Consider the following 230,686-nt stretch of genomic DNA (forward strand, 5'->3'; position numbering starts at 1 on the left):
CATGCGTGACGGTGCGCTCTGAATGGCAGGATGCCATGACGGGCAGGGACAGCACCCAGGAACACGATCCAGGACGGATCGACAGGGACACGCTTGGAGCGGGCGACCTTTCGGGGTTGCCCTTTTTTGTGCCCAGGTCGGGCAGGGCATTTACTGCTCCAGGTATTCGAGCTTGCCTTCGACACCATCCCACTTCTCGGCGTCTTCCATGGCGTCCTTCTTCTCGCTGATGTTCGGCCACACTTCGGCCAGATCGGCATTCAGCTCGATGAATTCCTTCTGATTCTCCGGCACTTCGTCCTCGGAGAAGATGGCTTCCGCGGGACACTCCGGCTCGCACAGAGCGCAGTCGATGCACTCGTCCGGGTTGATGACCAGGAAGTTGGGGCCTTCATAGAAGCAATCGACCGGGCAGACCTCCACGCAGTCAGTGTATTTGCAGCGGATGCAGTTCTCGGTGACGATGAATGCCATCTGGGTCTCCTGACGCGGGTCGGCGTCTCTCGTAGGTCGTGGTCCAGCGCCACTCTGTGCCGTCTGAGCGGCATCTTGAGTTTCAGGTTATAAGCGGCGCGAGTGTTATAAGGCGTTATTCTAGTGGCGCTCTGCCGCCCTCGCAATCAGCGTGGGCGGATCGTTTTGGAATGGTGCTATGCCCATCGCGCACTGTCGAGTGTCGGCGCCATTCATAGATGAGTTCCAGTGCCCGCTTGGGGCTCAGGTCATCCGGGTCCAGCTGGGTCAAGGCTTCGACGATCGGGTGAGGCGGTGCCGCGAAGAGGTCATTCTGCTGCGGTACTGGCTGGCCGAGTGCATCTTCACGGGCAACCTGCGGACGATCGACCTCCTGCTGCTCGAGACTGGTCAATTTCTCACGTGCACGCAGGATGACGTTCTGCGGGACCCCGGCCAGCTGGGCAACCTGCAGGCCATAACTCTGGCTTGCCGGCCCCTCCTCGACACGGTGCATGAAGACGATGCCATCGCCATGCTCTGCGGCGGTCAGGTGAACGTTGGCCACGCCATCGACGTGCTCGGGGAGTGCCGTCATCTCGAAATAATGGGTCGCGAACAGCGTGAAGGCGCGCGTGCGGGCCAGGTGCTCGGCGCTTGCCCAGGCCAATGACAGGCCATCGAAGGTCGAGGTGCCGCGACCGATCTCATCCATCAGCACCAGACTCTCGTCGGTGGCGTTGTGCAGGATGCTGGCAGTCTCGGTCATCTCGACCATGAAGGTCGAGCGGCCACCGGCCAGGTCATCCGAGGAGCCGATACGCGTGAAGATGCGATCCAGCGGGCCGATGCAGGCGCGAGCGGCGGGTACGAAGCTGCCGGTATGCGCGAGCAGTGCGATCAGCGCGGTCTGACGCATGTAGGTGGATTTACCGCCCATGTTGGGGCCGGTGATCACCAGCATGCGGCGCGCATCGTCAAAGCGCACGTCGTTGGGCACGAAGGGGTGGTCGCTGACATGTTCCACCACCGGGTGGCGGCCGCCTTCGATGTCGATTCCCGGCGTGTCGCTGAGCTGTGGGCGGACGAAGTCCAGTGCGGCGGCGCGATCAGCGAAGGCGGTGAGCACATCCAGTGACGCCAGGGCGCGTGCCGTCTGCTGCAGGCCATCCAGTTCGGTATTCAGGTCATCCAGAAGGTGCTCATACAGCAGCTTCTCGCGGGCCAGCGACTTGGACTTGGCCGACAGCGCCTTGTCCTCGAATTCCTTGAGTTCCGGGATGATGAAGCGCTCGGCATTCTTGAGCGTCTGGCGGCGGATGTATTCCGGCGGAGCTTCCGCTGACTGGGAGCGCGGCAGCTCGATGAAGTAACCATGAACGCGGTTGTAGCCGACCTTGAGGTTGCTGATGCCGGTGCGCTCACGCTCACGGGTCTCGAGGGCCACCAGATACTGACCGGCGTTCTCGGAGAGGCCGCGATACTCGTCCAGCTCATCGTCGTAGCCATCGGCGATCACCCCGCCATCGCGCAGCACGACCGGCGGATTCTCGATCAGCGCTTCGCTGAGCATGGCCGAGAGGGCGGGGAACAGGCGGATGCCATCGCGCAGGTCATCGATGGCACTGCCTTTCTCGACGCTGGCGAGCACGGCGCGCAGCTCTGGCAGTGTATTGAGGCCATCACGCAGGCGCGCCATGTCCCGCGGGCGGGCGCTGCGCAGTGCAACACGCGCCAGGATGCGCTCCACATCGCCGATCCGCTTGAGCAGGCCTTGCAGTTCGAAGGGGTAGTCACCCTCAATCAAGCGCTGCACTGCCGCCTGGCGCTGGCCGATCTGGGTCTGATCGCGCAGCGGGCGGTTGAGCCAGCGCTTGAGCAGGCGTGAGCCCATCGCGGTAGCAGTCACGTCCAATACGCTGGCCAGCGTGTTGTCGCTGCTGCCGCCAAGATTGGTGTCGATCTCGAGGTTGCGACGGCTGGCGGCATCGATCACGACCGAATCGTCGCGACTCTCCACGGCCAGCGCCGTCACGTGGGGCAGACCGGTGCGCTGCGTGTCACGCGCGTAGTCGAGCAGGGCACCAGCAGCGGTGACCGCGCAGGTCAGATGACTGCAACCGAAACCATTGAGGTCCTGAACGCCGAACTGATCGCACAGCAGGCGCAACGCGGTCTCATGGTCGAAATGCCAGTCACTCTGACGGGTCAGGCCCGGGCGTGAGGCAAGACTGCTTGGCAGTTCACGACTCTCGCCGACCATCAGCTCGGCGGGTGACAGACGCTGGATCTCGGCCAGCAGTTCTTCATCGCCATTGACTTCCAGTACGCTGAAGCGTCCTGAGGAAAGCTCCAGTGCCGCCAGGCCCCAGGTCTCACCGTCTCGATGCAGCGCCACCAGCAGATTGTCACGGCTGGCATCCAGAAGCGCCTCGTCATGCAGGGTGCCCGGTGTGACGATGCGCACCACCTTGCGCTCGACGGGGCCCTTGGTGGTCGCGGGATCGCCGATCTGCTCGCAGATGGCCACGGATTCGCCCATTTTCACCAGGCGTGCCAGGTAACCCTCGGCGCTGTGATAAGGCACCCCTGCCATGGGAATGGGGGAGCCGCCGGAGCTGCCACGTGCCGTCAGGGTGATGTCGAGCAGTTGCGCGGCTCGCTTGGCGTCCTCATGGAACAGCTCATAGAAGTCGCCCATGCGATAGAACAGCAGCACACCGGGGTGCTCGCGTTTGATCTTCATGTACTGCGCCATCATCGGCGTCATCTGGGGCGCGCTGTTCTTGGCCATGGCCATGGACTTCCTTGACTGCACTGCAATGGGAAAAAGACGCACATGCGAGAACACGGCATGCGGGATGCGCGATATTCTACGGACTGGCACGGCCGGCTCCAATGCCTGTGATGCCTCCTGCTCGCTTCCCTTTTCCTCAGACCACTTCTAGAAAGGAGTTCGTTCATGGCCCGATTGACGGATACGACGTCCGAGGCACCGGATGCGAATGCACTGGCCGAGCAGCTGCAGGCGCTGGCATTGGCGCGCGGAGTCCAGATCACTGCTGCAGAGTCATGCACCGGGGGTGGCGTGAGTGCCGCGATCACGGCGATTTCCGGTAGCTCCGGCTATTTCGAGGCGGGCTATGTGACCTACTCGAATGCTGCCAAGCGGCGTCTGCTCGGCGTCAGCGAAGCATCGCTCGCGGACTTCGGGGCAGTCTCCGAGGCCGTCGTGCGCGAGATGGTCAAGGGAGCGTGTCGTGACAGCGGTGCCGAATTGGGGGTGGCAATCAGTGGTGTGGCGGGTCCGGGAGGCGGCAGTGAAGAAAAGCCCGTGGGGACGGTGTGGCTGGCATGGGGCAGTGAGGCGCGACAGCAGGCGCGGTGTTTCCACTTTCCGGGAGACCGGCAGGCCGTGCGCGACGCCGCCGTGAGGGTGGCATTGCAAGGCTTGATCGAATGCGTGGAAGCCTGGCAGGGCTGAACTGGTGAGGCTCGAGACGCATGCAACCCTCTGCGTTGAGACTGCTGCCTGAAAAAGCGCATCACCGGACTGGCAGAACGATGAAACATGCGGCATCATACTGTCCATGTATACAGGGTTTTGCCATGACAGCCCAGCCGCTAGGCTGACAGTCTCTGCATCACCCGAAGCTTGAGAATTTCCTATTTCAGGTGGTTGCCCATGCGGCGCCGCCGTTCGACAGGAGGCCACATGGCACAGGACGACAATCGTACCAAGGCGCTGAACGCGGCGCTGTCCCAGATCGAGCGCCAGTTCGGCAAGGGCGCCGTCATGCGCATGGGCGATGCCCCGCGTGTGGCCATCCCGTCGGTATCCACCGGGTCTCTGGGCCTGGATATCGCGCTCGGCATCGGTGGCCTGCCTTTCGGTCGAGTGGTCGAGATCTACGGTCCGGAATCCTCGGGCAAGACGACACTGACGCTCTCGGTCATCGCCCAGGCCCAGAAGCAGGGCAAGGTGTGTGCCTTCATCGATGCCGAGCACGCGCTGGATCCGTCCTACGCCGAGAAGCTCGGCGTCAATCTGGACGAGATGCTGGTCTCCCAGCCGGATACCGGTGAGCAGGCACTCGAGATCGTCGACATGCTGGTGCGTTCCGGTGGTGTCGACGTCATCATCGTCGATTCCGTGGCAGCCCTGACGCCGCGTGCCGAGATCGAGGGTGAGATGGGTGACTCCCACGTCGGCCTGCAGGCGCGTCTGATGTCCCAGGCGCTGCGCAAGGTGACGGGTCACATCAAGAATGCCAACTGCATGGTGGTGTTCATCAACCAGATCCGCATGAAGATCGGGGTGATGTTCGGTAGCCCGGAAACCACCACCGGTGGTAACGCGCTGAAGTTCTACTCGAGTGTCCGTCTCGACATCCGTCGTACCGGCTCCGTGAAGTCCGGCGATGAAGTCACCGGTAACGAGACTCGCGTCAAGGTCGTGAAGAACAAGGTCGCGCCGCCGTTCCGCCAGGCCGAGTTCCAGATTCTCTACGGCAAGGGCATCTACCACGCCGGTGAGGTCATTGATCTGGGCGTGCAGTGTGGTCTGGTCGGCAAGGCAGGTGCCTGGTACAGCTACCAGGGCAGCAAGATCGGTCAGGGCAAGGCCAACTCCGCCCAGTATCTGGAGGACAACCCCGCGATCATGGAAGAGATCGAGAGCCAGATTCGCGCCCAGCTGCTGGCTTCTCCGGAAACCAAGGAAGAGGCCAAGGAAGAAGTGGTCGCCGAAAATGAAGATGATCTGGATCTCGATGGAGCGCCAACATGCACGATCAGGAAAGAGAGACCGCCGGGCCGGACTATCAGCCCCTCGATGTCGGCGCGATGACGCCGCAACGGCGTGCCCGCAATGACGCCATCGCACGTCTGGCACGCCGCGAGCACAGCCGTCGCGAGCTGCACGACTATCTCAAGGAGCGCGACTACCTGCAGACCGTCAGCGATGATGCGCTGGCGGAGCAGTCCGCGAGTGGCGAGGAGGGCGCCGAGACGCGCTTGAGTCGTGATGAGGTCGAGCTGCTGATCGAGGAAGTGCTGGAGCGTCTGGTCGAGGAAGGCCTGCAATCCGATGAGCGCTTCGCCGCCAGCTTCCTGCGGACACGGGTGCTGAGGGGGCAGGGCCCCAGGCGTATCCAGCAGGAGTTGCGCCAGCGTGGCATCGACAACGAGACGTCAGGTGCCGTGATGCGTGCTGCCTGTGATCCGGTGCCTGATGCCTTCGGACATATTGATGCGGTGGACTTCTTCGAGCTGGCGCGCGAGACGTTGGCAAGGCGCTTTTCCTCAGCGGGCGAGGGTCACAAGGAGCGTGCGCGCCGAGAGCGCTTCCTGCTCCAGCGCGGCTTCGACTACGAGCAGTTGCGCTACGCCATGGAGTCCGCCTGGACGGAAGACGAGGCGTGAGGCCAGCCATTGCCCGGGCAATGGCTCGGAACGCGCAAACCGGTCACTCAAGCCATTTCCCCCCCTTTAGCTTGCGCGAACAGGCGTTATACTAGGTCGTCTTGCGACGGCACGGGGCAGGCGCCTTCTTTCATGCTTTTCATTGCACCTCCATGCATTCCCACATGGATGAACATGCAGAAACCATGCGGAAGTCATGCAGAAGAAGACCCCCGGAGCGTCTTTACGCACATCGCTACGGAACCTCTATGAAAAGCGCAGAAATCAGAAACGCCTTCCTGACCTATTTCGAGAAGCAGGGGCATACCATCGTTCCCACCAGTTCTCTGGTGCCGAACAACGACCCGACCCTGCTGTTCACCAACGCCGGCATGGTGCCCTTCAAGGATGTCTTCCTGGGCCGTGATCCGCGTGGCTACAGCCGTGCCACCTCGGCACAGCGCTGCGTGCGCGCCGGCGGTAAGCACAATGACCTGGACAACGTCGGTTACACCGCACGTCACCACACCTTCTTCGAGATGCTGGGCAACTTCAGCTTCGGTGACTACTTCAAGCGCGAAGCCATCCAGTTCGCCTGGAAGTTCCTGACCGAAGAGCTGGGCCTGCCGAAGGAGAAGCTGTGGGTCACCGTGCACGTCAGCGATGACGAAGCCCGCGACATCTGGTTCAACGAGGTCGGCATCGATCAGAACCGCTTCTCGCGTCTCGACGAGGACAATTTCTGGCAGATGGGCGACACCGGCCCCTGTGGCCCGTCTTCCGAGATCTTCTATGATCACGGTGAAGACGTCGCCGGTGGCCCGCCGGGCAGCCCGGACGAAGATGGCGATCGCTACATCGAGATCTGGAACCTGGTCTTCATGCAGTTCGATCGTGATGCCGAAGGCACGCTGAACCCGCTGCCCAAGCCGTCCATCGATACCGGCATGGGGCTGGAGCGCGTCGCGGCCGTGATGCAGGGCGTGCACTCCAACTACGAGATCGACCTGTTCCAGAATCTGCTGGCGGCGGCGGCCGAGATCATCGGTCATGACAACATCACCACTCCCTCGCTGCGCGTGGTGGCGGATCACATCCGTTCGTGTGCCTTCCTGATCGCCGATGGCGTGCTGCCGTCCAACGAAGGGCGTGGCTACGTGCTGCGTCGCATCATCCGCCGTGCCGTGCGTCACGGTCACAAGCTGGGCGCGCGCGGCAGCTTCTTCTACAAGCTGGTCGCGGCGCTGGATGCCGAGATGGGCGATGCCTATCCGGAACTGCGCTCTGCGCGTGAGCAGATCGAGCGTGTGCTGCTCAAGGAAGAGGAGCAGTTCGCGCGTACGCTGGAGCACGGCATGAAGCTGCTCGAGGAGGCCATCGCCGAGCTGGATGGCAATACCCTCGACGGCGAAACCATCTTCAAGCTCTACGATACCTACGGCTTCCCCTACGACCTGACCGCCGACATCTGCCGCGAGCGCGAACTGATCCTCGATGAGGCCGGTTTCGAGGCCGCGCTGGAAGCTCAGCGTGAGCGTGCACGTGCTGCCAGCAATTTCGGGGGCGACTATTCCGCCAACCTGACGCTGGAAGGCGAGACGCAATTCACCGGCTATGATCACCTCGAGGGTGAGGCGACCGTCACCGCGCTGTTCGACAGCGAAGGCAATACGCTCGAGCGTCTCGAGGCCGATACCAAGGGCATCGTGGTACTCGATACCACGCCGTTCTATGGCGAGTCCGGTGGTCAGGCGGGCGATACCGGTTATCTACATCTGGAGGGCGGCCGTTTCCAGGTCAGTGATACCCAGAAGCAGGCCGGACATCATCTGCATCACGGTGTGCTGATCGAAGGTTCGCTCGCGGTGGGCGACGCGGTGCGTCCGCAGGTCGATGCAGATCTGCGTGCTGCCTCCGTGCGCAACCACTCCGCCACGCACCTGCTGCATGAAGCGCTGCGCCAGGTGCTGGGTGAGCACGTCCAGCAGAAGGGCTCGCTGGTGACGGCCGAGCGCCTGCGCTTCGACTTCAGTCACTTTGAGGCGATGACCGCAGAACAGCTCTCCGAGGTCGAGCGCATCGTCAATGCGCAGATTCTCGCCAACGCCGAGACCACCATCGAGTTCATGACTCTCGATGAAGCCAAGGCGCGCGGCGCGGCGGCACTCTTCGATGCCAAGTATGGTGAGCAGGTCCGCGTGCTGACCATCGGTCAGGATGCCTTCTCCATCGAGCTGTGTGGTGGGACTCACGTCAAGCGCAGTGGTGATATCGGTCAGATGCACATCATCGCCGAGACTGGCATCGCCTCCGGCGTGCGCCGCATCGAAGCCATCACTGGCCGTGCGGCACGTGATTTCCTGCTGGCGCAGGAAGCGACCCTGACTCGTCTGGGCGAGCGCCTCAAGGCCAAGCCGGAGCAGGTCGAGGAGCGTGTCACCAGTCTGCTTGAGCGCAACCGCGGTCTCGAGAAGGAGCTTGAGCGTCTGAAGGCCAAGCTGGCGTCCGCTTCTGCCAGTGACATGCTGAGCGACATCGCGGATGTCCAGGGGCTCAAGGTGCTGGCCAAGCAGGTCGAAGGCGTCTCCGGCAAGGAGTTGCGTGGCCTGATGGATGACCTGAAATCCAAGCTGGGTTCCGGCATTCTGGTGCTTGGCGTCGCGGATGGTGACAAGGTCAGCCTGATTGCGGGCGTCACCGATGATCTGACCTCGCGCATCAAGGCGGGTGATCTGGTGCGTCACGTGGCTGAGCAGGTCGGTGGCAAGGGCGGTGGTCGTGCTGACATGGCGCAGGCCGGTGGCAGTGATGCCGCATCGCTTCCCGGGGCACTGGCCGGCGTGCCAGCCTGGGTAGACGCCCAGCTGGGGTAAGAAGACAAGATGAAGGCCGGGCTTCTCGTGAGGAGACCCGGCCTCTTTTTGGGCCCGCATGAGTCTCATGTGGGGACAACGCAAACGGACACGGATAACGGAAACGCACATGGCGCTATACGTTCAGAAGTTCGGAGGCACTTCGGTCGGCTCGGTGGAGCGGATCAAGGCCGTCGCCGAGAAGGTCAAGCGATTCCGCGACGAAGGACATCAGGTTGTCGTGGTCGTCTCAGCCATGAGTGGCGAGACGAACCGACTGATCGGTCTCGCCAGCGAGATCAACGATGACCCGACGCCGCGCGAAATGGACATGCTGGTCTCTACCGGTGAGCAGGTGACCATCTCCCTGCTGGCCATGGCACTGCAGAAGATCGGTGTCGACGCGACCTCCTATACCGGCGCTCAGGTAGGCATTCGTACCGATAGCGCGCACACCAAGGCGCGTATCCAGCGCATCGACACCGATGACCTGCGCGAAGACCTCGATGCTGGCAAGGTCGTGGTGGTCGCTGGCTTCCAGGGGGTCGATGATGAAGGCAATATCACGACACTGGGGCGCGGTGGCTCCGATACCACCGGCGTCGCCCTGGCGGCAGCCCTCAAGGCGGACGAGTGTCAGATCTATACCGATGTCGATGGTGTCTACACCACTGATCCACGTGTGTGCTCCAAGGCACGTCGTCTGGAGACGGTGACCGTCGAGGAAATGCTGGAAATGGCGAGCCTTGGCTCCAAGATCCTGCAGATCCGTTCGGTGGAATTCGCCGGCAAGTACAATGTTCCCCTGCGTGTGCTGTCTTCCTTCGAGGATGGCCCGGGTACCCTGATCGTCGCTGAGGAAGAAGACAACATGGAAGAACCGCTGATCTCTGGCATTGCCTTCAATGTCAACGAAGCCAAGCTGACCCTGCTCAACACGCCGGACATTCCGGGTGTCGCCTCCAAGATTCTGGGCCCGATCGCCGATTCCAACATCGAGATCGACATGATCGTCCAGAACGTCTCCCCGGACGGCAATACGACCGACTTCTCCTTCACGGTGGCCAAGAGCGACTTCAAGGCGACCCAGCGTATCCTCAACGAGACGGTCATTCCGTCCGTCGGCGGCGGTGAGCTCAGAGGCGATGACAATATCGCCAAGGTCTCGCTGGTCGGTGTCGGCATGCGTTCCCATGCCGGTGTCGCCTCCAAGATGTTCCGCGTGCTGGCGGAAGAGGGCATCAACATCCGCATGGTGTCCACGTCCGAGATCAAGATCTCCGTTCTGATCGACGAGAAGTTCATGGAGCTGGCCGTGCGTGCACTGCACACCGCCTTCGGCCTGGATGCGGAAGCCGTCAGCGACGAGACTGCCTGATTTGCATTGAATTACTGACAAGGAGATCAGTCATGCTCATCCTGACCCGTAGAGTAGGTGAAACGCTGATGATTGGTGATGACATCACCGTCACCGTGCTCGGTGTGAAGGGAAATCAGGTGCGAATCGGTGTCAACGCACCCAAGGACGTCGCCGTCCATCGTGAAGAGATCTATCAGCGTATCCAGCGCGAGAAGGAAGACAATGGTGATGCCATCGCCTGATGGCATAAGGAAAAAATTCACTTTTTTCCTGGAAAGGGGGAGACAGACGACTTCTTCTTGGGTATTATTCCCGCTCCCTCGAACGAGACGCGACGACAGGCTAGCCATCGTCATGTTCTGGTTCATGCGGGGAGATTGCTTGGGGGCGCGCAGCCTCGAGCCTGTTGTCGAATGGTGATGAGATGCTCTGCATCGAAGCCAAAAAATCGACACAGGGGCTAGACAAAGCCCAATCAAATGAGTAAGATATGCGCCGTACCTGATGAGGAGAGGTGGCCGAGTGGCTGAAGGCGCTCCCCTGCTAAGGGAGTATAGGGTTTATAGCCCTATCGAGGGTTCGAATCCCTCTCTCTCCGCCATTAGGTACAAATGCAGTAAGATGCGCCCTTAGCTCAGCTGGATAGAGTACCTGACTACGAATCAGGCGGTCGGAGGTTCGAATCCTCCAGGGCGCGCCACTGCAATGCAAGACAAAGTCCTGAAGACATTTGAAATGCTCAGGCCACAGATTTCAAGGTTTATGCGCCCTTAGCTCAGCTGGATAGAGTACCTGACTACGAATCAGGCGGTCGGAGGTTCGAATCCTCCAGGGCGCGCCAATTGAAAAACCCGCTTCACTGAAGCGGGTTTTTCTTCGTCTGAAGAAAAGTCAGGCAGCGGATTCCGGCATGCGGGTCACCGATGTCAACAGACTCGGCGCCAATGCCAGCGAGGTACCTGCAACCAGACCGGTGAAGAATTCGGCGCGCCCCTTGTGGCGCTTGATGGCCTGGAAGCGACGTTCCGCTTCCTCGTTGCCGCTCTGGCGCATCATGTTCATCCACTGCTTGAGCAGCGGCACCATCACCTTGTCAGGCAGATGGGCGCAGCGTTCGGCGTGGGAGAGCAGCACCTGTGCACGCTGTGTCCAGTCCGTCTCGGGCAGCAACTCCCCGGTCATCTGCCAGTGCTTGATGCGCGCCGCGAGGAAGGGGTCGGCCAGGGCGGCACGCCCCAGCATCACATCGCGACAGCCGGACAGTGAGCGAGCCCGCCAGTAGCAGGGCATGTCCCAGATGTCCCCATTGGCAACGACCGGAATGGAGAGTTCGGACGTGATCTTGCCGATCCATTCCCAGTGCGCTGGCGGACGATAGCCTTCCTGTTTGGTGCGCCCATGCACGACCAGCTGCGTGGCGCCCCCGGCCTGGGCTGCCTGAGCGCATGCCAGTGCCAGGCGACGGTCGTTGAAGCCGAGGCGAATCTTGGCCGTGACGGGTACCCCGGTGCCCTTGAGGGCATTGCGCACGCCCTCCACCGCACGAAAGACGCGGTCCGGCGAGCGCAGCAGGGCTGCGCCTCCGTCGTGACGGTTGACGGTCTTGGCCGGGCAGCCGAAGTTGATGTCGACGCTGGGTGCCCCCAGGCGTGCCGCGACGCGAGCGTTGATGCCCAGCGCCTCGGGGTCGGCACCCAACAGCTGCAATGCGACCGGTGTGTCGTGTCGTGTGCGTGCCGTCCGTGTCGGGGAGGCTTCCAGCAGCTCCGGGCAGATACGCTTGAAGACGCGAGGCGGTAGCTTGACATGCGTCACGCGCACGAATTCCGTCACACACCAGTCATAGCCGCCAAGGCCGGTGAGACATTCGCGCGTGATGTCATCAATCACGCCTTCCATCGGCGCGATGCCGATGCGGCCAGCCCGCGCGAGGGCTTGTGGGGTCAACGATGGTGTCATTGCAATTGCCGTGGAATCAGGCACTTTAAAGCGATCAACAAGCACTGAATGCCGCTGCATGGGGGCGCGATGACGAGAATGACTCGAGGACACTGGCATGCAAGAGAATGATCTGCTCGGTGAAGGCTTGAACCTGATGGTGTTCGGGATGGGGTTCGTGTTCGTGTTTCTAAGTCTGCTGGTAGTCGCCATGATGGCGATGGCCAAGCTGGTGGACCGTTTTGCGCCCGCGCCGCTACCGGCTGCACCGCGCACGACGCGCGCGCCTGTCTCGGCGGCACCTGCAGCAGAGGATGACAGCGAACTGACGGCTGTCATGGCGGCGGCGATTCACCGCTTTCGCCAGGATCATCACAAGCACTGAGAGCGCCGGAGCGACACCGCAGCGAGAAAGCGGCGATTCTATCATGAGCCGTCCGGTGGGGAGACCACCTCTCGAGTGCAATATTCTGTGTGGCAGGCGCAGTGAAAGGCAAGCCTGCCACCACGGCAGAACCCGATATCCACATTATAAAGAACAAGGGATCACTCATGGACAAGCAACCGCTGGGCATCACGGATGTGGTCCTGCGCGACGCGCATCAGTCATTGCTGGCCACGCGCATGCGCCTCGATGACATGCTGCCGATCGCCGCCAAGCTGGACGACATCGGCTTCTGGTCGCTGGAGAGCTGGGGCGGCGCGACCTTCGACGCCTGCATCCGCTACCTGGGCGAAGACCCCTGGGCGCGCATTCGTGCCTTGAAGGAAGCGATGCCCAAGACTCAGCAGCAGATGCTGCTGCGCGCCCAGAACCTGCTCGGCTATCGTCATTACGCCGATGACGTGGTGGATGCCTTCGTCAAGCGTGCCGCGACCAGCGGTGTCGATGTCTTCCGTGTCTTCGACGCGATGAATGACCCGCGCAACCTCGAGCGTCCGCTCAAGGCAGTGCTGGATCAGGGCAAGCATGCCCAGGGCACCATCTCCTACACCGTGAGCCCCGTGCACACGCTGGAGATGTGGGTGGAGCTGGCGCAGAAGATCGAGTCCATGGGGGCCCAGTCGCTGGCGATCAAGGACATGGCGGGCCTGCTGACGCCGTATACCGCCTTCGAGCTGGTCTCGCGCCTCAAGGCGAGCCTGTCGATCCCGATCCACATGCAGTGCCATGCCACCACCGGGCTTTCCACCGCCACGGCTCTCAAGGCCATCGAGGCGGGCATCGACAACGTCGACACCTCCATCTCCTCGATGTCGATGACCTACGGCCACAGCCCGACCGAATCGGTCGTCGCGATGCTGGCAGGCACCGAGCGCGATACCGGACTGGACCTCGAGAAGCTCGAGGATATCGCGGCCTACTTCCGCGAAGTGCGCAAGAAATACGCGGCATTCGAGGGCAGTCTGCGCGGTATCGACTCGCGCATTCTGGTCGCCCAGGTGCCGGGTGGCATGCTCACCAACATGGAAGGCCAGCTCAAGGAGCAGGGCGCCGGTGACAAGCTGGATGACGTGCTCGCCGAGATTCCGCGCGTACGCAAGGACCTGGGCTATATCCCGCTGGTGACCCCGACCTCACAGATCGTCGGCACCCAGTCGGTGATGAACGTGATGATGGGCGAGCGCTACAAGTCGATCTCCAAGGAAGTGCAGGCGCTGCTCAAGGGGGAATATGGCGCGGCGCCGGCACCCTTCGACAGCGAACTTCAGTCCCGCGTGCTGGAAGGCGCCGAGCCGATCACCTGCCGCCCGGCAGACAACCTGACGCCGGAGATGGAGCGTCTGCGTGAGGAGCTCAAGGGCAAGGCCAGGGAGGAAGGTATCGCGCTGGAGAGCGGCGAACGCGAGACCGATGACGTGCTGACCTATGCACTCTTCCCGCAGATCGGCCTCAAGTTCCTGCGCAACCGTGGCAACCCGGATGCCTTCGAGCCCGCCCCGCAGGCTGTCGATGACAAGGCATCCAAGGCCGCCGCAGCGCCGGTCTCTAGTGCTCCGGCCGTCAGTGCTCAAGGCGCGTCGAGCGGCCCGCAGACCTACACCCTGAACGTCAACGGCAAGCAGTATGTCGTCGAGGTTGCCGAAGGCGGAGACATCACCCAGGTGCAGGCCAGCGAGCCTGCGGCATCGGCTCCGGCAGCCGCGCCGCACCTGCCGCCCAGGCCGCCTCCGGTGAGCCGGTGAATGCGCCGTTGGCGGGCAACATCTTCAAGGTCAATGTCGCCGTCGGTGACAGCGTGGCGGAAGGAGATGTCGTGATCATTCTCGAGGCCATGAAGATGGAGACCGAGATCCGTGCCCACCAGGCCGGTACCGTCTCCGCGGTGAAGGTCAAGGAAGGCGACAGTGTCAGTGTCGGCGACGTTCTGATCACCCTCTGAGCCGGTGTGTCCGGCCCGTCGGCATGTACGACGGGCCGGTCGGTGATGCTCCTCTGCAAGGCGACACGACATGGACAAGATACTCAACCTCTGGCACGGCTCGGGGCTCTACAACATGAGCTTCGGCCAGCTGGCGATGATCGTCATCGGCCTTGGCCTGCTTTATCTGGCGATCCGCAAGAACTTCGAACCCCTGCTGCTGGTGCCGATCGGCTTCGGCGGCATTCTGGCCAACATTCCGGAAGCCGGACTGGCGCTGTCTGCTGCCGAGCAGGCGGCGCATCTCGGCAAGCCGGAGCTGCTGGCTTCGATGGCCAATCTGCTCAACGTCAACATCGCCAGCCTGCCGCTGGATGAGGCGCGTCACGCGGTGGAGCAGGCACTGCATGGCGAGATTCCCGCAGTGCTCAAGCAGCAGGCCAGCAACATGGCGCTGGATGGTGGCTTCTCCAACGGCATGCTGTACAGCTTCTACAGCGTGGCGATCGCTTCCGGCATCGCGCCGTTGGTGATCTTCATGGGCGTGGGGGCGATGACGGATTTCGGCCCGTTGCTGGCCAACCCCAAGACCCTGTTCCTCGGGGCGGCGGCGCAGTTCGGCATCTTCGCGACGCTGTTGGGCGCGGTGGCGTTGACCTCGATGGGCCTGATGGACTTCAGCCTGCAGCAATCGGCGGCCATCGGCATCATCGGTGGTGCGGACGGCCCGACCTCCATCTACGTCGCCAGTCTGCTGGCACCGGAGCTGCTGGGGGCGATCGCCGTGGCGTCCTACTCCTACATGGCACTGGTGCCGATGATCCAGCCGCCGATCATGCGCGCGCTGACCACCGCCAAGGAACGCAGCCTGGTGATGACGCAGCTGCGTCCGGTCTCCAAGACCGAGAAGATCCTGTTCCCGCTGGTGCTGTTGATCATGGTGGCGATGCTGCTGCCGGACGCCGCACCGCTGCTGGGCATGTTCTGCTTCGGTAACCTGATGCGCGAGTGCGGTGTGGTGGAGCGTCTGTCGGATACCGCCCAGAACGCGCTGATCAACATCACTACCATCTTCCTGGGACTGTCGGTGGGCTCCAAGCTGCAGGCCGACAAGTTTCTGGCGGTGGAGACGCTGGGCATTCTGGCCCTCGGCGTGGTCGCCTTCGGTATCGGCACGGCCTGCGGGGTACTGATGGCCAAGCTGATGAACAAGGTCTCTAAGACGCCGATCAATCCGCTGATCGGGTCGGCCGGTGTCTCGGCGGTACCGATGGCGGCACGTGTCTCCAACAAGGTCGGGCTCGAGTACAACCCGCACAACTTCCTGCTGATGCACGCGATGGGGCCGAACGTGGCCGGTGTGATCGGCTCGGCGGTGGCCGCTGGGGTGATGATCAAGTACCTCGGCTGATCCTGTCCGCAGTACTGAGACGACAACGCCCGCCATGGCTTCCATGGCGGGCGTTGTCGTCTCTTGGGCCTTCATCAGCGGCGCTTTATCTTGTCTCGGCCGAGGGGCTGGAGGGCGTGGCAGAGACGGTGCGCTGGCCTGGCTGCATGCGAGATGCCGGGTCATGGATGGCTTGCCAGAGGCTCAGCAAGGCAGCGCGATCGACACGCTGACTGGGCAGTCGCTGGCTGTCGTCCAGAGAATGCCATTCACGTGTGCTGGTCTGGCGGGCCAGCGCGAAACGGAAGGGGTGGTAGCCGGGCGAGCCCAGGCGGGTATCGGTCACCGCCAGCAGCGTCTCACCCTCTGATGTCCGCTCGCGGCTCGCCCGCAGGTAGGGCGCGGCGAACCAGCGCAGACGCTGTCCATCCTCAAGCTTCCCGACCTCGGCATCCAGCGCTGGCTGGCGCGGGAAATCCCGTCGCGCCAGTGCCATCAATTGCTCGTCGGAATCGAAGACACCGACCATCCACTCGTGATCCGCCAGCGGCGTGACCACGCTGACCCGCCATAGCAGGCTGTTGAAGGGCGTGGGCTGCACCATGCGTGGGGCGTCCGCGAATCCCTGACTGGCCAATACCGGCGCCATGCGATGTTCCACCCAGCTCTTGGCGGCCAGCCCCCAGCCGAGATAGAGGCTCGAGAGCATCAGGCCAGTGACCAGCAATCGTCCTGCGTGGCCGCGTATGGCGACCCACAGGCCGGTGATCAGCAGCGGCAGGGCGTAGAGCGGGTCGATGATGAAGATGCTGGCCAGGCTCACCGGTCGGCTTGGCCATGGCCACAGCAGCTGGGTGCCATAGGTGGTGAAGGCATCCAGCAGCGGGTGCGTGATCAGGCACAGCAGGCAGTAGGCGATCAGGCGGCCACGCCCCAATGGTGCCAGGCGTGGAAGACGGGCGAGCAGCCAGCCGAGCAGAATGCCCAGCAGCCCCAGCACCGGCAGGGAATGGCTGAAGCCGCGATGATGGGTGTAATTGGCGACGGCGTCGCCGTAATCGATCATCACGTCGAGATCGGGCAGGGTGCCGAGTGCCGCTCCACCGAGCAATGCATAACGGATGGCAGCGCCGCGTCTTTCGACGGGCAAGTGTCGGATGGCGGGCGCCATGACGGCACCGCCCACGGCGGCTCCGAGGCAGATCTGGGTAAGGGAGTCCATCGGCGGGCTACCTGCGAGAGGGAAGGGGGAGTGAAGAGGACGAGCTGGTGTCAGGCATCCGCATGGATCGCCTCCAGGGCACCCGGCTCGGCCCAGCGCGGGCCGGCGTCCAGCACGCGAGCCTGTACCGGACAGTCGTCACGATGACAGCCCGGCAGATAGCCGCAGCTCATCAGCAGCTCGTTGACGATCTCGGGACCAGTGAAGCGGAAGGTCTTCTTGAACAGCTTGACCCAGGCGGACAAGGGTTGCGGATGATGGGCATCCAGCCATTGGAGAAAGCTGCCGTGCGAGTCCTTCATCTGCAGTACCACGCCCGCGTTGTGGATCACGGCATTGACCTTGAGGCGGTTGCGGATGATGCCGGCATCGCTCAACAGGCGCGCGCGCTCTTCATCTCCATAGGCGGCGATACGCGCGATATCGTAATTCTCGTAGGCCTCGCGAAAGGCCTCGCGCTTCTTGAGTACCGTCAGCCAGGAGAGGCCGGCCTGGTTGATCTCCAGCACGAAACGCTCGAACAGTACCCGGTCATCGCTGACCGGGAAGCCGTATTCGTGATCATGATAGGGACCATGAATCGGGTGCTGGGGAGCATTCTCGCAATAGGTGCTGGCAGTGACGACGTCGGCCATCAGTCCTCCTGCACCGCGAAGCGGCCACTGCCGAGAAAGACGACGGCCAGTGCGCTGGCGAGGAAGAAGCCTTGCAGTTCCAATGCCCAGCCACCGGACGATGACAGGCTCAGCAGCTGCCCCATGTGAGCCACCGCAATGGCGAACAGCATGTTGGCGACGACGATCAGGCCGGCGATGCGGGCGTGCACGCCGAGGATGAGCATGATGGGCGCAATGATCTCGCCGATGTAGACCCCATAGGCCACCACGCCTGGTATCCCCATCTTCTCCAGCTCGCCGGCGATCCAGCTCAACGTGCCGCCATCACCGAGCAGTTTCGAGAGGCCGTGGAACAGCAACAGCAGTCCCAGAGTCAGGCGCAGGATCAACTTGCCGAGGTCATCATTTTCGAGAAATTGCACGTCAGAGCTCCTTGCTCAGCGAGGGTTGCGGGAAATCAGCGAGAGAGGTCAGGCGTTGGGGTCGTCCACCAGCAGGCGCGAGAAGCGCACGATCTCGGCATTGCGATTCGCCCAGCCCAGACGCTCCCAGAAGCGGTGGGCCTCATGATTGTCATGCAGGGTATCCAGGTGCACCTTGTCGATGCCTTCCTGTGCCAGGGCGTCCAGGCAGCGCTCGACCAATGTTCTCGCGATCCCCTGGCCTCGCATGTCCGGGGCCGTCATCACATGTTGCAGGTAGCCGCGCTTGCCATCATGCCCGGACATGGCACATCCCACCAGCCGCACGCCGGAGAAGGCCAAGTGGCTCATGCCGGGGTTGCGGATCAGATAGCGCTCGACGGCGGCATACTCATCCGCCTTGCGGATCACCACCCCCGGGGTGGCCTCCATCATGTGCATGAAGGCCGAGTGGTCGGCGGGTGTCATGGGGCGATAGGTGACGGGTAGCATCGTATCAGTCGCGCGGGATATCGAAATGGCCCGGGCGCGCCGCGACACGTGCCAGCCACGCCTGTATGGCAGGATAATCATCCAGCGCGAAACCGCCTTCATCAGCGACATGCGTATAAGCATAAAGGGAAATGTCGGCGATCGTGAACTGATCCCCTACCAGCCAGTCATGTTCGGCGAGATGGTGCTCCATCACCCGCAGGGCACGCTTGCCGCCCTCCTGCTTGGCGGCGTACTCGTCACGGCGTTCCTCGGGCAGGCCGAGGTAGCGATTGATGAAGCGGGCAGTGGCGATGTAGGGCTCATGGCTGTATTGCTCGAAGAACTGCCACTGCAGCACCTTGGCACGCAGGAAGGGGTCACTCGGCAGATAATCGCTGCCATCGGCGAGGTAGTTCAGGATGGCGTTGGACTCTGACAGTGTCTCACCGCGATGCAGCTCCAGCAGCGGGATCTTGCCATTGACGTTGCGGGTCAGGAATTCCGGCGTGCGAGTATCGCCGGCCAGAATGTCGACTTCGATGTAATGGTGATGGCGTTCGAGAAGGTGCAGCAGCAGCTCGACCTTGTAGCAGTTACCGGAGCGGCGATCACCATAGAGCGTCAGCATGGAGGGATCAGCCCAGGATGAAGATGACGCAGGAGGCCGTCAGTGCCCCCATCACGCGGTTGAAGATCCTCCAGGCGCGATCGGTATTCAGCAGACGCCCGATGGCGGTGCCGAAGCCTGCCCACAGGGAGATGCAGGGCAGCGCCACCAGTTCCGCGAAGCTCGCCAGCAGGATCGCGTTGAGCCACACCGGCCCGTCTTCCGGGAGAAAGCCCGCCATCAGCGCGATACCCATGACCCAGGCCTTGGGGTTGGCGAACTGGAACAGCGCGGCTGCCAGAAAGCTCATCGGCCGTGCATCCTGTCGGCTCGACAGGTCGGGTGGTGGGGCCATGGCAATCTTCCAGGCCAGATAGAGCAGATAGCCACTCCCCAACACCTTGAGCAGTGTCTGCACGATGGGGTAGCGCTCGAAGACCAGTCCCAGTCCCAGCGCGATGCCGATGAACAGCACCAGGCAGCCGATCATGATGCCGAAGATATGCGGCAGGGTGCGCCAATAGCCATGATTGGCTCCGGAAGCCGTCAGCATGACGTTGTTGGGCCCCGGTGTCAGGGTCATCGACAGCATGTAGAGCGTGGCTGGGGCAAGAAAGGCGAGGGATTCCATGGGTGTCCTTCAGCGTGTGGGGCGTTGGCGTGATGCCGCATTATTGTATGGGTGCAATTGTGATGGATGTCGGCACGTTCCAGCATTTTATGGCTTGTTGGTGCCATGTTTTGAGCATAATCTGATGACAATTACCGTCAACAGGTTTTTTGTCACCATGACAATATGGACTCCGACACTTGATCCCACCCTGCCGCGCTATCGTGCGCTGGCGGAGGCCATCCGCCTCGATATCGCCTCAGGCCTGCTCAAGGAGGATGAGCGACTGCCGCCGCAACGCCGACTTGCGGATGCGCTGGGCGTGACGATCGGTACCGTGACACGCGGCTATGCCGAGGCCGAGCGACATGGGTTGGTCAGGGCGCGTGTGGGGAGCGGAACCTACGTCAATGCGCCGGTCAGCGCGGGGCCTGTGCCCGACAGGCGCTTCGGACATGCCTTGCATGCCAGGCCATCATTCGGGATCGCGGCGGAGTCGGATGACTCCCTTTCGGCATCCTCTGGTGTGATGGATCTCACCATGAGCCTGCCACCGCCGCATCCGGCGCGGCAGCAGGGGATGGCGGCGGCGCTGACCGCGATCAGCCACTCCCCCGAGGCATTGGTGCGGAGTGTCGAATACCAGAATGAATTCGGGGTGGGCAGTCATCGCCAATTGCTGGCGAGCTGGATGAGCGAGCTCGGCATGCCGGTCGACCCCGAGGAGCTGATGCTGACGCAGGGAGGGCAGAATGGCATTACTCTCGCGCTGTCGGCCTTGCTGGCCCCCGGAGAGGCGGTGGTCACGGGAGCGCTGACCTACCCCGGACTGATCGCCGCGAGTGCTGAGCGGGGCCTGAAGCTGCTGCGAGTACCGCTGGATGAGGAGGGCATGGATGTCGAGGCTCTGGCGCGGCTGTGTCGCCAGCAGGTGCCCAGGATGGTCTACGTGATGGCCGAGCAGAACAATCCGGGGGCGGCGCAGCTGTCCCACGCACGGCGAGAGGCGCTGGTTGCCCTTGCGCGCCAGCACGATTTCTGGATTCTGGAAGACGGCGTGCAGTATCTGCCGAGGGAGGAGTGCGGGACTCGTCTCTATCAGATGGCACCTGAGCGCACCCTGTATGTCTTCAGTACCTCCAAATTGCTGGCTGGCGGTCTGCGTCTGGGCGTATTGCGCGCCCCGGTGGAAGTGCTGTCCCGGATTGGCGCGGTGCTGCGCAGTCACAGCTGGATGGTGGCACCGCTGCTGATGGAAACGGTCTGCGCCTGGCTGACCAGTGGCAATGCGACACAGCTGGTGGACTGGCAGGTGGAGGAGATGCGGGCGCGCCAGCGACTGGCACGTACTCTGCTGGGGGAGTGGACGCTCTCTTCGCGGCCTTCATCGTTCGATCTGTGGCTGGTGCTACCCGAAGGGCAGCGTAGCCAGGCTGTGGTCGAGTCATTGGCTCGGCGCGGGGTACATGTCACCAGTGCCGAGCCTTTCTGTGTCGGCAATGAACCTCCACCACAGGCATTGCGGCTGTGCCTGAGTGCCGCCGAGAGTCGTGAGGTCCTGACGCGGGCCCTGGAGATCGTCCGTGAGGTGCTGCATGCCCCGCCGCCGTTGCGTTGCACGACGCTCTAGCCGCGGGCCTCATGATCTGCCGGAGGATTCGGCCTCCTGAGCCAGCCTTGCCTGCTTGAGTTCCACTCCCCAGCGATAGCCACCGAGACCACCATCGCCACGCACCACGCGGTGGCAGGGCGTCAGCAGGGCGAGGGGGTTGGCACCGCAGGCATTGGCGACGGCGCGGCTGGCAGTGGGTCGCCCCAGAGCTTCAGCCAGTTGCCGGTAGGTCAGGGTCTCGCCGCTCAGGGTGGTATTCAGTTGCTGCCAGACACGCAGCTGAAATGCGGTACCGCGGACATCCAGCGGCAGCTCGATGAAGAGCGCCTGGCTCGTCTGTGGAGTCTCGCAGAGTGCCAGCAGGCGCGCACCGAGCATTGCATGCAGTGATTGCCCTGCCTCGTCGTCGTCAGAATTCCATCGATTCCTGGCGCTTTTCCTCTTCCTCGGCCTGCTTGCGCAGCTTCTTGCGAATCGCGGCCTTGTGGAAGCGCAGTTTCTGCTCCTGGGTTTCCAGGTTCAGTGGCGGCACCGGAACCGGATTGCCGTCCGGATCCACCGCGACCATGGTCAGGTAGCAGCTGTTGGTATGACGAATCAGGCGACCCTGGATGGACTCGGCGACGACCTTGATGCCGATTTCCATCGAGGAGCGGCCGACATGATTGACGGAGGCCAGGAAGGTCACCAGCTCGCCGACGTGAATCGGCTGCTTGAAGCGCACCTGGTCCACCGACAGAGTGACGACGTAGCTGCCGCTGTAGCGGCTGGCACAGGCGTAGGCGACTTCATCCAGCTTCTTGAGAATAGCGCCACCGTGCACCTTGCCGCTGAAGTTGGCCATGTCCGGTGTCATCAACTCGGTCATGATCAACTGGTGCTGACCGGGGAGGGCGTCATTGAGGGTGGCCTGATCAGGCTGGGTGTCATTCATGCAGGAATCCTTGATGAGCGAGTCTCATAGAAGGGTCAGCCCCAGTGAGATGATGATACCGGTCACCAGCAGCTGCACCAGACAGAACCCCATGATGTCCTTGGCCTTCAGGCCCGCGATGGCCAGGACAGGCAGTGCCCAGAAAGGCTGCAGCATGTTGGTCCAGGCATCGCCCCAGGCGACGGCCATCGCGACGCGTGGCAGGTCGGCACCCAATGCCTGGGCGGCAGGAATCATGACCGGTGCCTGAACCGCCCACTGCCCACCACCGGAAGGTACGAACAGATTGACGATACCGGCACTGATGAAGGACCAAAACGGCAGGCTCTCGGCGCTGGCGATCGACACGAATCCCTCGGAGAGGGTAGTCGCCAGTCCGGACTGCACCATGATGGCCATGATGCCGGCATAGAAGGGGAACTGGATGACGATACCGGCGCCGCCCTTGATGGCCTCGTTCAGACTGTCCAGCAGCTTGCGCGGCGTGCTATGCAGCACGATGGCCAGGAACAGGAAGCTGAAGTTGATCACGTTGAGATTCAGGCCACCGCCACGAATCACGAAGTGATCCACCAGCCAGGCGAGGCCGAACAGCCCCACGACCCAGGCGAGGATCGGTGAGTTCTCGAGACGCTCGGCGGGACGAGGCTGGTCGCTGATCTCGGTGGGCTTTTCCTCCAGCAGGGCCGGATCCACGTACACGCTTTCCTTCTCGAAGGGCATCATGGCGCGATTGACCAGCGGCATGATCAGCAGCAGCGCCGCGACGATGGCGATATTGAAGAAGGCAAAGATGGTGTCCGAGGTGGGCACGATGCCGATGCTCTCCTCGGTGAAGTGGCCCGCGGTGGCGATGGTCAGCGGAATCGAGCCCGAGATGCCCGCATGCCAGATCACGAAACCTGAGTAGGCGCTGGCGATCAGCAGCCGGTAATCCACCTTGATCATCTTGGCCAGCTGCTTGGCGAACAGTGCACCGATCACTAGTCCGAAGCCCCAGTTGATCCAGCTGGCGATCAGCGAGACGAAGGTGACCAGCATGATGGCACTGCCAGGCGTTCTGGCCAGCGAGGCGATGCTGGCCAGGCCCTTCTTCACCGGCGGCGTATTGGCGAGCATGAACCCCGAGATCAATACCAGCAGCATCTGCATGGAGAAGGTCAGCAGATTCCAGAAGCCATCGCCCCAGTAGCGCATTACCTCGGCGGGGGAGCGTTGCTCGATCAGCATGGCGGCTGCGGCCGCGACGACGGTCAACAGCAATACGAAGATATAGGGGTCAGGTAGATAGCGCTCGACCAGCTTGACGGCTGGCCGGGATAGCGATTGCAGCATGTGATGCTCCCTGTGGCTTTTTTCAGCGCCAGTGGTGACGGCGATGATGCAGATAGTAGCCGCCGAGCACGACAGAACGAACGCTGGTAAACAGCAGGAACGCCAGCCACAGGCCATGATTTCCGAAGCTCTCGAGCAGGGGCCACAGTCCGATGAATGCCAGCAGGGAGACCACCAGCGTATTGCGCATTTCACGTGTCGCCGTGGCACCGATGAAGATCCCGTCCAGCAGGTAGCTCCATACGGCCACCAACGGCATGGCGACCATCCAGGGCAGATAGGTGATTGCCAGTTGTCGTACCTCGGGCAGGTCCGTAAGCAGGGCGATCATCTGCGGGCCAAGGAGCCATAGCAGCAGGCTTGCGGCGGCGGCAGTGACCAACGAGAAGCGCGTAGCCGCCCTGACGCTGCGAGTGAAGCGCTGCCAGTCTCCCTGTCCCACGGCGCGGCCGACCTCGGATTCAGCAGCCTGCGCGAAACCATCGAGCCCGTAGGACGTGATCATCACGAATTGCAGCAGCACGGCATTGGCCGCCAGAGTCTCGTCCCCGAAGCTGGCTCCCTGGGACGTGAAATAGGCCGTGGCGCCCAATAGACACAGGGTGCGCACGAAGAGGTGCTGATTGACGCGGATCAGTACGCTCCAGGCGGACAGTGATAACAGGGCGGCGCGATCACTGTGACCCGGCATGCGGGAGAGTTGACGTGACACCAGCCACAGGCCGGCCGCCAACCCGCAGTAATCCGCGATCACACTGGCCAGGGCCACGCCATCACTGGTCATCCCCAGGCCTGGGACGAAGGCGAGATCCAGCACGATATTGAGCACATTGGTCAGCACCAGGATACCCAGCGTCACCCGTGAATTCCCCAGGCCCAGAAACCAGCCCAGTATCACGTAATTGATCAGTACGGCGGGTGCCGACCACAGGCGAATGCTGGCGTAGTCATGGGCCAGTGCGCGAGTGGTCTCGCTGGCCTCCATCAAGCCCAGGCCCAGCGAAATGAGCGGCGAGCCGAGCAGCATCAGCAGCATGCCGATGGCCAGTGCCAGCAGAATGCCCTGTCCGAGCAGCGTTCGCAGCCGGTCGTGATCGCCACGGCCATGTGCCTGGGCCGTCATGCCGGTCGTGCCCATGCGCAGGAAGCCGAAGCCCCAATAAAGGAAGCTGAACAGCACCGCGCCCAGCGTGACGGCACCCAGATAGATCGCATCTTCCAGATGCCCGACCACGGCGGTATCCACCAGTCCGAGCAACGGCACCGAGATATTGGAAAGGATGATCGGCCAGGCGAGCTGCCAGAGATGGCGGTCGGTGCGAGGTGGGGGGCAGATTGTTGAAGCACAGAACGCGTTGACGGCCCGAGCGCTTGGCCTGATAGAGCGCGTTGTCGGCCATGCTGAACAACGTGTCGGTCGACTGACTGTCGTGGGGAGCATTGGCGACGCCGGCGGAGAAGCTCAGCCCTGTCAGCTGTCCCAGGGTGTCATGCTCGAAACTTTCTTCCCGGAAGGCTTCAAGGATGGCTTCGACGCGTGCGCGTGTCACGGCAGCGCTGGCCCCCGGCATCAGAATGACGAACTCTTCCCCACCATAACGGCAGGCTTCATCCGAGCTGCGCAGCGACTCGCGGATGATGCTGGCGAGGCGAGACAGAACCTGGTCCCCCATCTCATGACCGTAGGTATCGTTGACCTGTTTGAAGTTGTCCAGATCCAGAACTACCAGTGAAAGGGGGTTGCCGATGCTGGCTTCTGCCAGTTTCTGTGGCAGCACTTCATCCAGATGCCGGCGATTGTAGAGTCGAGTGAGGGTGTCCCGACGTGCCTCATGGGCCAGCCCCTGTTTCAGTTGCAGGTCAGCCAGCGCCAGCATGATCAATTGACAGACGTCCTCTGCCAGCGGGCGGAGGTGCTCCTGACTCTCGCTGTCAGAGGGGATCTGCAGCGTGAAGTTACCGATCACCGTATCCCCGACGCTCAGTGAGTGATTGAGTACGCAGACTTCCGTGGGAGCCGTCCCCCACTGGATATGTGTCTTCTGCTGGTGATCCGCCGGATCTGCCAGTTGCAGCGTGCCCTCGCAGCCGGCGAACAGGCTGGGCAGGCGCACATTGAGCTGGGTGACGATCTCGTCCAGTCGTGAGCAGGTCAACAGGCGTTCCGAAAGATGATGGATCTGGGTGCGGCTTTCCGAGAGGCGCGACAGCTTGAGATTGGCGATCTGGAGGTCTCGTTGCGCGCGTTTGCGATCCGTGATGTCGTGCACGATCGAAAACAGCAGGGTGCGGCCATTGAGGTCAACCGGGCCTGTGAAGATCTCGACGTCACGCAGTTCGCCGTTGGCCAGCTGATGGCTGGCTTCAAAGTGGTTGTCAGTACGGTTGACCACCGAACGGATGCGCTTCGAGAGCGTCTGGCTTGCCAGCACGTTGATGCGTCCCAGGGGCATGCCACACATCTCACCGATGCTGTAGCCGTAGAAATCGGCGGCGACCGGGTTGGCATCGATGATTTCAGCCAGTTCCGGGTCGATCAGCAGCTTGATGGCGTTGCCGGTACTGAAGACTTCCTGATAGAGCGTCGCGTTCTCCTCCAGCAATTCGATGGCGCGGCGACGGTCCTCGATGTTGTTGACCAGTACCAGGGTGCGATCCTCGCCTTCAAGCGGAGTAAGGGTGACTTCCGCCCAGAACAGATGCCCGCGCGCGGTCTGCATGTGGTATTCGTCCTGGAAGTTGCCGCCCTCGCGCTGGAGTTGCCCCCAGGCACGCTTCAGGCGACTGACTTCCTCGAGGGAGAACAGCCCCCAGAGGGACTGCTGGAAGAGCTCGGCTTCACCTCTGCCCAGCAGGTTGTGCATGGCGGAGTTGGCATCGACGATGGTGCCGCTGCAATCTGCCACGATGATGCCCACGGGGGCCGAATGGTAGATGGAGCGCAGCCGTGCCCGACTGGTGATCAGGCGTTGCTGCTGTTCCTTGATCCAGTCGATATCGCTGTGAGTGCCGATCATGCGCAATGGTCGACCGTCCGGTGAGCGTTCGACGACTCTTCCCTGATCCAGAATCCACTTCCATTCGCCGCTGCGGGTCAGCATGCGATGCTCGTTGCGGTACTCGACGCTGTGCCCCTCGAAGTGTTGCTTGAGGTCTTCCAGCGTCCGCTGCATGTCGTCAGGGTGTATGCGCGATTTCCATTCGTCGAAGCTGCTGCCGATGTCCTCTTCTTCATAGCCCAGCGTGGCTTTCCACTGCGGAGAGTAGAAGACCTGATCGCTGTCCTGCTTCCAGTCCCAGACACCGGCGCCTGAACCTTCCAGCGCGAACTGCCAGCGCTGTTCCGCTTCTGCCAGCGCACTGCTCATGTCCTTGAGTCGCTGGTAGGGGTAGACCAGGCGTGAGGAATAGATGGCGTGGTAGAGCATGCCGTAGGCGGCCACCTTGTACAGGTGCCCCAGGAGATTGAAGACGTCGTGGGCAGTGGCATACAGGGTGAAGCAGAGCTCCGAGAGGCCAGTGGCAAGCGCGGCGACGGCCAGCCAGCTGATGTTGGTGCCCTCGGGCAGACGTCGGGAGCTGAGCAGCAGGATCGCGGCGATCAGGGATCCGATCGCCAGTACCCATTCGTAACCGATCTTCCACGCCGTCAGGCCGCTTCCGGGGATGAAGGTCGCGGGGAGGTAGTCAAGATGATAGAGCCCTACCCAGCTGACCAGCAGGCCAATGACAAGCGTCAAGACGAACGCCAGTGGCAGCCGGCGGCGCGTCATCGGGCGTGAGGTGATCAGGCAGGGTGCCAGCAGCGCCACGACGAAGGCCGTCCGCCCCGCCAGCCAGAAGTGGATGGCTTTCTGTACCGACGCCTCACTGACGAAGTTCGGCATGCCGTCATAGCTGAAGATATGAATCAGGTCGAAGAAGGCCGAGAGCAGAAAGGCACAGCCCATCACCACGAAGCTGACGGGGACCGTGCTGCGATGGCCCTGGAAGATGGAGATGGCCGCCATCGAGGCGACCAGTACCGCACCGATCTCAAGCAGTGAATGCGGGATGAGGTATTGCGCGACTGACGTGAAGATATCGGGGCGTGGCAGCAGGATCAGCAGCACCATCAAGACCAGCATTCCGGCCAGACCGACCAATCCCGAGGCGGGAAGTGGAGTATGGGCTTTGAAGGCTGGCATTTTCAGGGCTGACGGCAGTTGGCGTGATGACATGTGCATTCCGTGCGCGTGAAGGGGGGCAGGTGCAGGTCAGTTGCCCAGCGCTGCCGTGATGATCTGGTACTTCTCCATCAACTCTTCCTGGCTTTCCTTGTTGGCCGGGTCGAGCGGGATGCAGTCAACCGGGCAGACCTGCTGGCATTGCGGCTCATCGAAGTGGCCGACGCACTCGGTGCACAGGTCCGGGTCGATGACATAGATCTCTTCACCCGGCGAGATGGCGCCATTGGGACATTCCGGCTCGCAGACGTCGCAGTTGATGCACTCATCAGTGATGATCAGGGCCATGGTGGTGTCCTCAGCTTGTGGCGGTGTCGGCGCCGGGCGGATTGAAGTGGCTGGCAAGAGCCTCGGCCACTATCGGGTGCACCAGACGCGACACATCACCCCCGTGTCGCGAGATTTCGCGCACGATGGTCGATGAAATATAGGAGTTCTGCAGTTCCGGGGTCAGGAACAGGCTGTCGACGTGCGGCGCCTGTGCCCGGTTCATGTTGGCCAGTTGCAGCTCGTACTCGAAGTCGGATACCGCGCGCAGGCCGCGCAGAATGATACGCGCATTCTGCTGTTCCAGCAGCTCCGTCAGCAGACAACTGAAGCCGATGACCTCGACATTGTCGAGATGCGAGAGAATCTGTCGGGCAAGCTCGATGCGCAGTTCCAGTGGAAGGGCGGGTTGCTTGCTCGGGCTGTAGGCTACCGCGACGATGACCTTGTCGAACAGGCGAGCACCACGCTCGATCAGGTCGGTATGGCCATTGGTGATCGGATCGAAGGTGCCGGGGTAGACGGCAATGTTCTTGGGCATGACGAACTCGTGCTCTATCAGCGGTAGAGTGACCCGAAGGGGTTGTCGACCTTGAGAGAGACGGCTTTCGCGTATCCCGGAATGCGGATCTCGCGATCAGTGATCTCAAGCTCCGGCCCTTCCAGCACACCCTCGCCGAAGCGGTAGGTCGGCGTGAATTCACCGCGCTGCGCCTTGTCCAGATAGTCCGCCCGACGCTGCTCACAGAGGCCGCTGCGCTCACGCCAGGCCGCCAGGGCGTCGTCACCATGTCGCGCTGTCAGCAGCTTCAGCGTGACATCGGCCGACAGCACCACGCCGCTGGCGTTGTTGCCACCGAATCCCTTGGCATTGATGAAGGCGACATCGGCCGAGAATTCGCGAGCTTCGCGTCGGATGTCGAGATGGCTGTGATGCACGTCTTCGGCGATGGCATCCAGCGTCGGAATGCCCGGCAGAATGCCGGTGGTCATGCTGCCGAGTGCCGAGACCGTCTGATCACCCGCCGCGCTGCCCTGGCTGTGGCCGACGAAGGTCTTCACCGCCACGACAGGCCATGCTTCGATACCGTTGGCCCGCGCCACTTCGTTGAGCACATGGGATTCGGTCGTGCGGTTCTTCGGTGTGGAGGTGGCGTGTGCATGCACGAAACTGCGCTGGCGTACGCCTTCATCGCCGACGATGTCTCGCGCCAGCGCCACCGCCTTGCTCAGCGTGATGTAATTGCCGACGCCCGGTGCCGAGATGGACCGCTTCCAGCCATCCGCATTGACGAAGACATCCGGGACACTGCCCAGGATGCGAGCGCCGGTCTCCAGCGCCAGCTCGTCCGCCATCAGAATCACGAACTGGGTCGCTTCGGCGATGGTGAAACCGCAGTTGCGCGCAAAGGGACGGCAGGCTTTCTGGTAATCGCTGTCAGTGAGGACTTCCAGCGCATCGAGGGCCTTGAGGCTCTCGTCATCGGCCAGCGCTCCCATGCTGCGGAACCCTTCAATGACTTCCGGCGTGATGGGCGCATCCGCCGTGCCTACCATCACCACGCGACGGCGTCCGCTGCGGATGTCATTCAGGCCCAGCTTCAGGTTGTAGAGGAAACTGGCGCAGGCACCCATCGCGGCACCGGCTCCCCCGACATTGCCAAGCACATAGGCATTCAGGAAGTCGGCCGGCATCTGGGCATAGCCCAGCGGCATCTGCTTGGAGGTGGCGCGCTCGCCGGCCACGAAGGACTTCATCAGTCCGCCCCAGCCTTCAGTGTCCATCTGGCCGATCGAGTTGCCGGCATAGACGGCAATGTCGTCGGGGTCGAGGCTGTCGCGCAGCGAGTCCCAGTCAAGTCCGCTGTCGCCGAGGCAATCGCTGGCGCCGAAGATCGTCATCGACAGGCCGCGAGGGTGATGCACGCTGCGGTAGAGCTGCTCCGGCGCGAAGCCGCTGGGCAGCTGACCGGCGGCGCGGACCAGTGCCCTGCGGTTGTCCGGCAGCAGGACATCGAATTCGCCTGCCGGTACCGTGACTTCGACGCGACGATTGTCCAGCTCGCGGATCTGCCACGCGGCGGGTGGCTGCTCCGGCAGCTGGCGGCTGCGCAGGGTGAAGCTCAGGTCCTCGGTCAACGTCAGGCGTGACTGGCGGTTGGCGGGAATCCCGGCGTCATTGAAGCGTTCGTCTTCGATGCGACGAATCAGGGAATGTGCCAGTACCTGCTCTTCCAGACGAGCCGCGAGTGCCTGTGGCTCGGCGGGCTGGCCTTCGGCATCGAACCACTGACCCTGCTCGTCGCAGCGGGCGAGATTCATGAGCGATGCAAGGCCCAGCAGGGTCTCCTGGCGGTCCGTCTCCGACAGAGTCTCGAGCACCGTGCGCCGGAAGGCTTGATGACCCGAAGTCCTGCCGGCGGCGTTGACTCCGCCCATGCCGACGATCACCGGTAAGTGTGACAAGCCGCTTTCCTCGTGAAAAATGCTGTGAGTCGTTGGTCTGGGCGACGCCTCTGCGGGCATTCGTCCAAATGATGCCGCGATGATAACACCCCCTCAATACAGGCGTCATGCACCCAGAGGAATCTGCTAGAATTCCCTCGTCCATTTTCTGCTCGCCTGCCACCGGAATTCCGATGTACGCCAACTCCCGTCAGATCGACTCTCCCCAGACCGGCCCCCACGAGGACATCGAGCGGCGCGTACGCCGTGCGATGGCAAATCCGCTTCGCAAGCCAGTCGCGGAGCACACGCGTGAGGCGTTTGAACAGGCGCAACGCTGGCTGGCGGAACAGGACAAGCCCTTGTGGCTGGACAGCGGCTGTGGCGTCGGGCGCTCGACCCGCCTGCTGGCACTGGCCCATCCGGATCATGCGGTGATCGGGGTCGATCGCAGCGAGGACCGCCTCACTCGCAAGCACGGCGAGCTTCCGGACAACGCGTTGCTGGTACGTGCTGATCTCGTTGATTTCTGGCGTCTCGCACTGGCGGCAGGCTGGGCGCCGGCTCATCACACCCTGCTGTATCCCAATCCCTATCCCAAGGCGCGTCACCTCAAGATGCGCTGGCAAGGCCATCCGGTATTTCCGATCATCATGGCATTGGGCGGTCGGCTCGAGTTGCGCACCAACTGGCAGATCTACGCACTGGAATTCGCTCAGGCCATCGGTCATGCCACCGGTGTCGAGGTGACGGCAGAGGCCTTTGTCCCGCACGGCGATTATCTGACCCACTTCGAGCGCAAGTATCATGAGTCCGGTCAGGCGCTGTGGCGCCTTGAATGCCAGCTCGAGCACACGCCTGAGCGTTACCCCCTGCAGGTGTGAGGCGTGTCATGCCGGCGGCAGGTTCTGGTTGGCGATGGCGGCGTGACTGTCACGGAAGGTGTCGCGCAGTGATTGGCGCAGCCAGCTGGCGGCAGGGCCGCGGGGGCTGTCACGTCGCGAGATCAATTCGATATCGATATCGGCGGTGGCGCCCAGTGCACTCAGGTCCAGTATCGCCAGCCGCTTCTGGAAGGGCGGGTAATGGGCGATGTGGCGTGGCACCTGTGCCCAGCCCAGGCCACGTGTCGTCAGTTCCGCCATGGCATAGAAGCTGTTGAGCTGCCAGAAACGCTGTGAACGAGGAGCTTCCTGGCCGGGGCCCAGCTGCTGACGCTGACCGATCATCAATTGACGGTGATCCGCCAGATCGCTGTGGGTCGGGCTCTCGAGCTGTGCCAGGGGATGGTCGCGGGCGACGATCAGCACCTGCTCCAGTCGTCCCAGAGCCTCCCGCTCCAGTGCCATGGCGCAGAGCGGCTGGCAGAACAGGATGCCGAGGTTGGCCTCGTGCTGCTCCACCCAGCGCGCCACTTCATCCTGAGCCCCATTGAGCAGATTCAGTGTCAGTGTCGGATACTGCACCGCCATCTTTTCCAGTACTTCCATCACGGGTGGCATCTCCACCAGCGCTTCATCGATCGCCAAAGTCAGGCTGGCTTCCAGGCCCTCGCTGAGGGTGCGTGCACGGGCCTCCAGGCGTTGGCATTGCACCAGTACGCTATTGGCTTCGTGCAGCAGTGCCTTGCCTGCAGGTGTCAGGATGGGGGTACGCGGGGTGCGATCGAACAGTTCGCAGCCCAGGTCCATCTCCAGATTGGCGATGGCGGTGCTGACGGCGGACTGCGCACGGCCCAGACGACGTGCCGCGGCAGAGAAAGACCCCGTTTCCGCCACGCAACGCAGCGTCGTCAGCTGTTCCAGTGTCCAGTTCATTGCCTTGCCTCTTGCCTCGATCCATCTGAATACTAGATGGATACTAACTTTCATCCATCTCCATGACCTCTAGAATGCCTGACATATCCACCTCGCACAGCCATGCGTTCCAACAAAGAGCGATTGGCACAAGCTGGGTTGCTGGAGCTGGGCGGCATTCTGATCGTGGCCCCGCTGTCCGCCATGTTGACGGGGCATGATCTGGCGAGCATGGGGAGCCTGGCCGTGGTGATGTCCACGCTGGCCGTGATCTGGAGTACGGTCTGGAACTGGATGTTCGACCGCTGGGTACCGACTCGCCAGCGCAATATGCTTCAGCGCATCACCCAGGCACTCGGCTTCGAGCTGGGGCTGGTGCTGGTGACGGTCTTCCTCGTCGCGGCCTGGCTGGAGATCGGGCTATGGCAGGCACTGTTGCTGGACCTTGGTTTCGTGGCCTTCTTCCTTGTCTGGGCCATGATCTTCAATCCACTGTTCGACGCGGTCATGACCCGCCTGCTGGCACGCAAGGCTGCCCGTGAGCGGAAGCACCCGTCACCACATTCCATGAGGTGAGTCGATGAGTTATGTCTTTCTGGCGCTGGCAATACTGGCAGAGGTCATCGCGACCAGTGCGCTCAAGGCCTCCGAGTCCTTTTCGCGACTCGGCCCCAGCCTGATCGTGGTGGTGGGGTACGGCATCGCCTTCTATCTTCTGACGCTGGTGCTGCGGGACCTGCCGCTGGGCGTCACCTATGCGGTGTGGTCTGGACTGGGGATCGTGCTGGTCACCCTGTTCGGCGCGGTGGTCTATCGCGAGATGCCGGACCTGCCGGCGATCCTGGGTCTGGCGATGATCGTGGGGGGAGTTGCCGTCCTGCATCTGTTTTCCAGCGCCACTCCTCATTAAGCTAGAGGCATCACGGCGCCAATCCGGCTGTGACATGGATGCTCACCGACGACGTCACTGGATGCCTCATGCCTCTACTTCGCACTGCACCAACCTCTGCGCGACCTGCGTTGCTGCCCACGTTGCTCTCTTCACTGCTTCGCCCGTTCAAGGCAGCGGCACACCCCGCGGTGTCGGGAATGCCGCTGCGCTTCACGCGCTCGCTGCGCGGACTGGCCATCGCCGCCGGCGCTACCCTGGTGGCGACCGGGCCGGCGCAGGCAGCCGGGTTCGACAACCTCACTCGCCTGGCTGACAAGGGCTTCATCGTCAGTGCCCAGGCTCGCATGCTGGACACCGGCGAGACGCTGGCCTCGGTCGATCCCGGCCTGCAATTGACGCCCGCATCGTTGTCCAAGCTCTATATCGCTGGCGCGGCGCTGGACCGTTTCGGGCCGCAGTATCGCTTCTCCACACGTCTGCGCAGCACGGGCTCGATCAATGACGGCGTGTTGACCGGCGATCTGGTGCTCGAGGGCAGTGGTGACCCGGCATTGACCAGTGAAGAACTGTGGCGCCTGACCGAAGAGCTGCGCTTCAGAGGCATCCGGCGCATCGAGGGACGCCTGCTGGTCAGTCAGTGGCGTTTCGGGCCGGTGCCATGCATCAGTACCGATCGCTGCAATGCCTCGCGTCGCTCGAGCAACGCCTATGATGCGCTGCTGTCGTCAGCGGCCAGCAACTATGCCAGCTGGTGCGTGAAGGTGATGCCGGGGGCGGGCAGTCAGGCGCCGGCGCGACTTGCCAGCTGTGACACGACCCAGCCCACCGAGATCTTCGACAATCAGGTCACCACCGTCGCGGCCGGCGGAAAGAATGCCCTCAATGCGCGGCGTACCACCAGCAACGGGCGCGATACGTTGGTCGTCAGTGGCACCATCGCCGCCGACAGCCAGCCGCGCAGCATCTACCGTGCCGTGTCCAATCCGGCGCTGTATACCGGCGAGCTGATGCGCGACATGCTGGCGCGTGCCGGCATCGCGGTCACGGGCGGCGTGGACACCACCACCACGGCGCCGCCTTCCAGTGCGGTACAGCTGGGGAGTGTCGAGGGCAAGCCGATGCAGGAGCTGTTGACGCGGATGCTCAACTACTCCAACAACTTCATGGCCGACCAGCTGACATTGGCACTGGTCGGTGGCAGTCAGGCCACGCTGCGTCAGGGAGGCGCCAAGCTTGAGACCTTCGCCAGCGCGATCCCGGGTCACGGCCCGCTGACGCTGTATTCAGGCAGTGGTCTGACCTCGCAGAACCGTACCAGCGTCAATGGTCTGATCGCGTTGCTCGACAGCATGTACCACCGTCCGGCCCTGTTCCCCACTTTCGTTGCTGGGCTTCAGGCACCGGCCAATGGTCCGATGCGCTTCATTCGGCGCGGCAGCGAGACCTTCCGCAATCACGTGATGGTCAAGACGGGAACGCTCAACAATCCTGTGCCGGTGCGCGCAATCTCGGGCTACTTCCGCACCCAGACAGGCCGCTGGGGAGCCTTTGCCGTGATGGTCAACGGGCGTGCCGCCGTGCCGTATCTTTCCTGGCCGCAGGTGCTGGATCCGGTCGCGGAGGACCTGACCGCGATGATCGAGCGCAATTGATCCATCGGCCGTGACTGCATGACACGAAAGCCCCCGCCAGCTGGCGGGGGCTTTCGTCTTCATGGCCTGTGTGACAGGCACAAAAAACCCCGCCCGAAGGCGGGGTGATCCTCCACACGCCCGGCATGGCTGAGGGGAGGGCACTCGGGACGCTCGACAGGGCGTAACGAGATGCCTAGAGCATAGCGTCGTGAGGCCGCCTTGGCTAACCTCAAACAGCGTATTGCACCGCAACAATCAATGACTTGGCGCAATTTTCGAGGCAATGACGCATTTTTTCCGTGATCGGCTGCGATTCGTGGTGCGCGCCGGCATGTCAGCGGGCGGGATCCAGCAGTACGCGGCCACTGATGTTGCCGTCGATCATGGCCTCGGCACGTGCCGCGATGTCATCCAGTCCCACCGTCTCCAGCTGCATCCGCGCGTGCAGCTCGCTGGAGACCTCGGCCAGGCGTTGCCACACCTGCTGGCGACGCTCGGCATTGATCATCACGCTGTCGACGCCAAGCAATGAGACGCCGCGCAGGATGAATGGCATCACGCTGGTGGGCAGGTCGGCGCCCGCCGCGAGTCCCACGGCCGCCACCTTGCCATCGTAATGCATCTGCGCCAGCAGGTTGGCCAGTACCTGGCCACCGGCGGTATCCACGGCACCGGCCCAGCGGCTCTTCTCCAGCGGACGGCCCTTCTCCTCGAAATCGCTGCGCAGATGGACCTCGCTCGCACCCAGTGACTCGAGCCACTCACGCTGCTCGGCCTTGCCGCTGACCGCGTGGACCTCGAAGCCCTGCTCGGCCAGCATCTGCACTGCCCAGCTGCCGACCCCGCCAGTGGCACCGGTGACGATCACCGGGCCTTGCTGGGGCGTCAGGCCGGCCTCTTCGAGACGCATCACGCACAGCATGGCAGTCAGGCCCGCCGTGCCGAAGGCCATGGCCTGTTCGGCGCTCAGGTTCGCGGGGCGCTTGACCAGCCACTCGGGCTTGACGCGCATGCGCTCGGCCAGTCCGCCCCAATGACGCTCGCCCACGCCCCAGCCGGTCAGGATGACCTCGTCGCCTGGCTGGAAGTCCGGCGAATCGGAGGCCTCGACACGTCCCGCGAAATCGATGCCCGGCACGAAGGGCAGCTCGCGCACGATCTTGCCACGGCCGGTGATGGCCAGCGCATCCTTGTAATTGAGGCCGGAACGCTCGATGGCCACCGTGACAGGCAGGTCGGGTAGCTGATCATCGGAGAGTTCGACGACTCGGGCGCGTGGGGTCTCGTCGTGCAGCATCAGTGCGCGGGACATGGCAGTCTCCTCGTGATTGGCGTTGGTGTTGGCGCTCTTCCTGCGTGAAGGTGTCAGGGCGTCTGGCGTGAGACGCTCGGTCTCACAGTGCCTGCAAGCGACGCCGCGGGGAAGTCCCGAGACCTCGACATTGGGATGAGACTGACGCAACCGGGGCCGCAACCGGGGCCGCTGATCAGATGAAGCTGCGCACGGTGGCCAGGCCGACCAGGGTCATCAGCACGGTATAGGGCAGCGCCATCCATACCATGCGCCCGTAGGACAGCCGGACCAGCGGGGCGATGGCCGAGGTGAGCAGGAACAGGAACGCCGCCTGACCATTGGGGGTCGCCACGCTTGGCAGGTTGGTGCCGGTGTTGACCGCCACCGCCAGCGCATGGAAATGCTCACGACTGATGTTGCCCGCCAGGTACTCGTTCTTTACCTGAGTGATGTATACCGTCGCCACGAAGACATTGTCCGAGATGGCGGACAGCAGTCCGTTGGCGAGGAACAGCGCCCCCGCCTGGTCCTCCATCGGCAGACTGAGCACCCATTGGATGAAGGGCTGGAACAGATGCTGCTCGTGGATGACGGCGACGATGGTGAAGAACACCACCAGCAGTGACGTGAAGGGCAGCGCTTCCTGGAAGGCGCGTCCGATCTGATGCTCATCGGTGATGCCGTTGCCGGCGGTCAACAGGATGATCACCGCCAGCCCGATCAGCCCGACCTCGGCCAGATGCAGCGCCAGTGACAGGACCAGCAGGATGGCCACCACCCCCTGCACGATCAACGCTGCGCGCTCGCGCGGGGTGCGGCGCGCATCCTGGTGGCGATCATAGTCCTCGAGAATCCGGCGGACGCTGGCAGGCAGGCGTTGGCCATAGCCGAACCAGCGGCCGCGTTCCAGCAGCACGCACAGCGCAAGTCCGGCGAAGAAGGTGGGAAGGGTGACGGGGGCCATCTGCAGGAAGAAGGACAGGAAATCCCACTCGGCGGCCTTGGCGATCACCAGATTCTGCGGCTCGCCGATCATGGTGCTGACGCCCCCCAGCGCGGTACCGACGGCACCATGCATCAACAGCGAGCGCAGGAAACCACGGAAGTCCTCGAGATCTTCGCTATGGATCGCCTCGACACTGATGTCGTTGGCGTGATCATGCTGGGTATCGAAATTCTTGCCTGACGCCACCTTGTGATAGACGGAGTAGAAGCCCACCGCGATACCGATGATCACCGCGGTCACGGTCAAGGCATCCAGGAAGGCGGACAGCAGGGCGCTGGCCAGACAGAACATCAGCGACAGCCAGGTCTTGGAGCGCACGCCGAGAATGATCTTGGTGAAGGTATAGAGCAGCAACGGCTTCATGAAGTAGATGCCTGCCACCATGAACATCAACAGCAGGATCACCGGCAGATTGCGCTCCATCTCCTGCATGATGGCATCCGGGGAGGCCATGCCGATGGCGACGGCCTCGATCGCCAGCAGGCCGCCGGGTTGCAGCGGGTAGCACTTGAGCGCCATGGCCAGCGTGAAGATGAACTCGCCCAGCAACAGCCAGCCGACGATCACCCCACCCTGAGGGCCGCTGAACCACAGCAGCAGCGGATTGGTGATCAGGAACAGGCACATCAACTGCTTGTACCAGCGCGGCGATTGGCCGAGGAAGTTGCGCGCCAGTCCGTGACCGAGTGTCTGGCGTGTGTCGTGAGATGAGGAAGGCATGGGCAGTTCCCGGGCGTTGACTTGTTGTTGTTGGATGACAGTATCGGCAATGCCGCAACATCGCGGGCTTTGCTATCATCGCCGCCGTCATCGAGCGCCTGGCGGTATTAGAGCATGCTCGGTGATGAGGTCTCGGGTAGCCTTTGGTCGTGAAAACCGCGCAGCTAGCGCTGCGAGGTCGCCAGCCGGTGTGCTGGCAGCTCTCCCCGAGACGTGTTTTTGGTAAACGTCATCGTCCGATTGAAAGATCGGCCTCTGCAGCCACCGTGCTGCGTCTGCACGAGACCCGAAGATGAAATCACGGCATACCGGCCTGACCCACCTCAAGCACTCCGCGCGTTACTCTCTCAAGGGGCTCAAGGCGGCCTGGCGCAATGAAGAAGCCTTCCGGCAGGAATTGATCCTGTGCGCGCTACTCTTGCCGTTCGCCTGGTGGATCGGGGAATCGCACATCGAGTGGCTGCTGCTGGTCGGCTCCATCCTGATCGTGTTGATGGTCGAGCTGCTCAATTCCGCGGTGGAGTGCGCGATCGATCGCATCGGCCCGGAGTTTCATGAACTGTCCGGGCGCGCCAAGGACATGGGCTCGGCAGCGGTGATGCTCGGTCTGATCTTCGCGGGCCTGACCTGGGGCACGCTGCTCTACGACAAGCTGTTCGGATAGGGCATATCGCCTCCCCACTCTTCCCGCCCGTCAGCGGATCTCCCGCTGCCGGCAGACTTCCTGCCGCTGGAGTCGCTGCTCGGCCAGCAATCCGAGCACAGTCGCCAGACACTGGAGGAGGCTGCCGGCGCCGCACGGGAGCGTCTGAACGAGAGCCTGATGCAGGCCCGGAGCCTCAGCGAGATGCGCGGCGATGCCAGCTCGCCCGTGGCGACGTTTCTGGCGCTGGGGGCGCAGCAACGTCTCGAGCTCGCCCGTCTGGTCACGCTGTCGGACTTCGCTCTCGATACCCTGTGCCGTCGCCCTGAGCTTCTGGCCGAACTGATCGAGAGCGGCGAGCTTGAACGCGCCTTGCCGCCACGGGAATTGAGCGTACGGCTGACGGAGGGGCTGTCGGCCGCCGAGGATGAAAAGGCGATGCAGCAGGTGCTGCGGCGTTTCCGCCAGCTGCGCATGCTGGGCATCATCTGGCGTGATCTCAATGGCACGGGCATGTGGGACACGGCGGGCGCGGTCTCGCGACTGGCCGAGGTCTCGCTTGAAGGTGCGCTGGGGTGGCTGGAGGCCTTTCTTGAACCGCGCTATGGCCGCCCGGCAGCGGATCGCTTCGGAGAGCCGCAGCGGTTGGTGGTGCTCGGCATGGGCAAGCTGGGGGCCGGAGAGCTCAACCTGTCCTCCGATATCGACTTGATCTTCGCCTTCCCCGACAAGGGCGAGACGACGGGCGGGCGCAAGTCGCTGGATCACCAGGAATATTTCACGCGGCTGGGCCAGAAGTTGATCGCGGCGCTGGATGCGATGACCGCCGATGGCTTCGTGTTCCGCGTCGACATGCGCCTGCGGCCGCTGGGGGACGGCGGCCCACTGGTGGGCAGCTTCTCGATGCTGGCCAGCTACTACCAGGATCAGGGGCGTGAATGGGAGCGCTACGCGATGCTCAAGGCGCGTCCAGTGGCCGGCAGCATCACCGCGGGCGAGCGACTGATCGCGCATCTGCGACCCTTCGTCTACCGCAAGTATCTGGACTTCGGCGCCATCGAATCCCTGCGCGAGATGAAGGGGATGATCAATCGCGAGGTCAAGCGCCGCGGGCTCTCTGACAACATCAAGCTGGGGTCCGGTGGCATTCGCGAAGTGGAATTCGTCGCCCAGGCCTTCCAGTTGATCCGCGGTGGCCGCGAGTCGGAACTGCAGGCCACCTCACTCAAGACAGCCTTCGCGCGACTGCCCGAGCTTGGCCTGCTGCCACAGGCGGTCGTGGATGAGCTGGTGCCGGATTACGTCTTCCTGCGTGATCTTGAGCATGCCCTGCAGGCGCAGGCCGACCGCCAGACCCAGACATTGCCGCTGGACCCGCTGGGGCGCGAGCGTCTCGCGCTGGCGATGCAGCTGCCGGACTGGGAGGCGCTCACCGAGCGACTCGAAGAGGTGCGCGCTCGCATCCGGCTGCACTTCGACAACGTGATCGCCGCGCCGGAAGACGAGGAAACCGAACCGCCCGAAGGGCAGCAGGCACTCGATGAGTGGCGTGCCCTGTGGCGTGATGAGCTGACGGTGGAAGAGGGTCGGGAGCTGCTCGCCGAAAGCGGATTCGAGGCGCCCGACGAGAGTCTGCGGCGCCTGAACAGCCTGCGTCGCTCACGGGCAGTGCAGGGGATGCAGCGCATCGGTTTTGATCGTCTGGATGCCTTGATGCCCTCACTGCTGCAGGCGCTGGGCTCGGCGGCGGGCGATCCGGAAAAGCCCGGCGAGCATGATGCCAGTCGCGTGCTGGAGCGTGTGCTGCCGCTGATCGAGGCCGTGTTGCGTCGCACGGCCTACCTGGCGCTGCTGCGCGAGAATCCTGATGCACTGACGCAGTTGATGCGCCTGTGTGCGGCGAGCCCCTGGATTGCCGAGCAGCTGGCGCGCTATCCGGTGCTGCTGGACGAGCTGCTGCACCCGCACAATCTCTACTCGCCCGCCGACAAGGTGCGTCTGGCCGATGAGCTGCGCATCGCGCTGTCACGCATCCCCGAAGATGATGAAGAGGCGTTGCTCGAGGCGCTGCGCGTCTTCCGGCACGCCCAGGTGCTGCACGTCGCGGCCTCCGACATCGCGGGGGCGCGCCCGCTGATGAAGGTGAGCGATTATCTGACCTTCATCGCCGAGGTGATCCTCGAGCAGGTGCTGGCGATGGCCTGGAAGACCCTGACCCGCAAGCACGGCTTTCCGCTGGGGCGGGATGGCCAGCCGATCACCGGGGACAGTCTGAGCGGCTGCTTCGTGATCGTCGGCTACGGCAAGCTGGGGGGCATCGAGCTGGGCTATGGCTCGGATCTGGATCTGGTCTTCCTGCACGATGCCGCCAGCAAGGGCCAGACGGATGGCCCGCGCCCCCTCGACAACCCGCTGTTCTTCACCCGGCTGGGTCAGCGCATCATTCATCTGCTGACCGCGGTGACTCCGGCCGGTGCCCTCTACGAAGTCGACATGCGCCTGCGGCCTTCCGGCAACTCCGGACTGCTGGTCTCGAGCCTGGCTTCCTTCCGTGATTACCAGCTTTCCCAGGCCTGGACCTGGGAGCATCAGGCGCTGGTGCGGGCACGTGCCGTGGCGGGGGATCCGGCGCTGGCGCTGGCGTTTGAGCAGACACGTCGGGAGGTGCTGGGGCAGGCCCGAGAGACCGATGCCCTGGGCAAGGAAGTCGTCGCCATGCGCCACAAGATGCGGGATCACCTGGGGAGTTCCGCCAAGGACCGGGATGCAGGCCAGTTCCACCTCAAGCAGGATGCGGGAGGCATCGTCGATATCGAGTTTCTGGCCCAGTACTGCGTGTTGTCGATGAGTCATCAGGAGCCGGAGCTTCTGAGATGGAGTGACAACATGCGACTGCTCGAGACGCTGGAGGCCTGTGGGCGCCTGCCGGGTGAACAGGCCAGTGAACTGCGCGAGGCCTATCTGGCCTATCGCAATACCAGCCACCGCCTCGCGCTGGAAAAGCGTGGCAGCCTCATCAATCTCGAACAGGTGCCGCTCATCGCCATGCACCGCGAGCGTGTCATCGCCATCTGGCAATCCTTGCTGGGGGAGCGCGGCGTGATTAAACGCCATATCAATGCTCGCAATCCCCTGTCGCCATCCCCAAGAAAGGGTGCATCAGACAACGTTGACAGGGGAGGTCAGCATGATGGAGTGGATCGCGAATCACTCGAAAACCATCTCGGCGATTGCCAGTATCGGCTCGTTCTTCATCTGGCTGGTCTACGCACAGCTGCTGTATCACAACTTCCGTCGCCAGCGGCGCCCGCGCGTGCTGATCAATCGCGGCAAGTCCAAGGGGATCGACAGCCTGTGCATCGTCAGCAACATGAGTGCCGAATCGATCTTCATCGAGCACATCATCGCCCGGCTAGATACCAGTCATGGCAGCCTGCTGATGGATGTCACCGAGTTCGAACGCAGCTATCAGGAAGGTGACGAGCAAAGTGACAATCAGCAGGACGGCGACAGCGAACAGTCCGCGAAGGAGGCTTCCAGCAGCAGTGAATGGCGTATCTCCGATACCACGCGCCAGGGGCCGCTGGGCTCGGGCGACTTCCTGCATATCGGGACGTTCTCTGAAGTCATCGAGCGCATGGCGCGCCGCAATGGCATCTCGCTCGACGGTCACTGGCCCAGCAATGAGCAGCTGAAATTCCAGCGCCTGACGCTGAGCATCATCGGCATCTATGGCAGTGAAGACCACCCGATCGGCGTCGAGCGTGCCTTCCGTCTGCACGATGCCAATGGAGAATGTGCGCTGGTACCGGAGCGCTGGGATTCCAATCGCCTGTCATCACGCCGCCAGCGTCACAAGTTGCGCAAGCTTCTGAATCGCATCAGTGGGGAAGACATCAGCGAGCAGTCTACCTTCCAGCCCCCGAGTGACGACGAGTCGCGCGACAAGACGTCATGAGCGCGGGCGCATGAGGCTATCCTCGGATGCAGGAACGCGTCACGCCCTTTCAGCTGTTCATTCTGGTGCTGTCACTGTATGTCATCGGTGCGATGGTCGTGGATCTGATCTTCGAACTGTCGCCTCCGGTCCAGCGACTGCTGCAGTACATGGACTACGTGGTCTGCCTGTTCTTCTTCGTCGATTTCTGCAAGCGGTTCGCCAGTGCGAAGAGCAAGCGCGAGTACATGAAGTGGGGCTGGATCGACCTGCTGGCCTGTATTCCGGCAGGCCTCTTCCAGGGGGCGAGGCTGTTTCGCGTGGTGCAGATACTGCGAGTGCTGCGCGCCATCAAGTCGATGGAGATGATCTGGAAGCTGCTGTTCCGCAATCGCGCCGAGGGGGTGTTCGCCTCTGCGGCCACTGCCACGGTGCTGCTGGTGGTCTTCGGCGCACTCACCATGCTGATGGTGGAGACTCCCAACCCCGACAGCCCCATCAACACTGCCGAGGAGGCGCTGTGGTGGGCCGTCGTGACGGTGACCACCGTCGGCTATGGGGACTATTATCCCATCACCACCCTGGGGCGGGTCGTGGCCGTGCTGTTGATGGTGGGAGGCGTGGGGCTGTTCGGGAGCTTCGCGGCCTACATCAGTTCGATCTTCATCGAGGATGACAGTGAGCAGGAGGCGCGCGCGGCGCGTGCCCAGCGCGACATGACCCGCGCGCTCTATCACCAGATCAGCGAGCTGACGACCGAGGTGCGTGAATTGCGCACCCGGCTCGATGAAGTGGCGGTGATGCAGGGGGAGTCGCTGGCGGAGCGCGAACAGCGCCGTGAGGCGCTCCAGCGTGAGGTCAATGACGAGATGGCTCGGCGTCTGGACGAGGCCGGAGGCGTGCCCGGCTCAGTCGAAGTTGCGCGAGTAGAAGATCTCGAGCATTTCGCGACGCAGACGGCTTTCGATGTTGGTGGCTTCCTCGAAGGTCAGCTCGCGACGCGAGGTGCCGAAAAGGTAGTTGTCCAGCTCGAAGTCCTTGAGCAGCATCTTGGTGTGGAACATGTTTTCCTGATACACGTTCACATCGACCATCTGGTAGGCACACTTGGTGTCTTCCGCCAGGTAATCCTGGATCGAGGTGATGTCGTGATCGATGAACAGCTTCTTGCCATCCACGTCGCGGGTGAAGCCGCGCACGCGGTAATCCATGGTCACGATGTCGGAGTCGAAACTGTGGATCAGATAGTTCAGCGCCTTCAGCGGGCTGATCATGCCACAGGTCGAGACATCGATATCCAGACGGAAGGTGCTGATGCCGTTGTCCGGGTGGGACTCAGGGTAGGTGTGCACCGTGACGTGTGACTTGTCCAGATGGCCGACGACCGTCTCGGGCAGCGGGCCCGGGCCCGGCTCCGTCTGGGCGGGGTCCGTCTCTTCCAGCTCATGCTCGGCGATCAGGATGGTCACGCTGGCACCATGCGGCTCGTAGTCCTGACGTGCGATGTTCAGCACGTGGGCACCGATGATGTTGGTGACATCCTTGAGTATCTGGGTCAGGCGCTCGGCGTTGTAGAGTTCATCGATATAATCGATATACGCCGTACGCTGTTCTTCGGTCTGCGCGTAGCAGATGTCGTAGATATTGAAGCTCAACGAACTGGTGAGGTTGTTGAACCCGTGAAGGCGGAGTTGATCGCTCACGTCCAGGCCTCCTTGAGATGGGAGGGTGGTATGACATCCGATGCGCCGAGGAGCGACCGGGAAGACAACCGGTTTGAGGGGCGTATTATGCACAGGCAGGGCTGACACGCCAGCGTCAATTCCCGTCGAGCGTCGCTCGCTGGCGTGAGTAGAGGGGGAGTGCCGGGAGATGATCAGGCGGCGCTGTCGATGACTTCGTAGGAGTGCGTGATCTCGACGCCACCGGCGCTGAGCATCAATGACGCGCTGCAGTACTTTTCGGCGGACAGCTCCACGGCGCGTTTTACCTGTGCTTCCTTGAGGTTGTAGCCCGTGACCACGAAGTTGACGTGAATGCTGGTGAAGACGCTGGGCACGCCATCGGCGCGCTCGGCCGTGAGGTCTGCGCGGCAGTCCGTGACCTGCTGGCGGGCCTTCTCGAGAATCTGGATGACGTCAAAGCTGGTGCAGCCGCCCAGCCCCATCAGCAGCATCTCCATCGGGCGCGGGCCGGTGTTGCGTCCGCCATTTTCCGGATTGCCATCCATGACGACGCTGTGGCCGCTGCCGGATTCCGCGAGGAACTGGCGACCATCGGTCCACTTGATGCTGGTGTTCATTGCCATGACGAATTCTCTCCCTTCGGTGAATCAATGAGCGTTGCGCATCAGGCGTGCCGCGCGATCGGCCAGAGCGGCCAGCTCATCGTAGTCGTCGAGGTTGATCTCCGGCGTCTCGCCATTGGCCAGTCGCAGGCCTCGTGCCTCGCACTCGGAGGCCAGGCGCAGTGACAGCGCCGGGGTCAGCACCTCATCCAGCCAGTGGGTGAAGGAGATCAGTTCGGGGCAGAAGGCCAGACCTTCACGCAGATGGCCGAGGAAGCGTGGCATCAGCGTCAGATAGCGTGGCTTGGCGTCGCGCAGGGTCAGACGCGCGAAGATGCCGAGAATCTTGAGATTGCGCTGCACCCCCATGCGCTCGACGCTCTGACGATACGCGAGCGGGCTGGGGGCCGGCAGGCCAGCGGCGGCATAGCGTGGCAGGGCGGCAAGGCGGGCCTGTTCGATCCAGCGCGCCATGGCGGGCTCCGGCCAGCGCCAGTGGCGGTCACGCAGCAGCGAGATCAGGTCGTAGTTCTCGGGGCCGATGACGGCATCCTGGAAATCGATGATCCACAGCGTCTCCCGCGACTGGCCGGCATCGGCATGCAGGAACAGGTTCTGGGCATGGAAGTCGCGGTGCACGGTGACGAGAGGTTGCGCGCGCGCGGCCGTCAGCAGCTGTCCGCAGAGCGTTTCCCAGGCGGCGTAGCGGCGGTCATGCGGCATGTCGAGCAGCTGCCCCAGACACCATTCGGGGAAGAGGTCCATCTCGGCCTTGAGGCGCGCATCGTCATAGGCGGGCAGGTCGGCCAGCGGCAGTTCATGCAACTGCTCGAGCAGGCCGATGGCCTCGCCATAGTAGTGGTCGGCGTGTTCGGTGCTGGTCAGGGCCGTCATCAGTGGCGTATCACCGAGATCCTCAAGCTCCAGAAAGCCTCGGGCGTCATCGAAGGCGAAGACCTCGGGCAGGGGCAGGCCGGCCTCCCGCCACTGGCGAGCGATGGCGACGAAGCCATGGCTGTCCTCCTTTTCCGGCGGTGCATCCATCAGGATGCGGGGCGACATGCCGGGGGCGCTCTCATCGAGATGCAGGCGGAAGTAGCGACGAAAGCTGGCGTCGTCGGCCACCGCGCTCATGCGGACGGCGTCGGGGGCGAGGTCGTGGCGTGCGGCAGCCCAGGCGTGGAGGGCCTGACGGCGGGCGTCGGATGTCATGGGGCGGGGCTCCTGTCGGCGGATACGGGGGCCGGCTGTCAGTTGACGCCTGTGCCGCGGCCCCGCATGCTGGGGTGTGGTGACCACAGGACAGGCGGAACCGGCAAGCAGGAAGGCCGGTTGCTGGGCCTGTATAATACCGATTCCCCCAGCCAAGGACACAGAGCAGCCATGGCCCAGCGCAGCCATTCAATACACACGGGCAAGCCGGTGTCCGCCCTCGGGCGGCCGCATCGTCGTCTTGCGTCTTCCACGACGGCGACGCGTCTCCCCGTCAGCCAGCCGGCGACATGGCGGCTCAAGCCGCTGGTGCTGCGTCTCCTGTGGACGCTGGCCCCGCTGGCCGCTGGCGCGCCGCTGATGGCGCAAGCCGCCCCGCCGGAGCCGCTGTCGGCAAGCCAGCTCGACTGGCAGCCTTATGATGAGATGCCGCAGGGGCAGCTGTGCAGCGGTCGCTACGTGACACCGGCCTACCGGATCGATGCGGGTGACACGCCCGAGCAGGTCGCGACCTCCGCCGACAAGGCCAATTATGGCAATGACGGCGTCGCGACCCTGATGGGCGAGGTAGTGCTCAGACGGGGTGATTCCCAGCTGGAATCGCCTGAGGTCAGCGTCAACGAGGCGCGAGACACCGCGACGGCCAAGGGCCCGGTGACCTACCGTCAGCCCGGCGTGCTGCTGCGCGGAGATGATGCCCGCGTCTCGCTCAACAGCGACGCGGCCAGCGTCGACAATGGTCACTACGTCTTCCACAAGCAGCGTATCCGGGGGGATGCGGTGCAGTTGGCGCGTCTGGAAGATGGCCGATATCGCCTGAAGGATGCCAGCTTCACCTCCTGTGAGCCGGGCAACAGCCTGTGGCGTCTGGTCGGCAGCGATATCACCATCGACCGGGAGTCCGGTTGGGGGGAGGCGACCCACGCGCGCATGGAAATGGGCGGCGTGCCGGTCTTCTATTGGCCCTATGTGCGTTTCCCGGTCGATGACCGCCGCCACACCGGGTTGCTGTGGCCGCAGCTCAGCTACACCAGCTCCAGCGGCTTCGATTATGCCCAGCCCATCTATCTGAACCTGGCCCCGAATTACGATGCCACCATCACGCCTCGCTACATTTCAGAGCGCGGTGAGATGCTGGAAGGTGAGTTCCGTTACCTGCTGCCGCGTGGCGACGAAGGCACGCTGGAAGGCGCCTGGTTGGCCGATGACGATGGCGGCAGTGATCCGGATGACGATGAAGAGGATCTCATCGGCGAGGATCGCTGGTACATCAATTACCAGCACTCTGGTCGCTATGACGCGCGCACGGCCTATCAGCTCAAGTATGGCGCGGCATCCGACGGCAATTACTTCGATGACTTCGGGCGCAACTTCGGCGAGACCGAGACGGACAGCCTCGAGCGTCTCGCGCGACTGAATTACCGTGGCGACGTCTGGGATCTCGAGTTCAAGGCGCAGGGGTATCAGCGGATGGACTTTCCGCTGGATGACGAGGACAAGCCGTTCTATCGCCTGCCGAGCCTGACTGCCAACGCGCGCTGGAGCCAGACCAGCGGCTTCTATGAAGAATGGAATTCCAACGCCACCTACTTCTGGCGTGATGTGGACGAGACCGACACGGACATCGACGACGATGAAGCCGCCAACGGCACCCGTCTGCGTCTGGCGCCGGCCGTGGGCTGGCGCAGTGATCAGAGCTGGAGCTTCATCGAGCCGCGTGCCCAGCTGATCAGTCTGAGCTACGACCTGGACTACGGGGATCGCGAGACCGATCGTGACAGCAGTACCTCGGCGACCATTCCGGTGCTGTCACTGGACAGCGGCTTGATCTTCGACCGTGATACCGAGTGGTTCGGCGAAGGTTACAAGCAGACGCTGGAGCCGCGTCTGTACTACGCCTATGTCCCTGAGGTCGATCAGTCCGACTTCCCGGACTTCGACACCTCCGAGGATGCCTTCAGCTGGAATCAGCTGTGGTCTCCCTACCGCTTCAGCGGTGGCGACCGAGTAGGCGACACCAACAAGATCTCCTACGGCGTCTCCTCGCGCTTCATCAGTGACGAGAGCGGTCGTGAACGCCTCAAGCTGGGCGTTGGCCAGTCCAGCTACCTGTCGGACCGCAACATCGACATGGATGGGGACCCGGACAAGACGTCGCGCTCCGACTTCGACAGCTACTCCGATTACTATCGGGCGACGCGTGACCGCTCGCCGGTGGTCTTCCAGGCCGATGTGGTCCTCAACGACCAGTGGACCGCGACCCAGGCCGTGTTCCAGGACTTCGATCGCGGTGTCACCGAAAGTGCCCAGACATCACTGCGTTATCGCGCCAAACAGGGCACGGTACTGAACTTTGGCTTCAATCGTGAGATCGAAGGGTTCGTGCCTTACGATGATGAGGACGATGAAGACGTGCTGGGCTATACCCGCAACGAGTGGGATTTCTCGTTCGCGACGCCGGTCAGCGCAAGCTGGTCGCTGCTGGGCCGCTATCAGTACGACAGCACCAATTCCCGCTCGCTGGAGAAGGTGCTGGGTGTCCAGTACAACGACTGCTGCTATGGCGTCCAGGTCACCTGGAGGGAATGGCAGGATGACAACGACACCGCCAATACCATCTCGGATGATGAAGAGAAGAACGGTATCTTCCTGACCTTCGAGTTCAAGGGACTGGGTGGCGTCGGCCAGAGCGCGGACAGCTATCTGGAGCAGGCGGTGCCGGGCTATCGCAACGCCGGTTTCTGACCCCCGGGATGCGTCACGCACGCTGACGACAGGGCGCCGCTGCAAGGCGGCGCCATCAACATTTTTACGTCGAGAGAACACCCGATGCGCAAGACCCTGATTGCCCCGCTGGGGCTGGCATTCGCGCTGGCAAGCCTGCCGGTGAGTGCCGCCGAGTTGCTCGACCGTGTGGTTGCCGTGGTCAACAAGGACGCCATCATGCAAAGCGACATGGAGCGGCGTGTCTCCCAGGCCAGCCAACAGCTGCAGAGTCGCGGTATCAACCTGCCGCCGCGCAATGTGCTGGAGCGCCAGGTGCTCGACCGCATGGTCAATGAGCAGATTCAGCTGCAGATGGCGGAGCAGGCCAATCTGAGCATCGATGACACCCAGCTCAATGCCACCCTGCGGGGAATCGCCAAGGACAATGGTCTGAGCCTGGAGGCCTTTGCCGACAAGCTCGAGCAGGATGGCATGTCGCTGGCCGATGTGCGTGATCAGGTGCGTCGTGAACTGCTGGTGCAACAGATCCAGCAGCGTCGCGTGGCCAGCAAGGTGCGCATCTCCGATCGCGAGATCGACCGGTATCTCAACCAGCAGGGCGTCGGCAGTGATATCCAGTATCACCTGGCGCACCTGCTGGTCGCCCTGCCGCAGGAGCCGACACCGGCTCAGGTCAAGGCGGCGCGCGAGCGTGCCGATGGTCTGCGTCAGCAGATCGCCGATGGGACGGACTTCGCCCAGGTGGCAGCGGCGGAATCCGCTGGCAGCCAGGCGCTGAGTGGCGGGGATCTCGGCTGGCGCGCCGGCGGTGAGCTGCCGAGCGTATTCGCCGATGTGGTGCCGGACATGCAGGCAGGTGAGGTGTCCCAGCCGTTGCGCAGTGCCAGCGGCTATCACCTGGTCAAGCTGATCGAGAAGCGTGGCGCAGGCAAGTCATTGATTTCCCAGACTCAGGCGCGTCACATCCTGATCCAGCCCAACCCGAACATGAGTGATCAGCAGGCGCTTGAGCGTGCCGAGTCCATCCGCCGTCGCGTGCTGGGAGGCGAGGACTTCGCCGCGCTGGCCCAGGAGTTCAGCGACGACAAGGGCAGCTCTCTCAAGGGTGGCGAGCTGGGGTGGGTCAGCCCGGGGCAGACGGTGTCGTCCTTCGAGACTGCCATGAACGCCCTGAAGGTGGGGGAGGTCAGCCAGCCCATCAAGACGCGCTTCGGCTATCACATCATCGAGGTCGAGAATCGTCGTCAGCAGGATGTCACCAATTCCAGCCAGCGTGACAAGGTCCGCAAGACCCTGTTCCAGCGCAAGCTCAATGACGAACTGGAAGCCTGGCAGCAGCAGATCCGCGCCGAGGCCTATGTCGACAACCGCCTTGATGAGCAGTGAGCGCGCCATGTCGTCCGAGGTGATCGCGCTGACCGCCGGGGAGCCGGCGGGCATCGGTCCCGAGCTGCTGGTGATGCTGGCGGCTCAGGCCGAGGACTTCCCGGCGCAGCTGGTCGCGGTCGCCGATCCCGACCTGCTGGCCAGTCGTGCCCGCCTGCTGGGGCTTTCGCTTGAATTGCATGAGCTGAGCCCCGGCGACCCCCTGCCACCGGCCCGCAATGGTCATCTGGCCGTATGGCCGGTGCCGCTGGCGGTGCCCAGTGAGCCGGGGGTGATCGATGCGCGCAACGGTGATCATGTCCTGCAGATGCTCGACGTGGCCATCGCCGCCTGTCAGGCCGGACACGCCAGTGCCATGGTGACGGCGCCGCTGTCCAAGGCTGCCGTGATCGAGGCCGGCCACGCCGGTTTCACGGGGCATACCGAGTATCTGCGCGACGTCTGCGGTGTCGAGGAAGTGGTCATGATGCTGGCGTGCCCGGGACTGCGTGTCGCGCTGGCCACCACCCATCTGCCGCTGCGTGAGGTGGCCGACGCCATCACGCCGCAGGGGCTGACACGAGTGCTCACTATCCTGGCGGAAGATCTCAAACGCTACTTCGGGCGTGAGACGCCGCGCATCGCGGTGTGCGGACTCAACCCCCATGCCGGCGAAGGTGGGCATCTCGGCGTCGAGGAGATCGAGGTGATCTCACCGACGCTCGAGGCACTGCGCGCCACGGGCATGCAGCTGGCGGGGCCGCTGCCGGCGGATACCCTGTTCACGCCACGTCATCTCGATGGCGTGGATGCCGTGCTGGCGATGTATCACGATCAGGGGCTGCCGGTGCTCAAGTACGCCGGATTCGGTCAGGCGGCCAACATCACGCTGGGCCTGCCCATCGTGCGTACCTCGGTCGATCACGGTACCGCGCTGGATCTCGCGGGCACGGGTCGGGCCGATGTCGGAAGTCTCGTGCAGGCCGTGCAGGTGGCCATCGAGATGGCAGCCGCCGCGCGAGCCTGAGATAATCCCCCGCTACCCCAGTCATTCGACCATCCAGGATGGTCTCGCCGTCCGGGAGTCCACAGGGCTCCCCGGAGGAAAGTCAGTCCCATGTCCCAACATTTCCCGGCGCATCGTGCGCGCAAGCGTTTCGGCCAGAACTTCCTGCAGGATCTTGGCGTCATCTCCCGTATCGTCAGGGCCATTCGTCCGGCAGAGGGGGAGCGGCTGGTCGAGATCGGTCCGGGGCAGGGGGCGCTGACCGGTCCGTTGCTGGAAGCGGCGGGCAAGCTGGAGGTCATCGAGCTGGACCGTGACCTGATCCCCGGGCTGCGCGTGCAGTTCTTCAACTATCCCGATTTCGTCATCCACGAGGGCGATGCCCTGCGCTTCGATTTTCCGGCGCTGGTGGGCGATGGTCCGGCACTGCGCGTGGTCGGCAACCTGCCGTACAACATCTCCACGCCACTGATCTTCCACCTGCTGGAAGCGCGTGGTGCGATTGCCGACATGCACTTCATGCTGCAGAAGGAAGTGGTCGAGCGTCTGGCGGCTGAGCCGGGTGGTACGGACTGGGGCCGTCTGTCGGTGATGACCCAGTATTACTGTGCGGTCGAGAACCTCTTCCTGGTGCCGCCCAGTGCCTTCTTCCCGGCGCCAAAGGTGGACTCGGCCATCGTGCGTCTGGTGCCGCATGCCGAGCTGCCGCATCCGGCGACTGACGAGAAGCTGCTGGCCATCATCGTGCGGGAAGCCTTCTCTCAGCGTCGCAAGACCCTGCGCAACAACTTCAAGGGGCGTATCGATGCCGAACAGCTGACGGCGCTGGGCATTGATCCCTCGCGTCGCCCGCAGACGCTGACGGTCGCGGAGCGCCGCCACTGACAGCGATCACGACGCATGAGCGGCGTGGCGGACATTCATGTCGACGCCGTACCGGAGTACTGCGCCGACGAGAGTCGTCCGAGCGAGAACCGCTTCGTGTTCCGCTACACCATCACGGTGCACAATGGCAGCGACGAGACGATCCAGCTGCTGGCGCGTTACTGGAAGATCACCCAGGGAAGCGGCAACGAGCAGGAAGTCCGCGGCAAGGGGGTGGTCGGCAAGCAGCCGCTGATCGCCCCGGGGGAAAGCTTCCGCTATACCTCGCGGGCCGTCCTCGACATGCCGGTCGGCGTGATGCAGGGGGCCTATACCTTCTCCGATGCCACCCATGCGCGCACCTTCGAAGTCGCCATCGCGCCATTTCGTCTGGCCGGGCCGCATCAGGTGCATTGGCGGCCGGGGGAGCAGCATGACGCAGTGGGCGATTGGCGATCTGCAGGGATGTCACGTTGAGTTCGAACGCCTGTTGCAGCGTCTGGAGTTCACGCCCGGACGTGATGTGATGTGGTTGGCCGGAGATCTGGTCAATCGCGGGCCGGGCTCGCTTGAATGCCTGCGCCATGCCAAGGCTCTCGGGGACAGTGCGCGCATCGTGCTGGGCAACCATGATCTGCATCTGCTGGCGGTCGCGCATGGCTTCGGGCGCCTCAAGCGTTCCGATACGCTTCAGCCCATTCTGGACGCGCCGGATCGCGACGAGCTGCTTGACTGGCTGCGTCGCCAGCCGTTGATGGTGGAAGAGACCATCGATGCGCGGCGCACGGTGATGACGCATGCCGGCGTTCTGCCCGGCTGGACCTTGAATCAGGCGGCAGCGCTGGCCCGCGAGGCGGAAGCTGCACTGGCGGGGGACGCCTGTCGCGAGTTTCTCGGCGAGATGTATGGCGACACGCCCGATCTCTGGCGGGAGGATCTCAGCGGCATCGCGCGGCTGCGTTGCATCGTGAATGTCTTCACCCGCATGCGTTTCGTGGACCGCGAGGGTCGCATGGACTTTGCGGCCAAGGAGGGGCTGGATTCCGCGCCCGAGGGCTATCGTCCCTGGTTCCAGTTTCCGCGTCCCGAGGGGGCCTGGGATGACTCTCCGCGCCTGCTGTTCGGCCATTGGGCGGCGCTGGAAGGCGAGACTCCAGCGGCGCGCCAGGATGTCGCGGCACTGGATACCGGCTGTGTATGGGGTGGCGGGCTGACAGCGCTCGATCTCGAGACGGGGCAGCGCGTGTTCGAACCGGCGGTGACATCGCGCAGCGGAGTTCCCATGAGTTTCGAACATCTTGATCTGGCGTCACTGGCGCAATGGCGCGACGGTGAACAACCCTACGTGCTGCTGGACATCCGTGATCCGCTCAGCTTCACCCAGGGGCGCATTCCCGGCAGCCGGCATCTGGACAACGCCAGTGCGGGGGCGATCCTGGAAGAGACACCTCGCGACACACCGCTGGTAGTGGTGTGCTATCACGGCCACTCCAGTCAGCAGGCAGCGGCCTGGCTTGCCGGGCAGGGCTTCGAGAAGGTCTACTCTCTCGATGGCGGTTTCACCCAGTATCAGCTCACCCATGGCGATGATGTCGAAAGCGGTAGCTGATCCCACCTTTGCCTGATTGTCTCATCTCCCTTCTGCCAAGGAGTCCCCATGACTCGTAGTGCCCCTCATCGACTTGATGCGTCATCGGACCGCCTGCTGCAAGGGCTCGAGGTCTATCGGGTAGGGGGCGCCGTGCGCGATGCGCGCCTGGGCTGGCCATGGCATGAGTGCGATTTCGTGGTGGTGGGCGCGACGGTCGAGGACATGCAGGCGCGTGGTTTCCGCCCGGTGGGGCGCGACTTTCCGGTCTTCCTGCACCCTCAGACGCAGGAGGAATATGCGCTGGCACGCACCGAGCGCAAGTCTGGACATGGCTACGTTGGCTTCACCGTGCATGCCAGCCCCGACGTGACCCTGGAAGAGGATCTCGTGCGTCGTGATCTGACCATCAATGCCATGGCCGAGCCGCTGGACAGTCCGCCCGGCGAGGGCGAACTGGTGGACCCCTACGGCGGACTTGCGGATCTCGAGGCACGACTGTTGCGTCACGTCTCCGACGCCTTCAGTGAAGACCCGCTACGCGTGCTGCGCGTGGCACGCTTCCTGGCACGTTATCAGGGGCTGGGTTTCACGGTCGCCGAGGAGACTCGCGCGTTGATGCAGGGGATGGTCGAGAGCGGCGAAGTCTCGCATCTGGTCGCCGAGCGTGTCTGGAAGGAAACCGAGAAGGCGCTGGGGGAAGCCAGTCCTGAGGCCTACTTCCAGCTGCTGGATGAGCTGGGTGCCCTGAGCGTGCTGATGCCGGCGCTGGCGAGGGAGGCCCGTGCGCTTGAGTCAGCGCTGGAGCGGCTGGATCGACTGCCGCGACAGCTGGTCGATGAGGCGGAGATGGTCTGCTGGCGCATGGCACGGCTGGTGGAGCACCTGTCGCGTGAGGAGATCGATACCCTGGCGCAGGAGCTGCGTCTGCCCAGTGCCGTGCGCGATGCGGCTCAGCAGGCGCGTCAGTGCCGAGAGCTGAATGATGCGTCGCATCGTGAGGGTGGCGTGCAGGCGGAAGATCTCAAGGTCTGGCTGGATGGCGTCGATGCGTGGCGTCGTGGTGAGCGTCAGTCGGTGCTGGTGGCCTTGCTGGCAGTGGAAGACAAGGGGCTGGCGCGGCTGGGCAATGCCGCCTGGCAGGCCGCGACGGTGGTCTCGCCGCAATCCCTGGTCGCTCAGGGGCTCAAGGGTGCCGAGATCGGGCGGGCGATGGGCGAGCAGCGTCAGCAGGCGATTGCCGAGGCGTTGCGTGAGTGGCGAGCCACGCCAGAGGTCCATGCGCCGCACTGTGGTTGTGGCCACGCTCACTGAGTCTACAGGCGCGGTTCGCTGCCATCGCTCAGGCGGCGCAGATTGAGCGCGTGACGCACCACGATCAGACTGGCGAAGACGAGTATCACGCCGCTCATTTCCGGCGCCAGCCACAGGCTGAAGAGCGGGGCGGCAAGCCCTGAGACGAGTGAGGCAATGGCGGCGGTGCGCAGGCGCCACGCCAGTCCGATCCACAGGGCGGCACAGCTCAGGGCCACGCCCGGTGCCAGCATCAACAGCACGCCGAAGGCGGCAGCGACAGCCTTGCCGCCTCGATGTCCGCGATGCCATAGCGGCAGGCTGTGGCCGATCAGCACCGCCAGTCCGATCAGTCCCAGCGCCCAGGCGGGCAGGGCGATCTCGCCACCCAGCCACAGGGCAGGCATGCCCTTGGTGGCATCGAAGGCCAGGACCAGCGCGGCAGGCATGGCACCGTGCAGTCGCAGTACATTCGAGAAGCCCGGATTGAAGGAGCCGGCCAGTCGCGGGTCGGTCAGGCCCAGGCGCTGGCAGATCCACACCGCTCCCAGAACCGACCCTCCCCCATAGGCCAGTGCCAGCAGCAGGCTCAGCTGCTGCCAGTGTGCCAGCGTGGCCACCCAGCCGATGATGTCGCTCAGCATGCTGTCGCTTGCGGACAGGCGCATCGCGCGGCTCGGTTTGGCCAAGCAGGGGCTGGGTGCAGTAGAATCTCGGGCATGATGGCGGGGCCTTTGGCGGCGTCGTTTTACTGGTTCATCCGACAAGCATAGAGGTAACGCCATGGATCGTGTGCTGATCGAGGCTCTGGCAGTTGAGACCGTGATAGGAGTCTATGACTGGGAGCGTACCATTCGCCAGCGTCTGGTGATCGATCTGGAGATGGCGACGGACATCCGTCCTGCCGCGGCCGGGGATGATCTGACGCATACCCTTGATTATGCTGCCATCAGCGCTCGGATCCAGACCTACGCAGACGACAGCCAGTTCGAGCTGGTGGAGACCTTCGCGGAGCGTCTCGCCGCGCTGCTGCGGGAAGAATTCGGGATTCCCTGGCTCAGGATGACGGTGCGCAAGCCGGGGGCGGTCCCGGAGGCGCAAGCGGTGGGCGTGCGCATCGAGCGCGGCACGCTCGTGGATGTCAGCGCATGACTCTGGTGCTTGTCTCCATCGGCAGCAACATCGAACGTGATCATCACGTGCGAGTCTGCCTGGATGCCCTGGAGGCGACCTTCGGGGAGCTCACGCTGTCTTCCGTCTACGAAAGCGAGCCGGTGGGGTTCGTCGACGGGCGCAATTTCTACAATCTGGTGGCGGGATTCCACAGTGACTGGAGCGTCGGTGAGCTGCAAGCCTGGTGCAAGCAGGTCGAGTTCGCCAACGGACGCCTCGAGGGCAGCCCCAAGTTCAGTCCGCGTACGCTGGATATCGACATCCTGACGGTCGGTGAGCTGACCGGCGAGATCGACGGTGTCCTGCTGCCGCGCGAGGAAGTGGATCGCAATGCCTTCGTGCTGCTGCCACTGGCGGAAGCCTTCGCCGAGCAGCGCCACCCGGTGCGTGGGGTCGACTATGCCAGCCTGTGGCAGTCATTCGTCGAGCATGGGCATGCCGAGTCGCAGCCCTTGTGGCCGGTGGAGTTCAGCTGGCGTTGCCGGAGGATCTCCCGCACCGGCGTCGCGCCGTGACGGCGCGGACAGGCTATCGAGAGGCCAGCGTGGTACGGCCTTCATCGGGCCAGTGTCCTGCTCACCGGCGTTCAGTCGTTGTGCACCCACGTAGGCGATCATGGCGCCATTGTCGGTACAGAAGCGACCGCGCGGATAGTAGGCGCGGGCGTTGCGCTTGGCCAGTTCATGGCTCAGGCGCTCGCGCAGGCGGGTATTGGCACTGACGCCGCCCGCCACGACCAGACGCTTGAGACCGGTCTGATCCAGCGCGCGGCGGCACTTGATGACCAGGGTGTCGACCACGGCTTCCTCGAAGGCGCGCGCGATGTCGGCGCGATGCTGTTCGTCCGGCTCGCCACTGGCCTTTGCCTTCTTGAGGGTGACCATGGTGTGGGTCTTGAGGCCCGAGAAGCTGAAATCCAGTCCGGGGCGATCCGTCATCGGGCGCGGGAAGCGGTAGCGCTTCGGATCGCCCTGCTCGGCCAGCTTGGCAACCTGCGGGCCGCCGGGGTAGGGCAGTTCCAGCATCTTGGCGGCCTTGTCGAAGGCCTCGCCTGCGGCATCATCCACGGACTCGCCCAGCAGCTCGTACTCGCCCAGCCCGCGTACCGCCACCAGCTGTGTGTGGCCACCGGAGACCAGCAGCGCCACGAAGGGGAATTCCGGTGCGTCGTCTTCCAGCATCGGGGCCAGCAGATGGCCTTCCATGTGATGCACCCCGAGCACCGGAATCTGCCAGGCTCTGGCCAGGCCATGGGCCGTCGAGGCGCCGACCATCAAGGCGCCCACCAGCCCCGGGCCTGCGGTATAGGTGATGGCATCGATGTCAGCGGCTTTCAGATTCGCCTCGTCCATCACCTGCTGGATCAACGGCAGCAGCTTGCGGGTATGATCGCGAGAGGCCAGCTCCGGCACCACACCGCCGAATTCGGCGTGCATGGCGATCTGGCTGTAGAGGGCGTCTGCAAGCAGGCCCTGGTCCGTGTCGTAGATGGCGACGCCGGTCTCGTCGCAGGAAGTCTCGATGCCGAGCACACGCATGGCTGACTCTCAGGAAATATCAGAAGTAGAGGGCGGCACGGCCAGCGAGGCTGCCTGAGCGAGCCCGAGAGGCGAGGGTGCCGTGAATGCGCGATATTCTACTGGCTGTGAGCACGGGTGTCGCGCCAGCTGGCGTTATGCGAGAGACGATTTCCGGTTTCCGCGTTTGCAAAGGCGGGGACGGGTGTCTAGAATATGGCACTCTGCAAGACTGGGTCGTGCATCCGACCACCCCGCAAAAGCTCCCCGAATCATGATTCCAGCCAGCGACGGCTACCCTCACCGGTGGTGTCGCAGGCGACTGATTGATGCTGGATCGACCTGCAGGTGGCGGTTTACCGTCGCTGGCTGGTGGCTCCTGAGGAGTGGCTGCACCGGATGTGCGTTCAAACCGAACTCATGATCTCAAGGTAGGTGAGTGTTTAATGCCTTCAGTTAAAGTACGTGACAACGAGCCGTTCGACGTCGCCCTGCGCCGTTTCAAGCGCTCCTGCGAAAAAGCCGGTGTTCTTTCCGAAGTGCGTCGTCGTGAGCACTACGAGAAGCCGACCGCTGTTCGCAAGCGTCAGCAGGCGGCCGCTGTAAAGCGCCACGCCAAGAAGGTTCAGCGTGAGCGCAAGCGTTTCGAGCGTCTCTACTGATCCGTACTTTTGGGGAGTGATCCACTGCTCTCTGGAAGGACACCAAGCGGCTGCCTCACGGTGGCCGCTTGTTTTTGTCTCTGGTGATCCGTTTGTTCCCGAGTCGTGTGTCAGTTCACTGCACACGTTGCTGTTTCCACTGCGTTGGGGTCAGTCCGTTTTTCCATGACTTCTGGCGAACCATGGCTGGTCTCATCCCGCAAGGCTTCATAGACGATCTGCTGGCCCGTACCGATGTGGTCGAGGTGGTAGGTGAGCGTGTCCAGTTGAAGAAGGCTGGCAAGAGCTATGTCGGCCTGTGCCCCTTCCATCAGGAAAACTCTCCCTCGTTCAACGTCATTCCGGACAAGCAGTTCTATCACTGCTTCGGGTGCGGGGCGAGCGGCAGTGCCCTCAAGTTTCTGATGGAATTCGATCGTCTGCCGTTTCCGGAAGCGGTCGAGCAGCTCGCCTCGCGTCTGGCGCTCGAGGTGCCCCGTGAAGGCGGCAATCAGAGCCCCCATGAACGTCGCGAGCGCCAGCGCCGCGAGCAGGCCCGTGAAGAGGGTGTCAATCTGCTTGAGGCGGCGGCTGACTTCTATCGCCAGCGCCTGACGGAACCTGCCGCACAGCCCGCCCGTGAGTATCTTGAGGGGCGTGGGCTGTCGCGTGAGGTGATGCGCGATTTCGGTATCGGCTTTGCGCCCCAGGGCTGGGAACATCTCAAGCACCATCTGAGCAAGCTGGGTGTCAGCGAAGAGGTGCAGATCGAGTACGGCCTGCTGATCCATCACGAGGAGAGTGGGCGGCGCTATGACCGCTTCCGCGATCGCGTGATGTTCCCGATCCGTGACTGGAAGGGGCGCACCATCGCCTTCGGTGGTCGCGTGATGGGCGATGCGAAACCCAAATACCTGAATTCCCCCGAGACGCCTGTCTTCCACAAGGGGCGTGAGCTCTACGGCCTGTATGAGGCCCGCGAGGCGAATCGCAAGCTTGAGCGCATGCTGATCGTCGAGGGCTACATGGACGTCGTGGCGCTGGCGCAGTATGGCATTCGCAATGCCTGCGCCACCCTGGGCACCGCGACCAGTGAGGAACACCTCAAGCGCCTCTATCGGCTGGTCGATGAAGTGGTGTTCTGCTTCGACGGTGACAAGGCTGGCCGTCAGGCCGCGCGCCGGGCACTGGAGACGGTGCTGGACGTCATGATCGATGGCCGCCAGGCACGTTTCCTGTTCCTGCCTGAGGGTGAAGACCCGGATTCGCTGGTGCGCAGTGAAGGGCAGGAAGCCTTCGAGAAGCGGGTGACCTGCGCCTCGGGGCTCTCCGAGTTCCTGTTCGAGCAGGCGGCGGAAGGGCGCGACCTCAAGCGCATGGAGCAGCTGGAGCGCTTCGTGACCCAGGCACTGGAATGGATATCCCGGGTGCCCGAGGGGGTGCTGCGTTCACTGCTGCTCAAGGAGCTGGAGCGCCGCAGTGGCCTGGAGCGTGAGCGGCTGGATGCCATGCTGGTGGAGCGTGCCGCGGCGCGTGATGCCCAGCAGGCGCGTCTCCGGCAGCATCAGCAGCTGCGCCAGGCCTCGCATGGCGCGGCGCGCAAGACGTCACCGCGTCACTCGGTCAGCATGCTGACGCGCCTGCTGCACCTTCTGGTGCATGAGCCGCAGCTGGTGGCGGAGCTGCCGGCCAGCGATGAATGGATCGAAGGCGCCGGCGAGCCGGCAGACAGTGAGGATGTCCGTCTGCTGGTCGAGGTGGTGAGATTGCTCAAGGCTGGCCAGTATCGTTCGCCTCAGGTGCTGCTGGCGCACTTTCTGGGCACTGCTCAGGGGCCGCGCCTCGAGCAGTTGGCCGCGCGTGAGCTGCTCATCCCGCGTGAAGTGCGCAGCGAGGAGCTGAAGGGGCTGGTGGAGCATTGCCAGCATCAGCTGGCGCGCACGTCACCCGAGGCGGAATACCAGGCCTTGCTGGCCAAGGAAAAGCAGGGCGAGAAGCTGTCGGCTGAGGAGAAGCAGCGGCTGATGGCCCTGCTGATGCAGCTGGCAACGCGGCGCTGAAGCGCGGATGAAAAAGCGTTGGCTGACCTTGAAAGACGCTCTCACACACACTATCTAATGGGGTAGTTCCCGATGCGGACTGCCGCAACGTAACCGATAACGCTAACACACCTGGATGGTCCGGCAAATACGCCGCTGGCAGCATCTCCCGATGGCACGCTATACTGGTGCGCTTGATGCTCTCTTCGTCCCTAACCGGCGCTTACTCGCTGAGCAGCGTCGCGTCCAGGTGCTTCATTCTTCTTCGTCGAGATTAGGGGTTCTATGGCTGGTAATGCGCAGCAGCAGTCGCGTCTCAAGGAGTTGATCGCGCGCGGCAAGGAACAGGGTTACCTGACCTATGCCGAGGTCAACGATCACCTGCCCGAGGATATCGCTGATCCAGAACAGGTGGAAGACATCATCAGCATGATCAACGATATGGGCATCAAGGTCGCTGAAGAAGCGCCTGATGCCGATACCTTGATGATGTCTGATTCCTCCACTGACGAGTCCGCCGCCGAAGAAGCCGTCGCTGCTCTCGCCGCGGTGGAAAGCGATGTGGGACGCACGACCGACCCGGTCCGCATGTACATGCGTGAAATGGGTACCGTCGAACTCCTGACCCGTGAAGGCGAGATCAAGATCGCCAAGCGGATCGAGGAAGGCACGCGTGAGGTCATGTCGTCTCTGGCCTTCCTGCCGGGAGCGGTCGACTCCATTCTCGAAGCCTACGATGGCACGCTCGGCGAGGACGGCGGACGTCTGTCCGACCTGTTCTCCGGTTTCATCGATCCGGATGAAGGCGTACCGGGTGTCGCTGAAGTCGAGGTCGAGGAAGTTGAGGAAGTCGAGGAAGGCGAGGAGTCTGAAGGCGAGGACGACGACGAGGACGACTCCGCTTCCGAGGGTGGTCCGGATCCTGAGCTTGCACGCGTGCGCTTCGAACAGATTCGCGAGCAGAATGATCTGACCAAGGCCGCCATCGAGAAGTACGGTTCAGGTTCTCCTGAGGCCAAGGCCGAGCAGGAGCGTCTTGCCGAGCTGTTCTCGCCGATCAAGCTGGTGCCTAAGCACTTCGAGCGCCTGGTCGGTCAGGTTCGCGTGTCCGTCGAGCAGGTGCGCGAGCAGGAAAAGGTCATCCTGCAGATCTTCGTCAAGCGCGGCAAGGTGCCTCGCAAGAGCTTCATCAAGGCATTCCCGGGCCACGAGTCCGACATGGACTGGTTCGACGGCTTCATCGGCGGCAGCAAGAAGTACGCCGACAAGCTCGAGCCGTTCCGTGCCGACGTGCTGCGTGCCCAGCGCAAGATCGCCTTCGAGCAGGACATGGTCCAGCTGCCGGTCAGCGAGCTCAAGGAAGTCAATCGTCGCCTGTCGATCGGTGAAGCCAAGGCGCGGCGTGCCAAGAAGGAAATGGTCGAGGCCAACCTGCGTCTGGTCATCTCCATCGCCAAGAAGTACACCAATCGTGGCCTGCAGTTCCTGGATCTCATCCAGGAAGGCAACATCGGCCTGATGAAGCGCCGTGGACAAGTTCGAGTACCGATCGTGGTTACAAGTTCTCGACCTACGCCACCTGGTGGATCCGTCAGGCGATCACGCGCTCCATCGCGGATCAGGCGCGCACCATCCGTATTCCGGTGCACATGATCGAGACCATCAACAAGTTGAACCGTGTCTCGCGTCAGATGCTGCAGGAAATGGGTCGCGAGCCGACGCCGGAAGAGCTGGGTGAACGCCTCGAGATGCCGGAAGACAAGGTGCGTCGCGTGCTCAAGATCGCCAAGGAGCCCATCTCCATGGAGACGCCGATCGGTGACGACGATGATTCGCACCTGGGTGACTTCATCGAGGACGGCACCATGGTCTCGCCGATCGACTCCGCCACCGGCGAAGGTCTGATCGAAGCGACCCGCGGCATCCTGTCCGGTCTGACCGCACGTGAAGCCAAGGTGCTGCGCATGCGTTTCGGTATCGACATGAACACCGACCACACCCTTGAGGAAGTCGGCAAGCAGTTCGATGTCACCCGTGAGCGTATCCGTCAGATCGAAGCGAAAGCGCTGCGCAAGCTGCGTCACCCGTCACGCTCCGAGTCACTGCGTTCCTTCATGGAAGAGTGATCTGAAGCGTTCGGGGCCACGGTTCAGCCGCTGGCCCCGCTGACAGCACAACGCCCGCCCCCATGCGAATGGGAGGCGGGCGTTGTCGTTTCTGGACGGTGCCGTCAGGCTCCATGCCCCAGCTGATGCGAGGATGAGGTCGCGGCCACGCTGAAGATGACGCGTCCCTTGACGCACTGGCGGGACACCGGGCCCATCTGCTCACTGCTCAAGCCATCGGGGTGCTCTCCGTAAAGCCAGAGGCGGCCGTGGTGGTCGATGCGATCTACATGCTTGATCAGCCGTCCCAGCGTCGGGTGTTCCACCACGATGGTGGTACCCGGTGCCAGGGGCCAGTGTCCAGGCCAGCGCATGCTGATGACCAGACTGTGCTGCGGGAGACGGGGGGCAAGACTATGACCGTGCAGGCGGTAGCTGTTGAACCAGCGCATGTGAGGCTCCTTGAAGGTGAGGGCATGACACGGTCGGGGTCTTGTCGGTGTCTTTCCTGAGCAGTGGTGATAGTTGTAGGGTATCCACTGCTTAGTAAAATATAATCATTCTCATTTGATGTCCAGGCATTCTCATCCGGCGTCGAGTTCGCGCAGTCGGGCACGGCGCTGGCGACCCATGCGAATGGCCAGCAGCACGATTTCGGCCACGGCGATCGCCATCAAGGTGTAGCCGAACAGTTCGGTGACTTCCTCGGCAGCATTCTTGACCGAGCGCAGGTAGGCGCTGCCCATCAGGGTTTCCCAGAACTCCGAGCGACCATAGAGGCGCGAGAAGACATAGGTGGCCAGGAAGCCGGCGCCAAACACTCCGAAGGCGAAGCTGCGACCGAAGTGTTCGAACTCGGCCACGAAGCGGGTGCGATGGCGCCATACGCCGATGATGACCGGAATCGCGACCACGCTGACCAGGATCTGCCAGCTGCCATCACCGAGCATGCCATCGAGCATGGCGTCCTGTTCACGGATCAATGACGCTGCGAACAGGCCGAACAGCAGCAGGCTGACGGTGCGAAGATCCGGGAGGCGTGAATGTACCAGCCACATGGTGGCGGCACTCAGCGCCAGCAGGGTGCTCTGCATGTGTTCCGTCCAGCTGGCTTCGCTGAAGCCGACATCGCCGAAGTGATGGGCATCATGCATTACCAGCGACATCATCGCTGCCACCACGGGGGCATAGATGGCCAGGCGCAGGCAGGCCTGCATGAACAGCGAGGTCGGCTTGCGACCATAAAGAGGCTGTTCGGCGCTGATGGGCAGCGGGACGGTATGGTGGTGTCGTGTCTGTGAGGTCAGGCGAGACAAGGGACTCTCCGGACAGTCCATGGACTGCCTGTCAGGGTGAGGGTGTCGTTTGCCTGCTCATTATAACGATGCAAAGGTGGCGGGTTAATATTGCCTTAAGAAAACTGTGAGGTGCCATTTGAGCATCGATGTCGCGTCATCAATCACTCATCCCTGTCTCAGTCGGTCGCGCTCGGCCTCTTCGACGATCCAGTCATGCACGGCCTGGATACGGCCATCGTCCAGAGTGCCGTGGGGATGGACGATGACGTAACGCTTGCCGGTCAGCACGCGCTCCGCGAACGGGGCAATCAGGATGCCGCTGTTCAGTTCATGGGTGATCAGGGTGCGTCTTGCCATGGCGACGCCCATGCCGGCGATGGCCGCTTCCATCGAGAGATGATTGCGATTGAAGGTATAGCCACGCTGAACGTTGACCTCCGGTGCGCCGATGCTCGCCAGGTAGAATTCCCATTCGGCATGGTCGTGGCTGCCGCGCCACGCAGTGACGTCATGCAGGAGGGGGTACCAGGCGAGATCCTGAGCATTGCGCAGTGGGGGGCGGCCGCGCATCAGGCCGGGGTGGCAGACGGGGAAGATCTCTTCTTCCATCAGCTCCGTGACCTGCATGCCGGGGTAGTGGCCATCGTTGAGGTCGACCGCCAGCTCGAAATCCCCCTCGCGCAAGGGTGAGTCACTGTCCTCGGCACGTACGTGCAGCTCGATGTCCGGGAAGCGTGCCTGCAGGCGGGGCAGGCGTGGTGCCAGCCATTTCGAGAGGAAAGACGGCACCGAGCGCAGGCGCAGCACGCCGCTCATCAGGCCGCTGCGCAGCCGCTTGACCTCCAGCCCCACTGCGCCGTAGGACTGCTCCACCACGCGTGCCAGACGCGCACCTTCCCCCGTCAGTTCCAGCCCGCGTGAACGGCGTAGAAACAGCTTGAAGCCCAGCCGCTCCTCCAGCTGCTTGATCTGCTGGCTGACTGCACCCGTGGTGACATGCAGTTCCTCGGCGGCACGCGTGAAGGAGGCGTGGCGCGCCGCGCAGGCGAATACCTGAAGCCAGGCGTGGGTCTGGCCATTGAGGTGGCGTGGGCTGTGCCCCTCCCTCATCATGGCGTCATTCACTCGCACGGCCACTGGCTCGGCGGGAACTCGAGATGAGGTGTCGTCATGTCCATCAGCGTATTTGATCTCTTCAAGGTCGGTGTCGGTCCGTCCAGCTCGCATACCGTGGGCCCGATGCGCGCTGCCGCACAATTCGTGGAAACGCTGCGCGCAAGGGATCTGCTCGAGCGTGTGGCGCGCATCGAGGTGCAGCTGCATGGCTCGCTGTCCGCGACCGGTGTCGGGCATGGCACCGACAAGGCTGCCATCCTCGGGTTGATGGGTGAGCTGCCCGAGACCATCGACCCGACCATCATCGAGCCCTGCGTCGAGGAGCTGCTGGAATCCCAGACGCTGCTGCTCGACAACCGCATCGCGGTGCCCTTCGTGTGGGTGCGCGACATGCAGTGGCACGACGAGCCCTTGCCCTATCACCCGAATGCCATGCGTCTGGTGGCGCATGGCTACCGTGAGGAGCTGTACCGCAATGTCTACTACTCGGTAGGCGGCGGCTTCGTGGTCGATGAGGTGGAAGCGGCGCGTGATCCGTTGCTGGAAGACGAAACCCTGCGCCTTCCCTATGAGTTCAATACCGCCAATGAGCTGCTGGCGCTGTGTCGCATGCACAAGATGCGCATCAGTGAGCTGATGATGGCCAATGAGTGCTCGTTGCGCAGCGAAGCTCAGGTGCGTCGCGGTCTGTGGCGCATCTGGGAGGTGATGAACGAATGCATCGACAACGGCCTCAGCCATGAGGGCATTCTGCCCGGTGGGCTCAACGTCAAGCGGCGTGCCAAGCGGCTGCACGCGCGCCTTCTGGATGTGGAGTCCAGCAAGTCGATCATCACCTCGACCTTCTCGGCGATGGATTGGGTCAACCTGTTCGCGCTGGCGGTCAATGAAGAGAATGCCGCTGGTGGGCGCATGGTCACCGCGCCGACCAATGGCGCGGCGGGCATCATTCCGGCGGTGCTCAGCTATTACATGAAATTCCAAGAGGATGCGCGCGAGGAGGATGTGGTCGATTTCCTGCTCACGGCGGCCTCGGTGGGCATCCTGTGCAAGAAGAACGCGTCCATCTCCGGGGCGGAAGTCGGCTGTCAGGGCGAGGTGGGCTCCGCCTGCGCGATGGCGGCGGCCGGCCTTGCCGAGCTGATGGGCGCGACGCCGGAGCAGGTCGAGAACGCCGCGGAAATCGGTCTCGAGCACAATCTGGGGCTGACCTGTGACCCGATCGGCGGCCTGGTGCAGATTCCCTGCATCGAGCGCAATGCGATTGCCTCGGTCAAGGCGATCAACGCCGCCCAGATGGCGATGTGTGGCGATGGGGATCATTTCGTCTCGCTGGACAAGGCGATCCGTACCATGCGCGACACCGGCCGCGACATGCAGGACAAGTACAAGGAAACCTCCAAGGGCGGGCTCGCCGTCAACGCCATCGAGTGCTGATGCGGCGGACGGAGACCCGACATGCCATCACCTCCCATTCAGGGACCGCGCGCCAGTGGAGGTGTCTCTGCCACGGCGCCCATCCTCGAGACACGTGGCCTGAGCAAGGATTTTCGTGGTTTCACCGCCGTCGATGATGTCGATCTGCAGATTCAGGAAGGCCACATCCATGCGCTCATCGGACCGAATGGCGCAGGCAAGACCACGGTCTTCAACCTGCTGACCCGGTTCCTGCCCGCGACCCGTGGCGAGATTCTCTATCGTGGCAAGTCGATCACCCGCATGCGCTCGCATGAGATCGCGCGTCTCGGGCTGGTGCGTTCCTTCCAGATATCCGCAGTCTTCGCGCAGATGACGGTACTCGAGAATGTGCGGGTGGCACTGCAGCGCTCACAGGGCACCTCGTTTCACTTCTGGAAGTCCGAGCGCAGCCTCGACAGCCTCAATGAGCAGGCGCTGCATCTGCTGGAAGAGGTGGGGCTGCGCGAGGACGCCAACCGAGTGACGGCCAGTCTGCCCTATGGCCGCAAGCGTGCGCTGGAGCTCGCCACCACGCTGGCACTGGAGCCGACGGTGATGCTGCTGGATGAACCGACCCAGGGCATGGGCGCCGAGGATGTAGACCGTGTGGTCGAGCTGATTCGCGTCGCGGCACGTGGGCGCACGGTGCTGATGGTCGAGCACAACCTGAGCGTGGTCAGTCGTCTGTGTGACCGCATCAGTGTGCTGGCGCGCGGACGCGTGCTGGCGGAAGGCGACTACGCCAGCGTATCGGCCGACCCCGAGGTGCGCGAGGCGTATCTGGGCAGCGAGGTGACCGATGTCACAGCGGATCAGCGCGAGGAAGTTTCATGACCCAGATTCTGGAAAGCCCGGCCAAGCGTCAGGCCCCTGCGAGTGACTCCGCCACGCCGCAAGAGCAGCTCTGCCTGCGCGAGCTGAACGCCTGGTATGGCGAGTCCCATGTGCTGCATGGCGTCAACATGATGGTGCGGCGCGGCGAGCTGGTGACCTTGCTGGGTCGCAATGGTGCCGGCCGCAGCAGCACGCTGCGCGCGATCATGAACATGGTCGGGCGGCGCAGTGGCGGGATCTTTCTCAAGGGTCGCGACACCATGAAGCTGGCCCCGCATCACATCGCCCATCTCGGTGTGGGCTACTGCCCCGAGGAGCGTGGCATCTTCTCGAGTCTGAGCGTCGAGGAAAACCTGCTGTTGCCACCGATGGTCAAGGGCGCAGGGCATGGCGAGGGTCAGAGCCAAGGTCAGGGTCAGAATCAGGGCATGTCGCTGGATGAGCTCTACGCGCTGTTTCCCAATCTGCATGAGCGGCGCAACAGCCAGGGCACGCGCCTCTCCGGTGGCGAGCAGCAGATGCTGGCGCTGGCGCGCATCCTGAGAACCGGTGCCGACCTGCTGTTGCTGGATGAGATCACCGAGGGTCTCGCGCCGGTCATCAATCAGAAGCTGGGTGAGGTGCTGATGCTGCTGAAGGCGCGCGGCATGACCATCGTGCTGGTCGAGCAGAATTTCCGCTTTGCCGCACCGCTGGCCGACCGCCATTACCTGATGGAGCACGGCACCATTCTTGAGGAGATCACCGCCGCTGAGCTGCCGGCACGCCACGAATATCTGCACAAGGTACTGGGGGTCTGAACTCCCGGTCGGGGTGAGCTGCACCGGGCTTGCCGCCATGCACCGCCGTTGCATTCGCCAATCTGAAGTCCGTACGTCTCACCACAACAATCACAATATTGCCGGGTAAACCGGTTTGGAGATGTCATGCACGCCACCGTTTCATCCAACGCCACCCCTACGCCACCGTTTCATCCAACGCCACCCCTGTCGCATCACCGTTGTCACGCCGCATCACGGCGGCCACACGCCGGCGCCTGTGGCCGCTGTCCGCGCTCATGATGGGGTCACTGCTGTCGGCGGGAATCGCGCAGGCCGATATCAGTGACGGCGTGATCAAGATCGGCTATCTGGCCGACATGTCGGGTACCTATCGTGACCTGGCAGGCCCGGGCGGCCTGGATGCGCTCAAGATGGCGGTCGAGGACTTCGGCGGCAGCGTCAACGGCATGCCGATCGAGGTATTGAGTGCCGATGACCGCAACAGCGCCGATGTCGGTGCCAATACGGTGCGCGGCTGGATCGATCAGCAGAATGTCGACATGGTCGCAGGCCTGGTGGCCTCATCGGTAAGTATCGCGGTGACGCGGATTCTCGCCGAACAGGACACGCTGGGAATCGTCTCCGGCTCGGCGGCCTCCAGCATCACCAATGAGCATTGCACGCCCAATCATGTCCACTGGGTGTATGACACCTATCCGCTGGCGCATGGCACGGCCAAGGCCATCGTCGATGAAGGCGGCGACAGCTGGTTCCTGCTGACTGCGGATTATGCCTTCGGTCATGCCCTGGAAGGAGATGTGGAAAAGGTGGTGACCGAGAACGGCGGGAGCATCGTCGGCAAGGTGCGTCATCCGTTCCCGACCAGTGATTTCTCCTCCTACATCCTGCAGGCGCAGGGTTCCGGCGCCAAGATCGTCGGGCTGGCCAACGCCGGGGCGGACACCGTCAATGCGTTGACCACGGCGAGTCAGTTCGGCGTGGTGCAGTCGGGGCAGTCGCTGGCCGGGCTGTTGATCTTCCTCAACGACGTGCACGCGCTGGGGCTTGAGGTCGCGCAGGGGCTGCAGCTCACCACCGGCTGGTACTGGGACCTCAATGACGAGACGCGTGCCTGGTCCCAGCGCTATTACGAGCGCAATGCGCGCATGCCGACCATGGTCCAGGCCGGCATCTACTCAAGCACCCTGCATTACCTGAATGCGGTGGCAGCCACCGGCAGTGATGACACCGCCACCGTACGGGCGAAGATGGGCGAGACGCCGGTCAATGACATGTTCGCCAACAACGGCACCATCCGTGCCGATGGGCGCATGGTGCACGACATGTACCTGGTCAAGGTCAAGACGCCCGCCGAGTCCCAAGGCGAGTGGGACGTCTATGACGTGATCCGCACCATTCCCGGCGCTGAGGCCTACCGACCGCTGGCGGACAGCCAGTGCGAGCTGGTCAAGGGCTGAAGGCGAACGTCAGTCGAGCCGCGAAACGCGTTGCATGGCGCTGCTGATCACGGGATCGGCAGCGCCGAACGGCTGACGCAAGTGGGCGCTGAAAAGGACTGAGCGGATGACGATGATTCTTGGAATACCCCTGATGGTACTGTTCGGCCAGCTGATGCTGGGGCTGATCAACGGTGCCTTCTATGCATTGCTGAGTCTGGGGCTGGCGGTGATCTTCGGTCTGTTGCGCATCATCAACTTCGCGCATGGTGCCCAGTACATGCTGGGGGCCTTCGCGGCGCTGCTGGGGGCGCAGTATCTGGGGCTCAATTACTGGGCGGCGCTGATCGTGGTGCCGCTGGTGGTGGGGGCGCTGGGCATTGTTGTCGAGCGCTTCCTGCTGCGCCGCATCCAGCATCTTGATCACCTCTATGGCCTGCTGCTGACCTTCGGGCTGGCGCTGATCCTCGAGGGCACGCTGGTGAATCTGTTCGGTGTCTCGGGGTCGAGCTATCCGATTCCCGAGGCGCTGAGCGGCGGCTTCAAGCTGAGCTTCATGTTCCTGCCCACCTATCGCGCCTGGGTGCTGGTGGCGGCACTGGTGGTCTGCTTCGGAGTCTGGTTCCTGATCGAGCGCACGCGTCTCGGTGCCTATCTGCGCGCGGGAACCGAGAATCCTGAGCTGGTGCAGGCCTTCGGCATCAATGTGCCCTTGATGGTGTCACTGACCTACGGACTGGGCGTGGCGCTGGCCGCCTTCGCCGGCGTGCTGGCCGCACCCTTGTATCCCGTCTCGCCGACCATGGGCTCGAGCCTGCTGATCGTGGTGTTCGCGGTGGTGGTCATCGGTGGAATGGGCTCGATTCTCGGTGCCATCCTCACCGGGCTCGCGATGGGGCTGATCGAGGGGCTGACCAAGGTGTTCTATCCCGAGGCCGCCAATACCGTGATCTTCGTGGTGATGGTGATGGTCTTGATGCTTCGCCCCGCCGGGCTGTTCGGAAAGGAGGCCTGACATGGCCGTACTGCAACAGGACCACCAGGCCGCGCGTGCAGGCAGCGCATCGCGCAGAATCACCCCGCTGGGCGTGCTGTATCTCGTGCTGTTCCTGCTCGGGTTGCTGGCGCCCTGGGTCGCCTATCCCGTCTTTCTGATGAAGATTCTGTGCTTCGCGCTGTTCGCGAGCGCCTTCAATCTGCTGCTCGGCTTCGTGGGGCTACTGTCCTTCGGGCATGCCGCCTTCCTGGCCACGGGTGCCTACATCACCGGCTTTCTGCTCGCGGAGTATCCGGGCCTGAGTCCCGCGCTGGGCATCGTGGCCGGCACCTTGGGGGCCGTGGTGCTCGGCACGCTGTTCGGCGCGCTGGCCATCCGGCGGCAGGGCATCTACTTCGCGATGATCACGCTGGCCCTGGCACAGATGATGTTCTTCTTCTTCATCCAGGCGCCGTTCACCCATGGGGAAGATGGCCTGCATGGCGTGCCGCGCGGTGAGCTGTTCGGCGTGTTCGATCTGGCGGACAACCACACGCTCTATTACGTCGTGTTCGCGATCTTCGTGGCGGCCTTTGCCCTGATCCGCCGTGTGGTGCATTCCCCCTTCGGTCAGGTGCTGAAGGCGATTCGCGAGAACGAGCCGCGTGCCATCTCGCTGGGCTATCACACCGATGCCTACAAGCTGGTCGCCTTCGTGCTGTCGGCGGGGCTGGCGGGCCTTGCGGGAGCGACCAAGACGCTGGTGTTCCAGCTCGCCTCGCTGGGCGATGCCAGCTGGCACATGTCGGGGGAGGTGATCCTGATGACACTGCTGGGCGGTGTCGGCACGCTGCTCGGGCCGCTGGTGGGTTCCGGACTGGTCATCGGGCTTCAGCATCAGCTGGCGCAGTCCGCGCTGGGGGATTGGGTCAGCGTGATACTGGGCGCCATCTTCGTGGTCTGCGTGCTCAGCTTCCGCAGCGGCATCATCGGGGAATGCCAACGCTGGATCGCGCGTCGTCAGCAGCGGGAAGAAAAATGAGCGGCGAGGGTGGGGATGAGAAGCGAGGTCAGCAAGAAGGAAAAAAAGTCCACCCAAGTGGGTGGACTTAAATGCCATTGTATATCGAGGGGGATACGCCGGTCCCGGATCCTCGACTCAGCAATGAGCACGCCATGCGAGATAGCCGCCATTTGCCATCTCGCTTTATAGATTGCATACCTGGTGCCAGATTTCTAGCAAGTCATTCAAAATCAATAGCTTGAGTGTTTTCTCTTCGCCAGATGCCTGCCAGGTGGCGGTCAGGCGAGTCGAGGCGTGCGCATTGCCGGGCGGATCATGGTGCGTTGCAGCATGGTTGTGCACCAAATATGTGCCATTTTTCGAGCATATCCGTACGTCATCAATAGCTTATGTGCTTTTCAGGCATCGGCCTGTCCGCTAGCACTGTATCTGCACGGCATCCCCCTCGAGGCGAACCGGCCACACCTGAAGCGAGAGCGTCTCGTCATCCAGGCATTGGCCATCCTTGAGTCGATAGCGCTGCTTGTAGAGCGGCGAGATCACCAGTGGCTCACCGGCATGATCGCCCAGCAGACCGCGGGCGATCACGTTGGCGCCGGATACCGGATCATGATGGTCGATGGCGAACAGCGTGAGGGCGTCGCTGTCCGCGCTGGAGGGTAGCGTGAACAGCGCGATCTGGAAGTCCTGGCCGGCCTGTTCCAGCCAGGCGGCCACCCCGGAGCCCGGCACCAGGTCCCCGCGCTGACAGAGTGTCACCCAGCGAAGTGGCGACTCCTCCTTGGTTGAGGTGTCAGGTGCCGGGTGTGGAAGCGAGTGCAGGCGATGTCATGAGCGCACCTCCGTGGCCAGGTTGGCCGTTGATCAGCTCGCCGCGGCTTGCCGGGCGTATCTGGTCACGCTCGATGATGTTGACCACGGCCGGGTCGGGTCGCTGGTCATTCACGTAGTGGCGGAAGCGCTTGAGCTTCTCGGGACTCTTGAGGGCATTGGCCCATTCGCATTCGTAGCGGTCCACCACCTGCTGCATCTGCTCTTCGAGGGTCTCACCAAGCCCCAGACTGTCCTCGAGAATCACCTCTTTCAGATAGTCGAGGCCGCCCTCGAGGCCCTCGCGCCAGACGGAGGTGCGCTGCAGGCGGTCGGCGGTACGGATGTAGAACATCAGGAAGCGGTCGATGGTGCGGATCAGGCTCTCGTCATCCAGGTCGGTCGCGAACAGCTCGGCATGACGAGGGCGCATGCCGCCGTTGCCGCAGACGTAGAGGTTCCAGCCGTTCTCGGTGGCGATCACGCCGACATCCTTGCTCTGGGCCTCGGCGCATTCACGAGTACAGCCGGAGACGGCGAACTTGAGCTTGTGCGGGGAACGCAGGCCCTTGTAGCGGTCTTCCAGCGTCAGCGCCATCGCCATGCTGTCCTGCACGCCATAGCGACACCAGGTGCTGCCGATGCAGGATTTCACCGTGCGGGTGGACTTGCCGTAGGCGTGGCCGGTCTCGAAGCCGGCGGCGATCAGCTCGCTCCAGATGTCCGGCAGTTCATGCAGCTGGGCCCCGAAGAGGTCGATGCGCTGACCGCCGGTGATCTTGGTATAGAGGTTGTAGCGCTTGCCGATCTCGCCGATGGCGATCAGCTTGTCCGGCGTGATCTCGCCGCCGGGGATGCGTGGCACCACGGAATAGGTGCCGTTCTTCTGCATGTTGGCCATGAAGGTGTCATTGGTGTCCTGCAGCGGGATGTGCGAGGACTCGGTGATCGGCGCGTTCCAGCACGAGGCCAGAATCGAGCCCACCGCCGGCTTGCAGATCTCGCAGCCCAGGGCATCCGGATGGCGGCCGTGGCTGGCCATCAGCTCGGCGAAGGTCTCGATGCCTTCGACGCGCACCAGCGAGTAGAGCTCCTGACGCGTGTGCGCGAAGTGCTCGCACAGTGAGCGATCGACCTCGACGCCACGACTTTCCAGCTCGGCATCCACTACCTTCTTGAGCAGCGCCGCACAGCCTCCGCAACCGGTGCTAGCCTTGGTGCAGGCCTTGATGGCGCCCAGATCACTGTTGCCGGCATCGATGGCGCTGCAGACATCGCCCTTGGAGACGTTGTGGCAGGAGCACAGCGTGGCGCTGTCGGGCAGGGCATCCGCGCCCAGCGTGATGGCTTCGCCACTGGCATCCGGCAGGATGAGTGCCGCCGGGTCCTTGGGTGCCGTGATGCCATTGGTGACGTACTGCAGCAGGGTGTCGTAGCGCGAGTTGTCGCCGATCAGCACCGCGCCCAGCACCTGCTTGCGGTCCTGCGAGACGATCAGGCGGCGATAGACGCCGTCGGCCTCGTCACAGTAGCGATAGCTGATTGCGCCCTCGGTCTTGCCGTGGGCGTCGCCGATGGAGCCGACATCCACCCCCAGCAGCTTGAGCTTGGTGGACATGTCGGCGCCCTGGAAGCGGAAGCGCTCCTGCGCATCGCTTGTGGCATCGCCTGTGCTGGCGGCCAGCAGGGACGCCACGCCGCGTGCCATCTGATAGCCGGGCGCGACCAGCCCGAAGATGCGCGATTGCCACAGGGCGCACTCGCCGATGGCAAAGATTTCCGGGTCCGAGGTGCGGCATTCGTCATCGATGATGATGCCGCCGCGCTCGCCGATCTCGAGGCTGGCGCTGCGTGCCAGTGCATCCTGAGGACGGATACCGGCGGAGAAGACGATCAGATCCGCTTCCAGATGCTCACCGTCGGAGAAATTCATCCGCCACTGGTACTCCTCGCCGGGCACGATGTCGGTGGTGGCGCGATTGAGGTGCACTCCCACGCCCAGCGCAGTGATGTGTTGCTTGAGTGCCAGGCCGCCATCCTCATCCAGCTGCACCGGCATCAGGCGTGGCGCGAATTCGACGACATGCGCTTCCAGGCCGAGTGACTTGAGGGCATTGGCGGCCTCAAGTCCCAGCAGGCCACCGCCGACCACCACGCCATGTGTCTTGCCATCGGCGGCAGCGCGAATCTGATCAAGATCCTCCAGGGTGCGGTAGACCAGACGATTGCTGGCGGCGGCCTCGCTTCCCGGCTCACCGAGGCCCTGGATGGGCGGCACGAAGGGGGTCGAGCCGGTTGCCAGCACCAGGCTGTCGTAGGGGTAGCGCCCTTGGGGAGTGATGACATGGCCGCCGTCGCGATCGATCGCCGTGACGCACTCGTCGAGGTGCAGCGTGATACCGGCGCTGGCGTAATCCTCCACGCTGCCGAGCGCGAGAGAATCGGCATCGCGTCCGGTGAAGTACTCCGAGAGATGTACGCGGTCGTAGGCGATGTGGCGCTCTTCGCCGAAGACATGAATCTGGTAGTGCGCGGTGGCGCCCAGCGCGATCAGCTGCTCGACGCAATGATGGCCTACCATGCCATTGCCGATGATGATCAGGTGTTTCATGCGGCCTCCTCGAAGGTGTCAGGGGTGGTGTCGCTCGTCCAGTTGTGCCAGCGCTTGTGCGGGCATGAGCAGCAGGTCGTCACGAATCGCTGTCAGTGGCGTGCCTGCCTTGAGGGCTTCGAACAGCGCGTTGCCGGCACTGACATCGCCGTAGAGCACCACCCCGACCAGACGCTCATCGCGCAGCAGTAGTCGGCGGTAGTCACCCAGGGCATGGTCCTGATAGACCAGCACCTCGTCAGTGGGATGTGGCATCAGCTCGCCGCAGCTGTAGAGGTCGATACCGCTGACCTTGAGGCGGGTCGCCAGGGGGGCATTGCGATAGGGCGGGGTCGCTTGCTCAAGAAGATGGCGTGCGAGCACCTCGATCTGTGCCCAGATGGGCTCGATCAGGCCGAAGGTCTCGCCCTCCACCTCACAGCATTCGCCCAATGCGTGAATATGTGGGTCACTGCTGAGCAGGTGGCCATCGACCTGGACAGCGCGCTGGCAGGCCAGGCCGGCAGCACGCGTAAGCGTGATCTCGGGGCGGATGCCAGTGGCGGCGATGGTCAGTCCGGCGTGCAGTTCACGGCCATCCTTGAGACGCACGCCAGTGATGCGGCCCGCCGGCGTCTCGAGCCATTGCTCAAGATGCGCGTCGGTGATGATCTCGAGGCCGCGCTCGCTCAGCTCCTGCTCCAGCAAGCCAGCGGCCACGTCATCCAGCTGACGGTTCATCAGGCGCTCGCTGCGCTGTAGTAGCGTCACCTCAAGGCCACCCTTGCGCAGGCCCTCGGCGGCTTCGAGCCCCAGCAGGCCGCCGCCGATCACCAGGGCATTGCCGTCGTGACCGGCTCCGGTGCGACAGGCGGCCTGCATCTGCTCGACATTCCTGAGGTCACGAAAGCCCATCAGTCCCGGTGGCCAGTCGTTGGCATCCAGTGCCTGAGGCAGGTGAGTGGGGAGCGGCAGTGGCAGCGCCGGGCGTGACCCCGTGGCGATCACCAGACGCTGATAGGGAATGCGGCGACCGCTGGCGGTCTCGACACAGCGGGCGGCGCGGTCGATCTGACAGGCGGGATCACCGCTGATCCGTGTGATGCCATGCAGCGAGAACCAGTCGGCCTGCTGGCTGATCAGGTCATCGGCTTGCGTCTCGCCCGCCAATAGTGGGGAGAGCTGAATGCGGTTGTAGGGCAGGTGAGGCTCTTCACCGATCACCGTGACTGCCCAGGGGAGCTGGCGATCAGGTGACAGCGCGACCAGTTGCTCCAGCAGCTTCTGCGCCGCCATGCCATGACCGATGATGATCAGGGGCGGGGTCGTGTCGCCGGTGGAAGATGACGGATGCATGCTGCCTCCTTGCGATGGGATATCGAGTGCAAAAAAAAAGCGCCTGCTTGCCGCCGTGAAGTTCACGACGTCAAGCAGGCGCCTTTGCCTGGAAGATGAGGGCTAAGCATTGGATAGCGAGTTGCAGTGCTGCGCGACGATACGGCTGTCACTCGGGACTGCGGCAGGTCTGACGGACCGTTGGCTGCCGTGCATCCGCATGGATGCGCGGCGAGACCTGCGATTCGGGGTCGTCATTGACCCAACCTGTCAGGAATACAGCGAATTTGGTGCCGCCTGACGAAAAACCACCAACTTTCATTGGTTTGCAGCAACAGGCAAAGGCGCCTGATGACCGCACGCTTCGTGCTCGGTCGTCAGGCGCCTTTTTCGTGGTCAACGTTCTGTGCTCAATGCACCAGGGAGTGATGTCGATGCAAGTCAGGAATCCCCCAGACGCCCCGCAACCTGCTAGATGTCGTGCCACCACCACCTGCCCGTATTGCGGTGTCGGATGTGGTGTGGCGGTCGAGCTTGAAGTGGTGATGTCGCGCATCCGGCCAATCATGGCCGGCTCTGCGTCAAGGGCTCCGCGCTTGCCGAGACGCTGTCGGCCGATGGGCGTCTGACGATGCCGCAGGTGCGTGATGAGGCCGGGGTATTGCGAGAGGTGAGCTGGGAGACGGCGCTGGACCTGATCGCCGCACGCTTTGCTGATTTGAGCAGGACGCATGGCGGAGAAAGCATCGCCGCCTATCTCTCGGGGCAGCTGCTGACCGAGGACTATTACGTCGCCAACAAGCTGTTCAAGGGCTTCATCGGTACTCCTCATCTGGATACCAATTCGCGACTGTGCATGGCCTCGGCCGTCGTGGCTCACAAGCGTGCCTTCGGAGCGGACGCCGTGCCCTGCAGTTACGAGGACCTCGAGCGTGCCGAGCTGGTCGTGCTGGTCGGCAGCAATCTGGCCTGGAACCATCCGGTGCTGTTTCAGCGGCTCAAGCAGGCGCGTATCGACAATCCGTTGCTGCGAATCGTGGTGATCGACCCCCGGGTGACCGACAGCTGCGAGATCGCCGATCTCTATCTTGGCCTGCGTCCCGGCAGTGATGCGCGTCTCTTCAATGGTCTGCTGGCCTACATGGCAGATCGCGGACGCCTGGATCGCCTCTATCTGAAGGCGCACACCCAGGGCTTCGATGCGGCGCTCAAGGCGGCAAGGCGGGAAGACTGCTCGCTGGCGGCAATCGCGCGTGACTGTGATGTCGATGTGGAGCGTCTCGAGACTTTCTATTACTGGTTCGCGACCCAGTTGCATGTGGTGACGCTGTTCTCCCAGGGTGTGAACCAATCGACCAGCGGTACCGACAAGGGCAATGCGATCATCAATTGCCATCTGGCCGGGGGCAAGCTCGGGCTGCCGGGGGCGGGACCGTTCTCGATCACCGGACAGCCCAACGCGATGGGCGGCCGGGAAGTCGGTGGACTGGCCAATCAGCTGGCGGCACACATGGACTACGAGACGCCGGGCGCGCGGGAGCTGGTCGGTGAATTCTGGAACGCCCCGAATATCCCTCAGGGGCCGGGGCACAAGGCGGTCGAACTGTTCGCGGCGATCGAGCGTGGAGAGATACAGGCGCTATGGATCATGGCGACCAATCCGGCGGTCAGTCTGCCGGACAGTACGCGCGTACGTGCGGCGCTGGCGGCCTGTCCGCTGGTGATCGTCTCCGAGTGCATGGCGGACAGCGACACCCTGGCGTATGCCGATGTGGTGTTGCCGGCCAGCAGCTGGAGCGAGAAGGATGGCACCGTCACCAATTCCGAGCGCTGCATCTCGCGTCAGCGTGGGTTGCTCGCACCGCCGGGCGAGGCACGTCACGACTGGTGGCAGCTGGCGGAGGTCGGCAAGCGCATGGGGTACCAGGCGGCATTTGGCTACTCGGGGCCCCACGCGATCTTCCGTGAGCACGCCAGGTTGTCCGGCTTCCGCAACGTCGCGCCACGTCACAAGGCGGGCAGCAAGCCTCTGGCGGCTTCCTCGATCAGGCGGCTGTTCAACATCGCGCCGCTGGCCGAGCTGGATCGCGAGGGCTATGACGCGCTCAGACCGATTCAATGGCCGGTACGGCGTGGTGAGAAGGGGGAGCTCATCGGCACATTGCGGCTGTTCGAGGATGCCACCTTCAATACGCCCAATGGTCGCGCGCGGCTGGTGCCCGTGACCCCGCAATTGCCGCATCAGGCGCTGAGTGATGCGACACCGCTGCGCCTCAATACCGGTCGCATTCGTGATCAGTGGCACACCATGACACGGACTGCACGCAGCGCGCGCCTGATGAATCATCGCGCCGAACCCTTCGTGGAGCTTCACCCGCAGGATGCCGCGGCTCGCGGCCTGCAGGACGGGGCTCTGGCGCAGCTTGCAGGGCGTGATGAGCAGGGGAGCGTGCGTGGCGACTATCGTGCGCGTGTGCGTATCAGTCATGGCCAGCGTCAGGGTGAGGTGTTCATCCCCATGCACTGGAATGATCACTTCGCCAGTCACGGGCGCGCCGGGGCGTTGCTGGCCGGCCTGGTCGATCCTCTCTCCGGTCAGCCGGAATCCAAGCATGGCGCGGTCGATGTCATGCCATTGCCCTGTGAATGGCAGGCCACCTTGCTGATCGCCCCTGGCGTATGGGGTGGGCATGAAGATCTTGCAGGCGCGATGACAGAGCTCGAGGGATGCTATTGGGCGCGCATCCCGCAGGCGACATTGGTGCGCTGTCAGCTGGCAGGAGAAGGGCAGCCGGATTGGGCGCTCTGGTGTGAAAGGCATCTGAGTGTTCAGGCGGGGCTCTGGGCACAGGATGTGGCACAGGGAGGCATCAGTGCCGCGGGTTTTCGTGAGGGACGGCTGATCTGGTGGTTGAGGGTCACCGCTGGCGCGGCACGCTCCGACCGACAGCCCAACATTGCCTGGCTGGGGGAATGTTTCGCCTCTGACCAGCTTTCTGCACTTGAGCGTCGCAGTCTCCTCGCCGGACGCCTCTCTGGTCAGGCGGATGTCGGGACGATGGTATGCGCCTGCCATCAGGTCGGCGAACTCACGATTCGGCAGGCCATCCAGTCGGGTGACCGTTGCGTGGAAGCATTGGGGGCGCGATTGGCCTGCGGCACTCGCTGTGGCTCCTGCCTGCCTGAACTCAAACGTCTTGTGGAAGAGGAGCGATCCGATGAGCGGACTGATTCGTTGGAAATGGCGTGACCTGATGGCGTCGAGCATCAATTCAGCAACCCTCGGCATCTCCATGGCACGGCTGACGGAAGGCTTGCTGTCGCGTCGCGAGTGGCGTGCCATTGGCGGACAGGCACCATCACGGGCTGATGCCGGGGCCATCACGCCTGCCTGGGACGGGCTTCTTCCGGGGCAGGTCGCGTTGGTCGGAGCCGGGCCGGGGGATCCGGATCTGATGACGCTCAAGGCCTGGAGAATGCTCAATGCAGCGGATGCCGTGGTCTATGATCGCCTGGTCGGTGACGAGATTCTGGCTCAGCTCCCGATGCACTGTGAGCGCTATTACGTCGGCAAGGCCTGCGGCAATCACAGCGTACCCCAGGACGAGATCGGCGCGCTGATGGTGCGTCTGGCCAAGGAGGGTATGCGTGTGGTCAGGCTCAAGGGCGGGGATCCCGGTATCTTCGGTCGCATGGGAGAAGAGCTGGCGGCACTTGATGAGGCTGGCATCACCCGTCATGTCGTTCCCGGCATCACCGCGGCCGCCGGTGCGGCAGCTTCGCTGGGCATGCCGCTCACCGACAGGACTCATGCTCAGCGGCTGCGATTCGTGACCGCCCAGCTGTGCAACCGGAATGACCAGCCCGAATGGCAGCAGCTGGCACGCCGGGATGAAACGTTGCTCTTCTATATGGGGCTGAATCGCCTCGACACCATCTGTGATGAGCTGCAGCGCCATGGTCTGCCGTCAGACTGGCCGATGATGCTGGTGGCCAATGCGAGCCTCCCCGAGCAGCAGGCCTTGCACGGCACCCTGGGTGACATGGTGGCTCGTCTGGCAGAATGCCCGCTGCCGACACCCTGCCTGATCATCGTGGGCAGCGTATGCGAGATGGCAGCGGGGCGAGACCTCGTGATGGCTGCGGCCATGGCACATGAATGATGCTTAGAGGCAGTCGATTGACTCATCATCAAGTGCTTGACTTCTCAAGCGTTCCGGATAGAATATGCCTCCTCGCTTAACAGCGACGCTCTTTAAAAATTTGATCAGGTAATTCGTGTGAGCGCTTGCCGATGAGTGGTGACAAGGTCACCAAATATCGGAGCAAGCCTCTCACGAGAAGTTTGACTCTGAACCAAGTTTGGTCTGCTTAACAGACTATCAAGCTTTCAACTGAAGAGTTTGATCATGGCTCAGATTGAACGCTGGCGGCAGGCTTAACACATGCAAGTCGAGCGGAAACGATTCTAGCTTGCTAGAAGGCGTCGAGCGGCGGACGGGTGAGTAATGCATGGGAATCTGCCCGATAGTGGGGGACAACCTGGGGAAACTCAGGCTAATACCGCATACGTCCTACGGGAGAAAGCAGGGGATCTTCGGACCTTGCGCTATCGGATGAGCCCATGTCGGATTAGCTTGTTGGTGAGGTAACGGCTCACCAAGGCGACGATCCGTAGCTGGTCTGAGAGGATGATCAGCCACACTGGGACTGAGACACGGCCCAGACTCCTACGGGAGGCAGCAGTGGGGAATATTGGACAATGGGCGAAAGCCTGATCCAGCCATGCCGCGTGTGTGAAGAAGGCCTTCGGGTTGTAAAGCACTTTCAGCGAGGAAGAACGCTTCGGGATTAATACTCCCGAGGAAAGACATCACTCGCAGAAGAAGCACCGGCTAACTCCGTGCCAGCAGCCGCGGTAATACGGAGGGTGCAAGCGTTAATCGGAATTACTGGGCGTAAAGCGCGCGTAGGTGGCTAAGTCAGCCAGGTGTGAAAGCCCCGGGCTCAACCTGGGAACGGCATCTGGAACTGCTTGGCTAGAGTGCAGGAGAGGAAGGTAGAATTCCCGGTGTAGCGGTGAAATGCGTAGAGATCGGGAGGAATACCAGTGGCGAAGGCGGCCTTCTGGACTGACACTGACACTGAGGTGCGAAAGCGTGGGTAGCAAACAGGATTAGATACCCTGGTAGTCCACGCCGTAAACGATGTCAACTAGCCGTTGGGTCCCTTGAGGACTTAGTGGCGCAGCTAACGCAATAAGTTGACCGCCTGGGGAGTACGGCCGCAAGGTTAAAACTCAAATGAATTGACGGGGGCCCGCACAAGCGGTGGAGCATGTGGTTTAATTCGATGCAACGCGAAGAACCTTACCTACCCTTGACATCCAGAGGACTTTCCAGAGATGGATTGGTGCCTTCGGGAACTCTGAGACAGGTGCTGCATGGCTGTCGTCAGCTCGTGTTGTGAAATGTTGGGTTAAGTCCCGTAACGAGCGCAACCCCTATCCTTATTTGCCAGCGAGTAATGTCGGGAACTCTAAGGAGACTGCCGGTGACAAACCGGAGGAAGGTGGGGACGACGTCAAGTCATCATGGCCCTTACGGGTAGGGCTACACACGTGCTACAATGGCAAGTACAAAGGGTTGCAATACGGCGACGTGGAGCCAATCCCATAAAGCTTGCCTCAGTCCGGATTGGAGTCTGCAACTCGACTCCATGAAGTCGGAATCGCTAGTAATCGTGGATCAGAATGCCACGGTGAATACGTTCCCGGGCCTTGTACACACCGCCCGTCACACCATGGGAGTGGACTGCACCAGAAGTGGTTAGCCTAACCTTCGGGAGGGCGATCACCACGGTGTGGTTCATGACTGGGGTGAAGTCGTAACAAGGTAGCCCTAGGGGAACCTGGGGCTGGATCACCTCCTTATCGACACTGTCTACTGCTCGCGGCAAGTGCTCACAACGAATTACCTGATCAAGTTAGTTTATCGAGTAGTAGTGTCGGGTCTGTAGCTCAGTTGGTTAGAGCGCACCCCTGATAAGGGTGAGGTCGGCAGTTCAAATCTGCCCAGACCCACCAAAAGCTTCGTGCTTTTGTCGACACGGTTTGCCGACTTTTGGGGCCATAGCTCAGCTGGGAGAGCGCCTGCCTTGCACGCAGGAGGTCAGCGGTTCGATCCCGCTTGGCTCCACCATCAAGTTCCGGTTCAAGCTTCTACTACCTGATAATGCTGACAGTTCACAGTGACAAGCATATCGCCTTCCTCGAGAAGGTTGTGTGACTTCTCACTGTTCTCTGAACAGCCGCTCTTTAACAATGTGAATCATGCTGACGATGGAATGTGCGCCAAGCACATCTCCATCAAAACGATATGTCGGAGAGGTCCGACAGATTCGTAATCCTTGACAGACCCCTTGGGGTTATATGGTCAAGCGATTAAGCGCATACGGTGGATGCCTTGGCAGCCAGAGGCGATGAAGGACGTGATAGCCTGCGATAAGCGTTGGCGAGGTGGCAAATACCCTGCGACCCAACGATTTCCGAATGGGGAAACCCACTCACCATCAGGTGAGTATCTATAGGCCAATACATAACCTATAGAGGCAAACCCGGGGAACTGAAACATCTAAGTACCCGGAGGAAAAGAAATCAACCGAGATTCCCCAAGTAGCGGCGAGCGAACGGGGACCAGCCCTTAAGCGATACAACTGACAGACGAACAAGCTGGGAAGCTTGACGATACAGGGTGATAGTCCCGTAGTCGAAGTCTGAGTATCGTGAAATCGAGTAGGTCGGGGCACGAGAAACCTTGACTGAACATGGGGGGACCATCCTCCAAGGCTAAATACTCCTGGCTGACCGATAGTGAACCAGTACCGTGAGGGAAAGGCGAAAAGAACCCCGGCGAGGGGAGTGAAATAGATCCTGAAACCGTATGCGTACAAGCAGTGGGAGCACCTTCGTGGTGTGACCGCGTACCTTTTGTATAATGGGTCAGCGACTTATATTCTGTGGCGAGCTTAACCGTATAGGGGAGGCGTAGCGAAAGCGAGTCTTAACTGGGCGACCAGTCGCAGGGTATAGACCCGAAACCGGGCGATCTATCCATGGCCAGGGTGAAGATTGAGTAACATCAATTGGAGGCCCGAACCCAAGTATGTTGAAAAATGCTGGGATGAGCTGTGGATCGGAGTGAAAGGCTAATCAAGCCCGGAGATAGCTGGTTCTCCTCGAAAGCTATTTAGGTAGCGCCTCACGTATCACCGCTGGGGGTAGAGCACTGTTTCGGCTAGGGGGTCATCCCGACTTACCAACCCGAGGCAAACTCCGAATACCAGTGAGTGCAGCGTGGGAGACACACAGCGGGTGCTAACGTCCGTTGTGAAAAGGGAAACAACCCAGACCGTCAGCTAAGGTCCCAAAATCCTGATTAAGTGGGAAACGATGTGGGAAGGCTCAGACAGCTAGGAGGTTGGCTTAGAAGCAGCCATCCTTTAAAGAAAGCGTAATAGCTCACTAGTCGAGTCGGCCTGCGCGGAAGATATAACGGGGCTAAATCAGGTACCGAAGCTACGGGTTCATCCTTATGGATGAGCGGTAGAGGAGCGTCGTGTAAGCCAATGAAGGTGGATTGAGAAGTCTGCTGGAGGTATCACGAGTGCGAATGCTGACATGAGTAACGATAAGGGGAGTGAAAAACTCCCCCGCCGGAAGACCAAGGTTTTCTGTTCTACGTTAATCGGAGCAGAGTGAGTCGGCCCCTAAGGCGAGGCGGAAACGCGTAGTCGATGGGAAACGGGTTAATATTCCCGTACCGGATGTGGTTGCGATGGGGGGACGAAGAAGGCTAGGTGAGCCAGGCGTTGGTTGTCCTGGTGAAAGCATGTAGGCCGAGGAATCAGGCAAATCCGGTTCCTCTGAGGTCGAGATGCGAGACGAACTGACCACGGTCAGGAAGTCATCGATGCCACGCTTCCAGGAAAAGCCTCTAAGCTTCAGATCACATGCGACCGTACCCCAAACCGACACAGGTGGTCAGGTAGAGAATACCAAGGCGCTTGAGAGAACTCGGGTGAAGGAACTAGGCAAAATGGCACCGTAACTTCGGGAGAAGGTGCACCGGTTCGAGTGAAGGACTTGCTCCGTAAGCTCTTACCGGTCGAAGATACCAGGTGGCTGCAACTGTTTATTAAAAACACAGCACTCTGCAAACGCGCAAGCGGACGTATAGGGTGTGACGCCTGCCCGGTGCCGGAAGGTTAATTGATGGGGTTAGGATTCGTCCGAAGCTCTTGATCGAAGCCCCGGTAAACGGCGGCCGTAACTATAACGGTCCTAAGGTAGCGAAATTCCTTGTCGGGTAAGTTCCGACCTGCACGAATGGCGTAATGATGGCCACGCTGTCTCCACCCGAGACTCAGTGAAATTGAAATCGCAGTGAAGATGCTGTGTACCCGCGGCTAGACGGAAAGACCCCGTGAACCTTTACTATAGCTTTACACTGGATGCTGATGTTGTCTGTGTAGGATAGCTGGGAGGCTTTGAAACCACGTCGCCAGATGCGGTGGAGCCAACCTTGAAATACCAGCCTGACATCATTGGCGTTCTAACTCAGGTCCGTTATCCGGATCGAGGACAGTGTATGGTGGGTAGTTTGACTGGGGCGGTCTCCTCCTAAAGAGTAACGGAGGAGCACGAAGGTACCCTCAGCACGGTTGGAAATCGTGCATTGAGTGCAAGAGCATAAGGGTGCTTGACTGCGAGACAGACACGTCGAGCAGGTACGAAAGTAGGTTCTAGTGATCCGGTGGTTCTGTATGGAAGGGCCATCGCTCAACGGATAAAAGGTACTCCGGGGATAACAGGCTGATACCGCCCAAGAGTTCACATCGACGGCGGTGTTTGGCACCTCGATGTCGGCTCATCACATCCTGGGGCTGAAGTCGGTCCCAAGGGTATGGCTGTTCGCCATTTAAAGTGGTACGCGAGCTGGGTTTAGAACGTCGTGAGACAGTTCGGTCCCTATCTGCCGTGGGCGTCGGAAGTTTGAGAAGAGCTGCTCCTAGTACGAGAGGACCGGAGTGGACGAACCTCTGGTGTTCGGGTTGTCATGCCAATGGCATTGCCCGGTAGCTACGTTCGGACGGGATAACCGCTGAAAGCATCTAAGCGGGAAGCCCCCTTCAAGATGAGACTTCCCTGAGGCCTTGCGCCTCCTGAAGGGCCCTTGAAGACTACAAGGTTGATAGGCTGGGTGTGGAAGCACAGCAATGTGTTGAGCTAACCAGTACTAATTGCCCGTGAGGCTTGACCATATAACACCCAAGGGGGACATATCGGTCAGCATGATTCATATTGCGAGTTGCGAGGCCACAAGCCTCGAGACTCAGGCATCGCAAGATGCCACCGTTTCGCCTGACGACCATAGCGAGCGTGAACCACCCGATCCCATGCCGAACTCGGAAGTGAAACCGCTTAGCGCCGATGGTAGTGTGGAGTTTCTCACTCATGAACAAGCGCAAGGAGGCGGCATGTCGAGGTACTTTTCATTTATCCCATCAAGGTCATTGCTGGCAGGGTTGATGGTGCTCTTGATAGGTCTGATGGCTTCAGAGGTGGCATCTGCTGGTGAGCGTGAAGAGAAGATAAAACGTTGCCAGTTCATCAAGAACAAGATCGAATATTATACTGGCATGCGTCGTGGCGGCGGGTCTTCAGGCCAGATGCGTAGTTGGCAGTCTCAGCGCAATGACTACAAGCAGCGTTATCGGGACGAGAACTGTACGCGGGTCCGAACGGCACTGAAGTGATCTGCATCTCGTGGCAATGGCGGTGTCGTTCAGGAGCGTTGGCGCAGGCGCGTCAGCCCTTCCTGAGCGCTTGACGCGACCAATTCGCCATGGCGATTGTAGAGGCTGCCGCGCGAGAAGCTGCGAGCACCGCCTGCCCATGGGCTATCCATCTCGTACAGCAACCAGTCGTTGACGCGAACATCCTGGTGGAACCAGAGTGAGTGATCCAGGCTGGCCATCTGCAGCTCCGGGGAGCCGAAGCGTACACCGTGTCCTCCCAGCGCAGTGGCCAGCAGGTTGAAGTCGGAGCTGTAGGTCAGGAGATAACGGTGCAGAGCATCATCTTCCGGCAGCTCGCCTGAAAGACGGAACCAGAGGCGCTGACGAGGTGGCGCTGATGACGCGCCCTCGCTTGTCGTATCCGGGGCCTTCATGCGCAGGAACTCGATGGGATGGCCCTCGTAACACTCGATGCGTGCCCCCTGTTCGATCAACTGCTCAGGGGATTCGATATCGGGCATGGCGAGCTGATGCGTGAAGCCCTCTTCCTTGCCATGGAAGGAGGCGCTGCAGAAGAAGATGGTCTTGCCGTTCTGGATGGCGCTGATGCGTCGGGTCGTGAAGCTGCCGCCATCACGTACGCCATCGACCTGGTAGACGACTGGCTTGTGAGCATCCCCCGGGCGAAGAAAGTAGCCATGCAGCGAATGCACCTTCCGTTCCGAGGGGACGGTGCGTGTCGCGGCGGACAACGCTTGGCCAAGTACCTGCCCCCCGAACAGTTGTGGAAAGCCGAGATCCTGGCTGTGACCCCGGAAGAGGTTCTCTTCCAGAGTTTCCAGCCCCAGCAAGGTGACGAGTGATTCAAGCGGTGTCGGTGAAGCGTCGGTCATCGTCCCATCCTTGCCTCGCAAGGATCAGTACTACATGCACCGCGCCCTGGATCAGGCGCGGCTGGCATTGGAGGCCGGAGAGGTGCCGGTGGGGGCCGTCGTGGTGAACCCACAGGGGGAGATCATCGGGAGCGGGTTCAATGCCCCGGTGGGGACTCCGGATCCGACGGCACACGCCGAGATTCAGGCACTGCGTTCAGCAGCGGCCAGGCTTGGCAACTATCGGCTTGATGACTGCACGCTCTATGTCACCCTCGAGCCCTGCATGATGTGCAGTGGCGCCCTGATCCATGCCCGTGTGGCGCGCGTGGTATATGGTGCCGCTGAGCCGAAGACGGGGATGGTGGAGTCTCGGGCCAACCTCTTCGTGCAGCCGTGGCATAACCATCAGGTACAGATAGAAGGTGGGGTGCTGGCTGCCCAGGCGAAACGCCTGCTCAAGCAGTTCTTTGCCGAGCGGCGCGCTGCATGAGGCTTCAGGCGGCGACCTGGACCTGATTGCGCCCACTGGACTTGGCGCGATACAGCGCCTCATCCGCCGCCTGGAGCAGTGCTTCCAGTCGCAGAGGTGCTCTGGCCACGCAGGCCATGCCAACCGAGACGGTGACGACACTGTCCGTGGCAGGCTGGGGGAGACCTGCCGCCTGTACGGCACGACGCAGCTCTTCCGCGAGCGTCCGGCCGACAGCACGAGGGCATTCGGGGATGCAGACGACGAATTCCTCGCCGCCGAAACGTGCCAGAATCCCTCCCGCTGCCTCGACAGGCGCTCGCGATACCGAGGCTATCTTCTGCAGATAGCGATCGCCCTCGAGGTGCCCCAGCTTGTCGTTGATCGATTTGAAGAAATCGATGTCCAGTATCATCACCGTCAGTGGCATCTGGCCATTGAAGGTCTGCACCTGCTCGAGGAAATAACGGCGATTGGGGAGCTGGGTCAGCTCATCATGACGTGCCAGCCATTGTATCTCGTTCTGCAGTCGCTCTCGGCGCGTCATCTCTTCCTTCAGGGCATCGTTGGCTTGCTTGACGATGCCATGCTCCTGGGAGACGCGGCGGTACATGTAGACCACCAGGAAGAGCAGATACGAGAGCATGATGCCGGTCAGGAGCGTGACTTCTGGCAGGCGGCCACGGCTTGCTGCGAGGTAATGCTGCGTCGGCTGCAAGCCCAGCGTCAGGTCCGTGGCGGGAAGTTCGATGGGGATTCGATGCCCCCAGGGAGCAAGACGGCTTTCCGGGCCTACATGAATGTAGACATTGCTGCGTTCTGACAACGTGATGGCAAAGGCATCATTGCGGGCGGCATCCAGTGCCTGGTCCAGCAGCGGTGCCAGATCTACCACCATGGCGATGGCGCCGAGGATGTCGCCATCACGCGGATTGCGCACAGGCAGGTAGGACACCATGCCCTTGCCGCCCTGCAGGAGATCGATGATGCCGGTGTGGCCTTCAATGCCCAGCTCCAGCGGATTGCGCAGGGGAGTATCTGGCTGGGCATCAAATAGCCTCACGCCCAGCAGATCATGGTTGCCGCCCTTGTCGGGGAATACCAGAGTCACCACGCTGTCGGGATCAATGAAGGCGATATTCTGGAAGTAATTGAAATCATTGTAATAATTTCGTGCCAGACGTTGCCATTCACCCCGTGAAGGTGTCTGCCCCATCAGGCTCCAGAAGCCGGCGAAGCGCCGCATGGCATTGAGTTGATCATCGATCTCGCGTGAGAGCTGTGTCGCGATCTTGTCGCCCAGTACATAGGTCGCCTGGTTGATGCGGTTGTTCTCATCCTTGGTCTGCTGTTGCCACGCCAGAAGACAGACGAGCGTGATGGAGGCAGAGATGGCCAGGGGCAGCACGTTGCGTCGCCACATGCGAGTGAGCGCTGGCAGCAGATCTAGCCATTGTGCAGCCAGAAGCAAGCCCAGGAAGGCAAGCAGCGTGGTTCGCTCCACCCCTACCAGCGGCATGCTGGCCACGGAGAGACTCGGGTCGGCGATGATGGCGAAGATCAGTATGAGAGTCGTCTGCGCCAGCTGTATCGTGGCGCCGAAGCCCAGGCGCATCCGCAAGAGAGAACAGCAGTTGAGCCCCAGGCATGCCAGCAGAATCAGAATCGGAGGGCGAATGTTGGCGACATGCCAGTCACCGGGCAGGGCGGTCAGCAACGCGCCCCAATGATCGACACCGACCCAGCTTTCCGGCAAGAGAAAGGTGCAGGTAAGCACCAGGTTGATGAGCAGGGACATGCCGAGAAACAGTGGACTGAGGAACAGGTTGCGCCAGTGCCACGCAGTCTGTCCTGCCGCCTGCAATGTCAGCATGATCAACAGCAGTGCATTGGCTTCGTGGCCGGCGCGAGGCCAGAGGCCCAGCAAGGCGACGCCGAAGGCAAGCAGGCCAAGCAACATCAAGATGAATCTGCGTGTCATTCCCTGTCCTTAGAAGCTCCTGATGCTCACAGGATCGGGGGGACGGTATCGAAGGGATTGTTGTCCCCTTCATCATCGGTTATCTGGCGCTCATTCAGCTGATAGAACTGCTGCTGACTGCGGTAAACATAGTTGAGTATTTCATAATACCGCCGGATGTTGCGTACATAGATGACAGGCTCACCACCGCGGGCATAGCCATAACGTACCTGTTGATACCATTGGCGTTTCTGCAGCAGAGGCAGCGCCTCGCGCACATCCTTCCAGTGGTCGGGGTTGCCACCCTTCATGCGCACGATGCGCCTGGCATCCAGCAGGTGCCCGAGACCGACATTGTAGGCTGCCAATGTCATCCAGGTCCGGTCCGGCTCCTGAATTCCTTCGGGAAGACGTCCCTTTATACTCACAAGATAGCGTGACCCGCCATCGATACTCTGGACGGGGTCCAAACGATTGGCCACGTTCATCTCGCGGGCGGTGGCGTTGGTCAGCATCATCAGCCCACGTACCCCGGTAGGTGACGTCGCTTTCGGTTGCCAATGGGATTCCTGGTACCCCACCGCCGCCAGCAGTTTCCAATCGATGCCGGTATCGCGAGCGGCTTGCTTGAAGGTATCGATGTAGCGCGGGAGCCGCTCTCGTGCCTGGCGGATGAAGGTACGCGCGCCCACATATTCCAGATAGTCATCATGCCCGAAGTACTGGTCGACCAGCTGGTCCAGGGTGCCGTCCTCGCTGCGTGTCTCGAGAAAATCGTTGGCAGCGCTCAGCAAGGAGATATCTCCTTGCGCCGGGAAGGCCCAGGCCAGAGTCAATGGGTCCCCCACGGTGAAACCGTTCTCCACATTGGGGAAGAACAGCCGATTGAGCTTGAACTGGTGGGCGTAGACGACCGCCACGTCCAGGCTGTCTTCCTCGATGCGCTGCAGGAGGTCGGCCACCTCGAGTTCGCCGGTTTCCTTCCAGCTGAGCTCGGGAAGCTGCTGTTGAAGCTCATGCAGAATCAGGCTGGTACCGGCTCCCTTGATGACGCCGATCCGCTTGCCGACCAGATCTTCAAGCTCTCTGGGCGGCTGCATTCCGCGTCGATAGACCACCATCGCCTGCAGTTCGAGAATCGGGCGAGTGAAGCGCAGCCCCTGCTCTGACAGGTCAAGAGGGAGGGTGGCGGCGGCAAAATCGGCCTGATCATCACGCACGCTTCGGGTGAGGGATTCGATATTGTGTTCTGCATCCATCGACAGGCTGACGCCGAGGTAGTCGGCAAAGTCTCGCGCCAGCTCATACTCGAAACCGGTGGGGCCCTGACGGCCACGGTAGTAGGTGGTCGGGCTGTTGCGAGTCACCACCTGAAGGAAGTCGCGCGTGCGAACATCGTCAAGCCGGGAGGGCGGGGCGATCAGGGTCTTTTCCGGCAACAGCAGCGGCGCGAATGGCGCAGCAGTGCTTGCAGGGGCGTGATGAGGGAGGAAAGCGAGGTCTTGAGCATGCGTCAGCATCATTCACGGCAGGGGTTTCACCATACCGACAGCGCTTCACACTGTCATCCAACGCATGTGACTGTCGGGCTTCGTTCACGGGCGGCTTTCACGTATGATATGCGCTTGCTGCCGCCGCTCGGCGGTTGTCCGTTCACGCTGCTTCAGAGGCTTTCCCTGACCATGCTCGAACTGCGAGGCGCGCCTGCCCTTTCCGCCTTCCGTCACTCCCGTCTACTGGCTGCATTGCGCGAGCTGGTGCCGGAGGTGGAATCCCTTCATGCCGAGTACCTGCATCTGGCCGAGGTCGATGGTGAACTGAGCAGTACCGACCGGACCACGCTCGAGCGTCTGCTGGACTACGGCCCCAGTCGCGACGAGAGCTCTCCCGAAGGTCATCTCTTCCTCGTCGTTCCCCGCCTCGGCACGCTGTCGCCCTGGTCTTCCAAGGCCACCGACATCGCTGCCAACTGTGGTCTCCCGCAAGTCCGCCGCCTCGAACGTGGCATCGCCTATCGCATCAAGCTCGACGCCCCTCTGAGCGAAGAACTCTTCGCCACGCTGTCTTCCCGCCTGCACGACCGCATGACCGAAACGGTGCTGACGCGTACTCAGGACGCGGCGCGCCTCTTCCAGCATCAGGCCCCGGCAAAGCTTGCTCATGTCGACATCCTCGGCGGTGGTCGTGACGCACTGGTGCAGGCCAATGGCTCTCTGGGCCTGGCACTGGCGGATGACGAGATCGATTATCTGGTCGAGTCCTTCAAGACTCTGGGCCGCAATCCTGCCGACATCGAACTGATGATGTTCGCCCAGGCGAACTCCGAGCATTGCCGCCACAAGATCTTCAATGCGGACTGGACCATCGACGGCGAAGCGCAGTCGCACTCGCTGTTCAAGATGATCAAGAACACCTACCAGCATCATCCGGATGGCGTGCTGTCCGCCTACAGTGACAATGCCGCCGTCATGGCAGGCCCGACCGCCGGGCGTTACTTCCCGACAGGCGAAGGTCACATCTATACCTACCATCAGGAACCGATCAACATCCTGATGAAGGTCGAGACTCACAACCACCCGACCGCCATCGCCCCCTATCCGGGCGCCGCGACCGGTGCCGGTGGCGAGATTCGTGATGAAGGCGCGACCGGTGTCGGCTCCAAGCCGAAAGCGGGTCTGACCGGCTTCAGCGTCTCCAACCTGCGTATCCCGGGCTTCGAACAGCCGTGGGAGCACGACTACGGCAAGCCGGAGCGCATCAAGACCGCCTACGACATCATGCTCGAAGGTCCGATCGGTGGCGCTGCCTTCAACAACGAATTCGGCCGCCCCAACCTCAACGGCTACTTCCGTACCTATGAGCAGGATGCCTTCGGCGCCGGTGGCATCGAGCGTCGCGGCTATCACAAGCCGATCATGCTGGCGGGCGGCTACGGCAACATCCGCAGCCAGCACGTCGAGAAGGGCGACATTCCGGTCGGTGCCAAGCTGATCGTGATGGGTGGCCCGGCGATGCTGATCGGTCTGGGTGGCGGTGCCGCCTCTTCCATGGCCTCCGGCAGCTCCAGCGAAGACCTCGACTTCGCCTCCGTGCAGCGTGACAACGCCGAGATGGAGCGTCGCGTGCAGGAAGTCATCGATCGCTGCTGGGCGCTGGATGACAAGAACCCGATCTGCTTCATCCACGATGTCGGCGCGGGCGGTCTGTCCAACGCACTGCCGGAGCTGGTCAAGGATGGCGGTCGCGGTGGTCTGTTCGATCTGCGCGCCGTGCCGAGCGCCGAATCCGGCATGAGCCCGCTGGAAATCTGGTGCAACGAATCCCAGGAGCGCTACGTGCTGGCGGTGGCGCCGGAGAATCTGGCCACCTTCGAAGCGCTGTGCGAGCGTGAGCGCTGCCTCTACGCCGTGGTCGGGGAAGCACTGGAAGAGCACGAGCTGATCGTCAAGGACGGTCACTTCGATACGCGTCCGGTCGACCTGCCGATGGACGTGCTGTTCGGCAAGCCGCCCAAGATGTCACGCAGCTTCGAGCGTCAGGCGCTGGAACTGCCGGCACTGGCACTGGACAACCTCGACCCGCGTGAAGCGATGACCCGTGTGCTGCAGCTGCCCACCGTCGCCTCCAAGAAATTCCTGATCACCATCGGTGACCGCTCGATCACCGGCATGGTCGCGCGTGACCAGATGGTCGGTCCGTGGCAGGTACCGGTGGCGGATTGCGCCGTCACCACCAGCTCCCTCGACAGCCACGTCGGTGAAGCGATGGCGATGGGCGAGCGCACGCCGGTCGCGCTGATCTCGCCGGCCGCCTCCGCGCGTCTGGCCGTGGCCGAGGTGATCACCAACCTCGCTGCCGCGCCGATCGCCAAGCTGTCTGACATCAAGCTCTCCGCCAACTGGATGAGCGCTGCCGATCACACCGGCGAGAATCAGGCGCTGTTTGATGCCGTCCACGCCGTCGGCATGGAACTGTGCCCGGCGCTGGATCTGACCATTCCGGTCGGCAAGGACTCGATGTCCATGCGTACCGCCTGGCAGGACGAGAACGGCGAAGACAAGTCGATCACCGCGCCGCTGTCGCTGGTGATGACAGGCTTCGCGCCGGTCACCGACGCCATGCGTACCCTCACGCCGCAGCTGCGTCGCACGCTGAATGGCGAGGCCGTGGAGACGGACCTGATCCTGATCGATCTCGGCCATGGCGCTCACCGTCTCGGTGGCTCCGCGCTGGCGCAGGTCTATGGACAGGTCGGCAATGACGCGCCGGATCTTGCCAAGCCGGAAGACCTCAAGCACTTCTTCGAGGCCATCCAGCGCTTCAATGTCGAAGGCAAGCTGCTGGCCTATCACGACCGCAGCGACGGTGGCCTGTTGACCACCCTGATGGAAATGTCCTTCGCGGGGCGTGTCGGTCTCGACATCTCCCTCGACTGGACCGCCGCCGAGCCGGGTCAGGCCACCGGCGCGCTGTTCGCGGAAGAGCTGGGTGCCGTGGTGCAGGTGCGTCGCGAGCACACCGAGTCCATTCTCGCCGAGCTCAAGGCCGTGGGTCTCGAGCACAGTGGCGTGATCGCCACGCCGCGTCATGATGAGCAGATCAACATCACGCTGCTGGGCCAGAACCTGCTCTCCACCACGCGTGCCAGTGCCGAGCGTCTGTGGGCCGAGACCAGCTATCGCATGCAGGCCGCGCGTGACAACGCCGATTGTGCCAAGAGCGAATTCGAGTCCATCAACGACGTGCGTGATCCGGGCCTCTCCGTCCAGGCCACCTTCGACGTCAACGAGGACATCGCGGCGCCGTACCTGAACACCGGTGCACGTCCGCGCATGGCGATCCTGCGTGAGCAGGGCGTCAATGGTCAGCTCGAGATGGCGGCAAGCTTCGACCGCGCCGGCTTCGAGGCGGTGGACGTCCACATGAGCGACATCCTTGAAGGACGTGTCGATCTGGACACCATGCGGGGTCTGGTCGCCTGTGGCGGCTTCTCCTACGGTGACGTGCTGGGCGCCGGCGGCGGCTGGGCCAAGTCGGTGCTGTTCAATGCGCGTGCGCGTGAACAGTTCGAGCGCTTCTTCCAGCGTGACGACAGCTTCGCGCTGGGCGTCTGCAACGGTTGCCAGATGCTCTCCCAGCTCAAGGAGCTGATCCCGGGGGCCGAGGCCTGGCCGCGCTTCGTGCGCAACGAGTCCGAGCAGTTCGAGGCGCGTGTCGCGATGGTCGAGGTCGAGAAGAGTGCCTCGCTGTTCCTCGATGGCATGGAAGGCTCGCGCCTGCCGATCGCCATCGCGCATGGTGAAGGGCGTGCCGAGTTCCGCGACAGCGCTCACCTGCGCAAGATGCAGAGCAGCGGCCAGGTGGCACTGCGCTACGTCGACAACTACGGCCAGACCACCACGCGTTATCCGGCCAACCCGAACGGCTCGCCGTCCGGTATCACCGGTCTCACCACCAACGACGGGCGCGTCACCATCATGATGCCGCACCCGGAGCGTGTGGCGCGCGCCGTCACCAACTCCTGGCGTCCGGATGACTGGGAGCAGGATGGCGCCTGGTTGCGCATGTTCCGCAATGCACGTCGTTGGGTCGATTGAAAGGATGTCGTGATGAAGCTGAAATGGTCGCTGTTGCCGCGTTATTCCGTCTTTCTGCTCTGTGTGCTGGGGGCTCTCGTCTGTCTGCTTCTGACGATGCAGACCCCCTGGGTGTGGCCGCTGGCCGTGATCTTTCTGCTGTTGGTCGCCGTCGGCATCAACGACATGCGGCAGTCGGATTACGCCGTGCGGCGCAACTACCCGGTGATCGGCAACATGCGCTATCTGTTCAAGGCGCTGCGTCCGGAGATGCGTCAGTACCTGTTCGAGTCGGATACCGACCAGCTACCGTTCTCCCACAAGCAACGTGAGCTGGTCTATGCCCGCGGACGCCAGCGCAATTCCTCGCAGCCCTTCGGTACCTTGCTGGATGTCTACTCCGACAGTTACGAATTCATCGGACACTCGATGCAGACCTCCGAAGTGCCTGACTTTCGTGACTTCCGTCTGACGATCGGCAATACGCAGTGTGCGCAGCCCTACAGTGCCTCGCTGTTCAACATCTCGGCGATGAGTTTCGGTTCGCTGAGTGGCAATGCCATCCGTGCGCTCAACAAGGGCGCGATGCTGGGAGGATTCGCGCACGATACCGGCGAGGGCAGCATCAGCCCCTACCATCGGGAATTCGCCGGCGATCTGATCTGGGAGCTGGGCAGTGGCTATTTCGGCTGCCGCACCGCGAAGGGGGACTTCGATGCCGAGAAGTTCGCCCGTCAGGCGGCCAGCGAGCAAGTGAAGATGATCGAGATCAAGCTGAGCCAGGGAGCCAAGCCGGGGCATGGCGGTGTGCTGCCAGCCAGCAAGATCAGCCGCGAGATCGCCGAGACGCGTGACATTCCGATGGGCGAGGACTGCATCTCACCGGCCAGTCACAGCGCCTTCAGTACCCCTGTCGAGTTGCTGGAGTTCATCCAGCGGCTGAGAGAGCTGTCCGGCGGCAAGCCGGTCGGGTTCAAGATGTGTCTGGGCCAGCCCTGGGAGTTCATGGCCATCGTCAAGGCAATGCGCGAAACGGGAATCGTGCCGGACTTCATCGTGGTGGATGGCAGCGAGGGCGGCACCGGAGCCGCGCCGACGGAATTCACCGATCACCTCGGGACACCGCTGCGCGAAGGGCTGCTGTTCGTCCACAACACCCTGGTGGGCGCGGGGCTGCGTGATGACGTGCGCATCGGCGCCAGTGGCAAGATCATCAGTGCCTTCGATATCGCCTGCGTGCTGGCCTTGGGGGCGGATTGGGTCAATGCCGCGCGCGGTTACATGTTCGCCCTGGGCTGCATCCAGTCGCTGAGCTGTCATACCAACAAGTGTCCGACGGGCATCGCCACCCAGGATGATTTGCGACAGAAGTCGCTGGTGGTGGAAGACAAGGCCGAGCAGGTCCGGCACTTCCATCACAACACCCTGCATGCGCTGGCGGAAATCATCGCGGCCTCGGGGCTCTCGACGCCGTGGCAGATCACTCCGGACCATCTCGTGCATCGCGTGTCGGAGAATGAGGTGCGTCTGTTCTCGCACCTGCACCCCTTCCTGACGCCCGGCGCCTTGCTCAAGGAAGCGGACGATTTCCCCTTCTATCGCCGCGTGTGGGCGATGGCTCAGGCGGACAGCTTCCAGTCACGCTCGCTGGCAGACGTCTCGGGTGCCAAGCGCGAATAGACCGAGGGAGCCGCCATGAGTGATGCCGCAAAGTGCCCGTCCGCACGCCGCGTGACAGTGATGATCAATGAGCATGTCGCCGATGTGCGCCTCAATCGACCCGACAAGCACAATGGACTCGACTGGGCGATGATCGATGCCATCCTCGGTGCCCAGGCAGAGTTGCGGGCACGTGCCGAGGAGGGAGGGCTGCGAGCCATCGTGCTGTCCGGAGAAGGCGCCAGTTTCTGCGCGGGGCTCGACATGGCCGCCATCATGAGAGAGGCATCGCGGGTGCCGCAGTTGCTCGTCGCGGGGGCCAATGGCTGCACGCCTGAGCGCAATACCGTTCAGCAGCTGGCACTGGGCTGGCGGGATGCCGGCGTACCGGTGATCGCGGCCCTGCAGGGCAATGTCTTCGGGGGCGGGCTGCAGATCGCGCTGGGGGCGGATGTCCGACTGTGTGATCCGGATGCGCGCCTGGCGGTGCTCGAGATCGACTGGGGCATCATTCCTGACATGGGCATCAGCGTCACGGCACGTGGAGTGCGTCCTGACTGGTTGCATGAACTGAGCTGGAGCGGCCGCAAGGTTGCCGCCCGCGAGGCCCAGGAAGCCGGGCTCGTGACGCGCCTGGTCTCCAATCCGCGGGAAGAGGCATTGGCGCTGGCGCGGGAGATCGCGACACGTTCTCCCAGGGCGATTCGCTGCATCACCCGGCTGTATGCCGAGGCGCTGGCGGCACCGGAGGGCGAGGCACTTGCCCTGGAGGCCAGGCTGCAATCCGGCTTGCTCGGCCAGCCGGAGCACATGGAATGTGTTGGCGCCAGGCTTGAAGGTCGCACGCCGCGCTTCTGAGCATGTTTGAGCTACGTCCCTATCAGCAGGAAGCCGTCCGGCGCACCGTGGAGCATTTCCGCAAGAGTGACGAGGCGGCGGTGGTCGTGCTACCCACCGGTAGCGGCAAGTCACTGGTGATCGCGGAGCTTGCGCGTATCGCGCGCGGGCGCGTGCTGGTGCTGGCGCATGTGCGCGAGCTGGTCGAGCAGAATCACGCCAAGTACGAATCCTATGGCAAGGAGGCCGACATCTTCAGTGCCGGCCTCAAGCGCAAGCAGGCCGCGCGTCAGGTGGTGTTCGGCTCGGTGCAGTCGGTGGTACGCAATCTCGCGGCCTTCACGCCAGGTGAGCAGACGGTGAGCAGACAGGTGCGTTCACGCTGCTGGTGATCGACGAGTGTCACCGGGTCTCGCTGGAGAAGGACGCCAGCTATCGCAAGGTCATCCATCATCTGCGTGAGCAAAATCCACGCCTCAAGGTGCTGGGGCTGACGGCGACGCCGTATCGCCTCGGGCAGGGCTTCATCTTCCATCGTCATTATCACGGCATGGTGCGCGGTGATGACGACTGCTTCTTCCGTGACTGCGTGTTCGAGCAACCGTTGCGCCTGATGGTGCGCCAGGGCTTTTTGAGCGAGCCGCGGCGTGTCGATGTCGCCGTGGCGCGCTATGACTTCTCGCAGCTGGCACCGGGGATCGGCGGCAGCTTCCAGGAAGCCGAGCTCAACGAGGTGGTGCAGGGCTCACGCGCGACGCCAGGCATCGTGCTGGATATCGTCTCCCAGGCACGCGAGCGACGTGGGGTGATGGTGTTCTGTTCCACCGTCGAGCATGCCGAGGAGGTCACGGGGCTCCTGCCCGAGGGTGAGGCGGCGTTGATCACCGGTGAGACGCCCGGCGATGAGCGCGAGCGCCTGATCCATGCCTTCAAGGCGCAGCAGCTCAAGTATCTGGTCAACGTGGCGGTGCTCACCACCGGCTTCGATGCCCCGCACGTGGACCTGATCGCCATCCTGCGGCCCACCGAGTCCGTCAGTCTCTATCAGCAGATCGTCGGGCGTGGGCTACGCCTGAGTCCCGGCAAGACGGACTGCCTGATTCTCGATTACGCCGGCAATCCCTGGGATCTCTACGCGCCGGAAGTCGCTACCCCCAAACCGGCAGGGGATACCGAGATCGTGCAGGTCGAGTGTCCCGTGTGCGGCAATGCCAATCTGTTCTGGGGGCGCAAGGATGGGGAGCTGGTGGTGGAGCACTTCGGGCGGCGTTGTCAGGGGCTGGTGGAGTCGCCCGACGGCGAGGGCAAGCCGCTGGTGCAGTGTGATTTCCGCTATCGCGCCAAGGCCTGTCCGCAGTGTGGCGAGGCCAATGACATCGCCGCGCGCCATTGTCACGCCTGTCAGGCGCGGCTGGTGGACCCGGATGACAAGCTGCGCGATGCGCTCAAGCTGCGTGATGCACGGGTGCTGCGCGTCAGTGGCTGGCAGCTGGAGGAGACGCGCAACGGGCGCGGTCTGCCACGCTTGAAGGTGACCTATTACGACGAGGATGGCACCGATCTGTCCGAGTGGTTCGCGCTCGAGACGTCCGCTCAGCGCCATGCCTTTCGCCTGAGCTTTCTCGCCCGGCACCTGCGGGCGCCGGGCAGTGACTGGGCGCCGAAGGACATCGCCGAGGTATTGGCCGGCGAGGAGCGCCTCAAGGCCCCTGACTTCGTCATCGGGCGCAAGAGCGGCCGCTACTGGCAGATCCGTGACAAGCTGTTCGATTACGCCGGGCGCTATCGCACCGGCATCGCGGCGGGGTGAGTCGTCTGCGTGACGCAGAGCATGACGCCTCCCGTACGAGACACGACGTCACGGGGATGCTGATCGGGGGCCGGGATTGGTAGACTGGCCGCTTCATACGTTTCAGGGAGAACTCACAAGGTGAGTGCCACCGATACCTCGGCCAGGCTGGTGTCCGGCTTACGCCCCAGCGGACACCTGACGCTCGGACACTATCATGCCGTGATCCGACGCTGGACCGAGCTGCAGTACCACCACGATGCCTATTTTCTGATCGCCGACTGGAACGCGCTGGCGGTCAGTGGGCATGCGCCCCATGAAATCGAGCAGTACAGCTGGGCCATGGTCATCGATTGCCTTGCCTGTGGGATCAACCCCAAGGTCGCCACCCTGTTCATCCAGTCGTGGGTGCCGGAGCTGACCGACGTGCACATGATCCTGTCCAGCGTGACGCCCAAGGCATGGCTGGAGCGTCTGCCCAGCTATCGTGAGATGGTGGCGGGACTCGGTGAGCAGCAGGGGGCCAGTTTCGCGATGTTGGGTGCCCCTCTGATGCAGGCGGCCGACATCCTGGCGCTGCGGGGCGAGGTCGTGCCCGCCGGACCGGAACAGCGCGCGCACATCGAGTTCACCCGCGAGGTGGCGAGGCGCTTCAACCATCGTTACGGACGCGACGCCGGCTTCGAGGAGCAGGCGGAGCGGGCCATCGCGCGGCTCGGCAAGAAGAGTGGTCGCCTGTATCGCGAATGGCTGAGTGACTATCAGGAAGAGGGGGATCTCGAGGCCTTCGAGCGCGCGCGTGGACTGCTGGCCGAGACCAGCAAGCTCAACCGCAATCAGCAGGAGCGCCTGCTCGGCTATCTGGAAGGCGGCGGGCGGCGCATCCTCGGTGAGCCGGAACACTGGCAGGGGGACAGCCAGCCGCTGCTGGGCATGGAACTCAAGACCCGGCTATCGTCGCATGAGGAGGCCATCTTCCTGCGCAGTGGGCGTGCCGAGATAGGCGCCAGCGTGCGCGAGATGCCCACCGACCCCGCGCGGGTGCGGCGCAGTGATCCGGGCGACCCTGAGCGTTGCCCGCTGTGGAGTCTGCATGAAAGCTTCACTCCCGAAGCGGACCGCAAGTGGGCGGCCGCAGGCTGTCGTGAGGCCAGTATCGGCTGCCTGGACTGCAAGGGCTGTCTGGTCGAGCATATCGATGCCACCCTGACGCCGATCCGCGATCGCGCCGAGGCGCTGGAAGGCGAGCATGGCAAGGTACGTACCATGATGACCGAGGGTGCCGAGCGTGCCCGGGACACCGTTCGCGATACTCTGGATGAGCTGCGACGCGTGATCGGCCTCACCTATCGCCCTGGTTCTCCCGACTTCAGCCTCCTGCAGGAGACTTCATGAGCGACCTGCTCGATGGCGCCAGCTTTTCCCTGACCGATGGGCATCAGCCCGCACCGCTGATCACCGCACCTGCAACGGGATCGGCCGTGCTGGCGCGCGTCAACGACACGCCGCTCACCGAGATGCCGCAGGATCTCTACATCCCGCCTGAGGCACTGCGGGTCTTTCTCGAGACCTTCGAGGGGCCGCTGGATCTGCTGCTGTATCTCATCCGTCGTCAGAACCTCGACATTCTCGCCATCAACGTCGCGGCCATCACGCATCAGTACATCGAGTACGTCGAGCTGATGCACGCCATGCAGATCGACCTTGCCGGGGAATATCTGCTGATGGCCGCCATGCTGGCGGAGATCAAGTCGCGCAGCCTGCTGCCGCGCCAGCCGAAGGAGAGTGATGATGACGAGGAAGAGGACCCGCGCGCCGAGCTGATCCGGCGTCTGCAGGAGTACGAGCAGACCAAGCTGGCCGCCGAAGGGCTGGACGAGATGCCACGCCAGGGGCGTGACTGGTTCGTCGCCACGGCGGAGCTGCCGGAGCTGGAGACGCGTGTCGTCCACCCTGAAGTGGACCTCTCGGAGCTGCTCGGCGCGCTGTCCGGTCTCTTGCGTCAGGCGGATCTCGTCCAGGCGCACACCATCTCGCGTGAGGTGATGTCGACCCGTGAGCGCATGCTGGCGATCATGAATCTGCTGAGCCACGAGCACTTCACGCCCTTCGAGAGACTGTTCACCCTCGAAGAGGGGCGTGCCGGCGTGGTGGTCAGCTTCATGGCGATCCTGGAGCTGGCCAAGGAGGCGCTGATCGAGGTCGTGCAGAATGCGCCGCTGTCGCCCATTCACGTGCGTGCCCGTACGCCGGAGCCTGACAGCGAGGACGATGAGGACTGGCTGGCACTGGAATTCGCCGACGAAGACGAGGTGGCGGCCGACCAGGGGGCGTTCGATGACGCAGCGTACGATGACGCGGCGTTCGAGGATGCGCAGACGTCACCTTCCTTCCCCCCATCCGACGAGCAGGAGAACGCGCCGTCATGAGTTCGCGCGATGCCCCCCTCGACCAGATCATCGAAGCGGCGCTGCTGGCTGCCGGTGAACCGCTGACGCTGGAGCGTCTGGCGGGATTGTTCGATGAATATTTAAGCCCCACCAAGCCTGCGCTGCGTGAAGCACTGGGCCGGCTGGGAGAGCGCCATCCGGCCGACGCCAGTGCGTTGGAGCTGATCGAGACCGCCAGTGGCTGGCGGCTGCGTGTTCGCCAGCAGTTCTCTCCCTGGGTGTCACGGCTGTGGGAAGAACGCCCGCAGCGCTATTCTCGCGCTCTGCTGGAGACGCTGGCGCTGGTGGCCTATCGTCAACCGGTGACCCGTGGTGATATCGAGCAGGTGCGTGGCGTGACGGTCAGCTCTTCCATCATGCGTACCCTGGTCGAGCGCGGCTGGGTGCGGGTGGTCGGGCACCGTGACGTGCCAGGGCGGCCGGCGGTCTTCGCCACCACGCGCCAGTTTCTTGACGACTTCGGGCTCAAGACATTGGAAGAGCTGCCGCCGGTGCATGAACTGAAAGGCTTCGAAGGACTCGAACAGCTGGAAGCGGAGCTGTATGATGTGCCGCCCTCACAGACCTTGCCGCTGCCGGAAGACCCGGATGGCGAGGGCGACGGGGGGGCATCGGCCGATGATGCGATGTCGCGGATGATTCACCGAATACCGCAGGACCCTCCGCCTCACAGGCGGAACATGATCACGCCGGGATGGCGTCCACCGGCTCGGGGTTCGACTTCGCCACGATCGAAGCGCGCCTCAGCCAACGTTTGCGCGGTGCAGAAGATGAGGACGGGGCTGGCGATACGCCACCCAATGACTCCTCCGCTGCCGGGACCGTCGATGATGACGACCCTGCGTAAGCGAAATTCCTATTGATGAAATGGTTCATGTCATGAGCAAGACAGACACTGATAAGCGCAAGGCATCACGCCAGCAACGACGGCAAGGCACAGCCGCGTCGCGACATGGGCAAGTCCACCCGTGGCAGCAAGGCCAATGTCGGCAAGAAGCCGGCCGCCGCCGAAGCCCCGGAATTGCGTCCGCTGCCGCCGCAGGCCAAGGGCGACAAGCTGGCCGACGACGAGAAGCTGCAGAAGGTGCTGGCGCGCTCCGGTCTCGGCTCACGCCGTGAGATGGAAGTCGCGATCAGCGCCGGCCGCGTCAAGGTCAACGGCAAGGTCGCCCAGCTGGGAGACCGCGTCGGCCCCAACGACCAGGTCAGCCTCGATGATCGCCCGCAGAACCTCAAGGGCGCCGAGGAAAGTGCGCGCCGCGTCATCATGTACAACAAGCCGGAAGGCGAGCTGTGCACGCGCAAGGACCCGGAAGGCCGTCGTACCGTCTTCGAGCGTCTGCCGCGCCTGAAAGGTGAGCGCTGGATCGCCATCGGTCGTCTGGACATCAACACCAGCGGTCTGTTGCTGTTCACCACCGATGGTGAGCTGGCCAACCGTCTGATGCACCCGTCGACCCAGATCGAGCGTGAATACGCCGTGCGTGTCATGGGTGAGGTCAAGCGTGAGCACGTCGTCAACATGGTCAATGGCGTCATGCTGGAAGATGGCCCGGCGCGCTTCACCGACGTGCAGGAATTCGGCGGCGAAGGCATCAACAGCTGGTTCCACGTGGTGATCATGGAAGGCCGCAACCGTGAGGTTCGTCGTCTGTGGGACTCCCAGGGGCTGACCGTCAGCCGCCTGAAGCGCGTGCGCTACGGCAACATCTTCCTCGACAAGCGCGCTCGCGCCGGTGAGTGGGTGGAGATGGAGCAGAGCGAGATCGATGAACTGTCCACGCTGGCAGGTCTCGAGCACCGCAAGGCGCCGGCCCTGACGCCGGATGAGCAGAACCGCTGGAGCCGCGACAAGCAGAAGCGTCGTCCAGTGCGCGCCATGAAGAAGCCGCCGCAGCGCACACGCAAGCCGCGCTGAAGCGGTCAAGCTGGTCATTTGCTTGAAGTTTTTTTGCAAAAGACTTGCGTCGTCTCAGGAATGGCGGTATCTTACGCCCCGCTTCGCAAGGGTCGTTAGCTCAGTGGTAGAGCAGTTGGCTTTTAACCAATTGGTCGAAGGTTCGAATCCCTCACGACCCACCATTTCTCGAAATGGTCTCTTGCAAAGCACCCGGCGGCGGGTCGTTAGCTCAGTGGTAGAGCAGTTGGCTTTTAACCAATTGGTCGAAGGTTCGAATCCCTCACGACCCACCATTTCTCGAAATGGTCTCTTGCAAAGCACCAGTTTTCGGGTCGTTAGCTCAGTGGTAGAGCAGTTGGCTTTTAACCAATTGGTCGAAGGTTCGAATCCCTCACGACCCACCAGATCTTGCCCCGTGCCTTCATTGGCGCGGGGCAATTTTTGTTATGCGTCAGAAATGGCGTGAGGTCGACTGGAGCGGGGAGCGTGGCAGGCGTATCCTTGTGCGCGAGCCACGGCTCATGTCCGGCCGGGCCCTGACCCACTCAGCACAGGGGGAGCCCCTGTGGGCTAGGTGAGAGACACATGAACAGCCTGACAAATGCCATGCCGGGTCGTGAGGCCCACGATAGCGTCCGCGAGCAGGTGCGAGAGCACCTCGCCCGTGCGTACTGCCCGACCCGTCCCGCGGCAGGGGATGCCGCGCTGATCGCCGAGATCAAGCAGCTGCTCATCAAGCGTGATGCCGTGCTGGTCGCCCATTACTATTGCGATGACGCCATCCAGCAGCTTGCCGAGGACACCGGCGGCTGTGTCGCGGATTCCCTCGAGATGGCGCGCTTCGGCGCCCGTCATGACGCTTCGACGTTGATCGTCGCCGGCGTTCGCTTCATGGGCGAGACCTCCAAGATCCTCTCCCCGGAGAAGCGCGTGCTGATGCCGACGCTGGAGGCGACCTGCTCGCTGGATCTGGGCTGCCCGGAAGACGAATTCGCCGCCTTCTGTGATGCCCATCCCGATCGCACCGTGGTCGTCTACGCCAACACTTCGGCGGCGGTGAAGGCGCGTGCCGACTGGGTGGTGACCTCCTCCATCGCCGTTGACGTGATCGAGCACCTCCACGCGAAGGGCGAGAAGCTGATCTGGGCCCCGGACAAGCATCTGGGCGCCTATGTGCAGAAGCAGACCGGCGCTGACATGCTGCTGTGGGATGGTGCCTGCATCGTGCATGACGAGTTCCGCGCCCAGGGCATCACCGACCTGCTCAAGGTCCACCCGGACGCCGCGGTGCTGGTGCACCCGGAATCGCCGCAGTCGGTGGTGGAGCTTGCCGACGTGGTGGGGTCCACGTCCCAGCTGATCAAGGCCGCCGTCGAGCTGCCTCACGAGCAGATGATCGTTGCCACCGACCGTGGCATCTTCTTCAAGATGCAGCAGGCAGCACCGGGCAAGCAGCTGTTCGAGGCGCCGACCGCCGGCAATGGCGCGACCTGCAAGAGCTGTGCGCACTGCCCGTGGATGGCGATGAATGGTCTCGAGAATCTGGCCGCGGTGCTGCGCCGTGATCCCGCCGAGGCCAACGGCGAGGAAATCTTCGTCGACGACAGCCTGCGTGAGCGCGCGCTCAAGCCGCTGACCCGCATGCTGGAGTTCAATCGTGGCTGATCACTCAGAACGCTTCGATGGCGTTGCGGTAGTCCTTGAAGTCCTCACGCCGCGCATTGATGCGATTGGCCAGCGCGAAGTCGTCTGCCTTGCGCGCCGCCTCATCGGCCAGTTTCAGCTGGGCGAAGGCACTGTCCATGCGTCCCTCGAGCTGCTCGAATTCCGCCCGGTACAGGAAGGCTTCGGCCTGATGCCCGCTGCGGCCACTGGCCTCGGCCGCCAGATTCCACACCTTGGGATCATCGGGATGTTCGCGGCGCATGTCTTCCAGCTGTTGGCGTGCGCTGGCGGGGTCCTGCTGCAGCCTGACCTCGGCAAGTGCCAGGCGTGTCGGCAGGTAATCCGGCTGCAGGCGCAGCAGGCGTCTGGCGCGTTGCGTGGCCTCGTCATAGCGACGTGCATCCCGGGCGACCTCGATGGCACTGGCGCTGATCAGGGTGAGGTCGGGATGCTTGTCGTGCAGGCGGTCCAGCGCCGCGAGGGCGCTGTCGATCTCGTGATTCTCGGCGGCCGCCAGTGCCTGGTAGTAGGCGATGGCATCCGGATCGGCTGAGTCCTCACGCAAGGTCACCAGCCCCTGGGAGGGCTGGCTCAGGTTGAGCGCCAGCAGGGCACGGGCGCGTATCATCTCGTAGGCCAGCGTGCCCAGCGGATCAGGGGTCGCGGTCTCCAGGGCATCGGCACGCGCCTGGGTGTCACCGATACGTGCTTCGGTGACCGGGTGCGTCAGCAGGAATTCCGGCGCGTTGCTGCCCTGCAGGCTGGCCATGCGCTGCATGGCGCGAAACATGCGGGGCATGGCCTCGGGGTCGAAGCCGGCACGCGCCAGCGCCTCGATGCCGACACGGTCGGCCTCCTGTTCGAAGCGGCGTGAGTAGGCCAGCTGATCCGAGATCGCCGCCGCCTGGGTGCCGGCCATGGTCGCGAGACCGGCCGAGCCGCCACCGCCGGCCGCGATCACCATGCCGGCGAGAAAACCGGCCAGTGTCGGCAGGCGAGTTTCAGCCTGACGTTCCATGTTGCGGGCAAAGTGATGCTGGGAGAGGTGGCCCAGCTCGTGGGCGAGCACTGAGGCGAAGGCGTCGCGGTCCGGCGCGAAGGCGAACAGCCCCGTATTGACGCCGACCACGCCGCCGGGCACGGCGAAAGCGTTCAGCTGACTGCTGGCCACCAGGGTGATGATGAAGTCATTGCGGTCCAGCTCACTCCAGGGCGCCAGCTTGCGAACGATGCCATTGATCCAGTCCAGCGTGATAGGGTCATCCCATTCACGCACGTGGGCGCGGAACTGGCGCAGCCAGGCGCGTCCGATACGATATTCATCGTTGCTGGAAATGCCGCCGCTGGCGCTCCCCAGGTCCGGCAGTCCATAGTCGTTCTGCGCCACGGCGGGGGGGCTGGCCAGGGAGGCACCCATCAGCGTCAGGCTGAGCAGCAGGCTGGATAGGGTGACGCGTGTGGTGCGTGCGTGACGAACGCGACCGCTCAAGGGGGACAGCAACGACATGCAGGCAATCCTCTTCAATAAGGTGCAAGGCACAGTCGGCCCGCACGAGCGGGGCGGAAAGTTGCTTTGTCAGGCAAGGTGCCCTTAAATCGGGGCGTTTTCAAGCTGCACCCTTCATGGCGTGTGGCAGAACATCATAACGAGAACGGAAGGGCAGATGGCATTCGAACGACCTGGCGCTGAGACTGCGAATCCGACGGCTGATTCCACGGCCGATACCCACCTGACAACGCTCGATGCGCGCGGCCTGCACTGTCCGTTGCCGCTGCTGCGCACCAAGCTGGCACTGGCTGGCATGAGTGCCGGCGAGCAACTCGAGGTCCTCGCCAGCGACGCCGGCGCCTGGGGTGACATCCCCGCCTATCTGGCGCTGAGCGATCACGCGCTGGTCTCGCGTGAAGAGACGGCCGCGGGTGATTATCGCTTCGTGATCAAGGCGCTCACGGAGGATGACCCCTCATGACCATGAAGACCCTGTTGCGTGGCTGGTTGGAGCGCTATTTCTCCGATGAGGAGGCGGTGGTGCTGTTTCTGGTGCTGGTGCTGGTCTTCGCGGCCGTCATCTGGCTGGGCAGCATGCTGGCGCCATTCTTCACGGCCTTGATCGTCGCCTTCCTGCTGCAGAGCGGCGTGAGCTTTCTGGAGCGGTTCGGCTTGCCGCGTCTGGCCGCCGTCAGTCTGATGACGCTGGTGTTCATGGGCATCATGCTGGCCAGTGCGCTGATCCTGTTGCCGCTGGTCTGGCATCAGCTGGCCAATCTGATCCAGGAGATTCCCGGCATGTTCGCCTCGGGTCAGCGCTGGCTGGGCGAGTTGCAGCAGCGCTTCCCCGGCCTGATCACGCCGGAGCAGGTCCAGCAGTGGGTCGGCGCCGCCGGGCGTGAGCTGACCCAGTTCGGGCAACGTGCGGTGTCCCTGTCGCTGGCGTCGCTCGGCAACCTGATGGGCGTGGTGATCTATCTGGTGCTGGTGCCGATCCTGGTGTTCTTCATGCTCAAGGATCGCGAGCGGCTGGTGGAGTTCACGCTGGCATTGCTGCCGCGCAAGCGCCTGCTGATGAGTCGGGTGTGGAACGAGATGGATGACCAGATCGCCAACTTCGTGCGCGGCAAGGTGATCGAGATCGTCATCGTCGGTGGCGTCAGCTACGTCACCTTCGTCATCTTCGGATTGCCGTACTCGGCGCTGCTGGCCATCGTGGTCGGTTTCTCGGTGCTGATTCCCTACATCGGGGCGGCGGGGGCGACCCTGCCGGTGGCCGCCGTGGCCGGTTTCCATTTCGGGCTGGGCGATACCTTCATGTACGTGATGATCGCCTACGGCATCATCCAGGCACTGGATGGCAACGTGCTGGTGCCGTTGCTGTTCTCGGAGGCGGTCAATCTGCACCCGGTGGCGATCATTCTGGCCGTGCTGTTCTTCGGCGGGATCTGGGGCTTCTGGGGCGTGTTCTTCGCCATCCCGCTGGCCACGCTGATGAAGTCGCTGCTCTACGCCTGGCCGCGTCGTTCCCGCGCCGAGGGCCGGCGTCGAGCTCGCGGGCGGCGTCCAGCACTTCCTCGACATGGCCCTTGACCTTCACGCCACGCCATTCGCGCGCCAGATTGCCGTCGGCGTCGATCAGGAAGGTGGAGCGCACCACGCCGAGACTTTCCTTGCCCATGAATTTCTTCATGTGAATGACGTCAAAGATCTTGCACAGGGTCTCGTCCGGGTCGCTGATCAGCTCGAACGGGTAGCCCTGCTTGGCCCGGAAGTTCTCGTGGGTGCGCAGGCTGTCGCGGGAGACGCCGAGAATCACGGTGTTGGCCGCTTCGAATTCCTTGAGGTGGTCGCGGAAGTCACCGCCTTCGGTGGTACAGCCCGGCGTGTGGTCCTTCGGGTAGAAGTAGATGACGGCTTGCTTGCCCTTGAGGCTCGCCGGGGTGACTTCGGTATCACTGGTGGCTTGTGCGGTAAAGTCGGGAATTGGCTGACCGAGGCTGACGCTCATCGTGCTCTCCTGGCGATGACTGACGGCCATGTGGCGGCTGACAGTATGGAATGAGGAAAAAAACCGGCAGTCATGGGCATCGCGCTTGCCCGGTTCTGCGGTATGTCCTGCATTACACGCAGGGCGCCCGAACTTGTCAAAGACGGGGCAGAACTCTTGTGTTTCACCGCCTTGGCGACCGGCGTCATCGGGCCCGTCCGGCGTGCATCTGTCCCGTGGACAGGCGAGGGAATCCATCGCTTTGCACAACCGGTGCAGATGGCGTCTGTACAGGCTTCGATGGTCTTTGTAACATCATCACCCTTGGCGCGACTCGCGTGTCGGCGTGCCCACGCAATCAGAGTCCTGCGTCAACCAATCTATGTCAGATGTCTGTCCCCGGGATCTGCTGTTTCAACAGCACAGGGACACGCCTGGCGCATCAGGCACCAGAGGAGAATTCGAGGGATGATCACAGGTAGCATTGTCGCACTGGCGACCCCGATGAAGGCCACCGGCGAGATCGACTGGGACGCCCTGCGCCAGCTGGTCGCCTTCCACCTCGAAAATGGCACCGATGCCATCGTCGCCGCCGGCACTACCGGCGAGCCGACCACCATGTCCTTCGCGGAGCACTTCGATGTGATCCGCTGTGTGGTCGAGACGGTCGCCGGCAAGATTCCGGTCATCGCCGGGACTGGCGCCAACGCCACCTCCGAAGCCGTCGAGCTTGCCCGTTATGCCAAGGAAGTCGGTGCGGATTACTGCCTCTCCGTGGCGCCGTACTACAACAAGCCGACCCAGGAAGGGCTCTATCAGCACTTCAAGGCCGTCGCCGAGCAGGCCGGCATTCCGGTCATTCTCTACAACGTGCCGGGTCGTACCTGCTCCGATATCTACAACGAGACGGTCTTCCGCCTCGCCGAGCTCGACAACATCGTCGGCCTCAAGGATGCTACCGGCAATCTGGAGCGTGGTCAGGAGCTGATCGACCGCCTCAAGGGCACCGATTTCGCGCTCTACTCCGGTGATGACCCCACGGCCTGCGACTTCATCCTGATGGGCGGCCACGGTGACATCTCCGTGACGGCCAACGTCGCACCGCGCCTGATGCACGAGATGTGCGCCGCCGCCGTCGCCGGCGATGCCGAGCGTGCTCACCAGATCAACACGCGCCTGATGCCGCTGCACTCCGCGATGGGCGTCGAATCCAACCCGATTCCGGTCAAGTACGCCATGCATCGCATGGCGCTGGCACCGGAAGCCGGCGTGCGTCTGCCGCTGACCTGGCTGTCCGAGCAGTATCACTCCACGGTCGATGAAGCGCTGCAACTGGCCGAGGTGCTCAACTGATGAGTCAGCGTCTTGTGCCACTGGCCCTGCTGACGGCTCTCGCGGTCGCCGGCTGCTCCAGTGATGGTTATTACTATGACCGCAACAGCGAGTATGCGGACGCCAGCATCGCGCCGCCGCTCGAGCTGCCCGAGACACGCAATCGCGCCGAATATCAGGACTCGATGCCGGTGCCACAGGCCAGCAGCGATTTCCTGGCCAGCGATGACTTCGAGGCGCCGCGTCCGCAGCCGCTGGCGACCAGCGAGAAGGGACAGCGTGAATTCGTCGCCCTGCGTCAGAGTGGCGATGCCCGCTGGCTGGCGGTGAATGCCGCGCCTGCAGCGGTCTGGACGCGCCTGCAGACCTTCGCGCGTGACCAGCAGCTGGACGTGCAGAGCATCGATGCCGGCAAGGGCGAGATCACCACCAGCCAGGGCGTGATCAGCGTCAATCAGGGCCTGCGTGCCGACGCCTCTGAAGTGCGTTGTCAGCAGGGCGGTGACGTCTCCGGCAGCTGCCTGAACGCGCTGCGTGGCTATCTGGCCGCCTCGCCTGCAGACAGCGGTGTCTCGCTGGCGGCGCAGTCGCTCAGCCGTGACGACCGGGTACGTCTGGAAGGCCGTGACGGTACCTGGCAGATCGACCTGGCACTGGATACCGAGCGCAGCTGGGCCGAGCTGCTCTACCAGCTGCAGAAGAACTTCAACACCGACTACCAGAAGCTGGTGGATCAGAACCGCTCACGTGGCGAATTCATGGTCAACTACATCCCGCGGGAAGATCGCGACGGTGGCTGGCTGGGGATCGGCGGGGATGGCGAGCCGCTGCCGATGGTGCTCACGCTGCGTGGCGAGCAGGATCATACGCTGGTCACAGCCAAGCGCGCCGACGGTGAAGAGACCACGCCTGCACTGGCCCGCGAGCTACTCGACGCCGTGGCGTCGACGCTGCGCTGAGCATGCTGCTTGATGCGTCTGCCGCCGGCGCCGGCCCGCAGCGGCGTGATGTCGATGGCCTCGCTGGGCAGTGGCAGCAAGGGCAACGGCACGCTGATACGCACGCGTGAGGCGCTGGTGCTGGTGGACTGTGGCTTCACGCTCAAGGAGAGCGAGGCGCGTCTGGCGCGGCTCGGGGTGCATCCCTCGCAGCTGGATGCCGTGCTGGTCACCCATGAACATGGTGACCATCTGGGAGGCATCGGGCCGCTGGCGCGCCGTCATGGTGTGCCGGTGCATCTGACCACGGGCACCTGGCTTGCCGGCCGCGCGAAGAAGCTCGGCACGTTGCCGAGCCGTCATCTGATCACGCCGCAGCAGGAATTCGCGATCAAGGATCTCGAGATCCTGCCGGTGACCGTGCCGCATGATGCACGTGAGCCGGTGCAGTTCGTGTTCAGCCGACGTGGCGAGACGGCCACGCGGCGTCTGGGCGTGCTGACGGACCTCGGTCACGTCAGCGAGCACGTGCTGAGCTGCTTTGCCGACTGCGATGGTCTGGTGCTGGAGTTCAACCACGACCCGCAGATGCTGGCCAGTGGCCCTTATCCGCCCAGCCTCAAGCGGCGGGTCGGTGGACGGCTCGGCCATCTGGCCAACGCCCAGGCCTGTGCCGCGCTGCCGTATCTGGGGCTGGAGCGCCTGCAGCGGCTGGTCGCCTCGCACCTGTCGGAGAGCAACAATCATCCGTCATTGGCCCGGGAGGCACTGGCCCCCTGGCTTGCGGACGACGATAGCCGCCTGATCATCGCCGCGCAGGACAGCGGCTTTGGCTGGCAGGCCATCGCCTGATACTCATGACGCCCGGTCGCTTCGCGATCGGGCGTTTGTGATTCTGGATGAGCTGACCAGATGGACAGCTCTCGAATCACGCCATACACCAACGCCACGGTCCTTCTCGACTGGGCGTGACAGACTCAAGCGTGATCGATTCATCGTCGACCGCCTCAACACTCGACGCGACTAGCGTCATCAGGGGGAATCTCATGGAAAAGCGTGAAGAGCTCTACGCTGGCAAGGCCAAATCCGTCTTCGTCACCGACGATCCGGATCTTCTGCTGCTGGAATTCCGCGACGATACCAGTGCCTTCGACGGCAAGCGTATCGAGCAGCTGGACCGCAAGGGCATGGTCAACAACAAGTTCAATGCCTTCATCATGGAGAAGCTCAAGGCGGCCGGTATCCCGACCCACTTCGAGCGTCTGGTCAGCGACAACGAGTGTCTGGTCAAGCGTCTCGACATGATGGCGGTGGAGTGCGTGGTGCGTAACATCTCCGCCGGCTCACTGGTGCGTCGTCTGGGTGTCGAGGAAGGCCTCGAGCTCAATCCGCCGACCTTCGAGCTGTTCCTCAAGAACGACGAGAAGGGCGACCCGATGATCAACGAATCGCTGGTCGAGACCTTCGGCTGGGCAGAGCCCAAGCACCTGGCGCGCGCCAAGGAACTGACCTTCCAGGTCAACGACATCCTCAAGCAGCTGTTCCTCGATGGCGGCATCCTGCTGGTCGACTACAAGCTCGAGTTCGGTGTCTTCAAGGGTGAGGTCGTGCTGGGTGACGAATTCTCGCCGGACGGCTGCCGTCTGTGGGATGCCGAGACGCGCGAGAAGCTCGACAAGGACCGCTTCCGTCAGGGTCTGGGCGGCGTGATCGAAGCCTACGAGGAAGTCGGCCGTCGTATCGGGATCGATTTCACGGCGTGAGCATGGCGCAGTCTCGCCAGCTCGATCACCTGCTGTGCGACACTCGCCAGCGCGTGATCCTGACCTTCGTCATCCAGGCTGCCATCCTCGCGAAAGGCACTGCCTGCCCGGGATACCGCGATCTGCTGGGGAGCGACCAGCATGCCGAGGTTGTTCAGATAGAGTCGCACGAACGGCAGGGCGCGCATGCCGCCCATCCCGCCCGGGGATGCCGAGACGATGCCGACCGGCATGCCGCGCAAGGCATCCATGCCGCTCTGGCCTTCGGTGTCCGGACGCGACAGCCAGTCAAAGGTGTTCTTGAGCAATGGGCTGAAGAAGCCATTGTATTCCGGGGTGGCCAGCAACAGCCCCTGATGGCTGGCAAACAGGGCCTGCAGACGGTCTGCACTGGCAGGACGCCCGTTGGCTTCTTCGCTGTCCCCATCGTAGAGCGGCATCGGGAAGTCGTTGAGGTCGAGCAGGTTGATCTCGGCTCCCTGATCGCCGGCCAGATGGGCGAGGCGAGTGATCAGGCGCCGATTGACGGAGGCCTTGCGGGTACTGGCGGCAAAGGCAAGCAGACGAATACTCATGCGGCGGACTCCCGGTGGAACACGTGAAGATGCTGGAATGCACGCCCAGTATGGTCAGGAGTCGTGACGGTTCGCCAATGCAATCTGGCATTGTCCTGATCTGGCGCCGCTCTCTCGTTCAGCTGGCCACGATGGCGGCGACCTGCATCGTCAGGCTGCCGTCGGGTTGGGTGTACGCCGTGAAGCGCACATCCACGTCCACCAGCTGCACGCCATATTGACGCTTGCCATCGGCAGTCTTGGCGGCGTGGTAGGCGGGGCGCGGGTCCTGGGCGAGCACTTCCTCGATCAGCGCGCGCAGCGTGGCACTGTCGGAGCGCTGTTCAAGCTGCTGCTCGGCTTCGTCACTGAACATGACGGCATGGCGTGGCGGCGGGGCAGGCGCGTAACCGGCGCGCGCCTGGGGCACGGCATCGACCCACGGCAGATAGGGCTTGATGTCCATCACCGGCGTGCCATCCAGCAGGTCATGGCCGCGCAGCAGCAGGCGCACTCCGCTGTGCCTGCCCGTCTGTCTGCCACCCGGCTTGTCGCTGGCGCCTGTCTCGACGCCTGCAAGCTCGACCACCGACTGGCCCAGTCGGTTGGGGCGATGGGTACTGCGCGAGGCGAACACGCCGGTGCGTGCATTGCCACCCAGGCGTGGCGGGCGGATCAGCGGCGTCCAGCGTGTGGGGCTGGCGTGGAACAGGAAGTGGATCCACAGGTGGCTGAAGCCGTCGATGTCGCGCACGCAGTCCGGGTCATCGAAGGGCGGCAGCAGGTGCAGGATGGCGGTGGCATGGCGTGCCAGACCCGGCTGGCGGGGAATGCCGAACTTGTCCGGGTAGCAGCTCTCGATGATGCCCACCGGCTGCATGGTCTGTTGCCCCAGTGCCATGGCCTGCTCACGCAGATGAGGGGGCAGCTGCGGCATGCGCCTGGCCAGTGCGGCATCGCTCATCGGGCGCTCGGCCGTGTCGGCGGTCGGATGGGGGCTGGCGGGCTGATCGGAAGAGGACATGGCAAGACCGTGGCAGAGGCTGAAGTGATGACGGGGCAGGATGTCGTGTGACATCCCGGGCCGCCATGATGCCATGCTCGTCGTCGTACGGCATGACTGGTCTCGCCGGGCTGGCTTGTGTAGTCTGCCGCGAGAGCAGTGCCCAGCGGCACTGAGTCGTGATGCTGGCGTCGGAGCGAGAGCGCTCCACGCGATTCTTGAGGGCCAATCAGACCATGTCAGACCCCATCGCCATTGCCGCCACCGCCGATGGCCTGCAGCCGACGCTGGATCTTGATCATCTGGCGCATGCGAGCCAGCAGTTGATCGAGGCCGGGCGCGCACTGGACGCTGCCGGTCAGGTGCCCGCCACGGGCGGCAACTTCTCCTGTCGCCTCAGTGATCGCCTGATGGCGGTGACTGCCTCGGGCTGCCACAAGGGCCGCCTGACCAGTGGCGATATCCTGGTCAGCGATTTCGCCGTCAGGTTGCTGGGCACATCACGCAAGGCCTCGGACGAGGCACGCCTGCATGGCCAGCTCTACGAGGATCTGCCGCAGGCGCAGGCGATTCTGCATACCCACTCCAGGGCCGCCACCGTGCTGTCGCTGTGTCATGAGGGCGACACCCTGAACCTGGAGGGCTTCGAGCTCAACAAGGCCCTGGAAGGTATCAAGAGCCATGAGACGCCAGTACGTCTGGCGGTGTTCGACAATACTCAGGACATCGATGCACTGGCGCTGGACGTGCGGGCCCGCCTCAAGGCGGATGCCGGCCTGCATGGCTACCTGATTCGTGGTCATGGCCTCTATACCTGGGCCAGCAGCATGACGGCCTGCCGCCGGCATGTCGAAGCGCTCGATTTCCTGATGGGCTGTGAACTGGAACTGAGGAGACAGCGATGAGCTTTCTGGCCATCTACGCCGAACAGGACGCCTCGCGTCCGCAGTTGATCACGACCGATGGCGCGCGGATCGCCAGCGAACTCGAGGCCGAAGGCATCCGCTTCGAGCGCTGGACGGCGGGCTGCGAGTTGCGTGATCCCACCGACCAGGCTCAGGTGCTGGCGGCCTACGCCGACGATGTCGCGCGTCTCAAGCTGGAAAACGGCTTCGTGACCGCCGACGTGATCGGTCTGACGCCGGATCACCCCGAGCGGGAAGCGCTGCGGGGCAAGTTCCTCGATGAGCATCGCCACGCGGAGCACGAGGTGCGCTTCTTCGTGCGCGGCAGCGGCATCTTCTACCTGCATCTGGGTGAGCGGGTGCTGGCGGTCGGTTGCGAGAAGGATGACCTGATCGCCGTGCCGGCCGGTACCGCGCACTGGTTCGACATGGGACCGACGCCGGACTTCACCGCCATCCGCCTGTTCACCAATCCGGAGGGCTGGGTCGCCAACTTCACCGACAACGACATCGCCGCCCGCTTCCCGCGTCATGAAGCGCTGGCGGAACACTTCACCCAGACTGCCGCCCCGCATTCCCAGGAGTCCGCATGATTCGCGCCATCGTCACTGACATCGAGGGCACCACCGGCTCGATTCGCTTCGTGCATCAGGTGCTGTTCCCCTATGCGCGCGCCAATCTGGGCGATTTCCTGCGCGCCAATGCCGAGCGCGATGATGTCGCCGAGCAGCTGGCAGCCACCCGTGAGCTGGCCGAGGCGCCCGAGGCGGACCTCGAAACCGTGATCGGCATCCTGGAAGGCTGGATCGATGCCGATCGCAAGGCCACGCCACTCAAGGCCCTGCAAGGCATGGTCTGGGCGAAGGGCTACGCGGACGGCGACTTCACCGGCCATGTGTATCCCGATGCCGTGAAGGGATTGCGTGACTGGAAGGAACGCGGGCTGTCCCTGCATGTCTATTCTTCAGGCTCGATCCAGGCGCAGAAGCTGCTGTTCGGTCACTCGGATGCCGGGGATCTCACACCGCTGTTCGCGGGCTACTTCGATACCACGACAGGGCCGAAGCAGGAGGCCGAGAGTTATCGTCGGATTGCCGCGCATCTGGGCCTGCCGGGTGCCGAGATCCTGTTTCTGTCCGATGTGGTGGCTGAGCTCGATGCCGCCGCGGCCGCCGGCTTCCAGACCTGGCAGCTGGTCCGTGAGCCCGGCATGGTCACGGGGGATCACCCTCAGGCCAGTCGCTTCGATGAAGTGTCCTTCAGCGGGTGAGCCCCGTCCCGGGGCACAAGGAGGACCTACGATTGCACAGCCAGACCGATAGCCGCGCAGCAGCCTCGCGCATCAGCATCGTGACCGCGCAGCCGCGCCACGCCGCGGATCAGGCCGAGGTGTTCTATCAGGCCGTGATGCAGGGGGCGGCCAGTCACTATGATCTGGCGCAACGCCAGCAATGGGCGTCCCGTGTGCCCAGGGATGCCGAGCGCTGGGCGGCGCGCCAGCATCGCTTCGAAGTGCTGGTGGCCGAACGGGACGGGCGCTGCATCGCCTTCTGCGAGTATGCCCCTGAATGGCCGCTGGCCCGGATCGAGATGCTCTACGTCTACCCGGGGCTGACCGGGCAGGGGATAGGCACCCGCTTGCTGGAGGAGGCCGAACAGGACCTTCGCCGACGCAAGGTGCGGGTGGTGAGTCTGGAGGCCAGTCTGATGCTGTCGCCAGGGCTTGCACGCCGCGGCTGGGAGAGTCTGGGGCTTGAGCACGTCAAGCGAGGCGGCATCTGCCTCAAGCGCGAGCGCTTCGAGAAACGTCTCGACGAGTGACGCGTGCGTCACGGTGATATCGGACATGAAGACGCCCCCACCGGTCACCCGGTGGGGGCGTCTTGCGTTCGACAGGGTAACGGACCTGGCTGGCGATCAGGCCATGGTATCGACGATACCGCCTTCCACCCGCAGCGCGGCACCTGTCGTGGCACTGGCCTGCTCGGAGGCCGCGTAGACGCTCATGTTGGCGACTTCCTCGGGGCTTGCCATGCGCTGGAGGATGGAGGTGGGGCGGGTCTGCTGGACGAAGTCAGCCTCGACCTCCTCAAGCGTCCTGCCTTGCTCCTCGGCGTTCTTCTTGAGCATCTCGAGCACGCCCTCGGAGCGGGTCGGCCCCGGCAGGATGGCGTTGACGGTGACCTGCGTGCCGGACAGCACCTTGGCGAGCCCGCGTGAGACGGACTGGACGGCGGACTTGGTCATGCCGTAATGGACCATCTCGCTGGGGATGTTGAGCGCCGACTCGCTGGACAGGAACTGGATGCGCCCCCAGTCGCGCTCCTTCATGCCGCGCGCATAGTGGCGGGACAGGCGTACCGCCGACATCACGTTGACCTGGAAGAACTGCTCCCAGGTGTCGTCGTCGGTCTCGAAGAAGTCCTGTGGGGCGAAGATGCCGACATTGTTGATCAGGATGTCGGTGTCCGGGACGGTCTGGATCAGCGTGTCGCAGCCTTCGCGCGAGCCCAGGTCCGCGGCCACGCCCTGTACCTTGCTGTCAGGGACATCACGCTTGAGCTGGGCGATGGCGTCATCGACACGTGCCTGGGTACGGCCGGTCAGGGTGACGCTGGCACCCGCGCGGGCGAGTCCCGTCGCGATGGCAAGGCCGATGCCGGCGGTGGAACCACTGATGATGGCGCTGCGTCCGTGTAGATCAATCTGCATGCAACCTCCTTCACGGCAAGCGACGGCGAAGGGGCAGCGCCGGTGCGGATCAGATCTTGCGAAGGTGCATGTGACGCAACAGGCCGCCAGGCCCGAGGTCGCGGTCTTCCATGCGCTGTATGGCATGCCCTTCCAGCAGGCCATCGAGAGGCACGCTGAGATTGGTGGCCAGCAGGCGGGCCAGCGGATTGAGCAGCCGCCGGATCACCCCGGCTGGCTGCTGACCGCGCAAGCCCTTGTCGAGCAGGGACATCTCGCCGTCCGATGCCAGCACGCGCAATGCTTCATCGAAGGCTGTCTGCGGTTCTGGCACGACCGCGAAGATCAGGTGGGCGATCACGACGTCAAAGTGGCCATCGGGAAAGTCGAGTGCCATGGCATCGCCCAGCTTGACGTTGGCATCGAAGCCCAGCGCCTCGGCGCGCTCGCGGCAGCGGCGCAGCATGGCAGGCGAGGCATCGACCACCTCGAGTTCGATGTCACGGGGCAGGAAGGGCAGGTCGAGCCCGGTACCGCCGCCGAGCAGCAGCACGCGAGTCCCGGCTTTCAGGTCCAGTGTCGCGATGGCGTCTCGGCGTGCCGAGCGCAGGGCACGCGCTGCCACGCGGTCGTAGATCGGTGCGTAGAGGCTCCAGCGGCGGGTCTGCCAGCGTCCGCCTGACACCGTGGAGGCGGCAGGCGGACGCTGATGAGGAGATGGCGAGGACATGGGGCGCCTCCCTGGCGGTATGGCAAGGCGTCGTGAAGATGGACCGGCGTCACCGGTGACATCAGCAGGACAGGAGCTGACCAGCAGGAAGACACTCACCTGTCATCTGGCTAGCGGGTCTCGACAGTGTAGATGCGCATCGACAGGTCGATGGCCGTCACGTCCTTGGTCAGCGCGCCGATCGAGATGCAATCCACGCCGGTGGCGGCGATGCCGGCCAGGGTGCTCTCGTTGACGTTGCCCGAGGCTTCCAGCACGGCTGGCTTGGCATGCGCCTTGTTGCGCGCGACGGCCTCGATGAGCTGATCGTTGTTGAAGTTGTCGAGCATGATGACGTCGGCACCAGCATCCAGCGCCTGTTCCAGCTCCGCGAAATTCTCGACTTCCACTTCGCAGGTCAGGTCCGAGGCGATATCGCGTGCCTCACGGACGGCGGCCGCGATGCTGCCACAGGCGGCGATATGGTTTTCCTTGATCAGGAAGGCGTCATACAGGCCGATGCGATGATTGTGGCCGCCCCCGCAGCTGACGGCGTATTTCTGGGACACTCGCATGCCGGGCAGCGTCTTGCGGGTATCCAGCAGACGCACGCCGCTGCCTTCCACGAGTGAAGCGTAGTGGTGGGCGCGGGTCGCGGTACCGGACAGCGTCTGCAGCAGATTGAGTGCTGCGCGCTCTCCGGTCAGCAGCGAGCGAGCGGGGCCTTCCAGCTCAAGGAAGGGCGTGTCGGCCTCGAGTCGGTCACCATCGCTGGCCAGCCACTTGAGACTGACACGCGAGTCGAGGCGACGAAAGAGCTCATCCACCCAGGGCACGCCGCACAGAATGGCCGCCTCACGGCTGATCACCCGGGCCTTGGCCCACTGTCTTTCGGGAATCAGCTCGGCGGTGATGTCGCCACCGCCAACATCTTCGGCGAGCAGGCGGGCGGCGCTGGTGCGGATATCCTCGGCGAGGGCGTCGTGGAAGTTCATGCGCGTCTGATCCTTGTGCAAGAAGTGCTGCCGGAGCTGGTATCGCGCCGCAGGAAGCCCCCCGACACAGACCCATGGCTGCCGAGCATGCCATAATGTGCGCCATTATAGGAAAAGCCGCGCGGGCGGTCAGTCCCTGTGTGCGATCACGCCCCGCGTGCAATGTCGTTCCCGTCTGGAGTCATCGATGCCCCCCTCGTCTTCCTCCCCATGGTCGGGCCAGCTGGCGCGACTGGCCGTCACCCCTGAGCACTGGCTGGAAAATGCCCGTCAGGTGCCGTCGCCCAACCACAATGCGCGTCCCGAGGGCGAAGTGTCGGCATTGGTGCTGCATTCCATCAGCCTGCCACCGGGGCGCTTCGGGGGGCCGGCCATCGAGCAGCTGTTCACCAATCAGCTCGACCCCGGTGCCCATCCCTACTTTGCCGACATCCATCATCTGCGCGTCTCGGCGCATGTGCTGATCCAGCGTGATGGTCGTCTGGTGCAGTTCGTGCCCTTCGATCGTCGTGCCTGGCATGCGGGGCGGTCGCGCTGGCATGACGGAGCGCGTGAGCGCGTGGAGCTCAATGACTTCAGCATCGGCATCGAGCTAGAGGGCGATGAGGTGCACCCCTACCGCGAGGTGCAGTACCGGACGCTGGCACGGACGGTCGCCGGCCTGATGGCCCGCTACCCGGCGCTGACCCGTGAGCGCATCACCTCGCATGCGCGGATTGCGCCGTTGCGCAAGACGGATCCTGGTCCCGCCTTTGACTGGGCTTACTTCGATCGCCTGCTGGACGACATTCAGGACTAAGGTCGCAAGTGCCTCGCGATGGTGCAATGCAGCATGCACCGAATTGGCACGGGGGGGTGTTTGCGGTATCTTTCACGCCAAATGACTGCATCTTGTGCCCTGCTTTGACGCACGAAGCACAACGCATCTGGCAGCCGGAGTCTCCGGTTGCCGCGGTTTTATCGGAGACGCGGCCCACTCAGAAGGCTGTGCCCACACTGAAGAGCGCCACTGGTTCCGATGTAGCATTTCGTCGGAACAACTGACAAAAAATTTCTTCACTCGGAGAGACGTCTATGAGTCTGGAGGCAAGAGAAGATCTCGATCCGATCGAAACCACGGAATGGTTGGACTCCCTGGAATCGGTTCTGGATCGTGAGGGTGAGGATCGTGCCCAGTACCTGATGTCACGCCTGGCCGACCGCCTGCGTCGTGATGGCCATCAAGTACCCTTCTCGGTGACCACGCCCCATCGCAACAGTATCCCCGTGCACCGCGAAGCGCGCATGCCGGGCGACCTGTTCATGGAGCGTCGTATCCGTTCGCTTATCCGCTACAACGCCATCGCTCAGGTGATCCGCAACAACCGTGCCCACAAGGGCCTGGGCGGTCACATCTCGAGCTTCATGTCCAGTGCGACGCTTTATGATGTAGGTTTCAACCACTTCTTCCGTGCACCGGAAGGCGATTTCGAAGGTGACCTGCTGTATATCCAGGGCCACGTGGCACCGGGTATCTATGCACGTTCCTTCCTGGAAGGTCGTCTCAGCCAGGAGCAGATGGACAGCTTCCGTCAGGAAGTCGACGGCAATGGCCTGTCCTCCTATCCGCACCCGTGGCTGATGCCGGATTACTGGCAGTTCCCGACCGTCTCCATGGGTCTGGGCCCGATCCAGGCGATCTACCAGGCGCACGTCATGAAGTACCTCAACTCGCGTGAGTTGAAGTCCATGTACGACCGCAAGGTGTGGTGCTTCATGGGTGACGGCGAGTGTGACGAGCCGGAATCCCTGGGTGCCATCTCGCTGGCGGGTCGCGAGAACCTCGACAACCTGATCTTCGTCATCAACTGCAACCTGCAGCGTCTTGATGGTCCGGTGCGCGGCAACGGCCGCATCATGGACGAGCTGGAAGGCGTCTTCCGTGGTGCCGACTGGAACGTGCTCAAGGTCACCTGGGGTCGCTTCTGGGATCCGCTGTTCGAGCAGGACAAGAAAGGCATCCTGCAGAAGCGCATGGACGAGGCGGTCGACGGCGACTACCAGAACTACAAGGCCAATGGCGGCGCGTACACGCGTGAGCACTTCTTCGGCAAGTACCCGGAGACGGCCGATCTGGTCAAGGACATGTCAGACGACGACATCTGGCGTCTGAACCGTGGTGGCCACGACCCGTACAAGGTCTACGCGGCGTATCACGAGGCGGTCAACAACGCCAATGGTCGTCCGACCGTCATCCTGGCGCACACCGTCAAGGGTTACGGCATGGGCATGGGCGATGGCGAAGCGGCCAACGAAGCCCACCAGGTCAAGACCATGGAGCACGAAGCGCTCAAGACCTTCCGTGATCGCTTCGGTATCCCGCTGACCGACGAGCAGCTCGAGGAAGTGCCGTACTACAAGCCGGCGGACGACAGCCCGGAAATGAAGTACATGCACCTCATGCGCGAACGTCTCAACGGCTACCTGCCGCAGCGTCGCACCGAGTATGAAACGCTGGAAATCCCGCCGCTGGACGACAAGATCTTCGCGTCCCAGCTCAAGGGCTCCAACGGCCGCGAAGTGTCCACCACCATGGCCTTCGTGCGCGTGCTCAACGGTCTGGTCAAGCACAAGACCCTCGGCGAGCGTGTCGTGCCGATCATTCCTGACGAAGCGCGTACCTTCGGCATGGAAGGCATGTTCCGTCAGCTGGGCATCTACACCGCGGCAGGCCAGAAGTACGAGCCGGTCGACAAGGGTCAGATCATGTATTACCGCGAGGACCAGAAAGGTCAGGTTCTCGAGGAAGGTATCTCCGAAGCGGGCGCCATGTCCGCGTGGGTGGCGGCGGCAACGTCCTACGCCAACCACAACCTGCCGCTGATGCCGTTCTACGTCTACTACTCGATGTTCGGCTTCCAGCGCATCGGTGATCTGGCGTGGGCCGCGGGCGATCTGCAGGCACGTGGCTTCCTGGTCGGCGGGACCGCCGGGCGTACTACCCTGAACGGTGAAGGTCTGCAGCACCAGGATGGCCACAGCCATATCCTGGCCTCGACCATCCCGAACTGCCGCACCTACGACCCCACCTACGCTCACGAAGTGGCGGTCATCGTGCAGGACGGCATGAAGCGCATGTTCGAGCAGCACGAGCCGGTCTTCTACTACCTGGCGGTGATGAACGAGAACTACGAGCAGCCGGAGCTTGAAACGGTGCCCGCAGACGACATCATCAAGGGCATGTACCTGCTCAAGGAAGGCGCGAAGGACGGCAAGGCACGCGTTCAGCTGCTGGGTTCCGGCACCATCCTGCGTGAAGTCGAAGCCGCTGCCGTGATGCTGAAGGACGACTACGGTGTCGATGCCGACATCTGGAGCGTCACCAGCTTCAACGAGCTGCGTCGCGAAGCGCTGGAACTGGATCGTCAGGCCTTCCTCAAGCCGGAAGAGACCCCGGCCAAGCCGCACATCACCCAGTGCCTGGAAGGACGTGACGGCCCGGTCGTGGCGGCCACTGACTACATGAAGCTGTTTGCTGACCAGGTTCGCGCCTGGGTGCCGGCTGACTATCACGTGCTCGGTACCGATGGTTTCGGTCGTTCCGATACCCGCGAGAAGCTGCGTCACTTCTTCGAAGTCGACCGCAACTTCGTCACCGTCCAGGCCCTGAAGGCGCTGGCGGATCGTGGTGAGATCGACCGCAAGGTGGTCGCGGAAGCGATCAAGACCTACGGCATCGACCCCAACAAGCCGAATCCGCTGAGCGTCTGAGCGGAGATCGCGGAACAGGCGAGCGGCACTCCATCCTCGACATCAAGATGATGCGAAGGTGATTCGGGTGTCGCTCCCCGTGCACGTTTTGGAAGGAGCACGATCTTGAGCAGCGAAATCATCAAGGTTCCCGACATTGGCGGTAGTTCCGATGTCGAGATCATCGAGATACCGGTGGCGGTCGGAGATGTCATCTCCGCCGAAGACACCATGATCACTCTTGAGTCCGACAAGGCCAGCATGGATGTGCCGGCACCGAAGGGCGGCAAGGTGGTGAAGATTCTCGTCAAGGAAGGCGACACCGTCTCCGAAGGCGACGACATCCTGGAGCTGGAAGCGGAAGGCGGTGGTGACACCTCCTCTGACGCTTCTGACGAGCAGGAAGCGCCGAAGGAAGAGGCTCCCAAGCAGGAAGCGTCTGAGCAGCAGGCGCCGAAAGAGGCCGCTGCTGCACCGAAGGCCGCTTCCGGTGGTACCCGGACCGTCGACATCGTCGTGCCGGACCTGGGCGACTCAGAGGCCGTGCCGATCATCGAGATGGCGGTCTCCGAAGGCGACGAAGTCGACGCCGAGGATGCGCTGATCACGCTGGAGTCCGACAAGGCCAGCATGGACGTCCCGAGCCCGCACAAGGGCAAGATCGTCAAGCTGACCGTCAAGGAAGGCGACAACGTCGCGTCCGGTGATGTCATCGGTCAGATGGAAATCGCCGGTGAAGGCGGTGACAGTGCCTCCGCCAGCCGAAGAAGAGCAGGCCTCCGGTGAGCCGGAGCGCAAGGAATTGCGTGTCCCGGATCTCTCCGGCAGCGACAGCGTGCCGATCATCGAGATGGCCGTGGCCGTCGGTGATGAGGTCAACGAGGAAGACGCGCTGATCACGCTGGAATCCGACAAGGCGACCATGGACATCCCGAGCCCCTACAAGGGCAAGGTGGTGGAGCTTTCCGTCAAGGAAGGCGACACCGTGTCCGAGGGCGACCTGATCGGTTACCTCGAGGTCGCCGGTGCCAAGCCTGCGCCGAAGGCTGCCAAGGCGGAGGCTCCGGCCGCGCCCAAGGCAGACAAGGCCGAGCAGAAGCCTGAGCCGACACCGGCCGGTACGCCGAGCCCGGAAGCCCAGATGGCGGCCCACAAGCCGAGCAAGGGTGCCAAGGTCCACGCAGGGCCTGCGGTTCGCCTGCTGGCGCGTGAGTTCGGTGTCGACCTTGCGGACGTCTCCGGCAGCGGTCCGAAGGGCCGTGTGGTGAAGGAAGATGTCCAGGCCTACGTCAAGCAGATGATGCAGAAGGCCAAGTCCGCACCGGCAGCCCCTGCCGCGCAGGCCACCGGCGGTGCCGGTATCCCGCAGGTGCCGGATCAGGACTTCAGCCAGTTCGGTGAGATCGAAGAGTCGAAGATGGGCCGCCTGATGAAGGCGGGCGCCACCAACCTGCATCGCAGCTGGCTCAACGTCCCGCACGTGACCCAGTTCGATGAAGCCGACATCACCGAGCTCGAGGCCTTCCGCAAGTCCATGAAGGCCGAGGCAGAAGCGGCAGGCGCCAAGCTCACGCCGCTGCCGTTCATGATCAAGGCGGCTGCCCACGCGCTGGCCAAGTATCCGCAGTTCAACGTCAGCCTCAAGTCTGACGGCGAGACCCTGGTGCACAAGAAATACGTGCACATCGGTATCGCGGTGGATACGCCGGACGGCCTGATGGTGCCGGTGATCCGCAATGCGGATCAGAAGAGCCTGCTGGAGCTGGCCCGCGAATCCGTGGAGCTGGCCAAGAAGGCGCAGACCAAGAAGCTCAAGCGCGAAGAGATGACCGGTGGTTGTTTCACCATCTCGAGCCTTGGCTCCATTGGGGGTACTGCCTTCACGCCGATCGTCAACACGCCGGAAGTCGCCATCCTGGGTGTCTCCAAGGCGCAGATGAAGCCGGTGTGGGATGGCGCTGCCTTCCAGCCGCGCCTGATGATGCCGCTGTCGCTGTCCTACGATCACCGGGCGGTGAACGGGGCGGATGCAGCACGCTTCACGGCGTATCTGGCTCAGGTGCTGACCGACGTGCGTCGTCTGCTGCTCTGATGTCGACAGAACGGCCTCCTTCGGGAGGCCGTTTTTTTGTGCATGTCCGTTGGCGTGGCAGGGCGGCGACAGCTGTTGCTGCCCTGTACAACATGCGATGCTTCACGCCAACCTGCCGCGATCTGCCGCATCGTGCTGGCACTCCCCGGGAAGGCCGGTTCTCGCAACACACAAGGAGCAAGACAATGGAATGGTTGATGGACCCTTCGGCATGGGTGGCTCTGGCGACCCTGACCGCGCTTGAGATCGTGCTGGGCATCGACAACATCATCTTCCTGTCGATTCTGGTCGCGCGCCTGCCCGAGGCTCAGCGCCAACGTGGCCGCATGATCGGTCTCGGCCTGGCGATGGGCATGCGCATCGTGCTGTTGATGTCGTTGTCGTGGCTGATGTCACTGACGACACCGTTGTTCAGCGTGCTGGATTTCAGCTTCTCCGGGCGGGATCTGATCCTGGTCTTCGGGGGGCTGTTCCTGCTCGGCAAGAGCACCCATGAGATCCATGCCAACCTCGAGGGTGAGGACCCGGCGGAAGAGGGCGCGAAGAAGGGCGGTGCCAGCTTCATGGCGATCATGGTCCAGATCGCGTTGATCGATATCGTCTTCTCGCTGGATTCGGTGATCACGGCGGTGGGCATGGTCGACCATCTGACGGTGATGATCATCGCGATCGTCATCTCGGTGGGCATCATGATGGTGGCGGCCAAGCCGATCGGTGATTTCGTCGATCGCCACCCGACCATCAAGATGCTGGCCCTGTCCTTCCTGATCATGGTCGGCATGATGTTGATGGTCGAAGGCTTCGGCGTCCATGTGCCCAAGGGCTACATCTACGTGGCGATGGCCTTCTCGCTGGCGGTGGAAATGCTCAACATCCGGCTGCGCGGCAAGCGGGCCAAGGCGGTGCGGCTACGTCGCAGCAGCCAGGCGGAAGAGGTCGCCGAGTGAGGCCAAAACAGTGCCAAGGGGCGTCATGCGCGCCTTTGGTGTGCTTGTGCGATGGCCGTGTGAGCGGTATCGTCAGCCCTTCGGCGGCCAGAGCGCCTCGGATGGCCATCTGCCGTCGAGGGCAGGGCACACAAGCCCGGATGACCCATTTACACCCGTTTCACGCTTTTCATTTGCACACTCAAGGAGCAGTACCGATGCGTTTGATCCTGTTGGGCGCCCCCGGCGCCGGCAAGGGCACTCAGGCCCAGTTCATCTGCGAGCGTTTCAACATCCCGCAGATTTCCACCGGAGACATGTTGCGTGCAGCGGTCAAGGCCGGCAGCGAGCTGGGGCTCAAGGTCAAGGAGATCATGAATACCGGCGGGCTGGTGTCCGACGAGATCATCATCGCTCTGGTCAAGGAACGCATCAGCCAGCCCGACTGCGAGAACGGCTTCCTGTTCGATGGCTTCCCGCGTACCATTCCGCAGGCTGACGCCATGAAGGAAGCGGGCGTGAAGCTGGACCACGTGGTCGAGATCGCCGTGGCGGACGAGGAAATCGTCAAGCGTCTGTCCGGTCGTCGTGTGCACCCGGATTCCGGTCGTGTCTATCACATCGAGTACAACCCGCCGCGCGAGGAAGGCAAGGACGACGTCACTGGCGAAGCCTTGATCCAGCGTGAAGATGACCGTGAAGCCACGGTGCGCAACCGTCTGTCCGTCTACCATGAGCAGACCGAGCCGCTGGTCGAGTACTACTCCAGCTGGTCTGCCACTGGCGATGCCCAGGCACCGGCCTACCATCGCATCGAAGGCATCGGCTCCGTCGATGACATTCGTGCCCAGCTGGTCAGCGCGCTGGAGCAGTGACAGCGCAGGTTCGCGGCCTGTGGCACGACTGACGCACAGCGCCGACACCTGCCGTGGACACCCTGCGTCTTTTGCTGCTAGCGGGGGACGGGTAGAATCGCGTCACATTTTTCTGATGATGAACCGCCCATGACCACGCTTCTGGCCATTGATGCATCCTCCTCCGCCTGTTCCGTTGCCCTGTGGCAGGACGGCGTTGTTACTGCCGAGCGCTGTGAAGCTCCCCGTCAGCATACCCAGCTGATGATGCCGATGATCGAGACGCTGCTGGCAGATGCCCAGCTGACGTTGAAGGATCTGGACGCGCTGGCCTATGGCCACGGCCCGGGTTCCTTCACGGGCCTGCGCATCGCGGCTGGCACCATTCAGGGACTGGCCTTCGGGCTTGAGGTGCCGGTGATCGGTGTCTCGACCCTGGCGGCGCTGGCGCTGCAGGCCCATCGTCATCACCACGCCCGTTTCGTGTTGCCGATGCTGGATGCCCGCATGGGCGAGCTTTACACCGGCGCCTATCGTGTGGCGACCTCCGCCGAAGGTGAGGTCGAGGTCAGCCAGCTGCTGCCCGAGCAGGTCGTGGCGCCGGGACTCGTGGAGTTGCCCCAGGAGCTACGTGAGCACGACTGGCTGGCCATCGGTTCCGGGCTGGTCATGCACGATGCGCTGCCGGAAGCCTTGCGCGCCAGCATCGTGCAGCGCCTGGAGGCACCGCAGCCGGATGCCGAGGACATGGTCATCCTGGCGGCGCAGGCCTTTGCGCGCGGCGAGGCAGTCGCTGCCGTCGAGGCGCAGCCTGTCTATCTGCGCAACGAGGTGGCATGGCGCTGATGGCGCCAGGGATCGCCATCCTCTCGCGTCAGTCAGTGCCACAGGCGATGTCTGTCGTCCGTGTGGGCCATTGAGGCCCGTTACTCTTAAAAGGATGTTTCATGGAACTCATGCACGTGGTGGCGTTGGCCGTCATTCAAGGTCTGACCGAATTTCTGCCGATTTCCTCCTCCGCTCACCTGATCCTGCCCTCCCAGGTGCTTGGCTGGCCGGACCAGGGACTGGCCTTCGATGTCGCGGTCCATGTCGGTACTCTGCTGGCCGTGGTGATGGCCTTTCGCAAGGATGTCGTCAATATCCTCGCTGGCTGGTTCGGACAGTTCAGCGGTTCAGGCGGGCTTGCGGCGCGTCAGACCGACGACAGCCGTCTGGGCTGGGCGGTATTGCTGGCGACGCTGCCGGCCGTCGTCTTCGGTGGCCTGTTGGGCGATGTGGTGGAAACGGCCGGGCGTTCGACTGCCGTGATCGGCACGACCACCATCGTCTTCGGTCTGCTGCTGTGGTGGGCGGATGCCAAGGGCACGCGCACGCGGGATCTGGCGACGCTCACGCTCAAGGGGGCGTTGATCATCGGTCTGTTCCAGGCATTGGCACTGATTCCGGGCACCTCGCGTTCGGGCATCACCATCACTGCCGCGCTGCTGCTGGGCTTCGAGCGTCAGAGTGCGGCGCGCTTCTCCTTCCTGCTGTCGATTCCGCTGATTCTCGCGGCGGGCTCACTCAAGGGGCTGGAGCTGATCGAGACCGGCAGTGAAGCCCAGCTGTTCGATGTCGGACTGGGTGTTGTGCTGTCCTTCGTCTCGGCGCTGGTGTGCATCAAGCTGTTCCTCAAGGCCATCGACAGCATCGGCATGTTGCCCTTCGTCATCTACCGTCTGCTGCTGGGCGTGCTGCTGTTCGGCATGCTGTTGCTGGATCCCCTCGCTCCTTCCTCTGACGCCGCTGACGCGACCCCCGTGATCGCCATCGCTCGCTCGCAGCTGGCGGTGCATCCGGAGCTCGCCATGCTGGCGGCACACTTCGGGATCGCCATCCGGGACGATGATGCGTTGCCGGCTCTGCGGCTCGAGGTGGCGCAGGACGAGCAGGGCGTACCGCGGGTCGTGATCGCCGGGGACGAGCGCGAGTACGGCAAACCGCTGCATGTGGATTTCGTCGCTGGTCGGGCGGACCACCGCCGGCGTTTCGGCGGGGGACGCAATCAGCTGATCGCGCGGGCCTGTGGCCTGAATCGCGGCGCGCTGCCAAGCATCGTCGATGCCACCGCCGGGCTGGGGCGCGATGCCTTCGTGCTGGCCAGTCTCGGATCGCCGGTGCTGATGATCGAGCGTGTCGCCGCGACGGCGGCGATCCTGGTCGATGGCCTGACCCGCGCGCAGGGCTGTGCAGACGACGAGATACGCGAGATCGCGCTACGCATGCAGGCGCTGCAGGGGGATGCCTCGCGTGATCTGGGAGAGCTCGTCGCGCTGTGGGATCAGCCGCCGCAGGTGGTGCATCTGGATCCGATGTACCCGCACCGTGACAAGTCCGCGCTGGTGAAGAAGGAGATGCGACTCTTCCGTGCCCTGGCGGGGGATGACGCGGATGCGCCGGCCTTGCTGGATTCGGCACTGGAGGTCGCGACCCATCGGGTGGTGGTCAAGCGTCCGCGCAAGGCTGAGCCGATCGGCGGCATCGCGCCGAGTCATGTGGTGGAGGAGAAGACCAGCCGCTACGACGTCTACGTCAAGCAGGCGCTGCGCTAGCCGCGAAGGCGTATCGCGCAGGCGCACATGCTGCAAGCGATGGCGCAATGCCGGGTCGAACAGGTCGCGCCCACGGGTCTGCAGGTCTTCCAGCGCTTCGCCGAAGCACAGACGGTTGTCGTCCAGCCAGATGAAGTCCAGCTCCAGCAGGGTATCCAGCAGGCCACGGAACAGTCGCTTGTCGAAGAACTCGGGCGCGTTGAGGCCCGAGAGCAGCGTCAGCCGCTCTGCCAGCGCGCCGGAGTGGGTCTCGAGGGCTTCGCGATCCAGCGTGCCGCTGCCGTGTTGCAGCAAGGCCGCGATCAGCAGGTAGCCGCGCTCCAGCGTCGGCTGGACCGGCTGGGCCAGCAGCCGCAGCTGCTCGGAGGATTCCTGGCTTGCGACCGGACGCGACCAGCGTTCGGGCGTGTTCTCGGTTGCCGGCTGGTGCTCCAGCAGGCCCTCGTCGCTGAGCAGCGCGAGGGTGGCGGCGATATCGCCTTTCAGCTCCGGGGCTTCCGGCACGAACAGTTCACGTACCAGTACGGGCCAGGCCGGGCTGATCTGCTCATCCAGCGCCTGCAGGGTGTACTGGGCGGTGTTGCGGAAGGCGAAGGCGATCAGCGCCGGCAGCGCCAGCAGATGCAGGACGTTGTTGCGGTACCAGGTCAGCAGGCTGGCCTGTTCCGGTGTGGCGATCACCAGCTCACCGAGGTGCTGGGGGCGTAGGGTGACCAGCCCCAGGTGCGCACAGTGCGCGATCCATTCTTCCGGCGTGCCTTCGGGCAGGCTGTGGTCCTGCCGGCCAGGCAGCTTGCCGGCCAGCCGCACCAGCATGGCCAGCTGGCGCTGCATCAGGCTGGACTCGATGGCGTGGTGTGCGGTGGAAAGCAGTACCAGCGCCGACAGCGAGACAGGGTTGAGGGCCGCGGCGGCATTGATGCGCGTGGCGATCTCGTTGCCCAGTCGCGGCACGGCACTGGTCAGCCATTCCGGGCGCCGCTGGTGGCGACTGGCCTGCCACTCGGGAGTGGTCTCGTCCAGCCAGGCCCCCAGCTTGAGCGGCTCGCCAATGTTGAGATAGACCTTGCCGAAGGGCTGCTTGAGCTGCCCCAGCACGCGAATCAGATCCAGCGGCGACTCCTTCTTCTTGCTGGCGCCCGACAGTTCACGCTGATAGCTGAGGCTCTCGAAGACCTTCTCGTAGCCGATGTAGACCGGGACGAAGGCGACCTCGCGGCGCGTGTCACGCAGGAAGGAACGTAGCGTCATCGCCAGCATGCCCGGACGTGGCGGCAACATGCGCCCCGTGCGTGAGCGTCCACCCTCGATGAAGTATTCCACCGGGTGCCCGCGGGTGATCAGCTGGTGGACATATTCATCGAAGACCGCGCCATAGAGGCGATTGTCACGGAAGCTGCGGCGCAGGAAGAAGGCGCCTCCACGCCGGAGGATCGGGCCGATCACCGGCATGTCGAGATTCTTGCCGGCTGCCACGTGCGGCGTCATCAGCCCTTCGTGGAACAGCACGTAGGACAGCAGCAGATAATCGATATGGCTGCGATGGCAGGGCACATAGATCAGCTCGCAGTCCCCGGCGATCGCCTTGACGCGCGACATGCCGCGGATCTCGATGCCGTCATACAGCTTGTGCCACAAGCGCTTGAGGGCGTGAGCCAGGAAGCGCTGCACGGGATAGCCCATGTTGGAGGCGATCTCGCGGCCGTATCTCAACGCGCGCTTCTCGAGACGCGCGGGACGCTGGTTCTGGTCGCGGGCCAGCTCGCTGATCACGTCCTGTACGGCGGGCGCCTTCTGCAGATTGCGGATCATGGTGTGGCGATGCGAGAGGTCCGGCCCCAGCAGTCGGGTGCGCACGCGACGAAAGTGCACGCGCAGCAGACGAGCGATGCGCCGGCGCGCCAGCGCCTGATCCTCGGGACCTTCGCGCAGCACCTCGTGGAGCTTGAGCGGCTGGCCGAAGTGCACATCCACCGAGCGACCATGCACGAGGATGGCGATGGCGCGACGCAATACCCCGGTGACACGCCAGCTGTCAGCGGAGATGAACTTCCAGAAGCCGAATTCCTTGCCCGGCGCACGCCCCCAGAACACGCTGACCGGTACCAGCTGGACCTCGACCTCATCCGGGGCGTTCTCCAGTGCCTCGATCAGCTGCGCGAGTCGTCGGGAGAGCAGGCCCTTGCCCTTGCGTGAGTGACGCAGCAGGCGCAACCGCGAGTGACTCAGTCGCATGTCGCCTATGCTCAAGGGCAGAGTGGGAGACGGCAGGCCACGCCCCTCGCAAAGCTGCTCGATCACCAGTTCATCGGAGAGCGCCTGATAGGGGAAGACGTAGACCACCGGCAGGTCGGGGTCGAGATTCAGGGCACTGTGGTCCAGCGCGTTGATGTCGGGTTCCACCGCGCGCAGCTCCACCCATTTGTCCAGCAGACGGCGGCTGAGGTTGCGCAGAGGGCGCAATAACAGGGTGACGGGCGACATGGCGGAGCTGCCCAGTGCGGGAGCGACGGGAGGCATGTCATGCTCGGAATGTGGCGTTCAGGCAATCGATTTACCCTGCTGCCGGAGGGGGCGCGCTTTCTGCCCAGCATGCTGGAGGCGGTGGAAGGCGCACGTCACTCGATACTGCTCGAACTGTATCTGGCCGAAAGCGGTCACCTCAGTCGGGTCCTGATCGAGGCTTTGAGCGCTGCGTGCCAGCGTGGCGTCAATGTACTGGTGCTGCTGGATGGCTTCGGCTCGCTGGGGCTCGAGGAGGCGGATCGCCAGCGCATGACCGAGGCCGGCATCGCCCTGCGCTTCTACAACCCGATTCGCTGGTGGCGGTTCGGTCGCAACCTGACGCGGGATCACCGCAAGCTGCTGGTCGTGGATGGCGAGGTGGGCTTCACTGGCGGTTTCGGGGCGGTCGATGAGTTTGCCGAGGCCTGGTCAGAAGTGGCGATACGCATCGAGGGGCCCTGTATCCGTGACTGGGTCAGGCTGTTCGCGCGGGTCTGGGATTCCGCTGCCAGCGAGGGGCAGGGGCGTCGTGAGGCCGTGCGCAGCGTCAACATCAATGCGGTCAACGTCGTCACGGGATATCTGGGGATGCGCGGGCGTGTCGTCTGGGGCCATGGATTTCGTTATCAGGCGATTCGCCACTCGCTCCAGCATCAGGCCAGCAGCACCCGCAAGCGGCTGTGGATCTGCACGCCTTACTTCGTGCCGACCTTCAGCATGCGTCGACGCCTCAAGCGGGCGGCTCGGCGCGGCGTCGATGTGCAGCTGTTGATCGCGGGACAGCATCACGACCATCCCGGCGTGCGTTCTGCGGGGCAGCGTTTCTATGCGAGTCTCCTCAAGGCGGGCGTGCGGATCCATGAATTCCAGCCGCGCTTCCTGCATGCCAAGTTCTCGCTGGCGGATGACTGGGTCACGCTGGGGTCATGCAACTTCGATCACTGGAGCCTGCAATGGAATCTGGAGGCCAATCAGGAGGTGCAGGACCATCGCTTCGCGGCGGAGGTGGCGGCGCTGTTCGAGCAGCATTTCGCGCGCAGCGTCGAGATCACCCGGGCTGCCTGGCAGCGACGCTCTCTGGCGCAACGCTGTCGCGAGTGGGGCTATGGCACCCTGGATAGCCTGGTGACGCGGCTGCGCTAGCCAGTTCACGGATGTCAGACACTGCTTCTCTTCGCGCCGCCCTTGCCACTGCCCTTGCCGCCCGCATGCTTGCCACGCGGAATGCCCGCGGCGCCCGGCGTTGCGGCTCCCTTGCGGCGCGGTGATGGCTTGGGGCTTTCCGGCGGCACGCGATAGAGCAGGTAGAGATCCAGCAGCAGTTCCGGCAGCTGGTTGACGAAGCGCTGGGCACCGACGGGGTCGGCGATCAGCTCGCCGATCTCCGGGTCTTCATCGTCGAATACGCCCGAGATGGCCATGAAGGGCAGCAGCAGCTCGGCCGCGGTCTCTTCCTGGGTCCCGAACCAGGCTTCCTCGTCCATGAAGACACCTTCCATGAAGCCTGCACACCAGTCACCGATCGGCGTCTCGACGGGGTCGAGGCCACCGAGTTCCAGCTCGAACAGCAGCTCAGGCAGGATACCGTGCTCGAGGGCGTCGATGGCATTGGCGCGCATCTGCTCGAACAGCGCGACCACCTGGGCTTCCTGCTCGGGGCTTTCATAGGCTGGCTGCCCCTGGAACAGCTCCGGCAGCCACAGGCTGGAAGGCACTTCGCGTGGTGCGATGGCCAGTGCCAGCATGAAGCCATGCGCGCTGATGATGTCGAGGGCTTCCGGGCCGACCAGGTCGGATTCAAGGAACTCATCGAGGATGTCGAGGGATTCATCATCCAGCAACGGCTGGGTCTGGACAGGCTCGGCCATAGGGAAGGTCTCATGTCTTGTTCCCGTGTCGCGCACGCCGTGGATGGCAGTGTCGTCAGTCGATATCGCTTTCCCGTCGACCATGTACTGGCGTGTCTCGGTGATGCGGTCGCCGACCCCCTGCCGTTGGCCGATGAGCAGACACTGGATGCCCTCAGCGAGCCGCAACTGCATGCCATGCTGCAATCCCGTGTGCTGGCCTGTCTGGCGCGCGCACGTGCGCACTATCCCGAGATGCGCATGCCCGCCGTGTCCTGTCGTCTCAGAGGACGCACTGCCGGGACAGCCGAACCGGCGCGCCAGCGCCTGCGCTTCAACTGGCAATTGCTGTGCGAGAACCGCCATCACTTCCTGAGCCAGACCGTCCCTCATGAGGTGGCGCACTGGGTGGTGATGGAAGTGGTGGAGCGCGCGCGCGGCCAGCGGGTCAAGCCGCATGGCCCGGAGTGGCAGCAGGTCATGACGAATCTCTATGGTGTCGCACCTGAGGTGACCCACCGCATGGATGTTTCCCGCGCGAGTCCGATGCCCTGGGCCTACGGATGCGATTGCGAGACACCGCACTATCTGAGTCATCGTCGACATGCCAATGCGCTTCGTGGGCAGCGTTACCGATGCCGGCAGTGCGGGAAAGCGCTCAAGGGGCCATTGAGCGATTCGCGGGTTTTCTGCGGCGAAAGTCGCTGTGACCTTGGTGTTATTTGTTGATAAATAGTTGAAATTATTGGGAAAAAATTGTCTACCAAGGTCTAGTGTGTGGCCCCCCCATGCTTGGGTTTAAGCTGAAACGGACTAGCCATGACTCGTCCGCAGCGTACCCGTGTCGTATGAGGCAGCATGAGCGAAGATGCCAAGGTCCACCCGGTCAAGCCTGATGTTGCCGCCCGTGCATGGGTAGATCGTGAGCGCTATCAGGCCATGTATCAGCAGTCTGTCGAGGCACCCGAGGATTTCTGGGCCGAGCAGGCGCAGTCGCTGGACTGGTTCAAGGCGCCCTCGGTGATACGCAGTACCGACTTCGGCCCTGAGAATGTCGATGTGCGCTGGTTCGAGGATGGTCAGCTCAACGTGGCCCACAACTGTCTGGATCGTCATCTCGAGGAGCGTGGCGACCAGGTGGCGATCATCTGGGAAGGGGATGACCCCAGCGAGTCCCAGTCGATCACCTATCGCGAGCTGCATGCGCGCGTCAGCCAGTTCGCCAATGGCCTCAAGGAACTGGGCGTGGGGCGTGGTGACGTGGTCACCCTGTACATGCCGATGATCCCCGAAGCGGCCATGGCGATGCTGGCCTGTACCCGTATCGGTGCGGTGCACTCGGTGGTCTTCGGGGGCTTCTCGCCGGACGCGCTGGCAGGACGGATCGCCGATTCCAGCTCGCGTATCGTGATCACCGCCGATGAATCGCTGCGCGGTGGCAAGCGAGTGCCGCTCAAGGAGAATGTCGACGATGCGCTGGAGCGCGATGGCACCGACTGCGTCGACCACGTGCTGGTGGTGCGGCGTACCGGAGGTGACGTGCACTGGGGGAGTCGTGATCTGTGGTTCCACGAGCTGGTCGACCGTCAGTCCAGCGACTGCCCGGCAGAAGCGATGGGCGCGGAAGACCCGCTGTTCATTCTCTACACCTCCGGCTCCACCGGCACGCCCAAGGGGCTGAAGCACACCACGGGCGGCTATCTGCTCTATGCGGCCATGACCCATCGTTACGTCTTCGACTACCACGATGGCGACATCTACTGGTGCACGGCGGATGTCGGCTGGGTGACAGGGCACAGCTACATCGTCTATGGACCGCTGGCCAACGGCGCGACCACGCTGATGTTCGAGGGGGTGCCCAGCTATCCGACTCACGGGCGCATGGGGGAGATCGTCGACAAGCATCAGGTCAATATCCTCTACACGGCCCCGACCGCCGTGCGCGCGCTGATGGCACACGGCGATGGCGTGATGGACTCCAGTTCCCGCGACAGCCTGCGCCTGCTCGGCTCGGTGGGTGAGCCGATCAATCCTGAGGCCTGGGAGTGGTTCCACCGCGTGATCGGCAAGGGCAACTGCCCGCTGGTGGATACCTGGTGGCAGACCGAGACCGGCGGCATCATGATCGCGCCGCTGCCGGGTGCCACGGATCTCAAGCCGGGTTCCGCCACCTTGCCGTTCTTCGGCGTGCAGCCGGCGCTGGTCGACAACGAGGGCAACATTCTCGAGGGAGCCACCGAAGGCAATCTGGTGATTCTCGACAGCTGGCCCGGGCAGGCTCGCTCCATCTGGGGCAACCATGAGCGTTACGTGCAGACCTATTTCTCCACCTATGCCGGCATGTACTTCACCGGCGATGGCTGCCGCCGTGACGAGGATGGGTATTACTGGATCACCGGACGCGTCGACGACGTGCTCAACGTTTCCGGGCACCGCATGGGCACGGCCGAGATCGAGTCATCGCTGGTCGCGCATGAGGCGGTCGCCGAAGCCGCGGTGGTCGGTTATCCCCACGACATCAAGGGGCAGGGGATCTACATCTACGTGACGCTCAATGATGGCATCGAGCCAAGCGATGAGCTCAAGAAGACCCTGACCCAGTGGGTGCGCAAGGACATCGGGCCGATCGCGTCACCTGATGTCATCCAGTGGGCACCGGGACTGCCCAAGACGCGTTCCGGCAAGATCATGCGGCGTATCCTGCGCAAGATCGCCGCCAACGAGACCGACGGTCTTGGGGATACCTCGACGCTGGCGGACCCGACGGTGGTGGATGATCTGATCGAGCATCGCGCCAACCGCTGAACTCGTCGTATGACGGCCATGCAGGCCTGACGAGACACGTCGCGACATCGAAGCCTCCCTGAGCATTTCCTCATTCACTTCATGATCAAGGCAGCCCCCATGTCAGCAGGCAAGTCGGATGCATCCTGCGCCACGTCTCAGCCCGCCACTTCCTCACAGGTTTCATCATCGTCATCCACCGAGGGCGAGAACCGTCCACGCGCTGTCGTGCTGATGTGCCTGTCGGCGATCTCCTTCGCGTTGATGGGCGCGATGGTCAAGTTGAGCGGTGACTTGCCGCTGTTCGAGAAGGTCTTCGTGCGCAATCTCGTAAGCCTGGTGGTTGCCGTCGTGATGGTTCGCATGGCGGGCGCTCGTCTGCTGGGACACTGGCACCATCAGCCGTTGCTGCTGGCGCGCTCGCTGATCGGGCTTGGCGGCGTGATGAGCTTTTTCTACGCCATCGATCACCTGCTGCTTGCGGATGCGACTATCCTAAACAAGCTGTCGCCGTTTTTCGTGATGCTGTTTGCCGGCATGTTTCTGGCAGAGCGCCTGGGCGGCTGGCGGCTGGTAGGCATGCTGATTGCCTTCGTGGGGGCGACTCTGGTCATCAAGCCGCAGCTGGCGTTCGCCGAGGGAGGTGTGGAGGCACTGTTTCCGGCGCTGGTCGGATTGGGCTCGGCCATGTTGGCCGGCGCTGCCTACACACTGATTCGGGCGCTGCGAGGGCGTGAGGCTTCCGCGACAATCGTGTTACATTTCTCGCTGGTCTCCAGCATCGTCACCCTGGTGCCGATGCTGATGAATCCGGTGATGCCCAGTGCGCCACAGGCACTGGCCCTGTTGGGGATCGGGGTCTTCGCGGCCGGTGGCCAGATCCTGATGACCACGGCCTATCGGCTGGCGCCCGCGGGGGAAGTGTCGATCTATTCCTATCTCACCATCGTGTTCTCCGCATTGGCCGGCTGGGCGATCTGGGGGGAAGTGCCGGACGCTGCCAGCCTCATGGGTTTCCTGCTGATTGCCGGTGTGGCACTGGTCGGTTGGCATGCGAGTCGCGTTGCGGTTAGGGTGGTCTGACTCTCCATCCGCAGGATGCTGTCAGAATTCACTTGTGCATTGTCCACTCATCATTGGGCAATCCGTGCGATACTCGTGTTCCCCGAGCGAAACATCAGTATGTCTCCCGATGGTGGGCTGCTTTGTTAAACGCGCGTTCCATGGGGTAACATGCCAGAAAATAACGGCGATCATTGACCGGCCAGGAAGGTCGGTGATGATCACCATCGGGGTTTTGGAGGAGACTCAATGGCCTTTGCCCAGAAGTTCATCGTTGCAGACGATCATCCGCTCTTTCGTGCCGCACTGACGCAGGCACTCAGGCAAGTGGCCTCACAGGCAGAGATTGTCGAAGCCGACAGCATGGACGCGACCAACGATATCGTTGCCCGCCACCCCGATGCTGATCTGATCCTGCTGGACCTGCACATGCCGGGAGCCCATGGCTTCTCAGGCCTGATCCAGCTGCGTGGTCAGACGCCGGATATCCCGGTCGCCGTCGTATCCGGTAGCGAGGAGCCCTACGTGGTGCGCCGCGCCATCGATTATGGCGCTTCCGGTTTCATCCCCAAGTCCGCAAGTCTGGATGTGATCGCCGAGGCGATCGGCGAGATTCTCGAAGGCGAAGTCTGGCTGCCGACGGATATCGCCGAAGCCATGGGCGAGTCCAGCGAAGATGAGTCCCGCTTTGCCGAAGCGATCGCCTCGCTGACGCCACAGCAGTTCCGCGTGCTCAACATGCTGACGGAAGGCCTGCTCAACAAGCAGATCGCCTATGAGCTGAATGTGTCCGAGGCCACCATCAAGGCGCACGTGACCGCCATTCTGCGCAAGCTTGGCGTGCATTCCCGCACCCAGGCCGTCATCGCGGCGCAGCGTCTGGAAGTCGAGCCGCCGAAGGTTCGCTCCTGAGTACCGCTGGCATGCTTCTCGGCACGATTGGCCTGCAGGGTACGCGTCAGCAGTGCGCGCAGCGCCGCCGGACGCACCGGCTTGAGCAGCAGGTGATAGCCGGCACGGCGTACCTCCTCGGCGACTTCGTCAGTGCGATCCGCGGTGATGACGATGCCGGGCACGGAGCCTGCCAGGCGTTCATCCAGAGCATCCAGCGCCATCAGACCGGTCACTTCATTGTCGAGGTGATAATCGGCGAGGATGGCATCCGGATCACCATCCAGATTGCGAATCACGGATTTGGCACCACCGATGGACGTGGCGGTGAAGACTTCGCAGCCCCAGCCGGACAGCATCGCCTTCATGCCTTCCAGAATCAGGCTCTCGTTGTCGATGCACAGCACGCGGGTGCCGGTCAGCTTGTTGCCGGCGCGCTTGCGGGCCGGGACGGCATCCGGCTGTTCAGCGGCCGGCAGTGTCTTGCTGATCGGGACGCTGACCGCGAAGACTGTCCCCACACCGACCCAGCTGCGCACCGTGATCGGGTGATCGAGCACGCGACTCATGCGCTCGGCGATCGACAGGCCCAGTCCCAGCCCCTTCTCGCTCTCCTTGTGACGCTCGCTCTGATCGAGACGCCGGAATTCCTGGAAGATCTCGGTCAGCTTGGACTCGGGGATGCCGGGGCCGGTGTCCCAGACTTCGATGCGAATGCGATCCCCCAGGCGGCGACAGCCCAGCAGTACGTGGCCCTGACGGGTGTAACGCACGGCGTTGGACAGGAAGTTCTGCACGATGCGCCGCAGCATCTGGCCGTCAGAATCCACCGCCAGCTGGGTCATCACCACCTTCAGGTCCAGCCCTCGGTCTTCCGCCATCACCTCGAACTCGGCCTTCAGCGGCTTGAGAATATCCGACAGGCGGAACACGCTGCGACGTGGCGCCAGCGCGCCGGCATCGAGCTTGGAGATGTCGAGCAGGGTGCTGAGCAGCTCCTCGGCGGCCTGCAGCGAGTTGTCGATGTGATTGGTGGTGGTCTTCATCTCGCCTTCCACCTGCTGGGCGAGAGCGGAGGTGAACAGGCGTGCGGCATTCAGGGGTTGCAGCAGGTCATGACTGGCCGCGGCCAGAAAGCGCGTCTTGGAGGCGTTGGCATCCTCGGCCAGCTGCTTGGCCTGACGCAGTGCCTGCTCGGCTTCCGCGCGCACACGGTTCTCGGTACGCAATGCCTCGTTGACCTGTGACAGCTCCTGGGTACGCACGCGAACGCGTTCTTCCAGATTCTCGTTGGTTTCCTTGAGGGCAATCTCGGCCAGGCGGCGTTCGGTGATGTCCTGATAGAGCGCGAAGAAGCCGAGGATGTTGCCCTTGCCGCTGAAGTGCGGCGTATAGGTCACCAGCATGTAACGCACACCGCCCTCGGGGGCTTCCAGCGAGATCTCGAAGGAAACGCGTTCCCCCGCCAGGGCGCGCGTCATCCAGGGGGCGCGCTGGCGATAGATGTCTTCAGGCATCGCCGCCTCGGCCGGCTCGCCGATGACGGCGGTACGGTCGATGCCCATCACTGCTTCATAGGCGCGGTTGGTGAAGAGGTAACGACACTCCTTGTCGAAGTAGGCGATCAGCGCCGGCACGTTGTCGGTGTAGATGCGGATGTTGTTTTCCGAGCGGATCAACGCCTCTTCGGTGCGCTTCTGCTGGGTGATGTCCTGGTAGGTATAGACGAAGCCGCCGCCGGGCATCGGGTTGCCCTGGATCTCCATCACGGTGCCGTCCTGGCGATAGCGCACGTAGCGATGCGGCTCGCCGTCACGGATGGCGTCCAGCAGCTGATCGACATGCTCTTCCGGGTCGCCCGGACCATATTCACCATTGTGCGCGTTGTAACGGAAGATGCGATCGATCGGGGCGCCGACACGGATCAGGTTGTCAGGGAAGCGGAACATGTCCAGATAGCGCTGATTCCACACCACCAGGCGCATGTGCTGGTCGACCACGCTGATGCCCTGGTGGATGTTCTCGATGGTGGCCTGCAGCAGGGCGCGGTTGAATTCCAGCACCTGTGAGGCTTCATCGACGATGGAGATGACATCCGAGATACCGATGCCGCGCCCCTGCAGGGCAGAGTTGACCACGATCCGCGCCGAGGAGGCACCGAGCACGGAAGCCAGGAAGCGCTCGGTGAACTGGATCAGGTCGATTGACGCGCGCCCGTGGAGTTCCAGCGGCTGGCCGCTGCGGCGTGCGTAATCTTCGAAGGCGCGTTCGACCTGCTCATGGCTCAGGAAGCGCTCACAGAGTACGCGCAGGTCCGAGACGGAGGTAGAGCCGGTCCACGGGCGCGAGACGCTGGTCTGACGCGTCTCGACGCTATCGACGAACAAGGATGCCTGGATGCGCTCGACCACGCGTTGCGGCGTCATCTGCGAGACGAAGATATAGCCGAACAGGTTGAGGCCGAGAGACAGCATCACGCCGTGGGTCAGCGGGTCACTGAAGCGGAAGCCGAACAGGCCATGCGGCGAGAGCCAGTCGATGCCGAGCGGACCGTAATTGACCATGTCGGCGGGCATCAGGCCTGCCTGGGCCAGTGCCGGAACCAGCAGGGTCCAGGCCCAGACGGCGAAGCCGAGGTTGAGGCCGACGATGACCCCCAGGCGATTGCCACGCTTCCAGTAGAGCCCGCCCAGCAGAGAGGGCGCGAACTGGGCCACGGCGGCGAATGACAGCAGCCCGATGGCTGACAGCGTGCTGTATTCGGCGATCAGCAGATAGAAGCCGTAGGCCAGGCCGAGAATCATCACGATGGTCAGGCGGCGGGCCAGCAGCACGATATGACTGTAGTCGCGGGCTTCGGTATCGAACCAGCGCAAACGGAACAGCAGCGGAATGACGATCTCGTTGGAGATCATGATCGAGACCGCGACCGCCGCGACGATGACCATGCCGGTCGCGGCCGAGAAGCCCCCGATGAAGGTCAGCAGGGTCAACCAGGTCTGATCTGCCGCCATCGGCAGTGCCAGCACGAAGCTGTCCGGTGACACCGAGCCATCCGGGAACATCGTCAGGCCGGCGGCGGCGATGGGCAGCACGAAGAAGGAGATGGCGATCAGATAGATCGGGAACAGCCAGCGGGCGCGGCGGGCATCCGAGTGGTGGGTGTTCTCGACCACCGCGACATGGAACTGGCGCGGCAGGCAGAAGATGGCCAGCATCGCCAGCAATGTCTGGGCCCAGAAGCCGGAGCCGAAGGTCTGGTTCTCGAGCTGTTGCTGGAGCTCCAGATAGGTGTCCGCCTTGGTGAAAAGATCCCCCAGGCCATTGAACATGCCCCAGGTGACATAGGCGCCCAGCGTCAAAAAGGCGATCAGCTTGACCAGAGATTCGAAGGCGATGGCCTGCAACAGGCCGACATGGTGCTCGGTGGCATCGGTATGCCGCGTGCCGAACAGGATGGCGAATATCGCCATCACCGCCGCGACATAGAAGGCGGTATCCCCCAGCCAGGCAGTGCGCGTGACGTCACTGGTGTCGGTCAGTACCTGATAGGCACTCGACACCGCCTTCAGCTGCAGGGCGATGTAGGGCAGGGTGCCGACCAGTGCCACCAGCGAGGCAAACACGGCCAGTGACTGCGTCTTGCCGTAGCGCGAGGCGATGAAATCGGCGATCGAGGTGATGTTCTGTCGCTTGGCGACGCGAATCATCTTCAAGAGGATCGGCCAGAACAGCAGACAGGTCAGGATCGGCCCGATGAAGATGCTCAGGTAGCTCCAGCCACTGGTCGCGGCCTGGCCGACACTGCCGTAAAAGGTCCAGCTGGTGCAGTAGACCGCAAGCCCCAGACTGTAGACTGCCGGTCGGCGACTGGCCGACCCGTGCTTCTTGGCGTTGCGATCCCCTCGCCACGCAATCATGAACAGTACCGCGATATAGCCCAGCGCCACTGCGATTAGCCACCACCCCTGGAACATGTTGCTCTCCTCTCTGGAAGCGCCATTCTACGCAGGCCCGGCTCATGCTCTCGACTAAAGTCAGCCTGCGATGAGCTGGCCCCTTGGCTACTGTCAGAAGCGAGTCGCCAAGTTTCCTGATAAGCAACGCAAGACGCAGGGAATATCACTCACTCCATGAGGACGAATGATTCAGTCAATGGAGACCATTCATCGGTTCATCGCCGATGGGTCTCTCGCCAATCACAATAACAATGCGAGAACTCCGTCATGAAGGAAGAGAATGCCAAGGCGTATTGGGCCGCCAATATCAGACTGATCATGGGGTATCTCGTGATCTGGTTTGTCGTGTCCTATGGATGCGGAATCCTGTTGGTGGATGTCCTCAACAATATCCAGTTCTTCGGTTTCAAACTCGGTTTCTGGTTTGCTCAGCAAGGGGCGATCTATTTCTTCCTCGCGCTGATCATCTTGTACGCCCGTTCGATGAACAAGCTGGATGAACGCTTCGACCTCCACGAGCAATGAGAACAAGATGATCGATATCGCCAAGGACAACGCCAATGGATGTTCAATTACTGACGTACCTTTTCGTGGGCGCCTCGTTCGCGCTCTACATCGGCATTGCGGTGTGGTCGCGTGCCGGCTCTACCAAGGAATTCTACGTGGCGGGCGGAGGGGTCCACCCCATCGCCAACGGGGCCGCCACCGCTGCGGACTGGATGTCTGCCGCCTCCTTCATCTCCATGGCGGGCATCATCGCCTATGTGGGCTATGACGCCTCCGTCTATCTGATGGGCTGGACGGGTGGCTATGTGTTGCTGGCGATGTTGCTGGCACCGTATCTGCGCAAGTTCGGCAAGTTCACGGTGCCGGATTTCGTCGGTGACCGTTATTACTCGAGCGTCGCACGTACCGTGGCGGTGGTCTGTGTCATCTTCATTTCCTTCACCTATGTCGCGGGTCAGATGCGCGGCACCGGCATCGTCTTCGCGCGCTTCCTTGAAGTGGACGTGAACGTCGGTGTCGTCATCGGCATGGCGATCGTCTTCTTCTATGCCGTTCTGGGTGGCATGAAGGGGATCACCTATACCCAGGTGGCGCAGTACTGCGTGTTGATCTTCGCCTTCCTGGTACCGGCCGTCTTCCTGTCGATCATGATGACCGGACACGTGCTGCCTCAGACCGGCTTCGGCGGCACGCTGGTGGATGCACAGGGCAACGATACCGGCGTCTATCTGCTGCAGAAGCTGGATCAGGTCGTGACTGACCTCGGCTTCCGCGAGTACACCGAAGGCTCCAAATCCACCATCGATGTCTTCTTCATCACGGCGGCACTGATGTGCGGGACCGCGGGTCTGCCGCACGTCATCGTGCGCTTCTTCACGGTACCGACCGTCAGGGATGCACGTATCTCCGCTGGCTGGGCGCTGTTCTTCATCGCACTGCTCTACACCACTGCGCCGGCCGTGGGTGCCTTTGCGCGGGTGAACCTGGTCGAGACCGTCAACGAGACAGCCTATGAGGAACTGCCGGGCTGGTTCTACAACTGGGAGAACACCGGTCTGATCGGCTGGGTCGACAAGAATGGCGACGGCATCATCCAGATGCGCGGCGGTGACCCCTTCGCGGGCAAGCCGAGCTATGAAGGCGACGCCGACAGCCAGGCCGCTCGTGGTGAGTATGGTCAGCGTCTGGTGAGCAACACGCCCACCGACAACGAGAGCGAGGTCTACATCGACCGCGACATCATCGTGCTGGCCAACCCGGAAATCGGCAATCTGCCGGCATGGGTCATCGCGCTGGTGGCGGCAGGTGGCGTGGCGGCGGCGCTCTCGACGGCAGCGGGGCTGTTGCTGGTCATCTCCTCGGCCATCTCGCATGACCTGCTCAAGAAGACCTTCAAGCCAGACATCACCGAGAAACAGGAGTTGATGGCAGCTCGCATGGCGGCAGCGGTGGCCATCGTGATCGCCGGTTACTTCGGCATCAATCCGCCAGGCTTCGTGGCGCAGGTGGTGGCCTTTGCCTTCGGTCTCGCGGCCTCGAGCTTCTTCCCGGTCATCCTGCTGGGGATCTTCTCCAAGCGCATGAACAAGGAAGGCGCTATCGCGGGCATGCTGGTCGGGCTGGTGTTCACCTTCAGCTACATCGTCTACTTCAAGTTCATCTCGCCGGAGCTCAACACGGCGGAGTACTGGCTGCTGGGCGTGTCGCCGGAGGGGATCGGCTCGCTGGGCATGGTGCTCAACTTCGTCGTCGCGGTCGTCGTCTGCAAGGTGACACCGCCGCCGCCCGAGCACATCCAGCATATCGTCGAGGACATCCGCGTGCCGCGCGGGGCAGGAACGGCAGTGGATCACTGATCCTGTCATGCAAGCCACATTAGTCGAAATTCCGTTCGGCGAGCCGCCGTTCAGCCTGCTGGATGAGCGCAGCCGGGCACGGCTGGCCGAGAACGTCGACCTGCAGTACTTCGCGGCCCTGGAGCAACCGCTGATACCGGGAGCGGTGGGAGAGGCGCTCTTCATCATCCACAAGGGCGAGGTGGTCGAGCTGGCGGCAGAAACGCCATTGCCGGACACCGCCACCCTGGAGCAGGCGCGACGTGAGGGTCACGACGCCTGGCTGAGTCTGCGCATCGGGCATTACAGCAAGGGAGATCTGTTCGGGGCCTTGACCCTGCTCAACGGCGAATGCCGGACACGCTTCGTCTGCGAGCAGGAAACGCTCTGCTATCAATTGCCGGCCGACCACTTCCGTCAGCTGTGTGAAGGCAATCCCGGGTTCGAGGAGTATTTCCAGCACAGCCTGCGTGACAAGGCCCGGCTGCTCGCGGCGTATCGGGACACCCGACTCGGCAGCAGCCGGGACCAGACAGGCTTCATGCTGGCGAGGGTGATGGATTGCATGCGTCCGCCACTGGTGATGCCAGCCAGCAGCAGCATCGAGGCAGGCGTGAAGGCCATGGGAGAGGCTGGTGCTGACAGTCTGATCATCGAGGTACAGGGCCGTTGTGGCGTGGTCACGCGCACCGATCTGCTCAACGCACTGGTGCTGGAGGGACTTCCTGCCACGCATCGTCTCGCCCCTCTGGGCACCTTCGCGCTGGTGGCGGTCACCGCCGAGGATTATTTGTTTCAGGCACTGGTCCAGATGACGCGTCATCGGGTCGCCCGCGTGGTGGTGCAGGAATCGCTCGCTGCCGATGCCAAGGTGGTCGGAGTCATCGAGCTGACCGATGTGCTGGGCTTCTTCTCCAATCGTAGCCAGCTGGTCAGTCTCGAGATCGAGCGCGCGGCGGATCTGGAGGCGCTGGCGCTGGCCAGTGCTCGCCTGCCGGAGCTGGTCCGCGCGCTGGTTCTCCAGGGCGCGCATCTGCGCCATGCCATGGCACTGCTCAGCGCCCTCAATGGACGTCTGATCGAGCGCACCTTCGCCCTGCTGGTGGAAGAGCAGCACCGAGTCTCCTGCTGTCTGATGCTGATGGGCAGTGAGGGGCGTGGCGAGCAGATGCTCAAGACCGACCAGGACAACGGGCTGATTCTCGCTGATGGACATCAATGGCCAGACTGCAGCGACGCCATGCAGACCTTCAGCGCTACCCTGGCACGCCTCGGCTATCCACCGTGTCCGGGCAACATCATGGTCTCCAATCCAGAGTGGGTCGCGACCGAATCCCGCTGGCGCGGCAAGGTGGCGCGCTGGTGTGCCGGACGCGATGGGGAGGCGCTGATGAATCTAGCCATCGTCTTCGATGCACGCGCCAGCGGTGGCAATGCCGAGCTGGTCGACAGTCTGCGCGGACACCTGGTGCAGCATGCCCGACGTGATGAATTGCTGCTGTCGCACTTCGCGCGCCCGGCATTGCGGTTCTCGACGCCGTTGACGCTGTTCGGCTCACTGCGCTCACCCCGCCATGGCATCGACATCAAGAAGGGCGGCATCTTTCCCATCGTGCATGGGGTACGCACCATGGCGCTGGAGCGTGGCGTGATGGCGACCGGCACCTTTGCGCGTCTTGAGGCGCTGGTAGAGGAGGGGCGTATCGAGGCCAGCGACAGCGAAGATCTGTCTGAGGCCCTGTCGCTGTTCTCCGAACTGCGTCTGCGTCAGCAGTTGCGGCATCTCGAGGAGGAGTGCCAATCTCATCATCACCCAGTCGTTGTCTTCGCTGGAGCGGGACCTGCTGCGCGATGCCTTGAGTCGGGTCAAGGATTTCAAGCAGCGCCTGACCCATCGTTATCACCTGGATTACTGACGCGCGGCCGAGCGCCGCAAGGAGATGGCATGTTCCAGCAGCTACGTCGTGCGGCAGACCGCCGCCGCCATGGGCATGGCGAGTTTGCCGAGCTGTTCAGACCCTGGCACGCCAGTGAACATGAGGGAGAGCGGGTGGCACTGGATTGCGAGACCACCAGTCTCGATGTCGAGCGTGCCGAGCTGGTCTCGCTGGCGGCGGTACGTTTCGATGCGCGCCGGGTGAGGACGGCCAGCGCGCTGTCGTTGCAGCTCCAGTGTCCGGAAGGCCTGCGCGGTGACTCCATCCGGATTCATCGCCTGCGCGGAATCGACCTGCATGGTGGCGAGGCGCTCGGCGACGCCTTGCACCAGTTGCTGGCCTTCATCGGCAATCGCCCGCTGGTGGGGTGGTGCATCGATTTTGATGTCGCGGTGATCAATCGCCACCTGCGGCCACGTTTCGGCTTCGACCTGCCCAATCTGCGTCATGATCTCGCGCGCGACTACCTGAAGCGCTGTCGTCACGCTCAGCCCGAGGCCGCGCCGGACCTGCGCTTCGAGGCCATGGCCGAGGCGCTGCAGGTGCCGGTGATCGGGCGGCACACTGCGCTGGGGGATGCCGTGACCAGCGCCATGATGGCGCAGCGCCTGATGCCCTCTTGGCTAATAAACCAAGGTCTGTTGCCGGAATGTCCAATGGCAAGACATCACCCGCTTGGCCACACTGGCACCACGCGTTGTTGCCTTTCTTGCCTATTCAGGGTTCTTGCCCACGAGGTGCGACATGCTGATCGCGACCAACACGTTATTGATCATTGGCCTTGCCATCGTTCTGTTTGCCTATTCCCTCTACATCCGTCGTACCCAGGATGTCCGGGGAGTACTGATGTTCTGGTCTCGCAAGCTGGCGCTCACCGCGCTCGAATTCCGACTGCAGCGCTTCGGCATCATGGTGATGCTGGGCGGAGTGGTCATCCGCTATCTGGAAGTCCTGCGGCTGTTCTGATCCCGCCTCTGTGACGTGACACTGGCCGATGCTAGACTGTGTGCCCTCCCAAACTGCCTGTCTGATGCCCCATGTTCACACCTGAAACTGACGCCACCTCCCGCACGCATGACGCAGCGGATGCCAAGCATGAGCTGAACAAGCTGCAGAAGCGGCTGCGCCGCAATGTCGGCACCGCCATCACGGATTACGGCATGATCCGCGATGGCGACAAGGTGATGGTGTGCCTGTCAGGTGGCAAGGACTCCTACACCATGCTGGACATCCTGATGAACCTGCAGCGCAATGCGCCGGTCCAGTTCAGTCTGGTGGCGGTGAATCTGGATCAGAAACAGCCCGGTTTCCCGGAGCACGTGCTGCCGGCATGGCTTGAGTCAGTGGGCGTGGAGTACCACATTCTCGAGCGTGACACCTATTCCATCGTCAAGGAGAAGGTGCCCGAGGGCAAGACGACCTGCGGGCTGTGTTCACGCTTGCGGCGTGGCTCGCTGTACGGCTTTGCCACCGAGATAGGAGCGACCAAGATCGCCCTTGGCCATCACCGCGATGACATTCTCGAGACGCTGTTTTTGAACATGTTCTTCGGTGGCAAGCTCAAGACGATGCCGCCCAAGCTGCTGTCGGATGATCAGCGGCATATCGTCATTCGTCCGCTGGCCTATTGCCGCGAATCGGACATCGAAGCCTATTCCACGGCGCGTCAGTTCCCGATCATTCCCTGCAACCTGTGTGGTTCCCAGGAGAACCTGCAGCGTCAGGTGGTCAAGGAGATGCTGCAGGACTGGGAGACGCAGCATCCCGGGCGGCTCGAGACCATGTTCCGTGCCGTCACTTCCGTGGCACCCTCGCACCTGGCGGACCGTGAGCTGTTCGACTTCGCGGGGCTGGATGAGAAGCGCGATCGCTTCCAGGCCACGCGTATCGATGCGCTGGACATGGACTCGGAGCAGGCCGGCATGGCAGAAGACCTCTTCGAAGCCGAGCGCCGTGTTCAGACTGCCTCCGAGACTGCGGCCTCATTGGGCCGGGAGCTCTAAGCCCGGATCCTGCTGACATCCGCGAATCCCGACGCCATCTCGCCTGTCGCGAGGTGGCGTCGTGCGTTTCAGGAACGTCATCGAGAGTTGACGGCCCGCGACCATTGTCGTCTCGCCTGACAGGGCAACTGTCCGCATGCTCTGAGGATGTCGGATGACCCAAGGGCAGGGGGCGGTGATGGACAATGATGTCGATGAACGTGGCAATGGTCAGCAGGGCCAACGTCTGGCGGCGACGGTGCTGCATGGCTTTGATGAGTACCGCTCGCGCTTCAAGCAGATTTCCAGCGATGCCAGACGGCGTTTCATCGAGGCCGACTGGCGTGAGGCACAGCAGGCCTCGGCGGCACGCATCAACCTCTATGACGAGAAGGTCGCCGCGACCATGGAGCGTCTGGCGCGCGCCTTCGAGCCTGAGCGTCTGAGCGAATGCACCCTGTGGGGCGAGGCCCGACGCCATTACATGACGCTGATCGATCAGCGCCTGGACTACAAGCTGGCCGAGACCTTCTACAACTCCATCTTCTGCAGTGTCTTTTCCCACCGTCATATCCGGGATGACTGGATGTTCGTGTCATCCTCCCGGCAGGCGCCAGCTCGCCACTCCGGGATGAGCATCAGCCACCGTGTGCCGGTCGAGGGTGATTGGGCAGGGGCGCTGGACACGGTATTGAGCGAGGCCCCGCTGGGGATCGCCTTCGAACATCAGGGGCGCGACGTGACATTGGGCGCCGAGATGCTGCTCGAGGTGTTGCCACCCGAGGTGCGTGAGGCCTCCGATGCCACCTTCGAGGTGTTGCGCAGCGTCTTCTATCGCAACAAGGGGGCCTACCTCATCGGACGCATCGAGGGCGGCGGGCAGACGCTGCCGCTGGTGCTGCCGGTACTGCATACCGAACGCGACGGCGTCTATCTCGATACCGTGATCATCGAGCCCGAGGAAGTCTCGATCATCTTCTCCTTCACCCGCGCCTACTTCCAGGTCGAGATCGAGGTGCCCGGTGAGGTGGTGGGCTTCCTGCAGACACTGATGCCCGACAAGCCCATCGGCGAGCTCTACGCTGCCATCGGGTTCTACAAGCACGGCAAGACCGAGCTTTTCCGTGGCCTCAACGACCACGTCGCCAGCCGCACCGACCGATTCATCATCGCGCCGGGCGTGCGAGGCATGGTGATGGCGGTCTTCGTGCTGCCCAGCTATCGACTGGTCTTCAAGCTGATCAAGGATCGCTTTGCGCCCAGCAAGGACATGAGCCGCGACCAGGTGCGCCAGAAGTATCGTCTGGTCAAGCGCCACGACCGCGTCGGCCGTCTGGCGGACACCCAGGAGTTCTCCAATTTCGCCGTCGGACGCGATCATTTCGATCCCGACTGCCTGGCCGAGCTGCTGGAGGTCTGCAGCTCCTCCATCACGCTGCGCGGCAACAAGGTATTGATTCGGCATTGTTATACCGAACGCATGATGACGCCGCTCAATCTCTATCTCGAGCAGTGTGATGAGGATGAGACGCGCGCCGTGCTCAATGACTACGGCAATGCGATCAAGCAGCTGGCCGCGGCCAACATCTTCCCCGGCGACATGCTGCTGAAGAACTTCGGCGTGACCCGTCATGGTCGGGTGGTCTTCTACGATTACGACGAGATCAACTATCTCACCGAGTGCAATTTCCGCGAGATTCCCGAAGCGCTCTACCCTGAGCAGGAGATGGCCAGCGAACCCTGGTATTCCGTGGGACCGAACGACATCTTCCCGGAAGAATTCGGCCCCTTCCTGTTCGCGGATCTTGGGCTGCGCAAGCTGTTCTACGAGCTGCATCCGGAAATCTTCCAGGCCAGCTGGTGGAAGGGGCTGCAGGATGCCATCACGGCGGGACGGGTGATCGATGTCTACCCCTATCGCAACAAGCGACGTTTCGGGGTCGATCGCAGCCAGGACTTCATCGATGACTGACGATCAAGTTCACAGCGAGAGAGAGTGTTGGATGAGTGAAGGTTTCAGGGATCCTGGCGCGCGCCATGGTCGGCATCTGGTCGTGCTCAGTGGCGCAGGCATCAGCGCGGAAAGCGGTCTGCGCACCTTCCGTGCGGAAGATGGCCTGTGGGAAGAGCATCGTCTGGAGGAGATCGCCACTCCGCAGGCATTTCGGCGTGATCCGCAGAAGGTGCTGCGCTTCTATGATGATCGCCGTGCCCAGGTCCGGCGGGCCAGGCCCAACGCGGCGCACAAGGCACTGGCAGAACTTGAACAGGCCGGTTTTCGTGTCTCGGTGATTACCCAGAATATCGATGATCTGCACGAGCGCGCCGGCTCGCGTGAGGTCATGCATCTGCATGGCGAGATTCTCAAGGCACGCTCGAGCGTCGACCACGGCTTGCGCTACCCGCTGCCGCGCGGTGGCATTCGGCTGGGAGATCTGTGTGACAAGGGCAGTCAGTTGCGCCCGGACGTGGTGTGGTTCGGTGAGGCAGTGCCACTTTACGGCGTCGCCGAAGGCATCGCGGCGGAAGCGGATCTGCTGTTGATCGTGGGGACCTCGCTCAAGGTGATGCCGGCCTCGAATCTCTATGCAGCGGCACCGTTGGATGCCCCCATCGTGCTGGTGGACCCGAATGCCCATGAGCTGGCGGAGCCCGGCGTGCATCCCCTGGCGGAAAGCGCCGGGCAGGCAGTGCCACGTCTTGTGCGCCATTGGTTGTATCAGGGACACCTGGGCCTGCCTGATACGTTATGATGCGCGGCTTCAGGCCTGCCATGGGCGGTGGGCCAGCAATCCCGGAGGCAAGCAACCTTCGGTGACCGGAAATTGAAAGCATGTTTGAGACGCTGAATCGTTTCTTCCCGCTGTGGGCCCTGTTGTTCGCCGGCCTCGCCGTGCTGGCGCCGGCGCCTTTCGTGGCCCTCAAGGATGTCATCCAGCCGCTGCTGGCCCTGATCATGTTCGCCATGGGACTGACGCTGTCGCGTGAGGATTTCATGCGTGTCGCACGTCGTCCGGGGCCCATCGCGCTGGGCCTGCTGCTGCAATACAGCGTGATGCCGCTGGCTGCCTTCCTGATCGCGCGGCTGCTGGGGCTGGACCCCGCGTTGACGGTCGGCATGGTGCTGGTGGGGGCCACTGCGGGGGGAACCTCCTCCAACGTGATGACCTGGCTTGCCGGTGGTCACGTGGCCCTGTCCGTCTCGATGACCATGGCCTCGACACTGCTCTCCATCGTGATGACGCCGCTGTTGACCTGGTGGCTGCTGGGGACGGACATCGACGTGCCGGTGAGCGGCATGCTGCTGAGCATCGCCAAGCTGGTGGTGGCGCCCATCGTGCTGGGTGTCATCGTGCATCACTTCGCGCGTGACGCCATCCGCGAGTGGGAATCGGCGCTGGCGAGTCTGGCCATGCTGGCGATCGTGCTGATCATCGCCATCGTGGTGTCGCTCAATGTCGGTCGCCTGGCCACGCTGGGCCCGCTGGTGGCATTGGCCGTCGTGGCGCACAACGCCATCGGCCTGAGCGCCGGCTATGGCCTGTCGCGCCTGTTCGGACTGGATGAGCGTACCTCGCGCACCATCGCCATCGAGGTCGGCATGCAGAACTCCGGACTGGCGGCGTCACTGGCCAGCCAGTTCTTCTCCGCCACGGCGGCGTTGCCGGGAGCGATCTTCTCCATCTGGCACAACGTCTCCGGCTCGTTGCTGGCCGGTTACTGGAAGCGTCGGCCGCCGAAGTTCGTGACCGGCGGCAAGCACCGCTACGAGGTATAGCCGCGAACATGAGAAAGGGACACGCATGCTAGAATGCGCGTCCCTTTTTCTTTGGTACTGACCACCCATCATGTGTGATTCCCGTCTTACGCCGGCCGCTGGCGAGCCGGGCGAGGCCAGCGGTATCACGACGCTTCCCAGTGGCGAGCCGGATGAGTGGCACGGACGCCACCCGCGACGGGAATTCAAGGCGCGTGGCAGCCAGGTGATTCGTTGCGAGGCCTGCCGTCTGCCCAGGCTTAATTGCCTGTGCCCGTATCAGGTCAGCGCGCAATCACGGATCACGTTCTGGTTGATCACCCACCCGTTGGAGCACTACAAGCCCACCAATACCGGGCGCCTGATCGCTGATGTGCTGGCGGGCACCGAGGTCTTCAGCTGGTATCGTGTCGAGCCGGACCCCCGCCTGCTGGCGCTGCTGGAAGATGAGCGCTATCAGCCGTTCATCATCTTCCCGGACGATCAGCCGGACTACGCTGATCGCGTGGTCGACGTGAATGCCATCGCCGGTGTCGGGCCCGAGGTGGCGACGCATACCGCCAGTGGCGAGGAGCGCATTCCGGTCTTCATCCTGCTGGACGGGACCTGGCGTCAGGCGCGTCGCATCTTCCGCAAGAGCCCTTATCTGGATGGTCTGCCGGTGCTGCCGCTGCACACCACGCGTCTGACGCGCTATCACCTGCGCAAGCCGGCGTCCCAGTCACATCTGTGCACGGCGGAGGTGGCGGCGGAGCTGCTGCGTCAGGCGGGGGAGGAGGAGGCGGCCAACGTGCTGGATGATTACTTCGACGCCTTCAATGACTGCTATCGCGCCAGCCGGATTCACTATGTGCTGGAGCCGACCGCACCGATGCGTCGGCTGTTGGCTCGCCGTGAGGCCAATGTCGGCGAATTCAGCGTCGCCAGAAGGCCGGCGTGAACAGAACCAGAACCGTGAAGATCTCCAGACGCCCCAGCAGCATCGCCAGAATCAGGATGCCCTTGGCCGCCCCCGGGATATCGCCGTAGTGGGTCGCGACCTCACCGAGTCCCGGCCCCAGGTTGTTGAGCGCAGAGCCGACCGCCGACCAGGCCGTGACCTGATCCAGTCCGGTGGCCAGCATGCCCAGCATCATCAGCACGAACAGCAGCAGGTAGACGGAGAAGAAGCCCCATACTGCCTCCGCGACCCCTTCGGAGATGCGCATCTTGCCCACCTTGACCGAGAGGATGGCGTTGGGGTGGATCAGACGATGCACCTCACGCACGCCCTGCTTGAGAATCAGCAGGATACGGATGACCTTCATGCCGCCGCCGGCGGACCCGGAGCACGCGCCGATGAAGGCGGCGATGAACAGCATCATCGGCAATACGCCCGGCCAGCCGGTGAAGTCGGCGACGCCGAAGCCGGTGGTGGTGGCCACCGAGACGGCCTCGAACAGGCCATGGCGCAGCGCCTTGCTGTCATCGTAGCTGCCGGTGAGCAGCAGGCCGGCGATGGTCACGCAGGTCAGGATCAGCAGCAGGATCAGGAAGAAGCGGGTCTCGGGATCGCGCAGATAATGACTGATCCGCCCCTCGCGCCAGGCGGCGAAGTGCAGGCCGAAACTGATCGAGGACACCACCATGAAGAACACGCAGATCATCTCGATGGTGGCGGAATCGAAGTAGCCGATGCTGGCATCGTGGGTCGAGAAGCCGCCCACCGCGACGGTGGAGAAGCTGTGGCCGAGGGCATCGAACCAGCTCATGCCGGCGGCCCAGTAGCTGGCGAAGCACACCAGGGTCAGGGCGGCGTAGATGTACCAGAGCGCCTTGGCCGTCTCGGTGATGCGCGGCGTCAGCTTGGAGTCCTTCAGCGGCCCGGGGATCTCGGTGCGATAGAGCTGCATGCCGCCGATACCGAGAGTCGGCAGGATCGCCACCGCCAGTACCACGATCCCCATGCCGCCCAGCCACTGCAGCTGCTGGCGATAGTAGAGGATGGAGTGGGGCAGCAGATCGAGCCCCGTCATCACCGTCGCCCCGGTGGTGGTAAGTCCCGAGAACGACTCGAACATGGCGTCGATGATCGACAGGTTCGGGTCCTCGGCGAGCAGGAAGGGCAGCGACCCGAAGGCACCCAGCACCGTCCAGAACAGCACCGTGATCAAGAAGCCATCGCGGTTGCGCAACTCCTTGCGGGCATGCCGGTTGGGATAGAACAGCGCGAAGCCGGTCAGCAGGGTGATGCCGAGGGCGATGGCAAAGGCGCTGAGGGTATGGTCCTCGAAGGCCAGCGAGATGAGCATCGGCGGGACCAGCGTCAGGCTGAACAGCATCAGCAGAATGCCGAGGATGCGATAGATGACGCGCAGGCTCATGCAGCGAGCCCGGCTTGCGAGAGACATCGTGGCGGCCATCATCAGAAGAAGGTCAGCCCGACCTGGAACAGGCGCTCGACTTCCCGGATACGGCGCTTGTCGACCACGAACAGGATGACGTGGTCGTTGGATTCCACCACCAGATCGTGATGCGCGACCAGCACTTCCTTGCCACGCACCACGGCACCGATGGTGGCACCCTCGGGCAGATTGATGTCCTCGATGCGCCGGCCCACCACCTTGGAGGAGCGCTCATCGCCGTGGGCGATGGCCTCGATGGCTTCTGCCGCGCCGCGCCTGAGAGAGTGCACGTTGACGATGTCGCCCTTGCGCACATGCGTCAGCAGACCGCCGATGGTGGCCTGCTGCGGCGAGATGGCGATATCGATCTCGCCACCTTGCACCAGGTCCACGTAGGCCGCGTTGTTGATCAGCGTCAGTACCTTCTTGGCGCCGAGTCGCTTGGCCAGCATCGAGGACATGATGTTGACCTCGTCATCGTTGGTCAGCGCGCAGAAGATGTCGCAGTCCTCGATGTTCTCCTCCAGCAGCAGGCGCTTGGAGGTGGCGCTGCCGTGCAGGACCACGGTGCGGTCGAGGCGCTCGGACAGGTCGGTGCAACGGGCCAGCGAGTGCTCGATGATCTTGACCTGATGGGTGTGCTCGAGCGTCTCGGCCAGGCGCTCACCGATGTGGCCGCCACCGGCGATCACCACGCGACGGAAGTTGCGGTCCACGCGGCGCAGTTCGCCCATCACGGTGCGGATATCCTTGCGCGCCGCGATGAAGAACACCTCGTCATCGGCCTCGATCACGGTATCGCCACGCGGGATGATCGGACGATTGCGCCGGTAGATGGCTGCCACGCGAGTATCCACGTTGGGCATGTGACGACGCAGGAAACCGAGTTCCTGACCGACCAGCGGACCGCCATAGTAGGCCTTTACCGCCACCAGCTGAGCGACACCATTGGCGAAGTCCAGCACCTGCAGGGCACCGGGATACTCGATCAGGCGGCGGATGTGATCCGTCACCACCTGCTCGGGGCTGATCAGCACGTCCACCGGGATGGCATCGTGGGAGAACAGGCCCTTGCGGGTCAGATAGGCGGTGGAGCGCACCCGCGCGATCTTGGTCGGGGTATGGAACAGGCTGTGGGCGATCTGACAGGCAATCATGTTGACCTCGTCAGAATTGGTCACCGCGATCAGCATGTCGGCATCTTCGCCGCCGGCCTGACGCAGCACCTGGGGATAGCTGGCCGCGCCGGTGACGGTGCGGATATCGAGACGGTTGTGCAGCTCGCGCAGCCGCTCGGTGTCGGTGTCCACGACCGTGATGTCATTTTCTTCATGGGCCAGGTGTTCGGCGAGTGTGCCGCCGACCTGACCTGCACCCAGAATGATGATTTTCATGTCCGGCTCGTCCGCTGTTGCTCAGTCGGCACAGGATAAACCAGTGCCATGACGGAAGACAGCCGTGCCCCGGGAGTCGGGGCACGGCTGTCCTGATGTGCCAGGCGCGTCATCTCGCAAGCCGGGATGCGGTACGCCTGTCCGGTGATCCTGCCGAGCGTCAGGCGCCGGCCTTGGTGATGTGCGCCAGATAGAAGCCATCGTGGCCATTGACCTGCGGCAGCATCTGACGACCGGCACCGGAGACACGGCCCCAGTCGGCCTTGATGGTCTCGGCCTTGGCATCCGGCGTGGCGGCCAGGAAGCGATCCATCACCCGGGCGTTCTCCTGGGTGATGATGGAGCAGGTGCCGTAGACCAGGGTGCCGCCGGGCTTGAGCATGCCCCACAGGTTCTCCAGCAGCTTGCCCTGCAGGCGCGCCAGGTCCCCGATGTCGTTCGGGCGACGCAGTAGCTTGATGTCCGGGTGACGGCGGATGACGCCACTGCCGGAGCAGGGCGCGTCGAGCAGGATGACATCGAAGGCTTCGCCGTCCCACCAGTCGCGCTCGCTGGCATCGGCGCACACGACGCCGGCGCCCAGTTCCAGACGCTCCAGTGTCTCTTCCACGCGTTCGAGACGCTCGCCGTCGATGTCGATGGCAGTGGCGTCCAGCGAGGGGAAGCGCTCCAGCATGTCCGCCAGCTTGCCACCCGGCGCGGTGCAGGCATCCAGCAGGCGCACGCCTTCCCCTTCGGGGTTGATGGCCGTCACGGCGGGGGCCAGCAGCTGACCGGCCAGCTGGGCGGCCTCATCCTGCACGCTGACCAGGCCTTCCTCGAAGCCCGGCAGGGCACTGACGTCGCAGGCGCTGGCCAGAGTGATGCCGTGCTCGGCGAAGGGGCAGGCCACGGCGTCGATCTCGGCGTCGGCCAGCTGGGCGAGGTAGTCCTCGCGGCTGATGGCGGCGACATTGACGCGCAATGTCATCGGGGCCTGGGCGTTGTTGGCGGCGGCGATGGCCTCCCAGTCGTCCGGCCAGTTGCGCTGGAAGGTGTCCAGCAGCCACTGCGGGTGGGAAAGCGCCACGGCGGGGTCCTTGTCGACCTCGGCTTCCAGTGCTTCCTGCTCACGCTGGAAACGACGCAGGCAGGCATTGAGCACGCCCGTCGCCCAGCCCTTGCCCAGGCCGCGTGCGGCGCCAGCGGTCTCACCGACGGCCGCATGTGGCGCGATGCGCATGTACAGCAGCTGATAGAGGCCGAGCAGCAGCAGGGCGTGGATATCCTGGTCCTGCGCCTTGAAGGACGATTTCAAAAGCTTGCCCGCGAGTGCGTCCAGACGCGGCAGCTGGCGGCAGACACCGAAGCACAGTGCCTTGTAGAGGCCCTGGTCACGCCCGGCGACGCCAGACGGCAGGCCGTCCAGATTCAGAGAGGTCTTTGCCGCCAGTACCGGCGCCAGGGTGCGCGCAGCGGCAACCCGGACGGCAGCGCCCGGTGAGGCCGGGGCATTGTCAGGCTTGCGGCGTGCACCACCGTGCTTCGAACCACCGCCCTTGCTACGGGCCGGCGGCAGGGAGTTGCGCTTCTTGCCGTTGCCCTTGGAGGACGGGTTGTCTGACTGGCTCATGCGGAAGTCTCGGTCTGTGAATCGGAATCAGGGGCGTGGTCGGCGCCGAGGACAAGGCCCTCGGGGAAGCGCGCGGCACGTGAGTTGAGCAGGTCCTTGACGGACAGCGGCTTGGCACCGGGCAGCTGGGCACGGGTGATCTCCAGCACCTGATGGCCATCACCGCAGACGATGCGCAGGCAATCATTGCCGGGCGCCAGCAGAGTGCCGGGTGACACGAAGTCTGCGAGGCGCTGCTCGCCCATGCGCGACATCCATAGGCGTAGCGGCTCGCCGTCCAGGCGTGTCCAGGCCACCGGCCACGGGTTGAAGGCGCGAATGCGCGCGTCCAGCTCGGCGGCGGGACGGGTGAAGTCGAGTTCCGCCTCGGCCTTGGAGAGCTTGGCGGCGTAGGTGACACCTTCCTCGGGCTGTCGGGTCGCCGGAAGATCGCCATCGGCGATGGCGTCGAGGGCCGTGACGATGGCCTCGCCGCCCTGTGCCGCCAGGGCATCATGCAGCTCGCCGCCAGTAGTGCTGGCGGTGATCGGGGTGCGACGGATCAGCAGCATGTCGCCGGTGTCCAGGCCAGCATCCATCTGCATGATGGTGACACCGGATTCGCTGTCGCCGGCCTCGATGGCGCGCTGGATCGGCGCGGCACCGCGCCAGCGTGGCAGCAGGGAGGCATGGATGTTCAGGCAACCGATGCGCGGGATGTCGAGCACGGCCTGCGGCAGGATCAGCCCGTAGGCCACCACCACCATGATGTCGGCCTCGAGATCGCGCAGGATCTGGCGATCGGCCTCGTCCTTGAAGTTGAGCGGCTGATGGACGGGAAGGTCGTGCTGGAGTGCCAGCTGCTTGACGGGGCCGGGGGTCAGCTTGCGGCCGCGCCCGGAAGGGCGGTCAGGCTGGGTATGGATACTGACGATCTCATGGCGGCTTTCGAGCAGCGCGGCGAGACATTCGGCGGCGAAATCGGGGGTGCCGGCAAAGGCGATGCGCAGGGCTTTCGACATGCAAGAGCTCTCATATGGGGGATCACGCTTCCTGCAGCTTGTGGCGCTTCTGCATCTTCTTCATCACCCGATCACGCTTGAGCGGGGAGAGGTAGTCGACGAACAGCTTGCCTTCGAGGTGGTCGTTCTCGTGCTGGATGCAATGTGCCAGCAGGCCTTCGGCCTCGAGTTCGTAGGCCTCACCGTTGCGATCCTGAGCGTTGAGCCGTACTTTCAGATAGCGCGGCACTTCGGCGTAGTATTCCGGGATCGACAGGCAGCCTTCCTGCATCGGCTCCTGCGCTTCGCCGATGGGCGTGTATTCGGGATTGACCAATACCAGAGGCTGGGATTGATCCTCGCTGACGTCGATGACGATCAGACGACGATGCACGTCGACCTGGGTAGCGGCGAGGCCAATGCCACGCGCGTCATACATGGTCTCGATCATGTCGTCGATCAGGGTCTGCAGTTCCGCGTCGAAGGTGTCGATCGGGGCGGCAACATTGCGCAGACGCTCATCGGGGAATTCAAGAATTTCGCGCTTGGCCATGACTGGTGTAATTACCGTTGTGCTGTCAGTGGAGATTTGCCTGATATTGTAGTGTGCACAGCCGAGGAACGGAACCGATGGCCTTCAATGCTGCTACTATCGCGGCAATAGTCATGATTGATCGCGAGTTCCGTCAGGCAGGGGCAAGAACAACAGGTGGCATCAACGCAAGGGACGCAGGAATGGGCATGAAACGACTGGTCGGCAACGCCGTGTTCACGGCACTCCTTGGCATGGCGACGCTGGGGGCAAGCGCAGGGACGTCGCTGGCGCAGGCGGCAACCGTACGTGATGACGTACCCTCCACCTATGTGGTGGTGCGCGGCGACACGCTGTGGGACATCTCGGGACGCTTTCTGCGTGAGCCCTGGCTGTGGCCGGAAGTCTGGCGTGCCAATCCGCAGATCAAGAATCCACACCTGATCTATCCGGGCGATCGCATCTCGCTCTATTACGAGAACGGCGAGCCTCGTCTGCGCCTGGAGCGTGGCCAGGGCGGCGTGGTCAAGCTCTCGCCCAAGATTCGCAAGATTCCCAAGCGCGAGGCCGTGCCACCGATCCCGCTCGAGAAGATCTCCGCCTTCCTCAAGGACCACCGCGTGGTCGATCCTGGCCTGCTCGAGAATGCGCCCTACGTGGTGGCCGGTGACGACACGCGTCTGATCAGTGGTGCCGGGGATACCGTCTATGCGCGTGGTCAGTGGCCGGCCTATGACACCTTCAGCATCTACCGGACGGGGCAGCGTTACCTGGACCCTGTCACCCAGGAATTCCTGGGCCTGGAGATGATCAGTATCGGGGATGTCCAGCTGGAGCGTCGCGAGGGCGACATCGGCGTGATGCATGTGGTCTCGGCCAATCGCGAGATTCTCAACGGTGATCTGCTGTTGCCGGCCGATGGCGGGGCCATCAGCACCAGCTTCCAGCCACAGCCTCCCGTCGAGGTGTCGGGCGGCGAGATCCTCGCGGCACCGGACGGACTGCGCAACATCGGTCGCAATGACATCGTGGCGCTCAACCGCGGGAGCCGGGATGGCGTGGAGCCGGGCTTCGTGTTCGGTGTCGAGCGTCAGGGCGAGACGATCACCGACCCCAAGACAGGGGAGCCGATCACTCTGCCGGGCGAAGAAGGCGGCCTGCTCATGGTCTTCCGTATCTATGACAAGGTCAGCTATGCCCTGGTGATGAAGGCGGAGCGCCCGCTGAGTGTCGGAGACAAGCTGCTGGAGCCGCATGGCTGAGCAGACATGCCCGGTATTTGGATGTCGAGCAGCGCCGCCCCTCGCGGGCGGATTTCGTCTTTCTGGCGCGTCTTCCGGGTATCGGTACGCACACCGTGGCCAAGCTGCTTGAACGAGCTGACTGGCCACAGGGGTGGCTGGCGGCACTGCCGTCGCGCCTTGCCGCGCCTGTGCGGCTGTGGTGTGAGCGACCCGCATCTTCACCGCTTCATCAGCAGGTGATGACGGATCTTGCCTGGCATGCGCCAGAGCAGGGGCGTCATCTGCTGACCCCCGCCGATGCCGACTGGCCTGCCATGCTGGCGCTGTTGCCAGATCCGCCCATCGCGCTGTGGGCCCTGGGTAGGCGCTCCCTGCTCGAGCAGCCCATGCTGGCCATCGTCGGTGCCCGCAAGGCGAGCCCCGCTGGCATGACGCATGCGCATGACCTGGCCGCCGAGCTGGTCTCCCGGGGCTGGAGCGTTGCCAGTGGCCTGGCGCTGGGCATCGATGCCGCAGCGCATCAGGGGGCCTTGAATGCTGCGCTGCGTCTGGAAGCCGATGCCTATCCCGCGCCACCCTCGACTCTCGCCGTGCTCGGGTGTGGCGTCGACGTGACCTATCCTGCCCAGCACCATCAGTTGCGGCTCCGGCTGCTGGAGAGCGGAGGCCTGCTGCTGTCGGAGCATCCGCCTGGTACCGGGGCGCATGCCCGTCATTTCCCGCGTCGCAATCGTCTGATCACCGGCCTCTCGCATGGCGTGCTGGTGGTGGAGGCCACGCTGCGCAGCGGCTCGTTGGTCAGCGCGCGTCTGGCGATGGAGCAGAACCGCGAGGTCTTCGCATTGCCCGGGCGGATCGATGACATCGCCTCCAGCGGATGTCTGGAGCTGATCCGTCAGGGGGCTACCTTGGTGCGTGATGTCGATGACATGCTCGCCGAGCTGAGTCATCTGATGCCGACGGCCGGCAACGTGAACTCACTTGCCTTGGCTGACGCTGCCGCTCTCGGGTTGCCAGACATTCAGTGCCGCCTCGCGCATGGCACGCTTCTCTGCATCGCTTGCTCCCCAGTTGCCGTCATAGACGACACCTTCCCATTCGCCGTAGGTCGGGTTGGGCAGCATGATGAAGCGGCGTCCGAATTCACCGGCCTGCTTCTCGACTTCCGCGTGGCGTGCCGCGCTGGTGGCTTGCTGGAAGGCCTGATCGAAGTCCCCCAGGTTGTCACCCATCAGGATGACGATGTCGTGCTCGGCCGTGACGCTGGCGCGGCGTGCGGTCTTGTCGGAGCTGTCGGTACGCGGCATCACGTGCTCGGCATTCGCCTGCGGGAAGCCCAGTGCGGCGAGATTGTCGATGGTGGCCTGCTTGCCGACCGCCTTGCGATTGGTGATGTAGTAGACATCGACACCGCTGTCGTGGGCGTAGTTGAGGAAGTCGACGGCGCCCGGGGAGGCGGTGGAGACGGCGTCGTCTACCCAGTCCGCCCAGCTCTGGCTGTCGTAGGTACGGCCTTCGCGCAGCGCCCAGCCACCATAGCTGGTGGTGTCGAGCACGGTATCATCGACATCCACGACCACCGCGAGTGGCTTGTCCTCGGCACTGCGACGCGCGAGTGCCAGATTCAGGCGATCGTGCGCCACATTGAAGGCCTGCAGCGACAGACCATGGAATTCAGCGCTGCGTTGTATCCAGAGGGTCGCCAGCATGGCCTGGTCGCTGAGTGGAGCCCAGGAGTCCGTGCGGATCATGAATGCCAGTGCTGTTTCGTTCGATCTTTCCGCGGTAGCGGCGGCTGCCGAGCATGTGCGTGGTGGCGGCATCGTCGCCTATCCCACCGAGGCCGTGTGGGGGTTGGGGTGTGACCCCGACGATGGCGAGGCGCTGTCGCGCCTGATCCGGCTCAAGGAGCGCGATCCGTCCAAGGGACTGATCCTGATCGCCGGCGACGTGACGCAGATCGAGCCCTGGCTTGAAGGGATCTCCGAGCAGCAACGTGAACGGTTGATGGCCAGCTGGCCCGGCCCCTTCACCTGGCTGGTGCCTGACAATGGTCGCGCGCATCCGCTGCTCAAGGGAGAGCACGTGAGTCTGGCGGTACGTGTCAGTGATCATCCTCTGGTCCAGGCGCTGTGTGCGGCGCTGGATGGCCCGCTGGTATCCACCTCGGCCAATCGTGCGGGAGACGCTCCGGCGATGACGGCTGCCGAAGTGCAGGCTGCCTTCGGTGAGGCGCTGGCGGATGACGTGATTCTGACGGGGCCGCTGGGCGGCAATCCTCGCCCCAGTACCATTCGTGATCTGGTGACCGGCGAGGTCCTGCGGGCCTGATTTTCGATTCATCGGAGGCATCGTGGCACACGCCAATCTTGAAGACGTGAAGGTCTACCTGCTCGACCTGCAGGACCGCCTGTGTGATGCATTGCAAGCCTGCGATGGCAAGGCTGACTTTCGAGAAGACAGCTGGGAGCGTGCCGAAGGTGGTGGCGGCCGCTCACGAGTCATCGAGAATGGCGGTGTCTTCGAGAAGGGCGGCGTCAATTTCTCGCATGTCTTCGGTCATGAGCTGCCGGCCTCGGCGACTGCCGTTCGCCCTGAACTGGCGGGCCGCAGTTTCCACGCGGTGGGGGTCAGCTGGGTGTTGCATCCCCATAATCCGCATGTCCCGACCAGTCATGGCAACGTGCGCTTCTTCATCGCCGAGAAGGAAGGCGAGGAGCCGGTCTGGTGGTTCGGAGGCGGTTACGACCTGACGCCGTTCTATCCGGTGCTGGAAGATGCCCGTCATTGGCACCAGACCGCGCACGATGCCTGCATCGCCTTCGGCAGTGATGTCTATCCTCGCTACAAGGCCTGGTGTGACGAGTATTTCTACCTCAAGCATCGCGGTGAGACGCGTGGCATCGGCGGCCTGTTCTTCGATGATCTCAACGAGTGGGGCTTCGAGCGTTGCTTCGCCTTCCAGCAGTCAGTGGGAGACAGCTTCCTCGATGCCTATCTGCCCATCGTCGAGCGCCGTCGTGACACGGCCCATGGCGAGCGTGAACGCAACTTCCAGCTCTATCGTCGCGGGCGCTACGTGGAGTTCAATCTGGTCTGGGACCGTGGCACCCTGTTCGGCCTGCAGAGCGGCGGACGCACCGAGTCCATCCTGATGTCGATGCCGCCGGTGGTCCACTGGGAGTATGGTTACCAGCCCGAGGAAGGCAGTCCCGAAGCCGCGCTCTATCGTGACTTCCTGCATGCCCGCGACTGGCTGGGCGAAGAGGCCTGATCGCGTCATTGGCCCTGATGTTTCACTGTGATTGTCACCGGAGTCCTGATGTCCCGCTACGCTGTATTCGGCAACCCGATTGCCCACTCGAAATCCCCGCTGATTCATCGTGCCTTCGCTGAGCAGCTCAAGGACTCCCTGAGCTACGAGGCGCGACTGGCGCCGGTGGATGACTTCGCGGCTGGCTGGGCCGAGTTCGTCGCTGAAGGCGGGCAGGGGGCGAATGTCACCATGCCCTTCAAGGAGCAGGCCTATCGGCTGGTCGAGGTATTGAGTCCGCGCGCTCGTCGCGCCGGTGCCGTGAATACTCTGCTGCTGGGCAAGAATGGCCAGCTGTATGGCGATACCACTGATGGCGTCGGGCTGACCCGTGACCTCGAGCGTCTCGAGGCCCCGCTCACGGACGCGCGTATCCTGATTCTTGGCGCTGGCGGCGCCGTGCGTGGCGTGCTGGAGCCTCTGTTGGCCAAGCAGCCTGCGGCATTGGTGATCGCCAATCGCACCGCTGCCAAGGCCAGCGCGCTGGCCGAGGACTTCGCGGACCTGGCGGGAGATGGCTGTCAGCTCTCCGGTGGCAGCTACGAGGCCATCGAAGGTCAGTTCGATCTGGTCATCAATGGCACCAGCGCATCGCTGGGCGGTGAGTTGCCGCCGTTGCCGGATTCGTTGTTCTCATCGCAGGCGCTGGCCTACGACATGATGTATGCCGCCGAGCCGACCGTCTTCATGCGCTGGGCCAGCGAGCAGGGGGCACGGGGCGAGGATGGTCTCGGCATGCTGGTGGAGCAGGCGGCCGAGTCCTACTTCCTGTGGCGCCACAAGCGCCCGGATACGGCACCCGTGGCGGACATGCTGCGCAAGATGCTGGTCAGCGGCTGAGTGCAGGTTTCCAGACGATAGCCATGTTGATACACGCTCTTCAGGCGCAGGCCACGCCGACCGTCGAGTTCCAGCTTGCGGCGCAGGCGACTGATATGGGTGTCGACGGTGCGGGTGGAGATGTCGCCATTGATCCCCCAGACCATCTCGAGCAGGTAAGCCCGCGAGAACAGCTCTCCAACACGACGCAACAGCAGCACGGCAAGCCGGTATTCGCGCTGCGTCAGATTGACGGGATGTTCGCCGCACCAGATGGTGTGCTCATCCTGTTCGATCCGGTACTGGCCGTGGCCTTGCTGTTGGCAAGGCGTCGTCCCAGCGCGGACACCCGGGCTGACAGCTCTCTGGGATTGATGGGTTTGCTCAGGAAGTCGTCGGCACCATGCTGCAAGGCATGCACGACATCCTCCTCTCCCTGGCTTGCGGTGATGAACAGGATCAACCCCTGCCAGCCGTGTTCATTGCGCAGCGTACGCGTCAGTTCCATGCCGCAGGCATCCGGCAGCTGCCAGTCGATGATCAGCAGGTCGAAGCTGCGTTCACGCAATGCGCGCAACAGTTGGCTCGCGCGTTCGAATCCTGCCACTTCATGCCCCTGGGACTCGAGACACAGGGTCAGATAATCACGTTGATCATGGTCATCTTCGAGAATGCCGATATGCATGTCGTTGCCTCCCTGCGTGGGTATGACCAGCAGTCTACGCGCCCCTTGCGTGAGACCGCGTCACAATGGTTCACGTTTGGCCCGACGATGGCGGCTTATACTCGTTCCCAGCTGCTCTCTTGCTGTCGTGCACCTCTGCTCATGGTGGCTCGTGATTGGCGATGATGCCTCGCGACGGTGAATCACTGGCCGTGATCAATGGCTACCCATGATCCACAGGAGTCTCCCTCATGCCTCTTCTCGTACTCTCACGCCGCTTCATTCTGGCGTCACGTCGCATGCGCCACTGGCTCCTGCTGATGGCGTTGTCGCTCTCACCCTTCGCCATGGCGCTGGAAGCACCGCAAGGGCCGGTCGTGCTGCGCGTCACGGGTGATATCCGTCACGTCAATGCCGGTGATGAGGCACATTTCGATCGCGCGATGCTACAAGCGCTGCCACAGCGGGAAACCGTGACCACCACGCCATGGCATGACGGTGAAGTCAGCTTCAGCGGACCGCTCGGTTCGGCGCTGATGGAGGCGGTGGGCGTTGACAGTGGCACCATGCGCATCGTCGCGCTCAATGACTACGCGGCCAATGCCCCGGTGCAGGATTACTTCGACTACCCGGTGATACTGGCCATGCAGGCCGAGGGCAAGCGTCTTCGGGTACGCGACAATGGCCCGATCTTCATCATCTATCCCTTCAGCGAGCAGCCGGATCTCCTCAACGAGGAAATCATGACTCGCTCTGTCTGGCAGGTGAAGCGGATCGTCATCGAACGCTGAGCCCACATTCTCCGCTCCGTCTGATGAGCTCTGGCAGGATGCCTGTGCATGAATCCTCTTCGTTCTCTGCATTTCAGAACCGCCATCGCCATTGCCGCGACGCTGTTTTTCGTCTCGGCACTGGTGACTGGCGTGCTGGTCTACCAACGCCAGCAGGCCCTTGAGCACAAGCTGCGCGAGAACCTGATCTGGGCGGTCTATCAGTTCGACAGGGAGGTACGCGAGCTGCGCATGGTGGTGGCCGAGGAGCAGCAGTCTCCCACGCCACCGGAACTGATGGATGACAGTGAGCTGCTGTTGCGTCTGGACATCCTGTACAGCCGGGTACAGCTGCTGCAGAACGGTCAACTCGGCAGCATGCTGGCGGGGATGCCGGAACTGCATGTCCAGCTGCTGGCGATGCTGCCCAGAATCGAGGTGCTGGACAACGGCATCATGGAGCTTGCGAGTCGTCAGCAGCGTGAAGAGGCACTCTACGCGCAGCTGCTCAGTCGCCTGGTCTCTCTTCAGGAGCAGACAGGCAAGCTGCTGCTGGATATCAACGCGGAGGCTGCCTTGCAGCGCACGAAGGAGCGTACGGAGCTTCTCAATCTGTATGCACTCGCGCTGTCACTGGTCCTGCTGATGACCCTCAGCGGCACTGTCCTGGTGGTCGCTCTGATCGTCGAGAGTCGCGGGCGGGCCTCCAAGACCCGCAAGCTGGAGGAGCGTACTCAGGAGCTGGATGGCATGGTGCAGCTGGCGCAGGCCGCCAGTCGTGCCAAGTCGGAATTCATGGCGATCATGAGTCATGAAATACGCACGCCTCTCAACGGCATGGTCGGCGTATCGGACCTCATCGGTGAGGAAGTCTCGACCCAGCGTGGGCAGCAATATCTGGTGATGCTGCGTCAGAGTGCCGAGAGTCTGCAGGCCGTCATCAATGACGTGCTGGATTACTCCAAGATCGAGGCCGGCAAGCTGGAGCTGGACCGGCGCTGCTTCTCGCTGCCCGACTTTCTCGAGTCATTGTCCGCGCATTACACCCGTCAGGCAGACGGTGCCGTCAAGGGGTGCTCGCGCATCTTCCTGGAGGAGCGTGCCGATGACCTGCCTGTCTGGGTCGAGGGAGACGTCAATCGTCTGCGCCAGGTGCTGACCAACCTGCTCAACAACGCGTTCAAGTTCTGTCCCCAGGGGACCATCCGGTTGCGGGTGTCGTCGCAAGAGGACGAGACCCTTCATTTCGAGGTCCACGACAGCGGTTGCGGTATCGCCTCTGACCAGGTGAGTCAGCTGTTTGCCCCCTTCACCCAGGTGGATACCTCGATGGCACGTCGCCATGAAGGGACCGGGCTGGGGTTGGCCATCTGCAAGCGGCTGGTGGAGGCAATGGGTGGAGAGATCGGCGTGGAGAGTCATCTTGGCCTCGGCAGTCGATTCTGGTGTCGCGTGCCGTTGCCGGTGCTGACAGCCTCCGAGGCCTGCCCCCAGCAGACGGCGAGGGAAGCCCCCTTGCCCGAGGCCCGCGTTCTGGTGGTGGAAGACAACGAGGTCAATCAGTCGCTGGCTCGCGCAATGCTGGAATATCTGGGGCAGCAGGTCACGATCGTCGAGGAGGGTGAGCAGGCGCTGGCCTGGCTGTCGCAGGCGGACCATGAGGTTGATCTGATCTTCATGGACATGCAGATGCCAGTGCTGGATGGTCTGGAGACGACACGACGCTGGCGTCAACGGGAAGCCGAGACGTCCGCGACCCGCCTGCCGATCATCGCGATGACCGCCAACGTGATGCAGGAAGATGCACGCCGTTGCATCGAGGCCGGAATGGACGGTGTCCTGCACAAGCCCTTCACTCGTGATGACCTGCAGCAGGTGCTGCACCAATATCTGGTCATCGCTGCTTCAGCAGGCGACCTGTCAGGAGCTGCTTGCCACCCTGAGTCGCGAGGCTTACTCACGACTGTTGAGCAATTACCTGACGCGCCTCGAGGGGCGACTCGACGTGATGTTGACCCTGCTACAGCAGAGGGATCTCGGGGAGCTCAAGCGGGAAGCGCATTCCCTGAAAGGGGCCTCTGCTTCGTTGGGATGCAGCGGTATCGCCAGCGGTGCCAGGGCGTTGGAGGAGGCCGCGATCTCCGAAGACATGACCCGGGCCCATCATCATGTCGCCACGCTGCGCGCCTTGAGTGTGCCGACGCGCGACAGTCTTCTCGAGCAGGGATATTTGCTCTCCTGAAGGTCAGTGAACGGAAGGCGCATGGCGCTGGATGAGGGCGCTGACGGCAGTGGGTGGGCAGTGGCTCCAGGCATTGAAGTCGGTGACTGTCATGGGCCGCGCGAAGAGATAGCCCTGGCCGAGATTGCAGCGAGTATCGCAGAGGTAGTCGCGTTGCTGTGTCGTCTCGATGCCTTCCCCGACGACAGCGAGATTGAGTCGCTGGCCAAGCTCGACGATGGTGCGCGTGATGGCACGGGCTTCCGGGTGGCTATCGCTGCGGCCGACGAAGCACTGGTCGATCTTCAGCTCGTCAAAGGGCAGATTGTAGAGCTGCATCATCGAGGAGAAGCCGGTACCGAAGTCATCCAGTGCCAGGCGATAACCGCGCTCGCGAATGGCGTTCAGGAGATGGCGGGCGTAGGTCAGACAGTCTATGCCGCAACTTTCCGTGAGCTCCAGGGTGATCGTATGGGGGTCGACCTGATGCTGGCTGGCAAGTGCATCAAGCTTCTTCAGCATGTCACGCGAGCGCAGCAGTTGTGGGGAAAGATTGAGCGCCAGATTCAGCGTGAGGCCCTGTGATTGCCACTCCTGCTGCTGACCGAATCCCTGATTGATGACCTGCCAGGTAAGCGATTCGATGCGATTGCTGCGCTCCGCCAGGGCGATGAACTGGTTGGGCATGACCATGCCGCGCAGAGGATGCTGCCAACGCACGAGGGCCTCGGCGCCACTCAGCTGGCCACTGGCAAGATCGATCTTGGGTTGATAGACGAGATGCAGCTGCTGCTGGGCCAGGGCCTCATCCAGCTCCGCGAGCGTCAGCGGATTATGGTGTTCATCGAGATCATTGAGCATGGACGCCAGATGCTTGAGATCGAACGGCTTGCTGAGCTGTCCCAGCATGTCCAGGCCACTGCGTCGGCCCTGATTGATCATCGCCTGCATGTCGTCATCGTGACAGGCGCTCATCAGAATGATGCCCGCCTCGACATTGCGCTCACGCAGATAGCTGAGAACATCAGCGCCGGTGAAGTCCCCCAGTTCATAATCCACCAGGATGAGGTCTGCCTGCAGAGAGGAAGGGTCACAGGCGATGTCCTGCAGTCCCTCACTTTCCATGCAGCTGAATCCGAAGGTGGAAAGCAGTCCGGCGATCAGCTCACGAAAGTCCGGATCATCGTCGATGATGAGTGCATGTCGCGTCATGTGATACATCCTCTGCGTAAGCCGGCTCAGCGCAGCCTGTCGCAGTTGGGCTTCTCGCCGGCGGCCCGTGCCTGCTGGTAGGTCGGCAATGCGGTCTCGAGGCGCTCGTTGAGCGCGGTCATGCGCTGCTCGTCACTGGGGTGAGTGGACATCCAGACCGGAGGCTGAGCGCCACCGGAGGCGTTCATGTTGGCCCACAGCTTGATGCTGGCACGTGGGTCAAAGCCGGCTTCGGCCATCAGGTCCAGCCCCAGCAGGTCGGCTTCGGACTCATGTGAACGCGAGAACGGCTTGAGCACGCCATATTCGGCGCCCATGCCCAGCAATCCCATGAGCTGATCACCACCGGTGCCTTCCAGCCCGGCCAGTGCCTGGGTCAGGGAAAGACCTGCGGACGTCAGGGATTGGGTCGAGACGCGCTCATTGGCATGGCGGGCCAGCACGTGGGCGATCTCATGGCCGATGACGGTCGCCAGCTGATCCTGATTCTCGGCGACTTCCAGCAGACCGGTGTTGACGCCGATGTAGCCGCCCGGCAGTGCGAAGGCATTGGCAGAGTCATCCTCGAATACCTTGACCTGCCACTCGCTGATGCCATAGCTGGCGGGCACCTTGGCGGTCACGGCATCTGCCACGCAGCTGACATAGGCATCCTGGCGGCCTTCCACCACCGGCAGCTCCTGTTGGTACTTGCTGAAGCTGGCTTCTCCCATCTTCTCCAGCTCCTGATCCGAATAGAGCGTCAATTGGCTTCGGCCCAGAGGAGAACTGGCGCAGGCACTCAGGGTGACGGACGCCGCAAGAGCCGCCAACGGGAGCAGACGGCGCAGGGCGCGGGGAGATGAGTGATCGAGCAATCCTGGCATTGAGGCCTCCTGGCAATGGTGACGATGACAACCTTCGAGTGCACGGCAAGGCGGTGCTGAACGTGCAAGAAACGTGCAGACAGCATAACCGGATAGGCGCAGTGGTGCAGTCAGCGAAATGATACGTTGCTGAGATCACAGCAACGTCAGGCCAGACGGGCTCGCCGGGCATGAGATACTGGGCGCGATCTCATGGGCCTGCCACGGCCCTTGCCCCATGTACCTGACAGGGAGTCATCATGTCACCAGAGTTTGAACACCGCCTCTCGCAGTTGCTGGACCGTCTGGAGCCGATGCTGCCGCCGACGGCTGTCGAGGTGGACTGGACACGAGACGTCGCCGCCTTGTGGACCCGCCACCCCCTGGGCGGCCGCCTGACCCCGATCGCGCCGCGTGATGCCCTGACGCTCGAGGATCTGCTCGGCATCGCCCGTCAGAAGCGCGAGCTGCTGGCCAATACCCGCGCCTTCCTGGCGGGTCGGCCGGCCAACCACGCGCTGCTGTGGGGCGCGCGTGGCACCGGCAAGTCATCGCTGGTACGTGCGCTGCTCAACACCCTGGGCAGTGAAGGCCTGCGGTTGATCCAGATAGACCGTCACGACCTGCCGGCACTGCCGGGGCTGGTCGCCGAGCTGGCACAACAGCCGCACCGCTTCATCGTCTATTGTGATGACCTGTCCTTCGAGGGTAGCGATGACGCCTACAAGGCGCTCAAGAGCGTGCTGGATGGCACCCTGACGGGCCCGCCGGAGAACGTGCTGCTGTACGCCACGTCCAACCGTCGTCATCTGCTGCCGGAGCACATGAGCGACAATCACGACACCCATATCGTCGATGGCGAGCTGCATCATGGCGATGCGGTGGAAGAGAAGATCTCGCTGTCGGACCGCTTCGGCCTGTGGCTGGCCTTCCATCCCTTCAATCAGGATGCCTACCTGGAGACCTGTCAGCACTGGGTGGAATGGCGTCTCGGCGCGGGCAGCTTCGACGAGGCGGCGCGTGCCGAGGCGTTGCGTTACGCCACTCAGCGCGGGGTGCGCAGCGGGCGTGCTGCCTGGCAGTTCGCCAATCTGTGGGCGGGACAGAAGACACTAGAGGCATGATTCTGGTGCTTGGCGATTGAGGTGCTTGTGAGACGACAATGCTCGCTCCATGAAAAAGCCGCCCCTGCAGTCATCTGCAGGGGCGGCTTTTTCATGGGGCAGACTAGCGGATCAGATCCGCTAGTCTGCCGTCACACACAGGCGTAGTTCACGCCATCAGCGGCGTTGCTTGCGTTCCTTGCGGGCTTCCTTGGTGCGCGCCAGTGAACGCTCTTTCGCGCGCTCGCGGTCATCGCTGCCCTGGGCGCCGTCGAAGGGGTTGTCGCCTGAGCGGAACTCAAAGCGCATCGGCGTGCCCTTGACCTTGAGCACCTTGCGGAAGGTGTTGGTCAGATAGCGCTTGTAGGCTTCCGGCAGCTTGTTGGTCTGGTTGCCGTGCACCACGATCAGCGGCGGATTGGCGCCGCCCTGGTGCGCCATGCGCAGCTTGATGCGACGGCCGTTGACCATCGGCGGCTGGTGCGCCTGAGTGGCATCCTGCAGCAGGGTGGTCAGGCGCTTGGTCGACCAGCGGGCCACGGCACTCTCGAAGGCGCGGTCGATGGACGGGTAGAGGTCACCCACCGCCGTACCGTGCAGTGCGGAGATGAAGTGCAGGTCGGCGTAGTCGGCAAAGCCCAGGCGACGCTTGATCTCGGAACGCATCTTCTCCTTGGCTTCGCTTTCCAGGCCATCCCACTTGTTGACCACCAGCACCAGAGCGCGACCGCTGGTCAGCACGAAGTCCAGCAGGTGGAGATCCTGCTCGACCAGTCCCTGACGGGCATCGAGCACCATCACGGCGACGTTGCACTTCTTGATCGCTTCCAGGGTCTTGATGATGGAGAACTTCTCCACCACTTCGCGCACGTTCTTGCGGCGACGGATCCCCGCGGTATCGACCAGCAGATACGGCTTGCCACGACGCTCGAAGGGAATCTCCACGGCGTCGGTGGTGGTGCCGGCCTGATCAAAGACGACCACGCGCTCCTCGCCCAGCAGGCGGTTGACCAGCGTCGACTTGCCGACATTCGGGCGACCGATGATGCCGATGCGCACGCCGCGGTCATCCAGCTCCGGATGCAGGTCCTCGTCTTCGCCTTCCTCGACTTCCGGGTAGGGCGAGAGCACCTCTTCCAATAACGTGGTGACGTTGCGGCCATGCTCGGCGGCGATGGCGCGCGGGTCACCCAGACCCAGGGTCCAGAAGTCGGACTTGCCGATTTCCTCGTCCATGCCGTCGGTCTTGTTGACCACCAGCCAGGTCTTCTTCTGGTTGATGCGCAGGTGGTTGGCGATGGCTTCATCGGCCATGTTCAGGCCGGCGCGCGCGTCGACCATGAACAGCACGATGTCGGCCTCATCGATGGCGGCCAGCGACTGGCCCGCCATCATCAGGTCGATACCTTCCTCGTCACCGCTGATGCCGCCGGTGTCGATGACGGTGTAGGGCTTGCCACCGACCTTGCCGGTGCCGTACTTGCGGTCACGGGTCAGGCCCGGGAAGTCGGCGACCAGGGCATCACGGGTCTTGGTGAGGCGATTGAATAGCGTCGACTTGCCGACATTCGGGCGGCCGACCAGGGCGATCACGGGGTTCATGAAATCTCACAGCATTCGCAGGGATAGCATCGATGCCGGCCCCGGGCGGTCTGCTTCGAACCATGACGGCTGGAAAGCACCTTGTGCAGGCAGGGCGATAGCGATGATATCGGACTTGGGTCACTGAAGGGCGTCGTCGGCGACTCAGGGAGCTTCGAGATCCAGTGCGGTCAGCTCGCCATCATTGGTGTAGACGAAGATGCGCTTGCCTTCGGTGAGCGGCGTGATGCTGATGCCGTCGCCACCGACGTCGTAGCGGCCAGCCATTTCCCCACTCTGGGCATCGATCAGGTGCACGTAGCCTTCATAATCTCCCACCACCAGCTTGCCATCGATGAAGGCGGGTGAGGTCAGCCAGCGACCCTCGAGGTCTTCCGATTTCCACAGCACGTTGCCGGTGTTGGCATCCATCGCCAGGATGTGGCTGGCGTTGTCGATGCTGAACAGGTAGTCACCCACGACGATCGGTGTCAGGTAGCTGGAGGAAGGCTTGTCCCACAGCGGCTCGCCATTGCGAGCATCCAGCGCGATCAGACGGCCGTTGTAGCTGGTGACGTACAGGCGACCGTCACGGGTCAGCACCGGCTGGCCATCCAGATCCACCAGCTGGTCCACTTCGGTACGCCCGGAGGGCACCGCGACCCGCAGGTCCCACAGCTCCTGACCCGAGCGGTTGTCCAGGGTCACGAGCTTGCCATTGGCGAAGCCGGCGAAGGTGACCGGCTGGATGACGCGCGGTGCGCCGGTGCCGCGCAGCGTCAACGCGGGGATGGTCGCGGAATAGACCCACTGTTCCTCGCCGGTGAAGCGATCCAGTGCGGTCACGCTGCCATCGACGCTCTGCACCACGATCAGCTCCTCGTTGTACTGAGGTGCGGCCAGCACTTCGCTGGAGACTCGCGTGCTCCATTCGATGCTGCCGTCCTGCTGGTCAATGGCGCTGACCTTGCCATCGCGGGTACCGACATACAGACGAGACGGGTCGGCATTCAATGCACTGGTGATGCCGGCCGGCAGGGTGATCTGCCAGACCTCGTCGCCGGTCTTGGCATCGAAGGCTTCCAGCTCACCCTCTTCTGCCGCCACGAACAGCCGGTCATTGGCCACGATGGGGGCCAGCGGGTAGTGAGCGCGACCCAGGCCGTTGCCGACCGATTCGCTCCAGGCGGAATCCAGCGCCACCGTGGCATCGAAGTCGACGAGTTCCTTGGGGGCATACTCTGGCTGGGCACTGCTGGCGCAACCGGCCAACAGGCTGACGGTCAGCAGTGACACAGGCAGCGACAGGCGGTGATTCAGTTTCATGACGGGCTCTCCACGGCGAGGTCGGCGAGTTTCAGATCCAGCCCGTAGACCGGCTGGCCGCTCTGCTCGGACAGGCGGCTGGCTTCTTGATAGGCCGCGACGGCTTCATCACGCTTGCCTTGTGCCACCAGTGCATCCCCGCGCACGGCGGCGGCCTGTGCCGCGAGGGTCGTGGGCGGGTTCTCCAGCAGGCTCAAGGCCTTGTCCTGCTCGCCGAGCTCCACATGGAGTCGGGCCAGACGCAGGCTGGCCAGCCCCTTGAGATAGCTGTCGGCGTCGCTGTCCACCACGCTCTGCAGTGCCTTGGCGGCAGCGTCGAGGTCATCGGCCTTCACCGACATGCTGGCATCCAGCAGATGGGCCATCTGGGTATAGAGACTGTCGGCGTGCTCGCTTTCCAGCTCACTGATCAGGTTGCGTGCCCGCTGGACACCCGCATCTTCCAGCGTGGGCTGACTGACGAGGCTGATCAGCTGCTGATAGCGCATGGAGGCTGCCTCGGACTGACTGGCCTCGTAATTCTGCCAGGCCTTGAAGGCAAAGATGCCGGCACCGGCCAGCACGACACCGGCGATCAGTGACTTGCCGTTCTCGCTCCACCAGCGCTTGATGGCCTCAAGCTGTTCTTCTTCGCTTCTGAGCTCTTCCGCCACGGGCGGTCTCCTTGACCTGGCCGGTACGCCGGCACATGCATTCGGGAGGCGGGGCGCACTGGCCCCGCCGGATATTCACTGGCTGTCTCAGGCGCTGAAGACACTCGCGAGACGCTCGCCGAGGGCGCGCTGATTCAGGGTTTCCTGATCACGCTCCTCGCGCAGGAACTTGAGTCCCACGGTCCCTTCGATGACTTCATTCTCACCGAGAATCAATGCCACGCGTGCGCCGCTCTTGTCGGCCTTCTTCATCTGGCTCTTGAAGCTGCCGCCGCCGCAATGCAGCACGAGGCGCAGGTCGGGCAGGGCGCTGCGCAGATCTTCGGCCAGACGCATGGATTCGGCTTCGGCCTGCTCGCCCATCGACATCAGATAGACATCGACGGTCTCACGCACGGCCTCCGGGACCAGTTCCAGTGTCTCGAGCAGCAGGATCAGGCGCTCGACACCCATGGCGAAGCCGACCGCCGGTACCGGCTTGCCACCCAGCTGTTCGAACAGGCTGTCATAGCGGCCACCGGCACACACGGTGCCCTGGCTGCCCAGTGCGGTGGTGGTCCACTCGAACACGCTGCGCGAATAGTAATCCAGGCCACGTACCAGGCGCGGATTGATGACGTACTGGATGCCCGCCGCATCGAGACGTGCCTTGAGGCCCTCGAAGTGCACGCGGGAAGCTTCATCCAGGTGATCGCCGAGACGCGGCGCGGCATCGACGACGGCGGCCATGTCCGGGTTCTTGGTATCGAGAATGCGCAGCGGATTGCTGTGCAGGCGACGCTTGGCGTCCTCGTCGAGCACATCCAGATGCTGCTCGAAGTATTCGATCAGCAGGTCACGATAGGCAGCACGTGCTTCCAGGCTACCCAGTGAGTTCAGTTCGAGCGTGACGTGCTCCAGCAGGCCCAGCTGACGCCACAGGCGTGCCGAGATCAGGATCATCTCGGCATCGATGTCCGGGCCATCCATGCCGTAGGCTTCGACACCCACCTGATGGAACTGACGATAACGGCCTTTCTGCGGGCGCTCGTGGCGGAACATGGGGCCGGCATACCACAGGCGCTGGATCTGGTTGTGGACCAGACCGTTCTCCATCGCCATGCGCACGCAGCTGGCCGTGCCTTCCGGCCGCAGGGTCAGGCTGTCGCCGTTGCGATCCTCGAAGGTGTACATCTCCTTCTCGACGATGTCGGTCACCTCGCCGATGGAGCGCTTGAACAGCGCCGTCTGCTCGACGATGGGCGTGCGAATCTCGCGATAGCCGTACTGGCCCATCAGGGTCTGCACCTGGCGTTCGAAGTATTGCCATACCGGTGAGTGGTCCGGCAGCAGGTCGTTCATGCCACGGATGGCCTGGATCTTGGTGCTCAACGTTCTCTCCTGAATCCTTGCGCATCTCCCCGCGGCAGCGGCATGATGATGCGCAAGCCGACTGAGACGTGCTCAGCCCTGGCGGATGATGGTATCGGCCTCACGGGCCTCTTTTTCGGCGACCTTGTCTCGAATCAGACGTTCCAGGTCATCGACGAGCGTGTCGTTGGTCAGCTTGCTGGCCGGCTTGCCGTCCAGATAGACCAGATTCGCCGGGCTGCCGCCGGTCAGACCGACATCGGTCTCCTTGGCTTCACCGGGGCCGTTGACGACACAGCCGATCACCGAGACGTTCAGCGGCGTCAGCACGTCCTCGAGGCGATTCTCCAGCTCGTTCATGGTCTTGATGACGTCGAAGTTCTGACGTGAGCAGCTGGGGCAGGCAATGAAGTTGATGCCCTTGGCACGCAGCTTGAGACTCTTGAGCATGTCGAAGCCGACCTTGATCTCCTCGACCGGGTCCGCGGCCAGCGAGACACGAATGGTGTCGCCGATGCCGTCCATCAGCAGCATACCGAGGCCGATGGAGGATTTCACGGTACCGGAACGCAGACCGCCGGCTTCGGTGATCCCCAGGTGCAGCGGCTGTTCGATGCGCGTGGCCAGATCGCGATAGGCGGCGACGGCCATGAAGATGTCGCTGGCCTTGACGCTGACCTTGTATTCCTGGAAATCAAGGCGATCGAGGTGATCGATGTGGCGCATGGCGGATTCGACCAGCGCGGCCGGCGTCGGTTCGCCGTATTTCTTCTGGAGGTCCTTTTCCAGGGAGCCTGCGTTGACGCCGATGCGGATCGGGATACCGTTGTCACGTGCGGCACTGACCACGGCACGCACACGGTCTTCACGGCCGATGTTGCCCGGGTTGATGCGCAGGCAATCCACGCCGAGCTCGGCGACGCGCAGGGCGATCTTGTAGTCGAAGTGGATATCGGCCACCAGCGGGATGTTGCTCTGCTGCTTGATGCGACCGAAGGCTTCAGCGGCATCCATGTCCGGCACGCTGACACGCACGATATCGGCACCGGCATCCTCGAGGCGCTTGATCTGCGCGACGGTGGCGGCGACATCGTTGGTGTCGGTATTGGTCATGCTCTGCACGGAAATCGGTGCATCGCCGCCGACGGCGACGTTGCCGACATGAATCTTGCGCGAGACGCGGCGCTTGATGGGGGAGTGACTATGCATGGGATTCCGGATCATTCACCGAGTGTGAGTTTGGCGACGGTGCCGCGTGTGGCGCTTTTCAGATCAACCGGCTCGTTCATGTATTCAAGGACGACGCCCGCAGATTTGCCGATGGTGAGCTTGAAAGGCGGCTTGCCTTCCAGCGTCTTGCTGCTGCCTGGCGGGTTGGTGCCGTAAAGCAGTTTCTTGCCATCAGCATCACGGATATCGGTCCAGGAATCCGTATTGAAGGTCAGTGTCAGCTTGCGCGGGTCAGCGGCAGGGGCAGCGGCGTCGGACGTCTCTGACGGTGAGGTGCGTCCATAGTCTCCACTCTGCCACCAGACGTAGCTGAGGCCGATCAGTCCGGCGATGACCAGCAGGCTGACGAGTCGAAACAGGTACTTGCCCAGCTTGCCGGGCGGGCGCACCGAGGGGCTCATCGCAGGAGGATGGCGCTCCACCTCGGTGGTGCCGAACTGGGCATTGTACTGGCCGACGACCGCTTTCTCATCCATGCCCAGCAAGCGGGCATAGGCGCGCAGGTAACCGCGGCGGTAGGCCGCGATGGGGATCTGGTCGTAGTGGTCGCGTTCCAGGTCATCGACCAGACTGGGGCGCAGGTTGAGCTGTGTTGCCACTTCATCACGTGACAGCCCCTGATGCTCCCGCTCAGCCTTGAGAAGCTTGCCAGGCAGTGTGTCGCTGACGGACATGTCAGGGGAGGGCTGATGTTCGCTCATGGCGCATCCTTGTAGGGAAGAACGGACGACCGGATACCTGTCCGGGTACTCTTCCGGTATTGCTGTGAACAGTTACTGTCATGGTGTGCGGATGACCGCGCGTCCGGCCTCGCGTGTTCTGATCTGCTCCAGCTGTCGGCCGTAGAGGTCCGCCAGACGTGCATCACCGCGTGCCACGGCGACATCCACGGCCAGTTCCAGACTGTCACTGTCGGTGCCGTTCAGTCGGAAATATCGGCTCAGCGCCTGCTGGGCAGCGTCATCGTCACCGGCTTCATGTTCCATGCGCGCCTTGGCGAGCCACGCCTCGGCTTCCCGCGGGTTGATCTTGACGGCACGATCGAAGTTCGCCCGTGCCTCGCTCGTCTTGCCCAGCTGCAGCTGACAGCGCCCCAGGTTGGTGTAGAGCTGGCCGCGGTTATCATAGGTCAGATCCTGCGTGGCTTTTTCCAGCTGCTCGCAGGCGGCGACGTATTCCCCGCGCGAGTACAGGAATGCCGCATAGTTGTTGCGTGCCCGCGTGAACGAGGGGTCACTGGCGATGGACTGCTTGAAGTAGTCATCTGCCAGCACGTTCTCGCCCTGACGCTGATAGATCATCGCCAGCCCGGCCTTGGCTTCGGCATTCCCCTGCTGCAGCTTGAGTGCCTTCTGGAAGGCATTGTCCGCGCGTTGCAACTGATTACGACTCAGATAGGCCTCGCCAAGTTCCACATAGGCCGTCGATGCCTTGTTGTCATCGGGGGCCGCGTAAGGGTCATTGGTTTCCACGCGCGTCGCGCAGCCCGACAGGGTCAGGCCGGCAAGACTCAGGCACAGCAGCATGCCGCGAACTCGCGCCGTGGCGCCGCGGCTCAGTCGGCGTCGAGCTGGATGGCGTTGATGTAACGCTCGGCGCGACGGGTGCGGTCCTTGACCTGACCGACCAGCTGGCCACAGGCGGCGTCGATGTCATCGCCACGTGTCGCGCGCACCGGGGCGGTGTAGCCCAGCTCATAGAGACGCTGCTGGAAGCGCATCACCTGATTGCGTGACGGCTTCTCGTAACCGGAATGCGGGAACGGGTTGAACGGGATCAGGTTGATCTTGCACGGCAGCTCGTCGAGCAGCGCGGCCAGTTCCTCGGCGTGCTGGATCTGGTCGTTGACGTCCTTGATCAGGGTGTACTCGATGGTGACGATACGCGCGTCGTCACACTTGGCCAGGTAGCGATGGCAGGAGTCGAGCAGCGCGCGGATGTTCCACTTGCGGTTGATCGGCACCAGCACGTTGCGCAGTTCATCGTTGGCCGCGTGCAGCGAGATCGCCAGGCTGACGTCCATCTCGTCGCCGAGCTGGTCCAGCTTGGGCACCACACCGGAGGTGGAGAGGGTGACGCGACGCTTGGACAGGCCATAGGCGTTGTCGTCCAGCATCAGCTTCATTGCCGGCACGACGTTGTCGTAGTTCATCAGCGGCTCGCCCATGCCCATCATCACCACGTTGGTGACTGGACGCTTGCGGGTGTCCTTGCGGTCTTCGGCGCCACGGGTGGCGACCCACACCTGGCCGATGATCTCGGCGGCGGTCAGGTCACGCTCGAAGCCCTGCTTGCCGGTGGAGCAGAAGCTGCAGTCCAGCGAGCAGCCGACCTGGGAAGACACGCACAGGGTGCGACGATTGCCGTTCTCGGACGGAATCAGCACGGTCTCGACATAGCTGCCGTCGCTGACTTCCAGTACCCACTTGCGGGTACCGTCCTTGGACTCGCCTTCATAGACGATGCCCGGCGCGCGAATCTCGGCGACCTGCTTGAGGCGTTCGCGCAGGGGCTTGGCGAGATTGGTCATCTCGTCGAAGCTGTCGACGCCTTCCTGGTGAATCCATTTCATCACCTGGGTGGCGCGGAATTTCTTCTCGCCGATGCTCTCGAAGAAGGCTTCCATCGCCGGGCGCGGCAGGCCAAGCAGGTTGGTGAGCTTCACGTCGGCAGGTGCCGCGGCATCGGTAGCGGTTGCAGTGGTATCAGTCATGGTCTCGGGGCTTCAAGAAAAGCGTATCGGACCTGCTCAAGCGTCGAATCTGCTTCAGGGAATGCAGGTTGGCGCACGACGCTTCAGCACGTCCGATACCACGACGGCCCCGCCACGCAGGCAGGGCCGTCGAGTCATGCACGGCTGGTGATATCACGCCCGCAAGGGACAGACATCATCAGGCGCACAAGGCGAAATCAACCGCGCGGGCAGATTTCGTTGTCGCCGAAGAAGTAGGCGATTTCGCGAGCAGCGGATTCCGGCGCGTCAGAACCGTGAACGGCGTTGGCGTCGATGGAAGTGGCGAAGTCTGCACGGATGGTGCCAGCTTCTGCTTCCTTCGGGTTGGTAGCGCCCATCAGGTCGCGGTTCTTTGTGATGGCGTCTTCGCCTTCCAGCACCTGGATCATGACCGGGCCGGAGGTCATGAAGCCGACCAGCTCACCGAAGAAGCCACGTTCGCTGTGCTCAGCGTAGAAGCCTTCGGCCTGTTCCTTGGACAGGTGAACCATCTTGGAAGCGACGATCTGCAGACCGGCCTTCTCGAAGCGAGAGTAGATCTCGCCGATCACGTTCTTGGCGACGGCGTCCGGCTTGATGATGGACAGAGTACGCTGGGTCATGGTGAATCTCCTGAGACAAGCTTTGAAGAGCCGCACGGCAGCCAGGTCTACACGCTGAAGCTCTCGCCACAACCACACTCGTCCTTGACGTTGGGGTTGTTGAAGCGGAAGTAGCGGTTCAGACCGTCCTTGACGTAGTCCACTTCGGAGCCGTCGAGCACGGCCAGCGCTTCGCTGTCGACATAGACAGTCGCGCCGTGATCGACGAAGACGACATCTTCCTCGTTGGCCTCATCGGCGAAGTCGAGCACGTAGCTGTAGCCGGAGCAGCCGCTGGGCTTGACCGAGACGCGCAGGCCAAGGCCGTGGCCGCGCTCGGCCAGCACGACACGGATCTGGTCGGCGGCGGAGGGGGAAATCGACAGGTGTGCCATGAGCAGTCTCCCGGGTCAGGCGCGCAGCGAGGTCAGGGCATGCCTGAGCTCGCCGAGCGCGGATTCAATGTCGGCGGCGGTGGTGAAGCGTCCGAAGCTGAAGCGCAGTGACGCCAGCGCCAGTGGACGGGGCACCCCGATGCCGGTGAGTACGAAGGACGGTTCGACACTGGCGGAATTGCAGGCCGAACCGGTGGAAATCGCGATGCCGCGCAGTGCCATCAGCATCGCCTCACCGTCCACGCCTTCGAAGGCGAGGTTGAGGATGCCGGGGGCGCTGACGTCTATATCGGTATTGAAATGCACGCCTTCAAGGCCGGATAGTCCGGCGACGAATTGCTGGCGCAGCGCGATCAGGTGCTGGTGGTCGGCATCGAACTGTTCGGCGCACAGGCGGTAGGCCTCGCCCATGCCGACGATCTGATGGGTGGGCAGGGTGCCGGAGCGCATGCCGCGCTCATGCCCGCCGCCGTGGATCAGGGCCTCTACCTTGATCTGCGGCTGACGTCGCACGTACAGCGCGCCAACCCCCTTGGGGCCGTAGGCCTTGTGCGCGGACAGCGACAGCATGTCGATGGGCTGTCGGCTGACATCGAGCTGCACCTTGCCGGGAGCCTGGGCGGCATCGACATGGAAGGCCGCGCCATGCGAGCGGGCGATATCGCCGAGGGCATCGAGATCATTCAGGCTGCCCAGCTCATTGTTCACTGCCATCAGCGATACCAGGATCGTGTCGGCGCGCAGAGCGTCACGCAGGCTCTGGGGGCTGATGCGGCCATCCGGCTGCGGTGCGATACGCGTGACCTCGAAGCCCTCGGCTTCCAGCGCACTGGCGGTATCCAGAATCGCCTTGTGCTCGATGGTCGAGGTGATCAGGTGACGCCCACGCTCGGCATTGGCGCGCATGTAGCCGGTCAGCGCCAGGTTGTCGGCTTCGGTGGCACCGCTGGTCCAGACGATCTCGCGCGGGTCGGCGCCGATGGCGTCGGCTACCTGACGACGCGCGCCCTCGACCGCCTGCTCGGCCAGCCAGCCCGGCATGTGACTGCGCGAGGCCGGGTTGGCGAAGGTGCCGTCCTGCGTCAGGTGACGCATCATCAGCTCGGCGACGCGTGGGTCGACGGGCGTGGTGGCAGCATAGTCAAGGTAGATCGGCTGGGGCATGGTGACTTCCTGAAGACATGACGAACGGGCCTTGCGCTGACGACTGGCAATCTGGCGAACCTCCTCACGTGCGACCAGGTCCGCCAGGCTGATGCCATCGAGAAAGCCATGGATCTCATCGGACAGGTCACACCACAGATGGTGCGTGAGGCAGGTGTCGCCTGCCTGACAGTCCGAGAGTCCCTGGCAACGGGTGGCATCCACCGATTCATTCACGGCATCGATGATGCGTGCCACGGAGGTGCTTTCCAGCTCGACGTCCAGCAAGTAGCCACCACCCGGGCCGCGTACGCTCTTGACCAGCCCGGCACGGCGCAGGCGAGCGAACAGCTGCTCGAGATAGGACAGGGAAATGCCTTGGCGCACGGAGATGTCGGCAAGGCAGGTCGGACCACAACTGGCATGAAGCGCCAGATCGAGCATCGCGGTGACGGCGTAGCGTCCCTTGGTGGTCAGGCGCATGGCGGAACTCGTGAGCTGGTGGAGCGAATGGCATCGGCGACAGGGCCGGCGGGCTCACCACCACAGGGCCCCAGCTCATCGATCAGCTGCGCGAAATCGGCGTCGTCCAGCTCGGGAAGGTGGCCGGCGCGATAGCTGGCATCCAGCTTGCGCAGCGTGCCGCACATCTGTTCGATCCGCTTGTCCACCGCATGCATGTGATCGAGCATCGCGTGCATGGAGCGCGCGACCGGGTCGGGCATGTCCTGGCCCATGCCGTAGGCATCGAAGCCGAACTTCTCCTTCATGGCTTCGCGGCTTTCCGGATCGACGGGCGGCTCCTCCGCCACGTCCGGTTCGGCGCGCTTGACGATCTTGCCGGGAATCCCGACCACGGTGGCACCGGCCGGGACTTCGCGTGTGACCACGGCGTTGGAGCCGACCTTGGCCCCGGCGCCGACCGTGAACGGGCCGAGAATCTTGGCGCCGGCCCCGACGATGACGCCATCGCCGAGGGTCGGGTGACGCTTGCCGGCATTCCAGGTGGTGCCGCCGAGGGTGACGCCGTGATAGAGGGTCACGTCATCACCGATCAGCGCCGTCTCGCCGATCACGACGCCCATGCCGTGGTCGATGAAGAAGCGGCGTCCGATGGTGGCACCGGGATGGATCTCGATGCCCGTCAGCCAGCGCATCAGGGTCGAACCGGTGCGCGCCAGCCACTTGGCGTTGTGACGCCACAACCAATGATTGATGCGATGCGCCAGCAGAGCGTGCAGACCCGGATAGTTGGTCAGGACTTCAAAGAAATTGCGTGCCGCCGGGTCGCGAGCAAAGACGCTGTTGATGTCTTCACGCAGTCGAGTGAACATGGCGTGTCCTCAAAGAGTGCGGTTTGCCGCGTCGGTCTGTGCCAGGCGGACCTGCTTGTCGACTGACGAGAGAATCCCGCGCAGGATGTTGATTTCCATGCTGTCGGGGCGGGCGCGCAGGTACAGTCTGCGCAGGCGTGCCATCAGCTGGCGCGGTTGTTCCGGGTCCAGGAAATCGATGCTGATCAGCGTCTTTTCCAGATGCTCGAACAGGCGCTCGAGGTCTGCGTGGCTGGCCAACGGACTGTCCCAGTCGATGCCGAATGGCTGGTCATCCTCGGCCCGCGGGGTCTCGCCGGCGGCTTCCTGATCAGCCAGCCATCCCTGGCGGCACTCGTAGGCCAGCACCTGCACGGCCGCGGCCAGATTCAGCGAGCTGAAGTCCGGATTGGTCGGGATGTGGACGTGACGATGGCAGCGCTGCAGCTCTTCATTGGAGAGCCCGGAGTCCTCGCGCCCGAACACGATGGCCACGCGGGCCTCCGGCAGGCGGGTCTCATCGGCCAGGGTGGCGCCGAAGGCGCGCGGCGTGATCATCGGCCATGGCAGATTGCGGGAGCGTGCGCTGCACCCGACCACCAGACTGCAGTCCGCCACGGCCTCTTCCAGCGTCTCATGCACGTGGGCATTGGCGACCAGAGTATCGGCGCCGGAGGCGCGTGAGGCGGACTCCTGACATTGCACCTGACAGCGCGGCGCGACCAGAGCGAGGTCGGCCAGACCCATGTTGAGCATGGCGCGGGCTGCACCACCGATGTTGCCGGGATGGCTGGTACCGATCAGGACAATGCGCAGACGTTCAAGCATGAGGACTTCCAGAATAGCGATTGAAGGGCGGGGCAATCGACGCGGCCGTGCGTCAGGACCCGATATCCTAGCATGAAGCCGGCGCGGGGAGCAGTCCGTTCTTTAACAGCTTCCGACTCGTCAAGGCCTTGATCATGCATCCGATGGTCCAATTTGCGCTGCGTGCTGCACGCGGCGCCGCAGAGCAGTTCGTCCGTGTTCGTGAACGTATCGAAGTCGCGCGCAACGACAACGATCTCGATACCTTCATCGCTGACACCGCACGCCGCGCCGAAGCGCACATCGTGCGTCAGCTGGAACGCGGCTATCCGCAGCACGGCCTCTCCGGCCGTTACACCGACCATCGTGATGGCGAAGGCCAGGGCGCTGACTACCACTGGCGCATCGAGCCGGTGCACGGGTATTCCAACCTGGCATCCGCCTCTTCCGGCTTCGCGCTATCCGTGGTCTGCCTGTTCAAGGGGCGTGCCGAGCACGCCGTGGTCATCGCGCCGTTCACCGACGAAGAGTACATCGTCAGCCGTGGTCGTGGCGCCCAGCATTCCGGTCACCGTATCCGCGTGACCAATGCCACCTCCATCGAAGGTGCGCGTCTGGCGATGGGTCTGCCGGAAAGCTGGCAGCGTCCGCGTCACCTGGCCACCTACCTGTCCATCGTCCAGCAGGTCGGCCCGCAGCTCGATACCCTGCGTGCCAATGGCTGTGCACTGCTGGATGTGCTCGAACTGGCCGCCGGCCGTGTCGATGCCGTCTACGTGCTGGGTCTGGAAGCCGGTGACAGCGAGATCGTCAGCCTGTTCCTGAAGGAATGTGGCGCACTGGCCGGCAGCGCCGATGGTACGCCGGTTGTCGTGGCGGAAGGCACGCTGATGGCCGCGGGTGCCCGCCTGTACAAGGCGCTGGCGCAGACCATGCAGCCGCACCTGTAAGATGCCGTGATTCGCAGTCCTGCCAGCCGCAGGGTGACGCGGAGAACGAAAAAAACCCCACCTCATGCGAGGTGGGGTTTTTTTGTGCCTGGCGATCCGTGCCGGGCTGTCGAGCGAGGCGCTTACGGCGCGCCGTCCTCGAACTGCTCCTTGGGCGGGGGAATCAGATCCACGCGCTTCAGGCCGACCACCAGCAACAGCGCCGCTGCCACGTAGATGGACGAGAAGGTCCCCGCGACCACGCCGATGATCAGCGCGATGGCGAAGTTGTGGATCATGTCGCCGCCCAGGAAGAACAGCGCCAGCAGCACCAGCAAGGTGGTGCCGGAGGTGGACAGCGTGCGTGACAGCGTCGCGTTGATCGCGTCATTGAAGATCGACGGCATGTCATCGGTACGCGATTTGCGAATGTTCTCGCGAATGCGGTCGTAGACGATGATGGTGTCGTTCAATGAGTAGCCGATCACGGCCAGCACCGCGGCCAGTACCGTCAGGTCGAAGTCGAGTCCGAACAGGGCGAAGATGCCCAGCAGGATGATGACGTCGTGACCCAGCGAGATGAGGGCGCCGAGGGCGAACTTGTACTGGAAGCGGAAGGCCACGTAGACCATCACCACGGCCAGGGCGAGCAGCATGCCGAGACCGGACTGGTCACGCAGCTGATCACCGACCTGAGCACCGACGAACTCGGCACGGATCAGGTTGACGCTATCGCCGGTGGCCTGCAGGTGCGCCACGATGTCATTGCCGATGCCGGCCTCGAAGCTCTGCTGCAGACGCACCAGAATCTCGTTGCTGGCACCGAAGGTCTGGACCGAGACGTCCTTGTAGCCGGCGGCTTCCAGTGTCTGGCGTACGCTGTCCAGCGCCGGCGCCGCCTGGTATTGCACTTCCACCAGGGTGCCGCCGGTAAAGTCGAGGCCCAGGTTCAGGCCGTGAATCACAAGGGCGCCAATGGCCACGATCGTCAGCACGATGGAGACGATGAAGGCCGCGCGCCGCTTGCTCATGAAGTCAAACTGTCGCATCACGATGGCCCCTCAGATCCAGAGTTTCTTGAGTGTCTTGCCGCCAATGGCAAGATTGATGATGCCGCGCGAGACCATGATCGCCGTGAACATTGACGTCAGGATGCCGATGGACAGCGTGACCGCGAAGCCCTTGACCGGGCCACTGCCGATGGAGAACAGGATCACCGCGACCAGCAGGGTGGTGATGTTCGCATCGACGATGGAGGTGAAGGCGCGTTCGAAGCCGGTATGCACGGCCTGGTGCAGCGGCATCTTGGAGCGCATTTCCTCGCGGATACGCTCGAAGATCAGCACGTTGGCATCCACCGCCATGCCCAGCGTCAGCACGATACCGGCAATGCCCGGCAGGGTCAGGGTAGCGCCCAGCATCGACATCGCGGCGATCAGGATCGCCAGGTTGGCGGTCAGGGCCACGTTGGCGACGACACCGAAGGCCTTGTAGCGGGCCAGCATGAACAGCACGACCAGCAGCAGGCCCAGCTCGACGGACAGGATGCCGCGCGAGATGTTCTCGGCACCCAGGCTCGGACCGATGGTGCGTTCCTGCACGAAGTAGATCGGCGCGGCCAGCGAGCCGGAACGCAGCAGCAGCGACAGCTCCTTCGCCTCGGTCGGGGAATCCAGACCGGTGATGCGGAAGCTGTTGCCCAGCGCGCTCTGGATGGTCGCCAGACTGATCAGGCCCTTCTCGGTGTAGGGGATGCGCTTCTCGACTTCCTCGCCATCCTCCATCACGGTGCGCGTGCGGGTCTTGTGCTCGATGAACAGCACCGCCATGTTGCGGCCGATGGCAGCACGCGTGACGCGGTTCATGATCGAGCCACCGGTGCCATCCAGGTTGATGTTGACCTGCGGACGGCCACTTTCATCGAAGCTGGTGCTGGCGCTGGAGACACTGTCACCGCTGATGATCACGTCCTTCATGATGTTGGCGGTGCGCCCCGGCTGGTTGCGGAAGGCGAAGGTTTCCATCTCGCTGGAGGGCGTGTCGCTGGCCGCTTCGAGACGGAACTCGAGGTTGGCGGTGGCACCCAGTACGCGCTTGGCAGCGGCCGTGTCCTGCACGCCCGGCAGCTCGACCACGATGCGGTTCGGGCCCTGACGCTGCACCAGCGGCTCGGAGACGCCCAGCTCGTTGACGCGATTGCGGATCGTGGTCAGGTTCTGATTGACCGCGTAATCCTGAATCTCCTTGATGGCGGCGGTCGTCAGAGTGAGATCCAGTACGGCCCCACGATCGACATCGCGCTCATCGTATTCGAAGTTCTGGAAGTCGCGCGAGACCAGTGAACGTGCCTTCGAGCGGTCTTCGTCGTCGGAGAAGGTCAGGCTCAGCGTGCCATCGTTGACCTCACTGCCGCGGTAGCGGATACGCTCCTCGCGCAGGGTTTCCTTGATGGCGCTGGCGTTGACTTCCAGGCGTTGCTTGACCGCGGCGTCCATGTCGACTTCCAGCTGGAAGTGGACCCCGCCGCGCAGATCAAGCCCCAGCTTCATCGGCGAGGCGCCGAGACTGGAAAGCCACGACGGCGTGGCATCAGCCAGATTCAGCGCGACGATGGCGTCATCGCCAAGGGTGTCGCTGATCAGTTCCTTGGCACGCAGCTGCTGGTCGTTGCTGGTGAGGCGAATCAGGCCGGTGGAACCATTGAGTTCCTCGGATTTGGGTGTGATGCCGGCGTTTTCGAGGGCGCTGGTGGCGCGATCGAGATCTTGCTGGTCGATGGCATCGGCGCCGCTGGCGGCACTGATCTGCACGGCCGGGTCTTCGGGGTAGAGATTCGGCAATGCGTAGATCACGCCGACGGCAAGTACCAGGCAGATCACCAGGTACTTCCAAAGCGGATAGCGGTTGAGCATGGCAGCCCTGTCCTTGGTGGAGCGGGAGAGAAATAGCATGCTGCCGGCACAGGGGCCGGCAGCAGGAGGGAGATCAGATGGACTTGATGGTGCCCTTCGGCAGGACCGCAGCCACGGCGGACTTCTGCACGTTGACTTCGTTGCCTTCGTTCAGCTCCATGGTGATGAACTGCTCGCTGACCTTGGTGATGCGGCCGACCAGGCCACCACCGATGACGATCTCGTCACCCTTGGCCAGGTTGCTGATCAGGTTCTTGTGTTCCTTGGCGCGCTTGGACTGCGGACGCCAGAGCAGGAAATAGAAAATGACCACGAAGCCGACCAGCATGACGATCTGGCCGATGGCGCCGCCGCCGGCGACAGCCGCTTCGGCTTCCGCGTGTGCGGCAGGAATCAGGAATTCCAGCATGTGTATCTCCAGAGGTTACGAGTGAACTGTTGTTATGCAATGAGCGTGATTCGAGCGCTGCTTCACGCCTGTCTCGAGTCAGATACCAAGGCGACCGGAGCGGGTTGCTCTCCGGTCGCGCTTCGATTCGATCAGTCGGCCAGCGGCGGCACCGGCAGGCCGCGCGCGGCATAGAACTGTTCCACGAAGTCCTGCAATGTACCCGCTTCAATTGCACCGCGCAAACCAGCCATCACGGTCTGGTAGTAGCGCAGATTGTGGATGGTGTTGAGCATGGAACCGAGCATTTCTCCACAGCGATCAAGGTGATGCAGGTAGCCGCGTGAGAAGTTGGTGCAGGTGTAGCAATCGCAGTCCGGGTCCAGCGGTGACGTATCGTGCTTGTGGACGGCATTGCGGATCTTGACCGTACCGGTCGGCGTGAACAGGTGGCCGTTGCGCGCGTTGCGGGTCGGCATCACGCAATCGAACATGTCGACACCACGGCGCACGCCTTCCACGAGATCCTCCGGCTTGCCGACACCCATCAGGTAGCGCGGTTTGTCCTCCGGCATCCACTCGGGGAGGTAGTCGAGCACCTTGATCATCTCGTCCTTGGGTTCGCCCACGGACAGGCCACCGATAGCGTAGCCATCGAAGTCGATCTTCTTCAGGCCCTCGAGGGATTTCTCGCGCAGGTCCGGATACATGCCGCCCTGGATGATGCCGAACAGTGCCGAAGGGGAATCGCCATGGGCATCGCGGGAGCGCTGGGCCCAGCGCAGTGACATCTCCATCGACTTGCGGGCTTCATCATGCGTGGCCGGATACGGCGTGCACTCATCGAAGATCATCACGATGTCGGACCCCAGCGAGCGCTGGACGGCCATCGACTCTTCCGGGCCCATGAAGACCTTGGAGCCATCCACCGGTGAGCGGAAGTGAACGCCCTGTTCGGTAATCTTGCGCGTCTTGCCCAGCGAGAAGACCTGGAAGCCGCCGGAATCGGTCAGGATCGGCTTGTCCCATTGCGCGAAATCATGCAGGTCACCATGCGCTTCGATGACTTCCGTGCCCGGGCGCAGCCACAGGTGGAAGGTGTTGCCGAGGATGATCTCGGCGCCGATCTCCTTGATGGATTCCGGTGTCATGCCCTTCACGGTGCCGTAGGTGCCGACCGGCATGAAGGCCGGGGTTTCCACCGTGCCGCGCGGGAAGGTCATGCGGCCGCGTCGCGCGCGACCATCGGTGGCGAGCTTCTCAAAGCTCATGAAGCATTCTTTGCGCATGGTTCTCTCTTCAGGCGCGTTCCAGCAGCATGGCATCGCCATAGCTGAAGAACTGGTAGCGCTCCTGCACGGCAGCCTGGTAGGCGGCCATGGTGTGCTCGTAACCGGCGAAGGCCGAGACCAGCATCAGCAGGGTCGATTCCGGCAGATGGAAGTTGGTGATCAGCAGATCCACCACCTGCCATTCATAACCGGGGTAGATGAAGATGTCGGTGTCACCGGAGTAAGGTGCCAGCTCGCCACCGTGGGCCTTGGCAGCACTTTCAAGGCAGCGCACGCTGGTGGTGCCGACAGCGACCACGCGACGGCCGGCCGCACGAGCACGCGCAATCGTGTCACAGGCTTCCTGACCGACCTCGATCCACTCGCTGTGCATGTGGTGCTCGAGAATGCTGTCGACACGCACCGGCTGGAAGGTGCCGGCACCGACGTGCAGGGTGACGAAGGCGGTCTCGATGCCTTTCTCGGCCATGGCGGCCATGATCGGCTCATCGAAGTGCAGGCCAGCCGTCGGTGCGGCCACGGCGCCATCGCGCCTGGCATAGACCGTCTGGTAGCGCTCGCGGTCCGACAGCTCGTCATCGCGGGTGATATAGGGCGGCAACGGCATGTGGCCATGCTGGTTGAGCAGCTCGATCATCGGCGTCTCGCCGTGGAAGCGCAGCTCGAACAGCGCGTCCTGCCGACCTTCGACCACGGCGGTGATGCCGCCTTCGAAGATCAGCTCGGTGCCCGGCTTCGGCGACTTGCTGGAGCGGATGTGCGCCAGACCACGGTGTGCATCCAGCGGACGCTCCAGCAGCATCTCGATCTTGCCGCCGGAGGCCTTCTGGCCGTGCAGGCGCGCGGGGATCACGCGGGTGTCATTGAAGACCACGACATCGCCGGGTTCCAGCTTCTCGAGCAGGTCAGGAAAGTGGCGATGCACGATCTCGCCGCTCTTGCCGTCCAGGTGCAGCAGACGGCAATCACTGCGCTGCTCGGAAGGGTAGCGGGCAATCAGCTCATCCGGCAGACTGAAATCATAATCACTGCGCTGGAGCGGGCGCTCGGAAGCGGAGGGGGCAACGCCAGAGGCATCGCCGGAATCGATTCGTGACATGGCCAACGGATGCGTTGCATGTGTCTGATCTGGCGTGAAAACTCGTTGACCTCGGCGTAGGCTTCCGTATAATTTCGCTCCATTGCCGGTGTGGCGGAATTGGTAGACGCAGCGGATTCAAAATCCGCCGCTTAATAGGCGTGTCGGTTCGAGTCCGACCACCGGCACCATCTTGAAAACAGTCGCTCACGAGCGGCTGTTTGCGTTTCTGGCCTTCGCCAGGCATAAAAAAGCCCCGAACGGATGTCGGGGCTTTCTTGTCTCTGGCGCATCTGCCGGCGATTCACGCCTGATGTGGAACGCTCTTGACGCGTCGGTAGATGCTGTTGCTTGCGAGGGAAGGGTCAAGGAGTGCAATGCGCGTGCTCTGTATCGCGAGTTCCTGGCGCAGGGTAGACCACATGCCGATGAACTCGCGGCAATCCTGGCAGTTCACGAGATGGTCGGCGGATGGTGCATGGTATTGATAGTCCATCTTGAGGCCGGAACATACCGGACAACACAGAGCCGCTCGAGCTTTCCCTTTCATTTCTCCTCTCCCTCTCAGCATTCGACTGAATTCGGTGAGGTTCAGCGTAGTGGTCTCATTTCCTTGGAACATGGAAAGACTGTCATGCATTGGATGCCACTGAATCTGTGGTTGTCACTGGTTGCGCTGTGCGCCATGGGGGCGATGTCGCCCGGGCCGAGTCTGGCGATGGTGCTTCGCCACACGCTGGGAGGTGGCAGAAGTGCGGGAGTCGCCGCCGGTATCAGCCATGCATTGGGGGTCGGGTTGTATGCCGCGCTCACCGCCTGGGGACTTGGTGCCTTGATCGTTCATTATCCGGGCATGTTCCAGGCGATCATGATTCTGGGGGCGGCCTATCTGGCCTGGTTGGGCGTCAAGGCATTGCGGGCGGGCCGTGGCGGGGCGCTTGAGGCTCAGGCCGTCACCACATCCCGTTCCATGGCGATTCGCGATGGTTTCATGGTGGCGCTGGCCAATCCCAAGCTGATCCTGTTCTTCGTGGCGCTGCTCAGTCAGCTGATCACGCCGGAGATGAGCGAGATGGGCAAGTGGCTGGTGGTCGTGACGGCGATGGGCATCGACGGTGCCTGGTATGTGCTGGTGGCGATGGCACTGTCGCACTCGCGGGTGCTGCCTTGGCTTCAGGCGCGGGCGGTATGGATCAATCGCCTGACCGGTATCGTGTTGCTGGCGTTGGCGCTGCGGGTCGTATGGGGTGTCTGAAGCACAGGGAAAGGACAGGGTACGGTGATCCAGGACGAAATCATTCAATTGGTTGATGCACGCAATCGCCCATGCGGTACGGCTCCTCGTCGCCAGATGCGGCGTTATCGCTACTGGCATCGAGCGACCTATGCCTTCGTGCTCAATGCCAGTGGAGAGCTGTGCATCCAGAAACGCACCATGAGCAAGGAAGTCTTTCCAGGGTATTTCGACCTCGCCAGCGGAGGGGTGGTCGGCGCGGGCGAAGCGGTCCACGTGGCCGCACGACGCGAGCTGGAGGAGGAGATCGGTGCCCGGGGCGTCGCGCTCAGACATTGCTTCGATTTCTGCTATCGCGATGCCACCAATCATGTCTATGGCAGCGCCTATCTCGCACGTTATGACGGTCCCTTGACGCTTCAGGCCGAGGAGGTGGCTGACGCCTTCTGGGTGACACCGCAACAGGCGCTGGAATTGCATCCTTCAACGCCGGACAGCCGTACGGCGCTTGAGCGCCTCATTCGTGAGGGCTTTCTGTCCCACTCTCCCTACCACTCTCTGTGCTGGAGTCTGCGCATGAATGCCAAGGTATCGCCCCAACAGCTGGAAGAGGTGGAGGTTGCACTGTCGAGCGTGCTGGCGGGCAAGCCGCATCAGATCCGGCTCGCTCTGTGCTGCCTGCTGTGTCAGGGCCACGTGCTGATCGAGGATCTGCCCGGGCTTGGCAAGACGACGCTGGCCCAGGGGCTGGCGCGTCTGATCGGCACCGACATGCAGCGCGTCCAGTTCACCAGTGATCTGCTGCCCGCCGACATTCTCGGCGTGTCGGTCTTCGACCCTCGTGAGAGCGCCTTCCATTTCCATCCGGGCCCCGTCTTTCACTCGCTGGTGCTGGCGGATGAGATCAATCGTGCCACGCCCAAGACCCAGAGTGCGCTGCTGGAGGCCATGGAAGAGCGACAGGTGACCGTGGAGGGCGAGACGCGTCGTCTGCCGGAGCCTTTCTTCGTCATCGCCACTCAGAACCCGCTTCAGCAATCCGGTACCTTCCCGTTGCCTGAGTCCCAGCTGGATCGCTTTCTGATGCGTCTTTCGTTGGGATATCCAGAGCCTGCGGCTGAGCGAGAGATACTGAGAGGCAATGCCGGTCGCCAGCACATCGAGGCGCTGCGTCCCCTGTTGCCGCTCGAGGTACTGCGTGAGTGGCAGGCATCCGTGACGCGCGTGCGCCTCTCTGAACCGCTGCTGGATTACCTGCAGGCACTGGTCGCTGCCACACGGTCGTCGCCGGAAGTGCCTTACGGCCTGTCGACGCGAGGCGTGCTGGCATTGGCCAACGCCTCGCGTGGCTGGGCGTTGCTCGCGGGGCGTGACTACGTGCTGCCGGAGGATGTCCAGGCCGTCTGGGCGCCGGTGGTCGGCCATCGACTGAGCGAGGGCAGTGTCGCGGAGGGAGATGCCGTGGCTCGCCATCTGCTGGGGCAGGTGGCGGTGGTGCCTGCATGACACGAGCGGCCAGTGTCGGACCATGGGGCCGACTCAAGGCGCGCATGTTGCGCAGGATGTCCATCGCCGGCGGTGAGGCGCTCCATCATGCCCGTCTGATGATCCTGCCCACGCCCTTCGGCCTGTTCTGGGCGGTGCTGGTGTGCATGCTGCTGCTGCTGGGGATCAACTACGAGAATTCCCTCGCGCATGCGCTCGCATTCTGGTTGTTCTCGCTGGCGGTGATCAGCATCTTTCGAAGCTGGCGCAATCTTGCCGGTGTGCGCGTCCAGTTGATCGCGGATGGCGAGGCCTACGCAGGCGGTGAGTTGCGCCTGCTGGTCCGGCTGAGCGGGCGGGCGCGGGCGCGCGCCATCGATGTGCGTCTCGGGAATAGTCGTCAGCGTCTCGAGATTCATGCCGGAGAGGGCAGTGCGCCTATGGGGCTGCCGGTCGCTCTTCGTGGGCAGTTCACCTTGCCGCCATTGACGCTGGAGTCTCGCTGGCCGCTGGGGCTGGTGCGTCTGTGGTCCTGGGTCGCGATCGAGATGCCGGTGATGATCCACCCCTGTCCGCAGATGCCGGCCGCACCGCAGGGCAGTCGCAATACGCTGGAACAGGTCGAGCAGGGCGACTTCGCCGGCCTGCGTCGCTATGTGGCCGGTGATCCACCGGCGCATGTGGCCTGGAAGCACTGGGGGCGCAGCGGTGAGCTGGTCACCAAGCGTTTCGAGACGCCGGCACGCCCCTCCTTGTGGCTGGACTACGAGGCGTGCCATGGCGACATGGAACAGCGTCTCGGCGAATTGACGGCACGCGTGCTGGCGGCGGAGAAGTCACAGGCGACCTATGGGCTGCGCCTGCCGGGCCAGACGCTGGCCATCGCCAGTGGTGGGGCGCATCGGCGACGCGTACTGGAAGCGCTGGCCTTGTTTGGAGGAGAGCGCCGCTGGTGGCAACGCAAACCTCTGACGCCTGATCAGGCGCTTGGCTGGCTTGAACTGCGCCACCTGTTCATTGGCCAGTGTCTCGTGCTGGCGCTGCATCTGTTGTGGATGCCGATCTGGCTTGCACTCCCTGCGCTGCTGGCGGCGCTATGGCGGTTTCAGCAATTGCGCGCCCGCGTGCCGCGTGCCGGCATTCTGCTGCGGCTGGCGGCGGTATGTCTGGTGGCAGCAGGGCTGTTTCTGGAATACGGGCAGATGTTGCGCCTGGAGGCGATGATCGGCCTGCTGGTGGGAATCTATCTGCTCAAGCTGCTGGAAACTGACAGCCTGCGTGATGGTCGCGTGGTCTGTGGGCTGGGGTTTGTCGTGCTGGCCTCCGCCTTCCTGCATGATCAGGGGCCGGTGATGGCAGCTGCGGCGATTCTGGCCGCTGGCTGGCTGATCGGTGGTCTGGTCCTGATCGCCGGAGCGCGCCGCAGTGGTGAGGCACTGCGTGAGACTTGCTGGTTGATGGGCTTGTCATTGCCGCTGATGCTGGGATTGTTCGTGCTGTTTCCCCGTCTGCCGCCACTCTGGAACGTTCCTCAGCTGGAAGAGGCCACGACCGGTCTGACGGATAGCGTATCGCCCGGTGATATCGCAGCGCTGGGGCGCAGTGACGAGCTGGCTTTCCGAGCCCGTTTCGACGGTGCCTTGCCGGCAGCTTCAGAGCGCTACTGGCGTGTCTATACCTTGAGTCTGTTTGATGGCGTGCGCTGGTCACGTGCCTCCCCTGATAGGCTGCAGAGTGCGTTGGGTGGGCCGGCGTCGCGCTATGCCGTGCGTGGCAGGGGCGTGGACGGCGGCAGCCCCCGGCACCGTTATGAGCTGTTGCTGGAGCCGGACCCGCGCCCTTGGCGGCCAAGCCTCGGCGCTCCGTTGTCGAGTGATCAGGAGGCGCGTTATCTGGTGGACGGCACTCTGGAAGGGATGTCGTCACTCAACACCCGTGCATTGCTGAAATTGAGTTCCTCCGGTCAGCCTCCCTTGGCGGCACCACAATGGATGCAGCGTCTGGATCTGCTGTTGCCTGAGGATGGCAACCTCCGTGCTCGCGCATTCGCTCGTGATCTGATGCATCAGGCGGGTGGAGACCCCCAAGGCTTCCTTCGCCTCCTGTTCCAGCATTTCCATCGTCAGCCTTACCACTACACCCTCACGCCCCCGCGTCTTGAGGGCATGAATCGTGTGGACGATTTCCTGTTTGATAGCCTGCAGGGGTATTGCACGCATTACGCATCGACTACCGTCTTTCTGGCGCGGGCAGCAGGAATCCCGGCGCGCATGGTGGCGGGCTATCTCGGTGGAGAGGCGCAGGGTGGCGCCGCGAGCGGTGAGCGTGAGTTGAGCATTCGGCAGTACGATGCCCATGCCTGGGTCGAGGTGTTCCATGGGGGGCGCTGGCACCGGTTCGACCCGACGGCGGCGGTGGCTCCCGAGCGTATTGCCCAGGGGGCGCTCAGTCTGCAAGGTCAGCCGGGTTTCATGGCAGATGCCGGTCTGCGCGCCTTCACGCTGAATAATTCCATGCTTCGTGATCTGAGGCGTCAGTGGGAGCGTTTCGAGTACCGCTGGCAGCGAAGTGTCGTGGGGTTCCGCCTGGAACAGCAGCGTAGTCTGTGGCAGCGGATGTTCGGCGAGTTTCGCTGGGAGTGGCTGGTCTGGGGGGTACTCGGATTGCTGGCCTGTGTGGTACTGGTAGGGGCGGTGCTGGTGCTCTGGTCTGGTCGTGAGGTAACGACACATGCCGGTGTCAGAGCCTACCGTCGGCTGGCGAAGCGTCTGGAGCGCTCCGGGCTTGGCCCTGGCCCGGGTGAGGCGCCCGGCAGTCACCTGCGGCGTGTCGCACGGCTGCAGCCGGAAAATGTTAAAGAATTGTTACAGCTGTCGGAAGTCGTTGAACAATGGATTTACAATGATGACGCGCAAGAGGGCGCTTCTCATGCCGGCGGCTCGTCTTCTCGTAGCATGCGTCGCCAGTGGTCAGCGTTATGCCGTAAGCCCTTCGCAGCATGATGCAGCACCTTTCCCCAGCAGGAGTAAGTCCCCATGGTTCAGGTCATTCGCACAGAAGGCACAGTACTTGTTGTTTCCGCCACTAACGAGTCGCAGCGTGTCGTCAATGGAATGACGCTTGAACCTACTGCCACCCTGATCGCGCCGCAGGGAGCGATCATCGTGCTGGAAGACGGTTCTCGGTTGGTGGTGCCGCAAGGGGCCCCGATCGGTATCGAGGTACTGCTCGCAGAGTCTCGCGATGACGCACCTGTCGACCCGACGGTAGAAGCATTGCGCGAAGCGATTGCCCGAGGCGAAGACCCGACGGCCATTCAGGAGGCACCGGCAGCGGGGGAAAATGCAGGGTCTCCGGGCAGCAGTCGCAGTGGCTTCCTGGATGCCTCTGGCGTCGGTCGGGATGGCCGTGTCGAGCGCACTTCCTACGAATATGAAGGTGGGTTCACCGATCCCACCTATACCGAAGAAGACGAAGATGGCCTCGGGTTGGATCCTGAGTCGACGTCGACGGAAACGCGACCTGGCCTTGACCGTCGATGCGCCGGCGCTGACCTCCGACACCACGCCGACCATCGTCGGCACCACCGATGCCGAAGACGGCAGCACCGTCACGCTGATCATCACCGACAGTGACGGCAACGAGCAGACCGTCACCGCCACCGTCGAGAATGGCACCTACAGCGTCGATGCCGAGACGCCGCTGAGCGAAGGCGAGTACAGCGTCGAGGCCACTGTCACCGACCCGGCCGGCAACACCGCGACCAGCAATGACGTGGGTGAGATCGATCTGCAAGCCGCGACCTGGCTCTGACCGTCGATGCGCCGGCGCTGACCTCCGACACCACGCCGACCATCGTCGGCACCACCGATGCCGAAGACGGCAGCACCGTCACGCTGATCATCACCGACAGTGACGGCAACGAGCAGACCGTCACCGCCACCGTCGAGAATGGCACCTACAGCGTCGATGCCGAGACGCCGCTGAGCGAAGGCGAGTACAGCGTCGAGGCCACTGTCACCGACCCGGCCGGCAACACCGCGACCAGCAATGACGTGGGTGAGATCGACGCAAGCCGCGACCTGGCTCTGACCGTCGATGCGCCGGCGCTGACCTCCGACACCACGCCGACCATCGTCGGCACCACCGATGCCGAAGACGGCAGCACCGTCACGCTGGTCATCACCGACAGTAACGGCAACGAGCAGACCGTCACCGCGACCGTCGAAAACGGCACCTATACGGTTGACGCCGAGACGCCGCTGAGCGAAGGCGAGTACAGCGTCGAAGCCACCGTCACCGACCCGGCCGGCAACACCGCGACCAGCAATGACGTGGGCGAGATCGATCTGTCAGCGCGCGCCGGCACTGACCGTCGATGCGCCGGCGCTGACCTCCGACACCACGCCGACCATCGTCGGCACCACCGATGCCGAAGACGGCAGCACTGTCACGCTGGTCATCACCGACAGCGATGGTAACGAGCAGACCGTCACCGCCACCGTCGAGAACGGCACCTACAGCGTCGATGCCGAGACGCCGCTGAGCGAAGGCGAATATAGCGTCGAAGCCACCGTCACCGACCCGGCCGGCAACACCGCGACCAGCCCGTCGATGCGCCGGCGCTGACCTCCGACACCACGCCGACCATCGTCGGCACCACCGATGCCGAAGACGGCAGCACTGTCACGCTGGTCATCACCGACAGCGATGGTAACGAGCAGACCGTCACCGCCACCGTCGAGAACGGCACCTACAGCGTCGATGCCGAGACGCCGCTGAGCGAAGGCGAATCCTCCGACACCACGCCGACCATCGTCGGTACCACCGACGCCGAGGACGGCAGCACCGTCACGCTGCTCATCACCGACAGTGAAGGCAACGAGCAGACCGTCACCGCCACCGTCGAGAACGGCACCTACAGCGTCGATGCCGAGACGCCGCTGAGCGAAGGCGAATATAGCGTCGAAGCCACCGTCACCGCGTCGAAGCCACCGTCACCGACCCGGCCGGCAACACCGCGACCAGCAATGACGTGGGCGAGATCGATCTGTCAGCGCTCCGGCTCTGACCGTCGATGCGCCGGCGCTGACCTCCGACACCACGCCGACCATCGTCGGCACCACCGATGCCGAAGATGGCAGCACCGTGACCCTGGTCATCACCGACAGTGACGGCAACGAGCAGACCGTCACCGCCACCGTCGAGAATGGCACCTACAGCGTCGATGCCGAGACGCCGCTGAGCGAAGGCGAGTACAGCGTCGAAGCCACTGTCACCGACCCGGCCGGCAACACCGCGACCAGCAATGACGTGGGCACACTGGTTGGCAGTGATTCTGGCGCGGTAACAGAGGATGGCGTTACCGAAGCTTCCGGCACGCTTGTCGATGTTGAAAGCACCGATGTGGTCGCTGGCTCCCAAAGCGATGATTACGGCACTTTCAGCATCAATGAGTCAGGTGAGTGGACCTACACGCTCGATAACGAAGCCGCTGCCGTCCAGGGGCTGGATGCAGGCGATACTGTCAGCCAGTCATTTGTGGTCGAGCTGACCGATGGGACGACTACCACGGTCAACATCGTCATCACCGCGATGGGACGACCACCACGGTCGACATCACCATCACCGGCGCGACCGATGCCGCGCCGACCATCACGCTGGCAGACAAGGAAGTGACCGAGGCCACGGGTGCCACTGTCACTGACACCTTCCAGGTCGAGGCAGATGCCGGCATCGCCAGCGTCACCATCAATGGCACGGATATCACTTCGGCGTCAGTGGATAACCCCATCGTGATTCCGGGCGCGACTGATGACGAAGGGATGCTGACCATTACCGGCTACGATTCAGGCACCGTGTCCTACACCTATGTGGAGGATGGTACGGCTGCGGATCACACGGCTGGTGACAATAGCGTGTTCGACAACTTCGCCGTGGTCGTCACTGACTTGGCAGGACAGAGCACGAGCGACAGCCTTGACGTCAAGATTCTGGATACCGCGCCGGTTGCCAACCCTGATGAACGCACCATCGAGGAAGATGCGACGGATGAACTGACTGGCAACGTGATTGACGGTATCAATGACACCGCCGATACGCTGGGCGCCGATACGCCGTTCATGGTCTGCAAACTGGACGATAAAGGGATTGCCGACGGCGGCAGTGCGACCGTCACCGGCGACTATGGCACGCTGACACTCAATAGTGACGGCAGCTATACCTACGTATTGGATACCACCAAGACGCAGTCGCTGGCTGATGGTGTGCAGGCGGAAGATGTCTTCACTTATGTCCTGGAGGACAGTGATGGTGATACGTCTACCACCACGCTGACCATCAACATCACGGGGTCTGACGACGATGACAGCGTTGTCGATAGCTTCACCGTGGTGGTGACGGATGTTACCGGTGCAACAGCCACCGACAGCCTCGACGTCACGGTTCTGGATACCGCGCCTGTCGCCAATGATGACACCTACACCATTCGTGAGGACGATACTTCCCCTGATGGTGAGCCGGTGATCAGTACCAATGTCATCACGAGTGTTTTGGGTCGTGGTCAGGATGAGCTTGGTGCCGACGCCGTGACCATCACGAAACTGGACGGCATCTTGCTGGCAGACAACGGGGGTAGTGTTACCGTCGATGGCAGCTATGGCAGCCTGACCCTCAATACCGATGGCAGCTTCAGTTATGACCTGGACGATGTACGTGCCCAGGCATTGGGAGCGGGTGATCTGGTCAAGGAGGAGTTCGAGTACACCATTCTTGATGCGGATGGGGATTCGGATACCGCTGTCATCACCATCAATGTCCAGGGCTTGAACGACAAGCCGGTGGCCTATGACGATGGCCCGATTCTGGTCGAGGAAGATACTCCGGTCAGCGGCAACGTCCTGAGCAACGATGTTGATGCCGATGGTGATGAGTTGAGCGTCTTCAGCTTCACTGTTGACGGCGATACCTACGACCCGGGCGAGACGGCGGATCTTGGCGAAGTCGGCACGCTACTTATCAATGCCGATGGTACCTTCACCTTCACGCCCGGCGAGAACTACAACGGTCCGGTGCCTGATACCACCTATGTGATCACGGATGGCACCGAGTTCGATGAAGCCATTCTCAGCTTCCAGGATGTCACGGCGGTCGATGACCCGGTTGTCATCAGTGCCGATGATGGCGCTGTTGCCGAAGATGGTGTGACACAAGCGTCGGGTACGCTGACCGCGACCGATGTCGATAGTGTTGCGCCGACATTCGTGGCCGCGACCGATGACAGCAGTGACTACGGCAGCTTCACTGTCAATGCTGACGGTAGCTGGACCTATACGCTCGACAACGACACAGCTGCTGTTCAGGGGCTGACGTCTGAAGACGAGATTGTCGAGCAGTACACCGTCACGCTCAGCGATGGTTCCACCACGACAGTGGATATCGTGATCACCGGTACTGATGATGCACTGCCGGTCATCAATTCACTGGAAGATCAGTCCGTCACCGAAGCGACAGGAAGTACGGTCACCGATACCTTTACCGTGAAAGCTGCGGCAGGTATTGCGGCAGTGACGATCGCTGGTGTGGATATCACGGATGCCAACACCTCACCGGTAGTGATCTCCAATCCAGATGGCGAAGGGACGCTGACCGTCACAGGCTATGATGCCGACACCGGGGTGGTCTCCTACAGCTATGTGGAAGATGGCACTGCGGCTGATCATTCCGGTGGCGATGACAGTGAGCGATGGCGCGGCGGCTGTGATCACTGGTGCTCATGGCGAGCTGACGCTTGAAGCGGATGGCTCCTACAGCTACCAGTCAGCACGCGAAGATCTGCAGTTCCTCGCGGCGGGTGAGTCGGTCACGGATGTCTATACCTACGTGATCAGGGATGCTGACGGTGATACCTCCAGCACCACTCTGACGATCACCATCAATGGTCGCAACGACGGCCCGGCGATCAGCGTCAACAGTGGTGATAGCGCCTCCGCCAGTCTGACGGAAACGGACTCCGCCCTGAGCACCAGCGGTACGCTGTCGGTGACGGATGTGGATCTCAGCAATAGCGTGACGCCAAGCGTGACCAGTGTCTCCAGCAATGGTGATACTGGCGCGCTGGACAACGATGATCTGCTTGCGCTGCTGGGGGTGGACACCGGCGCCATCATCGATGACGAGAACACTGAAGGGACGCTCAACTGGACCTTCGACAGCAGTGCTGCCGGGGAAAGCTTCGACTACCTGTCTGCAGGCGAGTCACTGGTCCTGACCTACACCGTCACTGTCACGGATACGGCGGGAGCGACAGCTACCCAGGATGTCACCATTACCATTCAGGGGACGAATGACGCTCCGGTGGTGACTGCGACTGAAGGCCGCGTCAGCGAAGAAGGGCTCGAAGGCGGTATCGCCGACAGTGATGCGGCTGATGGCTTCACGGATACTACCGATGCCACCATCGTCACCGGTACGGTTTCGGTCACGGATGTCGACAGTGACAGTGTCTCGCTGGTGCTGACGGCGCCTGCCACGGCCATCACCTCCGGTGGCAGTGCGGTGACCTGGTCCGGCAGCGGCACCCAATCAATGGTGGCAACCGATGCCGAGGGCAATGAAGTCGCGACGGTCACCATCGATGACAGCGGCACCTATACCTTCACTCTGAGTCAGGCGGTTGATCACTCGGGTGACGGGGAAGATGTCCTGTCTCTGGACTTCGGTGTACTCGCAACGGATAGCGAAGGCGCAAGCTCCACCGGCACGCTGACCATCGGCATCGAGGATGATGCCCCCGAGCAGCAAGAAGCACAGAGCTTCTCCTCGACGTTGGTGGATACCAATCTCACTATCATTCTTGATGTGTCAGGTTCCATGAATGCAACTGATGGAATCGATGGTGAAACTCGCCTGCAGAGCGCTATTGATTCCATCAAGTCTCTGATTGAGGCCTACGATGACTTTGGTGACGTACGTATCAATCTGGTGACATTCTCATCCATCGGTACGGCTCAGAATGCTTGGGTGACCGTAGGAGAGGCTGAGAGCATTCTGGATAACCTGCAGGCCGGTGGTTATACCAATTATGATTCCGCTCTTGCAGCTGCTATCGAGAATTATTCTGAAGATGGAGCATTGGAGGATGCGCAAAGCATTTCCTATTTCTTCTCCGATGGTGAACCTAACTTTGGTGATGGTGATGATGCAGGTATCTCGGAGAGTGAAGAGAATATCTGGACAGATTTTCTGGTTGAGAATGGCATCAAGTCATACGCGATAGGACTGGGAGGCAGTGTCGATGAAGACAACCTCAATCCAATTGCCTACGATGGTTCAGCGGACGAAGATATCGATAGTACAGTCGTGACCAGCTTCGAGGATCTCGACGATACGCTTGCTGCCACGGTCCAATCACCCGTCAGTGGTCAGCTGGTATCAGGCAGTTCCGTAGATGGCAGTTTGTTGGGAGCGGATGGTGGTTATCTGCAGTCGGTCACTGTGGATGGCACTACCTACAGTTATGATCCGGATACCAATGCTGTTTCTGCCACTGGTACCGACAACAGCAGCTACGATGCAGGCAGCCTGGAGTTGACCATCTCGACGGATCTGGGTGGCAGCATGCTGTTCAATCTGGGGACCGGTGACTTCTCCTATACGCCGCCGGACAATGTCAGTGCGCGTTCCACGGACAGCTTCGATTACGTCACGGTCGACAACGACGGGGATACCAACACTTCAAGTGTCAGTATCGACGTCGACAAGCTGTCGGTCCTGATCGGGACCTCTGGCAACGACACCCTGACAGGCGATGGCGATGGCCCGTTCTATGCCGATTATCTGATTGGCCAGGGCGGCAATGACATCTTGAGTGGCGGTGCGGGCAGCGATCGTCTGGAAGGCGGTAGCGGCAACGATACGCTGAGAGGTGGTACCGGCAACGATATCCTGTCCGGTGGCGAGGGCGATGATCTTCTGGTGGGTGGCTCCGGCAACGACATCCTCACCGGTGGCGATGGGGCAGACACCTTCCAGTGGATGAGTGGTGATGACGTCAACAGCGAAGGCGGCATGGCGACGGATACCATCACCGACTTCAGTGTGGCGGATGGCGACGTCATCGATCTGTCGGATCTCCTTCAGTCCAATGGGGACGCCGATGCGCTCTCGAGCTTCCTGCACTTCGAGTCAGATGGGGACGGCGGTACCACCATCGAGATCAGTGTGGACGGCTCTGGGGGCAGCAATGTCACCCAGGAGATCACTCTGCAGGATGTGGATCTGACATCGGGCGGTGATTCCGATGCCCAGATCATCCAGTCGCTGCTGGACAGCAACAGTCTCAAGACAAATACCAACGCCTTTTATTGCATTAGACTTCACCGAATGAATGTCTGCGAAGTGCCCCACTAAGGAGGACAGGTTGAGCGATCAACCCACGCCATTGAGACCAGAGCCGGTCGGCGAAAGAGAGGGCGACCCTCTGCTGAATGCGCTGGTGTTCATGGCGCGTTACCACGGCAATCCCCGGTCAGCCGCCGTGCTGACAGACGGACTGCCGATGGAGGACGGGCGTTTGCCTCTGGCGCTTGTCAGCCGTGCAGCCGCGCGTGCCAATCTGAGCGCCAAACTGGTCAATCAACAGATCACCGCGATCAGCGATCTGTTGATGCCCTGCATTCTGATGTTGAATGAAGGGCGCGCTGTCGTGCTGCTGGAAGTGGATGCCAAGACAGAAAAGGCGCGAATCCATCAACCGGAAGCGGAAGGCGATGCATGGATCGAACTGGAAACGCTGACGGCACGCCATGATGGACGAGTGGTCTACCTGAAGCAGGAACACCGTTTCGATGAGCGCGCCCCGGAAACGCTGGAACAGAGCGATGGCCACTGGTTCTGGTCGACGCTGAAGCTCTCGACGCCTATCTATCGTGACGTGATTCTGGCCTCTGTCCTGATCAATCTGTTTGCCGTGGCATCGCCACTGTTCGTGATGAATGCCTATGACAAGGTGGTGCCCAATCTGGCGTTCAACACCTTGTGGGTCATGGCGACGGGCATGGCGATCATCATGGTATTCGATTTCGTGATGCGGCAGACGCGTGCCTATTTCATGGATACCGCCGGCAAGAAGTCCGAGGTGCTGCTGACTTCCAAGCTGTTTGCCAAGACCATGAATCTGCGCATGGAGTCGCGCCCCGGCTCCGTGGGCGGCTATGTGAAGCATCTCCAGGAATTCGATTCCATTCGCGAGTTCTTCACGTCAGCGACGTTGACCACACTCGTCGACCTGCCGTTTGCGCTGCTGTTTCTCGCCATCATCTGGATCGTCGCCGGGCCCCTGGTACTTGTCCCCCTGATAGCTCTCGTCATCCTGCTGATCTACAGCCTGGCGATACAGAGACCGCTTCGCAACAGCATCGAGAAGGGCTCGCGGCTGGCGACCGAGCGCAATGCGCGTCTCGTGGAAGCGGTCTCGGGGCTCGAGAGCCTCAAGCTGGCCAATGCTCAGGGAGAGACCCAGCGCCGCTATGAGCGTGCGGTGGGTCAGATCGCTCATTGGGGGGTGAAGAGCCGCAATCTGACGACATCCGTCAGCTCGCTGAGCATGTCATTGACGCAGGCCACCACGGTGGCACTGGTCGTGTTCGGGGTCTATCTGATCGCGGATGCACGACTCTCGGTGGGTGGGTTGATTGCCGCGGTCATGCTTTCCGGGCGTGCGCTTCAGCCCTTGGGGCAACTGGCGCTGCTGATTACCCGTATCGGGCAGACGCGCAGTGCCATGAGTGCGCTTGAGCAGATCATGGCGTTGCCTGAAGAGGCAGAAGATCGTCGTTACGTGCATCGCGAGACACTGCAGATGCGGATCGAGTTCGATCGTGTCGGCTTCGCCTATGCGCCCAACACGCCGCCGGCGGTGACCGATATCTCGTTGACCATCGAGCCAGGCGAGCGAGTGGCCATCATCGGCCGTATCGGTGCCGGCAAGAGCACCCTGCAGCGCCTGATCTGCGGACTCTATCGCGCTACCGCCGGCAGCGTGCGAGTCGATGGTCTTGACCTCAACCAGATCCATCCCGCCGATGTCCGGCGTCATATCGGGCATGCCGGTCAGGACAGTGCGCTGTTCTTCGGCTCTATCCGCGACAACATCACCCTGGGGCAGCCGCATGCCAGTGATACCCAGATTGAGCTTGCGGCCGATGCTGCCGGCGTGACCGAGTTCACTCGCCATCACCCGGAGGGACTTGATCGCCAGGTCGGGGAAGGGGGACGGATGCTGTCCAGTGGCCAACGTCAGACGGTCCTGATGGCTCGGGCGCTTCTGATGCGACCGCCGCTGCTGTTGCTCGATGAGCCCGGTTCGCACATGGACAATCGTGCCGAGCTGCGTCTGAGGCGTATGCTCAAGTCATTGCCGCGTACCCAGACCATGGTGCTGGTGACGCACAAGAGCAGCATGCTGGAAGTGGTAGACCGCGTCATCGTGATGGAAGGTGGGCGTATCGTCGCTGACGGTCCCAAGGACAAGGTATTGAATGCCTTGAATGAAAGGCGTGTGTCCGGGCGCAAGCAGGAGGCTCAACGTGGCTAAGGCACCGATTGAACAGCGCGATCTTCACCACCTGGATGACGTAAGCTCAGCCGTTCTGCTGGCGACCCCCTGGAAGTCACGCATCCTGATCTGGATGGTGCTGGCCTTCATCGTGGTGTTCGTCATCTGGGCCAGCCAGGCGAGCCTGGAGGTCGTGACGCGAGGTTCCGGCAAGGTGGTGCCCTCCACCCACCTCCAGGTCGTGCAGAATCTGGAAGGGGGGATCGTGCGCGAGATCTACATCAAGGAAGGGCAGATCGTGTCGCCCGGAGAGCCCTTGCTGCGCATTGATGACACCAGCGCCGGTTCCGACCTGCGCGAGCGTGTCTCGACCCTGGATGGCCTGCAGGCCACCATCATCCTGTACGACACCGAGCTGGATTCCATCGCGGTGGACGCCTCTGCCGATGACTGGAAGGACCAGGTCGTCATGACCCGCGTCCCCCTGCCATTCGATGAGGAGTTCAAGACTCGCAGTCCTGCACTTGTCGCGCGTGCGATGACCGCCTATCGCACCCACCTCAACCAGTTGAACAGTGGCTTGAATGGCTCTCGTGAGCAGATTCTGCAGAAGGAGCAGGAGCTGAGAGAGCTGAAGTCACGCATCAATAGCCTGGAGCGCAGCTACCAGCTGTCACGTCGTGAGCTCAACATGACAGCACCGCTGGTACGTGAAGGCGTGGTATCGCAAGTCGATCTGCTCAAGATCCAGCGTGAGGTGAATGATCTGCGGGGGGATCTGGAGTCGGCGCGACTGGCAGTGCCCGGCAAGCAGTCGGAGCTGGATGAGGCCATCTCGAATCGTGTCGGTGTTGCCCAGGAATTTCGCTCGCGTGCAGCAGATGAGCTGGCCAAGACTCAGGCGGATCTCGGGCGATTGCGTGAGGGGCGTACCAGTCTTCAGGACCGTCTTGACCGTACTTTGGTGACGTCTCCCGTTCAGGGGGCCATCAAGACCTTGAATATCAATACCATAGGCGGGGTCATCGAGCCTGGCGAAGATCTGATGGAAATCGTTCCCATCGAAGATCAGCTGCTGGTCCAGGCCCGGGTGGCACCCAAGGACATCGGCTTCCTGCGTATTGGCCAGCCTGCCGTGGTCAAGCTGTCCGCCTACGACTTCACCATCTATGGGGGGCTCGAAGGCGAGGTGGAGCAGATCAGTGCCGACACCGTTCAGGATGAAGAAGGCAACAGCTTTTATGAAATCAAGGTGCTCACGGAGCAGAACCACCTTGGAAGTGACTCAGACCCGCTCACGATCATCCCGGGCATGCAGGCCAGCGTGGATGTCATCACCGGTGAGCAGACCATCCTGCAGTACCTGATGAAGCCGATTCTGCGCGCCAGGCAAGGTGCCTTGCGTGAACGTTGATCATGGACATGAAGTATTCAAGGGCAACCCATAATGAAAAAGACACTCTTGGCATTGAGCGTGATGGCGGGGATGAGTTCCAGTCTCTCCGCCTCTGCGCAGTCATTGGAAGAAGCCGTTTCCAAGGCAGTGATGGAAAATCCGCGTACCCGCTTGCAGGTGACCCGTCATATCCAGCGTCTGGAAGAAGCGGAAGTCCAGCGTGGGGCCTATCGCCCGACGGTCGATCTGACCGGACGACTGGGCTATGGCAAGTTCGACTCCGAGGATGATGGGGTCAATGACGAGGATGACTGGCACGATTATCGTCGGTTGGATCTCACCATTCGCCAGCTGCTCTGGGACGGTGACACCACGATCGAGCGCATCCGTCAGGCAGAGACCGAAGCTGACTATCAGCGCCTGCAGACGGCCGCCGAAGCCAATGAAGTCGCGTTGGATACGGCCGGGGCCTATCTGGATGTCATGCGTGATGAGCTGATTCTCAAATATGCGCAGGCCAATCTCGATGCGCACCGTCGTATTTCCAGTGATATCGGGCGTCGTGCAGAGTCCGGTCTCGGCGCACGCAGTGACGTGCGTCAGGTGGATGGCCGCCTGGCCAATGCCGAGGCCAGCGTGCTGTCCGCCCGGAACAACCTCGAGGATTCCCGCTCGGCGTATCTGCGTCTGGTCGGTGAGCTGCCCACGGATCTGAACCTCCCCAGCCTCGATACCGATCTGATCAGTGCCGATGTGGAGAGTGCCTATGTCCAGGCCAATCAGCGCAACCCCCTGCTGGCAGCGGCACGGGTGTCCATTGATGCGGCTCGTCATGAGGTGAACGCTGAGAAGGGTGACAACTACCCGGAATTCAGCATCGAAGGCAATCGCACGCTGACGGACGATTATGATCAGGACGAGAGCAGTTCCGATGACTGGAGCGTCGAACTGGTCATGCGCTACAACCTGTATCGCGGTGGGCGGGATCAGGCCGAGATTCGCGGACGCCAGGCGGCGCTGGAAACCGTCGAGCATGACAATGATCGCGTGATGCGCGATGTGCGTGACGAGATCCGACTGGCCTGGAATGCACGCGAGAATCTCAAGCGTCAGATCGATTATCTGGAAAGCTATGTGCGTGCCGCGACGGATACGCGCGAAAGTTATCGCAAGCAGTTCGATATCGGCCGCAGGACGCTGCTGGATCTGCTGGACAGCGAAAGTGAGCTGTTCACTTCGCAGCAGAATCTGATTCGTGCACGTTTTGACCTGGAAACGGCCAACTATCGCTTGTTGTCCGCGACAGGTGCATTGCTGGATTCAATGAACGTTGCCGTACCGACCCGACAGTGCCGTGGTCATACTGACGGCTGATGAGGAAATCAGATGAGTCTTTCGCGCCGCCTGTTTACCTTGATGTTGTTGGTGCTGTTGGTGTTTTCCTTCGGTATCTTCTTCATTCAGGTCAACAATACCCGTGATTCACTGGCCGAACGACAGCGTGTCGAGCTCTCGAATCTCGCCCAGAGCCTGAGTCTTGCACTGGTGCCGCATGTCGAGCTTGGTGATGCTGCCAGCGCGGAAACCCTGATTCGCGCCACCCTGGATGGTGGATATGTCCGGGATATCCAGCTGGAAAGCGTCGCGCTCCCGGCCCCCATCGCGTTTGACATCACACGAGAAAGCCAGGCACCCGAGTGGTTTCAGCAGATGATTCCCATGCCGGTAGAAACGGTCACCCGTGAATTGCCGGGTGGGTGGGCCTCTCTGGGGACGATCTCGCTGACGGGAGAGCCGGCCCAGGGGCACGATGACCTCTGGAAGCTCGCCAAACGGCTCGGACTCTGGTTGCTGTTGGGGGGCTTGTTGACCCTGCTGGTGGCCTCGCTGGTCATGCGTCGCCTGCTGCGCCCTCTGGACCGCCTCTCCGCACGTCTCAACGAGATGGAGACACAGCGTTTCGACGCGCCTCTGGAGGAAACCAGTGTCAAGGAGCTGCGTGGCATCACGTCGGCGGTCAATCGACTCGGGCAGCGTCTGCATACCCAGTTCGAGGCTCAGGCGGCGCAGTTGGCGCGCCTGCAGCGCCAGGCAGAACAGGACGCTGTCTCGGGGCTTGGCAACCGTGGTTACCTCAATCGTGCAGTGGATGAATGGCTGAGTGAGCCTCTGGGAGGCAGCTTCGCACTGTTGCGGGTCGCGCAGCTTGAAGTCGTCTATCAGGAGCAGGGCTACAAGGGACGCGATGCACTGCTGCGCGCCATCGCCCAGCGGCTTGAGCAGCGTGAGCTGGCCGGGGAGCCCATCGTGGCAGGGCGATTGGCCAATCATGACTTCGGCTTGCTGTTGCCAGAAGCCGATGAGTCCGCGCTGCAGGCCTTCTTGAAGGGCATCACCGAAGATATCGATCGACTGCTGGATGCCAATCCCATGGCGAACAGCCGCCCGATCGGTTGTGTCATCGGGGCGGCAAGGCGAGAGCCGGGCATGACCCGCACCCAGTTGTTCACGGTGGCGGACACGACCTTGCTGCAGGCCATCGAGCATGGCAGCAGCGTCGCGCTTGCCGAGGAAGGGGATCAGGCGCGTCCACGCGGCGAATGGCGAGACGTCATCGAGCAGTCGCTGGAGCGCCCTGATGGGCTCGATTTCGTGGCGCAGCCCGTGCTGTTCAATGATGGCAGTGAGCTGCACCGGGAGCTGTTCGCGCGTCTGCGTGAAGGGGACCAGCTGCACCGAGCCGGCGATTTCCTGCCGGTCGTGCGCCATTTCCGTCTGGGAGCACGCTTCGACCTGCATGCGCTGGAGTGGCTGGCTGCCCATGTCGATGGCATCGAGGCCCCACGTCTGGCGCTCAACCTCACCGAGGAGACGCTGGATGATGAGGCGAGCTTCTCGGGACTCATCAGCTGGTTGGGAGTCCATCCGCGTCTCTGCAAGCGTCTGGATATAGAAGTGTCGGAAAGCATCGCGCTTCGCCATCTGGAGCGCGTCAAGCTGCTGTTCCGGCGTGCACGCCGGCTGGGCGCGCGTGGAGGCATTGACCGCTTTGCACGTGAGCTGAAGGAGCTCAGTTATCTGGAGGCGCTGCGTCCGGACTACGTCAAGATCGATCAGGCATTCTTCAAGCGTGACGATGTGGACACCGAGCTGTTGCAAAGCCTGTGCATGACGGCGCATCAGGTCGAGTCTCTGGTGATCGTGACACGGGTCGAATCCGAACAGGACCAGGCGCGCGTGATGTCCCTTGGCGCCGACGGCTATCAGGGCTATGTGGCACCGGCCGTCGATGTCATGGCGAGGAAGCCCTGATAGACAGCCAGGGGCTGGTCGCCATGTGGCAGAGACGCTGCTTCAGCTGGCTGATCGCCTGGGTATTGATGCTGTTCACGGTCGGTTCCGTACTGGCCCGCGATACGCAGGCACAACGTTTCATCGAGGTCTATGGTCAACCGGGGTGGGCGAGAGTCCAGCAATGGGAGCAGCTGCTCGTGGATCTCGACGGGCAGCCGGCCAGGCGTCAGCTCAGTGAGGTCAATGATTTCTTCAACCGGATGCATTTCACCGATGACATGCGCGTCTGGGGGAAGGAGGATTACTGGGCGACCCCGCTTGAGTTCCTGGGGGCCGGCGCAGGGGACTGCGATGATTTTGCCATGGCCAAGTATCTGACATTGCGTCAGCTGGGCGTGCCGGAGAGTTCCTTGCGCCTGCACTACGTCAAGGCATTGAGGCTCAATCAGTTCCACATGGTCGTCACCTATCAGGGCGCGGGCATGTCGATGCCTGATGTGCTGGACAACCTCAACAGCTCCATCCTGCCGGCCAGTGAGCGCACCGATCTCCTGCCGATCTACAGCTTCAATGGCAACGCGTTGTGGATGAGCAAGCGGCTGGAGGGGGGAGAGCGCATCAGCGACAGCCGAGGGCTGTCGAGTCTCACGGACTGGCAACGACGCTACAAGGACGGTGTCCTGAAAGCTCCCCTGCGCAAGCGCCCCTGAGGCGAGGGGGGCGTGTTGCCGCGCAGATGGAGCACTTCGAGCAGGTTGCCGTAACGGTGACGGCTGGGCATGGTCGCCAGGCCGGAGAACAGCAGCCAGAAGAGGCGCTTCCCGCGAGTGAGCTGATGCGTATGCTGCAGCAGGCGCGACAGCAGACGGTTCTCGTCGCGCTCCTTGTAGCTCGGGGCCATGCTGACCTGCTCACGCACCAGCACCGGGGCCATTTCGAGTCGATACAGCGTTTCGAGTTCCCGGAAGCTCAGGCCGTGTGCCTCGACCACTTCGGCCATGTGCTGATACTCCGCCTCGCGGGGGTCACGCTCCTCCCAGAGAGGCGCCAGCGCCAGCCAGACCTCCTGGCGGCGTTCGAGCAGGGCGGCCACATCGGGGGCGAGGTGAGCGTTCTGGTCGTTCATGGAGAGATCCCGAGCGAAGGCTGTCAGACAGCGCGGGTTGGCCCGCCGGGGCGGACAGCGTCGCCGACAGCCGCTAGAATAGCGGCCAGCAGCAGGCACGCATCGGCGGGTACACGCCGGGCCAACAGCAAACGAGGTTCTTACGTGATCATCAAACCCAAGGTTCGCGGCTTCATCTGCACCACGACTCATCCCAAGGGCTGCGAGCAGAATGTTGCCGAGCAGATCGCCATCACCCGCAAGACGGTCGGTGACAAGCGCGACGGTGGCCCGAAGAAGGTGCTGGTGATCGGTGCTTCCAGCGGCTATGGCCTCGCGGCGCGTATCACGGCAGCCTTTGGTTACGGCGCGGACACCCTGGGTGTCTTCTTCGAGAAGCCGGGCACCGAGAAGAAGGCCGGTACCGCAGGCTGGTACAACTCTGCCGCCTTCGACAAGTTCGCCAAGCAGGAAGGGCTCTACAGCCAGGCCATCAATGGCGACGCCTTCTCGCACGAGACGCGCGCCAAGGCCATCGAGCTGATCAAGGCCAACATGGGCGAAGTCGATCTCGTGGTCTACTCGCTGGCCTCTCCGGTGCGCAAGCTGCCGGACAGCGGTGAAGTGAAGCGCTCCGTGCTCAAGCCGATCGGCGAGACCTACCGGGCGACCGCCATCGACACCAACAAGGACACCATCATCGAAGCGGAGGTCGAGCCGGCCACTGAGCAGGAAATCGAAGATACCGTCACCGTGATGGGTGGTCAGGATTGGGAGCTGTGGATGCAGGCGCTGGACGACGCCGGCGTGCTGGCGGATGGCGCCCGCTCCGTGGCCTTCAGCTACATCGGTACCGAGATCACCTGGCCGATCTACTGGCACGGTGCGCTGGGTCGCGCCAAGGAAGATCTGGACCGCGCCGCCGGCAGCATCCACGAGAAGCTGTCCGCCAAGGGCGGTCGTGCCCACGTGGCCGTGCTCAAGTCCGTGGTCACCCAGGCCAGCGCCGCGATTCCGGTCATGCCGCTCTACATCTCCATGGTCTACAAGATCATGAAGGAGAAGGGCCTGCACGAAGGCACCATCGAGCAGCTCAACCGCTTCTACGCCGAGCGCTTCTATGGTGAAGGCGAGATCGTCACCGACGAGTCCGGCCGTCTGCGTCTCGACGACTGGGAGCTCAAGGACGACGTCCAGCAGGCCTGTCAGGAACTGTGGCCGCAGGTCACCAGCGACAACCTGTTCGATATCACCGACTACGCCAGCTACAAGCAGGAATTCCTCAAGCTGTTCGGCTTCACGCGTGATGATGTCGATTACGATGCCGACGTCGCCACCGACGTCGAATTCGATGTCGTGCAGATGTAAGAGCGCTTCAGCAGAGCGATGACGACGCCACCCTTCGGGGTGGCGTCGTCGTATGTGGCGGCCTCATCTTGAGCGTCATGCCAGTCCGGGCCAGGCACAAGTGCCAGAGGCATGGCACAATATGGCGGCAGGTTTTCCCCACCCTCACGCGATGGACCTCGACTCACACCCATGCCCGTGGATTCACTGGTTTCCCCCCAGGCCCAGCAACGCCAGATCGGCTTCGTGCTGTTGCCCGGCTTCTCGTTATTGTCCCAGGCCTGTGCGCTGGAGCCCCTGCAGGTGGCCAATCAGCTCGCGGGGCAGACACTCTATCGGGCCGTCACCTTTGCGCTGGACGGGCGCGGTGTGGCGTCCGCTGCGGGCTTGAACCTGTCACCGGACAGCCTGGTCGCCAGTGATTCGCGCCATCTGGACGCCCTGTTCGTGTGCGGTGCTCAGCCGGCGGGTGAGGCGGGCCTGCAGGAGGTGGCCTCGAATCCCGCGCTGCTGGCCTGGCTCAAGCGTCTGGCCGAGCGTGGCGTGATGCTGGGCGGTATCTCCACCGGCACCCGTGAGCTGGCTCGCGCCGGGCTGCTTGATGGCTATCGTGCGACGATCCACTGGCAGCGTGCCGAGTCGTTCCGTCGCGACTTCCCGCAGGTCAACGTCTCCCATCAGCTGTATGAGCTGGACCGTGATCGTGTCACCTGCGGCGGGGGTACCGCGGCGATGGACATGATGATGACGTTGATCGCCCAGCAGCATGGCCGCGCCCTGGCCGAGAAGGTCTCCGAGCACTTCGTCTGCGAGCGTATCCGGCTGGCGGACGAGCCACAGCACGTGCCGCTCAAGAACCGTTTCGCCCATGCGCCCCAGCCGCTGGTGGAGGCCGTGACCCTGATGGAAGCCAATATCGAGGAGCCGCTGTCCACCCACGAGATCGGCGAGCACCTCGGGATCTCGCGGCGTCAGCTGGAGCGGCTGTTCAAGAAGCATCTGCAGGCGGTGCCCAGCCGCTACTATCTGGATCTGCGTCTGGCACGCTCACGTCAGCTCTTGCGCGAGAGTGATCAGCCCATCGGCGAGATCGCGCTGGCCACCGGCTTTTCCAGCGCCGCTCACTTCTCCACGGCGTTCCGCAACCATTTCGGGCGCAGCCCGCGCGACGAACGTCTCATGCTGCAGGCCTGAAATGTCGCATCGGTGACAAAAGTCGCCTCCTGACATAAGTCGTCGTCCTTTCGCTGAAAGTCTTTGTCATCTCGCCTCCCTATACTCGGGAGTCATGACCCGTGGCTCGCCGATCATCGGCCTGCCACGCAACGCCCCGCGATGAGGAAGAGACGATGACCCAGCTGACCCGTGCCGATTTCGACCATGCCATGGTGCCCAACTACGCACCCCAGGCTGCCATTCCGGTACGCGGCGAGGGCAGCCGTCTGTGGGATCAGGAAGGTCGTGAGTACATCGACTTCGCCGGCGGCATCGCCGTCACCTCGCTGGGTCACTGCCACCCGGCACTGGTCAAGGCGCTCAAGGATCAGGCCGACAAGGTCTGGCACCTGTCCAACGTCTACACCAACGAGCCGGCCCTGGCGCTGGCCAAGGCGCTGACCGAGCGCACCTTCGCCGACAAGGTCTACTTCTGCTCCTCCGGTGGTGAGGCCAACGAAGCCGCGCTCAAGCTGGCACGTCGTTTCGCCCACGACACCCATGGCGAGAAGAAGGACAAGATCATCTCCTTCCGTCAGTCCTTCCATGGCCGCACCTTCTTCACCGTCAGCGTCGGTGGTCAGCCCAAGTATTCCCAGGGCTTCGGGCCGATTCCGGGCGGGATCCAGCACGCCGAATTCAACAACCTCGACTCCGTGCGCGAGCTGATGGGCGATGACACCTGCGCGATCATCGTCGAGCCGCTGCAGGGCGAGGGCGGCATCATTCCGGGGGAGCAGGCCTTCCTCGAGGGGCTGCGTGAGCTGTGCGACCAGCACGATGCGCTCTTGATCTTCGATGAAGTCCAGAGCGGTGCCGGGCGGACCGGCCACCTCTACGCCTACCAGCACTTCGGCGTGGTGCCGGACATCCTGACCACCGCCAAGGGCATCGGTGGCGGTTTCCCGTTGGGCGCCATGCTGACCACGGATCGCATCGCGCCGGCCATGGCCATCGGCACTCACGGTTCCACCTACGGCGGCAACCCGCTGGCATGTGCGGTGGGGCTGGCGGCGCTCGAGACCATCGACACGCCGGAAGTGCTCGAGGGCGTCGCGCATCGCCACCAACTGCTGCGCAATGGCCTGGAAGGCATCGCCAAGCGTCACGGTGTCTTCAAGGAAGTGCGTGGCATGGGCCTGTTGATCGGTGCCCAGATGGCGCCGGACTATGCGGGCCGTGCCAAGGACATTCTCAATCTGGCGATGGAAGAAGGTCTGATGGTGCTGGTCGCCGGGCCTGACGTGCTGCGTCTGGCACCGTCGCTGGTGATCAGTGAAGCCGAGCTCCAGAGCGGTCTCGACAAGCTCGACCGTGCCGTGGCGAGCTTCGTCGCCGCCTCTGCATCTGCATGAGCAGCGCCATGAGCAGTGCCCCGATGCTGGTGGTGCGGCCTGCCGAAAGCCGCGATCTGCTCGCCCTCGAGCGGCTCGCGGCCTCGGCCACGCCACGCCTGACCAATCTGCCGGCACATCGTGACCGCCTCGAGGAGCGCATCACGCGCTCCCAGCGCAGCCTGCGTGCCGAGATCGATTTTCCCGGTGACGAGATCTACTGCTTCGTGCTCGAGGATCTCGATAGCGGGGAAGTGGTCGGTACCGCCTCGCTGCGCGCCGAGGCTGGCGCGCGGGAGGCCTACTACACCTATCGTCAGGAAACGCTGATCCACGCCTCGCAGCAGCTCAACGTGCGCCATGAAGTGCAGACGCTGTCGCTGTCGCATGAGGTGTCGGATGCCACGCTGCTGTGCGCGCTGTCGCTGGATGCCCGCTACCGCGAGACGGATGCGGACAGCCTGCTGCGTCGTGCACGCATGATGTTCATCGCCCAGTACCCGGAACGCTTCGCCAATGAACTGGCGGTGGCCTTCCCGGGCTATCTGGAAACGCGCGACGAGCGTCAGGTCAGCCCGTTCTGGGACAGCGTCGGCCAGCACTTCTTTGATCGTGATTTCAATGACATCAACCAGATGGCGGGGGTGCGCTCCAAGAGCTTCATCGCCGAGGTGATGCCGCCGTTCCCGCTCTATCTGCCGCTTCTCACGCCCCAGGCGCGCGCTGCCATCGGGCGCGAGAATCCGCGCCACGAGTACGCCATGCAGGAGATGCTCGCCGAAGGCTTCTCGCGCTCGCGCCACGTCGACATCTTCGATGCGGGCCCCTTGCTGCTGGCGGAGTGCGAACGTCTGCACACCTTCAAGCAGTGCGGCTGGCACCCGGTGCGTATCCGTCCGCAGGAAAGCCTGCCGGACGCGGTGCCGGCGATGGTCGCCAACCAGCGGCTCGGCGATTTCCGCTGCGTGCTGGCGCGCTATGCACTGACGCCGACCGGCCAGCTGATGCTGACGCCGCAGCAGGCCGAGGTACTGGGGGTGGAAGAAGGGCGTGCGGTGCTTGCCGTGCCGATGCCCTTGCCGGCGGTCGATGAGGGAGAGCTGTAATGCGTATTCGTCCTATCGCTCGTCACGATATCGAAGGCCTCAAGGTGCTGGCGCGGGAAACCGGCGTCGGCTTCACCTCACTGCCGGACAATCATGAATTTCTCAGCGCCAAGATCGAGCGCACCCTGGCCGCCTTCGAAGGCTGGGAACCCGGCGATGATCGCCTGTACTTCTTCGTGCTCGAGGATGAGCGCGACGGCAGCATCGCGGGCTGCTGCGCCATCGAGGCCTGTGTGGGCACCGATGCGCCGTTCTATCACTACCGGCTCGGCTCGCTGGCGCATTCCTCGGTGCAGCTCGATCTGCATCGCACCCTGGATACGCTGACGCTGTGCTCCGATCACACCGGCGATGCCGAGGTCTGCTCGCTGTTCCTGCGTGAGGGCTGGCGCAAGGACCGCAACGGTGCGCTGCTCTCCAAGGTGCGCTGGCTGTTCATGGCCCAGTTCCGCGAGGCCTTCCCCGACAAGGTGCTGGCCGAGATGCGCGGTGTCTTCACGCCCGAGGGGCGCAGCCCGTTCTGGGAGTGTCTGGGCAGCCACTTCTTTCCGATGGACTTCAATGAGGCCGACCGCCTCACCGGCATGGGCCAGAAGAGCTTCATCGGCGAGCTGATGCCCAAGTTCCCGATCTACACGCCGTTTCTCTCCGAGCAGGCGCGTGCCGCCATCGGGCAGGTGCACGAGCACACCCGCCCGGCGGTGGCGATGCTCAAGAAGGAAGGGCTGCGCTGGGAAGGCTATGTCGACATCTTCGATGGCGGCCCGACGGTCGAGGCCTATATCGATGACGTGCGCGGCGTCCGTGACAGCCAGCTGGCATGTGTCGAGGTGATCGCGTCTGATGCCCCGGCCTGTGAGCGTCCCGCCGTGATGGCCGCCACCACCGGTATGGCGGACTTCCGCGCCAGCTGGATCAGCCATGCTGTCACGCGGGACGACGCGGGTGCCTGCCATGTGCGCCTTCACCGTGATGAGGCCGAACGCCTCGGCGTCACCGGCGGTGACACGCTACGCGTGCTGGCCAGCTGAAGCATTCGCCCCGGGCATCCGCTTCTTTGCGCCATCTCGCAGGCCCATGTCGCCTTGCGTCCTTTTGCCATCAGCGGGGCAGATCGCCAACTGCCCCGTTATCTCCTTGTTCAGCGTCGCTTACGCGGCGCGCCCTTTCGATGAGGCATGCCATGACCACTACGACTCCGACTCCCGCCACACTCAACGTGCGTCAACAGCTCTTCATCGACGGCGCGTGGCAAGCGGGGGAGGCCGAATCCTTCACCAAGACCGACCCCGTCTCCCAGGCACGCCTGTGGCAGGGCGCCTCGGCCACTGCCGAGCAGGTCGAGCAGGCCGTCGCGGCAGCGCGTCAGGCATTCCCGACCTGGGCGCGTCTGGGCTTCGAGGCACGTCTGGCGGTGGTGGAGCGTTTCCGCGATCAGCTGGAGCAGCATCGTGAAGCGCTGGCGATCTGCATCGCCAGTGAAACCGGCAAGCCGCTGTGGGAAGCGCGTACCGAGGTCGGCGCGATGATCGGCAAGATCGCGATCTCGGTGAAGGCCTATCACGAGCGTACCGGCGAGCGCGCCAAGGATGTCGCGGGCACCCAGGCGGTCCTGCGCCACCGCCCGCATGGTGTGATGGCCGTCTTTGGCCCCTACAACTTCCCGGGGCACCTGCCCAACGGCCACATGGTACCGGCGCTGCTGGCGGGCAATGCCTGCGTGTTCAAGCCCTCCGAGCTGACTCCGGCCACCGCCGATCTCACCCTGCAATGCTGGGAGGCCGCGGGCCTGCCGGCCGGCGTGATCAATCTGGTGCAGGGCGCGGCGGACGTCGGTCAGGCCCTGTCCCAGTCCGAGGGCATCGATGGGCTGCTGTTCACCGGCAGTGCCAAGGTCGGCAAGCTGCTTCACCGTCAGTTCGCCGGTCAGGTCGGCAAGCTGCTGGCGCTGGAACTGGGCGGCAACAATCCGCTGGTGGTGCGTGATGTGCAGGATGAAACCGCCGCGGTGCTGGCGATCATCCAGTCGGCCTTCGCCTCGGGCGGTCAGCGCTGCACCTGTGCGCGCCGCCTGATGGTGCCGCAGGGCGAGGTCGGTGATCGTCTGATCGAGGCGCTGGCCACGGCGCTGCGCGAGTTGCGCGTGGCGGGGCAGTTCGAGCAGGACGCGCCCTTCTATGGCGGCTTGGCCAGTGTCGCGGCGGCCGAGGGCCTGCTCAAGGCGCAGGATGATCTCGAAGCGCTGGGCGGCAATGTCCTCGTGCGCATGCAGCAGCTTGAAGAGGGCACCAGTCTGCTCAGCCCGGCGCTGATCGATGTCACCGGCCTTGCGCTCGAGGACGAGGAATTCTTCGGTCCGCTGCTCAAGATCCATCGCTACACCGACTGGGACGAGGCCATCGCGCTGGCCAATGACACCCGCTACGGTCTCTCGGCCGGGCTGATCGGCGGTGAGCGTGCTGACTGGGACGACTTCCTGCTGCGCATTCGCGCCGGCATCGTCAACTGGAACCGCCAGACCACCGGCGCCTCCGGCGACGCGCCCTTCGGTGGCATCGGCGACAGCGGCAACCACCGTCCCAGCGCCTATTACGCGGCCGACTATGTCAGCTATCCGGTCGCCTCGATGGAAGCCGAGGCGCTGGCGCTGCCCGCGACCCTGCCGGCCGGTATCCGTCTGTAAGGCCGTCCGTTCGGGCACCGCTGCCGCTTACCCATTGTTGACCACGACGCTCGCCGTGCCTGCTCCCTGAGGTGCCAAGGCGTCGTGGCAGGAGACCTTCATGTCCGATACTCCGTATCAAGAGATCAATTTCGATGGCCTGGTCGGCCCGACCCACAACTACGCCGGTCTGGCGCATGGCAACGTGGCCTCGATGCGTCACGGCGGGCTGGCCTCCAACCCGCGCGAAGCCGCGTTGCAGGGCCTCGACAAGATGAAGTCGCTGGCGGATCTGGGTTATGCACAGGGGATTCTGCTGCCGCAGCAGCGCCCGGACCTTGGCGCACTGCGTGATCTCGGCTTCACCGGCAGCAATGCCCAGGTGTTGAAGGCGGCCAGCGAGCAGGCACCGCAGCTTCTGCGCGCGGTGTGTTCCGCCTCCAGCATGTGGACGGCGAACGCCGCCACCGTCACGCCCTCGCGCGACAGCGGTGATGGCCGCGTGCACTTCACGCCGGCCAACCTGCAATCCAGTTTCCACCGCTACCTGGAGCCCGCGACCACCGGACGCATCCTCGGTGCCATCTTCGCCGACGATGCCCATTTCGCGCATCATCCTGCGCTGCCCGCGACGCCGGCCTTCTCCGATGAAGGTGCGGCCAATCATACGCGGCTGTGTGATGGCCACGGCGGGCCGGGCGTGCATCTCTACGTCTATGGCCGTCAGGCCTTCGGCGGTGACGGCGTCGAACCGCGTCGCTATCCGGCGCGTCAGACACTGGAAGCCAGTCAGGCCGTCGCGCGTCAGCATGGCCTGAGCGAGGATCAGGTGGTGTTCGCCCAGCAGCATCCGGAGGCCATCGATGCCGGTGTCTTCCACAACGATGTCATCGCGGTGGGCAATGGCCCGGTGCTGTTCTATCACGAGCTGGCCTTCCGCGATGAGGAGGCGGTGCTCAACGAAATTCGCGCGAAACTGTCCACACCGCTGATCCCGATCCGCGTGCCGCTGGAAGCCGTCAGCCTCGAGGATGCCGTCTCCTCCTACCTCTTCAACTCGCAGTTGCTCTCCAATGACGATGGCAGCATGACGCTGGTGGTGCCGGGCGAGTGTCAGGAGAACGAGGCGGTATGGAATGCGCTGCAGAATGCGATTCTGGCCGGCCCGAACCCGATCGGGGAAGTGCTGGTCAAGGACGTCAAGCAGAGCATGCGCAATGGCGGTGGCCCGGCCTGCCTGCGTCTGCGCGTGGTACTGAGTGACGCCGAGCGCGCCGCGCTGTCCGGGCGTGTGATGATGACGGATCAGCTGCACGGCGAGCTGGGTGACTGGGTCAAGCGTCACTATCGTGACAGCCTGACGCCGGCGGATCTCGCCGACCCGCAGCTGGCCGAGGAGACACTGGCGGCGCTGGATGAGCTGACGCGGCTGTTGAAGGTCGGCAATGTCTACGCCTTCCAGCGTTGATCGCCTGGCCCGAGCCCATTGTGGTCTGACATTTGAGAATCAGATGCCGTGGCGCGACTCAGGCCAGTTGTGGCTGCACCATGCGCTTGGGCTCGCGGCGCACCGGCCAGTGCACGAGCGCGGCCAGCAGACCGAAGATGCCGCTGGCGATCCACAGCAGGTCGTAGCTGCCGGTCAGCTGATAGACCACACCACCGCCCCAGGCCCCCAGGAAGGCGCCGACCTGATGCGCGGCCAGCACCATGCCGAACACGAAGGCCTGACGCTTCTGGCCGAAGTAGAGCGCGACGGCCTGGCTGGTCAGTGGCACCGTCGACAGCCACAGCACGCCCATGATCGCGCCGAAGGCGTAGAGCAGCATGCTGCTGGGCGGGATGACCACCATCGCCATCACTAGTGCGGCGCGGCACAGATAGATCAGCATCAACAGCTGCGGCGGGTGACGGCGGCCGCCCCAGGCACCGAACAGGATGGTGCCGGCGATATTGAGCGCGCCGATGATCGCCAGCGTGTTGCCGGCCACGTTCAGGGGCAGACCGCAGGCGACCACGAAATTGGGCAGGTGGGTGGCGATGAAGGCGACGTGCACGCCGCAGACGAAGAAGCCGCCGGCCAGCGCCAGAAAGCGCCGGTCCTGCAGCAGCGGGCCCTGGCTCGGGACATCCTCCGCCTGTGTTTCACTGCCGGCCGGCGGGCGACGCAGCAAGGGCAGGGCCATGGGAATCAGCAGCAGACAGCTGGCGCCGAGCGCCAGCATGGCGATCTTCCAGTCGATCAGCACCAGCATCGGGGTCGCGACCGAGTAGACTAGCTGCCCGAAGGAGCCGCCGGCCGAGGCGATGCCCAGGCCGATGCCACGATGCTGGAGGGGAACCACGCGCGTGACGGCGGCCAGCACCAGCGGGAAGGTGGTCGCCCCGATACCGATGCCGGCCAGCACGCCGGCGCCCAGCATCCACACCGTCGGAGTCGGCCAGAGGGCGGTGACGCCCATGCCGACCGCATAGCACAGGCTGCCGACCAGGAAGACGCTGAGCGTGCCGAAGCGATCCGACAGCTTGCTGGCGATGGGCGCGGCCAGCCCGAAGACCAGATTCTGGATGGCGAGGGCAAATGACAGGCTGCCCATGCCCCAGGCAAGCTCGCTGGCCATCGGTGGCAGCATGAAGCCCATCGCCTGGCGCGCGCCGGTATTGATGGCGAGTATCAGCGCTGCCAGCGCGATCGCCGCCTTCCAGTTGAGTTGCATGTCAGATCCCCCTGCTTCATGCTCCTGAGGAGAAGCCCCTTGGCCAACTTCACTCTGAACGGCAAGGCCGTCAGTCTCGAGGTCGATCCGCAAACCCCGTTGCTTTGGGTGCTGCGTGAACACCTGGGCCTGACCGGTACCAAGTTCGGTTGCGGAATCGCCCAGTGCGGCGCCTGCACCGTGCACCTGAACGGCACCGCGGCGCGCACCTGTGTCCTGCCGGTACTGGCCGCCGAGGGTGGTGACATCGTCACCATCGAGGGGCTGGCCGAGAACGATGACCACCCGCTACAGCAAGCCTGGGTCGAGGAGCAGGTGCCGCAGTGCGGTTACTGCCAGTCCGGCCAGATCATGCAGGCCGCTGACTTCCTCAAGCACACACCGAACCCCACCGATGAGCAGGTCACTGCCGCCATGGCGGGCAACCTGTGTCGTTGCATGGCGTACGTGCGTATCCATCGTGCGGTGAAGCGTGCCGCCGCGATCGCCAGTGAGCGCGACACGGCGCAGGTGATGGGCCAGCAGACCGAGGCCACCGCCGCGACTGCCGGTGTCGGCACATTCGATCCGCGTGCCACGGCAGATGCCGTGAGCCATTCTGCTGCCGAGGAGACATCTCATGGCAAGGTTTGAAGATACGCTGGGCCGGCATCAGCGCGCTCAGGCAGCCACTCGTCACCCCTCGAGCCAGCACGGCATCACGCGGCGTGGTTTTTTGATCGGCAGTGTCGCGGGTTCCGCGATGCTGGCGTTCGGGGTCTCCGGCGCAGCCCTGGCTAGCGGCGCCGATGACGGCCGCTCTGCCAGCGAGACGCTGTCCGCCGGCGCCTTCGAGCCGACCATGTGGTATGCCATCGGCACTGACGGCACCATCACCATCCATATCACCAAGGCCGAGATGGGACAGCACGTCGCCACCAGCCTGGCGCGTCTGGTCATCGAGGAGCTCGAGGCCGATCTGGCCTCCGTCGAGATCGTCTACGTCGACAGCGATCCCAAGTGGGGCTACATGATCACCGGCGGCAGCTGGTCGGTGAATCACAGCTACCAGCCGCTGTCGCAGGCGGGGGCTGCCGGGCGTATCGCGTTGATCGAAGCGGGCGCCAGACAGATGGGCGTGTCTGTCGAGAGCTGCAAGGCGCGCAAGGGCCGTGTCATCAGTGGCGATCAGTCACTGGGCTATGGCGAGATCGTCGCGGCAGGCCTTGAGCGCAGCTTCACGGAAGATGAGCTGGCGGCCATCGAGCTCAAGCCGGCCTCCGAGCGCCGCGTGCTCGGCACCAAGGGCAATGCGCTGGACGTGCCGGCCAAGACCAACGGTCAGGCGGTCTACGGCATCGATTACACCCTGCCTGCCGAGGTGGAAGCCCGTGTCGGCAAGACGCTGCATGCGCGCCCGGTGTTGCCGCCGAGTCGCTTCGGCTGCAAGGTCACGGCCGTGGATGACAGCGAAGCCCAGAAGGTCATCGGCTATCGCCAGACCATTGAGCTCAAGGATCCGTCCGGCATGTGTCAGGGGTGGCTTGCGGTCATCGCCGACAACTTCTCGGCGGCCATGCGTGCCACTGACCTGCTCAAGGTGGAATGGAGCAAGGGCGACAGCTATCACGTCGATGAGGCGGCGATCCAGGCAGAAGGCCAGCGACTGGTCAGCGCCCCGAGTCGTGACAATGGCTCGCTGATGGTGGATCAGGGTGACCCTTCCGCGCTGATCGAAGGTGCGGCGACCACGGTGGAGTCCACCTTCACCACCTCAAGCGTGCTGCACTTCACTCTGGAGCCGGCCAATGCACTGGCCTATGAGGAGGAGGGGCATTGGCATGTCCACTGCGGCAACCAGCAGCAGTCATTGCTGATTCCCCTCGTCGCCAAGGCGCTGGACGTCGAGGATGGCAAGATCACTCACCACCAGCTGTATCTGGGCGGTGGCTTCGGGCGTCGTCTCCACGGTGACTACGCCGTGCCGGCGGCACTGGCGGCCAAGGCCGTGGGGCGTCCGGTCAAGATGATCTTCACGCGCCCGGACGATAGCCGTTTCGATTGCGTGCGCTCGCCCTCGGTGCAGCGTGTGCGTTCCGGTCTGGATGCCGAGGGCCGTGTCGTGGCCTCCGAGCACGCCGCCGCGGCAGGCTGGCCGACTGCCGCGCTGATGCCGAGCTTCCTCGCCGAAGCCGTGGAAGGCGGTGGCAAGCTGGATTCCTTCTCCATCAGTGGCGCGGACCACTGGTACAACGTCGGCACCCAGCGTGTCTGGGCGCAGCAGAACAAGGTCGCTCATGAGGCCTTCGTGCCGGGGTATCTGCGCTCCGTCGCACCGGGCTGGACGCTATGGGCGGTCGAGCAGCACATCGATGAGCTGGCGCAGGCAGCCGAGCAGGATCCGGCTGAATTCCGCCTCTCGCTGCTGGACGCCGAAGGCCGCAATGCCGGCAAGGCGCCGGTCAGCACGGGCGGGGCGGAACGTCTGCGCAACGTGCTCACGCGCGTGATGGAGAAGTCCGGTTGGAGCGAGCGTGACAGCCTGCCGGAAGATACCGGCATGGGCGTGGCGCTGAGCTTCGGTCAGGAACGCAGCATGCCGACCTGGGTGGCCTGCGTGGCACGGGTCAAGGTCGATCGCGCCACTGGCGAGGTCAAGATCGAGAAGCTGACCAGTGTCGTCGATGCCGGTACCCTCGCACACCCGGATGGCGCCATGGCGCAGCTGGAGGGCTCGCTTTTGTGGGGCGTCTCGATGGCGCTGCACGAAGGCACCGAATACCGCGAGGGTGGCCCGGTGGCGCAGAATCTGGGCGCCTACCAGCCGCTGCGCATGCATCAGGTGCCGCAGATGGATCTCGAGTTCGTTGACAGTACCGAGATGCCGGTCGGTCTTGGCGAGCCGGGTACCACGGTGGTCGCACCGGCGGTGGCCAATGCCATCCATCACGCCGTAGGCGTTCGTCTGCGTGATCTGCCGATGCGCCCGGCGGCGCTCAAGGCCGCGCTCAGCGAGGCCTGATCCTCACCGGTGAATGCGTCTGATACCCGCCACTCCGGCATGCCCGGGTGGCGGGTTTCGTGTCTTCTGGCTGGGAGCCGGCTTCCGATATGAGAGATTTTTGATGCAACATCTTGATCTTGAAGTGATCTGTCAGGCGATCGACTGGCTGGCGCCGTCAGATGGCACGCGGCCTGACAGCCCGATCTGGCTGTGTACGGTGCTGTCCACCTTCGGCTCCTCACCGCGTGAGCCGGGCGCCTGGCTGGTGGCGCGTGCCGATGGCCAGCATCGTGGCTCGTTGTCCGGTGGCTGTGTCGAGGAGGACTTCCTGGCGCGCCTGGCGGGAGGCGAATTCACCGCGAGCGCCCAGGTGATCCGCTATGGCGAGGGCGGCCATCAGGGCGCGGGGATCGCCTTGCCGTGCGGTGGCTTGCTGGACGTGCTGGTCGAGCGCTTCACGGCCAGCGAGGCGGACATCGCGCATCTCAAGGCACTGCGCGAGGCACTCGAGGGTCAGACGCCGCGTCTGCGTCAGGTCATGCTGGCGGGGGATGGCGCGCGTACGCTTCAGCAGGACAGCGGGCTGGGGGAGCGGGTCGAGCCACTCAAGGGTCACGAGGGCGAGGCGTACGGCTATCAGCTCAGGGTCGGGCCGGTGGCGCGTCTTCTCTTGGCGGGACTCTCGCCGGTGGCGGAAGCCTGCGCGGCCTTCGCCGTCAGCCTCGGCTTCGAGGTGATCATCTGCGAGCCGCGTGAGGAAGTGCTGGCGGACTGGGATGCCCGCAAGACGTCGCACACCGGTGTCACCCTGCGTCGTGAGCTGCCCTCGCGCTTCATCGCGGCGGGGGGCTGTCATGCGGCCACCGCCGTGGTGGCGCTGACCCATGATCCACGTATTGATGATCTCGCGATGATCGAGGCGGTACGCCAGCCCGCCTTCTACATTGGCGTGATGGGCTCGCAGCGTACCTCTCAGGCGCGCGCCGAGCGGCTGGCGCGCAGTGGCGGGCTCAGCGCTGAGGAAATTGCGCGTATCGTGATGCCGATCGGGCTCAATCTGGGCAGCAAGACGCCGGCCGAGATCGCGCTGGCGGTCATGGCCGATATCGTGCGTATCCGGCGTGGGCGCGCTCGGGAAAGCGGGCGCGCTCGGGAAAGTCTGTGAGACCCGACATGAGTGAGACGATCATTCTGGTGATGGCGGCCGGTCAGAGTCGCCGCTTTGGCAGTGACAAGCGTCAGGCTTGTCTGGCGGATGGCCAGACACTCCTGATGGCGACGCTTTCGCAGGTCATGCCCTGTGAGGTGGACTGGCGTCTGCTGCTGCGTGAGGACGATGATCCCGCCGCACTGCTGGGAGATGACTTCGCGCGTGAGCATGCCCGGCGAATCTGGCGTGCGCCGCAGGCGGGCAACGGCCTCGGCGCCAGTCTCGGCGATGCCTTCCGTCAGCTGAGTGAGGACGCCACCCTGGCGCATGTGCAGGTGGCGGCGGTATGGCTGGCGGACATGGCGCAGATCACGCCGCAGACCTTTCACGCCTTGCACCGTGAGGCAGGGCAGCCCCGGGCATCCGGTGCTGTTCGGGCGGACGCTATGGCGTGAGCTGGCAGCGCTTGAGGGCGGTGAGGGTGCGCGGGAAGTGATCCTTCGACATCGTGATGCCTTGCGTGAGGTGGTCGTCAGCGATGCCGGCATTCTCGAGGATGTCGATACACCGGCGATGCTGCATTCTACAGCGTGCGCACGTCCAGCAGCTTGATGCGCTGGATGCGTGGCTCACCCCAGCTCAGATCCAGCACCCACTCGGCATCGAAATGCGTGTGCAGCACGCTGCCGTCGTGATGCGCGGCGCGGTGCTCGCCGCCCATGCGCAGGGTGGCCGTGTCGAGACTCTCGCGTCGGGCACGTACCCAGCCCAGTGCATGACTGTTGATCAGCAGATCATCTCGGCGCTGTTCCCAATTGGTCAGGAATTCGCTGCCAGTGAGCGTCTCATCCAGCAGCTGGATCACGGCATCGTCTCCCAGCAGCTCGGCCAGCTCGAGGGACGGCGCCAGGCGGTTGAGCAGAGAGAACCAGCGATGCGCGAAGTTCTCGAGTTCAGCCTCAAGGGCCAGATCATTGAAGGTATCGGCGTACATGCTACCCGCTCCCGAGTACGCTTCTCGACCATCCTGCGGATGCCGACATAGAACAGTGGCGTCAGCAACAGGCCGAACACGGTGACGCCGATCATGCCGGAGAACACCGCCACGCCCATCGCCTGGCGCATCTCGCTGCCGGCGCCCGTGGCCAGTACCAGCGGTACCACGCCGGCGGTGAAGGCCACCGAGGTCATCAGGATGGGCCGCAGACGCAGGCGACAGGCCGTCAGCACGGCATCCAGGCGACTCTGACCTTCATGCTGCTGCTCACGGGCGAACTCGACCAGCAGGATGGCGTTCTTGCAGGCCAGCGCCACCAGCACGATCAACCCGATCCGCGTGAAGATGTTGTTGTCGCCTCCCGTCAGCCACACGCCAGCCAGCGCCGACAGCAGCGTCATCGGCACGATCAGGATGATCGCCAGCGGCAGCGACCAGCTCTCGTACTGGGCAGCCAGCACCAGGAACACCAGCAGCACCACCAGCGGGAAGATATAGATCATGGTGTTGCCGGCCAGCACCTGCTGGTAGGTCACCTCCGTCCACTCGTAGCCGATGCCCTGGGGCAGATTGGCTGCCAGCACTTCCTCGATGGCGGCCTTGGCCTGATCACTGGAGACACCCGGTGCCGGCGAGCCGTTGATGTCGGCGCTGACATAGGTGTTGTAGTGCATCACGCGGTCCGGCCCGGTGGTCGGCGTCACCTTGACGAAGCTGCCCAGCGGAATCATGCGCCCGTTGTCGCTGCGCACCTTGAGATTACGGATGTCATCCGGGTCGAGACGCGCCGACTGCTCGGCCTGGGCGCGTACCTGATAGGTCCGCCCGAAGCGGTTGAAGTCATTGACGTACAGCGAGCCCATGTAGATCTGCAGGGTCTCGAAGGCGCGTTCCACCGGGACGCCCATGATCATCGCCTGTTCGCGGTCCACATCGATGTCGTACTGCGGCACCTGGATGCGGAAGCTGGAATAGACGCTGCTCAGGCGCGGGTCGGCATTGCCCTTGGCGGTGATGGTCTGCACGGCGGCGAACAGCTGATCGAAGCCCTGGTTACCGCGGTCCTGCAGCTGCAACTTGAAGCCGCCCGTGGTCCCCAGACCCAGAATCGGCGGCGGCGGGAAGACGGCGACGAAGGCCTCGTCGATGCCGGCAAACTTGCGGTTGAGCTCGGCGGCGATCGCCTGGCCGGAGAGCTGGGGCGACTGGCGATCCTCGAAGTCATCCAGCGGCGTGAACAGGATGCCGGAATTGGAGGCATTGACGAAGCCGTTCACCGACAGCCCCGGGAAGGCCACGGTATGGGCGACCCCCGGTGTCTCGAGTGCCAGCTTCTGCATCTCGTTGATGACCTCGGTGGTGCGATCAAGGCTTGCCGCGTCCGGCAGCTGAGCCATCGCGACCAGATACTGCTTGTCCTGTCCCGGGATGAAGCCGCCGGGCACGCTGTCGAACAGCTTGCCGGTGGCGCCGAGCAGTGCCAGATAGATCACGCCGACGATGACACCGAAGCGCAGCAGCTTCTTGATCAGGCCGGTGTAGCCGTTGGACATGGCATTGAAGGCCCGGTTGAACGGCGCGAACAGCCAGCGTCCGAACAGGCCATCGATGAGGCGTGTCAGCCAGTCCGGCTTGGCACCGTGCGGCTTGAGCAGCAGGGCCGAGAGCGCCGGCGACAGGGTCAGTGAGTTGAAGGCCGAGATCAGCGTCGAGATGGTGATGGTCAGCGCGAACTGCTTGTAGAACTGGCCGCTCAGGCCGCTGATGAAGGCGGTGGGCACGAAGACCGCCGTCAGCACCAGCGCGATGGCGATGATCGGGCCGGTCACCTCGCGCATGGCGATCTGGGTCGCCTCGATGGGAGAGTGGCCCAGCTCGATGTTGCGCTCGACATTCTCCACCACCACGATGGCGTCATCGACCACGATACCGATGGCCAGTACCAGTCCGAACAGCGACAGCGTATTGATCGAGACACCCATCAGCTGCATGACCGCGAAGGTACCGATCAGCGAGACCGGAACCGCGATCAGCGGGATGATCGAGGCGCGCCAGGTCTGCAGGAACAGGATCACCACGATCACCACCAGCAGGATGGCCTCGAACAGGGTATCGATGACCGCCTCGATGGAGCCGCGCACGAAGACGGTGGGGTCGTAGACGATGTCGTAGCTGACGCCATCGGGGAAGGCATCGGACATCTCGCTCATGCGCTCGCGGACCGCATCCGACAGCGCGATGGCATTCGAGCCGGGGCGCTGGAAGATCGGCATCGCCACCGCATCCTTGCCGTCGAGTTGCGCGCGCAGCGAGTAGCTGTCGGCACCCAGTTCGACACGTGCGACATCCTTCAGGCGCGTCAGGCGGCCATCCTCATCGACACGGATGACGATGTTCTCGAATTCCTGCGTGCTCTCGAGACGTCCGCGCACATTGAGCAGGCGCTGGAACTGGTTGTCATCCGGGGCGGGCTGGGCACCGACGGAACCGGCGGCGACCTGCTGGTTCTGGGCGCGCAGCGCACTGATCACGTCACCGGCAGACAGTCCACGCGCCGCCACGGCGTCCGGGTCCAGCCATACGCGCATGGAATACTCGCCAGCACCGAACAGGCGCACGTCACCGACGCCGTCGAGACGGGCGAGGTTGTCCTTGAGATTCAGGCGCGCGTAGTTGGATAGCCACAGCTGGTCATAGCGGCCATCCGGGGAGGTCAGGTGGACCACCATCGTCAGGTTGGGCGAGGCCTTCTCGGTGGTGATGC

The 230,686-nt window shown here is 63.1% G+C and carries 174 protein-coding genes, 9 tRNA genes, 3 rRNA genes and 19 pseudogenes (1 of these 205 cut by a window edge); 126 read left to right on the forward strand and 79 right to left on the reverse strand.

Annotated features, from left to right (window positions below):
- Nucleotides 1–150 precede the first annotated feature (150 nt).
- A complete protein-coding gene (gene fdxA, locus CU110_RS01895; protein ID WP_077377971.1) occupies nt 151–474 on the reverse strand; it encodes a ferredoxin FdxA in 324 nt (107 codons plus the stop codon).
- Nucleotides 475–589: 115 nt separating this feature from the next.
- Nucleotides 590–3,247 carry a DNA mismatch repair protein MutS gene (gene mutS / locus CU110_RS01900; protein ID WP_127734407.1) on the reverse strand — a complete coding sequence of 886 codons (2,658 nt, stop codon included), beginning with the start codon at nt 3,245–3,247 and terminating at the stop codon, nt 590–592.
- A gap of 168 nt (nt 3,248–3,415) precedes the next feature.
- On the opposite strand from mutS, the gene CU110_RS01905 reads away from it, so the two are divergent.
- The 9 genes from CU110_RS01905 to CU110_RS01945 all read left to right on the forward strand — a co-directional run bounded on the left by CU110_RS01905 (nt 3,416) and on the right by CU110_RS01945 (nt 10,909).
- On the forward strand, nt 3,416–3,937 hold the full coding sequence (locus tag CU110_RS01905) for a CinA family protein (RefSeq protein WP_084207843.1): 522 nt from the start codon (nt 3,416–3,418) through the stop codon (nt 3,935–3,937).
- 231 nt (nt 3,938–4,168) lie between these two features.
- On the forward strand, nt 4,169–5,302 hold the full coding sequence (gene recA, locus CU110_RS01910; protein ID WP_240665444.1) for a recombinase RecA: 1,134 nt from the start codon (nt 4,169–4,171) through the stop codon (nt 5,300–5,302).
- Nucleotides 5,239–5,877, forward strand: coding sequence for a regulatory protein RecX (locus CU110_RS01915; RefSeq protein ID WP_240499641.1), 639 nt, complete (start codon nt 5,239–5,241; stop codon nt 5,875–5,877). Before recA ends, CU110_RS01915 begins: the two co-directional genes overlap by 64 nt.
- A 248-nt stretch (nt 5,878–6,125) precedes the next feature.
- Complete coding sequence (gene alaS, locus CU110_RS01920; RefSeq protein ID WP_084207844.1) at nt 6,126–8,729, forward strand: alanine--tRNA ligase; 2,604 nt, start codon at nt 6,126–6,128, stop codon at nt 8,727–8,729.
- A gap of 109 nt (nt 8,730–8,838) precedes the next feature.
- Entirely contained in the window at nt 8,839–10,086 is a 1,248-nt protein-coding gene (locus CU110_RS01925; RefSeq protein ID WP_077377982.1) for an aspartate kinase, read from the forward strand.
- 32 nt (nt 10,087–10,118) lie between these two features.
- Nucleotides 10,119–10,310, forward strand: coding sequence for a carbon storage regulator CsrA (gene csrA / locus CU110_RS01930; protein ID WP_043332937.1), 192 nt, complete (start codon nt 10,119–10,121; stop codon nt 10,308–10,310).
- Nucleotides 10,311–10,576: 266 nt separating this feature from the next.
- Nucleotides 10,577–10,669 (forward strand) — tRNA-Ser (locus CU110_RS01935).
- Between the two features lie 22 nt (nt 10,670–10,691).
- Nucleotides 10,692–10,768 (forward strand) — tRNA-Arg (locus CU110_RS01940).
- A 64-nt stretch (nt 10,769–10,832) separates the two neighbouring features.
- Nucleotides 10,833–10,909: transfer RNA gene (locus CU110_RS01945), tRNA-Arg, on the forward strand.
- A 50-nt stretch (nt 10,910–10,959) separates the two neighbouring features.
- Here CU110_RS01945 and CU110_RS01950 read toward each other — a convergent pair.
- Nucleotides 10,960–11,967 carry a tRNA-dihydrouridine synthase family protein gene (locus CU110_RS01950; protein ID WP_127736643.1) on the reverse strand — a complete coding sequence of 336 codons (1,008 nt, stop codon included), beginning with the start codon at nt 11,965–11,967 and terminating at the stop codon, nt 10,960–10,962.
- A 157-nt stretch (nt 11,968–12,124) separates the two neighbouring features.
- Between CU110_RS01950 and CU110_RS01955 the strand changes: the two genes are divergently transcribed.
- The 3 genes and pseudogenes from CU110_RS01955 to CU110_RS01965 all read left to right on the forward strand — a co-directional run bounded on the left by CU110_RS01955 (nt 12,125) and on the right by CU110_RS01965 (nt 15,780).
- Nucleotides 12,125–12,391 (forward strand): OadG family protein, encoded by a 267-nt coding sequence (locus tag CU110_RS01955; protein WP_084207845.1) that lies wholly within the window; start codon nt 12,125–12,127, stop codon nt 12,389–12,391.
- A 167-nt stretch (nt 12,392–12,558) separates the two neighbouring features.
- A pseudogene (gene oadA / locus CU110_RS01960) lies at nt 12,559–14,390 on the forward strand (sodium-extruding oxaloacetate decarboxylase subunit alpha).
- A gap of 70 nt (nt 14,391–14,460) precedes the next feature.
- Nucleotides 14,461–15,780: a sodium ion-translocating decarboxylase subunit beta gene (locus CU110_RS01965; protein WP_077377992.1), complete on the forward strand. Its 1,320-nt coding sequence runs from the start codon at nt 14,461–14,463 to the stop codon at nt 15,778–15,780.
- Between the two features lie 85 nt (nt 15,781–15,865).
- Here CU110_RS01965 and CU110_RS01970 read toward each other — a convergent pair whose 3' ends face one another.
- Genes CU110_RS01970 through CU110_RS01995 form a run of 6 tightly spaced genes read right to left on the reverse strand, consistent with a single transcriptional unit; the run spans nt 15,866 to nt 19,732 of the window.
- Nucleotides 15,866–16,981 (reverse strand): metal-dependent hydrolase, encoded by a 1,116-nt coding sequence (locus tag CU110_RS01970; RefSeq protein WP_084207847.1) that lies wholly within the window; start codon nt 16,979–16,981, stop codon nt 15,866–15,868.
- A 50-nt stretch (nt 16,982–17,031) separates the two neighbouring features.
- Entirely contained in the window at nt 17,032–17,616 is a 585-nt protein-coding gene (locus CU110_RS01975) for a DNA-3-methyladenine glycosylase I (protein WP_084207848.1), read from the reverse strand.
- Complete coding sequence (locus tag CU110_RS01980; protein ID WP_077378001.1) at nt 17,616–18,020, reverse strand: DoxX family protein; 405 nt, start codon at nt 18,018–18,020, stop codon at nt 17,616–17,618. Before CU110_RS01980 ends, CU110_RS01975 begins: the two co-directional genes overlap by 1 nt.
- A gap of 48 nt (nt 18,021–18,068) precedes the next feature.
- Complete coding sequence (locus CU110_RS01985) at nt 18,069–18,512, reverse strand: GNAT family N-acetyltransferase (RefSeq protein ID WP_205632723.1); 444 nt, start codon at nt 18,510–18,512, stop codon at nt 18,069–18,071.
- 4 nt (nt 18,513–18,516) lie between these two features.
- Nucleotides 18,517–19,122: a glutathione S-transferase family protein gene (locus CU110_RS01990; protein WP_077378004.1), complete on the reverse strand. Its 606-nt coding sequence runs from the start codon at nt 19,120–19,122 to the stop codon at nt 18,517–18,519.
- Between the two features lie 7 nt (nt 19,123–19,129).
- The gene (locus CU110_RS01995; RefSeq protein WP_077378007.1) at nt 19,130–19,732 is read right to left on the reverse strand and encodes a LysE family translocator; all 603 of its coding nucleotides are present in this window, start codon (nt 19,730–19,732) and stop codon (nt 19,130–19,132) included.
- A 157-nt stretch (nt 19,733–19,889) separates the two neighbouring features.
- Here CU110_RS01995 and CU110_RS02000 point away from each other — a divergent pair, with 157 nt between their 5' ends.
- Nucleotides 19,890–21,341: a PLP-dependent aminotransferase family protein gene (locus tag CU110_RS02000; RefSeq protein WP_084207849.1), complete on the forward strand. Its 1,452-nt coding sequence runs from the start codon at nt 19,890–19,892 to the stop codon at nt 21,339–21,341.
- Nucleotides 21,342–21,350: 9 nt separating this feature from the next.
- Here the strand turns inward: CU110_RS02000 and CU110_RS02005 are convergent, their stop codons facing one another.
- The 8 genes and pseudogenes from CU110_RS02005 to CU110_RS02040 all read right to left on the reverse strand — a co-directional run bounded on the left by CU110_RS02005 (nt 21,351) and on the right by CU110_RS02040 (nt 30,524).
- Nucleotides 21,351–21,701, reverse strand: a complete 351-nt coding sequence (locus tag CU110_RS02005) for a methylated-DNA--[protein]-cysteine S-methyltransferase (RefSeq protein ID WP_127734409.1) — start codon at nt 21,699–21,701, stop codon at nt 21,351–21,353.
- A 31-nt stretch (nt 21,702–21,732) separates the two neighbouring features.
- On the reverse strand, nt 21,733–22,257 hold the full coding sequence (locus tag CU110_RS02010; protein ID WP_077378016.1) for an acyl-CoA thioesterase: 525 nt from the start codon (nt 22,255–22,257) through the stop codon (nt 21,733–21,735).
- A gap of 24 nt (nt 22,258–22,281) precedes the next feature.
- The gene (locus CU110_RS02015; protein ID WP_084207851.1) at nt 22,282–23,592 is read right to left on the reverse strand and encodes a short-chain fatty acid transporter; all 1,311 of its coding nucleotides are present in this window, start codon (nt 23,590–23,592) and stop codon (nt 22,282–22,284) included.
- A gap of 22 nt (nt 23,593–23,614) precedes the next feature.
- Nucleotides 23,615–24,928, reverse strand: a complete 1,314-nt coding sequence (locus CU110_RS02020; protein ID WP_240665528.1) for an MATE family efflux transporter — start codon at nt 24,926–24,928, stop codon at nt 23,615–23,617.
- 22 nt (nt 24,929–24,950) lie between these two features.
- A pseudogene (locus tag CU110_RS02025) lies at nt 24,951–27,818 on the reverse strand (MASE3 domain-containing protein); the annotation flags it as partial.
- Between the two features lie 30 nt (nt 27,819–27,848).
- Entirely contained in the window at nt 27,849–28,106 is a 258-nt protein-coding gene (locus CU110_RS02030) for a YfhL family 4Fe-4S dicluster ferredoxin (RefSeq protein WP_077378030.1), read from the reverse strand.
- 10 nt (nt 28,107–28,116) lie between these two features.
- Entirely contained in the window at nt 28,117–28,626 is a 510-nt protein-coding gene (coaD, locus tag CU110_RS02035) for a pantetheine-phosphate adenylyltransferase (protein ID WP_077378212.1), read from the reverse strand.
- Nucleotides 28,627–28,643: 17 nt separating this feature from the next.
- Complete coding sequence (locus CU110_RS02040) at nt 28,644–30,524, reverse strand: beta-ketoacyl synthase (protein WP_127736646.1); 1,881 nt, start codon at nt 30,522–30,524, stop codon at nt 28,644–28,646.
- Nucleotides 30,525–30,724: 200 nt separating this feature from the next.
- Here CU110_RS02040 and CU110_RS02045 point away from each other — a divergent pair, with 200 nt between their 5' ends.
- Nucleotides 30,725–31,414 (forward strand): SAM-dependent methyltransferase, encoded by a 690-nt coding sequence (locus tag CU110_RS02045; RefSeq protein ID WP_084207854.1) that lies wholly within the window; start codon nt 30,725–30,727, stop codon nt 31,412–31,414.
- 6 nt (nt 31,415–31,420) lie between these two features.
- On the opposite strand, the gene CU110_RS02050 is transcribed toward CU110_RS02045, so the two are convergent.
- Nucleotides 31,421–32,347, reverse strand: a complete 927-nt coding sequence (locus CU110_RS02050) for a LysR family transcriptional regulator (protein WP_084207855.1) — start codon at nt 32,345–32,347, stop codon at nt 31,421–31,423.
- 102 nt (nt 32,348–32,449) lie between these two features.
- On the opposite strand from CU110_RS02050, the gene CU110_RS02055 reads away from it, so the two are divergent.
- From CU110_RS02055 to dacB, 3 genes are all read left to right on the forward strand, one after another.
- Nucleotides 32,450–32,902, forward strand: coding sequence for a PACE efflux transporter (locus CU110_RS02055; RefSeq protein WP_077378043.1), 453 nt, complete (start codon nt 32,450–32,452; stop codon nt 32,900–32,902).
- Nucleotides 32,903–32,906: 4 nt separating this feature from the next.
- Nucleotides 32,907–33,236: a multidrug efflux SMR transporter gene (locus tag CU110_RS02060; protein ID WP_077378046.1), complete on the forward strand. Its 330-nt coding sequence runs from the start codon at nt 32,907–32,909 to the stop codon at nt 33,234–33,236.
- Nucleotides 33,237–33,415: 179 nt separating this feature from the next.
- Entirely contained in the window at nt 33,416–34,870 is a 1,455-nt protein-coding gene (gene dacB, locus CU110_RS02065) for a D-alanyl-D-alanine carboxypeptidase/D-alanyl-D-alanine-endopeptidase (protein WP_084207856.1), read from the forward strand.
- Nucleotides 34,871–35,186: 316 nt separating this feature from the next.
- Here the strand turns inward: dacB and CU110_RS02070 are convergent, their stop codons facing one another.
- A complete protein-coding gene (locus CU110_RS02070) occupies nt 35,187–36,164 on the reverse strand; it encodes an MDR family oxidoreductase (RefSeq protein ID WP_077378051.1) in 978 nt (325 codons plus the stop codon).
- Between the two features lie 175 nt (nt 36,165–36,339).
- Entirely contained in the window at nt 36,340–37,872 is a 1,533-nt protein-coding gene (gene nhaB, locus CU110_RS02075; protein ID WP_077378054.1) for a sodium/proton antiporter NhaB, read from the reverse strand.
- Nucleotides 37,873–38,164: 292 nt separating this feature from the next.
- Between nhaB and CU110_RS02080 the strand changes: the two genes are divergently transcribed.
- The 4 genes and pseudogenes from CU110_RS02080 to CU110_RS02095 all read left to right on the forward strand — a co-directional run.
- On the forward strand, nt 38,165–38,536 hold the full coding sequence (locus CU110_RS02080; RefSeq protein WP_077378057.1) for a diacylglycerol kinase: 372 nt from the start codon (nt 38,165–38,167) through the stop codon (nt 38,534–38,536).
- Nucleotides 38,537–38,647: 111 nt separating this feature from the next.
- Nucleotides 38,648–41,602: pseudogene (gene glnE, locus CU110_RS02085) on the forward strand (bifunctional [glutamate--ammonia ligase]-adenylyl-L-tyrosine phosphorylase/[glutamate--ammonia-ligase] adenylyltransferase); the annotation flags it as partial.
- Nucleotides 41,603–41,885: 283 nt separating this feature from the next.
- Complete coding sequence (locus CU110_RS02090) at nt 41,886–42,473, forward strand: hypothetical protein (protein WP_240665445.1); 588 nt, start codon at nt 41,886–41,888, stop codon at nt 42,471–42,473.
- Between the two features lie 26 nt (nt 42,474–42,499).
- Nucleotides 42,500–43,126, forward strand: a pseudogene (locus CU110_RS02095) (ion transporter); the annotation flags it as partial.
- Nucleotides 43,127–43,360: 234 nt separating this feature from the next.
- Here CU110_RS02095 and speD read toward each other — a convergent pair.
- The 3 genes from speD to CU110_RS02110 all read right to left on the reverse strand — a co-directional run bounded on the left by speD (nt 43,361) and on the right by CU110_RS02110 (nt 45,951).
- Nucleotides 43,361–44,155 carry an adenosylmethionine decarboxylase gene (gene speD / locus CU110_RS02100; RefSeq protein WP_077378071.1) on the reverse strand — a complete coding sequence of 265 codons (795 nt, stop codon included), beginning with the start codon at nt 44,153–44,155 and terminating at the stop codon, nt 43,361–43,363.
- A gap of 173 nt (nt 44,156–44,328) precedes the next feature.
- Complete coding sequence (locus CU110_RS02105; RefSeq protein WP_077378074.1) at nt 44,329–44,754, reverse strand: OsmC family protein; 426 nt, start codon at nt 44,752–44,754, stop codon at nt 44,329–44,331.
- Nucleotides 44,755–44,784: 30 nt separating this feature from the next.
- Nucleotides 44,785–45,951: a phosphotransferase gene (locus tag CU110_RS02110; RefSeq protein WP_127734416.1), complete on the reverse strand. Its 1,167-nt coding sequence runs from the start codon at nt 45,949–45,951 to the stop codon at nt 44,785–44,787.
- Between the two features lie 171 nt (nt 45,952–46,122).
- On the opposite strand from CU110_RS02110, the gene CU110_RS02115 reads away from it, so the two are divergent.
- The 7 genes and pseudogenes from CU110_RS02115 (at nt 46,123) to CU110_RS02145 (ending at nt 54,815) form a co-directional block, all read left to right on the forward strand.
- Entirely contained in the window at nt 46,123–48,696 is a 2,574-nt protein-coding gene (locus CU110_RS02115; protein ID WP_240499642.1) for an LPS-assembly protein LptD, read from the forward strand.
- Nucleotides 48,697–48,780: 84 nt separating this feature from the next.
- Nucleotides 48,781–50,064, forward strand: coding sequence for a peptidylprolyl isomerase (locus CU110_RS02120; protein WP_084207860.1), 1,284 nt, complete (start codon nt 48,781–48,783; stop codon nt 50,062–50,064).
- A complete protein-coding gene (pdxA, locus tag CU110_RS02125; RefSeq protein ID WP_240665446.1) occupies nt 50,054–51,070 on the forward strand; it encodes a 4-hydroxythreonine-4-phosphate dehydrogenase PdxA in 1,017 nt (338 codons plus the stop codon). The genes CU110_RS02120 and pdxA overlap by 11 nt, the downstream gene beginning before the upstream one ends.
- 90 nt (nt 51,071–51,160) lie before the next feature.
- Nucleotides 51,161–51,934, forward strand: a complete 774-nt coding sequence (gene rsmA / locus CU110_RS02130) for a 16S rRNA (adenine(1518)-N(6)/adenine(1519)-N(6))-dimethyltransferase RsmA (protein WP_127734418.1) — start codon at nt 51,161–51,163, stop codon at nt 51,932–51,934.
- 15 nt (nt 51,935–51,949) lie between these two features.
- A pseudogene (gene apaG / locus CU110_RS02135) lies at nt 51,950–52,327 on the forward strand (Co2+/Mg2+ efflux protein ApaG); the annotation flags it as partial.
- A 19-nt stretch (nt 52,328–52,346) separates the two neighbouring features.
- Nucleotides 52,347–53,522: a symmetrical bis(5'-nucleosyl)-tetraphosphatase gene (locus CU110_RS02140; protein ID WP_127734422.1), complete on the forward strand. Its 1,176-nt coding sequence runs from the start codon at nt 52,347–52,349 to the stop codon at nt 53,520–53,522.
- Nucleotides 53,523–53,570: 48 nt separating this feature from the next.
- Nucleotides 53,571–54,815 carry a polynucleotide adenylyltransferase gene (locus CU110_RS02145; protein WP_084207864.1) on the forward strand — a complete coding sequence of 415 codons (1,245 nt, stop codon included), beginning with the start codon at nt 53,571–53,573 and terminating at the stop codon, nt 54,813–54,815.
- A 2-nt stretch (nt 54,816–54,817) separates the two neighbouring features.
- On the opposite strand, the gene CU110_RS02150 is transcribed toward CU110_RS02145, so the two are convergent.
- Nucleotides 54,818–55,462 carry a glycerol-3-phosphate acyltransferase gene (locus CU110_RS02150; protein ID WP_240665447.1) on the reverse strand — a complete coding sequence of 215 codons (645 nt, stop codon included), beginning with the start codon at nt 55,460–55,462 and terminating at the stop codon, nt 54,818–54,820.
- Between the two features lie 115 nt (nt 55,463–55,577).
- On the opposite strand from CU110_RS02150, the gene folB reads away from it, so the two are divergent.
- Complete coding sequence (gene folB / locus CU110_RS02155; protein WP_077378104.1) at nt 55,578–55,946, forward strand: dihydroneopterin aldolase; 369 nt, start codon at nt 55,578–55,580, stop codon at nt 55,944–55,946.
- Nucleotides 55,943–56,482 carry a 2-amino-4-hydroxy-6-hydroxymethyldihydropteridine diphosphokinase gene (gene folK, locus CU110_RS02160; RefSeq protein WP_077378107.1) on the forward strand — a complete coding sequence of 180 codons (540 nt, stop codon included), beginning with the start codon at nt 55,943–55,945 and terminating at the stop codon, nt 56,480–56,482. Before folB ends, folK begins: the two co-directional genes overlap by 4 nt.
- On the opposite strand, the pseudogene tsaD reads toward folK, so the two are convergent.
- Nucleotides 56,480–57,505: pseudogene (tsaD, locus tag CU110_RS02165) on the reverse strand (tRNA (adenosine(37)-N6)-threonylcarbamoyltransferase complex transferase subunit TsaD); the annotation flags it as partial. The gene folK and the pseudogene tsaD sit on opposite strands and share 3 nt — an antisense overlap.
- A gap of 425 nt (nt 57,506–57,930) precedes the next feature.
- On the opposite strand from tsaD, the gene rpsU reads away from it, so the two are divergent.
- The 3 genes and pseudogenes from rpsU to rpoD all read left to right on the forward strand — a co-directional run bounded on the left by rpsU (nt 57,931) and on the right by rpoD (nt 62,290).
- Nucleotides 57,931–58,146, forward strand: a complete 216-nt coding sequence (gene rpsU, locus CU110_RS02170; RefSeq protein WP_024951433.1) for a 30S ribosomal protein S21 — start codon at nt 57,931–57,933, stop codon at nt 58,144–58,146.
- A gap of 182 nt (nt 58,147–58,328) precedes the next feature.
- The gene (gene dnaG, locus CU110_RS02175) at nt 58,329–60,185 is read left to right on the forward strand and encodes a DNA primase (RefSeq protein WP_127734426.1); all 1,857 of its coding nucleotides are present in this window, start codon (nt 58,329–58,331) and stop codon (nt 60,183–60,185) included.
- Nucleotides 60,186–60,449: 264 nt separating this feature from the next.
- Nucleotides 60,450–62,290 (forward strand): annotated as a pseudogene (gene rpoD / locus CU110_RS02180) (RNA polymerase sigma factor RpoD).
- Between the two features lie 104 nt (nt 62,291–62,394).
- Here the strand turns inward: rpoD and CU110_RS02185 are convergent.
- From CU110_RS02185 to CU110_RS02195, 3 genes are all read right to left on the reverse strand, one after another.
- Nucleotides 62,395–62,721 (reverse strand): S24/S26 family peptidase, encoded by a 327-nt coding sequence (locus tag CU110_RS02185; RefSeq protein ID WP_077378119.1) that lies wholly within the window; start codon nt 62,719–62,721, stop codon nt 62,395–62,397.
- A gap of 132 nt (nt 62,722–62,853) precedes the next feature.
- Nucleotides 62,854–63,585, reverse strand: a complete 732-nt coding sequence (locus tag CU110_RS02190) for a hypothetical protein (RefSeq protein ID WP_127734428.1) — start codon at nt 63,583–63,585, stop codon at nt 62,854–62,856.
- A gap of 147 nt (nt 63,586–63,732) precedes the next feature.
- Entirely contained in the window at nt 63,733–64,677 is a 945-nt protein-coding gene (locus tag CU110_RS02195; RefSeq protein ID WP_127736649.1) for a LysR substrate-binding domain-containing protein, read from the reverse strand.
- Nucleotides 64,678–64,737: 60 nt separating this feature from the next.
- On the opposite strand from CU110_RS02195, the gene CU110_RS02200 reads away from it, so the two are divergent.
- The 6 genes from CU110_RS02200 to CU110_RS02225 all read left to right on the forward strand — a co-directional run bounded on the left by CU110_RS02200 (nt 64,738) and on the right by CU110_RS02225 (nt 71,211).
- Nucleotides 64,738–66,120: an L-serine ammonia-lyase gene (locus CU110_RS02200; protein WP_077378125.1), complete on the forward strand. Its 1,383-nt coding sequence runs from the start codon at nt 64,738–64,740 to the stop codon at nt 66,118–66,120.
- Nucleotides 66,121–66,141: 21 nt separating this feature from the next.
- Nucleotides 66,142–66,975: an ABC transporter ATP-binding protein gene (locus tag CU110_RS02205; RefSeq protein ID WP_084207867.1), complete on the forward strand. Its 834-nt coding sequence runs from the start codon at nt 66,142–66,144 to the stop codon at nt 66,973–66,975.
- Complete coding sequence (locus CU110_RS02210; RefSeq protein WP_127734430.1) at nt 66,972–67,775, forward strand: ABC transporter ATP-binding protein; 804 nt, start codon at nt 66,972–66,974, stop codon at nt 67,773–67,775. The genes CU110_RS02205 and CU110_RS02210 overlap by 4 nt, the downstream gene beginning before the upstream one ends.
- Nucleotides 67,776–68,032: 257 nt before the next feature.
- Entirely contained in the window at nt 68,033–69,214 is a 1,182-nt protein-coding gene (locus tag CU110_RS02215) for an ABC transporter substrate-binding protein (protein WP_127736652.1), read from the forward strand.
- A 106-nt stretch (nt 69,215–69,320) separates the two neighbouring features.
- Entirely contained in the window at nt 69,321–70,208 is an 888-nt protein-coding gene (locus CU110_RS02220; RefSeq protein WP_084207870.1) for a branched-chain amino acid ABC transporter permease, read from the forward strand.
- A 1-nt stretch (nt 70,209) separates the two neighbouring features.
- On the forward strand, nt 70,210–71,211 hold the full coding sequence (locus CU110_RS02225; RefSeq protein ID WP_084207871.1) for a branched-chain amino acid ABC transporter permease: 1,002 nt from the start codon (nt 70,210–70,212) through the stop codon (nt 71,209–71,211).
- Nucleotides 71,212–71,610: 399 nt separating this feature from the next.
- Here CU110_RS02225 and nirD read toward each other — a convergent pair whose 3' ends face one another.
- The 3 genes from nirD to CU110_RS02240 are packed head-to-tail and all read right to left on the reverse strand — an operon-like array spanning nt 71,611 to nt 75,949.
- Nucleotides 71,611–71,952, reverse strand: coding sequence for a nitrite reductase small subunit NirD (gene nirD, locus CU110_RS02230; protein WP_240665448.1), 342 nt, complete (start codon nt 71,950–71,952; stop codon nt 71,611–71,613).
- Between the two features lie 34 nt (nt 71,953–71,986).
- Complete coding sequence (nirB, locus tag CU110_RS02235) at nt 71,987–74,614, reverse strand: nitrite reductase large subunit NirB (protein WP_127734434.1); 2,628 nt, start codon at nt 74,612–74,614, stop codon at nt 71,987–71,989.
- 18 nt (nt 74,615–74,632) lie between these two features.
- Nucleotides 74,633–75,949: an FAD-dependent oxidoreductase gene (locus CU110_RS02240; protein ID WP_127734436.1), complete on the reverse strand. Its 1,317-nt coding sequence runs from the start codon at nt 75,947–75,949 to the stop codon at nt 74,633–74,635.
- 413 nt (nt 75,950–76,362) lie between these two features.
- Between CU110_RS02240 and CU110_RS02245 the strand changes: the two are divergent.
- The 8 genes and pseudogenes from CU110_RS02245 to CU110_RS02280 all read left to right on the forward strand — a co-directional run bounded on the left by CU110_RS02245 (nt 76,363) and on the right by CU110_RS02280 (nt 85,744).
- Nucleotides 76,363–79,178, forward strand: a pseudogene (locus tag CU110_RS02245) (nitrate reductase).
- A complete protein-coding gene (gene cobA / locus CU110_RS02250) occupies nt 79,147–80,091 on the forward strand; it encodes a uroporphyrinogen-III C-methyltransferase (protein ID WP_240665449.1) in 945 nt (314 codons plus the stop codon). The pseudogene CU110_RS02245 and the gene cobA overlap by 32 nt, the downstream one beginning before the upstream one ends.
- 228 nt (nt 80,092–80,319) lie before the next feature.
- Nucleotides 80,320–81,860 (forward strand): 16S ribosomal RNA (locus CU110_RS02255).
- A gap of 76 nt (nt 81,861–81,936) precedes the next feature.
- Nucleotides 81,937–82,013: transfer RNA gene (locus tag CU110_RS02260), tRNA-Ile, on the forward strand.
- 39 nt (nt 82,014–82,052) lie between these two features.
- Nucleotides 82,053–82,128, forward strand: a tRNA-Ala gene (locus CU110_RS02265).
- 232 nt (nt 82,129–82,360) lie between these two features.
- Nucleotides 82,361–85,249, forward strand: a 23S ribosomal RNA gene (locus CU110_RS02270).
- A 99-nt stretch (nt 85,250–85,348) separates the two neighbouring features.
- A 5S ribosomal RNA gene (rrf, locus tag CU110_RS02275) occupies nt 85,349–85,469 on the forward strand.
- The 16S, 23S and 5S rRNA genes sit together here with 2 tRNA genes alongside, the layout of an rRNA operon.
- Entirely contained in the window at nt 85,466–85,744 is a 279-nt protein-coding gene (locus CU110_RS02280; protein ID WP_084207875.1) for a hypothetical protein, read from the forward strand. The genes rrf and CU110_RS02280 overlap by 4 nt, the downstream gene beginning before the upstream one ends.
- Before the next feature lie 29 nt (nt 85,745–85,773).
- Here CU110_RS02280 and CU110_RS02285 read toward each other — a convergent pair whose 3' ends face one another.
- Nucleotides 85,774–86,619 carry an acyl-CoA thioesterase II gene (locus tag CU110_RS02285; RefSeq protein WP_084207876.1) on the reverse strand — a complete coding sequence of 282 codons (846 nt, stop codon included), beginning with the start codon at nt 86,617–86,619 and terminating at the stop codon, nt 85,774–85,776.
- 10 nt (nt 86,620–86,629) lie between these two features.
- Here CU110_RS02285 and tadA point away from each other — a divergent pair, with 10 nt between their 5' ends.
- Nucleotides 86,630–87,091, forward strand: a complete 462-nt coding sequence (gene tadA, locus CU110_RS02290) for a tRNA adenosine(34) deaminase TadA (RefSeq protein WP_127734438.1) — start codon at nt 86,630–86,632, stop codon at nt 87,089–87,091.
- A 4-nt stretch (nt 87,092–87,095) separates the two neighbouring features.
- Here the strand turns inward: tadA and CU110_RS02295 are convergent, their stop codons facing one another.
- Together CU110_RS02295 and mltF are read right to left on the reverse strand one after the other, a co-directional pair.
- Complete coding sequence (locus CU110_RS02295) at nt 87,096–89,051, reverse strand: diguanylate cyclase (RefSeq protein WP_077380192.1); 1,956 nt, start codon at nt 89,049–89,051, stop codon at nt 87,096–87,098.
- A 26-nt stretch (nt 89,052–89,077) separates the two neighbouring features.
- Nucleotides 89,078–90,553, reverse strand: a complete 1,476-nt coding sequence (gene mltF, locus CU110_RS02300) for a membrane-bound lytic murein transglycosylase MltF (protein ID WP_240665451.1) — start codon at nt 90,551–90,553, stop codon at nt 89,078–89,080.
- Nucleotides 90,554–90,712: 159 nt separating this feature from the next.
- Between mltF and purL the strand changes: the two genes are divergently transcribed.
- The 12 genes and pseudogenes from purL (at nt 90,713) to nadA (ending at nt 104,906) form a co-directional block, all read left to right on the forward strand.
- Nucleotides 90,713–94,627, forward strand: a complete 3,915-nt coding sequence (purL, locus tag CU110_RS02305) for a phosphoribosylformylglycinamidine synthase (RefSeq protein WP_077380230.1) — start codon at nt 90,713–90,715, stop codon at nt 94,625–94,627.
- 12 nt (nt 94,628–94,639) lie between these two features.
- Complete coding sequence (locus CU110_RS02310; protein WP_084207877.1) at nt 94,640–96,286, forward strand: FMN-binding glutamate synthase family protein; 1,647 nt, start codon at nt 94,640–94,642, stop codon at nt 96,284–96,286.
- Between the two features lie 15 nt (nt 96,287–96,301).
- On the forward strand, nt 96,302–97,123 hold the full coding sequence (locus tag CU110_RS02315; protein WP_084207878.1) for a crotonase/enoyl-CoA hydratase family protein: 822 nt from the start codon (nt 96,302–96,304) through the stop codon (nt 97,121–97,123).
- A gap of 2 nt (nt 97,124–97,125) precedes the next feature.
- Nucleotides 97,126–98,912, forward strand: a pseudogene (locus CU110_RS02320) (DEAD/DEAH box helicase).
- A 120-nt stretch (nt 98,913–99,032) separates the two neighbouring features.
- Nucleotides 99,033–100,286, forward strand: coding sequence for a tryptophan--tRNA ligase (locus tag CU110_RS02325; protein ID WP_164850248.1), 1,254 nt, complete (start codon nt 99,033–99,035; stop codon nt 100,284–100,286).
- Nucleotides 100,283–101,320 (forward strand): ScpA family protein, encoded by a 1,038-nt coding sequence (locus CU110_RS02330; RefSeq protein ID WP_084207881.1) that lies wholly within the window; start codon nt 100,283–100,285, stop codon nt 101,318–101,320. Before CU110_RS02325 ends, CU110_RS02330 begins: the two co-directional genes overlap by 4 nt.
- A complete protein-coding gene (gene scpB, locus CU110_RS02335) occupies nt 101,317–102,204 on the forward strand; it encodes an SMC-Scp complex subunit ScpB (protein ID WP_205694053.1) in 888 nt (295 codons plus the stop codon). Before CU110_RS02330 ends, scpB begins: the two co-directional genes overlap by 4 nt.
- Before the next feature lie 89 nt (nt 102,205–102,293).
- Nucleotides 102,294–103,259: a 23S rRNA pseudouridine(2605) synthase RluB gene (rluB, locus tag CU110_RS02340; protein WP_084209589.1), complete on the forward strand. Its 966-nt coding sequence runs from the start codon at nt 102,294–102,296 to the stop codon at nt 103,257–103,259.
- Between the two features lie 89 nt (nt 103,260–103,348).
- Nucleotides 103,349–103,423 (forward strand) — tRNA-Lys (locus CU110_RS02345).
- A 36-nt stretch (nt 103,424–103,459) separates the two neighbouring features.
- Nucleotides 103,460–103,534: transfer RNA gene (locus tag CU110_RS02350), tRNA-Lys, on the forward strand.
- Between the two features lie 36 nt (nt 103,535–103,570).
- Nucleotides 103,571–103,645 (forward strand) — tRNA-Lys (locus CU110_RS02355).
- Between the two features lie 202 nt (nt 103,646–103,847).
- Nucleotides 103,848–104,906 (forward strand): quinolinate synthase NadA, encoded by a 1,059-nt coding sequence (gene nadA / locus CU110_RS02360; protein ID WP_084209590.1) that lies wholly within the window; start codon nt 103,848–103,850, stop codon nt 104,904–104,906.
- A 4-nt stretch (nt 104,907–104,910) separates the two neighbouring features.
- Here nadA and CU110_RS02365 read toward each other — a convergent pair whose 3' ends face one another.
- Nucleotides 104,911–106,413 carry a M48 family metalloprotease gene (locus CU110_RS02365; RefSeq protein WP_077380176.1) on the reverse strand — a complete coding sequence of 501 codons (1,503 nt, stop codon included), beginning with the start codon at nt 106,411–106,413 and terminating at the stop codon, nt 104,911–104,913.
- A gap of 157 nt (nt 106,414–106,570) precedes the next feature.
- Here CU110_RS02365 and CU110_RS02370 point away from each other — a divergent pair, with 157 nt between their 5' ends.
- Together CU110_RS02370 and CU110_RS02375 are read left to right on the forward strand one after the other, a co-directional pair.
- On the forward strand, nt 106,571–106,876 hold the full coding sequence (locus tag CU110_RS02370; protein ID WP_077380174.1) for a sulfurtransferase TusA family protein: 306 nt from the start codon (nt 106,571–106,573) through the stop codon (nt 106,874–106,876).
- Nucleotides 106,873–107,988 carry an AI-2E family transporter gene (locus tag CU110_RS02375; RefSeq protein WP_127734442.1) on the forward strand — a complete coding sequence of 372 codons (1,116 nt, stop codon included), beginning with the start codon at nt 106,873–106,875 and terminating at the stop codon, nt 107,986–107,988. The genes CU110_RS02370 and CU110_RS02375 overlap by 4 nt, the downstream gene beginning before the upstream one ends.
- Here CU110_RS02375 and CU110_RS02380 read toward each other — a convergent pair.
- Nucleotides 107,939–108,406 (reverse strand): annotated as a pseudogene (locus CU110_RS02380) (peroxiredoxin); the annotation flags it as partial. The gene CU110_RS02375 and the pseudogene CU110_RS02380 sit on opposite strands and share 50 nt — an antisense overlap.
- A 447-nt stretch (nt 108,407–108,853) precedes the next feature.
- Here CU110_RS02380 and dapA point away from each other — a divergent pair.
- The 4 genes from dapA (at nt 108,854) to purC (ending at nt 112,418) form a co-directional block, all read left to right on the forward strand.
- The gene (gene dapA, locus CU110_RS02385; protein WP_077380168.1) at nt 108,854–109,738 is read left to right on the forward strand and encodes a 4-hydroxy-tetrahydrodipicolinate synthase; all 885 of its coding nucleotides are present in this window, start codon (nt 108,854–108,856) and stop codon (nt 109,736–109,738) included.
- Complete coding sequence (locus CU110_RS02390; protein WP_077380166.1) at nt 109,738–110,676, forward strand: hypothetical protein; 939 nt, start codon at nt 109,738–109,740, stop codon at nt 110,674–110,676. Before dapA ends, CU110_RS02390 begins: the two co-directional genes overlap by 1 nt.
- 12 nt (nt 110,677–110,688) lie before the next feature.
- Nucleotides 110,689–111,507 carry an MBL fold metallo-hydrolase gene (locus CU110_RS02395; protein ID WP_240665452.1) on the forward strand — a complete coding sequence of 273 codons (819 nt, stop codon included), beginning with the start codon at nt 110,689–110,691 and terminating at the stop codon, nt 111,505–111,507.
- Between the two features lie 194 nt (nt 111,508–111,701).
- The gene (gene purC, locus CU110_RS02400) at nt 111,702–112,418 is read left to right on the forward strand and encodes a phosphoribosylaminoimidazolesuccinocarboxamide synthase (RefSeq protein WP_077380164.1); all 717 of its coding nucleotides are present in this window, start codon (nt 111,702–111,704) and stop codon (nt 112,416–112,418) included.
- Here the strand turns inward: purC and CU110_RS02405 are convergent.
- The gene (locus tag CU110_RS02405; protein WP_127734444.1) at nt 112,373–112,993 is read right to left on the reverse strand and encodes an NAD(P)H-dependent oxidoreductase; all 621 of its coding nucleotides are present in this window, start codon (nt 112,991–112,993) and stop codon (nt 112,373–112,375) included. The two genes, purC and CU110_RS02405, sit on opposite strands and share 46 nt — an antisense overlap.
- Nucleotides 112,994–113,111: 118 nt before the next feature.
- On the reverse strand, nt 113,112–113,873 hold the full coding sequence (gene tsaA, locus CU110_RS02410; protein ID WP_240665529.1) for a tRNA (N6-threonylcarbamoyladenosine(37)-N6)-methyltransferase TrmO: 762 nt from the start codon (nt 113,871–113,873) through the stop codon (nt 113,112–113,114).
- Nucleotides 113,874–114,211: 338 nt separating this feature from the next.
- Here tsaA and CU110_RS02415 point away from each other — a divergent pair, with 338 nt between their 5' ends.
- From CU110_RS02415 to CU110_RS02430, 4 genes are read left to right on the forward strand one after another with little or no spacing between them, the layout of a single operon-like run.
- Nucleotides 114,212–114,880 carry a methylthioribulose 1-phosphate dehydratase gene (locus tag CU110_RS02415; protein WP_084209593.1) on the forward strand — a complete coding sequence of 223 codons (669 nt, stop codon included), beginning with the start codon at nt 114,212–114,214 and terminating at the stop codon, nt 114,878–114,880.
- On the forward strand, nt 114,877–115,473 hold the full coding sequence (locus tag CU110_RS02420; RefSeq protein WP_077380160.1) for a cupin: 597 nt from the start codon (nt 114,877–114,879) through the stop codon (nt 115,471–115,473). Before CU110_RS02415 ends, CU110_RS02420 begins: the two co-directional genes overlap by 4 nt.
- Complete coding sequence (mtnC, locus tag CU110_RS02425; protein WP_084207884.1) at nt 115,470–116,150, forward strand: acireductone synthase; 681 nt, start codon at nt 115,470–115,472, stop codon at nt 116,148–116,150. The genes CU110_RS02420 and mtnC overlap by 4 nt, the downstream gene beginning before the upstream one ends.
- 32 nt (nt 116,151–116,182) lie before the next feature.
- On the forward strand, nt 116,183–116,701 hold the full coding sequence (locus tag CU110_RS02430) for a GNAT family N-acetyltransferase (RefSeq protein WP_240499645.1): 519 nt from the start codon (nt 116,183–116,185) through the stop codon (nt 116,699–116,701).
- A 96-nt stretch (nt 116,702–116,797) separates the two neighbouring features.
- On the opposite strand, the gene CU110_RS02435 is transcribed toward CU110_RS02430, so the two are convergent.
- The 3 genes from CU110_RS02435 to nadC all read right to left on the reverse strand — a co-directional run bounded on the left by CU110_RS02435 (nt 116,798) and on the right by nadC (nt 119,275).
- A complete protein-coding gene (locus tag CU110_RS02435) occupies nt 116,798–117,592 on the reverse strand; it encodes an SDR family oxidoreductase (RefSeq protein WP_077380156.1) in 795 nt (264 codons plus the stop codon).
- A 49-nt stretch (nt 117,593–117,641) separates the two neighbouring features.
- Entirely contained in the window at nt 117,642–118,301 is a 660-nt protein-coding gene (locus CU110_RS02440) for a class I SAM-dependent methyltransferase (RefSeq protein WP_084207885.1), read from the reverse strand.
- A gap of 110 nt (nt 118,302–118,411) precedes the next feature.
- A complete protein-coding gene (gene nadC, locus CU110_RS02445; RefSeq protein WP_084207886.1) occupies nt 118,412–119,275 on the reverse strand; it encodes a carboxylating nicotinate-nucleotide diphosphorylase in 864 nt (287 codons plus the stop codon).
- A gap of 187 nt (nt 119,276–119,462) precedes the next feature.
- Between nadC and ampD the strand changes: the two genes are divergently transcribed.
- The 8 genes and pseudogenes from ampD to CU110_RS16475 all read left to right on the forward strand — a co-directional run bounded on the left by ampD (nt 119,463) and on the right by CU110_RS16475 (nt 129,470).
- Nucleotides 119,463–120,074, forward strand: coding sequence for a 1,6-anhydro-N-acetylmuramyl-L-alanine amidase AmpD (ampD, locus tag CU110_RS02450; RefSeq protein WP_084207887.1), 612 nt, complete (start codon nt 119,463–119,465; stop codon nt 120,072–120,074).
- A gap of 275 nt (nt 120,075–120,349) precedes the next feature.
- On the forward strand, nt 120,350–123,025 hold the full coding sequence (gene aceE, locus CU110_RS02455) for a pyruvate dehydrogenase (acetyl-transferring), homodimeric type (RefSeq protein WP_077380148.1): 2,676 nt from the start codon (nt 120,350–120,352) through the stop codon (nt 123,023–123,025).
- A gap of 105 nt (nt 123,026–123,130) precedes the next feature.
- Nucleotides 123,131–125,096, forward strand: a pseudogene (gene aceF / locus CU110_RS02460) (pyruvate dehydrogenase complex dihydrolipoyllysine-residue acetyltransferase).
- A 185-nt stretch (nt 125,097–125,281) separates the two neighbouring features.
- Nucleotides 125,282–126,043: a TerC family protein gene (locus CU110_RS02465; protein ID WP_077380144.1), complete on the forward strand. Its 762-nt coding sequence runs from the start codon at nt 125,282–125,284 to the stop codon at nt 126,041–126,043.
- 197 nt (nt 126,044–126,240) lie between these two features.
- On the forward strand, nt 126,241–126,897 hold the full coding sequence (adk, locus tag CU110_RS02470; protein ID WP_077380142.1) for an adenylate kinase: 657 nt from the start codon (nt 126,241–126,243) through the stop codon (nt 126,895–126,897).
- 129 nt (nt 126,898–127,026) lie between these two features.
- A complete protein-coding gene (gene tsaB / locus CU110_RS02475) occupies nt 127,027–127,722 on the forward strand; it encodes a tRNA (adenosine(37)-N6)-threonylcarbamoyltransferase complex dimerization subunit type 1 TsaB (protein ID WP_077380140.1) in 696 nt (231 codons plus the stop codon).
- 101 nt (nt 127,723–127,823) lie between these two features.
- Nucleotides 127,824–128,621, forward strand: a pseudogene (locus tag CU110_RS02480) (undecaprenyl-diphosphate phosphatase); the annotation flags it as partial.
- 105 nt (nt 128,622–128,726) lie between these two features.
- Nucleotides 128,727–129,470 carry a class I SAM-dependent methyltransferase gene (locus CU110_RS16475; protein ID WP_084209594.1) on the forward strand — a complete coding sequence of 248 codons (744 nt, stop codon included), beginning with the start codon at nt 128,727–128,729 and terminating at the stop codon, nt 129,468–129,470.
- 27 nt (nt 129,471–129,497) lie between these two features.
- Here the strand turns inward: CU110_RS16475 and plsB are convergent.
- Nucleotides 129,498–131,990: pseudogene (gene plsB / locus CU110_RS02485) on the reverse strand (glycerol-3-phosphate 1-O-acyltransferase PlsB); the annotation flags it as partial.
- Nucleotides 131,991–131,993: 3 nt separating this feature from the next.
- Between plsB and CU110_RS02490 the strand changes: the two are divergent.
- Nucleotides 131,994–133,118, forward strand: a complete 1,125-nt coding sequence (locus CU110_RS02490; protein WP_084207890.1) for a phosphatidylserine/phosphatidylglycerophosphate/cardiolipin synthase family protein — start codon at nt 131,994–131,996, stop codon at nt 133,116–133,118.
- 14 nt (nt 133,119–133,132) lie between these two features.
- Here CU110_RS02490 and CU110_RS02495 read toward each other — a convergent pair whose 3' ends face one another.
- Nucleotides 133,133–133,843: a YecA family protein gene (locus CU110_RS02495; protein ID WP_127734446.1), complete on the reverse strand. Its 711-nt coding sequence runs from the start codon at nt 133,841–133,843 to the stop codon at nt 133,133–133,135.
- A gap of 12 nt (nt 133,844–133,855) precedes the next feature.
- Here CU110_RS02495 and CU110_RS02500 point away from each other — a divergent pair, with 12 nt between their 5' ends.
- From CU110_RS02500 to CU110_RS02515, 4 genes are all read left to right on the forward strand, one after another.
- Nucleotides 133,856–134,551 (forward strand): SprT-like domain-containing protein, encoded by a 696-nt coding sequence (locus CU110_RS02500; protein WP_164850249.1) that lies wholly within the window; start codon nt 133,856–133,858, stop codon nt 134,549–134,551.
- Between the two features lie 129 nt (nt 134,552–134,680).
- Entirely contained in the window at nt 134,681–136,627 is a 1,947-nt protein-coding gene (gene acs, locus CU110_RS02505) for an acetate--CoA ligase (protein WP_077380130.1), read from the forward strand.
- A 99-nt stretch (nt 136,628–136,726) separates the two neighbouring features.
- On the forward strand, nt 136,727–137,689 hold the full coding sequence (locus tag CU110_RS02510) for a DMT family transporter (protein ID WP_240499646.1): 963 nt from the start codon (nt 136,727–136,729) through the stop codon (nt 137,687–137,689).
- 228 nt (nt 137,690–137,917) lie between these two features.
- Nucleotides 137,918–138,580, forward strand: a complete 663-nt coding sequence (locus CU110_RS02515) for a response regulator transcription factor (RefSeq protein WP_077380128.1) — start codon at nt 137,918–137,920, stop codon at nt 138,578–138,580.
- Between the two features lie 17 nt (nt 138,581–138,597).
- Here the strand turns inward: CU110_RS02515 and CU110_RS02520 are convergent.
- A pseudogene (locus CU110_RS02520) lies at nt 138,598–142,536 on the reverse strand (NahK/ErcS family hybrid sensor histidine kinase/response regulator); the annotation flags it as partial.
- A gap of 249 nt (nt 142,537–142,785) precedes the next feature.
- Between CU110_RS02520 and CU110_RS02525 the strand changes: the two are divergent.
- From CU110_RS02525 to CU110_RS02570, 9 genes and pseudogenes are all read left to right on the forward strand, one after another.
- The gene (locus CU110_RS02525) at nt 142,786–143,043 is read left to right on the forward strand and encodes a DUF4212 domain-containing protein (RefSeq protein WP_077380124.1); all 258 of its coding nucleotides are present in this window, start codon (nt 142,786–142,788) and stop codon (nt 143,041–143,043) included.
- Nucleotides 143,044–143,078: 35 nt separating this feature from the next.
- Complete coding sequence (locus CU110_RS02530; protein ID WP_077380122.1) at nt 143,079–144,881, forward strand: sodium:solute symporter family protein; 1,803 nt, start codon at nt 143,079–143,081, stop codon at nt 144,879–144,881.
- A 562-nt stretch (nt 144,882–145,443) separates the two neighbouring features.
- A pseudogene (locus CU110_RS02535) lies at nt 145,444–146,776 on the forward strand (putative nucleotidyltransferase substrate binding domain-containing protein).
- A 41-nt stretch (nt 146,777–146,817) separates the two neighbouring features.
- Nucleotides 146,818–147,777, forward strand: a pseudogene (locus tag CU110_RS17820) (3'-5' exonuclease); the annotation flags it as partial.
- A gap of 57 nt (nt 147,778–147,834) precedes the next feature.
- Nucleotides 147,835–148,800, forward strand: a complete 966-nt coding sequence (ttcA, locus tag CU110_RS02550; RefSeq protein ID WP_077380114.1) for a tRNA 2-thiocytidine(32) synthetase TtcA — start codon at nt 147,835–147,837, stop codon at nt 148,798–148,800.
- A gap of 178 nt (nt 148,801–148,978) precedes the next feature.
- Nucleotides 148,979–150,751, forward strand: coding sequence for a bifunctional isocitrate dehydrogenase kinase/phosphatase (gene aceK, locus CU110_RS02555; protein WP_077380112.1), 1,773 nt, complete (start codon nt 148,979–148,981; stop codon nt 150,749–150,751).
- Between the two features lie 31 nt (nt 150,752–150,782).
- Complete coding sequence (locus CU110_RS02560) at nt 150,783–151,532, forward strand: Sir2 family NAD-dependent protein deacetylase (protein WP_077380110.1); 750 nt, start codon at nt 150,783–150,785, stop codon at nt 151,530–151,532.
- A gap of 80 nt (nt 151,533–151,612) precedes the next feature.
- A complete protein-coding gene (locus tag CU110_RS02565; protein ID WP_077380107.1) occupies nt 151,613–152,557 on the forward strand; it encodes a bile acid:sodium symporter family protein in 945 nt (314 codons plus the stop codon).
- A gap of 70 nt (nt 152,558–152,627) precedes the next feature.
- Nucleotides 152,628–153,476 carry a DTW domain-containing protein gene (locus tag CU110_RS02570; protein WP_127734450.1) on the forward strand — a complete coding sequence of 283 codons (849 nt, stop codon included), beginning with the start codon at nt 152,628–152,630 and terminating at the stop codon, nt 153,474–153,476.
- On the opposite strand, the gene CU110_RS02575 is transcribed toward CU110_RS02570, so the two are convergent.
- From CU110_RS02575 to def, 5 genes are all read right to left on the reverse strand, one after another.
- Nucleotides 153,451–154,899: a TrkH family potassium uptake protein gene (locus CU110_RS02575; protein WP_077380103.1), complete on the reverse strand. Its 1,449-nt coding sequence runs from the start codon at nt 154,897–154,899 to the stop codon at nt 153,451–153,453. The two genes, CU110_RS02570 and CU110_RS02575, sit on opposite strands and share 26 nt — an antisense overlap.
- Before the next feature lie 41 nt (nt 154,900–154,940).
- Nucleotides 154,941–156,314, reverse strand: a complete 1,374-nt coding sequence (gene trkA, locus CU110_RS02580) for a Trk system potassium transporter TrkA (RefSeq protein ID WP_077380101.1) — start codon at nt 156,312–156,314, stop codon at nt 154,941–154,943.
- A gap of 160 nt (nt 156,315–156,474) precedes the next feature.
- Entirely contained in the window at nt 156,475–157,926 is a 1,452-nt protein-coding gene (rsmB, locus tag CU110_RS02585) for a 16S rRNA (cytosine(967)-C(5))-methyltransferase RsmB (RefSeq protein ID WP_084207894.1), read from the reverse strand.
- Nucleotides 157,923–158,927: a methionyl-tRNA formyltransferase gene (fmt, locus tag CU110_RS02590; protein WP_084207895.1), complete on the reverse strand. Its 1,005-nt coding sequence runs from the start codon at nt 158,925–158,927 to the stop codon at nt 157,923–157,925. The genes rsmB and fmt overlap by 4 nt, the downstream gene beginning before the upstream one ends.
- Nucleotides 158,928–158,949: 22 nt before the next feature.
- Nucleotides 158,950–159,459 carry a peptide deformylase gene (def, locus tag CU110_RS02595; protein WP_077380095.1) on the reverse strand — a complete coding sequence of 170 codons (510 nt, stop codon included), beginning with the start codon at nt 159,457–159,459 and terminating at the stop codon, nt 158,950–158,952.
- A 188-nt stretch (nt 159,460–159,647) separates the two neighbouring features.
- Between def and CU110_RS02600 the strand changes: the two genes are divergently transcribed.
- Nucleotides 159,648–160,700, forward strand: coding sequence for a LysM domain-containing protein (locus CU110_RS02600; protein ID WP_205632725.1), 1,053 nt, complete (start codon nt 159,648–159,650; stop codon nt 160,698–160,700).
- Nucleotides 160,701–160,900: 200 nt separating this feature from the next.
- On the opposite strand, the gene CU110_RS16480 is transcribed toward CU110_RS02600, so the two are convergent.
- Together CU110_RS16480 and CU110_RS02610 are read right to left on the reverse strand one after the other, a co-directional pair.
- Complete coding sequence (locus CU110_RS16480; RefSeq protein ID WP_240665453.1) at nt 160,901–161,389, reverse strand: hypothetical protein; 489 nt, start codon at nt 161,387–161,389, stop codon at nt 160,901–160,903.
- Between the two features lie 270 nt (nt 161,390–161,659).
- On the reverse strand, nt 161,660–162,505 hold the full coding sequence (locus CU110_RS02610; protein WP_127734452.1) for a 5'-nucleotidase, lipoprotein e(P4) family: 846 nt from the start codon (nt 162,503–162,505) through the stop codon (nt 161,660–161,662).
- Here CU110_RS02610 and CU110_RS02615 point away from each other — a divergent pair.
- The 3 genes from CU110_RS02615 to aroE are packed head-to-tail and all read left to right on the forward strand — an operon-like array spanning nt 162,432 to nt 164,835.
- Nucleotides 162,432–163,013 (forward strand): Sua5/YciO/YrdC/YwlC family protein, encoded by a 582-nt coding sequence (locus CU110_RS02615; protein WP_077380089.1) that lies wholly within the window; start codon nt 162,432–162,434, stop codon nt 163,011–163,013. The two genes, CU110_RS02610 and CU110_RS02615, sit on opposite strands and share 74 nt — an antisense overlap.
- A gap of 22 nt (nt 163,014–163,035) precedes the next feature.
- The gene (hemF, locus tag CU110_RS02620; protein WP_077380086.1) at nt 163,036–163,956 is read left to right on the forward strand and encodes an oxygen-dependent coproporphyrinogen oxidase; all 921 of its coding nucleotides are present in this window, start codon (nt 163,036–163,038) and stop codon (nt 163,954–163,956) included.
- A 45-nt stretch (nt 163,957–164,001) separates the two neighbouring features.
- Nucleotides 164,002–164,835, forward strand: a complete 834-nt coding sequence (gene aroE / locus CU110_RS02625; RefSeq protein ID WP_103751502.1) for a shikimate dehydrogenase — start codon at nt 164,002–164,004, stop codon at nt 164,833–164,835.
- Here the strand turns inward: aroE and CU110_RS16485 are convergent.
- Both CU110_RS16485 and CU110_RS16490 read right to left on the reverse strand, forming a co-directional pair.
- The gene (locus tag CU110_RS16485; RefSeq protein ID WP_240665455.1) at nt 164,757–165,035 is read right to left on the reverse strand and encodes a helix-turn-helix domain-containing protein; all 279 of its coding nucleotides are present in this window, start codon (nt 165,033–165,035) and stop codon (nt 164,757–164,759) included. The genes aroE and CU110_RS16485 overlap by 79 nt on opposite strands.
- Nucleotides 165,036–165,058: 23 nt before the next feature.
- Nucleotides 165,059–165,499, reverse strand: coding sequence for a response regulator transcription factor (locus tag CU110_RS16490; RefSeq protein WP_240665456.1), 441 nt, complete (start codon nt 165,497–165,499; stop codon nt 165,059–165,061).
- A gap of 230 nt (nt 165,500–165,729) precedes the next feature.
- Here CU110_RS16490 and CU110_RS02635 point away from each other — a divergent pair, with 230 nt between their 5' ends.
- Nucleotides 165,730–166,269: a hypothetical protein gene (locus tag CU110_RS02635; RefSeq protein WP_240499648.1), complete on the forward strand. Its 540-nt coding sequence runs from the start codon at nt 165,730–165,732 to the stop codon at nt 166,267–166,269.
- 48 nt (nt 166,270–166,317) lie between these two features.
- Complete coding sequence (locus CU110_RS02640) at nt 166,318–168,525, forward strand: ATP-binding protein (RefSeq protein ID WP_127734454.1); 2,208 nt, start codon at nt 166,318–166,320, stop codon at nt 168,523–168,525.
- Here the strand turns inward: CU110_RS02640 and CU110_RS02645 are convergent.
- Together CU110_RS02645 and CU110_RS02650 are read right to left on the reverse strand one after the other, a co-directional pair.
- The gene (locus CU110_RS02645; RefSeq protein WP_164850252.1) at nt 168,494–169,681 is read right to left on the reverse strand and encodes an EAL domain-containing response regulator; all 1,188 of its coding nucleotides are present in this window, start codon (nt 169,679–169,681) and stop codon (nt 168,494–168,496) included. The two genes, CU110_RS02640 and CU110_RS02645, sit on opposite strands and share 32 nt — an antisense overlap.
- Nucleotides 169,682–169,707: 26 nt before the next feature.
- Entirely contained in the window at nt 169,708–170,547 is an 840-nt protein-coding gene (locus CU110_RS02650; RefSeq protein ID WP_170877501.1) for a M48 family metallopeptidase, read from the reverse strand.
- Between the two features lie 239 nt (nt 170,548–170,786).
- On the opposite strand from CU110_RS02650, the gene CU110_RS02655 reads away from it, so the two are divergent.
- Nucleotides 170,787–171,650, forward strand: a complete 864-nt coding sequence (locus CU110_RS02655) for an ATP-binding protein (RefSeq protein ID WP_077380076.1) — start codon at nt 170,787–170,789, stop codon at nt 171,648–171,650.
- Nucleotides 171,651–171,806: 156 nt separating this feature from the next.
- Here CU110_RS02655 and der read toward each other — a convergent pair whose 3' ends face one another.
- The 14 genes and pseudogenes from der to CU110_RS02720 all read right to left on the reverse strand — a co-directional run bounded on the left by der (nt 171,807) and on the right by CU110_RS02720 (nt 184,763).
- Nucleotides 171,807–173,231 carry a ribosome biogenesis GTPase Der gene (gene der / locus CU110_RS02660; RefSeq protein WP_077380074.1) on the reverse strand — a complete coding sequence of 475 codons (1,425 nt, stop codon included), beginning with the start codon at nt 173,229–173,231 and terminating at the stop codon, nt 171,807–171,809.
- Nucleotides 173,232–173,375: 144 nt separating this feature from the next.
- Complete coding sequence (bamB, locus tag CU110_RS02665) at nt 173,376–174,536, reverse strand: outer membrane protein assembly factor BamB (protein ID WP_077380072.1); 1,161 nt, start codon at nt 174,534–174,536, stop codon at nt 173,376–173,378.
- Nucleotides 174,533–175,189, reverse strand: a complete 657-nt coding sequence (locus CU110_RS02670; protein ID WP_084207900.1) for a tetratricopeptide repeat protein — start codon at nt 175,187–175,189, stop codon at nt 174,533–174,535. Before CU110_RS02670 ends, bamB begins: the two co-directional genes overlap by 4 nt.
- An 87-nt stretch (nt 175,190–175,276) precedes the next feature.
- Nucleotides 175,277–176,560: a histidine--tRNA ligase gene (hisS, locus tag CU110_RS02675; protein ID WP_127734456.1), complete on the reverse strand. Its 1,284-nt coding sequence runs from the start codon at nt 176,558–176,560 to the stop codon at nt 175,277–175,279.
- A gap of 72 nt (nt 176,561–176,632) precedes the next feature.
- Nucleotides 176,633–177,748 (reverse strand): flavodoxin-dependent (E)-4-hydroxy-3-methylbut-2-enyl-diphosphate synthase, encoded by a 1,116-nt coding sequence (gene ispG, locus CU110_RS02680; RefSeq protein WP_077380065.1) that lies wholly within the window; start codon nt 177,746–177,748, stop codon nt 176,633–176,635.
- An 11-nt stretch (nt 177,749–177,759) separates the two neighbouring features.
- Nucleotides 177,760–178,470 carry a helix-turn-helix domain-containing protein gene (locus CU110_RS02685; RefSeq protein WP_127734458.1) on the reverse strand — a complete coding sequence of 237 codons (711 nt, stop codon included), beginning with the start codon at nt 178,468–178,470 and terminating at the stop codon, nt 177,760–177,762.
- Between the two features lie 78 nt (nt 178,471–178,548).
- Complete coding sequence (gene pilW / locus CU110_RS02690; protein ID WP_127734460.1) at nt 178,549–179,295, reverse strand: type IV pilus biogenesis/stability protein PilW; 747 nt, start codon at nt 179,293–179,295, stop codon at nt 178,549–178,551.
- Between the two features lie 29 nt (nt 179,296–179,324).
- Nucleotides 179,325–180,482, reverse strand: a complete 1,158-nt coding sequence (rlmN, locus tag CU110_RS02695; protein WP_077380059.1) for a 23S rRNA (adenine(2503)-C(2))-methyltransferase RlmN — start codon at nt 180,480–180,482, stop codon at nt 179,325–179,327.
- A 197-nt stretch (nt 180,483–180,679) separates the two neighbouring features.
- Nucleotides 180,680–181,105 carry a nucleoside-diphosphate kinase gene (gene ndk, locus CU110_RS02700; RefSeq protein ID WP_043333812.1) on the reverse strand — a complete coding sequence of 142 codons (426 nt, stop codon included), beginning with the start codon at nt 181,103–181,105 and terminating at the stop codon, nt 180,680–180,682.
- A gap of 47 nt (nt 181,106–181,152) precedes the next feature.
- Entirely contained in the window at nt 181,153–181,479 is a 327-nt protein-coding gene (locus tag CU110_RS02705) for an iron-sulfur cluster assembly accessory protein (RefSeq protein ID WP_077380057.1), read from the reverse strand.
- A 15-nt stretch (nt 181,480–181,494) separates the two neighbouring features.
- Nucleotides 181,495–182,643, reverse strand: a complete 1,149-nt coding sequence (locus CU110_RS02710) for an aminotransferase class V-fold PLP-dependent enzyme (protein WP_084207903.1) — start codon at nt 182,641–182,643, stop codon at nt 181,495–181,497.
- Between the two features lie 18 nt (nt 182,644–182,661).
- Nucleotides 182,662–183,105 (reverse strand): annotated as a pseudogene (gene iscR / locus CU110_RS15885) (Fe-S cluster assembly transcriptional regulator IscR); the annotation flags it as partial.
- Nucleotides 183,096–183,956 (reverse strand): serine O-acetyltransferase, encoded by an 861-nt coding sequence (cysE, locus tag CU110_RS02715; RefSeq protein WP_127734464.1) that lies wholly within the window; start codon nt 183,954–183,956, stop codon nt 183,096–183,098. The gene cysE and the pseudogene iscR, both read right to left, overlap by 10 nt.
- 9 nt (nt 183,957–183,965) lie before the next feature.
- A complete protein-coding gene (locus tag CU110_RS02720) occupies nt 183,966–184,763 on the reverse strand; it encodes an RNA methyltransferase (RefSeq protein WP_084207904.1) in 798 nt (265 codons plus the stop codon).
- Between the two features lie 134 nt (nt 184,764–184,897).
- Between CU110_RS02720 and CU110_RS02725 the strand changes: the two genes are divergently transcribed.
- Entirely contained in the window at nt 184,898–185,692 is a 795-nt protein-coding gene (locus CU110_RS02725) for an inositol monophosphatase family protein (RefSeq protein WP_077380047.1), read from the forward strand.
- Between the two features lie 122 nt (nt 185,693–185,814).
- On the opposite strand, the gene secF is transcribed toward CU110_RS02725, so the two are convergent.
- The 5 genes from secF to queA all read right to left on the reverse strand — a co-directional run bounded on the left by secF (nt 185,815) and on the right by queA (nt 191,362).
- Nucleotides 185,815–186,720: a protein translocase subunit SecF gene (gene secF / locus CU110_RS02730; protein WP_077380045.1), complete on the reverse strand. Its 906-nt coding sequence runs from the start codon at nt 186,718–186,720 to the stop codon at nt 185,815–185,817.
- Nucleotides 186,721–186,732: 12 nt separating this feature from the next.
- Complete coding sequence (secD, locus tag CU110_RS02735) at nt 186,733–188,583, reverse strand: protein translocase subunit SecD (protein WP_077380043.1); 1,851 nt, start codon at nt 188,581–188,583, stop codon at nt 186,733–186,735.
- A gap of 73 nt (nt 188,584–188,656) precedes the next feature.
- Entirely contained in the window at nt 188,657–188,992 is a 336-nt protein-coding gene (gene yajC, locus CU110_RS02740) for a preprotein translocase subunit YajC (protein WP_077380041.1), read from the reverse strand.
- Between the two features lie 131 nt (nt 188,993–189,123).
- Nucleotides 189,124–190,260, reverse strand: a complete 1,137-nt coding sequence (gene tgt, locus CU110_RS02745; protein ID WP_084207905.1) for a tRNA guanosine(34) transglycosylase Tgt — start codon at nt 190,258–190,260, stop codon at nt 189,124–189,126.
- 10 nt (nt 190,261–190,270) lie between these two features.
- A complete protein-coding gene (gene queA, locus CU110_RS02750) occupies nt 190,271–191,362 on the reverse strand; it encodes a tRNA preQ1(34) S-adenosylmethionine ribosyltransferase-isomerase QueA (protein ID WP_084209597.1) in 1,092 nt (363 codons plus the stop codon).
- Nucleotides 191,363–191,446: 84 nt separating this feature from the next.
- Between queA and CU110_RS02755 the strand changes: the two genes are divergently transcribed.
- From CU110_RS02755 to CU110_RS15900, 6 genes and pseudogenes are all read left to right on the forward strand, one after another.
- Nucleotides 191,447–191,532 (forward strand) — tRNA-Leu (locus CU110_RS02755).
- Between the two features lie 452 nt (nt 191,533–191,984).
- The gene (locus tag CU110_RS02760; RefSeq protein ID WP_084209598.1) at nt 191,985–192,596 is read left to right on the forward strand and encodes a LysE family transporter; all 612 of its coding nucleotides are present in this window, start codon (nt 191,985–191,987) and stop codon (nt 192,594–192,596) included.
- A gap of 96 nt (nt 192,597–192,692) precedes the next feature.
- Nucleotides 192,693–193,079 (forward strand): annotated as a pseudogene (locus CU110_RS15890) (NUDIX domain-containing protein); the annotation flags it as partial.
- Between the two features lie 72 nt (nt 193,080–193,151).
- Complete coding sequence (locus CU110_RS15895; RefSeq protein ID WP_077380031.1) at nt 193,152–194,081, forward strand: MoxR family ATPase; 930 nt, start codon at nt 193,152–193,154, stop codon at nt 194,079–194,081.
- Nucleotides 194,078–197,062, forward strand: coding sequence for a transglutaminaseTgpA domain-containing protein (locus CU110_RS02770; RefSeq protein WP_127734471.1), 2,985 nt, complete (start codon nt 194,078–194,080; stop codon nt 197,060–197,062). The genes CU110_RS15895 and CU110_RS02770 overlap by 4 nt, the downstream gene beginning before the upstream one ends.
- Nucleotides 197,063–197,588: 526 nt before the next feature.
- A complete protein-coding gene (locus CU110_RS15900) occupies nt 197,589–197,873 on the forward strand; it encodes an Ig-like domain-containing protein (RefSeq protein WP_205694054.1) in 285 nt (94 codons plus the stop codon).
- Between the two features lie 145 nt (nt 197,874–198,018).
- Here CU110_RS15900 and CU110_RS15910 read toward each other — a convergent pair whose 3' ends face one another.
- Nucleotides 198,019–198,297, reverse strand: a complete 279-nt coding sequence (locus CU110_RS15910; RefSeq protein ID WP_205694119.1) for a hypothetical protein — start codon at nt 198,295–198,297, stop codon at nt 198,019–198,021.
- Between the two features lie 92 nt (nt 198,298–198,389).
- On the opposite strand from CU110_RS15910, the gene CU110_RS15915 reads away from it, so the two are divergent.
- Nucleotides 198,390–198,689: an Ig-like domain-containing protein gene (locus tag CU110_RS15915; protein ID WP_205694055.1), complete on the forward strand. Its 300-nt coding sequence runs from the start codon at nt 198,390–198,392 to the stop codon at nt 198,687–198,689.
- A 124-nt stretch (nt 198,690–198,813) separates the two neighbouring features.
- Here CU110_RS15915 and CU110_RS15920 read toward each other — a convergent pair whose 3' ends face one another.
- On the reverse strand, nt 198,814–198,978 hold the full coding sequence (locus CU110_RS15920) for a hypothetical protein (RefSeq protein WP_205694056.1): 165 nt from the start codon (nt 198,976–198,978) through the stop codon (nt 198,814–198,816).
- A gap of 170 nt (nt 198,979–199,148) precedes the next feature.
- On the opposite strand from CU110_RS15920, the gene CU110_RS15925 reads away from it, so the two are divergent.
- The 8 genes from CU110_RS15925 to CU110_RS02815 are packed head-to-tail and all read left to right on the forward strand — an operon-like array spanning nt 199,149 to nt 212,016.
- Entirely contained in the window at nt 199,149–199,739 is a 591-nt protein-coding gene (locus CU110_RS15925) for a VCBS domain-containing protein (RefSeq protein WP_276317904.1), read from the forward strand.
- Nucleotides 199,736–201,853, forward strand: coding sequence for a VCBS domain-containing protein (locus tag CU110_RS02785; RefSeq protein ID WP_127734475.1), 2,118 nt, complete (start codon nt 199,736–199,738; stop codon nt 201,851–201,853). The genes CU110_RS15925 and CU110_RS02785 overlap by 4 nt, the downstream gene beginning before the upstream one ends.
- Nucleotides 201,762–204,470: a VCBS domain-containing protein gene (locus CU110_RS02790; protein WP_164850253.1), complete on the forward strand. Its 2,709-nt coding sequence runs from the start codon at nt 201,762–201,764 to the stop codon at nt 204,468–204,470. The genes CU110_RS02785 and CU110_RS02790 overlap by 92 nt, the downstream gene beginning before the upstream one ends.
- A gap of 10 nt (nt 204,471–204,480) precedes the next feature.
- Nucleotides 204,481–206,655 carry a type I secretion system permease/ATPase gene (locus tag CU110_RS02795; RefSeq protein ID WP_240499650.1) on the forward strand — a complete coding sequence of 725 codons (2,175 nt, stop codon included), beginning with the start codon at nt 204,481–204,483 and terminating at the stop codon, nt 206,653–206,655.
- On the forward strand, nt 206,648–208,030 hold the full coding sequence (locus CU110_RS02800; protein WP_084207911.1) for an HlyD family type I secretion periplasmic adaptor subunit: 1,383 nt from the start codon (nt 206,648–206,650) through the stop codon (nt 208,028–208,030). The genes CU110_RS02795 and CU110_RS02800 overlap by 8 nt, the downstream gene beginning before the upstream one ends.
- Before the next feature lie 33 nt (nt 208,031–208,063).
- On the forward strand, nt 208,064–209,386 hold the full coding sequence (locus CU110_RS02805) for a TolC family outer membrane protein (protein ID WP_127734480.1): 1,323 nt from the start codon (nt 208,064–208,066) through the stop codon (nt 209,384–209,386).
- 12 nt (nt 209,387–209,398) lie between these two features.
- On the forward strand, nt 209,399–211,324 hold the full coding sequence (locus CU110_RS02810; protein WP_084207913.1) for an EAL domain-containing protein: 1,926 nt from the start codon (nt 209,399–209,401) through the stop codon (nt 211,322–211,324).
- Nucleotides 211,325–211,347: 23 nt separating this feature from the next.
- Complete coding sequence (locus CU110_RS02815) at nt 211,348–212,016, forward strand: transglutaminase-like cysteine peptidase (RefSeq protein ID WP_077378262.1); 669 nt, start codon at nt 211,348–211,350, stop codon at nt 212,014–212,016.
- Here CU110_RS02815 and CU110_RS02820 read toward each other — a convergent pair.
- A complete protein-coding gene (locus CU110_RS02820; RefSeq protein WP_127734482.1) occupies nt 211,971–212,432 on the reverse strand; it encodes a hypothetical protein in 462 nt (153 codons plus the stop codon). The genes CU110_RS02815 and CU110_RS02820 overlap by 46 nt on opposite strands.
- 144 nt (nt 212,433–212,576) lie before the next feature.
- On the opposite strand from CU110_RS02820, the gene fabV reads away from it, so the two are divergent.
- The 7 genes from fabV to astB all read left to right on the forward strand — a co-directional run bounded on the left by fabV (nt 212,577) and on the right by astB (nt 221,543).
- Nucleotides 212,577–213,779: an enoyl-ACP reductase FabV gene (gene fabV / locus CU110_RS02825; RefSeq protein WP_077378268.1), complete on the forward strand. Its 1,203-nt coding sequence runs from the start codon at nt 212,577–212,579 to the stop codon at nt 213,777–213,779.
- Between the two features lie 171 nt (nt 213,780–213,950).
- On the forward strand, nt 213,951–214,952 hold the full coding sequence (locus CU110_RS02830; protein ID WP_169477227.1) for a GlxA family transcriptional regulator: 1,002 nt from the start codon (nt 213,951–213,953) through the stop codon (nt 214,950–214,952).
- Nucleotides 214,953–215,107: 155 nt separating this feature from the next.
- Nucleotides 215,108–216,328, forward strand: a complete 1,221-nt coding sequence (locus CU110_RS02835) for an aspartate aminotransferase family protein (RefSeq protein WP_077378271.1) — start codon at nt 215,108–215,110, stop codon at nt 216,326–216,328.
- A gap of 23 nt (nt 216,329–216,351) precedes the next feature.
- Complete coding sequence (locus tag CU110_RS02840; RefSeq protein ID WP_077378480.1) at nt 216,352–217,413, forward strand: arginine N-succinyltransferase; 1,062 nt, start codon at nt 216,352–216,354, stop codon at nt 217,411–217,413.
- Nucleotides 217,413–218,444: an arginine N-succinyltransferase gene (astA, locus tag CU110_RS02845; protein WP_077378274.1), complete on the forward strand. Its 1,032-nt coding sequence runs from the start codon at nt 217,413–217,415 to the stop codon at nt 218,442–218,444. Before CU110_RS02840 ends, astA begins: the two co-directional genes overlap by 1 nt.
- A gap of 152 nt (nt 218,445–218,596) precedes the next feature.
- Entirely contained in the window at nt 218,597–220,096 is a 1,500-nt protein-coding gene (astD, locus tag CU110_RS02850) for a succinylglutamate-semialdehyde dehydrogenase (RefSeq protein ID WP_077378277.1), read from the forward strand.
- Nucleotides 220,097–220,196: 100 nt separating this feature from the next.
- A complete protein-coding gene (gene astB / locus CU110_RS02855; protein ID WP_077378280.1) occupies nt 220,197–221,543 on the forward strand; it encodes an N-succinylarginine dihydrolase in 1,347 nt (448 codons plus the stop codon).
- Nucleotides 221,544–221,601: 58 nt separating this feature from the next.
- Here astB and CU110_RS02860 read toward each other — a convergent pair whose 3' ends face one another.
- Nucleotides 221,602–222,792 carry an MFS transporter gene (locus CU110_RS02860; RefSeq protein WP_077378283.1) on the reverse strand — a complete coding sequence of 397 codons (1,191 nt, stop codon included), beginning with the start codon at nt 222,790–222,792 and terminating at the stop codon, nt 221,602–221,604.
- An 18-nt stretch (nt 222,793–222,810) separates the two neighbouring features.
- Between CU110_RS02860 and CU110_RS02865 the strand changes: the two are divergent.
- The 4 genes and pseudogenes from CU110_RS02865 to CU110_RS02880 all read left to right on the forward strand — a co-directional run.
- Nucleotides 222,811–223,278 (forward strand): annotated as a pseudogene (locus tag CU110_RS02865) ((2Fe-2S)-binding protein); the annotation flags it as partial.
- A gap of 133 nt (nt 223,279–223,411) precedes the next feature.
- Nucleotides 223,412–225,793 carry a molybdopterin cofactor-binding domain-containing protein gene (locus CU110_RS02870; protein ID WP_084207915.1) on the forward strand — a complete coding sequence of 794 codons (2,382 nt, stop codon included), beginning with the start codon at nt 223,412–223,414 and terminating at the stop codon, nt 225,791–225,793.
- Between the two features lie 103 nt (nt 225,794–225,896).
- Nucleotides 225,897–226,940: an XdhC family protein gene (locus CU110_RS02875; protein WP_127734484.1), complete on the forward strand. Its 1,044-nt coding sequence runs from the start codon at nt 225,897–225,899 to the stop codon at nt 226,938–226,940.
- Between the two features lie 8 nt (nt 226,941–226,948).
- Entirely contained in the window at nt 226,949–227,380 is a 432-nt protein-coding gene (locus CU110_RS02880) for an NTP transferase domain-containing protein (protein WP_127734487.1), read from the forward strand.
- A gap of 406 nt (nt 227,381–227,786) precedes the next feature.
- On the opposite strand, the gene CU110_RS02885 is transcribed toward CU110_RS02880, so the two are convergent.
- On the reverse strand, nt 227,787–230,686 hold the 3' portion of the coding sequence (locus CU110_RS02885; RefSeq protein ID WP_127734489.1) for a multidrug efflux RND transporter permease subunit. Its footprint extends 382 nt past the window's final position; only the last 2,900 of its 3,282 coding nucleotides appear in the window; its start codon lies beyond the right edge, outside the window; it ends in the stop codon at nt 227,787–227,789.

This window comes from Cobetia sp. ICG0124, assembly GCF_004006355.1.
GTDB lineage: Bacteria > Pseudomonadota > Gammaproteobacteria > Pseudomonadales > Halomonadaceae > Cobetia > Cobetia marina.

What these genes read in the sequence shown, in the direction of transcription:
- CU110_RS02835 (WP_077378271.1), top strand. Translation starts at nt 215,108, where the DNA reads ATGACCCAGCTGACCCGTGCCGATTTCGACCATGCCATGGTGCCCAAC.
- folB (WP_077378104.1), top strand. Translation starts at nt 55,578, where the DNA reads ATGGATCGTGTGCTGATCGAGGCTCTGGCAGTTGAGACCGTGATAGGA.
- CU110_RS02070 (WP_077378051.1), bottom strand. Translation starts at nt 36,164, where the DNA reads ATGTCCCGCGCACTGATGCTGCACGACGAGACCCCACGCGCCCGAGTC.
- CU110_RS02440 (WP_084207885.1), bottom strand. Translation starts at nt 118,301, where the DNA reads ATGTCCTCGCCATCTCCTCATCAGCGTCCGCCTGCCGCCTCCACGGTG.
- yajC (WP_077380041.1), bottom strand. Translation starts at nt 188,992, where the DNA reads ATGCTGGAATTCCTGATTCCTGCCGCACACGCGGAAGCCGAAGCGGCT.
- folK (WP_077378107.1), top strand. Translation starts at nt 55,943, where the DNA reads ATGACTCTGGTGCTTGTCTCCATCGGCAGCAACATCGAACGTGATCAT.
- CU110_RS02635 (WP_240499648.1), top strand. Translation starts at nt 165,730, where the DNA reads ATGCCTCTTCTCGTACTCTCACGCCGCTTCATTCTGGCGTCACGTCGC.
- CU110_RS01925 (WP_077377982.1), top strand. Translation starts at nt 8,839, where the DNA reads ATGGCGCTATACGTTCAGAAGTTCGGAGGCACTTCGGTCGGCTCGGTG.
- CU110_RS02790 (WP_164850253.1), top strand. Translation starts at nt 201,762, where the DNA reads ATGGCACTGCGGCTGATCATTCCGGTGGCGATGACAGTGAGCGATGGC.
- CU110_RS02220 (WP_084207870.1), top strand. Translation starts at nt 69,321, where the DNA reads ATGACGATGATTCTTGGAATACCCCTGATGGTACTGTTCGGCCAGCTG.
- rpsU (WP_024951433.1), top strand. Translation starts at nt 57,931, where the DNA reads ATGCCTTCAGTTAAAGTACGTGACAACGAGCCGTTCGACGTCGCCCTG.
- CU110_RS02860 (WP_077378283.1), bottom strand. Translation starts at nt 222,792, where the DNA reads ATGCAACTCAACTGGAAGGCGGCGATCGCGCTGGCAGCGCTGATACTC.
- nhaB (WP_077378054.1), bottom strand. Translation starts at nt 37,872, where the DNA reads ATGCCTTCCTCATCTCACGACACACGCCAGACACTCGGTCACGGACTG.
- CU110_RS02330 (WP_084207881.1), top strand. Translation starts at nt 100,283, where the DNA reads ATGAGCGACCTGCTCGATGGCGCCAGCTTTTCCCTGACCGATGGGCAT.
- aceE (WP_077380148.1), top strand. Translation starts at nt 120,350, where the DNA reads ATGAGTCTGGAGGCAAGAGAAGATCTCGATCCGATCGAAACCACGGAA.
- ampD (WP_084207887.1), top strand. Translation starts at nt 119,463, where the DNA reads ATGCCCCCCTCGTCTTCCTCCCCATGGTCGGGCCAGCTGGCGCGACTG.
- dnaG (WP_127734426.1), top strand. Translation starts at nt 58,329, where the DNA reads ATGGCTGGTCTCATCCCGCAAGGCTTCATAGACGATCTGCTGGCCCGT.
- CU110_RS02210 (WP_127734430.1), top strand. Translation starts at nt 66,972, where the DNA reads ATGACCCAGATTCTGGAAAGCCCGGCCAAGCGTCAGGCCCCTGCGAGT.
- CU110_RS01950 (WP_127736643.1), bottom strand. Translation starts at nt 11,967, where the DNA reads ATGGAAGGCGTGATTGATGACATCACGCGCGAATGTCTCACCGGCCTT.
- CU110_RS02705 (WP_077380057.1), bottom strand. Translation starts at nt 181,479, where the DNA reads ATGGCACACCTGTCGATTTCCCCCTCCGCCGCCGACCAGATCCGTGTC.
- CU110_RS01985 (WP_205632723.1), bottom strand. Translation starts at nt 18,512, where the DNA reads ATGCTACCCGTCACCTATCGCCCCATGACACCCGCCGACCACTCGGCC.
- CU110_RS02030 (WP_077378030.1), bottom strand. Translation starts at nt 28,106, where the DNA reads ATGGCCCTGATCATCACTGATGAGTGCATCAACTGCGACGTCTGCGAG.
- CU110_RS02565 (WP_077380107.1), top strand. Translation starts at nt 151,613, where the DNA reads ATGTTTGAGACGCTGAATCGTTTCTTCCCGCTGTGGGCCCTGTTGTTC.
- rlmN (WP_077380059.1), bottom strand. Translation starts at nt 180,482, where the DNA reads ATGACTGATACCACTGCAACCGCTACCGATGCCGCGGCACCTGCCGAC.
- CU110_RS16490 (WP_240665456.1), bottom strand. Translation starts at nt 165,499, where the DNA reads ATGCATATCGGCATTCTCGAAGATGACCATGATCAACGTGATTATCTG.
- fdxA (WP_077377971.1), bottom strand. Translation starts at nt 474, where the DNA reads ATGGCATTCATCGTCACCGAGAACTGCATCCGCTGCAAATACACTGAC.
- astB (WP_077378280.1), top strand. Translation starts at nt 220,197, where the DNA reads ATGTCCGATACTCCGTATCAAGAGATCAATTTCGATGGCCTGGTCGGC.
- CU110_RS02215 (WP_127736652.1), top strand. Translation starts at nt 68,033, where the DNA reads ATGATGGGGTCACTGCTGTCGGCGGGAATCGCGCAGGCCGATATCAGT.
- cobA (WP_240665449.1), top strand. Translation starts at nt 79,147, where the DNA reads ATGAGCGGACTGATTCGTTGGAAATGGCGTGACCTGATGGCGTCGAGC.
- CU110_RS02045 (WP_084207854.1), top strand. Translation starts at nt 30,725, where the DNA reads ATGTACGCCAACTCCCGTCAGATCGACTCTCCCCAGACCGGCCCCCAC.
- astD (WP_077378277.1), top strand. Translation starts at nt 218,597, where the DNA reads ATGACCACTACGACTCCGACTCCCGCCACACTCAACGTGCGTCAACAG.
- CU110_RS02195 (WP_127736649.1), bottom strand. Translation starts at nt 64,677, where the DNA reads ATGAGGGAGGGGCACAGCCCACGCCACCTCAATGGCCAGACCCACGCC.
- CU110_RS02685 (WP_127734458.1), bottom strand. Translation starts at nt 178,470, where the DNA reads ATGAGCGAACATCAGCCCTCCCCTGACATGTCCGTCAGCGACACACTG.
- nadC (WP_084207886.1), bottom strand. Translation starts at nt 119,275, where the DNA reads ATGAACTTCCACGACGCCCTCGCCGAGGATATCCGCACCAGCGCCGCC.
- CU110_RS02000 (WP_084207849.1), top strand. Translation starts at nt 19,890, where the DNA reads ATGACAATATGGACTCCGACACTTGATCCCACCCTGCCGCGCTATCGT.
- rsmA (WP_127734418.1), top strand. Translation starts at nt 51,161, where the DNA reads ATGTCCCAACATTTCCCGGCGCATCGTGCGCGCAAGCGTTTCGGCCAG.
- secF (WP_077380045.1), bottom strand. Translation starts at nt 186,720, where the DNA reads ATGCGACAGTTTGACTTCATGAGCAAGCGGCGCGCGGCCTTCATCGTC.
- CU110_RS16475 (WP_084209594.1), top strand. Translation starts at nt 128,727, where the DNA reads ATGCTGGCGGCACACTTCGGGATCGCCATCCGGGACGATGATGCGTTG.
- CU110_RS02465 (WP_077380144.1), top strand. Translation starts at nt 125,282, where the DNA reads ATGGAATGGTTGATGGACCCTTCGGCATGGGTGGCTCTGGCGACCCTG.
- CU110_RS02375 (WP_127734442.1), top strand. Translation starts at nt 106,873, where the DNA reads ATGACCATGAAGACCCTGTTGCGTGGCTGGTTGGAGCGCTATTTCTCC.
- mtnC (WP_084207884.1), top strand. Translation starts at nt 115,470, where the DNA reads ATGATTCGCGCCATCGTCACTGACATCGAGGGCACCACCGGCTCGATT.
- queA (WP_084209597.1), bottom strand. Translation starts at nt 191,362, where the DNA reads ATGTCACGAATCGATTCCGGCGATGCCTCTGGCGTTGCCCCCTCCGCT.
- astA (WP_077378274.1), top strand. Translation starts at nt 217,413, where the DNA reads ATGCGTATTCGTCCTATCGCTCGTCACGATATCGAAGGCCTCAAGGTG.
- scpB (WP_205694053.1), top strand. Translation starts at nt 101,317, where the DNA reads ATGAGTTCGCGCGATGCCCCCCTCGACCAGATCATCGAAGCGGCGCTG.
- purC (WP_077380164.1), top strand. Translation starts at nt 111,702, where the DNA reads ATGGAAAAGCGTGAAGAGCTCTACGCTGGCAAGGCCAAATCCGTCTTC.
- CU110_RS02875 (WP_127734484.1), top strand. Translation starts at nt 225,897, where the DNA reads ATGCAACATCTTGATCTTGAAGTGATCTGTCAGGCGATCGACTGGCTG.
- CU110_RS02710 (WP_084207903.1), bottom strand. Translation starts at nt 182,643, where the DNA reads ATGCCCCAGCCGATCTACCTTGACTATGCTGCCACCACGCCCGTCGAC.
- coaD (WP_077378212.1), bottom strand. Translation starts at nt 28,626, where the DNA reads ATGCCCAAGAACATTGCCGTCTACCCCGGCACCTTCGATCCGATCACC.
- CU110_RS02310 (WP_084207877.1), top strand. Translation starts at nt 94,640, where the DNA reads ATGAAGCTGAAATGGTCGCTGTTGCCGCGTTATTCCGTCTTTCTGCTC.
- CU110_RS01965 (WP_077377992.1), top strand. Translation starts at nt 14,461, where the DNA reads ATGGACAAGATACTCAACCTCTGGCACGGCTCGGGGCTCTACAACATG.
- CU110_RS02140 (WP_127734422.1), top strand. Translation starts at nt 52,347, where the DNA reads ATGACGCAGTGGGCGATTGGCGATCTGCAGGGATGTCACGTTGAGTTC.
- CU110_RS02060 (WP_077378046.1), top strand. Translation starts at nt 32,907, where the DNA reads ATGAGTTATGTCTTTCTGGCGCTGGCAATACTGGCAGAGGTCATCGCG.
- CU110_RS01995 (WP_077378007.1), bottom strand. Translation starts at nt 19,732, where the DNA reads ATGGAATCCCTCGCCTTTCTTGCCCCAGCCACGCTCTACATGCTGTCG.
- pilW (WP_127734460.1), bottom strand. Translation starts at nt 179,295, where the DNA reads ATGCTGCTGTGCCTGAGTCTTGCCGGCCTGACCCTGTCGGGCTGCGCG.
- CU110_RS02655 (WP_077380076.1), top strand. Translation starts at nt 170,787, where the DNA reads ATGTCACCAGAGTTTGAACACCGCCTCTCGCAGTTGCTGGACCGTCTG.
- CU110_RS02525 (WP_077380124.1), top strand. Translation starts at nt 142,786, where the DNA reads ATGAAGGAAGAGAATGCCAAGGCGTATTGGGCCGCCAATATCAGACTG.
- ttcA (WP_077380114.1), top strand. Translation starts at nt 147,835, where the DNA reads ATGTTCACACCTGAAACTGACGCCACCTCCCGCACGCATGACGCAGCG.
- CU110_RS02055 (WP_077378043.1), top strand. Translation starts at nt 32,450, where the DNA reads ATGCGTTCCAACAAAGAGCGATTGGCACAAGCTGGGTTGCTGGAGCTG.
- trkA (WP_077380101.1), bottom strand. Translation starts at nt 156,314, where the DNA reads ATGAAAATCATCATTCTGGGTGCAGGTCAGGTCGGCGGCACACTCGCC.
- CU110_RS02810 (WP_084207913.1), top strand. Translation starts at nt 209,399, where the DNA reads ATGAGTCTTTCGCGCCGCCTGTTTACCTTGATGTTGTTGGTGCTGTTG.
- CU110_RS02285 (WP_084207876.1), bottom strand. Translation starts at nt 86,619, where the DNA reads ATGACCGACGCTTCACCGACACCGCTTGAATCACTCGTCACCTTGCTG.
- dapA (WP_077380168.1), top strand. Translation starts at nt 108,854, where the DNA reads ATGATCACAGGTAGCATTGTCGCACTGGCGACCCCGATGAAGGCCACC.
- CU110_RS02510 (WP_240499646.1), top strand. Translation starts at nt 136,727, where the DNA reads ATGTCAGCAGGCAAGTCGGATGCATCCTGCGCCACGTCTCAGCCCGCC.
- CU110_RS02435 (WP_077380156.1), bottom strand. Translation starts at nt 117,592, where the DNA reads ATGCAGATTGATCTACACGGACGCAGCGCCATCATCAGTGGTTCCACC.
- CU110_RS16480 (WP_240665453.1), bottom strand. Translation starts at nt 161,389, where the DNA reads ATGCGCCCCGGTACCAGGCGGATGCTCCGACAGCAGCAGGCCTCCGCT.
- CU110_RS02645 (WP_164850252.1), bottom strand. Translation starts at nt 169,681, where the DNA reads ATGACGCGACATGCACTCATCATCGACGATGATCCGGACTTTCGTGAG.
- def (WP_077380095.1), bottom strand. Translation starts at nt 159,459, where the DNA reads ATGGCCAAGCGCGAAATTCTTGAATTCCCCGATGAGCGTCTGCGCAAT.
- CU110_RS01955 (WP_084207845.1), top strand. Translation starts at nt 12,125, where the DNA reads ATGCAAGAGAATGATCTGCTCGGTGAAGGCTTGAACCTGATGGTGTTC.
- CU110_RS02150 (WP_240665447.1), bottom strand. Translation starts at nt 55,462, where the DNA reads ATGCGCCTGTCCGCAAGCGACAGCATGCTGAGCGACATCATCGGCTGG.
- purL (WP_077380230.1), top strand. Translation starts at nt 90,713, where the DNA reads ATGCTCGAACTGCGAGGCGCGCCTGCCCTTTCCGCCTTCCGTCACTCC.
- CU110_RS02040 (WP_127736646.1), bottom strand. Translation starts at nt 30,524, where the DNA reads ATGGGCGGAGTCAACGCCGCCGGCAGGACTTCGGGTCATCAAGCCTTC.
- CU110_RS02640 (WP_127734454.1), top strand. Translation starts at nt 166,318, where the DNA reads ATGAATCCTCTTCGTTCTCTGCATTTCAGAACCGCCATCGCCATTGCC.
- CU110_RS02820 (WP_127734482.1), bottom strand. Translation starts at nt 212,432, where the DNA reads ATGAACGACCAGAACGCTCACCTCGCCCCCGATGTGGCCGCCCTGCTC.
- CU110_RS02420 (WP_077380160.1), top strand. Translation starts at nt 114,877, where the DNA reads ATGAGCTTTCTGGCCATCTACGCCGAACAGGACGCCTCGCGTCCGCAG.
- CU110_RS02870 (WP_084207915.1), top strand. Translation starts at nt 223,412, where the DNA reads ATGGCAAGGTTTGAAGATACGCTGGGCCGGCATCAGCGCGCTCAGGCA.
- CU110_RS02720 (WP_084207904.1), bottom strand. Translation starts at nt 184,763, where the DNA reads ATGCTTGAACGTCTGCGCATTGTCCTGATCGGTACCAGCCATCCCGGC.
- acs (WP_077380130.1), top strand. Translation starts at nt 134,681, where the DNA reads ATGAGCGAAGATGCCAAGGTCCACCCGGTCAAGCCTGATGTTGCCGCC.
- CU110_RS02185 (WP_077378119.1), bottom strand. Translation starts at nt 62,721, where the DNA reads ATGCGCTGGTTCAACAGCTACCGCCTGCACGGTCATAGTCTTGCCCCC.
- CU110_RS01990 (WP_077378004.1), bottom strand. Translation starts at nt 19,122, where the DNA reads ATGCTGACGCTCTATGGTGATCGCCGCTCCGGTAACTGCTACAAGGTC.
- CU110_RS02770 (WP_127734471.1), top strand. Translation starts at nt 194,078, where the DNA reads ATGACACGAGCGGCCAGTGTCGGACCATGGGGCCGACTCAAGGCGCGC.
- CU110_RS02840 (WP_077378480.1), top strand. Translation starts at nt 216,352, where the DNA reads ATGCTGGTGGTGCGGCCTGCCGAAAGCCGCGATCTGCTCGCCCTCGAG.
- CU110_RS02315 (WP_084207878.1), top strand. Translation starts at nt 96,302, where the DNA reads ATGAGTGATGCCGCAAAGTGCCCGTCCGCACGCCGCGTGACAGTGATG.
- CU110_RS02570 (WP_127734450.1), top strand. Translation starts at nt 152,628, where the DNA reads ATGTGTGATTCCCGTCTTACGCCGGCCGCTGGCGAGCCGGGCGAGGCC.
- CU110_RS02395 (WP_240665452.1), top strand. Translation starts at nt 110,689, where the DNA reads ATGCGTCTGCCGCCGGCGCCGGCCCGCAGCGGCGTGATGTCGATGGCC.
- pdxA (WP_240665446.1), top strand. Translation starts at nt 50,054, where the DNA reads ATGAGCAGTGAGCGCGCCATGTCGTCCGAGGTGATCGCGCTGACCGCC.
- CU110_RS02370 (WP_077380174.1), top strand. Translation starts at nt 106,571, where the DNA reads ATGGCATTCGAACGACCTGGCGCTGAGACTGCGAATCCGACGGCTGAT.
- rsmB (WP_084207894.1), bottom strand. Translation starts at nt 157,926, where the DNA reads ATGAGCCAGTCAGACAACCCGTCCTCCAAGGGCAACGGCAAGAAGCGC.
- nadA (WP_084209590.1), top strand. Translation starts at nt 103,848, where the DNA reads ATGCCGGGTCGTGAGGCCCACGATAGCGTCCGCGAGCAGGTGCGAGAG.
- CU110_RS02615 (WP_077380089.1), top strand. Translation starts at nt 162,432, where the DNA reads ATGAATGCCAGTGCTGTTTCGTTCGATCTTTCCGCGGTAGCGGCGGCT.
- cysE (WP_127734464.1), bottom strand. Translation starts at nt 183,956, where the DNA reads ATGTTCACTCGACTGCGTGAAGACATCAACAGCGTCTTTGCTCGCGAC.
- CU110_RS02610 (WP_127734452.1), bottom strand. Translation starts at nt 162,505, where the DNA reads ATGCCGCCACCACGCACATGCTCGGCAGCCGCCGCTACCGCGGAAAGA.
- ispG (WP_077380065.1), bottom strand. Translation starts at nt 177,748, where the DNA reads ATGCATAGTCACTCCCCCATCAAGCGCCGCGTCTCGCGCAAGATTCAT.
- CU110_RS01915 (WP_240499641.1), top strand. Translation starts at nt 5,239, where the DNA reads ATGCACGATCAGGAAAGAGAGACCGCCGGGCCGGACTATCAGCCCCTC.
- rluB (WP_084209589.1), top strand. Translation starts at nt 102,294, where the DNA reads ATGGGCAAGTCCACCCGTGGCAGCAAGGCCAATGTCGGCAAGAAGCCG.
- nirB (WP_127734434.1), bottom strand. Translation starts at nt 74,614, where the DNA reads ATGAAACACCTGATCATCATCGGCAATGGCATGGTAGGCCATCATTGC.
- CU110_RS02495 (WP_127734446.1), bottom strand. Translation starts at nt 133,843, where the DNA reads ATGGCCGAGCCTGTCCAGACCCAGCCGTTGCTGGATGATGAATCCCTC.
- ndk (WP_043333812.1), bottom strand. Translation starts at nt 181,105, where the DNA reads ATGACCCAGCGTACTCTGTCCATCATCAAGCCGGACGCCGTCGCCAAG.
- CU110_RS02415 (WP_084209593.1), top strand. Translation starts at nt 114,212, where the DNA reads ATGTCAGACCCCATCGCCATTGCCGCCACCGCCGATGGCCTGCAGCCG.
- CU110_RS02830 (WP_169477227.1), top strand. Translation starts at nt 213,951, where the DNA reads ATGCCCGTGGATTCACTGGTTTCCCCCCAGGCCCAGCAACGCCAGATC.
- CU110_RS02110 (WP_127734416.1), bottom strand. Translation starts at nt 45,951, where the DNA reads ATGACATCCGACGCCCGCCGTCAGGCCCTCCACGCCTGGGCTGCCGCA.
- tsaB (WP_077380140.1), top strand. Translation starts at nt 127,027, where the DNA reads ATGACCACGCTTCTGGCCATTGATGCATCCTCCTCCGCCTGTTCCGTT.
- CU110_RS02490 (WP_084207890.1), top strand. Translation starts at nt 131,994, where the DNA reads ATGCTCGGAATGTGGCGTTCAGGCAATCGATTTACCCTGCTGCCGGAG.
- CU110_RS02880 (WP_127734487.1), top strand. Translation starts at nt 226,949, where the DNA reads ATGAGTGAGACGATCATTCTGGTGATGGCGGCCGGTCAGAGTCGCCGC.
- CU110_RS02560 (WP_077380110.1), top strand. Translation starts at nt 150,783, where the DNA reads ATGAGTGAAGGTTTCAGGGATCCTGGCGCGCGCCATGGTCGGCATCTG.
- mltF (WP_240665451.1), bottom strand. Translation starts at nt 90,553, where the DNA reads ATGATGCTGACGCATGCTCAAGACCTCGCTTTCCTCCCTCATCACGCC.
- CU110_RS02650 (WP_170877501.1), bottom strand. Translation starts at nt 170,547, where the DNA reads ATGCCAGGATTGCTCGATCACTCATCTCCCCGCGCCCTGCGCCGTCTG.
- CU110_RS02295 (WP_077380192.1), bottom strand. Translation starts at nt 89,051, where the DNA reads ATGACACGCAGATTCATCTTGATGTTGCTTGGCCTGCTTGCCTTCGGC.
- tsaA (WP_240665529.1), bottom strand. Translation starts at nt 113,873, where the DNA reads ATGGCACTGGGGCAACAGACCATGCAGCCGGTGGGCATCATCGAGAGC.
- tgt (WP_084207905.1), bottom strand. Translation starts at nt 190,260, where the DNA reads ATGCGCAAAGAATGCTTCATGAGCTTTGAGAAGCTCGCCACCGATGGT.
- CU110_RS02575 (WP_077380103.1), bottom strand. Translation starts at nt 154,899, where the DNA reads ATGAGCCTGCGCGTCATCTATCGCATCCTCGGCATTCTGCTGATGCTG.
- CU110_RS15915 (WP_205694055.1), top strand. Translation starts at nt 198,390, where the DNA reads ATGACGTGGGCGAGATCGATCTGTCAGCGCGCGCCGGCACTGACCGTC.
- CU110_RS02015 (WP_084207851.1), bottom strand. Translation starts at nt 23,592, where the DNA reads ATGCTGCAATCGCTATCCCGGCCAGCCGTCAAGCTGGTCGAGCGCTAT.
- bamB (WP_077380072.1), bottom strand. Translation starts at nt 174,536, where the DNA reads ATGAAACTGAATCACCGCCTGTCGCTGCCTGTGTCACTGCTGACCGTC.
- CU110_RS02500 (WP_164850249.1), top strand. Translation starts at nt 133,856, where the DNA reads ATGTCTTGTTCCCGTGTCGCGCACGCCGTGGATGGCAGTGTCGTCAGT.
- CU110_RS02200 (WP_077378125.1), top strand. Translation starts at nt 64,738, where the DNA reads ATGTCCATCAGCGTATTTGATCTCTTCAAGGTCGGTGTCGGTCCGTCC.
- secD (WP_077380043.1), bottom strand. Translation starts at nt 188,583, where the DNA reads ATGCTCAACCGCTATCCGCTTTGGAAGTACCTGGTGATCTGCCTGGTA.
- recA (WP_240665444.1), top strand. Translation starts at nt 4,169, where the DNA reads ATGGCACAGGACGACAATCGTACCAAGGCGCTGAACGCGGCGCTGTCC.
- der (WP_077380074.1), bottom strand. Translation starts at nt 173,231, where the DNA reads ATGAACCCCGTGATCGCCCTGGTCGGCCGCCCGAATGTCGGCAAGTCG.
- CU110_RS02240 (WP_127734436.1), bottom strand. Translation starts at nt 75,949, where the DNA reads ATGCATCCGTCATCTTCCACCGGCGACACGACCCCGCCCCTGATCATC.
- CU110_RS02050 (WP_084207855.1), bottom strand. Translation starts at nt 32,347, where the DNA reads ATGAACTGGACACTGGAACAGCTGACGACGCTGCGTTGCGTGGCGGAA.
- CU110_RS02225 (WP_084207871.1), top strand. Translation starts at nt 70,210, where the DNA reads ATGGCCGTACTGCAACAGGACCACCAGGCCGCGCGTGCAGGCAGCGCA.
- CU110_RS02105 (WP_077378074.1), bottom strand. Translation starts at nt 44,754, where the DNA reads ATGAACACCAGCATCAAGTGGACCGATGGTCGCCAGTTCCTCGCGGAA.
- fmt (WP_084207895.1), bottom strand. Translation starts at nt 158,927, where the DNA reads ATGTCGAAAGCCCTGCGCATCGCCTTTGCCGGCACCCCCGATTTCGCC.
- csrA (WP_043332937.1), top strand. Translation starts at nt 10,119, where the DNA reads ATGCTCATCCTGACCCGTAGAGTAGGTGAAACGCTGATGATTGGTGAT.
- mutS (WP_127734407.1), bottom strand. Translation starts at nt 3,247, where the DNA reads ATGGCCAAGAACAGCGCGCCCCAGATGACGCCGATGATGGCGCAGTAC.
- CU110_RS02725 (WP_077380047.1), top strand. Translation starts at nt 184,898, where the DNA reads ATGCATCCGATGGTCCAATTTGCGCTGCGTGCTGCACGCGGCGCCGCA.
- CU110_RS01905 (WP_084207843.1), top strand. Translation starts at nt 3,416, where the DNA reads ATGGCCCGATTGACGGATACGACGTCCGAGGCACCGGATGCGAATGCA.
- dacB (WP_084207856.1), top strand. Translation starts at nt 33,416, where the DNA reads ATGCCGCTGCGCTTCACGCGCTCGCTGCGCGGACTGGCCATCGCCGCC.
- CU110_RS02005 (WP_127734409.1), bottom strand. Translation starts at nt 21,701, where the DNA reads ATGCTCGGTGCGCGCCTGCTGGCACTCTGCGAGACTCCACAGACGAGC.
- CU110_RS02515 (WP_077380128.1), top strand. Translation starts at nt 137,918, where the DNA reads ATGGCCTTTGCCCAGAAGTTCATCGTTGCAGACGATCATCCGCTCTTT.
- CU110_RS02390 (WP_077380166.1), top strand. Translation starts at nt 109,738, where the DNA reads ATGAGTCAGCGTCTTGTGCCACTGGCCCTGCTGACGGCTCTCGCGGTC.
- CU110_RS02205 (WP_084207867.1), top strand. Translation starts at nt 66,142, where the DNA reads ATGCCATCACCTCCCATTCAGGGACCGCGCGCCAGTGGAGGTGTCTCT.
- CU110_RS02530 (WP_077380122.1), top strand. Translation starts at nt 143,079, where the DNA reads ATGGATGTTCAATTACTGACGTACCTTTTCGTGGGCGCCTCGTTCGCG.
- CU110_RS02600 (WP_205632725.1), top strand. Translation starts at nt 159,648, where the DNA reads ATGAAACGACTGGTCGGCAACGCCGTGTTCACGGCACTCCTTGGCATG.
- adk (WP_077380142.1), top strand. Translation starts at nt 126,241, where the DNA reads ATGCGTTTGATCCTGTTGGGCGCCCCCGGCGCCGGCAAGGGCACTCAG.
- CU110_RS02760 (WP_084209598.1), top strand. Translation starts at nt 191,985, where the DNA reads ATGCCACTGAATCTGTGGTTGTCACTGGTTGCGCTGTGCGCCATGGGG.
- CU110_RS02010 (WP_077378016.1), bottom strand. Translation starts at nt 22,257, where the DNA reads ATGAATGACACCCAGCCTGATCAGGCCACCCTCAATGACGCCCTCCCC.
- CU110_RS02405 (WP_127734444.1), bottom strand. Translation starts at nt 112,993, where the DNA reads ATGAGTATTCGTCTGCTTGCCTTTGCCGCCAGTACCCGCAAGGCCTCC.
- aceK (WP_077380112.1), top strand. Translation starts at nt 148,979, where the DNA reads ATGGACAATGATGTCGATGAACGTGGCAATGGTCAGCAGGGCCAACGT.
- CU110_RS02365 (WP_077380176.1), bottom strand. Translation starts at nt 106,413, where the DNA reads ATGTCGTTGCTGTCCCCCTTGAGCGGTCGCGTTCGTCACGCACGCACC.
- CU110_RS02280 (WP_084207875.1), top strand. Translation starts at nt 85,466, where the DNA reads ATGTCGAGGTACTTTTCATTTATCCCATCAAGGTCATTGCTGGCAGGG.
- CU110_RS02805 (WP_127734480.1), top strand. Translation starts at nt 208,064, where the DNA reads ATGAAAAAGACACTCTTGGCATTGAGCGTGATGGCGGGGATGAGTTCC.
- CU110_RS01975 (WP_084207848.1), bottom strand. Translation starts at nt 17,616, where the DNA reads ATGGCCGACGTCGTCACTGCCAGCACCTATTGCGAGAATGCTCCCCAG.
- CU110_RS15895 (WP_077380031.1), top strand. Translation starts at nt 193,152, where the DNA reads ATGAATGCCAAGGTATCGCCCCAACAGCTGGAAGAGGTGGAGGTTGCA.
- CU110_RS02120 (WP_084207860.1), top strand. Translation starts at nt 48,781, where the DNA reads ATGCGCAAGACCCTGATTGCCCCGCTGGGGCTGGCATTCGCGCTGGCA.
- CU110_RS02080 (WP_077378057.1), top strand. Translation starts at nt 38,165, where the DNA reads ATGAAATCACGGCATACCGGCCTGACCCACCTCAAGCACTCCGCGCGT.
- CU110_RS02115 (WP_240499642.1), top strand. Translation starts at nt 46,123, where the DNA reads ATGGCCCAGCGCAGCCATTCAATACACACGGGCAAGCCGGTGTCCGCC.
- CU110_RS02090 (WP_240665445.1), top strand. Translation starts at nt 41,886, where the DNA reads ATGAGTGCCGAATCGATCTTCATCGAGCACATCATCGCCCGGCTAGAT.
- alaS (WP_084207844.1), top strand. Translation starts at nt 6,126, where the DNA reads ATGAAAAGCGCAGAAATCAGAAACGCCTTCCTGACCTATTTCGAGAAG.
- CU110_RS02145 (WP_084207864.1), top strand. Translation starts at nt 53,571, where the DNA reads ATGACTCGTAGTGCCCCTCATCGACTTGATGCGTCATCGGACCGCCTG.
- CU110_RS02815 (WP_077378262.1), top strand. Translation starts at nt 211,348, where the DNA reads ATGTGGCAGAGACGCTGCTTCAGCTGGCTGATCGCCTGGGTATTGATG.
- CU110_RS01970 (WP_084207847.1), bottom strand. Translation starts at nt 16,981, where the DNA reads ATGGACTCCCTTACCCAGATCTGCCTCGGAGCCGCCGTGGGCGGTGCC.